Consider the following 224,759-nt stretch of genomic DNA (forward strand, 5'->3'; position numbering starts at 1 on the left):
CGGCCAGCGCGAGATCGCCCTTCTCGGCGGCGGCGGCCAGCAGCCAGTCGACGGCCGACGAGACGGCGGTGTCGGCGATCTCGGTCATCGCCGCGATGACCCGGTCGACCGACCAGACGCCGCCGAGATCGGCCAGCGCCACCAGCGCGGCCGCCTCGTTCTTGTAGCGCCGCAGGGCGACCATCGCCGCGGCGCGGTCCTCGGCGGCACGAATGTCGGCCCGGGCAGTCGCGCTCAGAACCGCGAGATAGCTGTCGGTGTCGGCGAACAGCACCCGCTCGGCCATCGCCGGATCGGCCTCCAGGAGGCCGCGCAGCCAGGGCGAACCTTCAAGCACGCCTTTCAGGAAATCGGCCGGCGCGCCCTTCCTGTCGATCTTGGCGAGCTTTCGGCATTTCTCCTCTTTGGCAGCCGCCAGCAGGTCGTCGAGAAACGCCCCGGCATCCGTCTTGTCGACGACGTTCGGCGACTCGCTCAGGCGCGACAGGAGGGTTTTCTCGGCTTTTCTGGTCTTTTCTGCGGTCTTCGCCATGCGTTCCGGCCCGACATTTGCGATCGCAGGCACGATGCGGGGCAACGGCGCGGGATGCAAGCGCTCCGCGCCTCCGTGCTCATCCCCCTGCGCTCAGGCCCCCTGGCCTCCAGCCCCAGCGCTCAGGCGCCGGTCATCTTGCCGCTGCCGGCGGGCAGATCGAGAATGGCGCGCAGGCCCGGCTCGTTGTCCTCGAACCGCAGCTCGCCGCCATGCAGGCTGGCGACGGCGGCGACCAGCGCCAGGCCGAGACCCGCCCCGGGGGCCGAACGACTTTCCTCCAGCCGGGCAAAGCGCTCGACGACCTTGTCGCGCAGTTCGGCGGGGATACCGGGGCCGGAATCGGCGACGGCGATCTGGGCGCGGTCGCCCTGGCAGCGCACGGACACGGATATGTCGCGCCCGCCCGCCTCCGCCGGAGCGTATTTCAGGGCATTGTCGACCAGATTGGCGATGGCCTGGCCGATCAGCTCGCGGTTGCCGTGGATCTCGGCCTTGCGCGATGCCTCGACGGTGAGCGACTGCCCCTCTTCCTCAGCGACCGGCTCGTAGAGCTCCACCACGTCGCGGGCGACGTCGGAGAGATCGACGGTGGCGAAGCTGGCCCCGGCCGCCCCGGCCTCGGCGCGGGCGATCATCAACAGGGCGTTGAACACGGCGATCAGCCGGTCGGATTCCTCGATGGTCGTTTCCAGCGCCTCGCGGTAGCTCGCCTCCGTCGGCTCGGCGCGCAGCGCCGCCTCGACGCGGCTGCGCAGGCGCGTCAGCGGGGTCTTCAGGTCGTGCGCGATATTGTCGGAGACTTCCTTCAGGCCGTGCATCAGCCGCTCGATGCGGGCGAGCATGGCGTTGAGGCTTTCGGCCAGGCGGTCGAACTCGTCACCGGAGCCCGACAGCGCCATGCGCTGCGACAGGTCGCCGGCCATGATGGTGCGGCTGGTCTCGGAGACGGCGTCGATGCGCGCCAGGATGCGGCGGGAGACGTAGTAGCCGCCGCCGACGCCGAGCACGACCATCAGCACCACGCCGAGCAGCGTCGAGCGCCAGATGATGTCCTGCAGGCGGCGGCGCTCCTCGATGTCGCGGCCGACCAGCAGCCGGAAGCCGCCGGGCAGAAGGAACACGCGGACGATCGCCTCGTGGTTGGACCCGACCCCTTCGTTGAAGCGCTCGTACCGGATCCGCACCGCGTCGTCCTCTTTCCAGACCTGGAGGGGAACGCGGGCGACGTTGCCGGTGAGCCGGTTGCCGTCGGGATCCTCGAGCAGGTAGAGCGAACTGGACGGGTTGCCGGTGCGCTGGTCGATGACCTGGATGAGGCGCAGGACGCCGCCGATGCGGTACTGCTCTGCCAGCCCCTGAACCTCGGCGTCGATGGTATCGATCAGCTGGCGGGAGAAGATGACCCAGGTGTTCCAGGACAAATAGGCGATCAGAAGCCCGGCGAAGACGGCAAACACCGCCAGGTAGACCAGCGACAGCCGGAAGGCGGTCGATCTGAGGAGCTTCAGGGCTTCGAACATGGCAGGCCCTTGAAGCACCCGGACGCGGCCCCGCGCAAGAGCACGGTCCTCAAATCTCGCCTTCGCGGATCATGTAGCCGGCGCCGCGCACGGTGTGCAGCAGCGGGGCGGCGAAGCCCTTGTCGATCTTGGAGCGCAGCCGCGACATGTGCACGTCGATGACATTGGTCTGCGGATCGAAGTGATAGTCCCAGACGTTCTCCAGCAGCATGGTGCGCGTCACCACCTGGCCGGCATGGCGCATCAGGTATTCGAGCAGGCGGAATTCGCGCGGCTGGACCGGAATGGTGGTGCCGCCGCGCTGGACGCGGTGGGCGAGCCGGTCGAGCTCGAGGTCGCCGACCTTCAGCACCGTCTCCACCTCGGCGGCGCCGCGGCGGCGGCCGAGCGCCTCGACGCGGGCGACCAGTTCGGAGAAGGCGTAGGGCTTGGCGAGATAGTCGTCGCCGCCGGCGCGGAGGCCCTTGACCCGGTCGTCCACCTCGCCGAGGGCGGAGAGGATCAGCACCGGTGTGGAGTTCTGCGTCTCGCGCAACTCCATCACGACGGACAGGCCGTCGCGCTTGGGCAGCATGCGGTCCACCACAAGCACGTCGTAGCTGCCGTCGCGGGCGAGTTCGAAGCCTTCCTCGCCGTCGCCGGCGAGGTCGACCGTGTGACCGGATTCGCTGAGGCCCTTGGCCAGATACTGGGCGGCCTCGCGGTCGTCTTCGATAACGAGAATCTTCATCGGGGCCAGTTGTAGCGCATGGGCGGGGAAAACGGCAGGCCGGTCAGACCGGCCTGCCGTCCGGGACGGCATTGCGGCGGGGGCGAGAGGAGACCGCACCGTCCCGTTCCTTCGACCCGACCTAGGCCTTGCGCAGCGACAGCGCTACGAAACGCTCGCTGTCGCCGGACTTGACCCTGAGCAGAACCGCCTTGCGGCCCTTCTCCTCGGCCTTCTCGACCGCTTTGGTTAGGTCGGCAGGATCCTTGATGTCGGCGCCGCCGGCCTCGACGATCACGTCGCCGGCCTGCAGGCCCTTGCGGGCGGCCTCGCCGTCCGGATCGACCTCGGTGACGCGCACGCCACCCTCGTCGGCGGGAGCGAACACCAGCCCGAGCTTGTCGTTCTCGACCTCACCCGAGGAAGACTGTTCGGGCGCGAGCGAGGCGACGCGCTGCTTCTCGACCGGCTGGGCGCCGAGCTTGACCGACAGGTCGACGGTGTCGCCGTCGCGCCAGATCACCAGCTCCGCCTCGTCGTCGGGATCGAGGTCGCCGATCTTGCGGGCGAGATCGCGGGCATCCTCGACCGGCTTGCCGTTCACCGACAGGATGACGTCGCCGGAGCGGATGTCGGAGTCGCCGGCCGGACCGGTGTCGAGGATCGAGGCGATGATCGCGCCTTCCGGCTTGTCGAGGCCGAGGCTGTCAGCGATGTCCTGGCTGACCGGCTGAATCTGGACGCCGAGCCAGCCGCGGCTGACGGCACCGGTCGCCTTCAGCTCCTCGATCACCGGGACGGCGATCTCGGCGGGGATCGCGAAGGCGATGCCGACATTGCCGCCGGAGGGCGAGAAGATGGCGGTGTTGACGCCGATCACCTTGCCGTCGACGGAGAAGGTCGGACCGCCTGAATTGCCGCGGTTCACCGGCGCATCGATCTGGATGTAGTCGTCATAGGGACCGGAGCCGATGTCGCGGCCGTTGGCCGAGACGATGCCGGCAGTCACCGTGCCGCCGAGGCCGAACGGATTGCCGACGGCGACGACCCACTGGCCGACGCGGGCTTCGGCGTCGGCGAACTCGACATAGGGCAGATCCGTGTCGGCCTCGATCTTGAGCAGCGCCAGATCGGTCTTCGGATCGGTGCCGATCAGCTTGGCCTCATACTCGGTGCCGTCCTTGGTCGTGACCGTGATCTTCTCGGCCTCGCCGGCGACATGGTTGTTGGTCACCACGTAGCCGTCATCGGAGATGATGAAGCCGGAGCCCTGCCCCATCCGCTTCGGACCCTTGGGCTGGCCCTTCCTGGCGTCGGGACCGCTCCCCGGACCGCCGCGGCCGAACTGATCCTCGAAGTCCTTGAAGAACCGGCGGAAGGGATGGTCTTCGGGCAGGTCCTTGAAGTCGGGCATGCCGGGCGCGTCGGTCATCGCCATCTTGGCGTCGCGGCCTTCAACCTCGACGCTGACGACGGCCGGGCTGACGGCCTCGACCAGGTCGGCGAAATCGTAGGTCTGGATCGGCTGCACCTTGGCGCTGACGTTTTCGGCAGCGGCGTGCTCCGGGTTCAGGAGCCCGGTGCCGGCCGCGGTGCCGACGATCGCCAGAGCCGCCGTTCCGGCCATCAGGGCCGACCGGATCCGCCGGGGCGCCCTATCGGAATTGAACTGGGGCATAGTGTCTCTCCTCGTGACAAACTTTGCGCGGGTCTTTCGATCCCCCCGCCTTCACGAGGAATATGGGCTGCGTCGCCTTACAGCCGCCTGTCGGGCGGATTAAATATCGGTAAGGTTGGGGACCGATGCCGAATAGTAAGTTCCCCTTGATAAACTACGGAATTTCCGTAGTATTCACTGCGTGCATACAGTCGTCGGAACCGCCCCCTATCTCGGAGCCGCCAAAGACGCCGGTATGAGTGATGAGGAGCGACGGGCTGTTATCGACACCCTGGCTTCGGAGCCGCAAGCGGGCGATCTGATGCAAGGCACTGGCGGATGCCGAAAGGTAAGGGTCGCCGGCCGTGGAAAGGGCAAAAGTGGCGGATATCGTGTGATCAGCGTCTACGGCGGGCCGGATATTCCGGTCTTCCTGCTCACGGTGTTCGGCAAAGGCGAGAAATCGAACCTGACAAAGGCCGAACGAAACGCATTGGCTAAACTCACGGAGACCCTGTTCCGCACCTATCGGGAACGGACCGGGAAAGGCAGATAGGACTATGTCCAAGCGCGCATTCGATAAAATCAAGGCGGGACTGGAGAACGCGATCGCCATCTCCGAGGGAAAGGTGGATCCGGAGTGCTATCGCGTTCACGTGCCCGAGGAAATCGACGTCAAGGCGATCCGCAAGCAGCTACGGCTGACGCAACAGGCGTTTTCCGACCGGTACGGCTTCAGCTTGGCGCGTTTGAGAGACTGGGAACAGGGCCGTTCACGCCCGGACAGTGCGGCACGGGCCTACCTGAAAGTCATCTCTCAGGAGCATGAGGCGGTGGAGCGGGCCCTCCGAGCAGCCTGATAGATCGGGCTTTCAGCCTCCTCACTCGTCGAATTTGGTCACGATTGCGCTGCGGCCGTCCAGCGTGCGGTGAACCGGGCACTTGTCGGCGATCTCGAGAATCTTGGCGCGGTCTTCCGCGCTGTAGTCGCCCTCCACCGTGATGTGGCGCTCGAACCGGTCGATCTTGCCGACGAAGCCCTCCGCGCAATCCTGGCAGTCGTCGGCGTGCACCTTGCCGTGGGTGACGCTGACCGTGACCCGGCCGAGCGGCATCTTCTTGCGGTCGGCATACATGCGCAGCGTCATCGAGGTGCAGGCCGCCAGCCCGATAGACACGAAATCATACGGCGAGGGGCCGGTGTCGGTGCCGCCGACGATCACCGGCTCGTCGGCGAGCATGCGGTGCGGGCCGGCGTGGACGAATTGCTGGAACCGGCCTTCGCCGGATTCCATGACGGTCACGCCGCTTTCGTGCGAGACGACCTCGGCGGCCGGTCCGATATCGAGATAGCGGGCGACCCAGGCGGCGATGATCTCTGCGGCGAACACGGCGTCGCCGCGCCGGGTGAGCAGATGGTCGGCGCCGTCGAGCGCGACGAAGCCCTTGGGGTGCTTCGCCGCGTCGTAGATCTGGCGGGCGTTGTCGATGCCGACCACCTCGTCGGTCGGCGAATGCAGGACCAGCAGCGCCCGACGCAGGGCGCCGGCCCTGTCGAGCAGGTTCTGGCCGCGCACGTCGTCGAGGAACTGCTTGCGGATCGTGAACGGGCGCCCGCCGAGCGTGACGCACGCCTCCCCGTCCTCCTCGATGCGGTCGATATCGGCGGCGAAGTTCTTGACGACATGCTCGGTGGAGGCCGGGGCGCCGACGGTGACCACCGCCTTGACCTCGGGGATCTCGCCGGCGGCCATCAGCACCGCGGCCCCGCCGAGACTGTGGCCGATCAGGATCTTGGGCGCCTCGTAGGTCCGGCGCAGCCAGTCCGCCGCCTTCACCAGGTCCTGGACGTTGGAGGAGAAGTCCGTGTTGGCGAATTCGCCCTGCGAGGAGCCGAGGCCGGTGAAATCGAACCGCAGCACGGCGATGCCGCGCTTGGCGAGCTCGGTCGAGATGCGCGCCGTCGCCGGCTGCTCCTTGGAGCAGGAGAAGCAGTGGGCGACGATGGCGAAGGCATGGATCTCGCCGGCTGGCAGATCGAGCCGGGCCGCGAGCGCGTCGCCAAGGCTTCCGGTGAAGGTAACGGGCTCTGCGAGGGGCATGGCGGCTCTTTCCTTTTGCATTCGTACCAGTCGATACTGGCAGGTAACCACCTGACCGGCCGATGACAAGGGCGTCCGTGACCAGCCCATGCCGGAAGCCAGACGCCTGGCCGGTCCGAAGGAATTCCGCCCCTGTTCGCGCCCCGGCACGATCGTTGCCGCCATCCGGGAGGTCCTATGCCCACCGACAAACCCGACCTCTGGGGAGCCACCGACACCTATGAGAACTACATGGGCCGGTGGAGCAGGAAGATCGCACCGATCTATCTCGACTGGCTTGGTATCGACGGCGGGAAAAGCTGGCTCGATGTCGGTTGCGGGACCGGAGAACTGTCCGCGGTGATCGCAGGCGCGTGCGATCCGGAAGAACTGCACGGCATCGACCCGGCGCAGCCGTATGTCGATTTTGCGAGAACACGGGTGCCCGCGGCGGCGTTTTCGGTCGGCAGCGCGATGCGGATCGAGGAACCGGACGACCGTTTCGACGTGGCCGTCAGCGGCCTGGTGCTCAACTTCGTTCCCGACAACGCCCGCGTCATTTGCGAAAAGGCCCGGGTCGTCCGGCCCGGCGGCACCGTCTCGGCCTATGTATGGGACTACGCCGGCCACATGCAGATCATGCGGTACTTCTTCGATACGGCCATCGACTTCGATCCGGCCTCCGCCGACTACGACGATGGCATCCGCGCCCCGATATGCAGGCCCGCCCCCCTCGCCGGGGCGTTCCGGACCGCCGGCCTGCAAGAGGTCGCCGTCGAAGCCATCGACATCGCGACGCCCTTCGAAACGTTCGACGACTACTGGGCGCCGTTCCTCGGCGGAACGGGGTCGGCCCCGAAATACTGCATGTCCCTGAACGAGGATACGCGCAACGCGATCCGGGACGCCGTCCGGGCAAAGCTGCCGACCGGGCCGGACGGCGAAATCCTCCTGGCGGCGCGGGCCTGGGCGGTGAAGGGGATCGTGCCGGACTGATCGGGGGCTTGCGGCGGGACGGGAGGTGGCGGAACGGGAGGCGCCAGAATGGGAGGTATCGGGCCGCCGGCGCTTTAGTCCTGCGCCTCGAGCAGCGCCTCGATGCGCCGTTTCTCGTCGTCGGTGAGACTGGCCGGATCGGCGCGGCGGCGGCGGGCGGCGACGAACACGCCGATCGCGCCGAAGACGAGCAGCACCACCGGCGCCGCCCACAGGATCAGCGTATGGGCGGAAAGGCGCGGATTGAGCAACACGAACTCGCCGTAGCGGTCGACGATGTAGTCGACGACCTGGCGATCGCTGTCGCCGGTCTGCAGCCGCTCGCGCACCAGGATACGAAGGTCGCGGGCGAGCGGGGCATCGGAATCGTCGATCGACTGGTTCTGGCAGACGAGGCAGCGCAGCCCCGCCGAGATGTCGCGCGCGCGCGCCTCCAGCTTCGGATCGTCGAGGATCTCGTCGGGCTGGACAGCCGCGGCGGGACCGGCAAGCGCGGCGAAGACGGCAAGGGCGAGAACAAGGCGGCGCATGGGACCTACTCCGCCGGGACCGGAGCCCGCGCGCGGGCCCGACGCGGCGCGCCGACCCGCAGGCGCCGGTCGGACAGCGACACCACGCCGCCGACGGTCATGAAGATGGTGCCGAGCCAGATCAGCGTCACCAGCGGCTTGTAATAGGCGCGCACGGCGACCGAGCCGTCGCCGCTGCCCTCGCCCAGCGAAACGTAGAGCTGGCTGAAGCCCATGGTGCGGATGCCGGTTTCCGTCGTCGGCTGGCCGCTGGCCAGGTAGACGCGGCGGGTGGGATTGAGCACGCCGATCTCGGCGCCGCCCCTGCGCACCGTGATATGGCCGACCTGGTCGCGGTAGTTCGGTCCCTGGAACGGCGAGAAGCCGTCCAGGGTGAGCTCGTATCCGGCGACGTCGATCGTGTCGCCAGGCTTCATCGCGACGATCGTCTCGGTCTCGTAGGCCGTCACCGCGACGATGCCGATGACGGTGACGCCGACCCCCATATGGGCGAGCGCCGTTCCCCAGGCCGAGCGCGGCAGGCCGGCGGCGCGGCGCAGGCCGGTGGCGAGCGGACTGGAAAACAGCTTCGAGCGAAAGGTGATCTCCGAGATCGCGCCGAGGATCAGCCAGGCGCCGATGCCGATGCCGACCGGGGCCAGCACGGGGCCGCCATAGGCGTAGGCGTAGGCGCCGATCATGACGGCGAGCGCGATGCCGGCGGCGACCATCAGGCGCTGCGTGGCGGCATAGAGATCGCCGCGCTTCCAGGCCAGCATCGGCCCGAACGGCACCGCGATCAGCAGCGGCACCATGATCGGGGCGAAGGTCGCGTCGAAGAACGGCGGGCCGACCGAGATCTTGTCGCCGGTCACGGCCTCGAGCGCCAGCGGATAGAGGGTGCCGACCAGGACCACGCCGCAGGCAGCCGTCAGCAGCAGGTTGTTGAGCACCAGCGCGCCCTCACGGCTGATCGGGGCGAAGACGCCGCCGGTCTGCAACGATCCCGCGCGCCAGGCGAACAGCGTCAGCGCCCCGCCGACGGCGAGGACCAGGATGGCGAGGATGAACACGCCGCGGGTCGGGTCGGAGGCGAAGGTGTGGACGGAAGTCAGCACGCCGGAGCGCACCAGGAAGGTGCCCAGCAGGCTCAGCGAGAAGGTCAGGATGGCGAGCAGGATCGTCCAGATCTTCAGCGCGTTGCGCTTTTCCATGACGATCGCCGAGTGCAGCAGCGCCGTGCCGGCGAGCCAGGGCATGAACGAGGCGTTCTCGACCGGGTCCCAGAACCACCAGCCGCCCCAGCCGAGCTCGTAGTAGGCCCAGTAGGAGCCCACCGAGATGCCCAGCGTCAGGAAGCACCAGGCGGCCAGCGTCCACGGCCGCACCCAGCGCGCCCAGGCGGCATCGACGCGCCCCTCGATCAGCGCGGCGACGGCGAAGGAGAAGGCGATCGAGAAGCCGACATAGCCGCCGTAGAGTAGCGGCGGATGGATCGCCAGTCCGACGTCCTGCAGGATCGGATTGAGGTCGCTGCCCTCCGCCGGCGGATTGAGAATGCGCAGGAACGGGTTGGAGGTGCCCAGGATGAACAGCAGGAAGACCGCCGCGATCCAGGCCTGCACCGACAGGACGGTCGCGCGCAGGGTATCGGGCAGGTTGACGCCGAAGAGCGCGACCAAGGCGCCGAAGAAGGCGAGGATCAGCACCCACAGGACCATAGAGCCCTCGTGGTTGCCCCACACGCCGGAAATCTTGAACAAGAGCGGCTTGGCCGAATGGGAGTTCTCCCAGACGTTGACCACCGAGAAGTCGGACTGGAGATAGGCGACCATCAGCATCAGGAAGGCCACCAGCACGAGGAGGAACTGGCCGACGGCCGCCGGCGGCGCCACCGACATCAGCGCCTGATCGCCGCGCCGCGCGCCCCACAGGGGCAGCACCGATTGCACCAGCGCCAGCGCGAACGCCAGAACGAGAGCGTAATGGCCGATCTCCGGAACCACGGCTATTTCCCTTCCAGGTTGGCGGCAATCCTCGCAGCGCCACCTGGAGCCTGTCCAGGGCGCATCCCAGGGCGCATCTTCGACTTCGTCGTCCGTTCGCGCGCGACTGTGCCGTCGCTTGTCCCCGTCGCCACCAAAGCCCCTATCGCGGCTCGGATGGCGGCCCTGGGGCGGCGGGCGCGGACGGTCCCGTTCACTGGGCCTGCTCCTCGCCCATCCAGTGGCCGTCCTGCTTGAGCGCGTCGGCGACCTCGCGCGGCATGTAGTTCTCGTCGTGCTTGGCAAGCACGGTGTCGGCGACGAAGACCCCGTCCGCGCCGATCGCGCCTTCGGTGACCACGCCCTGCCCTTCACGGAACAGGTCCGGCAGCAGGCCGGTATAGACCACCGGCATCACGTTGGCGGTGTCGGTGACGGTGAAGCGCACCGTGGTGCCGTCCATGCGCTGGACGCTGCCGTCCTCGACGAGGCCGCCGAGCCGGATGCGCTTGCCCGGCGCCGTCTTGTTGGCGATGACGTCGCTGGGACTGTTGAAGAAGACGATATTGTCCTGGAACGCCGCCAGCATCAGCCCGACGGCGGAAAACAGGACGACGCCGGCCACGCCGATCAGAACCAGGCGACGCTGCTTGCGGGTCATTCGCGTTTCAACCTCTCTATCCGCCTCACGACCAATATTGCGACGTCATGGCGGCGCTCACGTGCTTCCGAGCCCGAGCGACCTGACCGCGTCGTCGATCCGGCCGGCCGCCGCCGCGTCGTCCGGGAAATTTTCCCGCGCCGAAGCCAGGGCCTCGCGGGCCTTGTCGGGGTCGCCCAGCACAACATAGGCGCGCGCCAGCCTCAACCAACCCTCGAGATCCTTGCCGTCCTCGGCCAGGCGGCCGGCCAGACGCTCGACCATGCCGGCGACCATCTGGCCGCGATCTTCGGCCGACATATCCTGGGCGGCGGCAATGTCCTCGGCACTGGGACCTAGGGCGCTGGGATCTGGGGCATTCGGGCCGTCCAGCGCCGCCAGCCGCTGTTCCACCGTCGCGCGCCACGGCGCACCGGCCGGGGAATCCAGCAGAAGCGCACGCCAGAGCCGTTTCGCCGTGTCCGTATCGCCGTCCTGTTCGGCCGCGATCGCGACGAAGTACCGCGCCCTCGGCATCCTCGGATCGAGCTTCAGCGCGCGGGCGAAGGCGGCACGCGCCTCTTCGCTGACGACGCCGTCGCGGGCGGTCACGAGCGCCTCGCCGTAGTCGGCCTCGCGCTCCGCGGTCGAGCCGAGCAGCCGCAGGGCATTGGCGTAGGCGTTGACGGACTCGTCGAAGCGGCCGAGCCGCATGTAGACCGGTGCCAGCACCTCCCAGCCGCGCCCGTCCTCAGGTTCGTTCGCAAGGTGGTCCTCCACGCGGGCGATCAGGATCTCGACGTCCTGCTCCTGCGGCGGGCGCTCCATGCGCGCCGACAGCGGCTGGCCGGGGAGATTGGGGGAGCCGAGCACGAGATAGGTACCGAGGCTGATGGCCGGCACCAGCACGATGACGGCCGTGACCGCCGCCCGCGATACCGGAGCGGCGCTGACCCGCGCGTCCCGGGCGGCCCGGTCGGCGGCCAGAAGCCGGCGGCCGACCTCGGCGCGTGCTGCCTCGGCCTCGGAGGCATCGATCACGCCGCGCGCAAGATCGGCGTCGATTTCGCGCAACTGGTCCTTGTAGACGGCCAGATCGGACTCCTGCCCGCTCCGCGCGGGCGAGCGGCCTCGCGTCAACGGCGCCAGCACCGCCAATATGGCGACGCCGGTCATAACCGCGAAAACCACCCAAAGGACCATAGGTGCGCTCCGTCCGGGGGCGGAAGGGGTCCGCCCGACGATGCCTAGATAGCGCGTCGTCACCGTTTTGCGAAACCGCAAAACCGTCGCACCGGCGTAACAATCGCGTGGGTCAGCTATCGCGGGGGAATGCGGAGACGGGATGGAGCGGGTCGCGAGCCCGGCCCCGCCGGGCCCTGGGGCGGTGGATCAGTGTGCGGCGGATCAGGCGTGGGGGATCAGGGCGTAGGAGATCGCGGCGTGGGCGATCGGGCCGTGGGAATCGAGCGTGGGCGGGTCAGGCCGCGGCGGAGGCGTCGCCGGCCTCGCCGTCCGCGTCGTCTTCTTCGTACAGATCGAAACGGCTGGGCACGGGGCCGGCGGCATCGCCGGAGCGCTTGAGCAGGGAGGCGTAGGTTTCGCCGAAGACCACGGTGTTGATGCGCACGGCGACGTCGAGATCGCGGCGCGCGGCGGCCAGCGCGCTACCGCTCGACTTGCGGATGTCGTGGAGGATCGCGGCATTCGCCGCCTCGACAAATGTCTCGACCTGGCCGACCACGGAGCCGAGCAACGCGTTGACGGCGAGCTCGCCGCGATAGGGCTTGAGCGCGACCATGAGCCGCACCGCGTGTTCGGCGTCCTGGATGTCGTCCTGGGAGGCGGCGGCGGGCTCGCCGTCGCGGCGGCGCGGCCGCATCGCGCGGCGCACCGCGCCGGGAATGGTCTGGACCTCGGCCGACAAGATCTCGGAGGCGCGCTTGCGCTGGTCGGTAAGGCGCCGCAGCCAGCCGGTCGCGTCGTCCAGCTCGATCGCGACGCCGAGGCCGTTGGCGAGGGTGTAGAATCGCTTGATCGCCACCAGGAGCCGGTCGAACTCGCTCGGGCGGCCCATATGGGCGGCGATCCGGTCGGCGGCGAGCTCCACGTCGGTCAGCACGATCTCGGCGCAGGGCGCGAAGCGGCTCTCGACAAGCCGGCGGCCCTGGTCGGTGTCCTCGTACTCGGTGAGGATGCGGATGATCTGGGCGGGATGGGCAAGACGGCGATAGACCGGCAGGAGCAGATAGAGCAGATCGCCGTCCGCATCCCGGGTCCGATGCACGATCTTCGCGATCAGATCGTCGTCGACATCGTCGATCGTCGCCGGCAGCCTGGCGACGACCTTGTTGATGCGCGCCTCGAGGCGCATCACCGTCACGATGTCCCGCAGGTCGTCGAAGCCGCGCTGGCCATCAAGCTGCATGGCGAACTTCATCTGCCCGCGCGGATCGTCGGCCACCTCCGCCAGGGCTGCCTCGATGACGGGCACGATGTCGGCGCGCAGGCCCGCCATGATGCCCGCGGCGCGTTCGTCGTCGCCCGCAAGCAGGGCCGCGTTGGCGTCCGCGGTCGCCCGGTGCAGGGCCGCGCCGATCGCGTCCTGGCGCTGCAGCCAGCGCCACAGCGCATCGAGCGACTGGCGGGCGATGATGCCCTCAAGCTTCCGCGAACCGACTTCGTCCACCAGGAACGGCTCCAGCGGCTCGCTGAACACCCGTTCCGGCGTACCCGATCGCCTGGCTTGCGCCGTTTCGGCCCGCATGACGCCGCGCAGCAGGTCGAGGACGACCTCCTGGGCCGCGTCGGCGCCGCCGTTCAGGCGCTGTGCCTCGATCTCGCTGACGAGCTTCGCGCGCAACCGCGGCGACAACGTCGCGAGATAGGATTTCACCTGCTCCAGGGCCTGAGGGTCGGCGGTCATGCTTGACGTCCGTTCGCGCTTCCACGCGCCGGTTGGGGTAACACTTCGGCGGCGAATGGTGGGCGGAGCGGCTTAAGAAAGGCTGAAACACCCTTCGCTGAGGGCAAAAAAGGGGAGGCCAGGCCTCCCCTTTTTCCGATTCCGGCCGGCGGATGCCGTCAGGCGACAGCCTGTCAGGAAACGGTCTGCCAGGTGCCGTCGGGCATACGGCAGGCGGTGCCGCGGCCGACTTCCGGCTGTCCGTTGATGTAGATGGTGTGGGTGTAGTCCCGGCAATCCTGGCCACCGCGCTGGAAGGGCGCGCCGGGGACGACCTCGCCATAGACGTCCTGGTCGGGCTCGCGCCAGACCACCGGCGTGTTCGGCGGGCCGTACTGCAGCGCCTGGTATTCGGCCTCCATGGCGCGGCGGCGCGCGTCCTCGTCGACGGAGGCGCCGATACGGTTGCCGATCAGGCCGCCGACGGCGACGCCCGCCACCGTGGCCAGCGCCCGGCCGCCGCCGGAGCCGAACTGATTGCCGATGATGCCGCCGGCGGTCGCGCCGACCACGGTGCCGAGCGTCTCGCCGCCGCGATCGCCATTGCAGGCGGCGACGGACAGGCCGAGCGCCGCTACGGCGACGAACTTCGCTAGATGCATTTCTGTTTCTTCCTCATCATGTGCCAGCGGTGCAGCCCTGCGCGCCGGTCGTTTGGGCAATAGGCGACGCCCCGCGAACGTCGGATGCCGGACCTTGCGGCGAAATGGGGCGGAACGATGGCTTTCGGGGCGATCATGGTCGCGAATGGTCGCGGGGGGGATCGCAGGGGGGCGAACGGGGCCATCAAAACGGGGTCAGGCCGCCGGCAGCCGCAGCGCGGCGCGCAACCCGCCGAGCGGCGAGCGCGACAGCGCGAAGCTGCCATTGTAGAGCTCGGCGAGGTCGCGGACGATCGACAGGCCGAGGCCGGAGCCCGGCTGGGTCTCGTCGAGCCGCCGCCCGCGCCGCATCGCGTCCCGGCATTCCGCCTCGCTCAAGCCCGGACCGTCGTCCTCGACGACGATCTCGAGCATCTTTCGGTCGCCGTCCGGGGCCTGCCGGCAGCTCAGCCGCACCTGCGACGTCGCCCACTTGAAGGCGTTGTCGACGAGGTTGCCGAACAGCTCCTCCAGGTCCTGGCGCTCGCCCTGGAAGCGCGATCCGGCCTCGATATCGACGGTCAGGTCGATGGCGCGGTCGGCGTAGATGCGGCCCATGGCGCGGGCGAAGGTCGCGGCCACCGGCTCCACCTCCGTCACCGCGCTGACGACGCCGGCGGACGCGGCGACGCGGGCGCGGTCGAGATAGTAGTCGATCTGGTGGCGCATCAGCCCGGCCTGCTCGACCACCTTGTCGCCGAGCGGCCCCTTCTCGGTGCGCGCCTCGTTGGTGATCACAGAAAGCGGCGTCTTCAGCGCATGGGCGAGATTGCCGACCTGGGTGCGGGCGCGCTCGATGATCTTGGCGTTCGACTCGATCAGCGCGTTGATCTCGGCGGTCAGCGGCGCGATCTCGCGCGGATAGGCGCCGGTCAGGCGCTCCGCCCTGCCCTCGCGGATGCCGGACAGCGCCGCACCGACCCTCCGCAGCGGCCTGAGGCCGAGACGCACCTGCGCGACGGTGATGACGACGATGCCGACGCCGAGCACGGTGAACACCGCTACCAGCAGGTTCCGGTAGGCGGCGATGTCGGCGTCGAGCTCGCCGAGATCGGCGGCCGTGGCGAAGGCGATCCGATCGCCCGTGCGGTCGAAGAGGACGAGCTGCTCGACGGCGCGCAGGGTCTCGCCGTTCGGCCCCTCGATGTCCATCACCCGGCGAAACGCGTCGTCGAAGGGCGCTTCCTCGGTGTTCTTCAGCGCCAGCCGTCCGCCGGCGAGCGAGGGCGAGGCAATCGCCTGATCGCTGCCGCCCAGGCGGATCGCCTGCCAGTACCAGCCGGAATGGAAGCTCTCGAAGCGGGGATCGCCGAGCTGCGGCTCGCCGTAGATCCGCCCGCTTTCGTCCTGCTGGATGGCGGCGACGACGTTGAACAGATGCAGGTCGAGCAGGGTCTCGAAATTGCGCTCCAGTCCGGCGCGGTAATAGGAGACCAGCACGAAATAGGCGGCGGCGAGCGCCAGCAGGCTCCACACCGCGGCCAGAACGAACAGCCGCAGCGCGAGCGATACCGGCTGGCGGGACGACGCGCTCATCCCGACATCCCGACTGTTCGCCGGGCCTCGACGTCGTTCGCTGCGTATGCGGGGGAGAGCACCTTGGCCGGAACCGCGGTGTTTGGCGCGCTCAATCGGCGGCAGCCGGGGCGTTGATGGAATAGCCCAGGCCCCGCACGGTCTCGATGATGTCGGTGTCGAGCTTCTTGCGCAGGCGGCCGACGAAGACCTCGATCGTGTTGGAGTCGCGGTCGAAATCCTGGTCATAAAGATGCTCGACCAGCTCGGTGCGCGACACCACCCTGCCCTGATGGTGCATCAGGTAGGACAGCAGCCGGAACTCGTGCGAGGTCAGCTTGACCGCGTTGCCGTCGACGGTGACGCGCGAGGAGCGGGTGTCGAGGCGCACCGGGCCGCACTCGATCTCGCTGGAGGCGTGGCCGGCGGCGCGGCGCAGAAGCGCGCGGATGCGCGCCAGCACCTCCTCCATGTGGAAGGGCTTGGCGACATAGTCGTCGGCGCCGGCGTCGATGCCGGCGACCTTGTCGGACCAGCGGTCGCGCGCGGTGAGGATCAGCACCGGCATCTTGCGGCCGTCGGCGCGCCACTGCTCGAGCACGCGGATGCCGTCCATCTGCGGCAGGCCGATGTCGAGCACGACGGCGTCGTAGGGCTCGGTATCGCCGAGGAAATGGCCTTCCTCGCCGTCGAACGCGGTGTCGACGGCATAGCCGGCGTCGGTCAGCGCGGCGACGAGCTGGCGGTTCAGATCCGTGTCGTCCTCGACGACCAGAATACGCATCGTGGTGTTTCCCTTAAGGTCCGGCTTCGAAACTGTCCGGCCCGGTCAGTTGGCCGGAACCGTGATCTGCTTGCGCGTCGGCGGCTTGCGCCCGCTCGGGTCCTTGATCAGCACGGTCACCACGCACAGAGTCCGGTTGCCGCGCTGGACCACCCGCGGCGCACCGATGACCTGGCCGCCCTGCGCGGCCGCCGCCTGCGCCGCCGCGGCGCCGCAGCCGCCGCCGGCAAGCCGCATCGGCCCAGGCGTCGGCACAACAGGAACGGCAAGCCCCGGCCCCCCGGCGACAGGAACCCCGGCCACACCGGCCGGACCGTTGGCCCCGGTCCCGAACTCGGCATCGATCTCCGCGCAATTGTCTCCGAGCCCGCCGGAGCACGCAAGCGCGTTGCCCGGCGTCGCCGCGGCGACGCCGGCGAGCGCGACGAAGAGAGCGGCGGCAAGGCCTATGAGCGCGTTCCTGTTCATGGGCCGGAACCGTAGTGTCGCCTGGCTGAACGTCGGATGAATGGGTCGTTCAGGTGTGTCGGGCGCTCAGAATCCCCGGAAAACGGCGAAGTCGTCAACCTCCGCGCGCTCGGTGCGCCAGTTGTTGACCGGATGGTCCATGTCGGCGTGGCCGAGCGCGATGCCGCAGAACAGCATCATGTTCTCGGGCAGTTCGAGGAAATCGGTCATCGTCTTGTGCCAGAAGGTCCAGGCTTCCTGGGCGCAGGTATGCAGGCCGTGCTCGCGGGCGAGCAGCATGACAGTCTGGCAGAACATGCCGACATCGGCCCATTGCGGCGGGCCCATCTGGCGGTCGATCGAGACGAAGATGCCGACGGGCGCGCCGAACAGCACGAAGTTGCGGGCATACTGGCGATAGCGCGCCGGCCGGTCCTCGCGCGGAATATCGAGCGAGGCGTAGAGATCGGCGCCGCACTTGAAGCGCCGGCCGGTATAGGGCGGGCTCAGGGGCACCGGGTAGACCTGGTATTCGGCGCCTTCGGCCAGCGGCAGGGTATCGAATCGCGGGGTGATGCGGCCGTGCAGATCCTCCAGCGCGTCGCCGGTGACGACGTGCACGTGCCAGGGCTGCAGGTTGCCGCCCGACGGCGCCCACCGCGCCGCGTCGAGGATGGCGCGGACGGTGTCTTCGGGCACCGGCGTATCGAGGAAGGCACGGCAGGACATGCGCGAACGGGCCGCGTCGGTGATCGTCAGGGTGTTGGACAAGGCGGGAAAGCTCCGGCTGGGATCATCTTTGGCGGGGAACCTAGCGGCAAAGCGGCAGAAGCGCCAACCGCCCTCACCTGTCCCTGCCCGTGAACACCTTCTCCAGCGACCGCCCGCCGATATAGCCGCCCATGCCGACGACGAGCAGGGTCCACAGGCCGTCGGGCACGGCCTTGAGGCCGACGACCTCGTCGAGCGGCACATGCAGGATCGCGGCGAGGATCGGCACGGCGACGGCGTGCCAGACGAGCAGGCCCATGCAGACGATCATGAAGAGCGGCCGCCAGTTGCGCTGCAGCGGGCCGCCCCGGGCTTCCGTCGTGATGATCGCGGCCTGCGCCTCGGCCAGGCGCGCCTCGGCGTCGGAGGCCGCCTGCGTGAGCTCGGCCTCGATGCGGGCGCGCTCGGCGGGATCGGGGATCACGCGCCTGACGATCTCCAGGACGGGGCCGAGGAAGGGGGTAAGGGCGCCGATCATCGTTTGCCTCCCGTGAGGATCGCCCGCAGCAGCGCTGCGAGCATGGACCAGAAGCCGCCGGCCGGCGGCGCGCTGTCGCGGCCGTCGCCGCGAGGATCCGGTGGCGTGGTCGTCGCCGCCCCGCCGCGCGCCATCGCCCGGGCCGCGCGGCGCACCTCGCCGACGCGGCACTCCCAGCCGCGGCCGAACACCGCGAAGGTGCTCAGCGACCGCAGGAAGGCGAGGCGCACGTCGCAGATGTCGTCGATCAGCCGGGCGGGATCGGTGGCCGCCGCCGCGGCAAGCGTCACCGGGCCGACGATGCCGTCCTGGGGCACGCGCAGCGCGGCCTGGAGCCATCGCGCCGCCCGCCCCGGCCCGGAATTCACCGCCGCGTCGAACACGCAGTAGTCGACGCCGGCCGGCAGGTCGTCGGCCAGGATCGCGTCCCAGTAGCGCGCCCGGTAGATCGCGCCGGCCTCCGCCCGGGTCAGGCGGCGCACATCGGTCGCGGTGACGCGCGCGCCGCGCCAGGCCGACAGGGTGGCGCTGGTGATGCCGTATTTGGTGGCGCCGCCGGGATCGCGCGGATGGTCGGCATAGCCGCCCTCGTGGCGGAACACGTGCGGCAGCGCCGCCTCGAAGCCGTGCCGGGCCATCGCGGTCTCCCTGCAAAAGCAAAAAGGCCGCCCCGGAGGACGGCCTTTTCTGATTGGGTCGAGTGGGTGGGGCGATCAGGGCCGCCGGTATCCCAGCACGCGCGACTTCGGATAGGTGCCGATGCCAACCTTGCGGCCGTGATTTCCGGAAATCAGCTCGATCTTGCCATCCTTCCAGCCCATGAAGTAGCCGACATGGCCGCCACCCCGCCGGGCCAGGACGACGATGTCGCCCGGCTGCGGGTTGGAGACCGGCTTGCCGTAGGCCAGATAGGACTTGGAGGAGCGGGAGCCCGTGCCTTCGCGGCCGATCTTCTTCTCCACCAGGTTCATGAAATCCGCGCACCACTGCGAGCGCTGCCCGGTCGGGTTGCCGCCGAGATAGCGGCGTGCCACCGAGATGGCTTGCGTGCGGCCGACCCCGGTGGTGAAACCGGCGGTCTTCGTATCCTTGGGCGAGAAGGTCAGCGTGACCGCGGACGGATCGCCGTCGAGGATACGCGCGGATGCCGGCGCCACGGCGAACGAGGCGACGACGGAGGCCGTCGCCAGCGCGGTTGCATGAAGGCCCAAACGCCCCAGCGAAATTCCAGTCATACTCAGTTCCGTCGCTGGTTACACAAAGCGCCCCGGCTTCAAGGGCCGTGACACTGCGCATTTGCTAACGAAATATGACCAGATTTTGAAATATTTTTAGAAATTTTTCGATAGTCTAAATCTTAAGGTTACCACGCAATCCCAACCAAGACTCCGCACGACTCGCGCACTAGTTTTGATTTTTATGTATTTTTTCGAAGAATACAGTGATTACTATACTTAATAGTTCATGTTGCGGCGCAGCACATCCTAGATATTGATCCAACGAAATACTTTTGATCAAACGATCAAGAAACCCCGGAAATCTTTGAGTTCAAAGCATAAAGCCGCGGTGCGGAGACCGCATTTCGGCCGCCGGCCGGCCACTCCTCCGCGGTCCCGCGTCCTTCGCGACGGCCATCGCGCCGGTTTTTCCTGCCACTTCCCTGCCGTTCCCGGAGCCGTTTCCCGGCCCGTTTCCGTCGTCACGCGCCGTCTTTTCCCTCCAGGCTCAGCCCTGCCGCGGCGAGGATGTCGGCGACGGTCATCGTCTTTCCGTCGGCCGCGATGGGGACCGCGCGGCTAAGAAAGGCATCCATCGTCGCGCCGGAACCGGGGCGGTCCGGCTCGACCTGAACCGTGCCGCGATGCGGCAGGGCCTTGCCGCCCAGGCCCTGACCGACGGCAACGGGATCGCACCGGAAGGAAATCGTGCGCGGCAGCGAGACGGGCGCGCCGTCGTCGTCGTAAACCGTGCGGGCCGGCGTGATGCGGACTTCCGTGATGGTGTGTTCGGTCGGCATGATGATCCCCGCTTCGTCTCTTGCCATCAGGCGCCATAGACCGGTTCGCCGCGAAACAAGTATTTCGTGCCGCTGACGATCTGCACCGTGCTGAACACACCCAGATTGCCGCTGCCGATCCCGACCAGCGCGATCTTCTGGGCGATCGCCGTCATGATCGTGACGACATAGCTCGTGCTGGCCGGAAAAGACGGGATCGCGCTTCCGCCGGAAGAGCCGGGCTGGAAGGTGCCGAGGCCGTCGGCAACGACGGTGAACGGCAGGCCGTCGATCCGGAAGCTTCCGGAGGCCGTCGTGTAGGTCGGCGTGAATTGCAGCGTGTAGGTCAGAAACACCGTGTCGCCGGCGCGCACATAGGTGCCCGACCGCTCGTGGTAGGTCACGGACAGATCGCCTGGCGTGTCGAAGGTGACGACCGGGGTCCAGGTGCCGGACTCGATCGCGCCGGAACCGGCGGCGAGTCCGTCCCAGCCGGTCGCCGTCAGCACGTAGAACGCCTCCTCGTCGCGCACCCAGGCGAGCCAGCCGACGCCGTCGCCCGCGCCAGGCAGGAAGGAGCGCCAGGCGCCATCCTCGTAGCGGGCGATGCGATCCTCCCAGCCGGTCCAGGCGCCGGTCGCGCCGGCGGCGACGATGTAGCAGTCGCCCTCGGCGGGACTGCCGGGCGGGGCGGAAAGGTCCTTGTCGAGGACGCTTAGCTGCACCAGCGTGTCGAGGGCGACCAGCGCCTCGTTGTGGGTGACGTGCTTCTGCGCCTGCGCGGCGGCGATCTCGGGGAGACGCAGTCTCGCGGTTTCTGCCATCGTCCAGCCTTTCCAGTTGTCCCGGTATAGTGGTCCCAGGTCTAGTGATCCCAGGTCAGGGCCTCGGCGGCGACGCCGGCGCCGAAACTCGCCGACATCTGGCGGACGCGGATCGGGACGGTCCATTGCGGCGCCCCGAAATCCGCCGTCTGGGCCGCGGCGGTGTAGAGGTATCGCGGCTCGGTCAGCGCCACGGTGCGCAGGACGGCGCCGCCGGGCGCGTCGAGGATTTCCAGTTCATAGGCCTCGTCCTCCTCCGCCAGCGGCACCTCGGTCTGGTTCCAGGAATCCCCGCCGACGCGGGTGCGGCGGACCCAGGCGAGCGTCCAGTCGCCGGTCGCGTGGTCGCGCCGGCCCGCCAGGTGCACCGGCGCCAGCGGCCGGCGGCCCTTGCCGGCCATGGTGATGGTGTGCACGCCGAAGGACGCGTCGGAGACGTCGCGGCTCGCCGGGCCGACGCGCCAGGTATAGGGCAGGCCCATGTCGGCATCGGACAGGTCGGGCTGCCGCAGCGCTGCGTCGAGGATCAGGACGCGGGCGCCGGCGGCGACGGGATCGCGCATGGCGTGCTCGGAGCCGCGCTGGCCGCGCAGCAGCAGCGACAGCTTGTAGCGGTTCACGTCGATCAGCTCGGCGGTCTGGAACTGCACGATCTCCCATTCGCCGTCGGCGGTCTCGACCGCCAGCGCGTTGACGCCGGCCAGCACGTTGATGGCCTCGGCCGATGCCAGCGTGCCGGCCTCGAGATCGACATAGAGATCGTTGACCCGGTCCCAGCGCCACAGGGGGCCTGAGTAGAAGTCGAAGGCCGTCGTGCCGACGGTCGCCGGGGTGGGGAGCATCGTATCGAGCACGAAGCCGGTCTCGGCCGGGCTCTTGTAGACCGCGACGCTGCCCGGCCACGGCGCGACGAAGGCGGCGACATAGCCGGCATGGGGGTCGTCGGCGTCCTGCAGAAGCGCGCCGTCGAGGAACACGGCCAGGGGCGCGCCGAGCGCCGGCACGCTCACCACCGGCCGCGCGCGGCGCGGCATCGCGGCGGCGTCGAACAGGTTCGCCTCGACGCGGATGGCGCGCAGGCGGCGATAGGCGCCGTCGTCGATCTCGGCGAGGCGCCAAGTCTCCTGACCGTTGGCGTCGCCGCCGGGTTCGAAGCGGATCACGTCGCCCGGATCCAGATCCAGATGCGCGGGCGGTAGCGCGAACTCCAGCCGCTCGCGGCCGACCCAGGCGTCGAACAGCAGCGTCTCGGCGAGGGCGCGGGCGCGCGCCTCGCCCATCACCACCGGCAGCGAGACCTGCTCCACCCGCATCGACCCGCCGTCGGAGCGGCGCGCCTCGACACCGGCTGCCAGGTCGTCGTTGACCGGATCGCCATAGGCGATCTTCACGGCGTCGGGCAGCTCGGTCTCCTGGCCGCGCGTGCGGGCGTAGCGGTCCGTTCCGACCTCGCCGGCGCCGCCGTCGGGCGCGCCGATGTCGACCAGGTCGTCGAGGCCGACGTCGCGGATCACCGGCGCGCCGAGGCGGGAGGCGAAGCGCAGCTGGCCCTGGCTCTCGAAGGCCTGGAACAGGTAGGCGGGCTGGATCGCGTCGAGCACGGCGCGGATCGACATCAGCCGGTCGACCACCACCGCGTCGACGACGCCGGCCATGTCGCGGACGTCACGCAGCGACAGCGGAATGTCGTACCGGGCGAGCAGGTGGGTGACGGCCTCGCGCGCCGGCGCGGCGCCGAGGCGGCCGGAGATCCAGTGGCCGTATTCCCAGTTCGGCGCGTCCGCCCAGGTGGCCTCGTCCTGCGGGAACGACGGTCCCATGCGCGCGTCCCACGCCCACACCGCCATGCGCTCGCGGTTGACCATGCGGCCGGAATAGACGCCCGACGACGGATTGTTGGCGGGGTCGGTCCAGTAGTCGAGCATCGCCTGCAGGTAGGCGCGCTGGGCGGCATCGTCGCGGGCGCCGGAGGAATAGTGCGGGAGGACGCTTTCCGACGATTTCGGGTCGTAGAACACGTTGGGCTGGTTCGGCCCCTTGTCGACCGCCGGGCAGCCGAATTCGGTGAACCAGATCGGCTTGCCCTCGGGGGTCCAGCCGGTCGGGGCGCCGCTCTCGCTGCCGCCGGGGCGGTCGTGGTGCGCGTTCTCCCACCAGCCGCGGATGTCCTTGTTGCGGAACACCCAGGGCTTGCCGTAGGCGCCGTCGGCGATGGGGGTGCGGATCTGCGCGTCGCGGTCGGCCTGGCTGGCGTAGTACCAGTCGTAATACTCGCCGCCGGCGATATTGGCCGTCAGGTAGGCACGGTCGTGGATCGCCGTCGGACCGGTATTGGCATAGTCCAGGTGATCGGTGCCGTCGCGCCAGTCCGACAGCGGCATGTAGTTGTCGATGCCGACGAAATCGAGCGCGGCGTCGGACCACAGCGGATCGAGGTGGAAACGGACGTCGCCCGAGCCGTCGTCGGGCCGGTGCGAGTGATATTCCGACCAGTCCGCCGCATAGCCGAGCTTCGTGCCGCCGCCGAGGATCGCGCGCGCCTCGCCCAGCAGGTCGACCAGCGCGTCGACGAAGGGATAGGCCGACGCCGAGGATCGCACCGTCGTCAGGCCGACCATCTCCGAGCCGATGGTGAAGGCATCGACGGGCGCCCCGGCCCGGGCGGCGAGATCGGCCAGCGTCGCCATGTGCAGGACGAAGCGGCGATAGGACCATTCGGCCGGGCCGGTATAGTCGACCACGGTGCCGGCCGAGGCGGCGAAATCCGAGGCCTGCGCCGTGCCCACGAAGGCCGCGACCTGGGCCGCCGCCGCGGCTGTCCTGTCGGGCGATCCGGCATGGCCCGGCGCCGGCGAGCAGGTGACGCGGCCGCGCCAGGGATAGGCCGGCTGGCCGGTCGTGCCGGCGTTGTCGGAATAAGGATCGGGCAGCGCGTTGCCGGCCTCGATGTCCATCATCACGAAGGGATAGAGGGTGACGTGATAGCCGCGCGCCTTCAGCTCCTTGATGCAGGCGATCACGGAGGCGTCGTTCGGCGCGCCGCCGAAGGCGGGAATGGCGCCGGGCAGCTGGCTCACCAGGTCGGCGGTGGCGCGGTCCTCGCCGGCCACCCGCCAGGCATAGGGCATGCCGTCCTTCATCGTCGTTTTGGCGCGGCTCTCGACCTTCGGCCGGATCTCGCAGTGGCCGCAGCGCAGGTCGGTGCCGAACCAGGCGACCACCAGCACGATCGAGCCGCAGTTTTCCGCGACGCTGCCGAGCAGGTCGAGCGAGGCGACGAGATCGGATGGCGCTTCCAGCGTGTGCCGGTTGTCCGCCGTGTAGCTGGCCTGCCCGCTCAGCCGGTTGACGGTGCCGGGATCGTAGCCGAACTCGGTGGTGCCGGGGATCAGCGCCACGGCGGGGACGAGCGGCTCGAGGTCGCCGACGCAGCGGTAGACCTCGGCGGTGATCACCGGCATCCGGTTGCCGTAGGTCTCCAGCGCCATGTTCTCGAACACCACATAGGCGACGCCCCGGTAGCCGGGCGTCGCGTCGGTCCCCTCCTTGGCCTCGATCAGGCTGTCGCGGCCCTGGTTCGACCGGCCCCGGTGCTTGCGGATGACGACGTCGTCGGAATCCTGGTCGAGCTCGCGCCCGTCCGCCCAGATGCGACCGATGCGGTCGACCGGCCCCTCGCACAGGGCGACGGCGAAATTGGCGTAATAGGTGTAGGTCGTCGTGCTGCCGCCGCCACCGCCCAGGCCCTTGCCGCCGCCGCTGTCGTCGGTGACGGCGTCCTCGCGGAACCGGGTCGCCCAGATCATCTGGCCCGACAGCCGGGTGCGGCCGACGAGCCGCGTCATCGCCGCGCCTTCCGTGGAGCCGGTGATATCGACGGCGGTCAGGCGCGGGCCGACCCGGCCGGGCCGGGCTGCCGTCGACGCCAGCAGCGTCTGATCGACGGCGGCGCCGGCGAGCCCGCCGAGCGCGCGGCCGATCACGGCGCCGGCCGGGCCGCCGATGGCGCCGCCGATCACCGAGCCGGCGACGGAAAGCAGAAGCGTTGCCATGGTCTAGTGCTCGAGTCCGGGAAAGGAAAAGGCGCCGACGATGCGCCGGCGCCACCAGGGCGACAGGGTGACTTCGCAGACCGGCGCGCCCTCCTGGGCGTGGACGAAGCGGTCTCCCGCCGCATCAGCGCCGCCGGCCGCCCCGGCCACCCCACCGGCCACCGCCGAAACGATGCCGGCATGCTTGGCGACCCTGCCGCCGCGGATGCGGAAGACGACCACGTCGCCGGGGGCGATGGCCCGCGGCGCGATCTCGACCAGGTGCCGCCGCGCCGTGGCGATCAGCGCCTCCTTGCCGGTGACGCTGCCCCAGTCGCGGCTGTAGGCGGGCACGGCTTCGGGCTCCGGCCCGTACAGGGCGCGCCAGACGCCGCGCACGAGGCCGAAGCAGTCGCAGCCCGCGCCCCGGCGGCTCGCCTGGTGATGATAGGGCGTGCCGATCCAGGCCCGCACCTCGGCGACGATCGCCGCCCGGCTGACCGTCTGGTCGACCGATCCTGCGATCCGCCGGCCACGCCGGGCCTCACCTGAAGAAGCTGCCGCCATCGTTCTCTCCGGTCTGGCCGACGACATAGGAAAAGGCTCGGTCGTTGCCGGGCATGTGCGGAAACCCGCGGAAGTTCAGCACGTTGTCGAACTTCGCCTTGCAGGTCCGGATCGTCTTGTCGCAGCCGGCGGTGACGGTGAAGGCGTCGCCGGCCGCAATCGGCAGCGGCGCGCGCTGCCACAGCGTCAGCGCCGCCCCGTCCGCCGTCCTGCGATGGGCGCGGATTTCGGCCGCGGCGCCGGCGTTGGCGCCCGACGTCCAGGTCAGGCGGCCGTATCGGAACCAGCCGTCGTCGTAGGCGTCCAGGCCGCCCGTCGAGACGACCCGGTTGTCGCGCACCGCCGTCACCGCCGCGCTGCCCCTGTAGGCGGCGGAGTCGAGATCGACGCTGCAGCGATGGTCACCGACCACCGCGTCGCAGGTGCGCTGATAGGTGCGCCCGACGGTCTGGTCGAGCGCATGGGCAAGGCCGCGCAGCTCGGCGGTGAAGGCGAGTTCGCCGCGCGTCACCTCGCCGATGGCGCCGGAGCGCATCAGCAGCCGCTGGCCGGGTTTGGCCCAGTTCACCCGCCAGACCGCGATCGCCGCCCCGTCGTAGCGGCCGGCGCGGATATCGGCCTCGGTGATCGCCGCCGACGACAGCGCGCCCTCGACGTCCAGATTGTCGACGGACAGGCCGAGGCTGGAGGAGATCTCGCTCGCCGCGACCCCGCTCGCCGCCTCGTAGGTCGTGCCGCCGAAGGAAATCGGCCGGTCGTGATCGGTGAAGCCGAGGACGACGCCATCGGTGCGGCTGACCTTCCAGCACCAGCAAAGCGTCGTCACCGGCCCGGCGAGATGGGCGGCCAGCGCGGAGGAAACGGTTTTCATCGCAGTACCCTTCGCTGTGCGCCGGGGCCTGGCGGCTGACGCCGCATGGGCCCCGGATCACGTCCGGGACACGCTGCTGCGGCATTCGGCACGGTGGCGGACACACAAGAGACCTCGTGCCCCGGACCTGATCCAGGGCCCAGAACAGCGGTCGCCGTCGCCTAGATCTAGATGCGGATCTCCACCACCGGGATCTGCGGGATGGCGCCGTGACGGACGCTTGCGAGGTCGACGCCGATGACATCGGTGTCGAAGCGGACGGGCACGTCGAACTCGAACCCGGCGGTGACCGCGGCGTCCACCTCCGGCGGACTGACGAAGGCGACGCGGCCGGTGGTGACGTCGACGGCGAAATCCGTCACCGGAGCCAGCTCGATGCCGGCGACGGCGACGCGGACCGTGCCGGCGACCGGCTTGGCGATCGTGCGCGTCCAGGGCAGGTGCGCGGCGCCGTAGACCTTGACGAGCTGGAACACCGTCTCGACGCCGTCGCCGGTGCCGATGGGCTGGTCGGCGGGCGCGGGCACGGCCAGCGGCGCGCAGGACTTGTAGTCGGCCCAGTCCTTCCAGCGGAACCCGTGGGCGCGGCCGCGGCGCTCCTCGAAGAAGGTGATGACGGCGTGCAGCGCGTCGGCGTCCTTGATGCCGGTGCCGGCGTCGTAGCGCCGGCGCGACTCGGCCCATTGCTGGTTGCGCGCCTCGTGGCCGGAGGCGAGCGCGACGACCTGCGTACGCCGCTCCGGGCCGCCGGTCGAGCCGCGCGAGACATCGGCGGGAAATCGGATCTCGTGAAAGCTCATGGGCACATCCTGCGCGGACCGGACGGGCTTCGGCCCGTTAAAAAGGGGACCATCACACGGGGGCCATCCCACGGGACCCCACCGTTTGGCGGCCCGCTAACGGGAGACAGAAAAAAGCCGGCCTCCGAAAGGAAGGAGGCCGGCTTCGGAAGTTGCGGGCGGCGACACCGGAACGGGGTTCCGGGCGCCGCCCGGCACACGGCGTGGCGCGATCGGGGGGCATGAACGGAGTCGACCCGAATTGGGCCGGGGATCGCACCGCGCCGCAGGCGGGGACCAGGGACTATTCGGCGGCGGACGGCTTGTCGACCGGGGTGCCGGGCTCGGCGTTCAGCCGGTCGGTCCGGGTCTCAGAGTCGCCGTTGCCGATCGCGCGCAGCCGCGCCTGCAGGTCGCCCCTGTCGCGGAAGGCCGGCGCGTTCTCGAGCTGTTCGCGGCTCAGCATCACCACGGCGACCTCCTGCTCGGGCTGGAAGTCGAACTCGCGCCAGTTCACGGCGACGTCCTTGGCGCCGATCCCCAGGAAGCCACCCACCGAGACGATGCCGGCGACGACGCGGTTGCGCCTGTCGATGACGAGCGCGTCGAGCGTGCCGATCGACTCGTCCTCGGGGTTGCGGACGTCCATGCCGATGAACGTGTCGGAGGCGACCTGCCCGGTCTTCTGGGCGGTCAGGATCGGCCCGGCCGGCAATCCGTCGGCGCCGACGGGGGCGCCTGCGGGAGCCCGCGCGGCGGCGGTCGGATCATCCTGACCCGGCGGCGCCGTCATCTCGTCGGTCAGCGTGTTCTTCAGCGTCGGCGCGTCGCTGTCCATCGACATGCCGCCCTCGGCGCCGCTCTCGATGCCGCCGTTTCCGGGGGCCTGCATCGTATCGCCGTTCTGTTCGACGGCGGCGGGCGGTTCGGTGGTCTGGCTCGTATCGGACTGCGTGCCCGACTGGGCGAAAGCAGGCGCGGCGAGCGCGAGGGCGAGTGCCGAGCCGGCGAGGAAACGGATGGGTCGTGCGGTCATGGTCATCTCCTGTGTTCGTGCCGGCGGCGCGAGGCCGCCGGACATGAATCGGATCGCGTTCTGTCTCGAACGTGGCCCATCAACGCGGCACCGGATGCGATGTTCCGAAATTTCAATCACAGAATGTTACGACATTGAAAACAATAGCCTTTTTGCCATTCGAGCGCCCCATACCCGCCGCATTGGCGCCGCATTGAGGCCTCTCAGCGGTTGCGGACGCCGCGCTGGACGGTGCGCGACAGATCGGCGGCGATCTGGCCGCGGGCGCGTCGGAAGCCCTCCACGTCCGGCGTCTGGATATTGAAGGTGACGTGGACCGCCCCGCCGCCCTGCGCCGCCACGCCAAGGCGGCCGTCGGGGCCGCGCCGCAGGGGCAGGATCGCCTCCGGCCCGGCCTCGCCGACGAGGCCCAGGCCACCGCGTCCAGATCCGCCGCCGAGGGCGAACAGGCTCGGCTGCGAGACGACGCCGCCGGCGGCGAACGGCGTGAGCACGCCGCCGTTGGCGAACCCCAGCGCGCCCTGCACCGCCGCGCCGAGGGCGGCCGCAAGGCCCTGCTCCAGCGGCCGCAGCGCCGCGCTCAACACCAGCCGCGACAGCCGCAGGGCGAGATCGCGCAGCACGTCGCCGAGCGACCGGCCCTTCAGCGCCGCGCTTTCGAACGCGCCCGTCAGCGCCGCGCCGAAGCCGCGGGCAAGGCGCGTCGCCTCCTCCATGTCGGCGCGAAAGGCCGAGATATCGGCATCCACATGGACGGTCAGTGTGTCGTCGGTCTCGGGCATGGCGTGTTCCGTTCGTTGTCCGTTGGCGTGGCTGTTGCGCGGCGCGGCGCTGCGACCCGTGGCACGGTGTCGATCCCCTGACGGGCCTCGTGCCCTGGACCTGATCCAGGGCCCAGGGCCATACGACGGACCCTGGCGGTCAGTCCGGGAACCGCGCCATCAGCGCGGCGAGATCGTCGCGGGTCGGCGCGGGCGCCAGACCGTGGGCCAGAGCATGCGACGACGCCAGCCAGCCGGCGGCGAGCGCCAGTTCGCGCGGCGTCGCCGCCCAGGCCTGGCGCGGGCTCAAGCCCAGTACGGCGACCGCGAAGCCCAGCAGCGCTCCCCAGGGGAACCGCCGCTCGGGCGGCACGGCAGTCTCGGGTGAACCCATGTCGTGTGAACCGGCGGGCCGGTCGGCGGACGGATCGGGGTCGCCGGTCAGCCCGCCGCCGTAGGGTTTGGCGCGCCGCCGTCCGGATCGGCCGTCGATGCCGCGCCGAAGGTCGCTTCCAGCAGGTCGGCGACGAGGCCGACATAGGCGGCCGCGCCGCCGTCGATCGGCAGCCGCGCCACCTCGGCGTCGGTGATCTCGTGCCCCGCCCCGCGCAGGCCGGCGCCGATGATCGCGATCGCCTCGCGCGCCGACAGCCGGCCGGCCTCGAAACGCGCGGCCAGTGCCATCAGGTCGCCGGCGCCCAGCGCCGCCTCCAGTTCGGCGAGCGCGCCGAGGGTGAGGCACAATGTGCGGTCGCGCCCGCCGAGACGGGCGGAAATCTCGCCGCGAAGGGGATTGGCCATGGCCCTACACCGCCGCGAAGGTCAGTTCGCCGGCGGATTCCAGCGCCATGTCGAAGGTCAGCTCGCCGTCGTGGCGGCCGGAGAACTCCAGCGCGGTGATCTGGAACGGGCCGGCGATGACGCCGAAGTCGGGGATCGTCACCTGGAAGGCGCGGATCGCCCCGTCGAAGAAGAGCTGGCGCATCAGCGCGTCCGACTGGGCGTCGCGGAACAGGCCGGCGCCGGTGATCGACGCCCGCTTGATGCCGCCGCCCGCCAGCAGCTCGCGCCACTCGCCGGCCGACTCCATGTCGGTCACGTCGACGCTCTGGGCGTTCAGGCCGAGCGTGCGGGTTCTCAGGCCCGCGACGGTGACGAAGGTGCCGACCCCGTCGGAGTCGATCTTCAAGAGCAGGTCCCTGCCTTTCTGGGCGGCCATCGGCGTCTCCGTGGTGTGATGGGTCGGTTCTGGTTCCGCGCGGCGTCCCACACGCCCGCATTCCCTATCGGCGGCGCCGGCGCGTCGCGCCTAGTCCGCTTCCGTCACCGCGCGCAGGCGCATCAGGCCGCGCCAGGTGGCGCCGTCGGCCTGGCGGCGGGCCTCGGTGCGCTCGACGGCGAGATTGACCAGGCGGTGGCTGGCCAGCGCCAGCGGCGCGCCGTCGAGCACGGCGGTGGCGGCGCCGAGGATCTCCAGCGCCTGGCGCCGGCCGCCCTGGCGCGACCAGACCAGCAGCGTCGCGTAGTGCTCCTGCCGCTCGCCGGAGACGTCGCCGTAGTCGAGCGAGGTCAGGTCGGCGAGGCTCACATGCGGAAAGCCCGCGCCCTGCGGCGCGCCGTCATGGATCGCCTGGCCGCCGAGCAGCGCGGTCAGCGGCGCGTCGGCGCGCAGCGCGGCGACCAGCGCCGATTGCAGCGCCAGCGCCGCGCTCATCGGGTGCCACCCCTGTAGGTTCCACCCCTGCGGGTGCCGCCCAGAGGGGCGCGCGGCTCGGGCCGCGGCGTCACCCGCAGGTCGCCGGCCTCGCCGCGCGGCGCGGCGATGTCGCGATGGTCCTTGAACCGGCCTTCGAGGCGCGGCGGGCGGGCAATCTCGGGCCCAGCCTCCAGCGCTTTCTCGAGTCCCGCCTCGAGGCGGCGGGCGAGCCTACCGGGCGCATCGGCGCCGGTCAGGCGGATCCTGAGCTTCATGCGGGGGTCTCCTCACACAGGCAGTCGAGGTAGCGGTGGCGCTCCTCGCGGTCGATCAGGCCGCGGATCTCGAAGACCCGCGTGCCGAAGGAAAGGCGCATGGCGGAACTGACGTCCGGTCGCCAGCGGATGGTGACGCGAATATCGACGGCCGCCTCGATGCGCTCCGCTTCGACGCGCTCGGACGCGCGCAGGGGCTCGACGCGCGCCCACAGGGTGGCCACGTCCTGCCAGCTTCGCGTCGTGCCGCCTGCGCCGTCGTCGGCATCGACCGGCGCCTGCAGCGTGACGCGGCTGCGCAGCCTGCCGAGCGGCATCACAGGCTCACCGCCCGGTAGGGGGCGATCAGCGCGGCGACCGTGCCTGGCACCTGCGCCACCGGCCCGCCGAAGGCGACGGGCTCGCGGGTCTCGTACCAGTGGGCGACGAGCTGCCGGATCGCCTGGACCAGCGGCGCCGGGACGTCGGCGGGGTCGCCATAGCCGGCGGTGAAGTCGATCTCGACGCCGTTGAAGGCGGCGCCCGGCGCCACCGTGTCGCGCACCATCAGGCGGGCGAGAAACGACGAGACGTCGGCGACATAGGCGGACGGATCGAGGACGGCGGGCGCGCCGTCGCGGTCATAGACCGTGACCGCGGTAATGGCGGCGACCGGCGACAGCGGGATCTCGACCGTGCGCCCGGGCGGCCAGCCGTCAAGCACGAGCCGCCAGGCCTGCGTCACCAGCACGCGGCGGATGGCCGCCTCCACGTGCAGCCGGGCCGCCGCGATCAGCGTGCCGATCAGTGCGTCCTCGTCGTCGTGCTCGACCTTGAGGAAGGCTTTGGCGTCGGCGAGCGACAGCGGCTCGGCCGCCGGCGGCGTGACGAGGATCAGGGTCATGAGGGTCTCCTGAAAGGCCCGGTGACGGGCGATCGCGCGGGGGGCGGCCCTGTGATTTGCGGGTCTGAGTTTTGCGGCTCCGGGTTCCCTATCGGCGGGGATGCCGTGCCGAGGGGCCGATTGGGTCCCGGATCAGGTCCGGGACACGCGGCTGGTCGCGTGGCACGGCCGTGGCCAAAACCAGGGCCTTGGGCCCCAGGACCTTGGGCCCCGGAGCTTCGTGCAGGCGGTCGATAGATCGCCCTCTCCCCCCTTGCGGGGGAGAGATGGAGAGGGGGGTCGGCGCGGCGCCCCGGGTGCCTTGCCCTATCAGCGCCTTGCCCCGAAAGCGCCGCGCCTAGCAGGAAGACACCGGCCGGCAGACGCGCCGGGCGACCGCTCCCGTCTCAGCTCACGCCGAACTTCATCAGCTTGATGGCGTCGAAGTCCTGGACGCCGCCGCCGACGCGCTTGGTGGTGTAGAACAGCACGTAGGGCTTGGCGGAATAGGGATCGCGCAGGATGCGCACGCCGAGCCGGTCGACCACCAGGTAGCCGCGGCGGAAGTCGCCGAAGGCGATGGCCCGCGTGTCGGAGCCGATGTCCGGCATGTCCTCGGCTTCGGCTACGGGGAAGTTGAGCAGCGAGGCGGTGCCTCCGGCCTGGGCGGCGGGTTGCCAGATGTAGTTGCCGTCGGCGTCCTTGATCTTGCGGATCTCGCCCTGGGCGCGCCGGTTCATCACCCAGGTGGCGTTCTGCCGGTAGCCGGCCTTCAGCGCGTAGACCAGGTCGATCAGCACGTCGGAGGGATCGGAGGCGGGGAAAGCGCCGTCGACGCCGGTGGCGACATAGCCGAGATTGCCCCAGCTCCAGGACGCCTCGGCCACGGCGGTATAATCGAGGAAACCCCTCGGCTTGTTGCTGCCGTCGCCGGAGACGAAGGCCGCGCCCTCCTGCTCGGCGAAGGCGACCTGCACCTCGCCGGCGATCCACTCGTCGATGTTGACGGCGGAGTCGTCCAACAGGGTCTGGGTCGCCGCCGGCATGGCGTAGAGCTCCATCGCCGGGAACGTGAGCTCGGCCAGCGTGGCGCTGTTGGTCTCGGGCCGCGCCGCGGTCTCGCCGACCCAGCCGGTGGCCGGCCCGGTGATGGCGAAGGGCTTCTTGTAGACCGAGGCCGAGATCTCGCGCACCCCGGCGATGGCGCGGATCGGCGAGGCCTGCGACAGCATCCGGCCGATCTCGCGCTCGGTCTCGTCGGGCACGAGATAGCCGCCGTCGGGATCGGACGACACCGACATGGCCTTGGCCTCGAGCGCGCGGAGTTGGCCCTCGGCGCCGTGGCGCACGTAGCCCTCGAAGGCCGCCGTGTGCTGCAGCGCCGACAGCGAGGTCTCCGGCCGCTCGCCCGACAGCGGCGGGCGGCGCGACTTCAGCACCAGCCCGTCGACCAGCCGCTTGTGCTCGTCGAGCGCGCGGTTGATGCGCTCCATCTTCTCCGTCGTCACCACGTCGGCGGAGACGCGGCTTTCGATCTGCGCCAGGCGCTCGTCGTTGGCCTCCTTGAAGGCCTCGAAGGCGGCCATGAATTCGTCGAAGGCCTCCACCACCTCCAGGCTGGTCGGCCCGGCGGCGATCTCTTCGCCTTCCTTGCGGGAGCGGGGACGCGCGAAATGTCGTGTCATGTGTCGGGGTTCCTGGTTCGAGGTTTGAGAACTACGGGACGGCCGCCGCCAGTGGCGCGGCCATTTGGGCCCTGGATCAAGTCCAGGGCACGAGGCTTCGGTTTGCCGAGCGCGTGGGGCCAGACAACCGGCCCGGCAGAGAAGACGTCCTTGGCGGCTAGGCGTCCGCACCACGAAGAAACGCGTGCCCTGGACTAGATCCAGGGCCCATGCCGCCTTTGCTTCACCGGTGGACGGCTATTGGGTGTACATCCTGGCGAGCCGGCGACGCGGCACGCTCTATATCGGCGTCACCGCCAACATCGCGCGGCGGATCTTCGAACACCGGAACGGCCTCGCCGACGGGTTCACCCGCACGTACGACGTAAAGCGTCTCGTCCATGCCGAGGCCTTCGCCGATCTCGACGACGCCCGCCGCCGCGAGCACCAGCTGAAAGGCTGGCGCCGGCACTGGAAGATCTCGCTGATCGAGATGGCCAATCCCGACTGGGACGACCTGTTCGATCGCTTCAACCACTGAGCCTCCCGCCACCGCCTCATGGGCCCTGGATCAAGTCCAGGGCACGCTGCTTTGGTTTGCCGAGCGCGTGGGGCCAGACAACCGACCCGGCAACGCAGTCGTCCTTGGTGGCGAGGCGTCTGCACCAAGAAAAACCGCGTGCCCTGGACTTGATCCAGGGCCCAGCCGGCCTTTGCGTCACGGAGGGACGGCTATTGGGTGGACAGCCCCAAGCCGGACGGGCGGCGCGTCAGCGGCGGGCCATCCGCGCGGCGGCGCGGCGGATGGCGGCGGCGATGGCGCCTCCGTCATACGGTCCCGACGGCCCGGACGCCCACGGCGATCGCTTGACCGCCTCGATGCGCGCCTCGGGCAGCATCGGGAAGGTGACGACGGAGACCTCCCACAGATCGATCTCGGACAGGCGGCGGATGCCGGTCTTCGGATCGGTGCGGCCCTTCACCGTGCGAAAGCCGATGGACAGGCCGTCGAGCGCGCCGGCGCGCATCAGCGACAAGACCTCGCGGGCGCGCGCCACCTCGGGCATCAGCCGCCCGCGGGCATACAGCCCGACGCCGTCCTCGGCCAGCTCCTGCCAGACGCCGATCGGCTCGGCGGGATCGTGCTGGAACAGCATCTTGACCCCGGCGACGCCGCGCGCGGCGAGGCTGCGCGAAAACGCGCCGGGCTCCACCAGGTCGCCGCCGAGATCGGCCTTGCCGAAGATCGAGGCGTAGCCGGAGAAGGTGCCGTCCGCCGCCACCGATTTCAGGTCGACCGGGGCGAACTTGCGCTCGCGTCCGATCGGGTCGTCGCCGTCGCGGCGGCTGTACCGGTCGCAAGAGACCTTCCGGGCGGACGGGCCCCGGCGACGCGGTGCCCCGCTCCTGCTCCTTGTCATGCGGATCTCCGTTTGTGCTTTCGGGTCGCGGCGACGAGACCGGCCAGGGTCTCGGCGAAATCGGCGAAGACGCGGGCGTGGTCGTCCCGGGTATGGCCCTGGCGCGGGTGATTGGCGGCGCGGCCGTCAACGGCGGCACGGCCGTCGGCAGCGCGCCGGTCGGTTGTCTGAGGCATTGGCGGGTCCTGTCGGTAACGGGCGACGGGCGCGGACTGGCGCCGGCCCACTCCGGCGCCTGCCTGTTCCGGTTGTCTGCCGGCTTCCTCCGGGAAAGGGGCAGGCATCCCGCCGGCATCGCATCCGGCGATTATTTGCGCCATCAAGAATCGAAAAGCGGATGCTTTTTATTACCCTACGTAAAGAATAAGAAATAAACCGGCTATTAATAATAGAACAAAAAGCGATCAATCCACGCAGAATAGGAGAACGTGACCAGTCTTTAATCAGTCTTTGCCCAATCATGCGGCGGCTTCGCCGGGCAGGACGGGCATCGCCAGACCGGCCATTCCGGCGGTGGGACGGGCCGTCAACGAGCCGCTGCATACCCTGTGACGCCCCGGATCGACGCGCGAAAATGGGCCGGACGCCGATCCGCGACCGGGTGGGCCGGGCCTGCCCACTGCTCAGTCGCGGCCGCGGATCAGCCGGTCGACGTGGGCAAGCGCGGTCACGAATTCCTCGAAGCGGCGGTTGGACCGCGCCAGCTCCCTGAGCGCGTGCCAGGACAGGGCGCTCGCCGTCCCCGCCCAGAGGAACAGCGCCAGGTGGGCGAGGTCCCCGCGAGCGAGGACGGCGTCGAGCACCCGGTCCAGCACCTCGGTCATTCGCGCACCCCGTAGCCTACCGCCAGCCGCTTCTCGTCGTCGGTGAGGAAATCGGCGGCGGTGAGCCGCGACCACAGCGCCGCGCGGTCGGCCGACAGGGCGTCGATCGCGTCGACGTCGCCGGACAGCCGGAGCCCGTCGCCGAAGACGGGGGCGAGCCAGTGGGCCAGCGCCTGGGCGGTGCGGCCGACCAGCGGCAGCACGGTCTGGCGCCACAGCGCGCGGTTGGCCTCGGCGTAGTTCGCATAGGTGTTGTCGCCGGGAATGCCGAGCAGCATCGGCGGCACGCCGAAGGCCAGCGCGATGTCGCGGGCGGCCTCGCGGCGCGCCTCGATGAAGTCCATGTCGCGCGGCGAAATGCCCATCGCCTGCCAGGCGAGCCCGCCTTCCAGCAGGAGCGGCCGGCCGGCATTGGCGGCGCCCTGGTAGTGGTCCTCCAGCTCCGTCTTCAGCCGCTCGAACTGGTCGAGGCTGAGGCTGCCCTCGCCTTCGAAGACCAGCGCGCCGGAGGGCCGGGCGGCGTTGTCGAGCAGCGCCTTGTTCCAGGCGCCGTAGGCGTTGTGCAGGTCGAGCGCGGTGCCGGCGGCCTCCAGCGGGCCGAGGCCGTAATGGTCGTCGGCGGGATGGAACAGCGACAGGTGCAGGACCGGTGTCTGGTGCTGGGTCTGGTCGAAACGCACCGAGCGGCCGTTGACGGTGTACTCGTAGGCGTCCGGCCAGCCGTCCGGGCCGGGCACCACCTTCATCCGGTCGGGCCGCAGCGCGTGCAGCTCGCGGATCTCGCCGTCGACGCCGGCCGCCTCGACATAGGCGTTGCCGGCGACCAGCAGGTAGCCGTAGACGGCCTCCATCAGCGCCTGGCCGGACTGGCGGGCGTTGGGGCGGGCGAGCAGATCGAGCAGCGGATGGCGGTCGCGTTCGCCGTCGCCCTCGTGCAGGAGCCAGGCCACCGAGGCGGCGGACTCGGAGATCAGCCGCACGCAGCGATGGACCACCGGGTTCTTCTGGACGCCCTCGCGGGCGAGCGCGGCATAGTCGCGCGGCGTCCACACCGGCTGGCCCTGGGCGTGGAAGGCGATCAGCCGGCCGGTCGCCGAGGCCTTGGCCTCCATCGGCGTGGGCGGCGGTATGGCGGGCGACCGGGACCGGCCGCCGAACAGGCGGGCGAGAAAAGTGTCGAACGATAGCACGGGGAGCCTCGCGGATAGCGCGCCGGGCGCGGCGGAACCGCCGCGCGGGCAAAAAAAACGGGCCGGCGCGATGGCCGGCCCTCGGAGAAGGCTGTTGCCCAGATCTGTACAGGCCGGCGGAGGCTTGGCCCCGCGGCGGCCCCGCCGCCGGCGCTTCAGTAGGAGCTGAAGCGGTAGTTGACGCCGACGCGGACGATGCTGCCGGTGGTGTCGAAGCTCTGCGTCACCGCGAAGGGCGGATTGGGCGCCCGCGGCGGCGCGACGTAGTCGAGGTCGCCGAGATCGAAGTACAGGTATTCCGCCTTGACCGACCAGTTCGGGGCGAAGGCCCATTCGGCGCCGGCGCCCACGGTCCAGCCCGTCGCCGTCTCCGACGCCGAGGCGCCATACTGGAACGGCGGTGCGGGGGTGAACGAGGTGAACGTCCTGTAGCTTACGTCGGCGACGGCGAGGCCGCCGGTCGCGTAAAGCAGCATTTCCGGGGTCGCCAGGAAGCCGGCGCGGACGCGCACGGTGCCGAACCAGTCGATGTCACCGGACTGGTTCTGGAACCAGCCGGGCACGGCCGGCCCGCCGAACAGCGACAGCGGCGCGACGCGCTCGCTGCCGTCCATGCCGGACCAGGAAATGTCGGCCTCGACGCCGCCGACGAAGCCCCCGCTCTGCCAGTTGAAGCCCCCCTGCACGCCGCCCAGGAACCCGTCCAGGTCGGTCGACGCGGAGAACGGATTGGCCCCGAACGCCGCAGGATTGGGCCGATAGGAGGTGGTGCCGTCGCCGCTGGCCCAGCCATAGCCGGCGTGGGCGCCGATATAGAAACCGGTCCAGTCGATGGTCGGCACCACGGGAATCACTTCCGGCGGCGGCGTGTAGATGTCGGCCGCCTGGGCCATGCCCGCCGTCACGACGAGACCGGCCGCGACAGCGGTAGTGCGGATCAACGCGTGCATGGACGCCCCCTTCTCGCTTGTCCTTTGTCGCCTGTCGGGCAAGTCAGCACCCGTTGGCCGGGCACCGCAAGGGGGAATACAACGCCGCCTCATCAATTTTTCGACCTGTTGTCGCACGGCAACAACGCCGTACCCCGCCCTGCCCCGGCCGTTCCGCTACGTCACAGCGCCCGGATGCGCGGCTCGGCGCCGGGCGCCAGCGCAAGCTCGCTCAGCGCCCACACCAGCGCGTCGAGCCGGTCCGGGCTGCGGCCGTCCGACAGGCCGTCGAGGCCGAAATCGCACATCTCGTCCTCCAGCGCCGGCAGCGCGCCGACATGGGCGACGCGGCCCTGCTCGTAGAGCGCGGCGACCGGCTCGGCCCGCAGCCACTTGCCGCGGCGCGCATGCACCAGCCGCACCGGCACGGCGGCATCGACCTCGCGGATCACCGCGGCCACCATGTCGCCGCCCTGGTTCGCCTCGGCGACCAGGCGGTCGGCGGACAGCCGGTGATAGAGCCCCACGGCGCGCCGCGCCCAGGCCGTCGGCCGGGCACGCTCGAGCGTGGCGTCGGCGAGCACGAACAGCCCGCCGCCATCGGCCAGCCCGGCGGCGACGATGCCGCAGGCCGCCCCCCGGCGCGCCGAGCGCGAACCGGCCGGCGGATCGACGGCGACGACGACGCGGATCAGGTCGGGCGCGGCAACCACGCGGCCCGCCTCGATCGCGGTGCGCTTGAACAGGGCGTCGGGCCGCTCGGTGATCAGCTCGGCGTCCAGCTCCTGGCGGCCGAGCCGGGTGCCGCCATAGCGCCCGGTCATGGTGTTCAGGAAGGCCGGGGCCAGGTTGCCGGCGTTTTCGCGCGTGCGCATCCGCGCCAGCACCGTTCCCGTGCCTGGCCCGGTATCCGCACTATCGACGCCCGCGTCCGCGATCAGGCGCTTCAGCAGCGGGATCGGCCGCGGCGTCGTGGTGACGAGCTGGCGCGGGTCGGCACCGAGGCGCAGGCCGAACTGCAGCATGTCCCAGGTCGCCTGGGCAAAGCGCCACTTGGCCAGCTCGTCCGACCAGGCGGCGGCGAATTGCGGCCCGCGCAGGGAATCCGGGTCTTCGGCCGAGAACACCTGCGCCACCGCGCCGTTGGCCCATTCCAGGCGTCGGCGCGACGGGCTCCAGGCCGGCCGCTCGTGCGGGCGATGCACCGTCAGGAGGCCGGAGACGCCCTCGACCATCACCTCGCGGCCGTCCTGCAAAGTCTCGGCCACCAGCGCAATCGGGCTCACCGGCGCGGATGCGACCGGCGCCACGCCCAGCGCCAGCGCGCGCACCCATTCGGCCCCGGCCCGCGTCTTGCCCGCGCCGCGGCCGCCGAGCAGAAGCCAGGTCGACCATGCCGCCTGCCCCGCCAGCAGGCCGGGCGGCAGCTGCGCGTCGCGCGCCCAGACCGGCCAGTCGGCGTTCAGCCGGGACAGCCAGGGCTCGGGCAGCGCCGACGTAAACTCAGTCGTCGTCCCCCCTGACAATGTTTTCAATGCGGCGCGCAATCTCGTTACGGAAGTCATCGATATCCACCGGGCCCTCGTCGGCGGGCGCCGCCGTTGCGGCGGCTGCGGCCGCTGCGCCGCGCGCGTCGGCATTGTCCATGTCGATCAGCTTCTCGACCGTGCGCACGGCGGCCATCAGCGCCTGCGCATCGACGGTGGCACCGGGGGTGCCGTGGGCATCAGACGCACCGGACGCACCGGAGCCATTATCGCCGCCCTCCCCGCCCCCGCCTTTAGACGCCGCGCCGCCGGTGGCGGCCAGCGCCAGCACCTGGCGGGTGGCGGCCAGCCACAGCGTGTTGAGGACGGCGCGGCGGTTGCTCGGCTCGATCGCCGGGCCCGCCGCCTTCGGCCCCGGGCCGCGCTTCGCCCGCACCCAGCCGTTCTGGCGGGCATAGTCGAACACGGTCGCCCGGTTGACGCCGATCGTCCGGGCGATCTCGACGACGGTCATCTCGGGCTCGCCCTCGTAGAGCGCCCGCATCAGCGCGCGGTCGTCGCGGGTGACGGTGTGGCCGGTGGGCATGGGCACCTCCGTGTCGGGCCGCCGAAAGATTCGGGGGGCCCCTAGGGGCCCCGGGGGAACCGGGGGATACGCGGCCTCCCGCGACCGGTCGCCGGCCGGCAGTCCCCGGACCCGTTGTCTCCGGGCCTGTCGTGTCTGGGCCTGTCGTGTCTGGGTCAGTCGTGTCGGGATCAGCGATCCAAGACCGTCGATCTTGGATCGTGGGTCTGGGATCGATGCCCGGGGATCGCCGGTCCGGCGCCCCGAAACCCGCGATGCCGCAACCGCCGGCCACCCTGCCGGGCGTCCCACCGGGACTGCCGGTGTCAGGCGCAATTGTCGAGCATGGCGAAACCCTACAGGACCAGCGTCACGCTGTCAAGGAATTTTTTCCTATATATAAACTCTAACACCAATTCAGGCCCAAGCTCAGCACGCGAGCTGTACCCCCCTTGATGACCATACTATACTTTTCCGCCCCCCATATTCGGCCATCTATATTGATTGCATTAGAGTAATATAGGGTTTCTGATGCCTGCGTTTTTCAGCCGCACTCTACAAAGACGCCACAGCTTTCAAATGAATGGAGGGTGTTCTTTGGCCGGAAAGCCCTGAATGCAAGGACTGCTAATTGCGCAACCGCGCCACCAGGATTATGGGCAAGGGGACCCGTATCGTCCTGTAGAAGTATTGCGCTTGCCGTAAGCAATTCCGCGCGACGGCCGGCACGGTTTTCGAGCATCTGCGCTGTCGCTACAAAGGGCGTTTCAGGCACCGTATCTGATGTGCTCGTCAGAGCCAGAGCTCCGGGCATTAACAGATCAATACCAGCAAGGGTAGCAAAGCGGCGGGACTCGTGTTGCGATATAGCGGCTCACCTAGTAGTGGGGTCGCTGGTTGCAAAATTTCGACGACATTCTTTGCGAGTTCCTGGAATTCGAGAAGCATGCGGTGCGACGGTTTCGATGGCGCACACAGAACCATTGTTACTTCGCGGAAGCCTCGGTCCCGGTAGCGGTTGAAGATTCGCGTCGATTGCGCGGTCGTCTCGTTGTTACGGCTCATCGAGTCCGCGATCCCGGCAAGTACTCGTTCTCTTTGATTTTTCGAAGTGAAAGAGTTCTTGCGCTAGATGTGAATCCGTCGCGAATTCACAGAAATCTATTGGATGGATCCACCGTCGGGGCAACCCATTGGCAGCGTTGGCCGATCATGGATGCAGAACCAGATAATAGAGCAATGTCTTTTCACGGTTGGCTTGATGTGTTCTTGGCCCGCGCTAAAGTCACCTGCAAGCACCGCATCGGGTCGCCGCCCAAGGGTGTCCAGTTGGAGATGCGCGTATGATGCCGTTAAACCCAAGTGAGGTGGAGATCGCCATCCGCGCACTGATTGTTGCGGAGAAAACCAATCTTGGCATCGAGGTGAGCGTGCCGGTCGCTTACCCAGACGGCGACATTGTCACGGTTGTCATCGAGCGGAGCGGCTATGCATTTCGGGTACATGATGCTGGGTTCGGTGCCATGCATGCCGCCGCTGCTGGCTTCCCCCTTACGAAGTCGCACACGCAGAAAATCGCCAACCTGATTCAGAGGTATAGATGTAGTTTTGTCGACGGTCGGGTCATGGCGAAATGCTCTTATGATGCGCTTGCGATAACCGCTTGTTTGGTCGCAAACGCCTCACGCACCGCCGCTGACCAGGCAACCGAGATTCGCCGTCTAGTAGAGGTCGACTTCCGCTTATTGGTATCTGACAAGTTGCGAGAGGCTTTTGGCGAAAGGGTCAGGGAAAACGAAAGCATAGTTGGCAGAAGTGGTCGCCAATATCGTGTGCCTGCGATCATTCTCGACCCCACTCAGTCTCGCCCCAGAAATTTTGTTTCACCTTTGGCGCATCGAAATACCGTTCCGCATAGTTTTGCGATGTTTTTTGATCTTCGTGGTGCGTTCCCTGATGTGGAGAACGATACCGTTTTCGATGATGCAGGTGATTTCCGACAAGAGGACAGGGCCCTGTTAGAATCCGTGAGTACCGTTATCGGGGCCATGGAGGTCTCGAACCGTTTCCGAGCGGCTGTGGGTCAAGGCTAAAGGCGACGAAGGTACGGCAAAAGCACAACCCCAGATGCTAATAGACAAGGCCCGTGATTTGCGCCGCGATGAACGCGGGCAAGCCTTCGCCGAGAAGGTTGGGTGGATCGCGATCGATCCGGTCAGTAGTTTAAAAAAAACCCCAAAATGAGATCGAGAGCTACGCCGGCCACAAAAGCAATCAGACTGGCTGGAGCTGTGTAGAACGACCAATTGATAACTTTGCCTATGCCGACCCATTCCCATGTTTGCAACGGGTCAATTAGTTCTAGTGGGTTGTATCCAGCCAACGCCATAAGGTCAGCGATTGCCATCCAATACCACTGCCCATCCGCCAAGAAATAAAAGCACTGCAAGCCAATAATTCCGATCGCGGTAAGTGCCCCCAGCAACAAGAACATACCTCAACTCCTGACCGCCTCTCCCGAGAGCATTTGAAAGGACTAAATTTTGCATGTCCAGCTTGTACTGGCGCCGACCTACTGGCTTAACCTCCGTTTCGAAGGCCATGTGACCTTCTTCATGCGAGGCACGATAGATTTCAATAGGTCGAGATAATTCGCCAAGCCTAAATGGCATACTGGTATATCTTCCGGGTCGAAGAATATTACCACGTCGCGCTCTTCGAGCTATCCCGGATGAGCCCTTTCTACGAACGCAGTTTGTGTCACGTTTCTACGCAACAATGAAAGAAAAGGCTACATCTTCCCAGCGACCAAGGTTTCTGCCTTAACGTTGCCGACTAGGTTCGCCCCTACGATCGGCATAGGTTTTTCCATTCACTGTCTGATCGGTAATTTGAAACGTGACGCAGTAGGTCGACAGATCACCCCCGACGCTTCTAAGGATAGACAAGCACGAACCGGCGCGGCGTGGACGGGGGCTTCGAAATCCGCTAGAATTCTATTCGCTGGCTCACTAAAAGCGCCGAGCGTTGGTCGGCGCAGGAGGGGCGCATGGATTGCCCCGTATGCGAGGGGACGGGCGTCGTCGTCCTGGATCAGGAGGACGCCGCTCGCAGCGACTCCGACGGACGCGAGCCGTCCGTCGCCTGCCGCTCCTGCGGCGGCAGCGGCATCCGATCGGCCACCGGCGAAGCGCCGGATGCTGGCCGGAGTGAGGATCCAAGTCCGGGCCGGAATATGGGGCCTGCCACGCCCGAGGACGAGCTCTACACCACCCGCCAGCTTCTCGTGTTCACGCTGCGCTACAGCCGGGTGTTCCCGCCCGAGGCGACCGAAGGCTGGATCGACGGGCTGATCGCCCTCGACGCGATCGCGCCCGAGGCGGGGCGCGCGATCCTGGCGGAGCTGCGCGAGGGCTACGACTGGGCCAAGGCCCGCCACCGGCCCGACGGCGCCGATGCACCGGGCGCCGCGATGGCGGGCGCGGCAGCGGCAGACGGCGTGCCGGCAGGCGCCGGACTGGCCGGCGGGGGCGTGGCGGCGGCCGCGCTGGCCGATGGCGGCGTCGGGCTTGCCTTCCGCCGCGAGACCGGCGAGATCGAGCGCCATCTCGACCGGCTCGACACCCTCCTGATCGAAACCATCGCCCATCTCGACGCCGAGGCGGACTAGCCCGCAGCCCCCGGCCGGCCCCCGGCCGGCCTGCGCCGGCCGCGCGGCCCTGCGGCAAAACGGGCGGCGGATCGTGCGGCGACCCGTTCGCGGGATCGTTCGGCGCCCCGCGCCGTCTTAGGGGCGGAGGCCGGCTCGCTGGCGATCGTGTACCGCCGCGATCTCCTGTCCCCGCCTCCCCGCCTCCACCTCCCTCATCTCGTTTGCCCGGCCATCTCGTTTGCCCGGACGCGCGGACGCGCGGGCCGCGCCACAATCCGGGCGAGGATGCAACCCACTGCTATCCAGGGTTGTTTATCCGGTAAACAAATGGTATTTCTCAGGGAAAACAAGAACAGACAGGGGGGACGATGCCGGGATATCTCAGGCTTTCTGCGATCTTGTCTTTGGCGGGTCTTGGCGCATGCGCGCAGATCGCGTTCCACGAAGACTACCGGCCGGATGCGCTCGCGTTCTACGATCCGGTTCCCTACATGTTCGTCGGCCTGAACGCGGACTGCGTCTGGTCGGCGACGCTCATCACCATGCCGGGAAAGCGGCGATCCCTCAGCCTTCAGCCCGGGATCGGCTCGTCCGAGTTCGGCGTCTCGCTGAACAACGGCATGATATCCTCGGTGAGCCAGAAATCGGACACCAAGCTGCCGGAAACGATTTCGGCCGTGTCGGGACTGGCAACGGCGATCGGCACCTATGGTGCCGCTGGCCCCACCAAGCCGAAATGCCAGCCCAGCGGGCACCTCTATCCGATCGAAGACGGCAGGCCGAACCGCGACAAGGGCATCGTCTTTCCGGGCACGCTGGTGCCGCCGCCGGCGCCGGCGCCGGCGCCGGGGGGCGACAAGCCGAAGAGCTAGCGCAGGGACAGGCGGGCCGGTGCGACCGGGGGGGCGCTAAGACCGGGGGCCAACGCGACCGGCGGTATACCAGGCGACGGCTGGCGGATTGCGGTTGGCGGAGAGGTTTTTGTTGCATTGCACAACGGGCGGTGCGAGGCTTGACGCGTCAGGGAGTCCCGCCGGGGCGCCAAGCCACGGGGGAAACCCGCCACGCGCGGAGAACCGCATGGCCGGTTACGTCTTCACGCTCGCCCAGCAGAAGGGCGGCTCGGGCAAGACCACGCTCGCCGCCCACCTTGCCGTTGCCTACGCGCTGGCCGGCAAGACCGTGGCGCTGCTCGACACCGATCCGCAGGGCAGCCTCGGCGAGTGGTTCGAGGCGCGCGAGGCGCGGCTCGGCGAGGACCAGGCCGGGCTCGCGTTCCGCACTGCGTCCGGATGGGGCGCGCGGCGCGAGGCGCGGGCGCTGCGGCGCGACCATGACGTGGTGGTGATCGACACGCCGCCGAAGTCGGATCTCGAGGCGCGGCCGGCGATCGAGGCGGCCAGCCTCGTCATCGTGCCGATCCAGCCGACCCCGGTCGACCTGTGGGCGACCGATCCGACGCTCGAGCTGACGGCCAAGGAACGGGTGGACGCGCTGCTGATGGTCAACCGGGCGCTGCGGCGCGCGGCCCTGACCGGCGCCATGATCGCGCAGATCCATACGCTCGGCCACCGGGTCGCCGACAGCGCGCTCGGCAGCCGCGTTGCGTTTGCAGCATCGATGGGAGACGGCCGCACCGTGGTCGAGACCCAGCCGTCCGGCATCGCCGCGGGCGAAGTGCAGGCGCTGGCCGACGAAGTGCTGAAAACGGCGGACGAACTGGCCGGATAGCCCGGTTCAGCGCGGGGAAACGTCCTCGGACGGATCGCCGTAGACCGCCAGCATGGCGGCGCCCAGGACAATGGCAAAAACCACAACAGCCGCGGCAACCAACATCAACGCTGCCATCACACCACTCCAACAGCGGCACGGACCGGGAACGGTCCCGCCGCTCGCCTTGCGGTCGCTCCCCTTGCAATGGGGCCGACCAGTCAAAAACGATACCAGAAACCGATTAATCCCGCCTTACCGTGACGCAGCCAAGGTGGTTCGATGGCATAACCGGCCAAATACCATGGCAAAACCGTGGTGATGGCCCGGCCGGTGCGAGACCACAGCAACGCCCAAAAACGCGTTCGGCCCGCACGAGGCGGGCCGATCGGTTACTGCGCACGGGACCGAGGTCGGTCAGGCGGCGCGCGGCAGCTCCACGTCGCTGGTCTCGGGCTTTTCGACCGGACGAAGATCGACGACGCCGGCAGCGGCCACGGGGCGGGCCGGACGGACGAAGGAGCCGTTGGCAACGGCCATGATGTCGCTGCGGCCCAGGCCGATATCGGCGAGGTCGCGATCGGTCATCCGCGACAGTTCGCGAACGATGCGGTCAGCCTCGCGCCGACGCTGCAGGCTCGCCACGCCACGCTTGCCGAGACGCACGAGCGGCGCGAACAGGCGCCCGATTCCGGTTGCGGCGGCGATAATCATATTCGCGATCGCTTCGGCACGCAGACGCTCGGCTTCGATCTGCAGTTCGCTGATGCGGCCGACCGACGCATACTGGCGATTGGTCTTGGTAGTCATCTTACACTCCTGATGCTGCGATGCAGCAGTCTTTGAAAGCCTTGTGTAACGGGAGATGTAAGGCGTTGGGAAAATTAAAAAAGCCGGTTATGTGGCAATGCAGCATTGCAGCCACCGCATACCTGTAAACCGCACTAGGTGCACGTCTATCGCAGTGGCGAGGGGCGTGGCAGCGGCGGGCCGACAGGCTCGGCGACGGGTGGTGGCGGGATGAAGGTCTCGCAGACCGTCGCGGCGACAGCGGCCTCCACGCGCGGGCGCATGCTCGGCGCGGCGACGAGCGCGCGGATCAGCGCGAAGCCGGTTGCCGAGGGGGACTCGATAGTGAGGATCGCCTCGTCGGGTTCCGGGTATTCAAGCCGGAACTGCCGCATTTGGCGGGCGTCGCGGATTTCAATATCGAACCGCTTCGACGTCGCCGCCTCGTCGTTCACGGCATAGAAAATGACGCCGTCGCGGGTATGAAACGACACCGACCAATAGTCGCCGGGCATCGGTGCGGTAATGGCGAACGGGCCCTCGTCGAGGTCGAACATGCAGACCCCGTAGACAACCGCGGGATCCAGTCCCGGCAGTACTTCGTCGCCGGCCCTGGCGCGCGGCAGCAGGGTGATGCCGACAGGCTCGGCGATCGCGACGATGCGCGACCAGGCGTCCCGGGTGGCGAAATGCGGGATCACCAGAATCGTCGAGAGATGGACGATCGCGGCGAGGACCACCGTTATGGCGGCGATCCAGACCATCCGCCCGATATCGAACGAGAACCACCGGTCGCGCTCGCCACGCCAGACCGTCGCCCCGCGGCTCGGCTGGATATGGTCGCTCACCGGCACCCTCCTCGCTCGATTGCCGGCATTTCGATGTCGGCAACGCTGCCGCCGGTCGCGATCGGCGTGTCGTAAAGACGGAAGACGAGGCGCAGCCGGTCAACGCGCTCGTCGCCGGGCAGCCAGTTTCCGGGACGGGCCTTCGCGCTCACGACGACGTCGAACGCGCCGTCCGGCTTGCGCAGGATGTCGGTGGAATTGAAACTGTAGCGGTCGGTCGGGTTCTCGATCAGGGACAGATCGGCGTCGCGGTAGAGCGTCAGGGTCCACCACTGGGCGGCCGGCGTCCGGCCGGTGACGAGATAGTCGCACTTGCCGGTCAGCGGTTCGCCCCCGGAATCCTCGCGGGCCACGAAGGCCGCTCCCTCGGCCGCGGAAATCGGCAATTCGCCGGTGCGGGCAAAACGGGCGCGGATATAGGGGTCGGAGTTCGAAGCGCCGGCCGTCGGCCAGGCGGTCCAGGCGCCGACGCGGATGGATTCGAAGCCGACATCGCCGACGACGGCCAGCCAGGCGGAGCCGATGCCGAGCACGGCGGCGACGATGATGACGGCAACGGTCTGAAACGGCGGCATGGCCTTAGGCGCCAGGAACGGGGGCGAATGCGCTCAAAATGATCACGCTCGCTTATAGCCGGGAAAGTGCATCGCGCCAATTCGCCAACCATACCGTCGGACCGATGCCCGCGCGATTTGCATTTTTCGTGAAATCCTCTAGGTAGAGAGCATTCGCACACTGACTTGCCCTTCCGCGCGCCCCGTTGGCTTGCGCATCCAAGGGCCTGTCGCCGGTCCAACCCGCACTACAAGAGGAGAAGTCCACTGCAAGTTCTCGTCCGTGACAACAATGTCGACCAGGCCCTTCGGGCCCTGAAGAAGAAGCTGCAGCGCGAAGGCCTGTTCCGCGAAATGAAGCGGCGCAAGGCTTACGAAAAGCCGTCCGAGAAGCGCGCCCGCGAAAAGGGCGAAGCGATCCGCCGGGCCCGCAAGGCCGCCCGCAAGATGGCCCAGCGCGAAGGCCTTATTGCCCGCCCGAAGAAACGCGCCGCCGGCGGCCGCCGCTAAAGCAGCGCGCCAGCGTTCCCCGCGACCTGCAGGCCGATCCCGAAAATTCGCTTCTAGCGCTTCCGGGATTGGACCATACTTGGAAAGGTCATCAAAGCCGCAGGAGCGGCTTCGCGCGTGGAACGCAAGCTTGTAGCGATCCTGTCCACCGATGTCGCCGGGTACAGTCGACTGACTGCACTCGACGAAGAGGGGACTCTTCGCACGCTCGCGACCTACCAGCAGATCATAAGCGAGCTCACCGGCGAACATGACGGCCGCGTCTTCGCCAATGCCGGCGACAGCGCGGTCGCGGAATTTCTAAGCCCCGTGCAAGCGTTGCGCTGCGCGGTCGCCATCCAGCGCAGCCTGTCGCGGCACAACAAGGATCTCGATCCCGGCCGCCGCATCGCGTTCCGCATCGGCATCAATCTCGGAGATGTCGTGTCGGAAAACGGCAACCTGCTCGGCGATGGCGTCAACGTCGCCGCGCGGCTGCAGGAAATCGCCACGCCCGGGGGGATCTGCATATCCGGTTCGATCCGCGAGCAGATCTACGGCAAGGCCAACTTCAGACTGACGCATCTCGGCGAACGGACGCTGAAGAACATCCCGCGCCCCGTCTCGGTCTACCGCGTCGACTGGGAAGCGGAGGATCCGAGCGAATCCGGCATCCTCGGCGGCGCGCTGACCTTGCCCGACAAGCCTTCGATCGTGGTGCTCCCCTTCGTCAACATGAGCGGCGATCCCGAGCAGCAATACTTCGCCGACGGAATCACCGAGGACATCATCACCGCCCTCTCTCGGCATCGCTGGTTCTTCGTGATCGCCCGAAACACCAGCTTCACCTACAAGGACCACGCGGTCGACATCAAAAAGATCGCCGCGGATCTGGGCGTACGCTACGTCCTGGAAGGAAGCGTCCGAAAGGTCGGCGACCGTGTCCGGATCACGGGCCAGCTCATCGACGCGGAGACAAACGCCCACCTGTGGGCCGAACGCTACGACCGATCCTACGAGGACGTCTTCGCGATCCAGGACGAGATCACGGAAAACGTCGTCGGCGCCATCGAACCCGAGATCCTGATGGGGGAAGGCCGGCGCGCCATCCAGCAGACGAAAACCGACCCGGACGCCTTCGCGTGCTGCTCGCGCGGCATGTGGCACCACTACCAGTTCACGCGGGACGATTTCGCCGAGGCCGAGAGATGGGTGCGCCAGGCGATCGAGATCGACCCGCGCTACGCCCGCGGGTACATGGCGCTCGCCCGGATCCTGTTCGGCAAGTGCATCTTCAGCTGGACGACCGACGTCGATGCGGAACGGCTGGAGATCCTCCGGCTGGCCGAGCGCGCCGTCGCTCTCGACGCGCGCGATCCCTACTGCCAGTACGCCCTGTTCGCCGGCGCGATTCTCTCGCGCGATCACCAGGCCGCCCTGGCCGCGGCGCAACGGGCCATCGATCTCAATCCGAACTTCGCATTGGGCCACCTGGCGCTCGGCTGGGTGCGCATCTACATGGGCAATTTCGACGCCGCGCTCGATCCTCTCCTGCGGGCCCTACGGCTCAGCCCCCAGGATCCGATCGGCTTCCTGTTCACGAGCCGGATCGCGCTAGCGCACTACCACCTCGGCAACTACGAGGAGGCCCTGCATTTCGCCAACCTGGCTCTGGCTTCGCGCCGGCTTCATTGGGTGCTGATCGTGGCGATCGCGAGCCTCGCCAGGCTCGGACGGCTGGACGAGGCTTCCGCGCTCGCCGGCGAACTGCCTGAGGTCGCGCCCCCGGATCCGGCGGGCTATTGGGAATCGGTGCATCCCTATGCCGACCCGGACGACCGCCAGCACCTCTACGAAGGGCTGCGGAAGGCCGGGCTGGCTCTTTGAACGGGGTTGCCCGGGATGTCCGGGAGGTCCGCGTCGGGTGGTCCTACGGAGCCTTCCGGTCCAGCGTTCCCATACCGAGATCGTCGAGATCCTCGAGCGTGAGCGTCTGTGCCTTGCCGTCCGGTCCGATACGGAAGACCGCGGCTACCGGAAAGTCCGGCATCTCGTCCAGGGGCTTGTACAGGAACAGGTCCCGGTCGAAATGCACGAGCGGGAACTGTTTCGCCCCATCCGGCCCGAGTTTCAGGACGAGGCCCTCGCCCTCCTCCGCGACCACCGCGTCCCCGAGATAGTCGTTCGCGTAGGTGCCGACATAGGCCGCCGCGGCCAGCGCCGGCGACGGGTCGGCGGGCGGCGTTCCGTAGGTTTCCTTCGCCGCCTCGACCTCGGGGCCGAACATGCTCGCGTAGAGCGCGTTCCAGGGCGCCAGCCAATCGCTTTGCGGCGCGCCGTCGAAGACCAGGTCGTAAAAGGTGGCGGCAACCGCTTCGGGCGCGCCGGTCGGGAAGGCATTCGCGAGGACGACGATGCCGAGATCGTATTCGGGCATCAGGCTGGCGACGGAGCGGGCGCCGTTCGAGAAGGCACCGGCGTGTCCCCAGACTATTCCGCGACGCCCGTATTCGACGTTCCAGCCGCGACCGTAGAAGCTCGAGCTACCATTGACCGGATGGGTGCCGCGCGTCATCAGCGGCACGTGCATCGCGTCCATCGCCGCCTCGTCGATCAGCCGGTCGCCGTCGAAGTCGCCGCCCGACAGCACGAGCCGCATCCATTCGGCGAGATCGCCGGCCGTGGAGGAGATGCCGCCGGCGGGGGCCTGCGCGTCCGGTTCGCGGACCGACAGGGCCTGCCACTTGCCATTCTGGCGCACGTGCAGCGTCGCGCGGTTCTCATGGGCCACGAAATCGTCGTGGCGATAGCTCGTCGCCGTCATGCCGAGCGGACCGAACAGCTTTCGCTCTCCGGCGGCCTCCCAGCCCAGGTCGGCGGCCCGGGCGGCCGCGACCGCGCCCTCGGTCAGGCCGAAGTTCGAATAGGAATAGGCGGAGCGGAAGCTCGACGCCGGCGCCACCAGCCGCAGGCGACGCAGGACTTCGTCGCGCGGATAACCGAGGCCTTCGAGCTCGTTGCCGGCGTCCCCGGGCAAGCCGGAGCGATGCGAGAACAGGTCGGTGACCGTCAGCTGGGCGCTCGGATAGGCCTCGCTTAGCTGGAACTCCGGGTCGATGTCTGCGATGCGGCTATCCCAGGAGACCCGCCCCTCGCTCACCAGGGCGGCGACGACGGTCGCGGAGACGGCCTTGGACAGCGAAGCGACCTGGAACACGGTGTCGGGGTCGACCGGGGCGTCCTTGCCCTCCTCGCGGACGCCGAAGCCCCAGAGGTAGACGATCCGGTCCTTGTGGACGACGGCGACCGCCATGCCCGGCACCTCGCCATTCTCGACCAGGCCCTCGGCATAGGCCTCGAGTTTCGGCAAGGCCGCCTCGACGGCGCCGTCTGCCAGATCCTGCGCGGAGGCGGCGGACGGGAAAACAGCAAGGGAAACCAAGCCGGAAAGCAGCAAATCGCGAGCGAACCGCATCAGTCAAACTCCATCGAACGGGCCTGGACCCGCAGGGGTACCATGTTCGGCGGCAAAGCCAAATGACGCGCTCCCGCAGAAGCCCGGAATGATGGACACGGGGTTACCGGCGGGCGGCGGGCGATGGAACCGTCCGGCTTAGTTGCCGCGAATGGTGATTTCCACGACCTTGTCAGGCGGCGTTTCCGTTTCGGCATTCGCCGGCGTCGCCGACGGCGTCTGCGCCGGCTCTGGCGACTGCCACCAGGCCGCCGTGCCGCTTTCCTTCGCCCTCATCTCGGCGGAGGGACCGGGCGGCGCGGTAGGCTTGAGCGGCTTGGCCTCGCGCATCAGCTTCTCGATCTGGAAGAGCAGGATTTCCGACTGTTTGGACAGCACCAGCGGTACCGGCGCGGGAATGGCCTCGCCATCCGGCCCGACCTGGGCGGCGGCGACCTCCGGCTGCGGCACGCCGCCGACACCGGGGATCGGCTTGATCTCGATGCCGTTGTGGGCATAGCTCATCAGCTTGTTCCAGGTCATCGCCGGCAGGCTGCCGCCGGTCATCCGGTTGGTGGAGCGGAAATCGTCGTTGCCCATCCAGATGGTGGCCACGTAGTTGCCGGTGTAGCCGCAGAACCAGCCGTCGCGATAGGCGTTGGTGGTGCCGGTCTTGCCCGAGATCGGCGCGGTCGGGAACAGGGCGCGGCGGCCGGTTCCGAAATTGGCGGCCTGATAGAGCATCGCGTTCAGTTGCGACACCTTGTCGGCGGGCACGACCTGCTGTCGCGGCGGCTCGTCACGACTGCGCCGGTAGATCAGGTTGCCCTCGCCGTCGCGGATATCGACGATGGCATAGGGCGTCATCTTCAGACCGCCGGAGGCCAGCGTGCCATAGCCGGCGAGCTGGTCCATGACCGTCATCTCGGAGGCGCCGAGCGGCAGCGACTTAGAGATCACCAGCGGTGTCTTGACGCCCATGTTGTAGGCATTTTCGACGATCTTGTCGCGGCCGACGGACTGCGCCAGGCGCACCGCCACCGTATTGATCGAATACTGCAGCGCCGTCGTCAGCGGGATGTTGCCGCGATAGCGGCGGCCGTAGTTCTGCGGCGACCATCCGCCGATGGTGATCGGCGCGTCGGGCACGATCGACTCCGGCGTGAAGCCGTTCATCAGCGCCGTCAGGTAGACATAGGGCTTGAACGAGGAGCCGGGCTGGCGCAGGGCGGAGGTGGCGCGGTTGAACTGGCTCACGCCGTAGTCGCGGCCGCCGACCATGGCGCGCACGGCCCCGTCCTGCAGGTCGGCCATCGCCATCGCCGCCTGGCTCGCCCCGTACTGCTTGCCATACTGGCGCAGGCTCGATTCCACCGCGTCCTCGGCGACCTTCTGCAGGTTCATGTCGATGGTCGTCTTGGCGGTCAGCACGACCGCCTTGCCGCCGGTCAGCCGCTTCACCTCGTCGAAGGCCCAGTCGAGGAAATAGTCGGGCGCGGTGACGCCGGAACGGTCGACCGGCGTCGCCGGGTTGCGGCGGGCGGCATAGATCTGCCCCGCGGTCATGAACCCGGCCTGGACCATGTTCTCCAGCACCTCATTTGCGCGGCCGCGGGCCGCCGGCAGGTCGATGTGCGGGGCGTATCGGCCCGGCGCCTTGAACAGGCCGGCGATCATAGCGGCCTCGGCCAGATTGATGTCGCGCACCGACTTGCCGAAATAGAACTCGGCGGCCGCGTCGACACCGAAGGTGCCGCCGCCGAGATAGGCGCGGTCGAGATACAGCTTGAGGATGTCGTTCTTGGTCAGATGGGTCTCCAGCCACATCGCCAGGAACGCTTCCTTGATCTTGCGCTCGATGGTGCGCTCGTTCGTCAGGAACAGGTTCTTGGCGAGCTGCTGGGTGAGGGAGGACCCGCCCTGCACCACGGTCTTGGCGCGCATGTTCTCGATCATGGCGCGCAGGGTGCCGCCGAAATCGATGCCGAAATGCTGGTAGAAACGCCGGTCCTCGGTGGCCAGCGTCGCCTTGATCATGTGGTCGGGGATTTCGTCGAGCGGCACCGAATCGTTGTGCAGGATGCCGCGCTTGCCGATCTCGTTGCCGTAGCGGTCGAGGAAGACGACCGAATAGTCGTTCTGGGACAACCAGTCGTCGGACGTCTCGTCGAAGGCGGGAATGGCGAGCGCCAGCATCAGCACGGCGCCGCCCGCCCCCATGGTCGCGGCGTCGGAGAAGAACTCGACCAGGACCCGGCGCCAGCCCTTGACGTTGAAGCGCTCGAGCCGTGCCGAATAGGCCTCGATCGCCCGCTTCGCGCCTTCGAGGATGGAATAGAAGAACGCGTCTATGAAGGAATCGATTTCCAGCAGGCGCCGGCGGATTCGCGTTCCCAATCCGGATTTCTGACCGCTTTCAAAAGGGTCGCGCACGTCCTAACAACTCCGTCCGCACTCGTTTCCGCTCAAAGTCGCGCTCGCCCACGCGGTCTAGATGCGCAGCATAGCAGGTTTTGGCAAGGGATTCGCGCCGCCTCACGCGAGTGTGAGCCGTGGAATACGGGGATTGGTTAGCGGGGGTCCCGGTGCCCGCTACCGGCCGGACCATGATAAGTTCCCTCGTGTCGACACAACAGCAATCGAATTCACCCAATGTCCGCCCTGCCCTTCTGGAAGACCAAATCCCTCGCCGATATGACCCGCGCGGAATGGGAGTCGCTGTGCGATGGGTGCGCGCGGTGCTGCCTGATGAAGCTCGAGGACGAGGATACGGCTGAGATCTGGTACACAAACGTCGCCTGCCGGCTGCTCGACGCGAAGACGTGCCGCTGCGTCGACTACGCCAACCGCGCGACGCTGATACCGGATTGCGTGTCGCTGACGCCGGATGAGATTCCCCGACTCACCTGGCTACCGCCGACCTGCGCCTATCGGCTGCTCCTGGAGGGCAACGACCTGTATTGGTGGCATCCACTCGTCTCAGGGGACCCGGAAAGCGTGCACATGGCCGGCATTTCCGTGCGCGGGCGCACGGTGCGCGAGCAGGACGTGCCGGAGGCCGACCTGGAAGACCATATCGTCGACTGGCCGCTCGACGGGGAGTAGATCAGCCGCTGCACGGCCCTCGGCTCGAGATTCGGGCGTTCAGCCCTTGCGAAAGCGCTGCTTTCGCTGCCGTTTCGCGGCACCAGGGCTTCACCGCTTCACCACCATCGGCCCGTCGTAGGGCGGCGGCGACTTGCTGACGATCGCGCCACCGCCGCACGTGGGGTCGGAGACCGCGGTTGCGAGCCATTCGACCTCGCTCCTCAGGCGATCCAACACCGCGTTCGCCTCCGCTTCGTAGCGACCGGTCGGGATCTCGATCTCGGTGCGCTGGATCGCATAGGCGTAGGACTCGACGCGCCAGCGCATTCCCGTGACGGCCCAGTCGGCGACCCGGCGGTTCTCCCAGACGCGGGCCCGCGCATCGGCGTCTTCCGTGGGCGTCAGCATCACCGTGCGCGACAGCGCGGCCTGGCGCTGCTGGTCGGCGCGGCAGACCTCCTGCCAGACGACGTAATAGGGCAGCACCAGCGGGATATCGGCGGTGATCTCGTCGATGATCGAATTCCAGCGCCCGTAGTTCGACTGGTAGCCGTCCTTGCGCATCAGCCGATAATAGAGCGTGGGGTCGGGGCGCCAGCGCGAATCCGGCCAGATGCGGGTGCGCACCCACTCGGTCTCGTTGCGCGCCCTGAAGGCGTCGAGATGGATCGGCATGATGAACCGGTAGGAGCGGGCTCTCAACTCCTTCTCGTCGTCGGTGAGCATGAAGTCGGAGACGGGCTCGCCACGGTTGCGCGCCATGCGATCGCCGATGTCTGGCAACAGCACATCGTTGACGTAGCCCTTCACGGGCCGCCCGAAATCGCCGGCCTCGGCGGCGCAGCCCGCCAGCGCTGCCGTGAGCAACACCGCGGAAAGCACAGCGCGGACGTCACGCCCGAAAGTCACCGACGTCACCCCGCAGCTGCTGTCGTCCCGGATCCGTTCAGGGCTTGCGCGAAGGAGATCCCGATACGCCCTCGCCCGGCCCGGAAACCTGAACCAGCCGATGGGACAGATCGATTTCCATACGTTCGATCCGCACACCGGGAAAAATGATGACTTCACCCATCTTCTCCGGCTTGTCCGCCGAACGCGCGCCGGTTTCCGGCTGCCGCCGGCTTCGACGCATGTCGCTGTTGAATTTCAGCACCGCTGCCATCGTTCGTCTCCCTAATCGGAGCGTCGGTCCGGCGCTCGCGGATTACGCGCCGGCTAGCCGAACAACGGCATTAACGATTCATCAGGGTTAACAGTTCGCTAACGGGTAACCACTACCGTGAACGCAAAGGTGGTTGCGGCCGAAGGCGAGACACGGGATGGATCAGGGTTTCGAGGAAAGGTTTCAGGACGCGCTGTCGACCCTGATCGGCAGCCGCATGATCGAAGCCGACGATGTGCGCGCCACCGCGCTGAACACGTTGACCGACCTGATTCTCGAAACGGCCCGCCGCGGCGACCGGCACGTACCGGCCCATTTCGGCGAGTTGATGGGGGCCCTGCTCCCCCGTGTGAGCCCGCAGATCCGCGCCACGATATCCAGGCGACTCGCCCCCTGCGATCTCGTCAGCCCCGAGATTGCCCGTCACATCATCGCCGAATCAGCGGAGATCGCCGCGCCGATGCTGCGCCACAGCCCGGTGCTGACGGCCAGCGACCTCTACGCCGTTGCCGTCGGCGATTGCGAGGAAAAGGCGCGCGCCGTCGCCGCGCGGACCGACCTCACGGCCGACATGGTTTCGGCGCTGATCGACAGGCAGGATCCGGCGATCGCCACATCGCTTGTTCTGGCGGAGACGGCTGTCGTCGACGGGTCAACGGCGGAGCGCATCGCCGCCATCCCGAATCTGCCCCGGGCGGCCGCACGACGATTGATCGAGACCGCCGACCTCTCGGACGATGCGTTGGCACGGCTCTTCTGGTTGGTCGACGAGGATGCGCGGCGGACGATCCTGGAACGGATCGCGGACCGGCGCGGCGGCGATAAAGTGAATGAGCCGGCGCCCCCCCAGAATTCCGGCGTGGAGCTCGGCGATACCCTGTTCGCGCTCGCCGCCGTCGGCGAAAGGGCCGAAATCGCCCATCGGCTCGCAAGCACCCTGTCGCTGCCGCGCGCGCTCAGCGCCCGTATCGTCGGCGACCTGCATGGCGAGCCCCTGGCGGTTGCAACGCGCGCGGCCGGCATCCCCGCCGATCAGGCTACCGGCATTATCCTGCTGACCGTGACCGAAGCCGGCAGCTCCTACGACGTCCTGCGTACGCTTGCCGGCCTGGCCGAGAGGCTGACACCGACCATCGCCCGGCATGTCGTCGGCCTCTGGAATTCCGCACCGGCGAGCCGGTCGGCCGCCCGGCACGAGCCAAGCGTGGCGCGCCCCTCGGCGCGGGCGCCCCGATCGGCCGCAGGCGCCCCACGCCGGCTCGAGGACGTCGTCGCCGATCTCAGCCGTCGCACGGGCTCCTGAGCCCGGTTGCGGCCGCCTGCTCGCTTCACAATCCGTCTACGACCTGCTCCAGGAGATGCCGGCCAGTCCGCTCCTCCACCTCGACCACCCACAGGTCGGGATCGAACCGGCGTTGTCGGGCGAGATATTCTTCCGCCTTGGCATCCTCCACGGGCTCGGCGCCGGTCGCCCGTGACCACAGCCGTTCGACAGGCCGGTCGTCCTCGAAGGCGGTCTGCGGCGCCGGGCCGTAGACGTCGGCGGTGCCGTCGAGACGGTTGATCTTGATGAAGATCGCGCCGGCCTCCTCCGCGCCGCGGCGCATCACCGCGACGGGAATGCCTTCTGCCGACAGCCGCCGCACGTAGGCCGAGACCCAGATCGCCGATTTCAGCCGCAAAACGTGTCCTCCGACGGAAGAGTTGTGTCCCGCCTCATGATAGCCGGTGACGTTATGGGAGCGCACCCTCCCGGTTCATCGTCCGGGACACCGATCGTCCCGGCGCACCGGGGCCGGAAATGCAATCGCGCCCGGACGGATAGACCGCACGGAACCAGGCGCATAGAAGGGCCGCCTGTCTGCCGCGTCAGCCGAGCGGCACGCCGGAGACGGCGGTGAGTTCCTGCAGGAGCTTCGGCGATATCTGGCCGGTCATGGGCATCCCCCGATCGACCTCGAAATCCTCGATAGCCCGCTTCGTCGAGGACGACATGCGCCCGTCGATGGAGCCGGGCGCGTAGCCGAGGTCCGCGAGGATAGCCTGAACCGCCTCGATGCGCCGGTCGGTATCGGACGGGGGAACGGGCACCGGCGCCGACGCCGATTGTTGCGGGGCGACCGACGGGCTTTCGGCGGGCTCATCGGCCTGCTCGAGCAGCGCGGCCACCGGATCGCCGTTTTGGACCGGCGTCGCCGGGGCTATGGCCGTCTCGTTCCCCGGCGCCGGACGCACCGGGCTCGGAACCGGCTGCGGCGGCGCTTGCAGCGTCGACATGCGCACATGGGCAAGCAGTGCCTCGGATGGCTGGCCGGTGTCGGCGAGACTTGCCATGCGCTCGTAATCGCGGATAGCGGCTTCCGTGCGCGGGCCGTACTGGCCGTCGATGCCGCCCGTATAGAAGTTGCGGCGCGCCAGCTCGATCTGGAGATCGCGCGTAAGCTCCATCTGCTTGGCCACGAGGCGGGCCCGGTCGGCGTCCTCCGCGCTGGCGGGATCGATCTTCGCCACCTGACGGTCCGGCCTGGCCGGCGGCAGTTTCGCCGGAACGCCGGCAATCGTGTCGCGGCCGAGGAACGGGGCCGGGTGCGGCCCGGTCTGCAGCCACATGGCGTTCACCGAGATCGCCCCCCACGAGCCGACGACGGCGGCGGCGGCGAGCACGCCGAGAGGATTGCGAATGACCACTCCGATAAGCCTGCCCAACATGGCCTGATTCCCTGTTCGGTCTTAAGCGCTCAGCTTGATCGCGCCGGCAGCGTTCGGCGACGTTTCCGGCTGCGCGTCCGGTCGCCGCGTGCCGTTCGCGGACACCTGCGCCAGGGCGCTGCGCGGCAGACGCACCGTCACCCGCGTGCCGAGACCAAGCTCGCTTTCGATTTCCACCTTGCCACCGTGCAGCACAACCAGTCCCTTGACGACGGACAGCCCCAGACCCGTTCCGGCATGGCGGCGGTCGAAGGCCTCCCTGAGCTGAACGAACGGATCACCGAGGCGGGCGATCTCGTGGCGCGGGATGCCGATCCCCTCGTCGGCGACGTAGATGGCCACGCCCTCGCCGTCGCGATAGGAGCCGACGACGATGCGGCCGCCCGGACGGGAGAACTTCACCGCGTTCGATAGGAGATTGAGCACCACCTGCTTGCAGGCGCGACGATCGGCACACAGCTCCAGCATGGAATACGGCAGGTCGGTCTCGATCCGCAACCGTGCGGCTTCAGCGTCGCCTACCACCATCTTGCGGCAACCGTCGATCAGCTCGGCGACGTCGAACGGCTCGGGATGAATCTCGAAATTGCCGGTCTCGATCTTCGACATGTCGAGGATGTCGTTGACGACCTCGAGAAGGTGGTTGCCGCTCTCGTGGATCAGTCCGGCATATTCACGGTGCTTCTCGTTGTCCATGCGGCCGTAGAGCTCGCTGGTCAAGATCTCCGAGAAGCCGATGATGGCGTTCAGCGGCGTGCGCAGCTCGTGGCTCATGTTGGCGAGGAAGCGGCCCTTGGCGATGTTGGCGCTCTCGGCCTCCTCGCGGGCTTCGCTCAGGGCGAGCTCGGCCCACTTGCGCTCGTTCACTTCGCGCAAGACGCCGACGATATCCGGCGTGGCCCCCGCCTCGCCTGGCATCGGCCGGCAGCGCATCTCGACCCACACATAGTCCTGCGCCCCGTCGGGCCGGCCGCGCTGGACGCGGAACTCAACGTCCGACTGGCGGCCCGCCGCCGCATCGTCGAGCGCGGTCAGGTAGTTGGGCCGGTCGGCGACATGCACTCTGGCGAACAGACCGTCGCCGTCGAGCCCCGCCCCATCGGTGCCCAGCAACGCCAGCGCAGCGTCGCTGGAATAGGTGACATTGCCGTTTCGACGCAATGTAAGCAGCACGTCACCGGCGGCGTCGACAATCGTCCGCAGCTGGTCTCCGCCGGCGCGCTGGTGTTCGGCGAACGCCCGTGCCATCGCGCCGCCGCGGGCCGCCAGCAGTCCGGCATAGAGAAGCGCCGGCAGGGCGCCCAGCAGCGCGAAAGACCAGGCGGGAACCGGAAACGCAAGCGCTGCCGGCAGCAGCGCGGCGGCATCGAGCCCGACAAGCGCGAGCAGCGCCGCCGCAGCGATTGCGGTGGCGGCCACGACGGTCCGCGCCGAGCCGGACAGTACCGCTTCGGCGGGCACCGCGATCAGCCACGGCAGGAAGAGGGACGTCGGACCGCCGGTCCAGGCCGATGCGAAGACAACCAGTCCCGACAGCGTCGAGGCGGACATCAGATGGGCGGTCGCAAGTCGTCCGGTGCGCGACAGGTACAAGGCGACCGCCAGCGGCGCCGTCAGCCATGCAAAGCAGGCGACCGCCACCAGATCGGGGGCACCCCAAAGCGCCAGGTAGACAGGCAGGACCACGGCAGCGGCCATCCCGCCGATCAGCCTGGTGGCAATGAAGCTGGCGTGGATGGCGGCCCGGATCGGATCGTGCCGGGCACTCTCGTGCACCATAGAGGCTACGATGCGGGAAAACGGCGAACTGGACTCGAAAACGCGCACTGAATACTCCAACCACCCGCAACCGTCCGGCGGGGTGGTATTCGGGGCAAATCACGGTATTGACCGCATGAGGGGACTATGCCAGCGCCCCCTTAAGGGAACACTAAATCGAGGCCAGTATCGGCGCCGAATTTATCAGGGTTAACAACCACATAACGGCGGAAAACCCTTTTGATCCGGAGACTTCGGGCATAGGTCAGGGCCGTCTGCGCCGTTGTCGGGCAATTAGTTCAAATTTTCTCTTTTCGGCAAAGTTGATCTCAAGTCGGCCCGCGTAAGGTCTCGGCATGATCGGCGCGAGACGGCGTCGGCAGACAAAGGGCAGACGTCATGTTTCTCATTCGCACCGCATTCTGGCTGTCTTTGGTCATACTGTTCATCCCGACGGGCGAATCCGAAACGCCGGGAAAGGAAGCCATCAACAGCCTAAGCCAGGTTTCCACGTTCGAAGCTCTTTCGGCGGCACAAAGCACGATGTCGGATCTCGCCGGTTTCTGCGAACGCAATCCGGAGACATGCCAGACCGGTTCGGAGGCGCTGAAGGTCTTTGGCCAGAAGGCTCAGTACGGCGCCAAGAAGCTCTACGAATACATCGTCGAGGTGAATTCCGACAACGGCACCGACGAGACGATCTCCGTGTACGGCGGCATCGATACGCTGCTGCAGGAAGACAAGGACATTCCCTGGCAGGGACCGGAAAACCAGGGCTGACCTAAAGGCCGGATCAAAGCCGGCTTCGGGCGCAAGAGTTTCGTCGGGCCTCACGGCGCGACGACCCGGCCGCGGGCGGTGTCCTGCCCTTCATCGCCCGCGGCACGGGACCTGTCCGGCTCAACCGGCGGATCAGAATAGTTCAACCATTGGAATTGGCAGCGCCGGCCAGGGGCCTTATATCCTGGGCATGACCAATGCAGCCGCCTCCGCACCGATCAAGACCATCCTCGACGATTTCGCCTTCCTCGACGACTGGGAGGATCGCTACCGCTATGTGATCGAGCTTGGCCGCACGCTGGAGCCGCTGGGCGACGCCGAGCGCACCGCCGAGACCAAGGTCAACGGCTGCGCCAGCCAGGTCTGGCTGGTGACGGAGGTCGCCGATGGCGACGATCCGGTGCTTGTCTTCCGTGGCGACAGCGATGCCCATATCGTGCGCGGTTTGATCGCGATCCTGCTTGCGCTCTACTCGGGGCGACCGGCGAACGAGATCCTCGCTACCAGTTCCACCGAAATCTTCGACAAGCTGGGACTGCGCGATCATCTGAGCTCGCAGCGTTCCAACGGCCTGAAGGCGATGGTGGCCCGCATCCAGCGCGACGCCGAGGCGGCGACGGCCACCGCCCTCAGCTAGGGGTCTCGGCGGCGGAGCCGATCCTGGGACGATAGTCCTCATCCCCCCAGTGCAGGATTTTCCTGGCGCGGTCGGGCCCGCGAGCCGTTTCCGAAAGGCCGTAATGCGCGGCCAGCCTGTCTAGCGCGATACCCAGGACAACCTTGGCAGAACGACGCGGCCAGCCTCGTTTTCGTTCCGCATCCTCCAGACCCGTCAGAAAGCAGCACACGTCGATCAGCAGGGCGCCGAGATCGGGGCCGAGCGCGCGCAGCACCACCTCGACGCGCTGGCGAGCGTCAAGCGCGGCGTCGGTGACATCGGCGGGGCCGCCGCCGCCACGTCGATGTCGTTTGCCGGCCGACGGTCGCGTCCAGTCGGCGGTGACGCGCGGATTGAGCCGGCCACGCTCGAAATCGGCACGAAGCCGTTCGCCGGCCGCGAACTGGGTTTCGGTGACCAGCGGCCTGCCGTCGGCACCACGGCGGCGGCGCAGCCATGCAAGCGGGCTTTCGTTGACGGCCACGGTCACCGTGGCGCGCTCTCCCCCCGGCATTTCTACGTCCACGGTGTCGGTCGCCAGATGCTGGCCACGCCAGGGCGTGCCGCCAGATTTGTGCCGACGCAGCCAGGCAAGGCCCGCCTCGCTCGCGATCCGTGCGGACCCGGCCGGCTCGAGCCAGTCTCTGGCTAGCATCAGGTCGACAAGCGCACGATCGGCGACGATCCGTGGCGCCGTCTCTTCGGGGGCGCGAAGCTCATAGCGACCGGCGACATCTCCGGCCGGCTCCAGCCGCCGGCCGTTCCGGGCCAGAGCCGACAGGATCCGTGCCGCCGACTCTTCCTGGCGCCAATTCAGCGTACGCCTCATGCCCGCTCCCCTGTCGCAACGGCGATACGGCGCTCGAGCCGGGAAACCCGGGCATCAAACCGGACATCGTCGCGCCGGTCCTCGATCCGGGCGCAGGCGTAGGTGACACAGGTGCGGTGACGGCGAAATGTCCGTCCGATCTCGGCATACGTCCATCCGAACAGGACATGGGCCAGATACATCGCGACATGGCGGGCAAGGGCCTCGCGGGCGGCCGTTCGTCCGGCTGCGTCGATCACCGCTTCGCGAACCCTGAAGTTGCGGGCCACCACCGAGACCAGCACGGATTTCATGTGCTGGCGCGAGACATCCGGATCCGGCGCTTCCTTGCTACACGGCGTCACGACTGGCGACCGGATCTCCATGCCTTGCTCCCTCATACGCAGTCGCCGCGGATGAGCGGCAATAGGAATTATTTCCTCCTTTCTAACGTAACGCAGGGAAGCGTGAATAGATTCAGGCCAATTCTGTCTTTTTCCCGTGCTATCCCCGGTGCTTAGCAGCCATTCTAATAGGATTTTTTTCTCATATCGTGTGTGTCCCCCTACCCTCGTCGAACCGAAACGGATCGACGAGGCGGTAGCGATGACAAACGGGTCTTTGTTGAAAAAAGCGGCCGGGCGGAACCTGGCGCACCGCATCCCGGGCAAAGCTCGAGGTATTCGCCAGGCGGTTCGCGCCGGAGAGGCGCGCTACGAGCGGAAACGGCATCTGCCGTGGCTCGCGCGCGCCACACCTGACGAGATCGCCAGCGACGATCCCGCTGTTACGCGGTCGATCGTCACGCGGCTAGAGCGGGCGCTCAGCGCCGAACGCCGGCGCGGCCGTGCTGGCCACTGGAGCTACGATATCAATCGGCATATCGCGCTGATGCAGGCCCTGGCCGCGGAAAAGCAACGCCTCGGCGAAGTTTCCCTGCCGAGGCGATGAACATGGCCTGCCGTCGCGCCGCGACGGCGGGACGGAAAGCTATATCAGGACGTCAGCGACGCTTGCGACGCTGGCCGAGACCCATCTTCTTGGCGAGGGCCGACCGTGCTGCCGCGTAATTCGGCGCGACCATCGGATAGTCAGGCGCCAGACCCCACTTTTCCCGATACTCCTCGGGCGAAAGATCGTAATGCGTGCGCAGGTGACGCTTCAGCGACTTGAACTTCTTGCCGTCTTCGAGACAGATGATGAAATCCGGGGTCACGGAACGGCGTACCGGCACCGCCGGCTTCAGCTCTTCCTTGACCGGCTCCATCGCCCCCGTCGCGGCCGACACCAGCGCCTGATGGACGTCGCCAATCAGGGCAGCAAGATCGCTGGTCGGCACAGTATTGTTGCTGACGTAGGCAGAGACGATGTCCGCTGCCAGCTCAATCAGTTCGGTTTTCGGGGTGGTCTGTTCCATAAGATTTTGAACTCTTCTCACGGTGTTTTGGGAAACCGGCGGGGATTCGGGATGTCCCAAAAATCGCATTTCGCGATTTCGACCGGCCGGGTGCCGGAACCTGTTCGATTCGCCGTCAGTTTTTCCAAGCGAGGCGAGACATAATATAAGGGATATCCGATATCAACTGGATACCGGCGTTTATTTCCCCCAGACTGAATAAAACTTACCTTATTCTGATTCGATCCCGCTGCATCGCGGTGCAGGGCGGTTGTAGGCTTTCATTCTGCCACCATCACCCTGCGTAAGCTATTGCTCTTCTAGCGTACATAGTACACCAGCAACCATGCGGCGAGTAACAGCGTCGCCCACAACACCATCGACCCAGTCGGCCAGGTCCGGGCCAGAACACCGCGTGGACCGTGATGCTTGTAGACACCGGCCACGAAACGGCGCGCCTGGCTTGCCGTCCGATTGGCAACGGCTTCCCACGCGGCCAGCATCCGCCAGTCGAACTCGCGACCGAGCGCCTTGCCGAGCCCCCGCCAGAACCAGTCGAAATCCAGAGTGATCGTCTCGGTGGTCTTTAACATATTCAGCAGCAGGAAGAAGGCCAGACCGGCAAACAGCAGAATCTGCAGTTGGAAGACCACGTGCGACCAGGTGTAGGGCACGTAGTCGACCGGATAGGGCAGGATCTCGTAGAGCGGTGCGGGGAAGACGCCAATGCCGATGCACAGCGCCGACAGCAGCCACATGGCGACGGTCATGTTGGCGGGCGGGTCCGGCGGGCGCAGGCCGGAATCCTTCTGGAAGAAGACGAACCACGGGAACTTGAGGCCGACATACAGGAATGCGGCTGCCGATGCCGCGGCAATGGCGAACCAGACGATGGCCAGATGCGCGTCGGCGGCGCTCTGGCTGATCATCGACTTGGAAATGAAGCCAGATGTGAGCGGGAAGGCGGAGATCGAAAGCGCGCCGATGATGCCGCAGATGGTCGTCACCGGCATGGTGCGGAACAGGCCGCCGAGATCGGTGCACTTGCTCTTGCCGGTGGCGTAGAGCACGGAGCCGGCCGACATCAGCAGCAGCGCCTTGTAGATGATGTGGGCGAAGGCGTGGGCGGCGGCGCCGTTGAGCGCCATCTCCGAGCCGATGCCGATGCCCGTCACCATGAAACCGACCTGATTGACGATCGAATAGACGAGGATCCGGCGCATGTCGTTCTCGAGGATCGCGTAAACGATCCCGTAGAAGACCATGTAGAGGCCGATCCAGATCAGGATCTCCGTGCCCGGAAAGCCCCGCAGCAGAACGTAGACGGCGGTCTTGGTGGTGAAGGCCGACAGGAACACCGCGCCGCTCCACGAGGCCTGCGGATAGGAGTCGGGCAGCCAGGCGGAGAACGGCGGCGCGCCGACATTGATCAGGAAGCCGGCCAGGATCAGCCAGGTGCCGAGGGAACCGACCTCCATCGCGGTGAACGCGATCGATCCGGTATCGGCCACGTAGGCGACGATGCCCGTCATCAGCAGCACGCCGCCGAGCAGGTGGATGATGGCGTAGCGGATGCTCGCGCCCCAGGCGTTCGGTCCGCCGCACCAGATGACTACGGTGGAGGCGAGCGCCATCAGCTCCCAGAACACGAAGACCGTCAAAAGGTCGCCGGCGAAGACGACGCCGACCGCGGCGCCGCCGTAGGCATAGGCGGCGGGAAGTTCAAACCGGTTCGGCTGGTGGAGCGAGAACAGACCTCCGGCAAACGCCGTCAACGTGAAGACCGTGCCGAAGACACGCGACAGCGCGTCGCCCTGGACGGGGACGAGCTCGTAGCCGAACCAGGACATCGTCAGCGCCGGGCCATCCGGCACCCCCCAGACGAGATACAGCGCCACCAGCGGCAGGACGAGCGCGACGATCGAGCGCACCGAACCTGTCAAGAACGGCAGCAGGAACGCGCCGAGGAACAGGATCAATCCGGGCGGAATGACCGTCTCAATCATAGTAGTCGTCCCGCCGCTTCAGGAGGGCGCCGAGCGCCTTGGAGAACACCACCAGCACGACGCAGGAGACGAAGCCATACCAGGCGCCGAAGCCGAAGGTGCCGTCGACGCCGAAATAGCCGTGATGCTCGACGAAGAAATCGGCCAGCACGGTGATCGCGAGAATGGCGATGAACACGATCCACAACCGGCGGATCGTTTCCGGCCGGACGAGCCAGGGCTGCTTTTCCTTCATTGGCCTATCCCCACCATCGACTCGGCCAGCGCGACAAGCGGCCCGGGAAACAGGAACAGAAGTATCGTGCCTGCCGCGGTCGCGGTCAGAGCGATCACGATCGGCAACGGGGCCTCGCCGTGGTCGCCGTGATGCTTCACGTACCCCTCGTCTTCCTTGCGCGCGAAGGCGGTATAGACGATGGGCAGGAAATAGGCCGCGTTCAGGGCCGTGGAAAGGACGATCACGCCGACGGCGAGCCAGGCTTCGGCGCTATAGGCGCCGGACAGGATGAACCACTTGCTCAGGAAACCGGCCGTGGGCGGCACGCCGATCATCGACAGGGCGCCGATGGCGAAGGCCCCCATCGTCCAGGGCATGCGCCGGCCGATCCCGTTCATCTGGCTGACTTCGGTGACGTGCGCGGCGGTGTAGACGGAGCCAGCGGCGAAGAACAGCGTGATTTTGGAGACGGCATGCGCCGCGATATGCACGGCGGCCCCGACCAGCGACAGCGGCGCCAGGATCGCGGCGGCGAGAACGACGTAGGACAGCTGGCTGACCGTCGAATAGGCGAGCCGCTTCTTCAGATTGTCCTGCCTCAGTGCCACGAGCGACGCGGCGATGACCGTGAAGCCCGCGAGCCACATCATCCAGCCGGCCGTTCCGGCGCTGACGAGATAGTCGACACCGAAGACGTAGACCACGACCTTGGTGACCGTGAACACGCCCGCCTTGACGACGGCCACGGCATGCAGGAGCGCGGACACCGGGGTCGGCGCGACCATTGCCGCGGGCAGCCAGAAATGAATGGGCATCACGGCTGCCTTGCCGATGCCGTAGACGAACAGCAGCAGGAGCACGCCAACCATGGCGACCGGCACCGTTTCCGGCAGGATGCCGCCACGGTTGAAGGTCAGCGTTCCCGCCAGCGCGCCGGTCCAGATGATGGCCGGCAGCAGCAGCAGCATGGAGGTGCCAAGAAGGATCGAAAGGTAGATTCGTCCGCCGATCCGCGCCGCGTCGTCGCCCTTGTGGACGACCAGCGGATAGGTCGAGAGCGTCAGGATCTCGTAGAACAGGAAGATCGTGAACAGGTTGTCCGAAAAGGCGATGCCCATGGTGGAGGAGAGCGCCACGGCGAAACAGACGTAGAACGACGTCTGGCGCGGCTCGTTGTTGCCGCGCATGTAGCCGATCGAATAGATCGAGTTGACGATCCACAGCGTCGAGGCGACGCAGGCGAAGATCATGCCCAGCGGCTCGACCGAAAAGGCGATCACCACCCCTGGCATCACCTCCAGCCCGCCGGTCATCGGCACCTCGCCGGCGAAGACCAGCGGCACGATGGAATAGACCACGACGACAAGCAGGCCGGCGGCGAGCAGCGTGACGGCCTCGCGCACGTTCGGCAGTCGGTGGAACAGCGGGATCAGCAGCGCCGCGGCGGCGGGAATCGCCAGGGCGAGGAGAATCAGGGTCGAACCGCTCATCTCAGCCCCGCGAACAAGACGTCTGCGGCCTGCGCGGCGATGCCGGCCGTCATCTCAGAGTCGATGCCGAATGCGATGCAGGCGCCGGCGAGTATCCAGGTCGGCACCAGCATCGACAGCGGCGGATCGGTCGCATCGGCCGCAGCGCCCGTGGGCTTGCGGAACCACGCCATCTCGATAACGCGCCCGATGTAGATCACGGCCAGGAACGAGCTGCCCATGATCAGAAAGGCCAGCCACCACCAGCCGTTTTCGATGGCGGCCATCGCCAGGTACCATTTCGAGATGAAGCCGACCGTGCCGGGCACGCCGATCAGCGACAGGCCGGCGATGACGAAGGCAGCCATGGTGATCGGCATGCGCCGGCCGATGCCGGCCATGCCGCCGAGCCGGCAATGGCCGATCCGGAAGGCGATGCACCCCATCACCATGAACAGCGCGCCCTTCATCAGCGCGTGGTTGAACAGGTGCACGATGCCGCCGGTCAGGCCGAGTGGCGACGCTTCCGCGATGCCGAGCGTGATGTAGCCGATCTGCGCCACCGACGAGTACGCGAGCATGCGCTTCACGTTGTCCTGGAAGATGGCAACGATCGAGGCGGCGTACATCGCCGCAATCGACATGATCAGCAGGATCGGCGTGACCGGCAGATCCTCGAAGACGAAGGCGACGCCGAAGATCGAGAAGTAATAGCGCAGCAGCAGATAGACGGCGACCTTGGTGGCGGTCGATGCGATGAACACCGTGGCCACAGAGGGGGCGCCGGTATAGGCGTTCGGCAGCCAGACGTGCAGCGGAAACAGCGCCAGCTTCAGGCACATGCCGACCGTGATGAAGGCGAGCGCGGCGAGCACCGGCCGGGTCTGTTCCACCGCGACGATGCGCTCGGCCATATCGACGAAGTTGAGCGTGCCGGTCATGGCGTAGAGCAGGCCGACGCCGATGACGTAGAGAGTGGCGCCGATGGTGCCCAGGATCAGGTACTGGTAGGCCGCGACCAGCGCCCGGCGATCATTGCCGAGCGCGATCAGCACGTACATCGCCAGCGACGAAACCTCCATGAACACGAAGGCGTTGAAGGCATCGGCGGTAATCGCCATGCCGAGAAGACCGGCAAGGCACAGAAGATAGACGCAGTAGAACCACGCCTGCTTGTTCTCGGCGATCTCCGCGGCGACCGACCGTCGCGCATAGGGCATCACCACGGCGCCCATGACCGAGATGAGCACCAGCAGGAAGCCGTTGACGACGTCGACGCGGTACTCGATGCCATAGGGCGGCTCCCAGCCGCCGAACGCGTAGGACACCGGGCCGGTCGTGAGCACCTGCATCAGCAGCATGACCGAGATAACCGGCATGGCAAAGCTGACGAGCGTCGCGATCGCCCAGCCGAAGCCGCGCCGGTCGATCAGCGCGCACAGGGCCGCGCCGGCAAGCGGCAGGACGATCTGCAGAGCCGGAAGCTGCTCCGCCAGTTGAAGCCCCTCACCCGTCATTCGTCATCGCCCTGGTCGAAAATTTCGTCTTCCTCGATGGTCCCGTAGACCTCATTGATGCGGACCACGAGACCGAGTCCGAGGGCGAGCGTGGCGACGCCGACGACAATGGCGGTGAGGATCAGCACGTGCGGCAGCGGGTTCGAATAGACCGTGAACCCGTCGGCCAGGATCGGCGGCGTGCCGCCGAGGATCTTGCCCGGCGAGATGTAGAGCAGATAAACGGAGGTCTGGAAGATCGACAGGCCGACCAGCTTCTTGACCATGTTGCCGCGCGCGACAACCACATAAAGGCCGGCGACCATCAGGAAGATGGTGATCCACTGATTGTAGTGATCGACGATCGCGGAGACGAATTCGTTCATCGGCCCCGCCCCGCGAATGCGTAGAAGATGGCGACCATGGTGCCGGCAACCGTGATCAGAACGCCAAGCTCGATCAGCGTGATGCCGAGATGCTGGCCGGCCACCGGATCATGCTCGAGCACCGAATAGTTCAGGAATTCGCCGCCCATCAGCATGCCGGCGACCCCGGTGCCGAGATAGAGCAGCACACCGAGCGAGATCATCTTCTCGACCGCCTTGACGGAGAGCACGCGCATCGCCCGATCAAGGCCGAACATGATCGCATAGAGAATGATGCAGGCGGCGACGATGACGCCGGCCTGGAAGCCGCCACCGGGGCCGACCTCGCCGTGGAACTGCACGTAGAGGCCGAACACCAGGATGAACGGCAGCAGCAGCTTGGTGACAACACGAAGAACGACGTCGAGGCGCATCGTCTAGTCCTTTGCCTTGGACCGCACATTGCGGCGCAGCAGCAGGAGCACGCCGATGCCCGCCGTGAAAACGACGACCGTTTCGCCGAGGGTGTCGAAACCACGGTAGCTGGCCAAGACCGAAGACACGACGTTGGGAACCCCCGTCTCCGGCAGCGAGCGCTCGAGATAAGCCTGGCCGACATGGGTGTTCGGCGGCGTGTCCGCCGCACCGAAAGGCGGCAAGTCGGCGGCGCCGTATATCAGCGCGGCGCCGATGACGATGGTCACGAACATCGGCAACAGCGGCGTATGCCGGGGGGCGGCTTCCTCGGACTTGGTGAGATAGAGCGCGGCCAGCATCAGGACCGTGGAGACTCCGGCGCCGACGGCGGCCTCGGTCATCGCCACGTCGACGGCGTCGAGCACGATCAGAACGCTTGCCATAAGGAACGAGTAGATGCTCGACAGGATGACGACCGCGAATAGATTGCGCAGGCGCACGACGCCGATCACGACCAGCGCCATCATCGTCAGGAGCACCATGTTGATCAGCGCTTCGATGACGAGCCTCCCTTGCCTTTGCCTGGCGACTTCTTCGCCGATTTCGACTTCGACGGACTCTTCTTTCCGGAGGACGGCTTTTTCGGCGGCTCGGCAGGACCGGCCTGCGGCTCGACGACGCCGAACTCCTTGATCAGCTCAAGCTCCTTGATGCGCCGGCGCCCGGCACGGTCGAACAGCACCGGGCGCAGCCCCACCGCGAGCGCGCCGCGGGCGAGCGCATGCGTGGCCAGCGGGCCGGTGAAGAAGAATATCGCCAGGATGAACAGAAGCTTCACCGTCACCAGCGTGAAGCCGGCCTGAACGATCATACCGAGGATCAGGAAGCCGGCCCCCACCGTGTCGCTGACCGACGTCGCATGCATGCGCGTGAACACATCGGGCATGCGGATCAGCCCCAACGCGCCGACGACGAGGAAGAAACTCCCGATGGCCAGGAACATCCCGCTGACGATGTCGGTGAGGAGCGCGGTCGTCATTGGGTCGGCTCCTCGCCGCCGCGATGGCCGAGATCGCCGAAGCGGAAGTACTTCAGCACCGCGATCGTGCCGATGATGTTGAGGAGCGCGTAGAGAATTCCGATGTCCAGGAATTCCGGTCGGCCGGTGAGGAAGCCGAAAACGGCGAGCAGCAGGATGGCGCCGTTGCCGATCGCGTTGGCGGCGACCAGGCGGTCGAAAACCGTCGGTCCGGCCAGCGCCCGCACAACCGCAAGCGCAAGCGCGACGAGTACCGCAACCGCTGCGACAGCAAACATCATGTGCCAGCCTCGAAGGTTGCGACACGGCGATCCATTTCGCCTTCCTCCAGCGCCTCGCCGCCGTCCTCGGTCAGCGCGTGGACCAGGATCTCATGCTTGCGCTCCGACACCACCGCGGAGATCGTGCCCGGCGTCAGCGTGATGGAGTTCGCATATGTGGTGATCCCGACGGCCCCTTTCTGATGGGCCGTTACCCGCATGAGCGTCGGCGAGATGGGCAGCTTCGGATTCAGGATGATCTTGGTGACGTCGATCGCCGACTTCATGATCTCCAGAATCAACCACGGCCAGTAGAGAACGCCACGCCAGAACAGCCCGTAGGGAAGGCTCTCCTCGTCGAGGATGTCGAGCCGGCGGGCAAAGAGGACGCCCAGCCCGACGGACAGGACCCCATAACCGATGAGCAGCGCCTCGTAATGGCCGGACAACAGCAGCCAAAACGCGAAAAGCACCGCCGCCAAGATCACAAGCCGCATGTTTCGGCCTCTTTCACGCCCCGGCAAACCGGCGGCAGCATCTCGCCACCGTCATCGGATAAAGGCGCGTTTGACTCCTCGAATCGCATGCCGTTGAACATACGAAGGGGCGCACCGGCGTCAATCAAAACCGGTCCAAACCATACGACAACTCAACAAGTCTTGGCATCGGCACACCTCCCGCCCTATGTGATTGGCAATTGACTCTTCGTTGTGGAGGCTGTGCCCGATGTCCGATCAATCCGAACGGCCCAAGGTCGTGAAATCCGACCAGGAGTGGCGCGCGCAGCTCACGCCCGAGCAATACAGGATCACGCGCAAGCACGGCACGGAGCGCGCCTTCACCGGCCCCTACTGGGACGACAAGGACCCGGGCACCTATTCGTGCGTCTGCTGCGGCGCGCCGCTGTTCGACGCCGGCACGAAATACGAGTCCGGCACCGGCTGGCCGAGTTTCTACGAGCCCGTCTCGGCCGAAGCCGTCAGCGAACACGACGACCGCGCGCTGTTCATGCGCCGCACCGAGGTGCGCTGCGCCAGCTGCGACGCCCATCTCGGCCACGTCTTCCCCGACGGCCCGCAGCCGACGGGACTGCGCTACTGCCTGAACGGCAACGCGCTGAAGAAGGAGCCGGAAGGCGGAGCGGAATAGCCTCTTGCCTTGTCGATCCTGCCGCGGGCCGGTAGTAGCCTGCCCGAACCCTTCGTGTTTCCTGCAGGACGAGTAGTTCCCATGCCCGCACCGACCGCCGAACGCCGCCCCGAGAAGACCGTCCATCACGGCCGCGAGCGGATCGACGACTATGCCTGGCTGAAGGACAAGAACTGGCAGCAGGTGATGCACGATCCGTCGGTGCTGGATCCGGCGATCCGCGCCTATCTGGAGGCCGAGAACGCCTGGACGGAAGCGGCGCTGGAGCATACCGAGCCGCTGCAGGAACACCTGTTCACCGAGATGCGCGGGCGCATCAAGGAGGACGATTCCAGCGTGCCCGCGCCGGACGGGCCCTATGCCTACGCCATGCGCTACGAACTCGGCGCCCAGCATCCGCTCATCGTCCGCGAGCCGCGGGATGCCGCCAGGAAAGGGGACCACGGCGCGGAGGAAGTGCTGCTGGACGCCGACTTCATGGCGAGCGGCAAGGCCTATTTCCGCATGGCCAGCGCCGATCACAGCCCGAACCACAAGCTGATCCACTACGCCGTCGACGAAATGGGGTCGGAGTTCTACACGATCCGCATCCGCGATATCGCCTCGGGCGAGGATTTCGCCGACGCGATCCCGCGCACGACCGGATCGGCGGTCTGGTCGGCCGGCAGCGACTATCTGTTCTACACCTGGCTCGACGACAACCATCGCCCCAAGCGGGTGATGCGCCACCGGGTCGGCACTTCGCCGGACGATGACGTGGTGATCTACGAGGAAGACGATCCGGGCTTCTTCGTCGGCGTTTCGGACACCCAGTCGGGCCGGTTCATCGTCATCAGCACCCACGACCACGAGACATCCGAGCTTCGTCTGATCGACGCGTCGCAGCCGGAAAGCGAGCCGGTGATGGTCGCGCCGCGGCGCAAGGGCATCGAATACCGGGTCGACCATCACGCCGGGCGCGGCCGCGACGACGAACTGGTGATCCTGACCAACGCCGACGCGGCGGAGGACTTCAAGATCGCGACATGTCCGCTGGCCTCCCCCGGCCCGGAGAACTGGCGCGATTTCGTGCCGCATCGCGAGGGCCGGCTGATCCTCGACATGGTCAGCTATCGCGACCATCTGGTGCGCCTTGAGCGCGAGGACGGGCTGCCGCGCATCGTCGTCCACCGTTACGCCGACGGCGAGGAGCACGCCATCGCGTTTCAGGAGGAGGCCTATTCGCTCGGCCTGCTGCCCGGCTACGAGTACGACACCGCGACCATCCGCTTCTCCTATTCGTCGATGCGCACGCCCTCGGAAGTGTTCGACTACGACATGGAGAGCCGCCAGCGCACCTTGCGCAAGCGGCAGGAGGTGCCGAGCGGCCACGATCCGGACCGCTACGTAGTGCGCCGCCTGCACGCGACCTCGTGGGACGGCGAGACCGTGCCCGTCACCCTGCTCTACCGGACCGACACGCCCCTCGACGGCAGCGCACCCTGCCTGCTCTACGGCTACGGCTCCTACGGCATCTCCATACCGGCGGCTTTCAATACGAACTGGCTGTCGCTCGCCGACCGTGGCTTCGTCTATGCCATCGCCCATATCCGCGGCGGCAAGGACAAGGGCTATCACTGGTATCGGGACGGGAAAGGCGCGAAAAAGACCAACACGTTCAAGGATTTCGTTGCCGTCGGCGAGTACCTTGCCGATGCCGGGATCACCGCGCGCGGCCGGATCGTCGCCCATGGCGGCTCGGCCGGGGGCATGCTGATGGGCGCTGTCGCCAACATGGCGCCGGACCTGTTCCTCGGAATCGTCGCGGAAGTGCCGTTCGTCGATGTGCTCGCCACCATGCTCGACGACACGCTGCCGCTGACGCCGCCGGAATGGCCGGAATGGGGCAACCCGATCGAAAGCGCCAAGGAATACGACCAGATCGCCGCTTACAGTCCGTACGACAACGTGCGCGAACAGGCCTATCCCAACATCCTCGCCCTCTGCGGGCTGACCGACCCCCGCGTCACCTACTGGGAGCCGGCGAAGTGGATCGCGAAACTGCGCACCCACAACACATCGGATGCGACGATCCTGTTGCGCACCAACATGGAAGCCGGACACGCCGGCGCGGCGGGGCGGTTCGACCGGCTCAAGGAGATCGCGCTGGTCTATGCCTTCGCGCTGAAGATGGCGGGCGCGCTGAAGATCGCAGGCAAGGCTGAATAGGCGGCTCAGGTCTGCCATTTGTGTCTGGACAGAAACAATTTGAAGATTAAAATAATATCTGTATCGGGCGCATAGCGAGGATGCGTCAACGTGTCTCGAAATCGGAGACACGTTGAGTTAGAGGTTGCGCCCACCGTTCACGAGAAGATCGAGGGTTACCCTATGTCCGTCGCCGCCAGCGCGAAGCCGTCTCCGACCAGCTACGCCAAGTTCGTGTGGGAGGATCCGTTCCTCCTTGAGGATCAGCTCACCGAAGACGAGCGGATGATCCGCGATACCGCGCAAGCCTACGCGCAGGACAAGCTGATGCCGCGCGTGCTGGAAGCGTATCGCAACGAAAACACCGACCGGGCGATCTTCAACGAGATGGGCGAGCTCGGCCTGCTCGGCGTTACGATCCCCGAGGAATACGGCGGCGTCGGCGCCGGCTACGTCTCCTATGGCCTAGTCGCGCGCGAAGTGGAGCGCGTCGACTCCGGCTACCGCTCGATGATGAGCGTGCAGGCCTCGCTGGTCATGTATCCGATCTACGCCTATGGCGACGAGAGCCAGCGCAAGAAGTACCTGCCCAAGCTTGCCTCCGGCGAATGGGTCGGCTGCTTCGGCCTGACCGAGCCGGACCACGGGTCCGATCCGGGCGGCATGGTGACGCGCGCCGAGAAGATCGACGGCGGCTATCGCCTCACCGGCGCGAAGATGTGGATCTCGAACTCGCCGATTGCCGACGTGATGGTGGTCTGGGCGAAGTCCGCCGCGCACGACAACCAGATCCGCGGGTTCATCCTCGAAAAGGGCATGAAGGGCCTGTCCTGCCCGAAGATCGAAGGCAAGCTGTCGCTTCGCGCCTCAATCACCGGCGAGATCGTCATGGACAATGTCGAGGTGCCGGAAGAGAACCTGCTGCCGAATGTCTCCGGCCTCAAGGGCCCGTTCGGCTGCCTCAACCGCGCCCGCTACGGCATCTCGTGGGGCGCGCTGGGCGCGGCCGAGTTCTGCTGGCACGCGGCGCGGCAGTACACGCTCGACCGCAAGCAGTTCGGCAAGCCGCTCGCCGGCACCCAGCTCATCCAGAAGAAACTCGCCGACATGCAGACCGAGATCGTGCTCGGCCTGCAGGGCTCGCTTCGCGTCGGTCGCCTGTTCGACGAGGGCAAGGTGGCGCCGGAGATGATCTCGATCGTCAAGCGCAACAACTGCGGTAAGGCGCTCGACATCTCGCGCATGGCCCGCGACATGCACGGCGGCAACGGCATTGCCGACGAGTTCCACGTCATGCGGCACCTGGCGAACCTCGAGACCGTCAACACCTACGAAGGCACGCACGACGTCCACGCGCTGATCCTCGGTCGCGCGCAGACGGGCATCCAGGCGTTCTTCTGACGCAGGCAACCGCGGACCGCAATCCGCGTTTGACCGAAAGCCCGGGGTCTGACCCCGGGCTTTTTTTGTCACTTTGGGGTGACGCCCCTGAGCATGACGCAAAGGCATGGCGTCGAGGGCAAGCGATCTGGACGTCCCGGCCGGACGTCCCTCGACGTTCTTACCCGGCGCGGCCCTGCGATCTCATGCGCACCGCCCGCGCACCGGCCGCGACCACCGTTTCCATAGCCAGCGCCAGCGCCCCCCAGCCGGGACGCCCCGTCGGGGCGTTCGGCGCGCGTTCCTCGGCCGGCCAGGGAACGTGCACGAAGCCGGCGAGGCCACCTGCCCTGCCCTTCTTTCCGCCTGCCGCCATCAGCGACACCCAGGTCGCGTAGTTGCAGAGATAACCGCCGGCATCCGCCGACAGCGTCGCGGGGATGCCGGCGCGCCGGAGCACGACGACGATCTTCTCGGCCGGCAACGTCGTGCGGCGGTATAGCGGGCCGCGGGGCTCGATGACCAGCGTGGCGAGCCGCTTTCCCGCTGCATCGGGACGGACCGGTGTCGCATGGTTCGCCGCCCGCGTCTCGATCCGCACCGTCCGCGCCCGGCCGTGCAGACCGAAGTGGATGGCCGCATCGGGCCGGACGTCCTTCCATAACCAGGGCAGAAGGTCGGATACGGCGGCATATTCGGTCGGCAGGATGGTCGCAGCCAGGTCGATGTCGAAACGCCGGGCCATGCGTTTAACGTCGAGGGCAGTCACCAGCACCTCGGTCGGGTTGCGCCGCGCGCCGGGAAACGACGAGAAACCGGTGACAAGCAGGCGGGGCTTTGCCATCGCCGTCCTCACTCACGCGCCGAGCGCCGGGGCGACCTCCTCGACCGCCGCCGTCGGTGCCAGACGACCTTCGCGAACGTCCCGTTCCAGCGCATCCAGGCGCGCGGAGACGTCGGGATCCGCGCGCAGCCGGGCGAGCAACCGCTCCTCCAGCATCCCCCACATCCATTTGACGCGCTGGACGGCACGGCGCTCGTCGAATTCGCCGGAGGCCTGCATGGTGGCGCGGTGAGCGCCGATCTCGACCCACAGCTTGTCGAGTCCGAGATTGCTCAGCCCGGACACCGCCAGAACGGGCGGGGTCCAGTTCGGGCTTATCGGCGTCAGGATGTGCAGGGCGGCGCGCAGCGACGCGGCGGCCTGCCTGGCGCGATCGGCGTTCTCGCCATCAGCCTTGTTGACGGCAATGATGTCGGCGATCTCCAGGATCCCCTTCTTGATGCCCTGCAGTTCGTCGCCGGCGCCCGGCAGCGCCAGCACGACAAAGACGTCGACCATGTCGGCGACCGCCGTCTCCGACTGTCCCGTCCCGACGGTCTCGACGATCACAACGTCGAAGCCCGCCGCCTCGCAGACCAGCATGGTCTCGCGCGTCCGCGCGGCGACGCCCCCAAGGGTCCCGGCGCTCGGCGAGGGACGGATGAAGGCATTCGGGTCCACCGCCAGTCGGGCCATGCGCGTCTTGTCGCCCAGAATCGAGCCGCCCGTGCGCTGAGAGGACGGATCGACGGCGAGCACCGCGACCTTGTTTCCGGCTTCGGTCAGGTTGATGCCGAGCTGGTCGATGGTGGTCGATTTGCCGACGCCCGGCACACCGCTGATCCCGACGCGCCAGGCTTCCCCGGTGTAGGGCAGGATCGCCTGCAGCAGCGCGGCGGCGGCGCGGCGATGGTCCGGCTTGCGGGACTCGATCAGCGTTATCGCGCGAGCGAGCGTGGCCCGGTCGCCGGCGCGCAGATCGGCGACGGTTTCCTCGATCGAGCGACCGTTGGGCATCGTCGCGGAAGAACAGTCGGCATTGGTCATGCTCGCGGCATAGCGCAGCGCGGCGCCCGCGTCACCCTCAAGCTCACGGTTCTCAACCGCTCCGCTGCGGCACCCAGACGATACGCTGCAGCTTACCGTCGGCAAGGGCCGATGCCGGAGCCAGCTCGTTGGGCGAGCCGTTCCAACCGCCGTTGTCGAAGACGAGATAGATATTCGAAGCGCCGCGCGCCGTGCACACCGCCATGCCCAGCCATGGGCCGGTGCCGACGGTGCAGTCGTTGCGGCTCATGCCGGCCTGGCGGAAGCTCATGCCGAGCCGCTCGCCGTTCGGGCCGGCGACCGCGAGACCGGAGCCATGCACGGCCTTGACCGTCTTTCCGCCCCTGGCGGGGATCACCATCATGACCTGCAGACCGTCGGAGAACACGGTCAGTGCATCGACGACGCCATCCTCGTCGGCGGTCGAGATGACGTCGATCCGCTGTTCGGGGAAAAGCTTGCGCAAGGTCGCTGTCGAATACGGCGTCTCCGGCGTGATCGGCCCGGCAGCCTGTGCCGTGATCGTATAGGATACAGGGATGATCGACGTCGCCGAGGGCTGGTCCTCGCCAACGCAGGCGGCAAGTATGGGGAGCAGGGCGAAAAATGCGAGGTATCGTCGGATCATCACGGGTGAACGGGCCAGGTCGCCATCACAACTGTCACGACGCGTACACAAGTGCATTTGCGTCCGCAAGACCCGCGTCGTCGCGACGGGCGGTGAAGCCGCCAGCGACACTGAGGCGACGGCCGTCTCGCGGCGACCATATGTCCCGGTGAATGTTCGCCGTGCGCCGGAGAATCGGGCATTTCGAGTTCGAATTCACAACTCCTTTGAAAACCAAAAGGGAATAACGACGATGTTTCGCCTATCCGCACGCGTTCTTGGATTGTCCGCAGCACTTTTCGCGTCTGCGGCGCATGCCGAACCACCCTATCCGACGGTCGACTTCCAGGGCGACTGGGTGTTGAGCGATGGCAAGGGCATGAACGTGCGCGCCACCATGCACTACTCGGCCGCGAACCGGAAAATGCGCATCAACATGAACCAGCAGGGCATGGCGATGAGCAGTGTTCGCGACATGGACAGCGGCGACATGATCCTGTGGTCGGACCAGATGCCGGGCATGGCGATGCGGGTGCCGAACGTCGATGTCGACGAATTCGACGGCACGCCGACCGACGAGACGAAGACCGTGAACGGCGAGGATTGCATCGTCTGGCGGATGAAGCAGGCAATCGCCTGCCTGACGGCCGACAACATCCCGATCGAAGTGACCGGAGAAGGCTTCGGCTCGGGCCTGGAGAACCTGCAGCGCACCGAACAGGACCCAGCCGTGTTCGAGGTCCCCAGCGGGCTCAACGTCATGGACATGCCGGCGGGCATTCCGGGCGCGCCCAATCCGGGCCAGGGGCTGCCCTTCTAGCCGGCTCGACCGAGACCCGGCTCGAGCGGTCCGGCCCGCCCTACTCCGCGGCCTGGGCGGGCCCGTGACCGAGGCGGCGATTGAGCTCATCGATCAGCGAGGCCGCCGCCTCGGAGATAACGGTGCCGGGCGGGAAGATCGCCGAGGCGCCGGCTTCCTTCAGCGCGGCGAAGTCCTGCGGCGGGATGACGCCGCCGACGACGATCATGATGTCGCCGCGGCCGGCCTCCTCGAGCGCCGCCTTCAGCTCGGGCACCAGCGTCAGATGGCCGGCGGCGAGCGAGGACACGCCGATGATGTGGACGTCGTTCTCGACCGCCTGACGGGCGGCCTCGGCGGGGGTTGCGAACAGCGGGCCGATGTCGACGTCGAAGCCGAGGTCGGCGAAGGCGGAGGCGATCACCTTCTGGCCGCGGTCGTGGCCGTCCTGCCCCATCTTGGCGACCAGGATACGCGGCCTGCGGCCCTCTTCCTTCTCGAAGGCATCGACCATGCGCTGCACGCGCCTGACGCTATCGTCCATCTGTCCGACCTCCTGCCGGTAGACGCCGGAAATCGCCTGGATCTCCGCCTGGTGGCGGCCCCAGACCTTTTCCAGCGCGCCGGAAATCTCGCCGACGGTGGCCTTGGCGCGCGCGGCGTCGACGGCCAGCGCCAGCAGGTTGCCCTCGCCGGTCTTAGCACAGCGGCCCAGCGCTTCGATGGCCGCGGCGACGGCCGCCGGATCGCGTTCGCCGCGCAGCCGCTCGAGCTTGTCGATCTGCTGCCTGCGCACTGCCGAATTGTCCACCTTGAGGATCTCGATCTCGGCCTCTTCGTCCGCACGCCAGCGATTGACGCCGACCACCGTCTGGCGGCCGGAATCGATACGCGCCTGGGTCCGGGCGGCGGCTTCCTCGATCCTGAGCTTCGGCAGGCCGGCCTCGATGGCCTTGGCCATGCCGCCCATCGCCTCGACCTCCTGGATGTGCGCCCAGGCCTTGGCGGCGAGGTCGTGGGTCAGACGCTCGACATAGTAGGAGCCGCCCCACGGGTCGATGACGCGGCAAGTGCCGGCCTCCTGCTGCAGCAGGATCTGGGTGTTGCGGGCGATGCGGGCGGAGAAGTCCGTCGGCAGCGCCAATGCCTCGTCCAGCGCATTGGTATGCAGCGACTGGGTGTGGCCCTGGGTGGCTGCCATCGCCTCGATGCAGGTGCGCGTCACGTTGTTGAAGACATCCTGCGCGGTCAGGCTCCAGCCCGACGTCTGGCAGTGGGTCCTGAGCGCCAGCGACTTGTCGCTCTTGGGCTCGAACGGCTGCACCAGCTTCGCCCACAGCAGACGGGCGGCGCGCAGCTTCGCGATCTCCATGAAATAGTTCATGCCGATCGCGAAGAAGAACGACAGGCGCGGCGCGAAGGCGTCGACCGACAGGCCGGCGGCAACACCGGCGCGCAGATATTCGACGCCGTCGGCGAGCGTATAGCCCAGCTCCAGGTCCGCCGTCGCCCCGGCTTCCTGCATGTGGTAGCCGGAGATCGAGATGGAGTTGAACTTCGGCATCTTCTCCGCCGTAAAGGCGAAAATGTCCGAGACGATCCGCATCGACGCCTTGGGCGGGTAGATGTAGGTGTTGCGGACCATGAACTCCTTGAGGATGTCGTTCTGGATCGTGCCCGACAGCTTCTCGGTCGGCACGCCCTGCTCCTCGGCGGCGGCTATATAGAGCGCCATGATCGGCAGCACCGCCCCGTTCATCGTCATCGAAACGCTCATCGTGTCGAGCGGAATGTGATCGAACAGGGTGCGCATGTCGTAGATCGAGTCGATCGCGACACCGGCCATGCCGACATCGCCCTTCACGCGCGGATTGTCGGAATCGTAGCCGCGGTGGGTGGCCAGATCGAATGCGATCGACAGGCCCTTCTGGCCGGCGGCGAGATTGCGCCGGTAGAACGCGTTGGAATCCTCGGCGGTCGAGAAACCGGCGTATTGCCGGATCGTCCACGGCCGCGTCGCGTACATGGTCGGATAGGGACCACGCAGATAGGGCGCGATACCCGGCCAGGACTCGAGGAAATCGAGGCCTTCCCGGTCCGCATCTCCATAGGCCGGCCTGACCGGGATGCCTTCAGGCGTCTCCCAGGCAGCGGTTTCGGATGCCGTCACCGGGGTTTCGGAAAGCGCGAAGGGCACCTTGGTGAAGTCGGGGATGCGCGTCATCTCGCCGGGCACTCCATCATTTCCGGGCTTCGCCGGTCAAACCGAGCCGTTCATGGGCTGCGGTCAGTTCCGACAGAATATCACAGCCTGCGTAGATAAAGGCATCGACGCCAGCGGTACGCAGGCCCGCCTCCCTGTCGCCTGGCCGGCCGGCCAGATAGACGCCTTTCGCGGCGGCGGCCTTGAGGACCTCGGCAACCGCCTCGCCTTGCGCGCCATAGGCATCGTCGGTGCCGCAGATGCAGGCAATCTCGGCGCCGCTCTCACGGTAGGCAGCAATCATGTCGTCGAGACCTTCGAAGGCGATACCGCCGACAGCTTCGATGCCGCCGGCCTCGAAGGCGTTGCGCGCAAAGCTCGCACGCGCGGTGAAATCGGCCATGCGGCCGAGCGTGGCGAGAAACACCTGCGGCCGCCGGCCGGTAGCCTCTAGCACCACATCGGAAGCATCGCGCAGACGCTCGAACGGCTCCGCCAAGCGCATCTTCGGCATGGCCTGGGTCCGTATCCAGGGACCACCACCGGTGGCCACCATGTCAGCCAGCGTCGCGCCGTTGCGCGCGGCGGCGACGAGCGCCCGGCAGCGTTCGCCGTGATCCGCCGACGGCGGCTCGAGGGCAATGCCGGAATGTTCGATTTCGCAGGTCTGGGCATCCAGCGTGGCAACGGGAAGCTCTGCCAGGTTGGGGTATTCCGATACGCCGGTCAGCGGCTCCCTGCGCGTGGCGACATCGCGATCGCGGCGATCGCGGACATCCCTCATGCGGGCCTGGAAGGCGCCATCGATGAGCGATTTCACGATGCCGCCCTCGGCTTCGATTTTCTGGAATTCCGTCCAGGCCGCTTCCGCCATCGCCGCGGTCAGCGTCTCGACATAGCCGGAGCCCGCGGCCGGATCGCCGACACGGAACAGGTTGGCCTCCTCCATCAGGACGAGCTGCGTATTGCGCGCGACCCGGCGGGCAAACGCATCCGGCAGTCCCCGCGCAGCGGTATAGGGCATGACGGTGATCGAGTCCGCGCCGCCGATCGCCGCCGCCGTCGTCGCAACGGTGGTGCGCAACAGGTTCACCCACGGATCGCGGCGGGTCATCATGCGCCACGCAGTCTCGGCGTGGACGTGCGCCGGTGCCGGCGCCATGCCGCAGGCCTCCTGCACCCGGTTCCACAACAGCCGCAGGGCCCGGAACTTGGCGATCGTGGCGAACTGGTCGGCGTCGGCAGCAAGCGAGAACGTCACATAGGTCCGCGCGTCTTCGAGCGATATGCCGCCGGCCTCGAACATGCGCAACTGCTCCAGCGCATCGGCAACGCCATAAGCGAGTTCCTGCACCTCGGACCCGCCGCCGGCATGGACGCCGCGACCATCGGCGACATAGGGCGCGATGCGAAGCCCGCTCTCCTTCAGATAGTAGCCGAGATCCACCCCCCAGGCGGAAATCCTGTCGTAGGGGGCCGCCAGCCGGCCGTCGGCGAGCAGGCCGTTGGCGGGATCGGATTGCCCGACGAGGTCGATCACATCGGGCCCGAGACCGAGCTTCTCGACAAGCGCCATGGCCAGGACCAGCGCCGGACGGCTTTCGTAGCCGGCATCGAGCCGCAGCTTCACGCGTGTCAGGTCAATCCCGTCGAGAAGGCGCTCCATGTCGTCCACCGACTGGGGCGCGACGCCAAAGCCGTTGGCACCGGGTGCGCCGGGCAGGACGAGTTCCAGACCGTCGGCGCCACCTTCGATGTCGGCGCGGGCAAGCCGATTGGCCTCGTCGAGATCGGGATGATCAACGCGCTGGAACACGGCCCAGCGGCCGCCGTCGGAGCGCACATGGCGCCCCGGCTCGCGCTGTCCGTACAGCGGCGCGATTTCAAGTCCGTCGCGAGTCGTGGAGACCAGCGCACGCTTGAAATCCCGCCCGGCCAGAACCTTTTCGACCAGGCCCAGCCATTGCGCTTCGTCGGCGGCCGGAAATCCGGCCGCCAGATCGAGTTCACTCATTCGGTCGTCTCGCCTGCTGTATTTCTCGTCGACCGCCAATTGCGACGGTGGTTGTGTGCCACAGCAGGCGGGTAGCCGCTACTGCCTATTTTCTATGGCCGTATGCAGCCTCAGTATTTCATCATCGGCGGCAGGGACTTCGCCTGATCGACCCAGCTCTTGACCTTGTTGGGGCTCGGCAGGGCACGCACCAGCTTCTTCGCCGCGTTCACCTCGACCATCTTGGCGTGCAGATTGTCGGGCTTGCGGTTGCGCAGTTCCTTGACGGTGTCGACGCCGGAGACTTCGAGAAGCTCGGAATACTCCTCGCCGACGCCCTTGATGCGCATCAGGTCGGACATGTTGGCCCATTTGAGAATAAGCGTCTCGTCGATCCCGGAGTCGGAGGCCAGTTGCTTGCGCCCCTTCGGATCCTTGGCCCTTTCGAGCAGCTTCGCGGTCGTCATGACGCCGATCGCGTTCAATTTCTTGGCGTATTTCGGGCCAATTCCCTCGATCTTGAGCACGGGGTAGGACATGCAACGCCTCCTGTCTCTCGCTATCCAAGAATAGAGCCCGACTTCCCCCCTCAGGCGAACTGGCTCAGACCGGGAATCGAGCCGACAACCTCATCCACCAGTTCGTCACCTGCATGTTGTTTCGCAAAGGCAACTAATTGTCGAGTCACACCTTGGATTTCGCCCATGCCGAGGCCGGCGGACTGCAAGGAACTGAACGCGGCCATGGCGCCCATCATGCCGCCCAGACCACCTTCGGGCGTTTCGATCGCCTCCGCGCCAGGCAGCTTCTCCATCAATTCGGAAACCTTGTCGGCGGGGCCGGACTGCTTGAGGAAACCGAGTATGATCTTCAGCGCGCTATCTGCCTGTTCCCTGGTAACCCCAACCTGGTCCACGAGCTGGTCAATGAGCTCATCCATATCGGCCTCCTGTACATGTCCGTTCGCGAGTCGCGGGCATTCTGCCCGCCACCAGAAAACGATACAAGCCGCGCATTGCGCCCCGGTTGGCCGGTTTTTATAACCGGACCGCGACTGCCGCGATCGCCGGCGCGCGACGGTTCGAGGAGGCTACCCGAGATGTCTGATAGCGACGGCAAGATCTACGTCGGCACGAGCGTCAAACCGGAATACGTCCACCTGCGCTATGCCAATCGGCACGGGCTGGTGACGGGCGCGACCGGCACCGGCAAGACGGTGACGCTGCAGATCCTCGCCGAAGGCTTCTCCAACGCGGGCGTTCCGGTGTTCTGCGCCGACGTGAAGGGCGACCTGTCGGGAATCGCGGCCGCCGGGGAGCCGAAGGACTTCCTGCTGAAACGCGCCGAGACCATCGGTCTCACCGACTATCGGTTCCAGGCCACCCCTACCATCTTCTGGGACTTGTTCGGCGACCAGGGCCATCCGGTTCGCACCACGGTCACGGAGATGGGACCGCTGCTGCTTTCGCGTCTCCTGGAACTGTCCGAAGCGCAGGAGGGGGCGCTCAACATCGCCTTCCGCCTCGCCGACGACGAGGGACTGGCGATCCTCGACCTGAAGGACCTGCGCTCCCTGCTCGAGTATCTCGCAAGCGTCGGCAGCGAGATCACCACCTCCTACGGCAACGTCACCAAACAGACGATCGGCGCTATCCAGCGCCGGCTTCTGGTTCTCGAGAACCAGGGCGCCGAGTACTTCTTTGGAGAGCCGGCGCTCGAGATCGCCGACCTGATGCGTACTGACCGGGACGGCCGCGGCATCGTCAACGTGCTGGCCGCCGACAAGCTGATCTCGTCCCCGCGCCTCTACGCCACCTTCCTGCTGTGGCTATTGTCGGAGCTGTTCGAGGAGCTTCCCGAGGTCGGCGATCCCGACAAGCCGAAGCTCGTGTTCTTCTTCGACGAGGCCCATCTCCTGTTCGACGATGCGCCCGACGCGCTGATCGACAAGGTCGAGCAGGTCGTCCGGCTGATCCGCTCCAAGGGCGTGGGGGTCTATTTCGTCACCCAGAATCCGCTGGACGTACCCGACAAGGTGCTTGCCCAGCTCGGCAACCGCGTGCAGCACGCGCTGCGAGCCTATACGCCGCGCGAGCAGAAGGCCGTGAAGACGGCTGCCGATACGTTCCGGCCCAATCCCGATTTCGATACCGCCCGGGTGATCACCGAGCTCGGCGTCGGCGAGGCACTGGTCTCGACACTGGAGGAAAAGGGCGTGCCGTCGGTGGTGCAGCGTACGCTGATCCGCCCGCCGGCCTCCCGCCTCGGCCCCCTCGACGAGCGCGAGCGCGCGGCCGCGATCCTGTCGAGCCCGGTATCCGGCATCTACGACACCGCGCGCGACCGGGAATCGGCCTACGAGATCCTCGCCGAGCGCGCCCGCCGGGCGGCTCAGGCGGAACCCGAACCCGCGCGCGGCAAGGCCCGCAAGAGCGATGAGACGATCTGGGGCGTTCCCAGAAAGGATGTCGAGGACGCCGGCCTGCAGATCGTGAAGTCGTTCGGCCGTTCCCTCGCCTCCGCGCTCGGCCGGGAGCTCGGCACGAGCGGCAACCGGATCCTGCGCGGCATCTTCGGGTCGCGGCGGCGCTAGTCTTCGTCGCCTGATACTTGCCGCACCGCGCGGCTTGCACTAGCGGTTGATGCTACGCTGCACGTCGGCACACGCACCAAAGGAGTTTCCATGACCGCAACCGACAAGGTGCTTTCGGCAATCGATGCGAACCTTTCGGCCAGCCTCGACCGGCTCTTCGCGCTGATCCGTATTCCGTCCGTTTCGACCGATCCGGCCCATAACGAGGACTGCCGCAAGGCGGCCGACTGGGTGGTCGAGCAGCTGCGCGAGATCGGCTTCGAGGCATCGGCGCGGGAGACCGGCGGCCAGCCGATGGTGGTCGGTCATGGCGGCGCCATGCCCGGCAACGGCGTGCCGCACGTCCTGTTCTACGGCCACTACGACGTTCAGCCGGCCGATCCGCTCGAATTGTGGGAGACGTCGCCCTTCGAGCCGCGTCTGGTCGACACGCCGCAGGGCGAGCAGATCGTCGCGCGCGGGGCCTGCGACGACAAGGGCCAGTTCATGACCTTCGTCGAGGCCTGCCGCGGCTGGGTCGACGCGACGGGCAGCCTGCCGATCGCGATCACCGTGCTGATCGAGGGCGAAGAGGAATCCGGCAGCCGCAGCCTCGGCCCGTTCCTGGATTCCCACAAGGACGAGTTGAAGACCGACTTCGCGCTGGTCTGCGATACCGGCATGTGGGACGCCAAGACGCCGGCGATCAACACCATGCTGCGCGGCCTGCTGCTGGAGGAAATCGTCGTCACCGCGGCGAACCGCGACCTGCATTCGGGCATGTATGGCGGGGCGGCGCGCAATCCGATCCGGGTTCTGGCGCGCATCATCGCCGACCTGCACGACGCGGATGGCCAAATCCAGGTGCCCGGCTTCTACGACGGCGTCGAGGAGCTCCCCGCCGACGTGAAGGCGCAGTGGGACGGGCTTGGATTCGACGAGAAGGCGTTCCTGGGCGATGTCGGCCTTTCCGTGCCGGCCGGTGAGACGGGCCGCAGCGTGCTCGAGCAGATCTGGTCGCGCCCGACCTGCGACGTCAACGGCATCATCGGCGGCTATACCGGCGGAGGCACCAAGACGGTGATCGCCTCGAAAGCCTCGGCGAAGGTATCGTTCCGCCTCGTCGGCAACCAGGACCCGTTCAAGATCCGCGACAGTTTCCGCGCCTTCGTCAAGGAACGCCTGCCGGCGGACTGCGAGGTCGAGTTCATTAGCCACGGCGCGAGCCCGGCCCTCCAGGTCGATGTGTCCGGGCCCCAGGTCGCCAGGGCGGCCGCGGCGCTGGAGGCGGAGTTCGACCGGCCGGCGGTGATGATGGGCTGCGGCGGTTCCATCCCGATCGTCGGCGACTTCAAGAACACGCTCGGGGTCGACTCGATCCTGATCGGTTTCGGTCTCGACGACGACAAGGTCCATTCGCCGAACGAGAAGTACAACCTGTCGAGCTTCCATCACGGCACCCGGGCCTGGGCGCGCGTGATCGGGGCGCTGGGCGGGGCGTGATCGAACCGGCCCGGAATCGGGTCGGCGTTCACGCCGACCGCTGATATCCTTCGGGAATGACGGCTATCGGGTTTGCCCTTTTCGAAACCGCAATCGGGCCATGTGCCATCGCATGGTCCGAGAGCGGAATCTCGGGCGTGCAATTGTCCGAGGCCTCCATGGAGGCCACGCGGACGCGGATGCAGCGGCGGTTTCCGGCGGTTGTCGAAACCGCGCCGCCGCCCTCCGTTCAGGACGCGATCGACCGTATCGCGGCACTGATGGCGGGCAAGCCAAGCGACCTGACCACGATCACACTCGATCTCGAGGGCATTCCGGCGTTCAACCGGCGCGTCTACGAAGTGACCCGGGGGATCCCGCCGGGCTCGACGCTGACCTATGGCGAGATCGCTGAGCGGATCGGCGAACCGGGCGCGGCGCAATCGGTCGGCCAGGCCGAAGGCGCCAATCCGTTCCCGATCATCGTGCCCTGCCATCGCGTGCTCGCGGCGGGCGGCAAGGTCGGTGGCTTCTCGGCGCATGGCGGGATCGCCGTGAAGCGCAAGATGCTGGCGATCGAGGCCGACGCCGCCGGCCCTGCCCTGCCCTTGTTCGCCGGGCGACCCGACTAGCGGCAACGCGGAATGAGGCGACGACGCCTACTGTCCCTGCACGCTCTTCAGGTAGGCGGCGATGGCGGCCCGGTCTTCGGGGGTCAACTCCGCCATATTGCGGACGACCGCGGCCATGCTCGAACCCAGCGAGTCGAATTCCGGCGTGAAGCCGGTCTCCAGCGCGTAGGCGATGTCGTTCGCAGACCAGTCCTTGAGCCCGGCTGCCGTGATGTCGGGAACCTTGCCCTTCCCATCCGGCGAGGGCGCGCCGGTCAGCCACTTGTCGCGCTCGAGCCCGCCGAGGGCGTCGCGCGGCGTGTGGCATTCGCCGCAGTGCCCCGGTCCCGTGACCAGGTAGGCGCCGCGGTTGATCTCCTCCGACGCAGCGGGATCCGGCGCGAACGGCTTGCCGTCGAAATTGAGCATCTTCCAGACGCCGAGGGCCCGGCGGATGTTGAAAGGAAACGGCAGCTCATGGCCCGGTGTCGCGGTCGAGACCGGCGCCAGGGTGTCGAGAAAGGCCTTCAGATCGATGACGTCCTCCAGTTTCATGCGCTGGTAGGACGTATAGGGAAACGCCGGATAGTAGTGGCTTCCGTTGGGTGCCACGCCGTTGACCATGGCGTTGGCGAAATCGACCGTAGACCAGCCGCCAATGCCGGCCTGCGCATCCGGTGAGATGTTGGGAACGTGGAAGGTGCCGAAAGGCGACGGTAGTTCCAGGCCGCCGCCCAGAACGAGCGGGTCTTCCTGGCCCGGCGTGGCGTGGCAGGACGCGCAGCCACCGGCAAAGAACATGTAGCGGCCGTGCTCCACGTCCGGCTCGTGGCCGGGCAGATCGCCCGCCGACAGCGTGCTCGGGGTCGTCAGGAGCCAAAAGGCGCCCGCCCCGATGAGGGCGAGCGCCAGAAGTGAAAGGATGATTCGTCTGGTCATGCCGGGAGTATAGCCCGGTTCTCAGCCATCCTTCTTGATCCGATAGGTCTCGTGACAGCCCTGGCAGGTCTTGCCGAGCGCGCCGACGGCCGCCTTGACACCATCGAGGTCGGTGATCGGCGTGGCAATGATGGCCGCGGCAGCTTCCTGCATCGCCGCGTCCTTGGCCTCGAAACCGGCCATGTCTTCCCATATCTTCGGGCTGGCCTCGGTATCGCCGCCGGTTTCCGATCCGGCCGGGAACAGCGTCGTGAAACCCACCGTGCTGTTGAAGATCACGCGGGCGGCCAGATTGGCGCCACTAGCCTCGAACGGCGCTTCGCCCTTGGCCATCTTGACCAGCGTTCCCATCGCCGCGCCGTTGTTTTTCATCACCGCCTGTCGGGTGGCGATCGGGTCCATGGCCGCCCAGGCCACCGCGCCGACGGACAACACGGCGATGGCGGTACCGGCAAATAACACACGTTTCATACATAAGCCTCCAGGGTCTGTTGCGGGCGGTGTGTGGCCCGACCATCGGAAAACCACCGTCAGGACGCAACTCACAGCCGTGTGATCCTCGCCCTCACGCCATCGACAGAAACACGAGGGAGACGGCGGTTATTCCGTAAAGGCAATGCAATCGGAGAACTAATCTTTGCACGACCGCGAACGCCGCCGCGGCCGCGGCCGCCCTCCGGACCAATCCTCGCAAGGGAACTCAAACCACGCACCGACATACGATGCCGCATTGACGGTGGCGCGCGAAGAGCTTTCGATAGGCTGAAAACACGTAGGAGCGTTGCATGGCCAACTGGTCCCAGACTTGGACGTATCTCGACGGCGAATGGGTCGACGGCAACCCGCAGATCGTCGGACCGCGCAGTCACGCCCTTTGGCTCGGATCCTGCGTCTTCGACGGCGCCCGGACCTTCGAAGGCGTATCGCCGGATCTCGAACGCCATTGTACGCGGGTCAACAACTCGGCGGTCGCGCTGGGCCTGGACCCGACCATGGACGTCGGCGAGATCGTAGAGCTGGCGCAGGACGGCATCGCCAAATTCGGAGCGGATGCCGAACTCTACATCCGACCGATGTACTGGGCGGAGGAAGGCGGCTACATGGGCGTGCCCGCGCTGCCAGAGTCGACCCGGTTCTGCCTATCGATCTACGAGGTGCCGATGCCGGAACCGGCGGGCTTCTCTGTCAGCCTTTCGAAGATCCGCCGGCCGACCCTGGAACAGGCTCCGGTCAACGCCAAGGCGGCGTGCCTCTATCCCAATTCCTCACGGGCACTCAACGAGGTGCGCGAAAAGGGCTTCGAAAACGCCGTGGTTCTCGACGCGATGGGCAATGTGGCCGAGCTCGCAACCGCGAACCTGTTCATGGTCAAGGACGGCAGCGTCCACACGCCCTATCCGAACGGGACGTTCCTGAACGGGATCACACGCCAGCGTATCATCGCGCTGCTGCGCTCGGCCGGCTATCACGTGCACGAGCGTATCATCACCTATCCGGAGCTGCTGGACGCGGACGAACTGTTCTCCGCCGGCAACTACGCAAAGGTGTTGCCGGTCAATCGCATCGAGAGCCGCGACCTGCAGCCAGGGCCGGTCTATCAGAAGGCCAGAGACCTCTACTGGGAGTGGGCCCACGGCTGAGAAGCCCACTCATCCGACCCTCAGTCGGGTCCAGGTCAGGCCGACTTCTTCTCCATCGGGCACGTGCGCAGCCCAAGGATGGAATAGGCCGGGCACCACCCCATCACCGCGGTGAGAATCGGCACGACACCGATCCAGCCGACCCATTTCCATGCGATGTCGGCGGGGCCGAACAGCGCGAAAGCGATCAGCGCGACGCCGACGACGATGCGAACGACCTTATCGGCACTCCCAACGTTTTTGTCCATGGTGACCTCCAGTTCCAGCCCGCTTCGGCCGCCCCCGGCATCGGTCGCGCCCGAAATACGTCAAACCCAGAACACGCCAAACTCACCGGGGCCGGCCGCCTTCCGCTAGATCAACACCTCGAACCACGTTTCCATTCCTGCGGCCTGATGTTCGAGCATGTGACAATGTATCATCCATTTGCCGGGATTGTCGGCGATCAGGCCGATCGTCGTCTCGGCGCGCGGGTCGACCGTGACCGTGTCGCGCAGGCCTGGCAACGGCGCTCCCGCATCGTCGTAGATCACGAAGTGGTGACCATGTACGTGCATGGAGTGCGGAAATAGCGTGTCGTTGACCATGCGCACCGCAACGGGTTCGCCGATCCTGGCCGAGAACAGCGGTTTTTCCGGCATTCCGGCGACACCGTTCAGCGCCCAGACGAGGCCATGCTCTGTGGCAAGCGTCCGCCCGTCCAGGACCTCGCCTTCGAAGCGCGCTTCCTGAAGGAAGGCCATGGCGCCACCGCTCATCACCAGGTCGACGGTGCGCTCCGGCTTCGCCGAAGGCACGGAGACGGGATTGGCTGACAGGGCTGGCGGCGGGTCGGCGCGCGGCGCGCTGCCTTCGCCCGCGTCGAGCACGATCGCCGTCGCCTCGAATGGCTCGCCGGAGACTTCGGCGATGGGAAAGCGTCCGCCGGGCTCACCGACAACATCCGCGATCAAATCGACGCGCTGGGCAGGGCCCAGGATCAGCGGACCGGCGCCGAGCCGGTGCGGCGCGACCGGCTGACCGTCGAGCGCCACGATCCAGGGATCGAGATCGCCGAAGCCAAGCTGCAGGATGCGGGCATTGCAGCTCGAAACCACCCTTAGCCGCACGCGGTCGCCGGCCTTCGCCGCGACCGTCTCGAAATCCTTGCCATTCACGGTCAGGACATTTCCGAGCCGCCCGGCATGGGCGGCATCGTGCAGATTGCCGATGCTCGCCGTATCGATCTGCCCGTCCTGACCGATCCGCCAGTCGTCGAACTGCAGCACGACGTCATGATCGACGTCCGGCGGGGTCGCCTCGTCCACGATCAACAGGCCGGACAGACCACGGTCGACCTGCGGGCCGGACCCGTGGACGTGCGGATGGTACCAGAACGTGCCGGCATCGGGGACGGTGAAGCGGTAGTCGAAACGCTCGCCAGGCTGCACCGGCGCCTGGGTCAAATGCGCCACCCCGTCCATCGCGTTTTCGATCCGGATGCCATGCCAGTGAATGGTGGTCGGCACCTCGAGCCGATTGGTCAGCGTCACCGCCACTTCGTCGCCCTGACGCGCACGGATCAACGGCCCGGGAGCGCCGCCCTGGTAGCCCCAGATCGCGGTCGCCGGCTCTTCGGTCGTCAAGAGTTGCGCCGTGCCGGGCCGGGCTTCGAGCACCAACGGGCCGGGCGGCGCGGCTAGAAGGCGACGGGGCAGACCGAGCGTCAGCGCTGCCGCACCCGCCGTTGTCCCGGCCACGAAGCTTCGACGCGACAGGAAATCAATCGACATTCGACTCAATGCTCCCGTGAACGACAATTCAAAGCGGAGGGGCGAGATCCGGATACTAGCGATACATCTAAGGTGGGCCATTCAAAATTTCATGACCCTGGCCGTACCATTTCCGATCGGTGCCGTTGTTTCTCCCGCCCGCGCGCTAAGGAAACGCCGGCGGCGCATCGCCACCGCCGGCGTCCGTTCAGCGTCATCCTAACCGTGACCGTCCCAGTTGTTGCAAGGGACCAGATGGCGCCGGGACTTGCCGATTGGCAGCCACGGCGCCACCTCGCGGAAAGACCATCGTGGCGGATGGCGGGCGTTGCCGTCGCGGACTCCTACTCGTTGACCCTGCCGGGCAGGCTCAGGTCCCCCGACGCGACATCGAAGACATCCGTCACGCACAGGAGCGGCGCGTGGACGTTGGCGTTCACGCGCAGCCCCGAGGTCACACCATCGAATTTCGCGGCATTGACCACGGAGATATCGGAGAACGGCACACGGACCTCGACCGTTTCGGCGTCGAGAACAGGGTCCCAGCCGGGACTGTCGATCAAGATGGGCAGGCCCGGCCACGTCACCGGCAAGCGCGGCTTGGCCCCTTCCGGGATGTCGATCACCTTGAGCGCGCCCGCGCCGCAGGCATCGTCGGGACCGAGGACCACCCAATGGCTGTGCCAGATGTCGCCGTCATTGCCCAGCTTGCCGTCGCCATTCTCGTCAAAGAGCGGCGTATCGTCGAAGTCGGGATGCGCGGTGATCACCATGGAGAGAATGCCCGCCTTCGGCTCGAAACCGACGACCGCGGGGTCCATGCTGGTTGGCCAGACATAGGCGAACACCTGCGAACCGGCGAGCTTACCGGTGGCGGCGGGCCTGGATTGACCGGCCTTGCCGGAGACGGCCATGTGAAACACCGCGACGTTGCCTTCGGTCGTGATCCTGGCGTGAACCAGATCGAAGTCCGGCATCGCCGTATTCGAACCTTCGGCCTTGATGCCGCCGGTTCCGTCATGGGCCTGAACCGCCGTCGCCGCGAAGGCCAACGCCGCGAAAGCGGCAAGCGCGATGGTGCGCGGCGTCATCACGCACCTCCCTTCAGATCGTCGAGCGAGGCGCCGAAGTTGATGTGGTAGGGATGCCCGTCCACGACGAAGGCGGGAACGGACTTCACGCCGGCCGCCTCGGCTTCGGCGATCCGATCGGGTGCTTCGCCCAGATGCACGACTTCGACATCGTACCGGTCGGGGTCCAGCGCATCGGCAAACCGGCGCTCGGCATCGACGCAAACGGCGCAGCCGGCGTGGTAGAATTTCGTTCTTTGTGTCATGGTTTGTCGCTTCCTTTCTTTCCCTAGAGGGGTGGCGATTTCGAGCGTCCCGGTCGTTGCAGCGAACGGGACGCTCATTCCTCAATCCGACGTCGCCTCCAGAAAGCGCGTCCACTGGCGCGCCTTGTCGGCGTCGTCGGCCTCTTCGTGGTCGCCGCAATCGAAGCGCAGCGACGCGTCCCCGAAGGCGGCATCCACGAATGCGCAATGGTGCGGCTTGTCCGAACCAGGGTGCGCATTGGGGCGAAAGAACCGGCACGTCACGCAAAGACGTTGCGGTTCGATCAATCCGGATTCCTGCAATGAACGAATGATTCCGGTCAGGGATCGGCGCAGGCCCGCCTGGTCGTCCGGTCGCAACCTTGCGACGGCGGTCAGCAGCTCCGGCGGATAGGCACCGCTGTCCTGCGCCGCGCGACGACCGCTTTCCGTCAATCCCACCAAGACCGCACGGCCATCCCGCGGATCCGGGCTCTTCTCGACGAGTCCCTTGCCGTGCAGTGCCGCGACCGCATCGCTGGCGGTCGCGTGCGTCACTCCGAGCTGGCCGGCAAGCGCCTGCACGCGGTCCGCCCCCAGCCGATGCAGGGTCGTGAGGATGCCGATCTGCGTGGGGGTAAGACCGCTCTGCTCGCCCGCGCGCCATTGCGCGGTTCTCAGCGCGGCCCCGATTTTCGCCAGCCCGAAGGCGACCTGTTCCGTCAATTCGTTCGCCATGTATTTTTTATAGGACTCCTGTATTTTTTGATCAAGCGTTTTCTGTACCAACGGCAGGTCCACGAACCGCGCCGGGAGCGAGGCTCGGTTCCTTTGCGGTTATCCGAGGCGAAGTATTGGAGTGCGATCGGGCGGGCGAGACCGCGGGGGTCGTCGGCGACCGGACCAAGCCGGCGCCGCCGCCCCGCTACCGCCGAGAGGAACCTGCCGGAGGCGGGTCTACAGCCAGCCCTTGCGCTTGAAATAGAAGTAGGGCGCGAGCGCGGAGGCGATCATCACGACGAGGACCATCGGATAGGCCCACTTCTCATTGAGCTCGGGCATGAACTGAAAGTTCATGCCGTAGATCGAGGCGATCAGCGTCGGCGGCATCATGGCGACGGCGGCAACCGAGAAGATCTTGATGATGTTCGTCTGCTCGATGTTGATGAGCCCCATCGTGGCGTCGAGCAGGAATTCCGTCTTGGTTGCCAGATAGGTGGCGTGATCTGCCAGTTGATTGGCATCGCGCACCGCCGTCTTCAGGTGCAGCTTGACGTCCTTCGACAGCTTCACCGACCCCGGCCCGGCCGACATGAACGTGAGAAGGCGCGAAATCGTCACAAGGCTCTCGCGGGCCTTGGAGGTCAGGTCGCCGGTGCGGGCGATGCGCGCGACCGTCTTCTTGAAATCATCGGTCTTTATGGGCTTCGAGGATTCGCGCAGGAAGACATCGTCGCCGATGCGGTCGGCATCCAGGCCGGCGTGTTCCAGGACGTCGGCGATGCGGTCGATGAAGGCCTCGATCAGCCCAACAAGCACGAAATCGGCGTACTGGCAGGCGGGACCGATCTTCGGGGCGCGCTGCAAGAAAAGCGTGATCGGCCGCGGCTCGGCATACCGCACGGTCACCAGACGGCCACCGACCAGAATGAACGTGACGTCGGTCAGGGTGGGGTTCTCGCCATCGGCGTTCAGAAGCGCGACGACGGTCATGTAAAGCGCGCCGTCTTCCTCGAACAGGCGGCTGGAGATTTCGATCTCGCGCATCTCCTCGCGGCTCGGCACGTCGATCGTCAGCCAGCGCTCGAGCAGCGCCTCCTCTTCCGAGGTCGGATTCAGGAGGTCTATCCAGACCGCGTCGGTCGGCAAATCGGTCAGTGCGCCGGCATCCGGCACGCGCTGCAGGCCCCGATCCGTCGCGACATGGATGCTCAGCATGACGCCATTCCCTTGCTCGTGGTCTCACCCGCGTAGTCCGGCGCAGACCGCATGGCAAGGGCAGCAGCGAACTATGACGCGCATATGAAAAACGGGGCACGAGGCCCCGTTTTCCGTGAAAAGGCGTTCGATATGGCGTCAGGACGCCTTTTCGAACAGCTCCTCTACATATTCCCAATTGATCAGGTGATCGACCCAGGCGGCGAGATAGTCCGGGCGCCGGTTGCGATAGTCGATGTAGTAGGAATGCTCCCACACGTCGCAGCCGAGAATCGGCGTCGCACCGTGCACCAGCGGGCTTTCGCCGTTGGCCGTCTTCATCACTTCGAGCTTGCCGTCCTTCACGGCGAGCCAGCTCCAGCCCGACCCGAACTGGGTCACGCCGGCATTGATGAACGCCTCGCGGAACTTGTCATAGCCGCCGAGATCGGACTCGATGGCGCTGGCGAGCTTCTCGGGAAGCTTGCTGCCGCCGCCGTTCGGCTTCATCCAGTTCCAGAAATGGAGATGGTTGTAGTGCTGGCCAGCGTTGTTGAAGAGCCCCTGGTTCTTGCCGAAGGAGCCCTTTACGACCTCCTCCAGGCTCTTGCCTTCCCACTCGGTGCCCTTGAGCAGGTTGTTACCGTTGTTGACGTAAGCCAGATGATGCTTGTCGTGATGGAATTCCAGCGTCTCGGCCGACATATACGGCGCCAATGCGTCGTAAGCGTAGGGCAGATCGGGAAGTTCGAAAGCCATTTTTGTCCCTCCTCGTGCGGTGAACCGGTTCAGGGGAATGTGAAGCTCAGGAGCCTGTCCACGGCTGCCCCCAACCGCTGCACATAGATAGGCCGTGGGACCGGTGTGGGCAACATGGCAGGTGGCAATGTCCAGGATTCTCGTTGTGCCGGGCCGTTAACCGGGCGGAACGAAGCGCGTGCCATGCTGGCGAAGCCTCGTTTGGCGTCGGGATTCTTGATGGACGGGCCATGAATGCGACAACGCGGATAACCCGGCGCGGGTTCCTTCTTTCCGGCGCGGCCCTCGCCGCGACGGGCGCCGCCGCGCGGCCGGCATGCGCGCAGGCCTATGGCCTCGACGCGGCGCGATTCGGCATCGTCGCCGACAGCAGCGCCGACCAGACGGCCGCATTGCAGCGGGCGATCAACGAGACGCGGATCACCGGCACGCCGCTGTTCCTGCCGCCGGGACGCTATCTGGCGCGCGGTCTGGTGCTGCGCTCCGGCGCGCGCATCACCGGCGTGGCAGGCGCAAGCCGACTAGTGGCGCTCGGCGACAGCGCGCTTGTGTCCGCGCAGGGCGGCGACACCATTGGCCTCGACGGGCTCGTGTTCGACGGCGTGGCGCGTGAACTGGGCGGCGCGCAGGCGCTCGTCGACCTGAGCGGGGTCAAGGCCGTATCCATCACCGATTGCACGATCGAGAACAGCTGGGCCGACGGGCTCTATCTGAACGACTGCGGCGGCCGCGTCGCGAACACGTCCATCAGCGGCGCGCTCGGCGCCGGCCTGTTCTCGCTCGACGGCCACGACCTCGACATCACCGGCAACCATGTCTTCGACTGCGGCGACAACGGCATCATGGTCTGGCAGTCGGCGAAGCAGCCGGACGGGGCGATGATCGCGAACAACCGGGTGGAACGCATCCACAACCGGTCCGGCGGCGACGGACCCTACGGCAACGGTATCGTCGTCTTTCGCGGCGGCGACGTCACCGTGACCGGCAATCATGTGCGCGACTGCACCTTCTCGGCGATCCGCGTCAATTCCGGCTCCAACACAATCGTCGCCCAGAACAATTGCACCCGTCTCGGCGAAGTGGCGATCTTCGTCGAGTTCGCCTACGACGGGGCGGTGGTGGCCAACAATATCGTCGACACGGCGACGCACGGCATTTCCGTCACCAACCTCGACCAGGGCGGCCATCTCGCCGTCGTCTCGGGCAACCTGATCCGCAATATCGAGATCGGCGATTTTCCGGAGCCCCGCGGCAACGGCATCTTCGTCTCCGCCGACACAAGCCTGACCGGCAACGTGGTGGAGAACGCCGCGGCCTCGGGCTTTGCGCTGGGCTTCGGCCCCTATCTGCGCAACGTCACGGCGACCGGTAATGTCGTGCGCAAGGCCGCCGTCGGCTTCGAGATCTCGGTGGTCGAGGGCATCGAGGCCGTTCTCGTCGCCGACAACGTGATCTCGCAGGTCTCGAAGGCAGCGATCCTCGGCATGGAATGGGACACCGTCGTCACCGGCGACCTCGCCGAAGACGGTGCGGAGGCCTATCCCGCGCTGACGATTGCCCGGAACCGGGTGGGGTGAGGCAGGGGCTCGCGAGCCCTCGGATCGCGCCAGGGCATGACGCGACGCCAAAGTCCTTCCATGATCCGCTGGCGGCCTATGCCGGGGCGGACCCGGCATAGGCGGACACCCCCGGGCAGTCCTACTTGATGCGCTCGAGGATCGAGACGTAGTTGGCGACCGCGGCGCCGCCCATGTTGAAGATGCCGCCCAACTCAGCGCCCTCGATCTGCATGCCCTCCGGCGCAACGCCGCAAAGCTGCATCGCGGTCAGCGCGTGCATCGAGACGCCGGTGGCGCCGATCGGGTGGCCCTTTGCCTTCAGGCCGCCCGAGGGGTTGACCGGCAGGCGGCCGCCGATTTCGGTCTGGCCTTCGAGCGCAATCTTCGCGCCCTGCCCTTCCGGCGCCAGCCCCATCGCCTCGTATTCGATCAGTTCCGCGATAGTGAAGCAGTCATGGGTCTCAACGAAGGAGAGATCGTCGATCTTGACGCCGGCCTGCGCCAGCGCCCGCTTCCAGGCCTCGGCTCCGCCTTCGAACTTGAGGATGTCGCGCTTCGACATCGGCAGGAAGTCCTGAACGTGCTGCGCGGCGCGGAAGGCGACCGCACGGTCCATCCGAAGCGCGGTCTCGGTATCGGCCAGCACGATCGCCGCGGCGCCGTCGGAAACCAGCGAGCAGTCGGTGCGCTTCAGCGGGCCGGCGACGAGCGGGTTCTTCTCGCTTTCGACGCGGCAGAACTCGTAGCCGAAGTCCTTGCGCATCTGGGCGTAGGGGTTGTTGACACCGTTCTTGTGGTTCTTCGCGGCGATCCGGGCCAGCGCATCGGACTGGTCGCCCCAGCGCTGGAAGTAGTTGTGGGCGATCTTGCCGAAGACGCCGGCGAACCCGGCCGGCGTATCGCCGTCCTCCGGCAGATACGAGGCCTTCAGCAGGATATTGCCGATTTCCGGCCCAGGGGTCGCCGTCATCTGCTCGACACCGACGACGAGCACGACCTTGGCGGCGCCGGCGCGGATCGTCTTGATGCCTTGGTGAACGGCGGCCGAACCGGTGGCGCAGGCGTTCTCGACGCGCGTCGCCGGCTTGAAGCGCAGGTCGTCGCTCGACTGCAACACCAGCGAAGCGGTGAAGTCCTGCGGAGAAAAGCCCCCGTTGAAATGGCCCAGCACGATCTCGTCGACGTCCTTCGGACCAATACCTGCATGTGCAAGCGCTTGGTTCGCAACTGTGACGATGAGGTTCTCGACGGTCTCGCCCTCGAGCTTTCCGAAGGGCGAATGGGCCCAGCCGACGATGCAGGCGGTCATGGCAGATCTCCCATGTTTTCGTTCACCGACTTATAGGCGAGCGGTGCGGCTGCGCCAACAACGATCAGCGCATCGTAGCCGCGATCCGGTCGCGAATGTCGGCGGCGACACGGAGCTCCCCGACCCGAAGTTCCATCCGGTTCATGACCGGAGGATTGGCCATCGGCACGACCGCCGCCTTCTGACTGTCGTTCAGCCCGGCGCACGCGAGGACGGTGGCGGCCATCAGCGCCTCCGAGGCCCGCGAGGCGCCATCGTCGATCTTCAGGGCGACGCCAAGGCCGGTCTCGGGGAAGGCAGCGCAGAACACGCCTTCGGCACCGGTCTTGACGAAGGCTTGCGGTCCCGCCCGCTCCATCAACTGGGTACAGAACCGCCCCGAGCCGGCGACCATGAAGGGATGCGCCAGACAGGCCTCGCGGATGCGCTTCAGCGCCGCCGCGCGGCCTTTGCCGACGCCCTCGCCCGTGGCGACCCGCGCAAACGCGACGGCCCAGGCGTCGAGCGGCGCGGCCCAGGTCGGGATCGAGCAGCCGTCGATGCCGCAGCGGTCCGCCGACAGCGCGGCGCCGGTCATGTCCTGCATCGCCTGCCGCACGCGGCGCTGAACCGGATGATCCGCGGTCGAATAGCCCTTCGGATCGACGCCCATGTGGACCGCCAGAGCCAGCATGCCGGCGTGCTTGCCGGAGCAATTGTTGTGGATGCGGCCGGGCACCCGACCGGCCTGGCGCAGGGCGCATCGGTCCTCGTCGCGGGCCGGCGGCTGCGGGCCGCATTCGAGGTCGCTTTCGTCGCGCCCGGCCTTGGCGAGCATCGAACGGGCCGCCTCGACGTGGGCCGGCTCGCCGTTGTGGGAGGAGCAGGCGAGCGCGATCTCGGCAGGCGTGAACCCGAAGGCATCGGCGCCGCCGTCCTCGACCAGCGGCAGAGCCTGCAAGGCCTTTACCGCCGAGCGGGGATAGACGGGCGAATTCGTGTCGCCGAGGGCAAATACAATACGGCCCTTCGCATCGGCGATGGCGAGGGCACCCCTATGGCGGCTTTCGACGAGCGGGCCGCGGGTGACTTCGACGACGACGGGACTGGCGGACAATTCGGCGACCCTGTGCGATTGCGGTCAGCCGACCGGCGCCAGCCTCTCCAGGAGATCCGGCGCACCGGGCCGCGCAGGACGCGCGCTGACGAGGTCGAGCAGCGTGTGCTGATCGAGCACCTCGATGAAGGCGCTCAGCGCGTCGTCGAGGATGCGGTTGATCGGCGCGACGGGCCGAATGGCGCAGTCGGCGCCGCCACCGAAGCACTCGGCCTCGATGTGCGTCTCCTCGGTGACACGTACGACGTCGCCGATGCGGATATCCCCGGGCTTGCAGGCGAGCTTGATTCCGCCGCCGCGGCCGCGCGTCGTCTCCAGGAAACCGCCCTCGACCAGCATCGGCACGATCTTGAAGACGTTGTGCTCGGTGATGTGCTGGGTGCGCGCGATCTCGGCAACCGTCACCGACCGCTCCGGCGACAGAGCGCAGTGAAGAAGGATGCGCAGGGCGTATCCGGTCTGCTTGGTCAACCGCATGAGTCAGGCCTTGTAGCTACGGTCCGGGCGGTCCGGAAAATCCCGGACGGCGCATCTGATTTCAATGTCCGGTTCGGGCGCGCAATCCGGCACGCTCCCCGGAATACGACGATGGCCTCTTAATCTAGGCAATTTCGGGACCGGACGCCATAGGCGGCCCGTCAGGCGACACCGTCGCTCAAGTAGGCACGGACCCGCCACAGGGCGACGACAGCAGGCTTTTCCTCGTCCTCGACCTCAAGAACGGCTTCGTAGAGGAGATCGGCGATCGTCGGCTCGGGCGAATCGACGTCCTTGAGCGTCAATGTCGCCCGGACCTTCCGGCCCGAGCGCACCGGGGCGACGAACCGCACCCGGTCGAAGCCGTAATTCACGCCCATGGCCGTCCCGGCGATGGACGGCATGACCTCGCCGGCCAGCCCACCCAGGAGCGACAGGGTCAGGAAACCGTGGGCTACGGTGGTGCCGAACGGCGTCCCGGCGGCCCGCTCCGGATCGACATGGATGAACTGGTGATCGCAGATCAGGTCGGCGAACTGGTCGATCATCGGCTGGTCGACGACGCGCCAGCGGGATTGCCCCACGAGAGTGCCGATCTTCGCCTTGAGCGTGTCGATATCGACCGGTTCCGGTCTCGAAGTCGTGTCCATGCCGGGTCCTTAGCGCGTCGGGACGGATCGGCCAAGGGCCATGGCGCTGTGCACGCCCGCATCCGTAGTTGCCACAGGCTTGAATTCAAACGCGCGTTTGAATTACTGTGCGCTCGGATCACAGCCAAAGCGGAACGCCCCCCCAAAGCCGGACGCCCCAAGGAGGAGCCAATGGATTTCGACTATTCGCCACGCGTGAAGGACCTGCGCGAGAAGCTCATCGCCTTCATGGCCGAGTACGTCTACCCGAACGAACCGGCACTCTACGCCCAGATCGACGAGGGCGGCGACCGCTGGACCACACTGCCGCTGCTGGAGGAACTGAAGCAGGAAGCGCGCAATCAGGGCCTGTGGAACCTGTTCCTGCCGGAATCGGAGGTCGGCGCGGGCCTCACCAATGTCGAGTACGCGCCGCTGTGCGAGATCATGGGGCGCAGCCATTTCGCTCCGGAAATGTTCAACTGCTCGGCGCCGGACACCGGCAATATGGAAGTGTTCGAGCGCTATGGAACGCCCGAACAGAAGGCCCAGTGGCTGACACCGCTGCTCAACGGCGAGATCCGCTCCGGCTTCTCGATGACGGAGCCGGCCGTCGCTTCGTCGGATGCGACCAACATCCAGATGGAAATACGCCGCGAGGGCGACGAATACGTCATCAACGGGCGCAAGTGGTGGAGTTCCGGCGCCGGCGACCCGCGCTGCCGCATCCTGATCGTCATGGGCAAGACCGATCCGGACAATCCGGACCGGCACAAGCAGCAGTCGATGATCCTGGTGCCGCTGCCGCATCCCGGCGTGACGATCGTCCGCCATCTGCCGGTCTTCGGCTTCGACGACGCCCCGCACGGGCACATGGAGATCGCGTTCGACGACGTGCGCGTGCCCGCCTCCAACATTCTGCTCGGCGAGGGACGCGGTTTCGAGATCGCGCAGGGTCGCCTCGGCCCGGGCCGCATCCACCACTGCATGCGGATCATCGGCGTCGCCGAGCGGGCGCTGGAGCGCATGTGCCGGCGGCTGGAATCGCGCGATGCCTTCGGCGGACCGATCGCCAACCAGTCGATCTGGTCCGAGCGCATCGCCGAATCCCGCATCGCCCTCGACCAGGCACGGCTCCTGACCCTGCACGCGGCCTGGAAGATGGATACGGTCGGCAACAAGGAGGCGCGCATAGAAATCGCCGAGATCAAGGTCGCCGCGCCGCATGCGGCGATCAAGGTCATCGACTGGGCGATCCAGGCCTTCGGCGCCGGCGGCGTCGCCGACCACATCATGTCGAACGCCTACGCCTATGCCCGCACCGTGCGCATCGTCGACGGACCGGACGAGGTGCATCGCAACCAGATGGCGCGGCTGGAACTTCGCAAGTACCGCAATACCGATCCCGCCCGCACCGGCGGAGAGGGCAGCGTGTACCTGGCGTGACGCCGAGATGGCCGGAACCTCAAAAGGGGAACAGGCCAGTCCCCGTGGCGAGGAGACGCGCACGCTGATCCTCGACACGGCCGAGGGCATGTTCGCCACGCACGGCTATTCCGGCGTCACCATGCGGGCGCTGACGGCCGAGGCCGGGGTCAACCTGGCCGCGGTGAACTATCACTTCGGCTCGAAGGACGCGCTGCTTCTGGAGGTGTTCCGGCGCGGCGGCCTGGCGATCAACCGCGAGCGGGCGCGTCTGCTGCGCGCGGCGGAGGCGCGGTCGGCACCCGAGCCCGCCCCCGTCCGCGAGATCCTGCGCGCCCTATTCGAGCCGCCCCTGCGGGCCACCCTGACAGAGCAGCGGAAGACCGGCGGCCGGTCGATCTACATGCAGTTCGTCGCCCGCGCCGTCCTGGACGGCCCGCCGGAAATGCGCGCGCTGATCGAGCAGGACGTACGCCACCTGGAGCGCTTCGTCGACGCGCTGTCCCGCGCCCTGCCGCAGCTGGCGCGGGAAGACCTGCTCTGGCGCTTCCACTTCGCCATGGGCGCGCTGCATGCGCTCTATCACGACCTGCGCCGGCTGGAGGCGCTCTCCGGCGGCGCCTGCGACCTCACCGACGTCGAAGCGATCATCGGCCGCGTGGTCGACTTCGCCGCGACGGGGCTGGAGGCCAAATAAGACCCTGCGGATTTAGATCTTGTGCTTCCCGCCGAAGCCGGTGAGAAAACGCGTCAGGTTCCGGCCGAGATCGTCGCAGAGATAGCCGCCCTCCTGGACGATCACCGTCGGCAGGCGCAAGCCGGCGATCTTCTCCCCGATACGACCAAAGCCGTCCGTAGAGACCCGTAATCCGCCGAACGGATCGCCTTCGTAGGCATCCAGGCCGAGCGCGACGACCAGCGCGCCGGGACTGTAGGCACGGATGCGGGCGATGGCGCTGTCGAGCGCTTCCAGAAACGCGGCGTCGGCGGAATGGCGCGCCAGCGGCAGGTTCATGTTGTAGCCGTAGCCGGCCCCCTCCCCGCGCTCGTCCTCGTATCCCCAGAAGAACGGATAGAAGCGCGACGGATCGCAGTGGAGCGAAACCGTGAGCACATCGGCGCGGTCGTAGAACATGCCCTGCGTGCCATTGCCGTGATGCAGGTCGACGTCGAGGATGGCGACGCGGTCGTGGACCGCGCGCAGGCCCTGCGCGGCGACGCCCGAATTGTTCACGTAGCAGAAGCCGCCGGCCATGTCGGCAAAGGCGTGATGACCGGGCGGACGCGACAGCGCGTAGGCCGACGCGGCCCCGTCGAGAACGGCCGTCGTCGCCTGCGCCGCCGTCGACGCCGACAGGCGCACCGCCTCCCAGGTCTCCGCCGAGATCGGACAGGCGGTGTCGGCCATGTGATAGCCGGCCTGGCCGTCGACGGAGCGCGGATAGCCGGACCGGCTGCGAACCGGATGGACGTTCGGGATCACTTCGGCGGACGCGCCCTGGCGGCGCGTCCAGCGCTCGTGGGCGCTCATCAGGAATTCGATGTAGGCGGGCGAATGCACCGCAGAGATCGGAACAAGCCCCTGCTCCACGGTCAGCTCGTGTTCGAGACCGGCCTCGATCGCGCCGGCGAGCAGCCGGTCGGCGCGTTCGGGCATTTCCGGGTTCTGGGTGATGACGCCGCTTGCGACGAAATGCTTCGGATAGTGCCGCTTCTGGGCTTCGTTGTAGACGACCTTCATTTCAGTTCCGATTCCGGTTCCTGCAGCATCGATTCACGCGATATGGATCACAACATACGGGTCGTGAGATATGGGCGAGCGCGTCCGAGCCTATCCGCAATGCCCGACGAGATCGACGCATTCGCCGGACCGCCTCACCCGTTCCCCTTCGGCAGACCGAGCTCGTCGGACAGCGCGTCGAGCGATGCGGTGAGTTTGTCCATGATCTCGTCGACATGATCCTCGGTCGCGATCATCGGCGGGCAGACGAGGAAATGATCGCCCTCGCGCCCGCCGCGGGTGCGGCGGGAATAGATGATCAGGCCACGTTCATAGGCGTGCTCGACCAGCCGGATATAGGCGTTGTCGCCTACCGGAAGCGGCGCCATCGTCTCGCGGTCGGAAACCAGTTCGAACGCCAGCAGCAGGCCCTTGCCGCGCACGTCGCCGATGAAGGGATAGCGCGCCATAAGGCCGGTGAGTTCGGCCTTCAGGTGATCGCCGATGCGCGCGGCGTTGCCCATCAGGTCCCGCTCCAGGATCTCGTCGAGAACGGCGAGACCGGCGGCGCAGGCGAGCGGATTGCCGGCATAGGTATAGCCGTGGATGAAGCCGCCGTGATCGAGCACCGGCTCGACCAGCGCGCGGCCGGCGATCATCGCGCCGAGCGGCGCATAGCCGGCGGCGAAGCCCTTGGAGACGACGACGATGTCGGGCCGGATGCCCCAGTGCTCGGCGGCGAGGAACTTGCCGGTGCGCCCCGCCCCGCTCATCACCTCGTCATAGATCAGGAGAATGCCGAACTCGTCGCAGATCTCGCGGATGCGCGCGTAGTACGAATCGGGCGCGACCAGCGCGCCGGTCGAGGCGCCGCCGACCGGCTCCATGATGAAGCCCAGCACCGTCTCCGGCCCCTGCCGCAGGATCTCCTGCCTGAGCATCTCGGCATAGCGCAGGCCGCGCTCGTCCATCGAGAGCGGGTCGCGGTCGAGATAGCAGGTCGGCGCGGGAATGCGCGGCATCTCGCGCAGCATCGGCGAGAACGGCGCGGTCATCAGCGCCATCCCGGTCACGGCCAGCGCGCCGAGCGTCGAGCCGTGATAGGAGGGATAGCGCGAGATCACCTTCCAGCGGCTCTCCTGGCCGGTCGCCACGGCCCATTGGCGGGCGAATTTCAGACCGCTCTCCACCGCTTCGGAACCACCGGAAACGAAGAACACGCGGTCGAGGCCGTCCGGCATCAACCCGGCAACGCGGCGGGCCAGCGTCTCGGCCGGAGCGTTCTCGAAATGGAGCCGGTAGCCGAAGGTCGCCTTGTCCATCTGATCGCGCATGGCGGCCAGCACACGCGGATTGGAGTGGCCGATATTGGAGACCATCGCGCCGGACGAGCCGTCCAGGTAGCGGTTACCGTCGACGTCCCACAGGTAGACGCCTTCGGCCCGGTCGAGCAGCGGCCGGCGAGCGCGGGACTGGTAGAACAGGTTCGACGGCGGGCGATCGGCTGTCTGGTCCATGACGGCATATTCCGGCGTCGCGGGGATTTCGCAAACAGATAATCGGGAATGGCCGCTTTCGGCCCGCTCGAAGGTCCGAATTCGCGCGCGCCCAGGCGACGACTTCAAAGTCGGCAATACAAATTACTTTCCGTAACGGACGAATCGGAGACACTATTCACCGGCTAATATTCCAGCAGTTCATTGGGAGGCCACGGCATGCCGATGTCCAATCGTCTCGGTGCGGAATTCCTGGGAACGTTCTGGCTGGTCTTCGGAGGCTGCGGCTCGGCCGTTCTGGCCGCCGGGATACCGGATCTGGGCATCGGGTTCGCCGGTGTGGCGCTGGCCTTCGGTCTGACCGTCCTGACAATGGCCTACGCGGTCGGACACATCTCCGGCGGCCATTTCAATCCGGCAGTCACCCTCGGCCTGTGGGCCGGCGGACGCGTTCCGACGTCCGACATCCTGCCCTACTGGATCGCGCAGGTCGTCGGCGCAATCGCGGCGGCCTTCGTCCTCTACGTGATTGCCTCGGGGCACGCCGAGTTCGCCCTGTCGACCGGATTTGCGGCAAACGGCTTCGGCGAACACTCGCCGGCGGGCTATTCGCTCCTGGCCGCGCTCGCCGCCGAGATCGTGCTGACCTTCTTCTTCCTGCTGATCATCATGGGCGTAACCGACAAGCGCGCGCCCGCGGGCTTCGCGCCGCTGGCGATCGGGCTCGCGCTCACGCTGATCCATCTGATCAGCATCCCGGTCACCAACACTTCGGTGAACCCGGCCCGCTCGACCGGACAGGCGCTGTTCGTCGGCGGATGGGCGCTGGCCCAGCTCTGGCTCTTCTGGGTCGCCCCGCTGATCGGCGGCGTTCTCGGCGGTATCGTCTACAAGTGGCTCGGCGACGAAAAGGGCTGACGGTCAGCCGCCAATTCGCTCGTCATCCCGCACGGAAACGGGTCGTGCCGCGCTGATCGGCTATTTCGTCCCGAACATGCGGTCGCCGGCGTCGCCCAGGCCGGGCACGATATAGCCATGGTCGTTCAGGCACTCGTCGATCGCGGCGGTGAAGATCGGCACGTCCGGATGGCGCGCCTGCAGCGCGGCGATGCCCTCAGGTGCCGCCAGCAGGCACAAGAGGCGCAGATTGTTGGCGCCCTTGTCCTTCAGAAGCTGAATGGCGTGAGCGACCGAATTGCCCGTCGCCAGCATCGGATCGACGACGATCACGAGGCGGTCGGAAATGTCCTCCGGCGCCTTGAAATAATACTGGACCGGCTTGAGCGTTTCGGGATCCCGGTAGAGGCCGATATGGGCGATGCGGGCGGACGGCACCAGTTCGATCAGCCCTTCGATCATGCCTTCGCCGGCACGCAGCACCGATGCGAACACCATCTTCTTGCCCTGCAGCGACGGCGCGTCCATTTCGCAGAGCGGCGTCTCGATGCGGATCGTGTTCATCGGCAGATCGCGCGTCACCTCGTAGCCGAGGAACAGCGCCACCTCCTTGATCAGCCGCCGAAAGCCGGCGGTCGAGCGGTTCTTGTCCCGCAGGAGCGTCAGTTTGTGCTGGACGAGCGGATGGTCGACGACGGTGACGTTTGCCATGGGTCCTTCCGGATGCATCTCAAGGGTCGTGTCCCCGTTTCTATGCACCAGATGGCCACGGCGCGCACCCTGCAATTCGCGGTTATGCCCGGTTTCGACAGGTGCAGCGGCGCCGATCGCGCATGTCCGCTGCCGCCCGGCGGATCTGTCTGGCCCATCCGCGCGGCTATTTCCGCCGGCCGATCGTCACCATATAGTCGCGTTTCACGTGCAATCGGCCGGTTTCGGTCAGGAAATGGCGGTGGTAGGCGTCAATTTCGGTGCGAAACGCGTCCAGACGCTCGGCTTCGAGTTCCTGCGCCATCTGGCGAACCGGACCGAAGCCGCGAACGTACCAGTCCCATATGTGCTGCGTGCTTTCGTGATAGGCGTTGTTCACGCCATCCTCGAAGGTCAGATCGAAATCGGCCCCGAGCAGCGCGCTCACGCCCGCCGGCGAGCCCCAGGCGAACGGCGAGGCCGCAGGCGCGGGCGCATCGCCATACTTGCCGGCGATGCCGAAGAACGTCTCGACGGTGCCGCCCGGCGGCCAGGTCGTCAGCACCAGACGGCCGCCGGATTTCAGGACACGGGCAAGCTCAGCGGCGGCGCGCGCCTGCCCCGGCGCGAACATGACGCCGAACGTCGAGACGACGCCGTCGAAGGACGCGTCATCAAACGGCAGGGCTTCGGCATCGGCCCACGCGAACCGGATCGGCGGCCGGACGTTCTCGGACAGGTCGCGCGCCGCCTCGAGAAGCTCTTCGGAGAAATCGACGCCGACGACGCGAGCGCCGTAGCGGGCGCAATTGCGCGCAGTCCAGCCGGTCCCCGTCGCAACGTCCAGGACATCGCTTCCCGGCGTCGGGGCCAGACGCTGGGCGGCGTGCGCCAACGCATCGGAGATGGCGAAAGAGACATCGTCATAGTGCCTGCCGCCGAGGCCCCACATGCGCGCCGCCGGCCCGGCCGAAAAATCTTCGTGCGTTGAAACAGGATTCCTCAGGGTCTGCATGGTCGCTCTCCTCGTGCTCCGGGCCGTCCGGCACGAGAGGGCCGTTCGACCGGCAGACAGGCGACCACACAAGGAGCCGGCAAAATAGTCTATTATCTGTAGTATCGCAGGCATTCGCGCCGTTGTTAGCCTTGCTGCCACGAAACAGGAGGACGGCGATGAAGACCTATGGACAGTTCTGTCCGGTCGCGAAGGCCTCCGAGGTCTTCTGCGAACGCTGGACGGCTCTCATACTGAGGGAATTGGCGACCGGCGCGACCCGGTTCGCGCAAGTGCAGCGCGGCGTGCCGCTTGCCTCGCCGACGATCCTGTCGCGACGCCTGAAGGCGCTGGAGGCCGAGGGCATCGTCGAACGCAGGCGCTCGAAGACGGGGCGAAGCTGGACCTATCACCTGACCCCGGCGGGCCAGGACTTCGCCCCGATCGTCGAAGCGCTCGGCATCTGGGGGCAGAAATGGTCGCGCCGCACTTTGCAGGAACACGAGATCGATCTCGGCCTGCTGCTGTGGGCGCTCGAGAAGGATGTCCGGCCGCAGGCGTTCGGTCGGGGACGCGCGGTCGTCCATTTCGACTTCCACGACCGGCCGCTGCGGCAACGCCACTGGTGGTTCGTCAACGAAAACGGCGCCTGCGAAATGTGCGTGGACGATCCCGGCCACGAGGTCGACCTGCATCTGACCGTCAGCCTGCCGGACATGATCTACATCTGGCGCGGCGACCTCTCGCTGTCCCATGCGCTGGAAAGCGGCCGGCTGGAGGCCGACGGGTCGACGCCGATGCGCCGACACCTGCGCGACTGGCTCGGCATCTGCTCACTGGCGCATGTGAAATCGGAGCGCGACCGGCTTGCGCCGGCCTCATAGCAAACGAGGGGGCCAAAGCCCCCTCGCCTCACGTCGTCGAAGACGCCCGTCCTCACATGGACTTCATCTTGTCGGTGACCGCGTGGGTCCACGCGCCTTCCGGCTTCTTGGTGATGACCGGGTCGGACTTGCCGCCGAGAAGGATCTCGACCGTGCGATCGAAATCGGCCGGATCGAGCGTGCCGTCGGAGCCCTCGGTCAGCTTGTTGATTTCCTTCATCATGCGGACCTGATGCTTTTCGGTCTGTGCACCGGTGGCATCGTTGTCGAGCACGATCATCGCGGCTTCCTCCGGATTCTCGCGCGCCCACTCCCAGCCCTTCATCGAGGCCTTGACGAAACGGGCCATGACATCGACGAAGGCCGGGTCGGAGAGCCGGTCCTCCAGGACATAGAGACCGTCCTCCATGGTGGAGACGCCCTGGTCCTCGTATTTGAAGACCACGAGGTCTTCCGGCTTGATGCCGGCGTCGATGACCTGCCAGTACTCGTTGTAAGTCATGGTCGAGATGCAGTCGGCCTGCTTCTGCAGAAGCGGGTCGACATTGAAGCCCTGCTTCAGGACCGTGACACCATCGGGGCCGCCCTCGGTCGGGATGCCGAGATGCGCCATCCAGGACAGGAACGGATACTCGTTGCCGAAGAACCAGACACCGAGCGTCTTGCCCTTGAAATCCTCCGGGCTGGTGATGCCCGTTTCCTTGCGGCACGTCAGCATCATGCCAGAGCTCTTGAACGGCTGGGCGATGTTGACGAGCGCCACACCCTTCTCGCGCGAGGCGAGAGCGGGCGGCATCCAGTCGATGATCACGTCGGCTCCCCCGCCGGCGATCACCTGCGGCGGCGCGATGTCCGGACCGCCCGGCTTGATCTCGACGTCGAGGCCTTCTTCCTCGTAGAAGCCCTTGTCCTTGGCCACGTAGTAGCCACCGAACTGGGCCTGGGTCACCCACTTGAGCTGCAGGACGACTTTATCGGCGGCATTGGCCGGCAGTGCCGCGAAGGCAAGGCCGGCGGCCATGGACGCTATCAGTAGCTTTTTCATTCCACTCCTCCGGATTGGGCACCGCCCCGTCGTGAGATCACCTCACCGATAGGACGGATGCCAGAACGTGACGGTGCGCTCGACGAGCGCCACCAGCGCGTAGAAGACCGAGCCGGCGAGCGCCGCAACGGCGATTTCCGCCCACACCATGTCGATGTTCATGCGGCCCACCTCGGTCGAGATACGGAAGCCCATCCCCACGATAGGCGTTCCGAAAAACTCCGCGACGATGGCACCGATCAGCGCCAGCGTCGAATTGATCTTGAGCGCGGTGAAGATGAACGGCATCGCCGCCGGCAACCGCAGCTTCAACAGCGACTGCCAGTAGCTCGCCGCGTAGGTGCGCATCAGGTCGCGCTCCATCGCGCCGGCAGCGGCCAGGCCGGCAACTGTATTCACCAGCATCGGGAAGAAGGTCATGACCACGACGACGGCGGCCTTGGAGGGCCAGTCGAAACCGAACCACATGACCATGATTGGGGCGATGCCGATGACCGGCAGCGCGCTGACCAGGTTGCCGATGGGAAGCAGCCCCCGGCGCAGGAACGGCACCCGGTCGACGAGGATCGCAACCACGAAGCCGGAACCGCAGCCGAGCGCGTAGCCGATCAGAACGGCCTTGAGGAAGGTCTGGCGGAAGTCGGCCAGGAGGGTCGGCACGGAACTCGCGAGCCGGGTCCAGATCTGGCTCGGCGCCGGCAGAAGAACCTGAGGGATGGCGAAGCCGCGTACGATCAGCTCCCACAGGATCAGGATCCAGACGCCGAACAGCAACGGCACCAGCACGCCGATCAGGCGGCGCCAGATCACGGCGCGCGGCTCCAGCGCCGACAGCGCATCGGTCAAACGCCAGGCGGTGAGCCAGGCGGCGACGACGAGGCACCAGAAGCCGATCCCGGCGTCGCCCGACAGCGACGCGACCGCTCCGATCAGATACCAGGCGCCGAGATGGGCGGCGATCGCTGTGGCGGGGATCGTCAAGGCCGGAACCGCGTAAGACAGGACGGCTGCGATGACGACGGCAGCGGCGGCACCGGTCAGGGTCGGCAGGGTGATGATGCCGAAACCGCCCTTCGCCGCCGGCAACATCAGCGAGGCGAAGGCCAGGATAGCCGCGATGGTAAGCAAGGGTGACGGCTTTCTCATTGCGCCATCCCCATGCGCCGCAGGACCTGCTTGTTGATCAGGCCGACGATGCCGACGAGAACCGCGGCCATCAGGGCGGCCGCGAGCAGCGCCGACCAGATCTGGACGGTCTGGCCGTAGTAGGAGCCGGCCAGCAGCCGCGCGCCGAGGCCGGCAACAGCACCGGTCGGCAGCTCGCCGACGATGGCGCCGACCAGCGAAATGGCGATGGCGATCTTCATCGAGGCGAACAGGAACGGCACCGAGGACGGCCATCTCAGCTTCCAGAAGACCTGGCTGCCGCTGGCATTGTAGGTGCGCAGCAGGTCGAGATGGATCGGATCGGGCGAGCGCAGCCCCTTCACCACGCCGACGACGACCGGGAAGAAGGACAGGTAGGTGGAGATCAGCGCCTTGGGCAGCAGCCCGGACAGGCCGATGGCATTGAGCACGACGATGATCATCGGCGCGACGGCGAGGATCGGGATCGTCTGCGAGGCGATGATCCACGGCATCAGCGATTTCGACAGGTTGAGGCTGTGAACAATGGCGACCGCCAGCACGATGCCAAGACCCGTGCCGATGACGAAGCCGAGCAGGGTCGAGGAGAGCGTGATCCAGCCGTGATAGATGAGACTGCGCTTCGATGTCGGCTGGATCTGGAAGACGGTCTTGTACATTTCCTGCCCGACCTGATGGGGGGCGGGCAGCACCGGACGCTCCTGGTTGAGCGTTGCGGCGACGAGCTCGGCCGTGGTGTAGCTCTGTTCGGCGCGCTCGTAGGTATCGCGCTGGAACGGCGCGTTCAGAAAGACGGCGGCGACATACCAGATGGCGACGATGGCGACGACGACGACGGATACCGGAAACACCCGGTCCATGAAGAAGCCGCGATCGTCGGCGCCTCGGCTCATACGCGACCTCGCATTCGCCGAAGACCCCGATGCCCATCCGTCGTCGTCCCGGACGGCCGCAGGCCGAGCCGGGACCGGAGAGGCTCGTTGCAGAACGCCTCAGTCGTCATAGCTGTGCCCCGCGCGCAGCCCCTCGCGGACGCGGTGGGCGATCTTCAAGAATTCCGGGGTCTCGCGGATATCCAGCGTGCGATCGCGCGGCAGGTTGGACTCGATGACTTCGTGGACGCGGCCGGGCCGCGGCGACATCACCACGATGCGCGACGACAGGAACACCGCCTCGGGGATCGAGTGGGTGACGAAGATCACCGTCTTGCCGGTCTTGTCCCAAAGCTGCAGCAGCTGCTCGTTGAGGTGGTCGCGGACGATCTCGTCGAGGGCGCCGAAGGGCTCGTCCATCAGCAGGAGATCCGGCTCGACGGCGAGCGCACGGGCGATCGAGGCGCGCTGCTGCATGCCGCCCGACAGTTGCCAGGGGAACTTGCGCTCGAAGCCGGTGAGGTTCACCAGCGCCAGGTTCTTGTCGATGCGTGCCTGCTGCTCGGCCTTCGACAGGCCCATGATCTCCAGCGGCAGGGCGACGTTGCGGGCGATGGTGCGCCAGGGATAGAGGGCGGCGGCCTGGAACACGTAGCCGTAGGCGCGACTGCGGCGGGCTTCGTCCGGCGATACACCGTTGACGGTGATCGCGCCCGACGTCGGCTGTTCCAGATCGGCGATGACGCGCAGCAGCGTGGTCTTGCCGCAACCGGACGGGCCGATGAAGGAGACGAACTCACCGCGCTCGACGGTGAGGTCGATCTCCGACAGGGCGTGAACCGGACCGTCGTTTGTCTGGAACGTCAGACTGAGGTTTTTCGCTGCTACGACCGACATAGGGTTCTCTAGGCTCTCACTCCGGAGCGATTAGCGCACGGCGGTTTCATCAGGTTCGCACCGCCTTGTGCGGCTGCCAGATCCAGACGCTCACGAGCACGGTCGTGACGAAACACAGGGCGTAGTGCCATCGCTCCATCTGCATATCGCCGCCGAGCGACCTCAGGGAGTTGTCGAGGCTGCTGACGGCAAACCAGAGGCCGAAGGCGAGCGCGACAGGCGTTGCGATCACGGCGACGACCTCCGGTCTGTAGCCGAAAGCACGGAAAAGCAGGATAGCGAGACCAGCGAACGGGAACGCTATCAGGAATGATGGCAGTCCCAGGAAGATGGCCGCAAGGACGGTGAACATCCCCATCGCGATGATGAATCCGATGATCTTCGTCCCCTCCGGCCGCTCGCCGAAAGCAAACCCCACAACGATCAGTTCGATGAACAGAAACGCGAGGCTCAACAGCAGGATCTGAAGGCTGTTGAGCCAGATGCGCGGCCGCTTTCGAGGTTCACCGGTCGCCTGCACCGATCACACCCCGCTCGCCGGGATGCCGGAGCGCTCGACCTTGCGCGGCGACGTGATCTCCTTCCAGGTCGACAGCGCCTTGTTGACCGCCTGGAACGGCTCGCGGGCGACAAACTCGCCGTGGCCCTCCCGCGTCTTCACCTCGCCGTCGACGATGGAGACGAGGCCGCGGCTCAGGACATAGCGCGGCAGTCCCTTCACGTGCTTGCCTTCGAAGACATTGTAGTCGATCGCCGACTGCTGCGTCTTGGACGAAATCGTCTTCTCCTTCGACGGATCCCAGACGACGATGTCGGCGTCGGAGCCGACCAGGATCGCGCCCTTCCTCGGGTAGGTGTTGAGGATCTTGGCGATATTAGTCGAGGTGACGGCGACGAACTCGTTCATGGTGAGCCGACCGGTATTGACGCCGTGCGTCCACAGCATCGGCATGCGGTCCTCGAGGCCGCCGGTGCCGTTCGGGATCCTGGTGAAGTCGCCGACGCCGTAGCGCTTCTGCTCGGTGGTGAAGGCGCAATGGTCGGTCGCCACGCAGGACAGCGACCCGGCCTGCAGGCCGGCCCACAGCGAGTCCTGGTGCTTCTTGTTGCGGAACGGCGGCGACATCACCCGGCGGGCGGCGTGATCCCAGTCGGGATTGGCGTATTCGCTCTCATCCAGGGTGAGGTGCTGGATCAGCGGCTCGCCGTAGGCGCGGATGCCGTTCTGGCGGGCGCGCCGGATCGCCTCGTGCGCCTGCTCGCAGCTCGTATGGACGATGTAGACCGGCACGCCGGCCATGTCGGCGATCATGATGGCGCGGTTGGTCGCCTCGCCCTCCACTTCTGCCGGCCGCGAATAGGCGTGCGCCTCGGGGCCGTTGTTGCCCTCGGCCAGCAGCTTGGCCTGGAGCTGGGCGACGACGTCGCCGTTCTCGGCGTGGACGAGCGGCAGCGCGCCCAGTTCGGCGCAGCGCTGGAAGGAGGCGAACATCTCGTCGTCGTCCACCATCAGCGCGCCCTTGTACGCCATGAAATGCTTGAAGGTGTTGATGCCCTTCTCGCGGACGACCGTCTCCATCTCGTTGAAGACCTGCTCACCCCACCACGTGATGGCCATGTGGTAGGAGTAGTCGCAATTGGCGCGGCCCGACTTGTTGTGCCACATCGACAGGGCGTCGAGCAGCGACTGGTCGGGCGACGGCAGCGCGAAGTCGACCACCATCGTCGTGCCGCCGGCGAGCGCGGCGCGCGTGCCGCTCTCGAAGTCGTCGGAGGAATAGGTGCCCATGAAGGGCATCTCGAGATGGGTGTGCGGATCGATGCCGCCCGGCATCACGTAGCAGCCGGTCGCATCGAGCGTCTCGTCACCGGAAAGGCCCTTGCCGATCGCGGCGACCCTGCCGTTCTCGATCGCGACATCGGCCTCGTAGGTCAAATCGGCCGTGACGACCGTTCCGCCCTTGATCACTGTCGACATAGCCTGCTCCCGTCGTTCTTGACTTCCGTTCGCTTTCGCGTCCCCGCCCCCGGCTTCGTGCCTCGGGCGTCCGTTAATTGAAATACCCTGCTCTCCGTGCGGCGCACGGACGGTCCTTCACTCCACGATCTCCGCCGTCTCCACCACCGCGTGGAACAGGACGTCGGCGCCGGCGGTGGCCCATTCCAGCGAAATATCCTCGTCCTCGTTGTGGCTGATGCCGTCGACGCAGGGCGTGAACACCATCGAGGTCGGCGCCACGCGGGCGATGTAGCAGGCGTCGTGGCCGGCGCCCGAGACGATGTCGCGGTGCTTGTAGCCAAGCCGCTCGGCGGCGTTGCGCACCGCGGCGACGCACGTGTCGTCGAAGGCGACGGGCGCGTAGTAGAAGACCTCCTGGGTCTTCTCGGTCAGCTTGTGCTCGGCGCAGACCTCGGCGATCTTCGCCTTCAGGGCGTCGGCCATGCCGAGCAGCACCGTGTCGTCGGGGTGGCGGAAATCGACGGTCATCGACACCGCGCCGGGAATGACGTTGCGCGAGCCGGGATAGGGCTCCAGCACGCCGACCGTTCCGACCGCGTGCGGGGCATTGGCAAGGGCGATCTCGTTGACCGCCTGCACGAGCTTCGCCGCGCCGACGAGGGCATCCTTGCGGCGGGGCATCGGCGTGGTGCCGGCATGGCTTTCGAAACCGGTCAGCTTGACGTCGAACCAGCGCTGGCCCTGGCCGTGGGTGACGACGCCGACATCGTACTCCTCGGCCTCGAGGATCGGACCCTGCTCGATGTGCAGCTCGAAGAAGGCCTTGAGCGGCCGCGTGCCGACTGTCTCGTCGCCGACGAAACCGATGCGCTTCAGTTCGTCGCCGAGCGCCTTGCCGTCGCGATCGGTGAGCGCATAGGCCTCTTCCTGGCTGTAGACGCCGGCGAAGACGCCGGACGAGATCATCGCCGGTGCGAAGCGCGAGCCTTCCTCGTTGGTCCAGTCGACGACCTCGATGGGATGCTTCGTCCTGATCCCCATGTCGTTGAGCGAACGCAGGATCTCCAGGCCGGCCAGAACGCCCAGGACGCCGTCGAACTTGCCGCCGGTCGGCTGGGTGTCGAGATGGCTGCCGACCATTACCGGCGGCAGCGAGGGATCGGTTCCTTCGCGGCGGGCGAAGATGTTGCCCATCGAGTCGACGGCGGTCGTGCAGCCGGCGCCCTCGCACCAGGAGATGAACAGCTCGCGCGCCTTCTTGTCGTCGTCGGTAAGCGTCAGGCGGTTGTTGCCGCCGCGCGCACCGGGGCCGATCTTGGCCATCTCCATGAGCGAGTCCCAGAGGCGCTCGCCGTTGATCCTGAGATTGTCCGCCGGACTTGTCATTGTCCCTGTCGCTCCCTTTTCAGATCCGTTGGCGCCCGGTGCCTCGCTGACGTTCCAGATCAGTTCATCGTCGGGAACGTGTAGACCGCACCGTCCTTGATGCCACCCGGCCAACGCGTGGTGACGGTCTTGAGCCGCGTGTAGAACCTTACGCCCTCCGGGCCGTAGATCGAATGGTCGCCGAACAGCGAGCGCTTCCAGCCGCCGAAGGAATGATAGGCGACCGGCACCGGGATCGGCACGTTGACGCCGACCATGCCGACCTCGATCCGGTCGGCGAAGGCGCGCGCGGCGTCGCCGTCGCGGGTGAAGATGGCGGTACCGTTGCCGTATTCGTGGGCGTTGATCAGGTCGACCGCCTCGTTGAAGGAGCGGGCGCGCAGCACCGAAAGCACCGGCCCGAAGATCTCCTCCTTGTAGATGGTCATGTCGGGGGTGACCTTGTCGAACAGCGAGCCGCCGACGAAGTAGCCGTTCTCGTAGCCCTGCAGCGTGAACCCGCGCCCGTCGACGGCAAGCTCCGCGCCTTCGGCGACACCCGCTTCGATATAGCCGAGCACCTTGTTGAGATGCGTCTGCGTCACCAGCGGCCCCATTTCGGCATCGGGATCGGTGGAGGGACCGATCTTCAGGCCGCGCACCTTCGGGATCAGCGTCTCGACCAGCTTGTTGGCGGTCTCCTCGCCGATCGGCACCGCGACCGAAACGGCCATGCAACGCTCGCCGGCCGACCCGTAGCCCGCGCCCATCAGCGCATCGGCGGCCTTGTCGATGTCGGCGTCGGGCATGACGATCATGTGGTTCTTGGCACCGCCGAGCGCCTGCACACGCTTGCCCGCCGCCGTGCCACGCGCATAGACGTACTCGGCGATCGGCGTGGACCCGACGAAGCTCACGGCCTTGATGTCGGGATGGTCGAGGATCGCGTCGACGGCCTCCTTGTCGCCGTGGACGATGTTGAGGACACCCTCGGGAAATCCCGCTTCCCGGAAAAGCTCGAACGCAAGCATCGGCGCGGAGGGGTCGCGCTCGGACGGCTTCAGCACGAACGTGTTGCCGCAGGCGATGGCGACCGGATACATCCACATCGGCACCATGGCCGGGAAATTGAACGGGGTGATGCCGGCGACGACGCCGAGCGGCTGGCGGTCAGAAAAGGTGTCGATCTCGGGACCGACGTTGCGGCTGTACTCGCCCTTCAGCAGGTGCGGGATACCGCAGGCGAACTCGACCACCTCGATGCCGCGGGCGACCTCGCCGAGGGCATCATCATGGGTCTTGCCGTGCTCGCGCGAGATGGCGCGGGCCAGATCGGCCGCATGCCTGTCGAGCAGTTCCTTGAACCGGAACATCATCCGCGCGCGCTTCAGCGGCGGGGTCGCGCCCCACGCCGGGGCCGCGGCTTTGGCGGCGGCCACCGCCTGACCAACGTCCGCAACGGTGGACAGCGGCAGTTCGGCGACCTGTTCGCCTGTCGCCGGGTTGAAGACCGGTGACACGCGCGCGCTCGACGACGGCGCCACCGTGTCGCCGATGGCATTGGCAATCCGGTCCATGGACTCCTCCCTCACCTGTCCGGCCTGACCTAATCCGGCGGGAGAATTCCGGTATTCGCCTTATTTTGCCGGCGTGGGCGGGCCGCGATCGGCCCGGGCACCGCTGAACCGGCCTTTCCGGTCATGCGCCCCTCAAGCGCGGCGCCGGAACAAGCGATTTACCAGAGATTTCCCCCTTCTTCTTGACCGTCTTCTTGGCGATCCGAACGGTTTTATTGCCATTCCGCTTTAAATCTGCCAAAGTTGACTAAATGGTCAGGTTCAAACGCTAGGATGACTTGACCATTTGGTCAAGGCAAAAAATCAGGCTTGGGGACGGTGCGGATGCCCAGCGAAGCGGCACGCGGAGCGACCGGGGCTCGGCAGGATGGCCGGACCGGAATCCGGCAGGAAAACGAGGCCGCGATCCTGAAGGCCGCCGAGGAAGTCTTCGCCGAATACGGCTTCAAGGGCGCCACCACCGCGATGATCGCCGAGCGCGCCGGTCTCCCCAAGGCGAACCTGCACTATTACTTCCCCACCAAGCTCGCGCTCTACCGCCGCGTGGTCGACGACATTTTCAACATCTGGCTCAAGTCGGCCAACTCATTCGACGAAAGCGACGATCCGGTGGAGGCGCTGACCCGCTACATCAACGAGAAGATGGACATCTCGCGTGCCCATCCGATGGGCTCGAAGGTCTGGGCCAACGAGATCATCCACAAGGCGCCGGTCATCCAGGACTATCTGGAGACGACGCTGCGCGACTGGACCGACTCCCGCGCCGCCGTGATCCGGCGCTGGATCGCCGAGGGAAAGATCGCGCCGATCAACCCGGAATACCTGCTCTACATGATCTGGGCGACGACCCAGCACTATGCCGACTTCGGCCATCAGATCGCCACGCTGAACGACGGCGAACCGCTATCGGACGACCAGTTCGAAGAGGCCAAGCGCAACGTCGTCGAGATCATCCTGCGCGGTATCGGGGCATCCTCCCAGGCAACGAAGCAGCCGGCAATCCGCTCGCTGGCGTAGGCCTCTGGCCGGCCGCAGTACCGACATCGCCGGCCAGGCCCGCGCAAGACGCGAGAGACTCGGATATGCTTGACCGCCAGAGTGTCGTTGCCCGGTGCGCGCCCGGTAAATCGGCGTCCCGCGTCCGCGGATCATCGGCTAGGATCGACGCGCGCGACATCGTGAGCGGAGCAGGAATTCGCGGCGCCAGTACGTGCCGGGCAACCGACCAGAGGCCAGGAGGAACGTGATGCAGGCGCGGGCGGAGACGGGCGAATGAACGCCCCGGTCCCCAATCAGCGCAAGAAGCCGCGGACGCGGATTCAGGCGATCAACCGCAATATCATCCTGGACGCGGCGCTGGATGCCTTCTCGTCCTACGGCTATCGCGGCGCGACAATCGACCAGATCGCCGAGAAGGCCGGCATGTCGAAGCCGAACCTGCTCTACTATTTCCGGCGCAAGGAAGACATCTATCGCGCGGTTCTCGAGGCAACGCTGGCGACCTGGCTCGAACCGCTGGAGCATCTCGACGCGGGCGGTGATCCCATCGAGGAAATCGCGAAGTACATCCGACTCAAGCTGCGGATGGCACGCGACATGCCGCGGGAGTCGCGGTTGTTCAGCAACGAGATCCTGCACGGCGCACCGGCGATCGGCGAGTTCCTGCGCGGCCCGCTGAAGGATCTGGTCGACGCCAAGGCAAAGGTGATCCGTCGCTGGGTTGACGAAGGGCGGATTACGCCGGTCGATCCGGTCCATCTGATTTTCATGATCTGGGCAACGACCCAGCATTACGCCGATTTCGACGTGCAGGTGCGCGCCGTGCTTGGCGAGGCCGCCGACGACAAAGCGGGCGACGGCGACCCGACCCTGGCGGCCGAGAAGACCCTCCTGACCATCTTCTGCGATGGCTTGAGGCCGCGCTAGCGCGGCCAGCGTCACCTCACGTGGGGAGCGGCACGTGGGGTGGCCGTGCTCTGCGCCTTCGGCAACTGCCCGCCAGACCTGGCAGGCCTATACGCGGCCCCCGTTAGCCGTCAATTGGGCGGACCTCAACGCCCTTACGTCCAATCTTCCGCAAGCTCCTGCGCCCTGACGAAAGCGGAGCGTGCCATGCAACGGTCGATATACGCGTCGAAGGCCGGCCGCGGTGCGATCAGGTCGAACAGACGTACCCCGAAGTAAAGACCGGAACCGATCACGACATCAGCCGCCGTGAAGCGGTCGCCGAGCAACCACGGACCGTCGCCAACCCCTTCCTCCAGCACGTCGAGAACCTTCGCGTAATTGCCCCAGCCGGCTTGTGAGGGATTCACGTCGATTCCGAGAACCTTCTCCATAAAGGAGGGCTCGACACAACTTCCGGAAAAGAACAGCCACTGCAGATATCGGCCACGCTCGGGATCGTGGATCCTCGGAGCGAGTTCGGCCTCGGGAAACCGGTCGGCAAGATAAGCGCAGATCGCCCCGGTTTCGGCAATGCGTGCTTCGCCGTCGACAAGTGCCGGCACCTTCTCCATCGGATTGATCGCATGATATTCGGGCGTGTGCTGTGCTCCGCCCCGGATATCGACCAGCACCCGCTCGTAGCGCGCTCCGCATTCCTCCAACATCCAAACGGCCTGGACCGACCGCGTTTGTGGCGCGCCATACAGCTTCATCGGGATACGCTCCTGCGAGAGGGAAGCGCACCCTACTGCCACGACATGAACATTTCAAGAACATCTGACTGCCGTCAAAGCAGGACCGACAGGGCAAATGAGGCAATCAACAATCCGGCGAAGACGATATTGAGCACACGGCCGGCTTTCGGGCGCCGCAGTAGTCCCGCAAGCCCGGCACCGAACAACAGCCAGACCGAATTGGCGGCGACGATGACGAATGAGAGCACGGCGACCTTGATGACCGCATCCTCAAGCGGTCTGCCGTCCACGAGCACGCTGCTCGAATAGACAGCGCCGATGGCGGCGTAGGCTTTCGGATTCGCGATCGCCAGCAGAAGGCCACCGAAGATGGACGGCGCCTCGTCATCGTGTGCGGCCTGCGTCGGCGGCGGGGCGGTTGCGATCTTCCAGGCGAGATAGAGGATATAGGCGCCCGCCACCGCGACGATCATCGGCGTGACGCCCGGCACCGAAAGGACGAGCCCGGTGACTCCGGTCGAGACGATCAGGAGCACGCCGGCGGTGCCGATACAGATCCCGCACAGGTAGGGCACGACCGGGCGAATGCCGAACGCGGCCCCCGAGGCGGCGAGGCTCATGGTGGCCGGACCGGGACTGCCCATTAGCAGAACGGCGGCGACCAGCATCGCGATGACGGCGGAAATCGGCGGCACAGGGTCCCCGAACGAAAGGCGGCGCCACGGAACCGATCCGCGACGGCACGAGGCGACGTGCCGTCAAGGAAAACACGGGACTGGCCCCGTGTCTTCGATATTCGTCTTGAACAATAATGCCCGGGACCAGCCCGGGCATAACGTGCTGGTTCGCTACTCCGCGGCTTCCTGCACCCGCATCGGGTTGTTGGGATGTTCGGTCCAGTTGCCGTATTCGTCGGGGATCGGTTTGCCGGTGCGCGGGTCGACCCCGTGGACCTGCTCCATGGTGATGCAGTTCTCGACGGGGCAGACGTTGACGCAGAGATTGCAGCCGACGCATTCCTCGTCGATCACCTCGAACCGGCGCACGCCGTTGACCGTGTGCGTGATCGCCTGGTGCGAGGTGTCCTCGCATGCGATGTGGCAGCGGCCGCACTTGATGCAGAGATCCTGGTCGATCCTGGCCTTGGTCACATAGTTCAGGTTCAGGTACTGCCAGGCCTCGATATTGGGGACCGAACGGCCGACGATCTCGTCGATCGCGGTGAAGCCCTTCTCGTCCATCCAGTCGCTCAAGCCCGAGATCATCTCCTTGACGACCTTGAAGCCGTAGGTCATCGCCGCCGTGCAGACCTGCAGGTTGGAGGCGCCGAGTGCCAGGAACTCGGCGCAATCGCGCCACGTGGTGATGCCGCCGATGGCGGAAATCGGCATGCCCGACGTCTCGGAATCGCGGGCGATCTCGGCGACCATGTTGAGCGCGATCGGCTTGACGGCGGGGCCGCAATACCCGCCGTGGCTGCCCTTGCCGTCGATCTCGGGGATCGGCGCGAAGTTGTCGAGATTGACGCCGATGATCGAGTTGATGGTGTTGATCAGCGAAACCGCGTCCGCCCCGCCGGCCCTGGCGGCGCGGGCGGGATAGCGGATGTCGGTGATGTTCGGCGTCAGCTTGACGATGACGGGCATGCGCGTGTGCGCCTTACACCAGCGCGCCACCATCTCGATGTATTCGGGCACCTGGCCCACCGCCGAGCCCATGCCGCGCTCGGACATGCCGTGCGGGCAGCCGAAATTGAGCTCGACGCCGTCGGCCCCGGTCTCCTCGACGCGCTTGAGGATATCGGCCCAGTTCTTCTCCTCGCAGGGCACCATCAGCGAGACGACGAGGGCGCGGTCCGGCCAATCGCGCTTCACCGTCTTGATCTCGCGAAGGTTCACCTCCAGCGGGCGGTCGGTGATCAGCTCGATATTGTTGAGGCCGAGCAGCCGGCGGTCCGGTCCGTGGACGGCGCCGTAGCGCGGCCCGTTGACGTTGACGACCGGCGGGTCCTCGCCGAGCGTTTTCCAGACGACGCCGCCCCAGCCCTCCTTGAAGGCGCGGACGACGTTGTATTCCTTGTCGGTCGGCGGCGCGGAGGCCAGCCAGAACGGATTGGGGGACTTGATTCCCAGGAAGTCAGAACGAAGGTCGGCCATTGTCTCCTCCTCCAGCCTTCAACAGGCCATGGCCCGTCAGGCGCCGAGCGCCCGGTGAATGCTCGCGGCCGCGTCCCGGCCATGCGCGACGGCCTGGACGGTGAGGTCCTCGCCGCCGGCAACGCAGTCGCCGCCGGCCCACACGCCGTCGAGCGACGTGCGGCCCTCGTCGTCGACGACGATCTTGCCGCCGTCGATCTTCAGCTCTCCGGCCAGCGGATCCTCGACCAGGGTCTGGCCGATCGCCTTGAACACCATATCGGCCGGCAGGTGGATCGTCTCGCCGGTACCGACGACCCTTGATCCGTCGAGGCGCGTGCGCTCCAGCTCGATTCCGGTCGCGTGGCCGTTGTCGCCGGTCACCGCGTTCGGCTTCACCCAGTGCAGGATGCGCACGCCGTTGACCTGGGCCAGTTCCTGCTCGAAGCCGCTGGCGCCCATCTGCTCGGCGCCGCGGCGATAGGCGATGGTCACATCCTCGGCGCCGAGATGGCGGGCCTGGACCGCCATGTCGATGGCCGTCATGCCGCCGCCGATGACGACGACCCGGCGGCCGATCGGCAGCGCGGAGAGATCATCGGCCTGGCGCAGCTCGGCGATATAGTCGACCGCGTCGTGCACCCCGTCGAGATCCTCGCCTTCGGCCCTGAGCGCGTTGACGCCGTTAAGGCCGATGCCGAGAAAAACGGCGTCGTATTTCGACCGCAGGTCGGCAAGCGCGATATCGCGGCCGAGCGCCTTGCCGGTCTCGACCGTGATGCCGCCGATCGAGAGCACGAAGTCGACCTCCTTGCCGGCGAAGTCGTCGACGGTCTTGTAGGCGGCGATGCCGTATTCATCGAGGCCACCGAGCTTCTCCCGCGCCTCGAAGATCGTCACCGAATGGCCGTTGCGGGCGAGTGCATGGGCGCAGGCGAGCCCGGCCGGACCACCGCCGACGACGGCAACGGTCTTGCCGGTCTCTTCGGCGCGCTCGTAAAGCGTTTCGCCCGCCTCCATGAAATGGTCGGTGGCGTAGCGCTGCAGGATGCCGATCTTGACCGGCTTTCCCTCGCCTTCCATGCGAACGCAGGCCTCCTCGCATAGCGTCTCTGTCGGGCAGACGCGGGCACACATGCCACCGAGGATGTTCTGGGCGAAGATGGTCTTGGCCGCGCCGTCCGGATTGCCGGTCGATATCTCGCGGATGAACAGCGGGATGTCGATCGACGTCGGACAGGCGATCGTGCACGGCGCGTCGTAGCAGAAGAAGCAACGATCGGCCTCGACCGTCGCTTCGTGCCGGGTCAGCGGCGGGTGCAGATCAGAGAAATTGCGCTGGTAGTCCTCGGCCGTGAGTCGGCCGGCGGCGATATCGGGTCCCCCGGACATCGGCTTGGGTGCCATACCCGTCTCTCCTCCTTCAGGTGAGTGGTCGACGCCTTCGCCCCCAGCGCGGCAGCGGTTGGACACCACCGCACACACGAAACTCGCCGGCCACTCGACACGTAGCCTGACAGAATTATTCACCCGATCAAAATTTTTATCAATCGGTCAAATTTACTGAATTGCGTCCGGCGACTTCAGCCGGCGTCTTCGGACGCGTCTTTCGGAGCATAGGACGCCGGATCGACGGTCGCCGGTCGGCCCGGCAGGGCGAGGCTCGCGACGCGCGCCGGCGTCTCGGCGATCACCCTGCCGCGGCGGATGACGGCGAGCCGGGTCGCCTTCAGGCGGATCGCCTCGATGGGATCGGCGGCCTGGAGCAGCACCATGTCGGCGTTGCAGCCGACATCGAGGCCGTAGCCATCGAGGTGCATCACCGCGGCGCCGCCCTTGGTCACCCGGTCGAAACACCAGCGCATGTCGTCGCGGCTCGTCATCTGCGCCACGTGCAGACCCATGGCGGCGACCTCGAGCATGTCGGCGTTGCCGAGCGAGTACCAGGGGTCCATCACGCAATCATGGCCGAAGGCGACCTCGATGCCGTGCGCGCGCAGTTCCGGCACGCGGGTCATGCCGCGGCGCTTCGGGTAGGTATCGTGGCGCCCCTGGATGACGATGTTGATGAGCGGATTGGGGATTGCCGAGACGCGGGCTTCGGCCATCAGAGCCAGGAGCTTGGAGACGTAGTAGTTGTCCATCGAATGCATGGAGGTCAGGTGCGAACCATTGACCCTGCCGTGCAGGCCGAGCCGTTGCGTCTCGTAGGCAAGCGTCTCGATGTGCCGCGACATCGGGTCGTCGGTCTCGTCGCAATGCAGGTCGACCAGCAGGCCGCGTTTCTCGGCGATCTCGCAGAGCGCGGTGACGGAGCGGGCGCCGTCGGCCATGGTGCGTTCGAAATGCGGAATGCCGCCGACCACGTCTACCCCTAAGTCCAGCGCCCGTTCCAGGTTCTCCGCCGCCGTCGGCGACCGGTAATAGCCGTCCTGCGGAAAGGCACAGAGCTGCAGATCGATATACGGCGCGACCTCCCGCTTGACCTCCAGCAATGCCTCGACGGCGAGCAAGCGGTCGTCGCAGACATCGACGTGGGTGCGGATCGCCAGCAGACCCTGGCTGACCGCGAGATCGCAGTACCTGAGTGCGCGCTCCTTCACCGCCTCGCGGGTCAGCAACGGCTTCAACTCGCCCCACAGCGCGATGCCTTCGAGCAGGGTTCCCGACCGGTTCATCCGCGGGATGCCGAGCGACAGCGTCGCGTCCATGTGGAAGTGCGGATCGACGAAGGGCGGGGAAACAAGATGCCCGTTCGCGTCGATCACCCGGCCGGCGTCGGCGGCGATACTCGGTTCGACGGCGGCGATCCGGCCGCTCTCGCAGGCGATGTCGATGCCGGTCCGCCCGTCGGGCAGCGTCGCGTTTCTGACAATCAGATCGAAGGTCATGGGGCTATCTTCTCAATTCGTCATTGCCGGGCTCGACCCGGCAATCTCTGGATACGGAATACGGCACGAGATCCCCGGATCTTCGCTGTGCTGCGTCCGGGGATGACGTGGGTACACGACTGGCCGTCTCAGCGCTGTCCCTTGAACCACGGCACCAGCAGCGCCCTAGGATAATCCGCCTTCCGCGCCACGACGACCAGCGCGACGATCGACAGGACATATGGCAGCATCAGGAAGACCTGGCTCGGCAGGAATGCCCCGACCTCGGTCTGCAGGCGCACCTGGAAGGCGTCGAAGGCGCCGAACAGCAGCGCGCCCAGAAGCGCCTTTCCGGGCCGCCAGGAGGCGAAGACGGTGAGCGCGATGCAGATCCATCCGCGACCGTTGACCATGCCGAAGAAGAAGGCGTCGAAGGCGGACATGGTGAGGAACGCGCCGCCAATGGCCATCAGCGCGGACCCGGCGACCACCGCGCCGATGCGAAGCCCGTAAACCGACAGGCCCTGCGCGTCGACAGAGGCCGGATTGTCGCCAACCGCCCTGAGCGCCAGTCCCAGCGGCGTGCGATAGAGCACCCAAGCGACGACGCCGACCATGATGAAGGCGAACCAGGTCAGCGCGGTCTGGTTGAACAGCGCCGGCCCGAGGAACGGGATGTCGGAGAGGACCGGGATTTCGAGCGGCTGGAACGGCACGATGCGCGGCGGAGAGGAAACGTCCGGCAGGGCCGTTCGATAGGTGAAATAGGCCAGGCTCGAGGCCAGCAGCGTCACGCCGATGCCGGAGACGTGCTGCGACAGGCCGAGCGGCACCGTGAGGCCGGCATGCAGGAGGCCAAAGACGCCGCCGGTGAGGGCGGCGACGAGGACACCGCCCCACAGCGGCAGGCCGATCCAGACCGCCATCCAGCCGGCCATGGCACCGGCGGTGAAGATGCCTTCGATACCGAGGTTGAGAACGCCGGCGCGCTCGCAGATCAGCGCGCCGAGGACGCCGAAGATCAGCGGCGAGGCGATGCGGACGGCGGCGGCCCAGAAGTTCGCCGTGACGAGGATCTCGAGGATTTCCATCGTCTCAGCCCTCCCCGCCCGACCGCGCATGGGTCTGTGCCGCGTGGTGTCGCCCGACCCAGCGGATGCGGAAGCGCACCAGGAAACCGCCAACCAGCACGCAGAGCAGCGACATGGCGACGACCAGGTCGGCCAGATAGCTGGAGACGCCGATCGCGCGGCTCATCGAGTCGGCGCCGACGAAAACGCTGGCGACGAACAGGGCGGCGGCGACAACGCCGAGCGGCGACAGGCCCGCCAGCATGGCCACGACGATGCCGGCATAGCCGAAACCCGGCGACAGGTCGGCGGTGAGATAGCCCTTCAGACCCGCCACCTCGCCGACACCGGCGAGACCGGCAAGACCGCCGGAGATCAGCGCCACGCGCACGACGGTCGCCGTCACGGGAATGCCGGCATAGCGCGCCGCCGACGCGTTCTCGCCGACGGCGCGGATCTCGTAGCCCCACACCGTGTAGCGCATCATGACGTAGACCAGCACGGCCATCGCCAGACCGATCAGCAGGCCGGAATGGACGCGCATGCGCTCGATCAGGGTCGGCAGCATGGCCTCGTCGACGATCGGCGGAGATTGCGGCCAGCCGAGCCCCATCGGGTCCTTCAGCGCGCCTTCGAGCATCATCTGCACGAACAGGAGCATGATGAAGTTCAGGAGCAGGGTCGTGACCACCTCGTCGGCGCCGAACCGCAGCTTCAACAGCGCAGGGCCGAGCATCAGGAGCGCTCCGGCGACGGCGCCGGCGATCACGACCGCCGGGATCATCACCCAGCTCGGCCCGCCGATCACACCGGTTCCGATCGCCACGGCGGCGAGCGCGCCGGCATAGAGCTGGCCCTCACCGCCGATATTCCAGAGCTTCGCCCGGAAGGCGACCGCGGCGGCGAGGCCGGTCAGGATCAGCGGCGTGGTGCGCGTCAGCGTCTCGGAGAAGGCGAAGAGCGAGCCGTAGGCGCCCTTCACCATCAGGCCGTAGGAGGAGAAGATCGGGGCTCCGGCAAAGGCGAGCGGGATCGCGGCGAAGGCCAGCGAGATCAGCGCGGCCGCGACAGGGACCACGACGGAGAGGACGGGCGAAACGGGGCGCGGCTCGAACCGGATCACGCCGCGGTCTCCTCTTCATGCCCGGCCATCATCAGGCCGAGCGTGCCGCGATCCAGCGTATCCGCCGGCATCGGCTCGGAGAGGTGGCCGTTGTGAATGACGGCGATGCGGTCGGAAACGATCATCAGCTCGTCCAGGTCCTCGGAGATCAGCAGCACGCCGGCCCCGCGCCCGCGCGCCTCGAGCAGGCGACGGTGCACCTCGGTCTGGGCGCCGACGTCGAGGCCGCGCGTCGGCTGGTTGGCGAGGATCACCCTCGGACTGCGGTCCAGGACACGGGCAAGGATCAGCTTCTGGATATTGCCGCCCGACAGCAGCCGCGCGGGAGCATCGGGTCCGGGACAGCGGACGTCGTAATCGCGGATGGCATCCAATGCGCGGGCGCGGATCGGCTGGCGCTTGAGGAAACCCGCCGACTGGTAGCCCGGTTCGCGCACCTCCTCGATCACCACGTTCTCCGCGACCGTCATGGCGCCGACGACGCCGTCGTGGTGGCGATCCTCCGGAATGCGGGCGATGCCGGCGCGGGAAAACCGGCGCGGATCGAAACGCGTGACCCTGTCGCCATAGAGGATCAATTCGCCGGAGGTCGGCGCGGCGAGGCCGGCGACGAGGCCGGCGAGCGCCGCCTGGCCGTTACCGGAAACGCCGGCGATGCCGACGATCTCGCCCTCGCGCACCATCAGCGAGACCGCGTGCAGGGACTTGCGGACATCGGCACCGGCCACGGCGACCTCGCGCAGCTCGAGCAGGGGTTTGCCCGGCTCACGCGGCGTGCGACGGCTTTCCGGCACGTCGCGGCCAACCATCATCTCGGCGATCCTGCGCCGGTCGGCATCGGCGCGGGCCATCTCGCCGACCTTCCTGCCGGCGCGCAGCACGGCGATGCGGTCGGATACCGCCAGGACCTCGGCGAGTTTGTGGGCGATGAAGATCACCGCCAGACCGGTTTCCGCGAGATGCCGGACCGTCTCGAACAGGCCCTCCGCCTCCTGCGGCGTCAGCACCGCGGTCGGTTCGTCCATGACGAGGATGCGGGCGTCGCGATACAGCGCCTTGAGGATCTCGACGCGCTGCTTCTCGCCGACGGTCAGGCGCGAAACCTGGATGTCCAGGTCGACGGTGAGACCCGAGCGCTTCATCAGCGCGGCGACCTTGCGCCGGGCCGGGCCGGTGGACAGCCGCAGGCTCAGTGCCGGACCGGTGCCGAGCACGATGTTTTCGAGGCCCGTCAGGTTTTCGGCCAGCGTGAAATGCTGGTGCACCATGCCGATGCCGGCCTCGAGGGCGGCATGCGGGGAGCCCGGCTCCAGCGGCTCGAGCACGCCGGATGCACCGGCGACCAGCACCTCGCCCTCGTCGGCCACGTAGTGACCGAACAGGATGTTCATCAGCGTCGTCTTGCCGGCGCCGTTTTCGCCGAGCAGCGCCAGGATCTCGCCGCGCCTCAGCTCCAGGTCGATCGCGTCGTTCGCCAGCAGCGGACCGAAGCGCTTGGAGATATCCCGAAGCGCCAGGACGACGGGCGCCCCGGATCGGTCAGTTCCGGATGCAATCATGGGATCGGCTCCCCCTCCTCCCGATCATGCAACGCTCGCGGCCCGCGGTCGCGCGGCGCCCTCGCCCGAACATTCGGCCCGGGGGAGGATCGGCCTAGTCCGTCCCCTCCCCCGCGCCGGGTATGCCTCACATCGTCGACTTGGGTTCGGCGTCGTTGACGTTGACGCGGAACAGGCCGTCCTTGATTTCCTGTTCCGTCTCCCGGGCTGCCTTGACGGCATCGGCCGGGGCAAGGGATTCGTCAACGACGAAGGAGCCGCCGCCATATCCCATGTAGCTGAACTGGCCGTAATCGGCCGGCTCGAAGGTGCCGTTCGCCACCGCGTCGATGGCGCGGTCGACGGTCGGCTCCATGTGCCACAAGGCACTCGCCAGGATGGTGCCGGGATAGTCGCCGGCCGTATCGATGACGTTGCCGATCGCCTTGATGCCGCGTTCCTTGGCGGCGTCGGAGACGCCGAACCGCTCGGCGTAGAGGATGTCGGCGCCCTTGTCGATCATGGCGAAGGCGGCTTCCTTGGCCTTCGGCGGGTCGTACCAGGAGTTGATGAAGGTCACGAGGAACTTCACGTCCGGGTTCACCGCCAGCGCGCCCTCCATGAAGGCGTTCATCAGACGGTTCACCTCGGGAATCGCGTAGCCGCCGACCATGCCGATGATGTTCGACTCCGTCGCCGCGCCGGCGATCATGCCGGTCAGGTAGCTGGGCTCATGGATGAAGTTGTCGAACACCGCGAAATTCGGCTGCGACGGCCCGAAGGACGAGCCGAGCAGGAAGGCGGTTTCGGGATACTCCGCCGCCACCTTGCGCGCGGCCCGCTCCACGGCGAAGGCCTCGCCAAGAACGAGATCCATGCCCTGCTCGGCATATTCGCGCATGACGCGCTCGTAGTCGGTGTTGGCGACGTTCTCGGAGTAGACGTAGGTGATGTCGCCCCGGTCCTTGGCGGTGTTGAGCGCCTTGTGGATGCGGCTCACCCACTGCTGCTCGACAGGCACGGTGTAGATCGCCGCGACCTTGATGGGCTTGGCCTTCTGCGCCGCGGCGGGGCTACCGCCAACGCCGACCGCAAGCGCGAGTGCGGCGGCGCCGAGTACGGCGCGGCGGGTGAAACGAACAGTCCAACCGGATCTCATGTGAACTTCTCCCCTCTCTTCGATTATCGATCGGCGACTCAGTTTTCCCAGTCGGGAATGCACGGAAAACAAGAAACATGCCATATCGGCGCGAACTCGGCGCGTCGAAGCCCGACGCTGCGACGGCCACGGGCGGACGTCGCCGTTGCACACGGTCGGGGCAGGACAGCGGCGCGCAATTGCGCACTCTCATGAAACGAACCATCGCTCACGCCGCCCCCCATCCGAGTCGAAACGCCGCCGCGTCGTGCGAAGTGTGCGACGGGCGTGCCACGGAAGCGGATTTTAAGACAGGTTTCTACCGTCCGGTCAAAAAAACGATCGGTCCGACCGGTGCAAAACCGCGGATCAGTGCCGGTAGCCGAACCGGGGACCGACAAGTTTCCACGCGAACGGCAGGGCGGCCATCGCCACTGTGATCTTGACGGCTTCGGCAAGCAGGAACGGCGTGAGGCCGATCGAAATCGCATCGGCGACACCGAACAGATAGATGAGCCACGCCAGGCCGAAGGCGAACAGCACGGCATCGCCAGCAAGGAAGGCAATCAGAGCGGTATGCCAGCGCCGGTCGAAGCCGTGTTCGGCGAGGTATCCGACGACCGCTACGGCGACGAGGAAGCCGATCAGAAATCCGCCGGTCGGCCCAAGGAAATAGGCGTATCCGCCACCGCCGGCGAAGACCGGCCAACCGACCGCGCCTTCAGCGAGATAGACGGCGACCGTCGCGATGCCAAGGCGAAGCCCGAACACGGCCCCGATCAGAAGCACGACCAGTGTCTGCATGGTGAAAGGCGTCGGCCAGAACGGGATCTGGACCTTGGCGGACAAAGTCAGCGCCGCGGCACCGAGGACGACGAGCAGGCCGTACCACAACACTCTGTCCGCATCGTCCGCCGGCAGGACGGTGCGCGCCAAGTTCGGCCATCTGTCGCGGAATCGCGTCATTGCGAGCCCCTCAAATATCGGGTCGAAAATAACGCGCCATGTGTTTACGAGCTGTTACGCCGAATAATTAACCATGCATGAGACGGACGCGAGACCCCCGCCGGCGCGGCACTCAAACGCCGACGTCCCCTCGCAAAGACCGGGTTCGCCCAGAGCCATTCGCGCGGCAGCCGCATTGTATTGGCGGATCGGAGAAATGCCGCAGCGGCGCGCCCCGATCCGCCTCCTGTCCGTGACGTTTGCGATCAGGACAAGTGCGCCCGCACCTCGTCGAGAGCAGCGTGCCGTTCCTTACGTGCCTTCAACGCCTGGTCCATGTCGACGGCGACGAACCTGGTCTCCGTATGCGGCTGCATCTGGCCTATCAGGTCCATGTCGGCGGAAATCACCGTGCCGAGCATGAAGTAGCCGCCGCCCGACACCGCATCGCGATGCAGGACGATCGGCTCGGTACCGCCGGGCACCTGGATCGAGCCATAGGGATAGCAGGCGTCGACGATGTTCGAGGGGTCGGAGCCAGCGCCGAACGGCTGCTCACGCGGCACGAAGTCCAGCGGACGACCGCCACGGAAGCGGTAGCCCATGCGGTCGCATTCGGGGGCCACCTTCCAGGTGTCCTCGAAGAAGTGCGCTCCGGCCTCCTTGGTGATGCGGTGCCAGTAGAGGCCGGGCAGCATGCGCAGCTCGACCGCGCCACTCGGCATGCGGCGCATGTTCGCGGGAACGCTGCGCCCTTCGGCCGCTCCCGCTCCCGATCCGACGGGAAGCTCGTCGCCGGCCGCGATCGCCCTGCCATCGACACCGCCAAGCGCGCCGATCGCATAGGTCGAACGACTGCCCAGCTGGACCGGCACGTCGATGCCGCCCGATACCGCAATATAGGCGCGCGCCCCCGCCTTCAGAAAATCGAAGGACAGAACCTGCCCCGCCTTCACCTTGAAGGAGGTCCAGGTCGCGCGTGGCTCGCCATCGAGCTTCGGCGGCAGATCGGCGCCGGTGACGGCCACCGTCGCGTCCTCGGTGAACTCGAGTTCCGGGCCCATGAACACGCATTCCAGGCAGGCTGCGCCCTCACCGTTGCCGACGAGCAGATTGGCGCAGTGCAGCGCGAAACGGTCCATGGCGCCGCCGATCGGAATGCCGAGGTGATAGTAGCCGGGCCGGCCGAGGTCCTGAATGGTGGTGGCGAGCCCCGGATTGTTGACCTTAATTGCCATAGAGCCCCTCCATCAGCTTGGCGTTGTAGCCGTCGATATCCTTTTCGAATTCCCCGAGATCGAAGGTCACGTCGTGGGTCCGCGGCGTGAACGTGTTGGCTTCGACCTGGGCAACCGCTTCGTCATACTCCTCGCGGCCGATCGGCTTCCATTTGACGATATCGCCGGGCTTGAAGAAGACCATGAAGTCGCTGAGGTAGTTGATTTCCTGATTGGGATCGAAGATCGGCATCGGGGTGATGCCGAACATCTGGTAGCCACCAGCGCCGCGCACCGAATAGATGCAGCCGAAGCAGCCGCCGATGCCGACGGTGAGCCTCGGCGTGTCGGTACGAGGCCGCAGATACTTCGGCACCTCGATCTGCCGGGCGCGCTCGACCATCTGGTAGAGGAACGGCAGGCCGGAGACGAAGCCGACCATCGACACGAACCACGGCGCCCCGGAATGGGCCTCGATGAACTTGTCGACTGTGTCGTAGCCGTTGATGCGGGCGGCATACTCGATGTCAGTCGCGCTCGGATCCTGATGCCGCTCCCGGAAGCGCATCAGCGTCTCGTGCGTCCACGGGTCCTGGTAGAAGACCGGAACTTCGACGATGCGCGTAGCGATCCGCGACTCCGCCTTTTCGGCTGCCACCTCCAACGACTTCAGCTCCTTGAGCATGTCGTCGGGATGGATCACGTCGGGATCGAACTTGATCTGGAACGACGCATTGGCCGGGCAGATCTCGGTAACGCCCTTGATTTCCGCCTCTTTCACCGCACTGGTGATCGACAGGCTCTTGAAGAAGGCCTCAAGGGACATTTCCTCGTTGACTTCGACGAAGATGTGCTCGTCGCCGCCAAAGGAGTATCTGTTTTCCATCTTTGGCTAACTCCCCCTCACAACTGCTTTGCGTTCGACTCGAGCCAATGCTCGAGCCAGCGGGTATGCACCGCGTTGGCACGGACGTCCGGATCGCCGGCCAGTGCCGCGTACAACGGAATGGTCGTCTTGACGCCGGCGACCTCCAGTTCGCCGAGCGCCCGTTTCATCCGAACGATGGCGCGCTCGCGATCCTCGCCCCAGACGATCAGTTTTCCCAGCAGCGAGTCGTAGAAGGGCGGAATGGCGTAGCCCTGGTAGAGCATGGTGTCGAAGCGCACGCCCGGTCCGCCGGGAATGCGCAGGCCGCCGACGACGCCCGGGAACGGCATGAAGTCGTTGGACGGATCCTCGGCGTTGATACGCACCTCGATGGCGTGGCCGCGCCGGGTGACGTCCTGCTGCCTGAGACGCAGCGGCTCGCCGCCTGCGATCCTCAGCATCTCGCCGACGAGATCGACCCCGGTGATCCACTCGGTCACCGGATGCTCGACCTGGATGCGGGTGTTCATTTCGATGAAATAGAAGTCGCCGCTGGCATCGTCGTAAAGATATTCCAGCGTGCCGGCGCCGCGATAATTGACCGATTGCGCCAATGCGACGGCGGAGTCGCACAGCCGTTGGCGGGCGTCCTCGGACAAGGCGGTCGAAGGCGCCTCCTCCCACACCTTCTGGCGGCGTCGCTGCAACGAGCATTCGCGCTCGAAACAATGGATGACGTTGGTACCGTCGCCGAGCACCTGCACCTCGATATGCCGCGCCTGCCCGACCACCTTTTCCACGTAGAGCCCGCCGTCGCCGAAGGCCGAGCGGGCCTCGGTCTGGGCGAGCTGGAAGAACTGCGCGAACTCCTTCGGGTCGTGGGCAATGCGGATTCCGCGACCGCCGCCGCCGGCGGCGGCCTTGATCATCACCGGATATCCGATCTTCCCGGCGAGCGCTTCGGCTTCGGCGACGTCGTCGATGCGCCCGTCGCTGCCGGGCACCGTCGGCACGCCGGCTTTCGCCGCGGCGGCGCGGGCGGCCACCTTGTCGCCCATCATCCGGATCGTGTCGCCGCGCGGTCCGACGAATGTCAGCCCCGCCGCCTCGACCGCGTCGGCGAAATGCGAGCTTTCGGCCAGAAAGCCATAACCGGGATGCACGGCGTCGGCGCCGCTCGCCTTTGCCGCCTCCACGATCGCCTTGATGTTCAGGTACGATTTCGGCGCCTGGGCGGGCCCGATGTTGACGGCGGAATCGGCGAGTTGCACCGCCAGCGAAGCGGTATCGGCTTCGCTGTGGGCCTGGACCGTGCGAATGCCGAGATCACGCGCCGCACGGATGATCCGCACGGCGATCTCGCCGCGGTTGGCGACCAGCAGTTTGCGAATGGCCATGTGCTGCCCGTCTCAGCCCTTGAGCCTGGCCAGCGGCTGGCCGGCCTGGACGGCGTCCTCGTTCTCGACGAGAAACGACTCGATTTGTCCGTCGGCGTCGGCCTTGACCTCGTAGAAGGTCTTCATGACCTCGACGAGGCCGATGACCTCGCCCTTCGCGACGGCGTCGCCGTCTTCCTTGTAGGGCGCCTGGTCAGGCGCCGGCTTGCGATAGAAGGTTCCCGGCAGCGGGGAGAGGATTTCGATGCTCATGGTATCCCGTCTCTCTTCTTCGTTCGAATTGTCCGTAAGGCTCGCCGTCGCTCAGGCCGCCTCGAGATAGGGCGCGACCGCGTCGCGTACGGCCCTGGCAACCTCGACCGCATTCGGCGTATCGGAGTGGACGCAGATCGCGTCGGCGCGCACCGGAATGTCGTTGCCGTCGACGGACTTCGTCACCCCTTCCCGGACCGCGCGCACCGCGCGCTCGGCCGCATCCTGCGGGTCGACAGGATCGTGTTCGCGCGTAATGAGCAGCTTGCCCTGACCGTTATAGTAGAGGTCGGCATAGTACTCGGCGATGAAGACATGTCCGCGCGCGGTGTAGACCTTCTCGTGGCAGGTCTCGATCATGCCCATGATCGGTAAATCGTAGATGTCCGCGGCATCGCAGACCGCGTGCGCCACGTCCTCCATCCGCGCGGCCATGCCGTAAAGCGCTCCATGCGGCTTGATGTGGTTGAGCGGCATGCCCTCGGCGTCGAGGAAGCCCTTCAACGCGCCGATCTGATAGATTAGGCAGTTGGCCAGCTCGTCGCGCGGCATCGTCATTTCGCGCCGACCGAAACCCTGCAGGTCGGGCAGCGAGGGATGGGCGCCGACCTTGACGCCGTGCTTCTTCGCCAGCCGCACCGTCTTGGGGATGTGGTTGAAGTCGGAAGCGTGAAAACCGCAGGCAACGTTGGCGGCCGAAATCAGCGGCATCAGCGCCTCGTCGTCGCCCATCCGATAGAGCCCGTAGCTCTCGCCCATGTCGCAGTTCAAGAACGTCATCGGTTTATGGCCTCCCTTGGGATCCGCGTGGTCATCCGTCATTCAGTCCTGGGATCCGGCGAGATACCGGAGACGGATCTGGTCGGCGATCACCGCCAGGATCAGCAACGCACCGAGCACGACCATCTGCAGATAGGATTCGATGCGCGCCAGGTTCATGCCGTTCTGCACCAGCACGATGAACAGCGCGCCCAGCACCACGTTCTCGACACGGCCGACGCCGCCGCGCAGCGAGACGCCGGCGATGACGCAGGCGGCGATGGATTCGAGCGGCATCGACGCGCCGATATTGGCTTCGCCGGTATCCAGACGGGCGGTCAGCAGCATGCCGGCGATACCGGCGAGCAGCGCCGTCAGCACGTAGGTGATGAACAGCGTCATGCGCGTGTTGATGCCCGACAGGCGCGCGGCCTTCTCGTTGCCGCCGACGGCATAGAAGTAGCGGCCCTGACGGGTCCAGTTGACGAAAAAGAAGGTAACCAGCGCCAGGAGCGCGGCGATATAGATCGGGACCGGCACGCCGAACAGTTTTCCGAAGCCGAAGAACTCGCCGAACTCGACGGGCATGCCGTAGACCGGAACGCCGCCGGTCAGGAACAGCGCTATGCCGAAGCCGACAGAGGACATGCCGAGCGTCATGATGAACGGCGACACGCCGAACACCGCCACGCCGATCCCGTTGCAGACGCCGACGGCGACACCGGCGGCAATGCCGGCCAGCGCGCCGATCGCGATCGCAAGCACGACCGCATCCGGCATCGTGGCGTATACGGCCGCCATCACCGAAGCGCCGACGACCGATGTGATCGCCAGGATGGTGCCGACCGACAGGTCGAAGCCGCCGGTCAGAAGCGCGAACATCTGGCCCAGCGAGACGATCATCAAATAGACAGACTGGCGCACGACATTGGTGAGATTTCGCGCCGACAGGAAGTTGTCGGACATCATCGTGAAGATGACAATCGCAATGACCAGCAGGAACGGCAGAACGCCGAGGCGGATGAAGAGGAACTTCATCCAGTAGGCGAGATCGCGCTTCGGTGCGGAGATATCGGCCTTGGTTCCGGTCTCGGGGCTGGCCATCACGCCGCCTCCCTTTCGAAGAAATGCTTGAGCAGGTTTTCCTCGGTGATGTCCTCACCGTGGACCTCGGCCATCACCCGGCCGCGGTAGAACACGTAGACGCGGTTCGTAAGGTGCAGGATCTCGGGCAGATCCGAGGAGATAAGCACCACCGCGGCACCGGCCTCGCAGAGGTCGCGGATAAACGCGTAGATCGCCGCGCGCGTACCGACATCGACACCGACGGTCGGCTCATCGAAGACATAGACGTCGACGGGCCGCGTCAGGCATTTGGCAAGCAGCACCTTCTGCTGGTTGCCGCCGGAGAAATGGTCGACGGCGCGCTCGATGCGGCGCGGCTGCAGATTCATGCGGTCGGCGAGTTCGCCCGCCCTGCGCGCCTCGCCAACGCGGTCGAGCAAGCCCCCCTTGGCGAACGGAGCGCGGTCGAGCGAGGGCAGCGACATGTTCTCGCGGCAGGAGCGCATCATTATCAGCCCCTCCTCGCGCCTGTCCGGCGGAATGTAGAACAGGCCGCGGTTCATCCGCTCGCGGGTCGAAAGGCCGCTTATGTCCTCGCCTTTCAGAGTGACCTTACCAGTGGCAACAGGGTCGACGCCGAACGCGGCGCGCATGATCTCGGACTTGCCGGAGCCGACTAGGCCGGCCAGGCCGACGATCTCGCCGCTCCTGACGGTGAGCGAGGCATCCACCACCGTCTTCTTCGGCGTGGTCAAGCGATCGATCCGCAGCCTTTCCTCGCCGGGTTCGAACCTGATGCTCGGGAACAGCTCGGAGATGACCCGTCCGGTCATCAGGCGGACCAGTTCTTCGTCGCCTGCGGTCTTGGCGTCCAGCGTCGCGACATAGCGGCCGTCGCGCAGCACCGTGATGCGGTCGCCGATGCGGCGGATTTCCTGCATACGATGGGTGATGTAGACCACCCCGACACCCTCGGCTTTGATCTGATCGATCAGGGCGAAGAGCTGCTCGGTCTCGCGATCGGTCAGCGAGGCCGTCGGCTCGTCGAGAATGAGAACCGACAGATCCGAACGAAACGCCTTGGCAATTTCGACCATCTGCTGTTCGGCACGGGTCAGATGCTGTACCCGGTCGCCGGGCCGCAACGGGAAGCCGAGCCGGTCGATGATCTCCTGGGCACGGCGATGAAGTGCGACCTTGTCCAAGACGCCGCCGCGCGTGATCTCCGCTCCCAGGAACAGGTTTTCCTCGACGGTCATCTGCGGGACCAGGGAGAATTCCTGGAACACCGCCGAAATGCCGAGTTCCCGTGCCTGATGGACCGACTCGTGCTCGATCTTCTCGCCCCGGAAGCGGACCTCGCCCTGGGTCGGCCGCTGCACGCCGGCGAGAATGGAAATCAACGTGGACTTGCCCGCCCCATTCTCCCCGAACAGGATGTGCACCTCACCCGGCTTCAGATCGAAATCGACCCGGTCGAGCGCCAGCACCCCCGGATACTGCTTGGATATCCCGCGCGTCTCGAGGAGAGGGGCGGCCCCGAAAGCGGGGCCCCTGTCGTTCCCGGGGGAAGAGGCGGCCCCGAAAGCGGGGCCGCCGCGCTGATCTTCCGTGTTCATGGCGAACCGGGTCCTGTGCGCGGCGGCTGTTCGCGGCCTACTCGACCCGGAAGACCGGCTTGAAGCCGTCCGGGGCAAGCGTCGAGGACGGATCGAAGTCCTTGATCGTGTCCTGGCTGACCACATAGAGCGCCGGACCGACGTGCTTCATGTAGTCCTTGCCTTCGAGGATGCGGACCGCCTGATCGACGGCGATACGGCCCTGGATCACGGTGGAGTCGGTCGGGGCGGCGAGGATCTGGCCGCGCCGGATGCCCTGATCGACGCCGGGCGTGAAGTAATAGGACAGCACCTTGACCTGATCGGTCAGGCCGCGGTCGCGCAGGATCGGAACGGCCGCTTCGGCGGTTACGGCCGTGCCGACGATGTAGTCGAGGTCGGGATGGGCCTCGAGGGTATCCTCGACCAGCTTCGACTGGGCTTCCTTGCCGGTGTCGCCGTACTTGGTCTCGACGACCTCGACGGCACTGCCGTCCACGGCACCGATGAAGCCAGTGTTGCCGGCCTCCACCCAGCCGGCGCCCGCCGGGCCCGGGAACCAGCCGACCTTCACCGTCTCGGAACCCGCGGGATGAGCCTCGGCCAGGAACTGACCGGCCTTGGCGCCCATTTCGCCGAAGGAGACGAGCGATTTGGCCGACAGTTCCGGCGAGGACATGCCGTTGATCACGTCGATCACGGGAATGTCTTTCTTGCGGATCTCGGAAACCAGGTTGTTGAGGCCGTCGAAGGAGATTGCGCCGATGATGACGGCGTCCGCCCCCGCGGCCACGCAGTCCTCGATCTGGGAGACCTGCTTCTGTAGCTCGGTGTAGCCGCCCGCTTCGACGAGCTGCATCTTGACCCCGAGGCGCTTGGCTTCTTCGGACACGCCGTAGTCGACGCCGAGCCAGTAGGCATCCTTCATGTGCGGGAACGAGACGCACAGCTCCCAAGGCTTGCTGGCCTTGTCGAGCGGCACGTATTCAACCGAGGTTCGCGGGCTCGCCATGTCGAAGGGCGGATCCCACGATTCAACCGGATAAGGGAACCAGTCGGCCGCCGAAGCCGCACCGGCGGCCCCGACGAGGATGGCCGCAACAGCGGCACCTTGAAGATAGCGGTTCATCAACACCTCCCAAGTGGACCCGGATAGCGCGGCAGGGTGCAGCCGCAAGGTCGGTCCCTATGTTTGCGCAGGTTGATGGTATTGTTAAATCGAAAATGCTGTGCTCCAGTATCACGAATATTGATATCTATTGCACCGTTTCGATGCCGCTTTTTCGGGCATGCCAGAAAAAGTGCAACTTAGGAGATGATCCGGGGGCTACTGGATGACGCTATCCTTGCGCCAATTGCGCTACTTCGTCGGCGCTGCGGAGACCGGCCAGGTTTCACGCGCCGCCGTCGAGCTGAATGTCTCGCAATCCGCGGTAACCGGTGCGATCAAGCAACTCGAGCTGCGCCTCGGCACACGCCTGTTCGACCGCCATCCCAACGGCGTTACGCTGACCTTCGAGGGCAGCCGGTTCCTGCAGCACGCCCGCAACATCATCGCGTCCGTCGACGAGGCGCTGCGCGTCCCCAGCGTTTCGACCACCAAGGCGCAGGGTCCCATCCGCATAGGCGTGACCTATACGGTGGCCGGCTACTTCATGCCGCAGCACCAGGCGCGGTTTTCGCGCAGCTATCCCGCGGCGACCATCGAGCTGCGCGAGGCGCCGCGGGAGGCGATCGAGGAGGAGCTGATGGATGGCCGGCTCGATATCGCGGTCCTCCTTACCTCGAACCTGGAGAACCGGATGGCGCTCGACCACGAGACGTTGATCCGCTCGCGGCGGCGGCTGTGGCTGCCGATCGACCATCCTATGGCGGGCATGCCGGAGATCCGGCTGGAGCACGTGGCCCAGGAGCCCTACGTCATGCTGACCGTCGACGAGGCCCAACAGACCGCCGAACGCTATTGGGAGAAGACGCCATTTCGTCCCAGAACGATTTTCCGCACGTCCTCGGTCGAAGCCGTGCGCTCGATGGTCGCCAACGGCACCGGCATCACAATCCTCTCGGACATGGTCTACCGGCCCTGGTCCCTGGAGGGTCAGCGCATCGAAACGCGCAATGTCTATGACCTCGTCCCCTCCATGGACTTGGGACTTGCGTGGAAACGTGATGCGGAGTTGTCACCGGCGGCCCGCGCGTTCCATGATTTCATGTGCCTGACATTCAATGGTGGCGGACCGGGCCTGACCCACTAGCCCCTGCCCGCAAGCGACGATCGAGGAAGACGACATGATCGAGAGACCCAAGGCGACGCCGACCGTGCGCATCGACGACGGCCGCGTGAAGGCCACCGAATGGGCCTTCGAGCCCGGCGCCGAAACGGGATGGCACCGGCACGAACACGACTATGTGGTGGTGCCGCTGGTGAGCGGGCGCCTGCTGATCGAGATGCCGGACGGGAACGCCGCGACGGCCGAACTGACCGAGGGCATTCCCTATGCGCGCAAGGTCGGTGTCGAGCACAACGTGGTCAATGACGGGCCGGGCGAGATGCGCTTCCTCGAAGTCGAGATCACGGGGTGATCGGGATGGCGCGAGACGACACCACGGGCGACACGGCGCGTCACCGGGAACGGCTCGAGACGCTGGACCGGTTCATCGCGGCCTGGAACGCACACGACGTCGACGGCCTGATGGCCTGCATGGCACAGGACTGCGCGTTTCACGCCTCGGGCGGACCGGACGCGGACGGCGCGGTCTTCGAGGGCCGCGAAGCCGTGCGGAAAGGCTATGCCGCCATCTTCGCGGGCTTTCCCGACGCGCAATGGACCAATGGACGCCATAGCGTCTTCGGCGATCGTGGCCTCTCGCAGTGGCGCTTCATCGGCACGGCGCCGGACGGCAAGCGCGTCGAGGTCGACGGCTGCGACCTGTTCATCTTCGACGGGCCGCTGATCGCGCTGAAGGACTCCTATCGCAAGTCACGGGTCTGACGGTTCGGCGGACGCCGGCCCCACCCTCCACACGAGACCACCATGTCGAAGCCCCGCGCCCGCGACCTCGGCCTGCCCTTTCCGGGCACACCGGGCCCCTTCAATGCCATCACCGACGTGCCCGGCGTCCGCGTCGGGTTCACCACGCTTACCGACCCGGCTAAACGCATGCGCACCGGCGTCACCGCCGTCATTCCGCGCCCGGACAAGGACAGGCCCCGCCCGGTATGGGCGGGGTTCCACGCGTTCAACGGCAACGGCGAGATGACGGGCGTGCATTGGGTGAACGACGCCGGCTATTTCCTCGGCCCCGTCCTGATCACCAACACCCATGGCATCGGCGCCTGCCATCACGGCGCCGTTGAGTGGATGATCCGCACCTACGAAGCGCATTTCCGCGAGGACGACGCCTGGGCGATGCCGATCGTGGCGGAGACCTACGACGGCACCCTGAACGACATAAACGCCCTTCACGTAAAGCCCGAACACGCGATCGCCGCACTAGACGGCGCCACGTCCGGCGTCGTCGCGGAAGGCTCGGTCGGCGGCGGCAACGGCATGATCGCCTACGAATTCAAGGCCGGGACCGGCACGTCGTCGCGTCGTATCGACATTGGCGGGGAGACCTACACGGTCGCCGCGCTCGTTCAGGCCAATTTCGGGATCCGGCCGTGGTTCACGGTGCTGGGCGTGCCCGTCGGCGAGGAAATGCCCGAAAGACGGATGCGCGAGACCGAAACGGGGTCCATTATCGTCATCCTGGCGACGGATGCGCCGCTCTCCGACGCTCTCCTGCGCAATCTCGCCAAGCGCGCCGCGCTCGGCATCGGCCGGTCGGGAACTGCCGGCGGCAACAGTTCCGGCGACATCTTCCTCGCCTTCTCCGTCGCCGACGACATGGTTGATTCCGTATATGCCGGACCGGTGATCACGCGTCGCAGCCTCAACTGGGACGTGCTCGACCCGCTCTACCAGGCCGCCGTCGAGGCCGTGGACGAAAGCGTCATCAACGCCATCGTCCAGGGCGAGGACGTTGGCACCGTGAAGCCGAAGGGCAAGGTCTGCCCCGGCATCGACACCGAGGCACTGAAGGCGGTGATGGCGAAATACGGCCGCCTGAAGCCCCCCACCGCGGGTTAGCGGGTAGCCCGGCCTGGAAGGGTTGGACCCGAGTTTGCCGGCCTGGAAAGACCGACGCCGCGTCCTACCCCCAGACTTCCCTGGAAATCTCGACAATCTCCCGGAGCTTGGCCCACTGCTGGTCTTCGGTGAGAACGTTGCCCTCCTCCGTCGAGGCGAAGCCGCACTGCGGCGACAGGCAGCACTGCTCGAGGTCGACAAACTGGGTCGCCTCCTCGATGCGGCGCTTCACATCCTCCGGTTTCTCCAGCGTGCCGCTCTTCGAGGTGATCAGGCCGAGCACGATCTGCTTGTCGCCCTTCGGCACGAACCGCAGCGGTTCGAAGCCGCCGGCACGGTCGGTATCGTATTCCAGGAAATAGCCGTCGATGGCGACGTCGTTGAACATCACTTCGGCGACCGGCTCGTAGCCGCCCTCGGAGATCCAGCTCGAACGGAAGTTGCCGCGGCAGACATGCATGGTGATCATCATGTCCGAAGGACGTTCCGCGATCGCGTAGTTGATCATCTCGGCGTAGATCTTCGGCAGCGCGTCGGGGTCGTCGCCACGCTGGCGGGCCTGCTCGCGCTGCTCTTCCGAACACAGGTAGGCCCAGACCGTGTCGTCTAGCTGCAGGTAGCGGCAGCCAGCGGCGGCGAAATCCGCGACCGCCTTGCGATATGCGGCCGCCGTATCGGCGAAGAAGGCATCGAGATCCGGGTAGATGTCCTTCGAAATCGCGTTGCGTCCCATGCGGAAATGCAGCACCGACGGCGACGGGATCGTCATCTTCGGCGTGACCCTGGTATTTTCCTTCAGGAACGTGAAGTGCTCGATCATCGGATGGGTCGCGTAGTCGACCTTGCCGGTGATGTTCAGGCTGCGCGCCTTGGTCTGGATGCCGTGGAACTGGATCGACTTCTCGCCGGCCACCAGTTCGACACCGTCCAGCATCGCGAGGAAATCGAAGTGCCACCAGGAACGGCGGAACTCGCCGTCGGTGGCGAGCAGCAGGCCGACCTCTTCCTGCTTGGTGATGATCTTCCGGATTTCCGAGTCCTCTACGGCTTTCAGGTTGGCGTCGGAAATCTCGCCGGCCTCGTGCCTGGCGCGGGCCTCCTTCAACGGCGCGGTGCGCAGGATCGAGCCGACATGATCGGCGCGGAAGGGCGGGATGGTTCTCTGCATGGGGCTTCCTCCTTGGGTGATTTCTTATCTGTTGGCTGGCTTGTCTGTCCGGCTGGATGTCAGGTCCGTCCGCGGCGGCGCAGTAGTGCCGCGCCCGGGATGCGGTCGAAGGCCTCCCGGTTCCGGAGCGCATAGCGCAGGTTGCGGCTGGCCAGGCGGGCGTGCTCGCGCATGATCGCCTCTGCGCGCGCGCCTTCGCGCGCTTCGATCGCGTCGACGACGCAGCGGTGATGGTCCTGGGCGACGGTCAGCACGGTGCGCGCCTCGGGCACGTCTTCCTGGATCAGCACGAAGGCGCTCGGCGAGGCGAACGGCAGGGTCACGACGCGTTCGATCTGGCGCTCGACGACATGACTGCCGGCGAGATCGGTCAGCATCCGGTGGAAGCGGGCATTGAGGGCGATGTAGTCGGCGAAGCGGCCGCCGCCGGCCAGATGGCGCTCGACCACCGCGTCCAGTTCGCCGAGACAATCGCGGACCGAGACGAGATCGCTGGCCGAGGGGCCGCGTTCGGCGGCGAGGCGGGCGGCAAGCCCCTCGAGCGTCCCGCGGATCTCTATGGCCTCGAAAACATCCCGTTCGGTGAAGGACTTAACGGAGAACCCGCCGGACGGGATGGCTTCCAGGAGCCCCTCCTCCTCGAGCCTGACGAGCGCCATGCGGACCGGCGTGCGCGAGACGCCCAGCCGGTCGACCATGGAGAGCTCGGAGATGCGCTCGCCGGGCTCGAGCTCGCCGGACAGGATCAGGTCGCGGAGGGCAAGCTGCGCCTTCACCGTCTGCGACAGCGAGCGGTCGACCTCCTTGTCGGGCATCGCCGTCATCGGCGCGCCCGTGTCAGGCGGATACGCGCAAGCACCGGATTCCTCCCAGAAATCCTCGCCTTTTGTCCTTGTATACAGGATGCATACGCGCCGGACAATGCAGACGAATGACGGACACGGACAGGACCGGCACGACCAGGTCCGGCGCCGAGTTGCGGCTTGCCCTCACGCGGTCATCTTTTTTTAGGATTCTGGTCTAGTTTCATTAACCAATTCGAATCGTTGGCGTATTGGAGGTGTTCGTTGCGACGCGCGCTGTGGGGAATTGCCGCTCTCATCATTATCGGCGTCGTCGCGATCCTGATCGCGCCGCTGTTCATATCGGCCGAGAACGTCCGTAACACCTTGTTCGATCAGGTGGAATCGGCGACGGGATACCGCATCCGCGTGGCCGGCGACCTTGACATCTCGGTGTTCCCCTCGCTCGACCTGGTGGCGGGCGAGGTTTCCGTTTCGCAGCGGATCGGCGAGCAATATCAAGATGTTGCGGTCGCCGACGAGCTGCGCTTCGGGCTCGCCCTGTCGTCGCTGCTGTCCGGCAGGGTGCGGATGACCGAGATCGCGCTGGTTGGTCCGGTGATCACCGTGCCGCAGGCGGAGTCACGGGAAAGCACTGCAGGATCAGACACTTCCGGCGGGTCGGACTCTCCCGCCGAGGCGCTGAAAAGCCTGTCGCTCGACCGGCTGAGCATCGAGGACGGTACGGTGCAGCTGGCCGATGGCAGGCAGGTCTCCGCGCTCGACCTGACGGCCTCGCTGGCCGACTTCGACGCGCCCCTGACCCTTGATCTGAAAGCGGTTTTCGACGGCAACCCGATCTCGCTCGCCGGCGAGATCGGCCGGTTCGGGCCATTCCTGCAGGGTGAGGTCGCCCCGGTCGCCATTTCGGTCGGCTATCCGTCGGCTCTGGCGTCGGATCTGTCGGTTTCGGGTCGGGCCCTCTACACCGGCGACGCCTTCGCGCTGGAACCGTTCGAGGCGCGTGCCGGCGACAGCGCCTTCGGCGGCGAAATTCGGGTCGACATGAGCCAGCCGGTCACGCGCATCCGGGCGTCGCTGAACGGCGAGGTCCTGGACCTGGACTCGCTGCTGGCCACGGGCGGGGCGAGCGAGGGACAGGCGGCGGCCCCCTCCCCCGACACCTCCGACCAGCCGATCGACTTCTCCGCGCTCGAGACCACGGTCGCGGACGTCGACGTGTCCGTCTCCAAGGTGGTGGTGTCGGGCATCGCCATCACGCCGCTGGTCGCCAACCTGCATGTCGGCGAGGGCAAGGCCAACCTGGTCGCCGACCTGATCGGGGTGGGCAGCGCCTCGGGCATGGCCTCGCTGGCGCTCGATGCGACGCGCGAGAGCCCCTATGTCAGCGGCAAGCTGCGCATCACCGGCGTGGATCTGGGCGAAGCGAGCCGGCTCGCCGGCGAGAGCGCGGTGCCGGTCTCGGGCACGGCGGGCGCCGACATCGTCTTCGCCACCGCCGGGCGCACGCCGGCGGAGCTGAAGGCGCGCATCAACGCGTCCGGCTCGCTGTCGCTGCAGAACGGCTCGGCGACCGTCGCCGCCCTGTCCGGCGCGACCGGCAAGCAGGGCACCGAGCGGATCACCGACATCAACGCGACGGCCAAGTTCGAGGACCTGATCAAGCCGGTCAGCGTCGCCGGCTCGGCGGCATGGAACGGCGAGCGCTTCGACCTGTCGGCCACCGCCGACGTGCGCGGCATCCTCGCCGGCCAGTCCTCCGGCGTGCAGGCGCAGGCGCGCTCCCAGCGCGTCTCGGCGGGCTTCAACGGCAAGGTCTCGGCGGCCGGCGCCGCCGACGGCCGGGTGTCGCTGGAAACCGCCTCGCTCACCGGGTTGATGCGCTGGCTCGGCCAGAAGCCGGCCTGGCAATCCGGCTTCGAGGCGTTCTCCGTCGACGGCCGGCTGGCCGTTTCCGAGACCGCCATCGCCTTCGAGGACACGCGGATCCGCCTCGACGACACGGAAGGCACCGGTTCGGGCAAGGTGACGCTCGGGGCGAAGCCGTCGGTGACCGCCAAGCTCGATCTGGAGACGCTGAACGTCAATCCGTATCTGGGCGAGGCCGGTCGCGAGCCGGCGGGGCAACCGGCCGCGGGCGGCCCGGCGGGATGGAGCACCGATCGCATCGACTTCTCGGCGCTGAACGCGCTCGACGCCGACCTCGCGCTTTCGGTGAAGCGGCTGGTCTACAAGCGGATCAGGACCGGTCCGGTGGCGATCTCGGCGAAGATCTCCGGCGGCAAGCTCGACGCGCAGCTCTCCAACCTGAAGCTCTACAAGGGCGCGGGCACCGGCACGCTGCAGGTCGACGCGTCCGGCCAGACGCCGACGCAGGGCTTCAAATTCTCGCTGTCCGGCCTCGATGCCTTCCCCTTCCTGCGTGATGCCGCCGGCTTCTCGCGCATCGAGGGCACCGCGGCGATCGCCGTCGACCTGACCGCGCGCGGCCAGAGCCAACGCGAAATCGTCTCCGCGCTGAACGGCACCGCGAGCTTCGAGTTCAAGAACGGCGCGGTCCGTGGCATCAATGTCGCCAAGATGGCGCGCAACCTCACCTCCGGCGTCCTGTCGGGCTGGGGCTCGGGCGAGGCCGAGAAGACCGACTTCGCCTCGCTGGGCGCGAGCTTCGCGGTCGCCGACGGCAAGGCCAGGACCGACGACCTGCATCTTTACGGCCCGCTGGTGCGCGTGAGCGGCGCCGGCACCGTCGACATGCCGGCCCAGACGCTCGACCTCAAGGTCGATCCGAAGGTGGTGGCCAGCCTCGAGGGCCAGGGCGGCCAGGCCGACCTGGAGGGCCTCGGCGTGCCGGTCGTCGTCGCCGGCCCGTGGGCGAGCCCGAAGATCTATCCCGACATCGCCGGCATCCTGCAGAACCCGCAGGCCGCCTACCAGCAGCTGCAGAAGCTCGGCGGCGGGCTGTTCAACCTGCCCGGCGCGGGGGCGCTGGGCGGCGGGGCATTGGGCGGTAAGGACGACGCCCTCGGCGGCGTCGCCGACAAGATCAAGGAAGAGACCGGCGTCGACATCGGCGACATCCTCAAGGACGGCAAGATCGACGAGGACGCGCTGAAGGGCGGCGCGCTCAAGGGGCTGGAGCAGCTTCTAGGCGGCGGCTCGGGCGGCCAGGCCACCGGCGGACAACCGGCGGCAAAGCCGGCGGCTAAGCCGCAGGCCCAGCCCAAGGGCAAGGCCGAGGGCAAGCAGCAGCAGCCCAAAGCCAAGGACGGCCCCAAGGCCAAGGACGCGCCGAAGGCCGGGCCCGAGCCCGGGCCTAAGGCCCAGGAAAAGAAGGGCGGCAAGAAGGCCAAGACCGACGCGGCCGCGAAAGAGACCGCCGACGAGCCCGCCAAAGAGACCGACGGCGACGCCAAGACGCGGAGAAAGAAGAAGAACGCGGATCAGGCCGACCAGACCGAGGAGATGGACCCGGAAGAGGCGGCCAAGCAGCTGCTGCAGGATTTGTTGAAGAAGGAGTGAGGGGCGCCGGACGGCACTGGATCCCAGGGTCACGCCCGGGCACCAACCCTAATATCCCTACGTCATCGCCGGGCTTGACCCGGCGATCTCAGGCCGCACTATCCGGGCATGGGCGGCTCGGCTCTTCGCATAACAAGCGCTCGGCGAGACCAGTGTGGCGGAAACGAAGCGCCGTTTACGCGGCACCGCCGCGTGGGCCCCGGATCAAGTCCGGGGCACGAGTCCGTGACGGTCGGCAAGACCGTGCGCCCTGCCCGTTCCGCGTCTTTCACGGCCTTAACCCCTGCGTCATCGCCGGCTCGACGCGGCACGCTCCCCCAAGCGCCACCGCCGTGCCGGATCGCACGAGATGCCCGGGTCAGGCCCGGGCATGACGTGAGGTAGGACGGCTCCGCCCCAATCCACGCATTCAACCATCGCCCAGCGCACCCGGCCCCGGCGACGTCAACCGTCTCCGGAACCATCTCCGTCCGTCCCCGTTGACGACGCAACGCGCGGCTCTGCCCGCGCCGCTGAAACGTCAACACGCACCGTCAATACGCGAAGGAGAGCCCCATGGCCGATACCCAGTCGGACGCCGACAAGACCGCCCCTCAGCACACGACCGTCGTGACCGAGGGCTCGAGCGGCGCGGGATGGTTCCTGGTCGGCGCCCTGATCGTGGCCCTGGTCGGCGGCCTTTGGCTCTACACGGAAGGTTACTTCGGCGGCGGGGACGCCGATATCGACGTGAAGATCGAACTGCCGACCGTCAACAAGCCCGCCGAGTGAGGCGGGCCGGCCGGCTTTAGCCTGCGGGCATAGGCGGCACCGCCGTATGGACCCCGGATCAGGTCCGGGGCACCAGTCCGTGACGGGCCGAAAGGCCGTACCCCCTGCCTCCGTCTTTCACGGCCATGCCCACTCCGCGTCATCGCCGGGCTTGACCCGGAAATCTCCCCGCGCGCCACCGCCGTACCGGTCAGCACGAGATGCCCGGGTCACGCCCGGGCATGACGTAGAAAAGAAAATCCAGGGCATGACGTGGCAGAAGCGAAGCCCGGGCATGCGGTAAGTCGGGGGGCACGGCGTGGAAAAAGAGGCGCGCTTTCCCCCTCCACGTCATCGCCGGGCTTGACCCGGCGATCTCGGGCCGCACCATCCGGGCATGGGCGGCTGAGTCTACATCCTCACCAACAAACCGCGCGGCGTGCTCTATGTCGGCGTCACCAACGATATCCTCCCCCGCACCGTCGAGCATCGAAACAGTCTCGTGCCCGGGTTCACCAAACGCTACCAGTTGAAACGTCTCGTCCTGGCCGAACCGCATCCGACCATCGCCCACGCCATTCAACGCGAGAAGAACCTCAAACGCTGGTCGCGGCATTGGAAGGTGGCGTTGATCGAAAGCGTCAATCCGGACTGGCCGGACCTTTGGGAGGAAATCCAGACATAGACCGGGGGGTACGGCACGAGATGCCCGGGTCAAGCCCGGGCATGACGTCAAGAGGAACAACGCCTGCATGGCGGGGGAAGAGACGACGCCGCTCACGTGTCTTTCGCCCCACTCCCGCCTGCCCCGCCCATCCGGCCTCCTGTCACCGCCCTGCCACCCTCCACGTCATCGCCGGGCGTAACCCGGCGATCTCGGGCCGCAGCATCCGGGCATCGGCGGCCGGGCTCTTCGCGTGGCAAGCGCTCGGCGAGACTGGCACGGGAGCGCTGGCATGGCGGGGGAAGCCGGCCTATAATCCGGCTAATTAAACAGAAGGAGGGAGATATGGCGGCCTGGAAAATCGAAGGGGAGTACATGGAAACGTGCAACTGCGCGTTCATCTGCCCCTGCATCGGCACCAACATGGAGGCCGTGCCGAGCGAAGGCGAATGCAAGGCGGCCTTCGCCATGCGAATCGACAAGGGCCACATGGGCGACGTGCCGCTGGACGGCGTCTCGTTCATCGTCCTGCTCCACTCCCCCGGCGCCATGGCCGAGGGCAACATGAAGGTCGGCCTGATCGTCGACGAAAAGGCCACCGACCAGCAGGTGGAGGCGATCGGCCAGATCGCCTCGGGCGCGGCCGGCGGGCCGATGGCCGTGCTGGCGCCGCTGGTCGGCGAGTTCGCCGGCGTGGACCGGCGGCCGATCGTCTTCGAGATGGACGGCATGACGCGCGCGGTGAAAGCCGGCGACCTGATCGACCAGGCGATCGTCGGCATCCCGAGCCTGGCGGAGGACGGTGCGCCGATCTACCTCGACAACACCGCCCATCCGGCCAACTCCAAGCTGGCGCTGGCCAAGGCGACGCGCAGCCATTTCGACGCCTTCGGCATCACGTGGGACGCCAGCGGGGCCACCCCCCGCAACGGCCACTTCGCGCCGTTCGCCTGGGCGGCGTGACGGCCGCCGGTTCGGGGCCTTCGCACTTGAGGGTCCCCAGGCCGCCGGTCCCACGAGAGGGATCCCAACGATCGTGGGGCCCGCAAGCAGCCGGAGCGGCGCGATGACGGCGACGATGGCGCTTGAATCCGTCCTCAAACGCGACCGGCTGGTGGTGATCGCCGGCCTGTCGCTGGTGGTTGCGCTTGCCGCCGCCTACACCGTCGCCGGCATCGGCATGGGCATGTCGGCGCTGACCATGACGAAGATGGCGATCGCGATGCCCGGCATGGCGATGCAGCCAGCGGCGTGGTCGGCCGGCTATGCGGCGCTGGTTTTCCTGATGTGGTGGGTGATGATGGTCGCCATGATGGTGCCGAGCGCGGCGCCGACGGTGCTGCTTTACACCGCGATCGCGCGCAGGCAGGCCACCAGTGGGCAGGCCCCCGGCGGGCAGGCATCGGGCGCCAAGGTTTCAGGCGCCAAGGTTTCAGGCGGGCGGCCGCTTGTCGCTTCCGCCCTGTTCGTCGCCGGCTATCTGGCGATGTGGGCCGGGTTCAGCCTGATCGCGACCGGCCTGCAATGGGCGCTGGAGAGCATCGGCGTCGTCACCGGCATGATGGAGATCGCAAGCCCGCTCATCGCCGGCCTGCTGCTGGTCGCCGCCGGGCTCTACCAGCTCACGCCCCTGAAACAGGCCTGCCTGAGACACTGCCGCAACCCGCTGATGTTCATCGCCGAGCACTGGCGGCCCGGCCCCGGCGGCGCCTTCCGCATGGGGCTGGAGCACGGCGGCTACTGCCTCGGCTGCTGCTGGTTCCTGATGGCGCTGTTGTTCGTCGGCGGCATCATGAACCTGATCTGGATCGCCGGCATCGCCGTTTATGTGGGCGTGGAGAAGTTCGCCGGCGGGCGGCGCTGGCTGACCGCGGGCACCGGCGCGGCGCTGACGCTCGCCGGCCTCGCCGTCATGGTGCGGCCCTTCCTTGTCTCATAGGACCGGTCCTGCAAGTCCAGGGGGCGGTCCTACTTCGACAGCAGCGCCGTGGTGCCGTCCCAGTTGGCGGGCGGCGGATCGGCGAGGAAGCCGCGGCAGCGCGCGATCAGCATCCGCGACGGCGCGTCGCCGCCCGGGCGCAGCCGGTCGGCCTGGCCGAAATGGGTGATGGCGGTGGAGAAATCGCCCCAGGCATAGCTGGCCAGCCCCTCCTCGTAGGGCGCGATCCAGGGCGGCGGCGCCTCCCCGGCAAGGCCGATCAGCTCGTAGATCGCGGTGCCACCGGCGCGGCCGTAGACGGCGACCTTGTCGAGCCTGCGCGCCAGGATCGCATCGCCTGCCAGCTCCCGCGTACGCTCGCCGATGATGATCGACGAGCCATAGGCCTTGTTGGCGCCCTCGAGCCGGCTCGCCACGTTCACCGCGTCGCCGATGACGGTGTAGTTGAGGCGGGTGCGCGAGCCGATGTTGCCGACCAGCACGGGCCCGGAATTGATGCCGACGCGGATGCGGATCGGCGCGCCGCGGTCGTCGGTCAGCCCCGCCTCGTCGATCGCCCGCACGGCCTGCACCGCAGCGCGGCAGGCGGCGGCGGCGTGGCCGGGGATCTCGTGCGGCGCGCCCCAGAAGGCCATCACCGCATCGCCGATGAACTTGTCGACGGTGCCGGATTCCGCCTGCACCGTGTTCGACATCAGGTCGAGATAGCGGCCGAGCAGCGGCACCACGTCCTCGCCCATGCGCTCCGACAGGCCGGTGAAGCCGGCGACGTCGGCGAACAGGACGGTGAGCTCGCGGCGGTCGCCGCCAGGCCGGGCCTCGATGCCCTCGGAGACGAGGATGCGCACCAGGTCGGCGGGCAGATACTTGCGGAAGGCGGCGAGCCCGCCGGCCATGCGCGAGATCGTGCCGCTGAGCTCGTCCAGTTCCGTCAGCCGCGAGGGATGGTAGCGGACGGCCTCCAGGTCGAAGCGCTCGATATGGTCGAGCTCGCCGGCGACGGTGCCGAGCGGCTTGGCCAGCAGGCGCCGGCCGAGCCACGCCGACAGAAGGGCGGCGACGATCACCAGCGCCAGCACGCCGACGGCAAGGCGCTGCGTGGTACGGTCGATCTCGCCGAGGAACTCGGATTCCGGGATCACGGTCGCCAGCGTCCAGCCGGCATAGGCGAGCGGCGTCAGCGTCACCCCGTAGGCCTCGCCGTCGGCGCCGGCGATGCGCATCTCGCGCGCCGCCTTCATGCGGGTGGCGTCGGGCGCCATGGCCTCGTGGATGGCGTGTTCGGCGACGGCGAGCATCCGCGGCCGGATGTCGAACCGCGTCCCCATCAGCTCGTCGGCCTCCGGATCGGGCACGGCGATCGCCCGCCCGTCCGGCGCCAGGATGAAGGCGGCCCCGCTCCTGCCGACCGTGAGGCCCGACAGGAAGCGCGACAGGCGATCATGCTCGATCATGACGGCCAGCACGGCCACGGTCCTGGAATAGACGACGACGGGACCGGCGAAGACGAGCGCGGGGCGCGGACCGGTGGGATGGTCGACGACGTCGACCCAGTGCGGCCCCTCGCGGTCGATCGTGGTGGAAAACCACGGCTGATCGGTCGAGAGGAAGTCGGAGGGCTCGAAGAAGCGCTCGCGGAACTCGATATCGTTGGGAAAAACCTGATAGCGGTCGACGCGGCGGGTGCGCGCGCCGTCGACGATATCGATCTCCATCATCTCCAGCTTCTCGTCGCCAAGCTTGTGGGCGGCGAAGAAATCGCCATCCGGCCAGCCGAGCGCGATCCACGAGACCGACGGCTGCGCCTGCAGTTGCGCCAGGAACACGAACTCGCGCTTGTCGGCCTCGCGCGTCTCCAGCACGTTGTTCTGGAACAGGGTCCGGATCGCCCAGTAGGCGGAGCGGCCCTGGGTGGCGACATCCTGGATCTCGGCCTCGACGGCCTGGACGATCTGGGCGTTGATGGTGGCTGCCAGCTCGCGCGAATTGTCCCGCGCCGTGCGCCACCACAACAGGTGCACGATCGCGGCGGTGACCGCGATCGAGACCAGCACGAAGGCCGTCAGCGCCAGCCGAACCCCGATTCGCATGACACCTCTCCCGACGCGGCACTATCGGGGAAACGGAGCGGGAAGGCGAGTGACGACCGCTCACGTTTGGATCAGTGGCAGACCGGGGGATGGCGGCGCCGGATCGCGGAGAGCGCTCCGGATCGAGATCACGTCCGCGCGCGGCGACGTCAAACAGCATGTTCTTCCGCTAGGGAATGATACACAGTCACGCTAGGGAACGCCCGCCATTAACCTAAGGGCAGTCCCGAAATGATCGTTTCCGAGACGTGACTCCGTATGAAGCCGGCAGCTCTCGATCATGCATCCGGTCCGAAATATCCAATATATTTCAATAATATGCGGGACCCGGACAACACATCCCAAATTAGGACGAAAAATATAGAAAATTTTATTAGTCGACTTCACTCGCTTTTTAGATGTCTCCCCGATCCTTAACGCACACAAAGTTCCCTTGCTGGGGAGAGCAGCGATGAGTCTGGCGTGCAAGAAGTTCCCGGGCGACCAGTCCGGTTCCGTGGCGATCCTGGTGGCCGTGCTGATGCCTGTCGTGATCGGCGGGATTGGATTGGGCGCCGAAGCCGGCTACTGGTACTTCAACCAGCGCAAGATCCAGAACTCCGCCGACGTCGCCGCCTATGCCGGCGCGGTGGAGCTGCGCAACGGTATGACGAAGCCGATCATCGACTCCGCCGCCATGGCAGCCGCCGCGGAGACGGGCTATGACGCGACCATCGGCACGCTCGCGACCAAGAACCCGCCGACCGCGGGCGGCTTTGCCGGCGACGGCAATGCCGTCGAGGTCGTCATCCAGGAAAACGTGCCGCGCCTCCTGTCCTCGCTCTTCCTGAGCGGCGACGTGCCCCTGTCCGGCCGGGCGGTGGCCCGCGTGACGCCGACCGAGCCGACCTGCCTGCTTGCGCTCAGCAAGACGGCGTCCGCCGCGGTCGACTTCAACGGAACCGCGGATGCGGTCCTCAGCGGCTGCAACGTGCACGCCAATTCGCTGGCGAATGATGCCGTGCGAGTCAGCGGCACCGCGAGGGTCGAGACCCCGTGCGTCACCGCAGTCGGGAATGTGGCAGCGTCCTCGGGTCTCAACATGACCGAGTGCACCTCGGCCGTCGAGAACGCCGACACCGTGGAAGATCCCTATAAGGACACCCCCAAGCCGCCGGTCGACAGCAGCTGCGCGCCACAGAACGATTTCGGCGGTTCCCCCGGGACAAACCACACGATCGGGCCAGCGACCTATTGCGGCGGGCTGTACATGCGCCGCAACGTCAAGCTCGATCCGGGCGTCTACGTGGTCAATGGCGGTGAGCTGAAGATCAACTCCACGGCCAATGTCCAGGGATCCGGCGTGATGTTCTACCTGACCGGTGGCGCGACCGTCGGTTTCGCCGGCGGCGCGCATATCGAGCTCACCGCCGCGACGAGCGGCCCCTACGAAGGCATCCTGCTGTTCGTCGATCCCGACGATCCCAATTCGGATCACTTGATCAACGGCGACTCGTCGTCGTTCTTCGATGGCGCCTTCTATGCGCCCAATGCCCACCTTCAATGGGCCGGGAACAGCATGAGCAGCGGTGGCTGCAGCCAGATCGTCGCCTCCACCATCACCGTGATCGGCACGGCTGGACTCGGCACCAACTGTGTCGGCAAGCCGATCCGGCAAATTCAAAAAGAACAGCTCGTCATCCTGGTCGAGTAGCGGCAGCGTTCCGGAGCCAACCCAATGTCCATCTTCCGCAAGCTGGTTTCCTTCCTGAAAGGCGAAAGCGGTGTCGCGGCCGTCGAAATGGGGTTGTTCGCCCCTCCGCTGATCATCGGCGTCGTGCTGATGGCCGATATCGGGCGTGCCGTCGAAGCCCGCATGGAGCTCGACCGCAACGTCCGCGCCGGTGTCCAGGCGGCAATGTCGAACGTCTCCGATCTCAACGCGATCAAGGGCGTCGTGCTGGCGTCGGCCAACGGCTCCCAGGCGATCTCCGTCGACGTCGGCAAGACCTGCACCTGTGGAAGCGCGGCCGCGAGCTGCAACAGCTGGTGCGCGCCGGAGGTGCCCCCCTCCGTGTTCATCAATATCAGCGCGACCGAGGCCTATAGCGGCCTGATGCTACCGGCCCTGAAGCTGGAATCGAAGACCCATGTCCAGCTCCGCTAGCACCAACTCGCGCGCACGCCGCTCCGTGGCGCGCCGTCTCACCTCGCTGTTCCTGCGTGACAGCAGGGGCGTGTCGGCGATCGAATTCGCCTTCGTGTTCCCGCTGCTCATCATAGTCGTCGGCGCCTCCATCGAGTACGGCCGCGCCCTCCAGGCGCGCAACGAAATGAGCCATGCCCTGAGCAAGGTGGTCCGCGTGCTCAATATCGATCCGAAGAAGAGCTCGTCGCAGATCGCGTCGCTGCTCGCCTCGGACCTGAGCACCTACGGGCCGGACGATCTACAGGTCGCCGTCGCCAATGCCGAGATATCCGGCAGCCCGTACATGAAGATCTCGGTCAAGTTTCCGTTCGACCTCCTGGTGCCGTTCGGCGAACTCAGCACCGTCACGCTCGGCGTCGACACGGTCGCCCCCCTTATCGCGGCAACGAAATAGCGGGCATTCACCGGACAGACGCGCCGGTGGCGCGTCGTTCCGGGCCAGGCCGGGCCGGGACGCGCACGCATGGCCCAATTCCGCATGGGGCACGATCAAACTCTCGCCACACTCCGCAAGTCTCAAGAATCTCTGTAAAACGGGTGAGAGACGAGGAGATCACGGCATGCGCAATACGCGAACTTTCTGGACCATGGCCGCCATCATCGTGGCGGGCCTGGGCGTCGCCGGCTGCAACACCAGCTCCGGCGGAAGCCTGAGCGGCGGCGCCATCGACGGCAACTGGACGAGCGCCGACGGCCTGACCGCCACGCGGTTCGGCGGCGGACGGTTCCAGACAATGGTGCTGGCAACCGGCGAAACGGTGTCCGACGGAACCTATCGGATGGTCGACGGGCGGACGGTGCAGATCACCATGCGCTCGGCGCTGCGCGACACCACCACCATCGTCAACTGCAACCTGGTGACGCCGGACAACCTGGCCTGCGCGCGCACCGACGGCGGGCAGTTCTCGCTGACGCGCCGGACCTGAAGCCGCAGCCTACCTGACAGCGCAACGGGGCCGGCCGCCTGACGGCCGGCCGTCAGTCAGGAGATTGCGCATGTGCCCGCGCGCCCGGCGCGATGGTTGGCGGGGCGGCGTTCAGCTTTTCCATGGCAAAGCCGGCGGCGGCCTTGTAGCCGGCGACGAATTCAGCGCGTTCGCGCGGCGGGACGACGTCGTCGATGGACTCGAATTCGCCGCCACAGCGCTCCGCGACGATGTTGAGGAGCCCGAACGGCCCTGCCCCGCGGTTGCGCAGGACCACGTCGGAGATCGGGCCGCACAGCCGGTCGTCATAGGCCTTCAGCGCGTCCGGCGTGACGCCGTGCTCGACCATGCACGCGCCAAGCACGCGCGCATCGACGATCGCCTGGCTCGCCCCATTGGAGCCGGTCGGGTACATGGCGTGGGCGGCATCGCCCATCAGCGCGACGGCGCCATCGCGCCAGGTGGCGACGGGATCGCGGTCGATCATCGGGTTCTCATAAACGATGTCTGCGGCCCGCAGCAGCGCGGGCACGTCGAGCCAGTCGTAGCGCCAGTCCTCGAAGTGGTGGATGAAGGCGTCGATATCGACCTGCTTGAACCAGCCGCTGGACTGCCAGCCCTGCGAATTGTCGACGGTGACCTCGGCGATCCAGTTGATGGTGGCGAGTCCGGTGTCCGGATCGGGGTGCGAGATCGGGTAGATCACCATCCGCTGCCTGTGGGTGCCCAGCCCGACGAAGGACGAGCCGGTGCGGATCGGCTTGGCCCGCGTCGTGCCCCGCCACATGATCGCGCCGCCCCAGTGGATCGGCGGCTGATCGGGGTGCATCTGCGCGCGCACCGCCGAATGGATTCCGTCGGCGCCGATGAGCAGCGTACCGGCGTGGCGGGCGACGGTCCCGTCGGCGCACTCGACGACCGCCGTGACGGTGCCGTCGGCATTGGTCTCGTATCCGGTCACGCGCTCGCCGAGCCGCACGGCATGCGGCCCGATGCGCGCGCGCACCGCCTCGTGCAGCAGCACGTGGAACAGGCCGCGGTGGACGGCGTATTGCGGCCAGTTGTAGCCGGCGAGCAATCCCCTGGGCTCGGCATAGATGTCGTTGCCGTTGAGGCCGACCATCGCCCATTCCTTCGCCGGCAGGCCGACGCGGTCGAGATCGTCGGCGCCGATGCCGAGATCGTAGAGCTCGCGCACGGCGTTGGGCTGCAGGTTGATGCCGACGCCGAGCGGACGCAGCTCCCGCACGCTCTCGAACACGATGCAGGGCACGCCGATCTGATGGAACGTCAGGGCGGCGGCGAGCCCGCCGATACCGCCGCCGGCGATCAGCACGAGAGGTTCGGGCATGGTCCTGTCCTTCCTGTGGGATCACGGTTCTACCGCGCCGGACCGGGTTCGCAATGTCCGCGGACGTCTCCCCGTAGCGAATGGGCCCGGAACGAACGGGTCCGGAGCGAAGGAATTCTAGCACGAAAGAGCCCCGGATCCTGACGATCCGGGGCTCAGGTCGCGTGCCCGCGTGCCAAGGGAGAGGTTACGGGCACGACAGGGACTTCCGGGAGCGGAACCGGCTCGACCGTCAGTCCATTCAGGCGGCCACGTGAACCGGTGCGCCCATCGGAACCCGAAACGGCGACCGCGGCTTGTCGAGCCAGCGCTCGATCAGCTTCAGGCTTTCCGCGCCATGGGTGAGCGGCATCATGTGGCCGGCGCCGGCGACGGTGACGTGGTCGACGACGGGAAGCTGCGCGGCGAGCGTCCACGCGGTTGCCAGCGCGGCACCGGTCGAGTTCGCCCCGGCGACGACGAAGGTCGGGACGTCGAACTGGCGGAGCGCGTTCAGCGGCATGCCGTCGGTGGCGCCGGCGGTGAAATTGCGCGACACGGTCGGGGCTTGCGCGGCGAAGGCGCGCCGGCGCTCCTCCGGCAGGGCCTGCCAGGCGCCCGCGCCGTTCCAGTAGTCGACGAAGCGGTGCATGGCGGCGTCCGGCGTCTTCGCCCTGGCGCCGTCTCCGACCACGCGCGCGATCGCGTCGATCTCGGCCCAGGCCTCGGGCGTGCCGATGTCGGGGTCCTCGAGGATGCGGAACAGCGTCGGCTCGAACAGCATCAGGCTGCGCACGCGCGAGCGATGCTCCCAGGCGAAACGCAGGGCGACCAGGCCGCCATAGGAATGGCCGACGAGATCGAACGGCGCCTCGAGACCGGCCACCGCGCCGGCCAGCACGTCGACGTCGTCGGCGAGGCGGAACGGGCGGTCGCCGGTCCAGGCCGGACGCGCGCCGTAGCCGGTCAGATCCGGCGTCAGGACGGCGAAGCGGTCGGCGAGCGCGCGGCGCACGCCCTTCCACATGCCGCCCGACGACAGCGAGCCATGAACGAGAACGACGGGGCGTCCGCCGGCCCGCGGCCGGACGGACTCGTCAAAAGCCACCATGACCCCGATCCTTGAAACCGTGGACTTCGCGCGCCGCCGCATACAGCGTCGAGCGGCACAGGCCGATATCGGTCAGCATGCGATCATCGAGCTCTCTCAGCTCGACCAGCGCCCGGCGCATGCGCCACCAGCGGCGGACCGTGGCCAGCGCGTTCTGGACGACCTGACCGGCGCTGAAGAGGCTTGGGCTCTGCGGCCGTGCCAGGCCGAAATACTCGGCGGTCGTCATCATAGTCTCCTTTCAAGGTTCAGCGCGGCAGCGGCATCCCAGATTGCATCCAAGGGGATCATCCCCGTGGCTCTGGTTGCGATGCCGTGCATCCCGGCCGCCTTTCTAGGGGCGGCCTTTTTCCGGATGACGTCCGCTGCCGGGAAAATTGTTCCAGTTGTGTGCGGTGTGTTTCAGGCCTGTAGCGGGCCGGCTCAGCGGCCGGCGCCCGCTTTCCCCGCCAGTTCGGCGATTTCGGCGCGCATGGCGCGCAGCTCGGCGATGATCACCTCCTGCTCGTTCTGCAGTTCCGCGCGCGAGGCGACCGCCTCGGCCTCGTGCTCGGCCTGCATGGCCGAGACGATGATGCCGATGAACAGGTTGAGCACGGTGAAGGTGGTACAGATGATGAAGGGCACGAAGAACGCCCAGGCCAGCGGATAGACCTCCATGACCGGGCGGACGATGCCCATCGACCAGCTTTCCAGCGTCATGATCTGGAACAGCGAATAGGCCGACGCCGGGATGGTCCCGAACCAATCGGGGAAGGAGGGGCCGTAGAGCTTGGTGGCGATCACCGAGAAGACGTAGAAGATCAGCGCCAGCAGCACCATGATCGAGCCCATGCCCGGCAGCGCGCCGACGAGGCCGCCGACGACGCGGCGCAGCGACGGCACGACGACGATCAGGCGCAGGACACGCAGGATGCGCAGGGCGCGGAACACCGACAGGCCGGCGGTGGCCGGCACCAGCGACAGCCCCACCACGACGAGATCGAAGATGCGCCAGGGATCGCGGAAGAAGTCGGCCCGATAGACCGCGAAGCGGGCGAGCAGCTCGACCACGAACACGGTCAGGACCGCGCGATCGAGAAACACCAGCAGATCGCCGGCCTGCGCCATGGCGGCGGGCACGGTCTCCAGACCGATCGTGATCGCGTTGACGACAATGAGGACGGTGATCACCGCTTCGAAGCGGCGCGACTCGAGAAGGGACTTCAACGACGGCATGGGGGCTTTCGGGCAGAAAAGACGGGCGGGCAGGAACGACGGTTGGCTATTTGGGCGGCCGCCGCGCCTTCCGCAAGACGGCAACTTGCCGCCGTCTTCGAAATCTTCCGCCGGGCGTCGACCCGGCGCGTTCGCGGTGACGTCCGATTTACCCTTCCCGGCTATCGTCGCCGCCTCGCCTGCCGTAGCGGCACACTCTTTTCCCCCGCGTCCCACGCCAACCACTCAGACGAATCCATCATGAAACACATCCACACGATCAGTCTCGCGCTTGCGCTGTTGTTGCCGTCCGCGACAGCGGCAATGGCGGACTCCAGCGTTCCCGGGAACGTGCTTTTCAACGGCACCACGGCGACGACGGCCGTGCGGTCGGAGACCGGCTGGTGCGCCGTCGCCGCCGGCCCCTCGACGTTCGAGAACGAAGGCAGCAACGCGGTCAATCTGTCGTTGGACGCCGTGAGCTATCTGACCGAAGACGCCTTCTACGAGGTTTCCGGGATGGCGCGGCTCAAGTTCAAGACCGCGACGACCGGCACCGTCCGCTTCGATTTTGCCGGCGACCTCCCGAAAGGCGTACGGCAGCCGACCTTCTCGAACTACAAGGAGCGCTATTCGCGGCGCGCGGGACGGCTCAAGACCTCGTTTCAGCTGAATTTTCCGGACTGCTCGGTGCAGGTCAAAGCCATCTACCGGGACTGACGCTCCCCCGCATCCCAAGCCCCGCATCGAAGGCCCGTATCGGGTGCGCCCTGTCGGACGCCCCCTCCGCGGCCGTGACACAAGGAATGAACCATGAAAATCAAAGCCCTGATCGTCGCGAGCCTCGCCGGCGCGAGCACCCTCGCCGGCGCGACCACCGCACACGCCCAATCCGCCGACCCGATCGTCGGGGAGGTCCGGACCTTCGCCGCGGACTGGTGTCCGAGAGACTTCCTGCCGGCGGACGGACGCCTCCTCCCGGTCGGCGGCGTCTACGTGAAGCTGTTCAGCCTCTTCTCCAACAAATTCGGCGGCGACGGCCGGCGGACCTTCGCGCTGCCGATGCTGAAGCCCGAGGTCGACGTCAACGGGAAGACGCTCATCCGCTGCATCGCCTACGACGGCCAATATCCGGCGCGGCCGTAATGCGGCGCTTCGGGTCGGGCGTGGCGCGGGGCGACCATCGATCGCCCCGCCGGGCCGGTCAGTCGAGCGGAACGATCGCGCCGTAGACGTCGTCTCGCCCCTTGCTGGCGGCCTCGCCCGTCCAGGTGATGGCCAGGTCGCCGGTGGCAAGCGCGGCGGTGGCGGGCTGCCACTGATCGCCCGCGGTCGCGTCGTTGACCCGGTATTCCGCGCCATACGGATCGCCCCCGGCGTCGAAGACCTGCCCGTAGACCCCGTGGCCGGCCCCGTCCTGCCCGGTCGACGTCCAGACGACCGCGAAACCTCCGCCGGCGAGGCCCGCCGCCGAGGGCTCGGACTGGTGGTTCGCCGCCGTGGTGTTGATCTGGACCTCGGCGCCCGCGGGTCTGCCCCGCCCGTCTAACCGCCGCGCGACGATCCCGTAGCCGGACCCGTCCTGCTGCAGCGAGGCCCAGCTTGCCAGGACCCCACCGTCGGCCAGGGCCGCAAGCGACGGCGTGCGCTGATGCTCCGCCGTGGTGGTGTTGAGCGGGATCTCGGCGCCCTTCGGCCGTCCCCGCTTGTCGAGGCGCCGGGCGAAGAGCCCGTAGCCGGACCCGTCCTGTTTCTGGGATTCCCAGGCGACGACGAAGCCCTTGCGGCCGAGCGCGGCCACCGCCGGCGCGGCCTGGCTCCGGGCGGTGGTGCGGTTGATCAGGAGCTCACGGCCCCTCTTGCGCCCCGAGGCGGTGAACGCCTGGGCGTAGATGCCCTTGCCCGACCCGTCCTGCCGCGCCGACTCCCAGACGACGACGAAGCTGCCGTCCGCCAGGCTCGCGACCGCCGGACGGGTCTGGTTGCCGCGGGCATGCGTGTTGACCTGTATCACCCGGCCCGCCGGCTTGCCGTTGCGGCGGAAGACCTGGCCGGCGATGCCGAACCCGCCCCCGTCCACGCCCTTGGCCGCCCATACCGCGACGAAGCCGCCCCGACGCAGCGCCGCCACGGCGGGATCGGTCTCGGCGCGGCCGGTGCCGCGACTGACGGAAAAGTCTTTGCCGGCGGGCTGCCCGGACGCGCGGAACCGCCGGCCCTCGATACCCGACGCCCCGCGAGCCTGCGCCCGCCAGACCACCACATAGCCGGACTTCACCGCGGCCATCGCGGGCTGCTGTTGCGCCTTGCGCCGGTCCGGACTCACCGCGACCGCATCGCCCGGTTCCACCACCGGCGGCACCGATGCTGCCTCGACGGTGACGGTGATCGTGCCGGAGGTGTCGCCCAGCCAGTCGCTTGATCCGGCATAGACGACGTGGATGGCGTGCGTCCCGACGGGCAGCGTCACGTCGAGGCTCACCGCGCCGCCCGACAGGGAAATGTCGCCGGCGAGCGGGGTCGCGCCCTTGCGGAAGCTGACCATGCCGTCCGGGGTGCCGTTTGCCGGCCCGAACGCGGAAACGGTCGCCGTCAAGGTAACGGACTGGCCTTCCGCCACGATCAGGGACGCGGCGCTGATCGCCGCCGTCGCGGCCCCCTTGTTGACCGTGTGCGCGATCCCGACCGAGGCGGAACCGGCGAAATTCGCGTCACCGTCATAGTCCGCGGTGATCGAATGCGCGCCGACGGACAGCGCCGTTACGGAGAGCGTGGCGACGCCGCCACCGTCCAATGCCGCCGTGCCGAGAACCGTCGGACCATTCCGGAAGGTGACGATGCCGCCCGGCGTTCCGGCGGCGGACGCCACGGTGGCGGTGAAGGTCACGGCCTGGCCGGTGACCGTCGTGTTCGTCGACGATGCGATACCCGTTGACGAGACGGCCTGATCGACCTGCTGCGCAAGGCCTTCGGATACGCTGGGATCATGGCTCGCCGCTCCGGGATAGGCTGCCGTGATGGTGCGCGCCCCGCCCGACAGGGCAGTCGTGGAGACCGTCGCGACGGAATAGCCGCGCAGATCGCCCACGGCGTAGCCGCCGGCAGCGAGGGGGACGGCGGCCGCGTTCGTGTTCCCGGTAGCGGCCTGGCCATCGTTGTTGTAGCCCCAGCATCGCGCCGTCCCATCCTGCATAATCACGCAACTATGGAACTCGCCGGTCGCAAGCGCGGCGACGCCACCGGTCAGGCCGCTCGGCGTCACCGGGACCGCGCTGCCGGTTGCCGAGCCGTGGCCGAGCTGGTCCAGGGACCCGTCACCCCAGCAGGAGACGGCGCCCGAGCCGGACAGCGCGCAGGTGTGGCCGTATCCCGCGTCGACCGCGACGATGCCGGTCAAGCCGCCGGAAACGGAAACCGGAGACGGTCTGTATGACGTCGAGCCGTCGCCCAACTGCCCCAGATTATTGAGGCCCCAGCACGCGATACCGCCGGCCACCAGCACCGCGCAGGAATGACCCGGGCCCGCAGCGACATCCCCAGCGGGACCGCCGAGACCGGCGACCGTTATCGCGGACTCGCTGTCGTTGGGCTTGTTGCCGTCGCCGAGCTGGCCATTGGAATTGTCGCCCCAGCATTTCACCGCCCCGCCCTCGATCACGGCGCATGCGTGATCCGCTCCGGCCGCGAGCGCGATGACGCGTTCGGTCAGATTGCCGATGGCGATGGGCGTGGAAACCGCCGCGGGCCCGGGCGTCGGGTCGCCGCTTCCCCAGCACATCACCCCGCCCGCCTGCAACGCCGCGCAGGAGAACTGAGAGCCGGTGGCGACGATCGTCGCCGGGCCGCCCAGTCCGCTCACCGTGACCGGCGTGGCCTGATAGAAGCCGCTGGGCGCTCCGGTCTGGCGGTCGTCGTTGAGCCCCCAGCAGGCCACGCCGCCGTCGTCGAGCAGCGCGCAGGTGTGTTTGGAATGTGAGTCGATACCGCGAACGCCGGAGGCGAGACCGCTGACGTCAACCGGGGTCAGACTGTCGCCGGAAGCCGCGTCACCCAATTGGGTGTCGCTGTCGTCGCCGACGCACTGGACGCCGCCTGCGGCGGTGAGGAAGCACGAATGATAGAGGCCGGGAGCCAGGGGCGCGCCATGCCCGACCCTGTCGAGCGTCCCGGTGCCGAGGGTCGCGGGCCCGTCCTTGAAGGTGACGTCGCCGTCCGGCGCGCCGCCGCCGGAGACCGTGGCGGTGAAGGTCACGTTCTGGCCCACGGTGCTCGGGTTCAGTGTGCTTTCGACCCGGGTGGCCGTCGGGCCGGCCTGGGCGGCATTGACCGCGACCATCACACCGACCAGCGCGACGGCGGCCCGGCGAACAGGATACCGCCCGCCGGCGCCAGAAATGCAAAACCGCATCGACCCCCCTGCCCGCGCGGCCGCCGCAAGCACATCCGCGCGAAGTCTCGATATCAGGCGACAAAACCGGTCGGACGACCGGCGAACGAAATCATACGGTTAATTGTCTGTTAATCCGAAAATACCTGTCAAGTTAAGTAGTCGGGTATGGTGAAAGCGGCAGGCGCCGATGTCGTAGGCTCCATTGCGCAGGCGGCCCTCGGACCGTCGGCCGGCAGGCGGCGTCGCGATGCGCCTTGCCGGGCGGACGGTCCGGGGCCCAGAACGGATCAGGCCGCGCGGGCCTGACCCTTGGTCGCCGCATCCAGGGCCTGATCGAGATCGGCCAGGATGTCGTCAATATGCTCGATGCCCACCGACAGGCGCACGTAGCCCGGCGTGACGCCGGCGGCGTGCTGCTCCTCGGGCGTCAGCTGCTGGTGCGTCGTCGAGGCGGGATGGATCGCCAGCGTCCGCGTGTCGCCGATATTGGCGACGTGGTAGATCATCTCGAGCGCGTCGATGAAGCGCTGGCCGGCCTCCATGCCTCCGGCCAGCTCGAAGCCGACCAGGCCGCCGTAGCCGTCGGTGAACACCGCGTCGGCGCGCCGGCGCGCCTCGCCGGTCATCCGGCCGGGGAAGATCACGGTCGAGACGGCGGGATGGTTGGCGAGATGCTCGGCCACCGCCTCGGCGTTGCGGCAGTGCTCGCGCATCCGCAGCGGCAACGTCTCGAGCCCCTGGATGAACTGGAAGGCGTTGAACGGGCTGACCGAGGCGCCGAGGTCGCGCTGCAGGGTGACGCGGGCCTTGAGGATATAGGCGATCGGCCCCAGCGGCTTGACCGCCTCGGTCCACACCGCGCCGTGATAGCTCGGATCCGGCTGGTTGAGCATCGGGAAGCGATCGGCGTGCTTCTCCCAGTCGAAGCGGCCGGAATCGATGATGATGCCGCCGATCGAGGTGCCGTGGCCGCCGACATACTTGGTGGTGGAGTAGACGACGATGTGGGCGCCGTGGTCGATCGGACGGCACATCACCGGCGCGGCGGTGTTGTCCATGATCAGCGGTACGCCGAGTTCGTCGCCGATGGCGGCCACCTCCTTGATCGGAAAGGCGATCAGCTTCGGATTGGGCAGCGTCTCGGCATAGTAGGCGCGGGTCTGATCGTCGGTCGCCCGGCGGAACGCCTCCGGATCGGCGGGATCGACGAAGCGCACCTCGATGCCCATCGCCTTCAACGTGTTGGCGAACATGTTCCAGGTGCCGCCATAGAGGTCGGTCGAGGAGACGACGTTGTCGCCGGCGCGGGCGATGTTCAGGATCGCCAGGGCGGAGGCCGCCTGGCCGGAACTGACGGCCAGCGCCGCGGCGCCGCCCTCGAGGGCCGCCATGCGCTCCTCGAACACGGCCGTCGTCGGGTTCATGATGCGGGTATAGATGTTGCCCAGCTCCTGGAGCGAGAACAGCCGCTCGGCATGGCCGGTCGAGTCGAACTCGTAGGACGTGGTCTGATAGATCGGCACGGCGACGGCGTTGGTCGCCGGGTCCTTGCGGTAGCCGGCATGAATAGCCAGCGTCTCGGGCTTCATGGTGGTCATCGCGGTTCCCTTCATTATCTTGGGCGGAGACCGGGCGCCCCGAAAACGAAGACGCCCCGGCAGTTACCGGGGCGTTTTTTGGAGGACCGAGGTTTCGGTCGGATGTCCGAAACCCGCGACTTTGTTTCTGCGCGGTAACAGCCGGGCGATTATCCCGGCAGCGCGAACATGTAGCCGGCGCCGCGCACGGTCTTGATGACCTGCGGCTTGGCCGGATCCGGCTCGATCTTGCGGCGCAGCCGGGCGATGCGGATGTCGATCGAGCGATCGAACGGCTCCCAGCCCCGGTTGTGGGCCATGTCGAGCAACTGGTCGCGGCTGAGCACCCGGTTGGGATGCTCGGCGAAGGCCCGGAGCAGGTCGAACTCCATCGCCGTGATCGGGATGTCGGCGCCGTCCGGCCCGATCAGGCGATGCGCGTTGGTATCCAGCGTGCAGTCGCCGAACATCACGCGCTGCGGCGTCTCGACTGCCTCGCTGCCGCCCTTCGCGGCCCGCCGGGCGCCCCGGCGCAGCACCGTCTTGATGCGGGCGAGCAGTTCGCGCAGGTCGACCGGCTTGGCCAGATAGTCGTCGGCGCCGAGCTCCAGCCCGACGATGCGGTCGACCACCTCGCCCGCCGCCGTCACCATGACGAAGGCGACATCGGTGTTGGCGCCGAGGTAGCGGGCGATCGACAGACCGTCCTCTTCCGGCATGGCGACGTCGAGCAGCACCAGATCGACGGTGTCCGCCTCGAGCAGGGCGCGCAGCGTCGCGCCGCCGTCGCAGCGGGACACGCGATAGCCCTTCAGCTCGAGGTATTCGCCGACAGTGTCTCGGATATCGGCCTCGTCGTCGACGACAGCGATATGCTGCATGGCTGCCGGCGCGAGCATGGCCGAGCGCGGCGTCGCCGCGATCTCCAGTCCGGTCATCATGTTGCAGTCTCCTCACGCGTCTGATCGGCTTCGCGCAGCATCTGCTGCACGAGGTCGCGTACGTCCTGGGGGACGATCGGCTTCTCGATGTAGGGCCGCTCCGATTCCTGCAGGAAGCTGCGGATCCGCGCACTCATCGTGTCGCCGGTGATGAAGGCGACGCGCGGCACCATCTCGGAGCGGGCTTCGCGGATGGCGTCGAACATGGCCGGACCGTCGATGTCGGGCATGCGCAGGTCCGACAGAATCAGGTCGAAATCCCGCAGCTCGATCCGGTCGAGCGCCTGGCTGCCGGAATGGGCGATCTCGACCTTGTGGCCGTCCTCCTCGAGGATATCGGCCAGCATCTCGGCGACCGCGACCTCGTCGTCGACGACGAGGATGGCGGCCCGGGCGGTTTGCGCCGCGCGGGCGACCTCGCCTTCGGCCGGGACGGTGCCCATGCGCGTCACCGGCAGCCGGATGACGAAGCTGGCGCCGCCGTCGATCCCCGTTTCCACGGAGATCGTGCCGCCATGGGTGGTGATGATGCGGTGGCAGAAGGCAAGGCCGATGCCGGTGCCCGAGCCGACCTGCCGGGTGGTGAAGAACGGCTCGAAGATGCGCGAGCGGATCGGCTCGGGAATGCCGGGGCCGTTGTCCTTGATCTTGAGGATCAGCTCGCGGGTCTGCTCGCGATAGTTGGTGATGATCTTGACGCGGCGCGGCGCCTTCGACTCCTCGAGCGCCTTCTGGGCGTTGAGGATCAGGTTGGTCAGAACCTGATTGAGCTGGTCGGCGTCGCCCCAGACCGTCGGCAACTCGCGGCTCAGCGACAGGCGCACGTCGATGTCGGCGGCGCGCAGCGAATAGCCGGTCACCTCCATGGCGAGCTCGACGACGCGGTTGAGGTCGACGGGACGGCGCTCCATCGGCTGCTGCCGGGCCATCGCCAGGAAGGTGCGGACGATGCGCGAGCAGCGGTCGGCGGCGCCGCCGATCTTGGCGGCGCGCTCGGCGATGGTCTTGTCGCTGGCGGTTTCCTTGAGCAGGAGCGCCTGGCCGACGACGACGGAGAGCGGATTGTTGAGCTCGTGGGCGACGGAGGCGAGCAGCTCGCCGAGCGCGGCCAGCTTCTCACTCTGGTGCAGCGCCTCGCGCTGGCGGGCCATCTCCTCGCGGACGATGCGCTTCTCCGTCAGGTCGTAGACCGAGGTGACGACGCAATCCTCGCCCTTGTAGTCGATCAGGCTGGCCGAGATCGATCCCCAGAACTCCTCGCCGTCCGCCCGGCGCAGCTCCACCTCGAAGCCGTCGATGCCGCCGTCCTCGCGCAGCGTATCGAGGAAGTGCTGGCGATCCTCGTGGCTGACGAAGATGCCGGCCGTGTAGCTCTCGCTATCGGCGCGCGGCCGCCGGAACAGCTCCTTGGAGGCCGGGCTCTCGTAGATGATCATGCCATCGTTGGCGCGCACCAGGCCGAGCGGCACCGGGCAGGCCTCGACGGCCATGCGGATCACCGACTCGGAGGCGTGCATGGCCTGCTCGGCCTGCTTCAGCGCGGTGATATCGGTGCGGATCGTGACCATGCCGCCGTCGGCGGTCGGGAACGACGACACGAGCCGCCATTCGCCGTTCTTCATCTCGAGCTCGGAGGGCGCCACGTCGGGATTGCCCAGGCGCTCGGCGACCATCTCGGCGTGGCGGTCGCCGCCGTCGACGTTCACGCCGTTGAAGCGGCGCAGCTTGCGGTAGAGCCGCGGGACAAGCTGGTGCCGGTCGAGCCCGATCAGTTCGTCCGGGTCGACGCCGTACGGCTCGGCGAACGCGTCGTTGCACAGCACGATGCGCTCCTCGGCATCCGAGATCGCGAAGCCGGCGGGAAGGCTGTCGACGGCATCGCGCAGCATCTGGGTGAGACGGCGGTGGGTCGCCTCGGCCTCGGCGCGCTCGGACAGGTCGCGGATCTCGGTGACGACGAACATCTCGGCGCCCGCCAGCACGCGGCGCATGCGGACCTCGGCGGGAAAGGTCGAACCGTCACGGCGCAGAACGTCGGTCTCGAAGCAATCGGGCATGGTCGAGCCGGCAGCGCCCCTGCGGTAGGCCGCGAAGCTCTTCTTGCGGCGCTCGCGCACCGGCTCGGGCATGGTCAGATCGCACAGCAGCACGCCCTCGGCCTCGTGGGCGCGGTAGCCCAGCATCTCCTCGGCGGCGGGATTGAAATCGATGATCAGGCCGTCGCGATCGGTGGTGATGACGGCGTCGACGGCGGCATCGACGATGGCGCGATGGATCGCCTCGGCGCGGACCAGATCGGCCTCGGCGGCCTTCTCCGCGGTGATGTCGATGATGCAGCCGACATATTCGCCGCGCGGGTCACCCGGCGTCGTCAAGCGCTGCTGGTCGCGCATCCAGCGATAGTCTCCGTCGGGCGTCCGCAGCCGGTATTCCTGGGTCAGAACGCAGTCCTTCTGGACCCGCTCGACGGCGGCATCGTAGCCGGAAAGATCGTCGGGATGGACGCGATCGCGCCAGATCGAGGCCGGGCCGACCATCTCGGACGGCGTCCAGCCAATCACCGACTGGGCGTTGGAGCTGACGAAGCGAACCGTGTCGGACTTGGTGAAGGCGCCGAGATAGAGGACCGCCGGGGACTGCGACACCGCGAAATCGAGCAGCATGCGATTTTCGTCGCCGCCGACGCAGCCGGTGCCGGCCTTGCCGACGCCGCTATCGCAGGCGCCGCTCATGTCGCGCCCGCCCGCGTCGGGTCTGCCTGCGTCAGGTCTGCCCGCGTCGGATCCGGGCGCACGGGCCCGGGCCTCGGCGCGATCGGACGCGTCCGGTCGAAGTTCTTGCGCTTCCAAAGGTTCGAACTCCTCACACGCAAGCCTCTCGCTCACGCAATTGCCGAGCCTCATGCCCCAGCACCCGCGATACGGTCCGTCCTGTACGACAGTTTTCTTTCAGATCGGCGTCGCGGGGCTTCGGAATTGTTTCAAATGTTTCAGCGCGCGCCATCGGCGGCGCCGAAAAGGCCCGGATTAGGGCGGATTAGGGCGGATCGGCGCGGTTAACCGGGGTCAGTCCGCGTCGATCCTGTAGACGGGAACGGCGCCCTTGCCCTTCAGCGCAATGCCGTCGAGGCGGGTCGCGGCGGCGCGGCCGGCGATCCGATCGAAGGCGTCCTGGCTCAGGTAGACGGCCGAGTCGTTACCCAACCCGGACAGGCGGGCGGCGACGTTCACCGGGTCTCCCCAGGCGTCGAAGCTGAACTTCGAGCGGCCGACCACACCGCCGACGACGGGGCCAAAGCTGATGCCGACGCGCATGCGCCAGCCCGCCGGGTTGTCGGCCGCGGCGGCGACCATCGCCCGCCCCGCCCGCACCGCGGCCATGACCGGGTCGCCATGCGGCACCGCCATGTTGGCGGTCGCCATCACGCCGTCGCCGACCGTCTTGATCTTGTCCAGCCCGTGCTCGGCCAGCCCCCACTCGCAGGCTTCGATCAGCCGGTCGAGATTGGCGACCACCTCCTCGGCGGGATGGGTCTCCGAGTAGCGGGTGAACTGGACGATGTCGGAGAACAGGACGACGACGTTGTCGTAGCGGCGCGGGGCGACCGTGCCGGTGCGCTTCAGCTCGCGCAGGGCGGCCGCCGGCAGCACTACCTCCAGCAGGCTGTCGGCGCGGGCCCGCTCGCTCTCGATCTCGGCAAGCTGCCGCTCCATGCGGGCGAGATAGGTCGCCTCCTGGTCGCGCCAGCGCTTCTTCTGCAACGAGCCGGAGATCCGCGCCTTCAGCAGCACCGGATTGAACGGCTTGGGCAGATAGTCGTCGGCGCCGAGCTCAAGGCAGCGCACCACGTTGGCCATGTCGGACAGCGCCGAGATCATCACCACCGGCAGCATGCGGCGGCGCGGATCGGCGCGCAGCCGGCGCAGCACCTCGAAGCCGTTCATCGACGGCATCTGCACGTCGAGCAGCACGACGTCGATATCCGTGGCATCGAGGACGGACAGCGCCTCCTCGCCGTTCGACGCGGCGATGCCGCGACAGCCGATGAAGTCCAGCTCGTCGAGCAACAGCTCGCGGTTCGCCTCGTCGTCCTCGACGACGAGCACGACCGGTTGGTGCCGCGGCTCCAGCGCGATGGCGTTCATTTCCGATCTCCAAAACCAGGCCGCGCCGGCCCCGGGCGGTGGCGCCCTCAACGGGCGGCGCCTTTTCGGGTGGCCGGGACGACCATCCCGCGCGAGCCCGATCCGCAGACCGGCGGCGGCGTGCGTGCCGGCCTTAATGGGATGGTTCGGTATCAGAAAGATTTTGTGGGTGTTTCAGTCGCGTTACAGCAAAATGGGCGGGAACGCGGGGAAATTCGGGGGGATCGCGCCGGCTGCGCGCCGCGCGACGCCGAACCGCCGCGCGAGAGCCGAAAAAGGCGGGTTGCGGCAGCCAGATCGGGCGGTTATATAGCGGCTCACCAGCGGTACGGAGTGTAGCGCAGCCTGGTAGCGCACCTCGTTCGGGACGAGGGGGTCGCAGGTTCAAATCCTGCCACTCCGACCAATCTTTCCAACACCTTAGTACATTGCGATTTCGGGTCGGCGACAGAAACGGCGACCGTCTGGCGTCGCCGTATGCGATTCCCTCATCGGTCGAATCCGGCAACGGGCGGCAGAAGGTCTATTCCTCCAGAAAGGCCTCGCAACCCGCCTTCTTCACCAATCTGGCAAACCGGTCATAGTTGACCACGATCTCCGAGAGCGGCTCCGGCGTGGTTCTCTTGAAAGTCGTTTCCTGCGGGATCAGGGCATCAACGCCAAGGAAGCCAAAGACCGTCTCGAAGAACGCGGCTTTGTCCTGCACCCAATCCTCGTAGTAGACGACGATCGACGGACGCCCGTACCCAGCAAGAAAAGCGTCGTGCTGCCTTTGCTCGTCTACCGCGTTTTCAAGTCTCGCTATGACCCGCCTCATATTCAGGTCGAACCGCCTGCCGGCCTCCGGGACGTAGCTCTTCGAGTTATGAATCCCGGTCTGTCGCGCAACCTGCCCGCTGACGACCTGCCGCAACAGATTGCGTCGCCGCAAGGCTATCAGGTGAACGTCATTCGCCTCACAGTGCGGCAACAAGACATCGGCTTCCGCATGGCTGACAAGGACCTTCGCCCCGACAGCGCGGGCGTCGCCAGCTTCCACCTCCAGGTATTCCCAGTAGGCCGAAAAGCCTGCCCCTGTAATCGGATCGTCTGCCCCCCCCGGCGTGCAGCTTGTAGGGGAGCACACGATCCCGGACGCGAGACAACTTCGGATAATCCAGACCGAATTCCGCGTGCGCCGCCTTCACGTCGCTATTGGCGAGCGGGTCGGGCCGGAAAATCTCGCTATGGCATTCGATTGCCGGGTGAGCGTCGATTTCCTCGCAGATTGCAGAGGACCCGGTACGCCCCCGCGTATAGATGATGAATCTTTGCATGGCGCGGACTATGCGGGGCGCGGGCGACGCATGCAACCATTAGTGGTTCCAAGCAAACTCAGTGAGGCCGTCCGCGCGGCCGGCCGGTCAAATTACGTACGCACCGTCGCCCCGGACGGTCTGATCGCAAACCACTCGAAGAGACCGGGACGCCAGCTCCGCGCTAGGCACCGGCAATCATGTTGCGGGCGATGACGAGCTGCTGAATCTGGCTCGTCCCCTCGTAGATCCGGAACAACCTGACGTCGCGATAGAACCGTTCAACCGCATAGTCCGCCATGTAGCCGGCGCCGCCGTGTATCTGAACCGCCCGATCCGCGACGCGGCCGACCATCTCGGAGCAGAACAGTTTGCAACAACTGGCTTCCAGCGAGACGCTCTCGCCGCCATCGCGCCGGCGGGCCGCATCGCGGACCATGGATTGGCCGGCATAGAGTTCGGTGCGGCTATCGGCCAGCATTGCCTGGATAAGCTGGAATTCCGCGATCGGCTGGTCGAACTGCTTGCGTTCCAGCGCGAATGCGAGCGCATCGTCGAGGAGCCGCGTGGCGGCGCCCGCACAGATCGCGGAGATGTGCAGCCTTCCGCGGTCCAGTACCTTCATGGCGGTTGCGAAGCCGCGCCCGGGAACGCCACCGATGATCGCGGATGCGGGCACGCGGCAGTCCTCGAAGAAGACGTCGGCGGTCAGCGCCCCGCGCTGCCCCATCTTCCGGTCCGGCTTGCCGACGGTCAGCCCCGGCGTATCCGCTTCCACCAGGAAGGCGGAGATGCCCTTGGCGCCTTTCACATCCGGCTCGGTGCGCGCCATGACGGTGAACAGACCGGCGACCGGCGCGTTGGTGATGAAGCGCTTGGCCCCGTTGAGGACGTAGGCGTCACCGTCGCGCCGGGCGGACAGCGAGATCGACGCCGCGTCCGATCCGGCATCGGGTTCGGTGAGCGCGAACGAGCTGATCATCTCGCCGGAGGCCAGGCGCGGCAGCCAATGCGCCTTCTGCTCCGGCGTTCCGTCGATCACGATGCCCTGCGACCCGATTCCGTTGTTGGTACCGATCAGGGAGCGGAAGGCGGGGGCGGCGCGCCCCAGAACGAAGGCGATCTCCACCTCTTCGGCCATCGTCAGGCCGAGCCCGCCATGCTCCTGCGGGATCGACATGCCGAACAGGCCGAGGTGACGCATCTCCTCGACGATCTCGGGCGGAATCGCATTCTCGGCCTCGACGCGGGGCTCAGCCGGGATCAGCCTCTCCTCCACGAAGCGCTGCATGGTGCCGGTGAGTTGCGCAAGGGTTTCGCTATCGAGTGCCAATCGCCTGTCTTCCTTAGCTGGCGGCCATGCCGGATTCTTCATGAAGTCGGACAAGGACCTGGCCCGCGCGCACCTGATCGCCCGCGGCGCAGCAGATTTCCCCGACGACGCCGTCGCGCGGCGCGACGACGGGATTTTCGAATTTCATGGCTTCGACCACGGCGACGACGTCGCCTCGAGAAACCGCGGCTCCCGCGACGACCGAAAGTGCCACGACAACGCCGGGCATGGGCGATTTCGCCTCGTCGCCGCCATCGCCGGCCATGTCCTGGCCACCGGCAATCCGGTCCACCAGCAGCCGTGTGCCGGCAAGTGTCAGATCGACCGCGCGCGGCGTCACCTGCGCGCACCAGCGCTGCCGGCCCACCGTGCCCGTAACCAGATCGTCCTGCCGGTGCGCCATGACGACGCGACTGACGGGTTCGCCCGTGTCTTCGGGCTGGATCTCGATATTCGCGCAGTCGCCGTGGAGGGCCTTCAAGTGGGCGATCCGGCTCTTGCCCTCGACCGAAAATGCGATGCGCCCCAAAGGCGCCTGTGCATCAAGCGTCACACGGTCGAAAGGTGTGGGGCCGGTCCAGGGCGAAGACGCCGGATGCGGCTCGGCTCGTGCGGCGCAGACGACCGCGGCCGCCGCAGCGGCGATGACGTCGGCCGGATCGACTGTCGGCATGATCCGCGGCAGCCCGGAATCGATGAACCCCGTGGACGCGGTTCCCGCCACCACTTCCGGTGCTTCGAGCAACCGGCGCAGGAAGCCGAGATTGGTGGTGATGCCGGTGATCGCCGTTGCGTCCAGTGCCGTCGTCATCGCCGCGATCGCGGCCGTCCGGTCCGCGGCATGGACAACGAGCTTCGCGATCATCGGGTCGTAGTCGGGCGGCACCGTGGTGTCGTTCTCCACGGCGCTTTCGACGCGAACGTTCGGCGGCCAGCAAAGCCGGGCGACGCGGCCGGGCGACGGACGGAAGCCCGCCGCCGGATCCTCGGCATAGAGGCGACATTCGATTGCATGTCCGCGACTTGCGATCTGCGCTTGAGTGAGCGGCAAGGCTTCCCCCGCCGCGACGCGCAACTGCCATTCGACGAGATCGAGGCCCGTGATTTCCTCGGTCACAGGGTGCTCGACCTGAAGGCGCGTGTTCACCTCGAGGAAATAAAACCCGCCGTCGGCGCCGACGATGAACTCGAAGGTGCCTGCATTGCGATAGGCCAACGCGCGGGCTCCGCGAAGCGCGGCATCGATCATCGCGTCGCGCAGGTCGCCCGGCAGGTTCGCGGCCGGGGCCTCCTCGACGATTTTCTGGTGGCGGCGCTGAAGCGAGCATTCGCGCTCGAACAGGTGGACGACGTTGCCCTGGCCGTCGCCGAATATCTGCACCTCGATATGGCGCGGATCGCGCACGAACCGTTCCACCAGCAGGCGTCCGTCACCGAAGCTGGAGCACGCCGTCCGGATGGCCGATTCGATTTCGTCGCGACCGTCACCGCTTTCGACAACCGCCATTCCCTTGCCGCCGCCACCGGCGACCGGCTTGAGAAGGGCGGGGTATCCCGTCTGCGCCAGAAGCGCGGCGATGGTATCGGCGTCGTCGCTCGCCTCGCTGGAGCCGGGAACGACCGGCACGCCTGCCCCGGCCATGATCGCCTTCGCGGTGGCCTTGTCGCCCATGTCGGCGATCGTCTTCGGAGCCGGACCGACAAAGGCGAGCCCTGCCGACTCCACGGCGTCCGCGAATGCGGCATTCTCCGACAGGAACCCGTAGCCGGGATGCACGGCGTCGCACCCGGTATCGAGCGCTGCCCGGATCAGCTTGTCACCGGCGAGATAAGATTGGGCCGCCGGGGCGGGACCGATCGGCACGCGTCCGGCGGCACCTTGAAGATGCGGCGCGTCGCGATCGGCGTCGGAGTAAACGGCTACATAGTCGATGCCCTTCCGCCGGCAGGTACGGGCGACACGTCGGGCGATTTCGCCGCGGTTGGCGATCAGCACACGCTCGAACATCGGTTACATCCGGAACACGCCGAAGCGCGTCTCCTGCTTCGGCGACGCGGCAGCCATGGCAAGCGCGAGCGTCAGCCATTCGCGCGTGTCTTCAGGGTCGATCACTGCGTCGACCCACAGTCGGGCGGCGGCATAGACAGGATGGCTCGCGCGTTCATAGGCGTCCCGCACCGGGGCCTCGAACGTACGGCGGTCCTCCTCGCTGAAGCTGCGGCCGGCCTTATGCAATTGCGCTTCACGGACGAGGCTGAGCACCGTGGCCGCCTGCTCTCCCCCCATGACCGAGGTGCGGGCATTGGGCCACATTCCCATCAGCCGGGGACCGAAGGCACGACCACACATGGCGAAATTGCCCGCACCGTAGCTGCCACCGATGAGGAGACTGAATTTGGGTACCCGCGCGGTGGAGACCGCATTGACGAGCTTGGCGCCGTGGCGGGCGATCCCGTCGGCCTCGTATTCCTGCCCGACCATGAAGCCGCTGATGTCGTGCAGAAAAAGCAGCGGGACATCGCGCTGGCAGCAGAGCTCTACGAAGTTCGTGGCCTTCTGGGCGCTTTGCGAGAACAGGACGCCGTCATTCATGACGATGCCGACGGGGTAGCCGCCGATCGCGCCGGTACCGCAGATGATGGTCTGGCCGTAGCGTGCGCGATACTCGTCGAGGCATCCGGCATCGAGCAGGCGCTCGAGGATGTCGCGGCCCGGGATGCGCAGACGGCCATCCGACGGGATCAGCGCGGCCATGCCGGAGGCGGGATGGAGCGGTTCGCGGGGCGGCAGCGGCGGTGCCGGCAACGGCTGCGCGGGCTTCCGTGCAACGACCGCACGCACCAGGGCGATCGCATGGTGATCGTCCTGCGCGAGATGATCGGCAACGGCAGAGCTGGCGGTATGGACATCGGCGCCGCCCAGCGTTTCGGCATCGACGACGACGCCGGTCGCCGCCTGAACAAGCTGGGGTCCGCCGAGAAAGATGGTGCCGGTGCCGCGTACGATCACGGTCTCGTCGCACATGGCCGGGATATAGGCACCGCCCGCCGTGCACGAGCCCATGACCGCGGCAATCTGGGGCAGGCCCATCGACGACATCTCGGCGATATTGCGGAAGATACGGCCGAAATGATGCTCGTCGGGGAAGATGTCCTCCTGCATCGGCAGAAAGGCGCCGCCCGAGTCGACGAGGTAGATCGAGGCGAGCCCGTTCTCGCGCGCTATGTTCTGGGCGCGAATCTGCTTCTTCACCGTCAACGGGTAGTAGGTGCCGCCCTTCACCGTCGCGTCGTTCGCCATGACCATGGCGAGACGGCCTTCGACCATGCCGATGCCAGTTATGATGCCCGCCGACGGCACGGCATCGTCATAGACATCATGGGCGGCAAGTTGACCGATCTCCATGAAGGGCGTGCCGGGATCGAGCAGGTGCGAAATGCGCTCGCGCGCCGTCAGCTTGCCACGCGCGCGGTGGCGGGCGACGGCATCCGCCGGCCCGCCGGCGATGGCGGTCCGACGCGCCGTGTCGACCGCTTCGCTATGCCGCTCGTAGCCCCGCCCGATCGCGGCACCCTCGTCCGCCATGGATGCGGCGCCCGTCATCGCTCACTTACGCTTGGTCGACGACAGGCAGGCGGAGCAGGCCGTTGCCCATCGCCTTGCCGGTCTGGTCCAGCCGCAACGTGCGCGTGGCACCGCCGCCCAGTGCGCCGCGCATGATGACGACAACGGCTTCGATGTTGTCCATCGGATAGATTTCGACCTCACCTTTGACCCAGTCGCCAAACAGCGACTTCACGCTCTGCGGCGTGAGGCTGCGCAGGAGCGCGGGATAGTGTTCCGGCGCGCGAGCGATGACGCCGACGGACGCCACGTCCCCCTTGTCGCCGGAACGCACATAAGCGATGTCGCGAAGAAGCTTCATGGTCATGCCTCCAGGATCTCGGCGGTCTGGGTGACGAAGAATCGGGGCACCAAGGTCGGCCAAAGACCGTAGACCGGGCGCGGCTTGATCGGAGTGCCGAATGCCGTCCCGCCGGGACCCATGATCCACAGCTGGGAGCAAGCCCGGCGAACCTTTTCCGCCTCGGCCTTGGTCTCGGTGTGAACCGCGACGCGAAGGCCGATTTCCGCCGGATCGTGATCCGGTGCCGGTGAGGCAGGCCCGTGCAGCATGTCGACGCCGACGAAGTCGAAGTGCACGGCATCGGACTTGAGCCCGAGACGCTCGAAGCGCTCCATGAGGGTCTGTTTCGCCTTTTGCGCGCGCTCCAGCGCGTAAGGCCAGGGAAAGAACAGCATGCCCTCGCCGATCCAGCCGTCTTCATAGCCCACGACGAGCTTGAGCTGATCCGGGCGGGGACGACCGGTCATGTTGGACAGGTGGACCCGGTCGGGGCCCGCCTCCTCGATCCGGACGGTGGTGAAATCCGCGACACCGTCCGGCATGATGTAGCGCGACGGATCGCCGATTTCGTAGACGAGATGTTCCTTGACCGTGAACGCGTCGACGCGACCGCCGGACCCATCGACTTTCGTGATTACCGCGTTGGCGTCCTCTCCGAACTCGATGATCGGGAACCCTGCCCGGCCCATGTTGGGCATCTCGGCAAAGCGCGAGGACATGCCGCCCGTCGCTGCGGCGGCGCACTCCACGATGTGACCGACCGTGATAGCCGCCCCTATGCGATCGGAATGGGCCTCGTCGTAGCTCCAGCCGAACTCATGCATGATCGGGCCGACATACAGGGCGTTGTCGGAAACGCGACCGGCGATAACGACATGGGCGTCCTGCTCGAGCGCCGAAGCGATAGCGGAGCTGTCCGTGTAGACGTTGGCGGCGACGACACGATTCCGGATGCCGACAAAGTTGTTCTCGCCGGTATCCAGATTGGTGAGATCGGTGCCGGAGGCGACCAACTCGTCCAGCCTCGACAGAAGATCGTCGCCTTCGATCACGGCGATGCGTGTACCGCCGAGGCCGAGCTCGCGGGCAACTTCGCGGATACGCTCGGCTGCCGCACGCGGATTCGCGCCGCCGCCATTGCAGACGATCCGCGTGCCCGACTGACGCGCGAGCGGAAGTAGGGCTCGCATGTGTTCCGGCAGATCGGGGATGTAGCCTGCCTTGGGGTTCTTCAGCTTCTGGCGCTGAAGCAGCGCCATGGTCAGCTCGGCCAGGTAGTCCATCGAGAGGTAGTCGAGATCGCCCTTCTCGAGCAGCTCGACCGCCGGATCAAGCGCATCGCCCCAAAAGCCCGAGCCTGCGCCGAGCCTTACGTGTTTCGTCATCCGGTGCTCCCGATTCTTCCGAATTGACCCTGACAGCCCTGTCCGAACAGGCCGGATTGCGAGCCGGCCTGCCCGTTCGGATGGGTCGTAGACAGAGCAGTTTCTTGTCATGCGAAGGATGGAGCGTCAACAGTTTTTCGAAAATACGTTCCGCAAGGTGGAAATTTGATTGACCCTTTCCAACCGCCTCGACTAAGTTGCTGGAAAGGGCTCGGAGGGCCTCGACGGGCCGCCACACGGTGCTGCCCTCGGAGAAGAAACGAAGGCTTGGACGGCATGCAGGACGCGGAGACGAATGCGCCCGTGATATTCGGCGTTGAAGACGGAATCGCGCGCATCACGCTGAACCGGCCGGATCGACGCAACGCCATCGACGTCGAGACCGCCAATCGTCTTACCGCCCTGTGGCGGCAGGTCGACGAGGACGCCTCCATCCTCGCCGTCGTCGTCGATGCCGCCGACTGCGGAACATTCTGTGCCGGCATGGACCTGAAGGACATGGCCGCGATCCGCGCCGCAGGCGACGACCCGCTGAAACGCATGGAGGATCCGTTCCAGGAGCGCATGCGGGAGGTCACCAAGCCGATCGTCTGCGCGCTTGTCGGCCATTTCGCCGGAGCCGGCGTGCTGATTGCGATGGGTGCGGATATCCGGATCGGACTGTCCGGCTCGGTGGCCATGATCTCGGAGGCACGATTCGGGCGGGGCACGTCGTGGGCGGTGCCGCTCCTATGGATGCTGCCGCAGCCCGTGCTTTCGGAAATGATGCTCACCGGCGATCCCGTCGCCGTCGAGGAACTGGCTCAGCACGGCTTCGTCAATCATGTCGAGCAGAGCGTCACCGACGTCCGAGCGCGGGCAATGGCACTGGCACGACGTATCGCGGAGAACGCGCCGCTTTCGGTGCGCGCGGCCAAGGCGAGCCTTGCAGCGGGCATGGACCTTGGCTGCGCCGGGGGCCTTGCCAGGGCTGCCGAACTCCATCGCACGGTCTATGCCAGCGAAGACGCGGGCGAAGGCGCGCGCGCCTTCGCCAAGAAGCGCAAGCCGCGCTGGTTGGGTCGCTGATCCAGCCCCTATCATCAAGGGAGACACTATGATCGATCAGACTTTCGGCGAATTGGCGGTCGGACAGGTTCGCACCTCGCGCGGTCGTACGCTGACGGAGACCGACGTCGTCAATTTCTGCATGCTCACCGGCAACTGGCTGGAAATCCATTCCAATGTCGAGTTCGCCCGCGAAGCGCTCTACGGCCAGCGCCTCGTGCAGGGATCGCTCGTTTTCTCGATCGTCAACGCGCTGATGCCGTTCGACGCGGGCGTGGTCGAGGTCTTCTATGGTGTCGACCGCCTTCGCTTCCTCAAGCCCAGCTTCATCGGCGACACCGTCTGGGCACGTTCCGAGATCATCGACCTGCGCCCCAAGAAGGACGGCGCCGGCGTGGCGACCTGCGAACTGCTGGGCGTCAATCAGCGCCGCGAGACGATCCTGCGCTGCGAGTTCAGCCTACTCATCCGCGGCGAAAGGCTCGAGCCGGCCGCCTGCGATCCCTTTGCCGAAATGGAGTTTGCCAAGTCATGAACTTCCTCAACAGCGAGCAGCGCGCCTGGCACGAGACCGTCGACCGCTTCATGGAAAAGGAGGTGACGCGCGAATACATCCGCGAGCACGACATGGAGCGCGCCTATCCCTACGAGGCCTATGAGAAGATCGCCAACGAGGGCTGGCTGAGGCTGCTGATCCCCGAGGATCACGGCGGCTACGGCGGCGACATTTTCGACTACGCGCTGATGTGCGAGGGGCTCGGCAAGTTCGGCTTCGACTTCGCCACCTCGGTGCTGGTGCCGACGTTCACCGCGATGAACATCGTGAAGTTCGGCTCCGATGCGCAGAAAGAAACCTATCTCGAGCCCTTCATGAGCGGTGCCATCCGCTTCTCGATCTCGATCTCGGAACCGAGCGCCGGCTCGGACGCGGCCTCCACCCGCACCCGCGCGCATCGCGACGGCGACGAATACGTGATCAAGGGCCAGAAACTGTGGTGCAGCGGCGCGGCCGCGCGCGACGTCAAGATCGCGATGCTCGTACGGACCGATCCGGAGGCGGCCAAGCACAAAGGGCTGTCCGTCCTGATCGTCCCCAACGATACGACCGGCCTCGATATCCGGAAGTTGCCGACGCTCGCGCGGCGTTCGACGGGCACGACCGAAATCTTCGTCGACGATGCCCGTGTGCCGGTTGCCAACCGGCTGGGCGACGAGGGACAGGGATGGGAAATCATCACCGACCACCTCGAACTGGAGCGTATCGCGGTCGCGGCCGCGTATGTCGGCAATGCGCAGACCGCGGTGGATGATGCACTCGGCTATGCCCATGAACGCGTTCAGTTCGACCAGCCGATCTTCGACTTCCAGGTGATCCGCCACATGCTGGCCGACATGCAAACGCAGGTGGATGCGGCTCGGTTGCTGGTCTATCGGGCGGCGGAAGTCGCCGCGCGCGGCGAGCCTTGCGGCAAGGAAGTGGCGATGGCCAAGCTGTTCGCCTCGGAAACGCTGCAGACCGTTTCGCGCCAGGGCATGCAGATCCTGGGCGGACATTCCATGCTGCCGGAAGCGGACATGGAGCGCTACTTCCGGGAAGGCATGCAGTGCACGATCGGGGGCGGCACGTCGCAGATACAGCGCGCCATCATCAGCAAGGCCATGCGCGCCAGATGACAGAGGGCCTGTTCCAGCCCTTCGCGCTCCGCGAGCTGCGGCTCGCCAATCGTGTCGTCGTCTCGCCCATGCAGACCTATTCGGCACCGGACGCGGTGCCGACGGCCTGGCATCGCACACATCTGGCCCGTTTCGCCATCGGCGGAGCAGGCCTTGTCATGACGGAGGCCACAGCGGTCAGTCCGGAGGGACGCTCCACCGATGCCGATATCGGCATATGGAGCGATGGACAGGCAGAGGCTCTCTCCGAACTGGCCGAAGCGGTCCATGGCTGCGGCGCGGCCATCGGCATCCAGCTTCAGCATGCTGGGCGCAAGGCGTCGACCGCCGCGCCGTGGCAGGGCTTCGCTCCCGCTCCGATCGCGCCAGGCATGGAGGTGATCGGGCCGAGTGCGACGCCAGCGGCCGAGGGTGGCCACGTTCCGCGCCAGATGACCGAGGCGGATATGGAGAGGCTGGTCGCGGCCTATCGTGATGCCGCCCGACGCGCCAATGATGCCGGCTTCGACCTCGTCGAAATTCATATGGCGCACGGCTACCTGCTGCACAGCTTCCTGTCGCCGCTTTCGAACCTTCGGACGGATTCCTACGGCGGCAGCCTCGAGAACCGGGTGCGCTTTCCGCTTCGCGTGGTGGCGGCGGTTCGGGAGGCCTGGCCGGCGGAGAAGCCCCTCGCCTGCCGGATTTCCTCCGTCGACGGCGTCGATGTGGGTTGGTCGCTTGACGAGTCCCGCTATCTCGCCGGCCGGCTTCGCGAACTGGGAGTCGATCTGGTCGATTGCTCGTCGGGCGGCATGATCCTGCCGCGCAAGGAGATGCTCGTGCCGCGCGGGCCCGGTTTCCAGGTTGGCTTCGCGGCGGACCTACGCGCCAACGCCGACATCGCCACCATCGCGGTCGGCGGCATCACGGAAGCGGCGCACGCCGACGCGATCGTTCGGACCGGCAAGGCCGATCTCGTCGCGATCGGACGACAGATGCTGGTAGAACCCAATTGGGCACTTCACGCGGCGAACGTACTCGACGATCGGCCCTTCGAGCGCTGGCCGGTCCCGTTCGGCTGGTGGCTGGCGCGCCGCCGGCGCGCCTAGCACCACCGCCGGTTCGACGGCGCCGCCAGGCTTCCTTCCTCTACAGTCTCTTGTCCAAAGCCGCCCGGCTCGGCGGGGGCAATGTCCTGCTGGACGTCGTCCGCCAGCGGCTCAGTGCCGCCACCACGACGACGACGGCAATCCCGGCCGCATCGCTCCAGACGGCGGGATAGAACAGCATCGCACCGCCCGCATAGAGGCCGATGCGCAACGGCCAGGCCAACAGCCCGAGCAGGTAGCCCGCCGAGGCGCCCGTGATTGCGATCACCGCGAGCGCCGTCATCGCCGTATTGTGAATGATATCGAAAGCGCTGCCTTCCATCAGCACGCCGGTTCGGAAGATGAAAAGGAACGGAATGAGATAGAGCGCGATGGCCATCACAACGGCATGCCCGGCGACGCGCCAGAAGTTCTCGCCCGCGATGGATGCGGCGGCAAAGACACTGGCGCAAACCGGTGGTGTGATCGCCGACATGATGGCGAAGTAGAAGATGAACATATGCGCATTGAGCGGCTCGATTCCGAGCTTGATCAGAATCGGGCCGGCGACCGCAGATGCGAGAATGTAGGAGGCCGTCGTCGGCACGTCCATGCCCAGAAGAATAGCCAGTACCGCCGTGAATATCAGCACGAGCACGAGGCTGTCGTCGGAGAAGGACAGGATGAGGCTGGAGATCTTGACGCCGATTCCGGTGGCCGTCAGCACCTTCACCACAATCGCCGCGCAGGCGAGCAGAACGGCGACCATGGCGATGGCCTTGCCGCCATCGTAGAGACCGTTGAGTATCTCGCGCAGGAGTGTGCGATAGGTGGCGCCGAGCTTTTGCGGCTCCCCATCGATCAGGCACTTCAGCGTGCGCAGCACGAACAGGGTCCCGATCAGCACCACGACGGCTACGGAGCCGGCCAGCGTCGGCGTGAAATCGCGCGCCAGCATGACGATGAGGCTCACGACCGGCAGGTACATCGGAAGCGCGGTGAAGGGGTCAGCGAGTTCCCGCCATTGCGGCATCTCACTGCGATCCAACGGGCGGATGTCGAGGCGCCGCGCGCGCATTCCGATGCTGAACCACAGCACCAGGAAGTACAGCAGCGCCGGGATCAGCGCGGCCGTCATGACCTGCGAGTACGGAATGTTGAGGATCTCGGCCATGATGAAGGCACCGGCGCCCATCACCGGTGGCATGATCTGGCCTCCGGCCGACGACACGGCCTCGACGGCGGCGGCGTAGCTCCCGCTGTAGCCGGAACGTCGCATGGTCGGAATCGTGACTGGTCCCATGGCCATGACATTGGCGACGGCCGATCCGGTGACCGTGCCGAACAGGGCGGACGAAACCGTGCAGACCTTCGCCTGGCCGCCATAGCTGCGGCCGGCGATCATGGTCGCGAGCTTGATGAAGATCTCCGTTGCGCCGGTGCTGAGCAGGAGCGCCCCGAGGATGATGAAGATCGCGATTACCCGCGTCCCCATATCGACCATATAGCCGAAGATGGCTTCGGTGGAGGCGTAGTAGGTCTCCACGAACGTCAGGGTGGAGACGCGCGGCGGCTGCCATGTGCCGGAAATGACGCCATGTCCGAAGTAGTAGTAGGCGAGACCGATAACGGCCAGCACCGGCAGGAACCACCCGATCGTGCGGCGCGCCGCTTCGAGTACGAGGGCGATCGTCGCGATGCCGAGCACGATGTCCCAGGTGGTCAGTTCCACCATGAAGTCGGACAGGCGATTCGAACTGAAGACGATATGGAAGCAGACGTAGTAGCCGGCTGCAGCCAGGAGGACGTTGACGATGACTGCGACGGTCGGCCTGCCCTGCCCGAGCCGGTTTGCCGCCGTCAGCAGAAAGACCGATCCAAGCCCGAGGCCGAGAAAGATGCCACGCTGGACCAGCGGCTCCATCATTCCGAAGAATGACGTGTAAATCTGGAACAGGGCATACGTTACGAGGACGACCCGCAGGAGCGCGTTGATCGCCTCGTGGAACCTGCGATCAGACCAAGCGTCGACCATGGTGGTTTTCCGGCGTGGAGCTGTCGGTGGATGGCGGCGACCGCTCGGGGCGCCTGGCCCCGGAGCGGTCGCTTATGGTCGGAATCCGGGGCGGACTACTCGGCCGATTCCCAGTACGACATGGCACCCGGATGCACATCGATGCCGATGTCGACCGTCGACAGGATCGAGCCCTTGAAGTCGTAGTCGGCAAGCTGCGGCCAGACATCGATCAGGATCTGCTTGTTCTCACCGATTGCCTGCGCCACCTTGCGCGCGGTCTCATCGTCCATGAGCGAGAGGCGGGTCGCATAGACGATCGGGACGGACGGCGTGGCGACCGCCGGGTTGTCCTTGATAAACCCTGCCGGCAGGGTGGTGAAACCGACACCGGGAATTTTCTCGGTGACGAGTTTCTGCTGCTCGGGCGTGAAGCCCAAGATGCGCATATCCACCGACGTCATCAGCTCCTGCAAGGTGGAGTCGACGCGATTGGCGGCGGCATACTTGCTGTAGCCGACCAACTGATCGTTGCGCACGCCTTCGATCGCGTCGGTGACGGTGCCGTACACGTAGTCAGGACTTATGCCGAACAGATCGAAGCTCTGCGTAATGAGAAGCTCGCCGCCGCTCCCGCGGATGCCCGGGGTGAACTTCTTGCCTTCGAGCTCTTCCAGTTTGGTGATGCCCGAATCCGCACGCACGGCGATGTTGATGACGGAGTCGTTGTAGGGGTAGAGCGCGACGAGATCGTCGACCGCATGACCTTCAAACTGGCCGATGCCCTGCTTCGCCTGGACGAACACGTCTCCGGCGACGAGGCCGAGATCGATCTCTCCGCGCACCAGGCGGCGCACGTTATCTACGCTGGCCCCCGTCTCCACGACAGTGGCCGTCGAGTCGGGGATGCCGGCCTCGATCGCCTGAGCCATCGCAACGGCGATCTGGTAGTGGCTCGACGTCGCGTTCGTAGAGCCCAAGCTGAACGTCTGTGCCGCTGCCGGGCTCATTGCGCCCGCAACAAGACACATCGCGGCACCCAAAAGCGTTCTGCGTAGCTTCGTCTGCATTCAATCCTCCCAGTCGTAGGTGGCCGCCTGCCTGCGGCCTATCGAAAAGCGCATTACGACGCCCGAAGCCGAGCTCGCGAACCTTCCTTACGGTTTGGCCGCATACGGCATGTCAGAGCATGTGTGGCCCGGCGAAGCCTGCATTCCACGCCGCCGAAAATGGCACAGGGGACAACTACACACAAGCATATTTTGAAATATTGTTCCGCACTATGAGTTTCTGCTAGTATTGCCTCGATGGCGCCGGACCGGCGCAAGGCGATAGAGGAATGCACTCGTATGCTGGCAGCGGAAACCGTGCTCTTCGAAGACTCGGAGGGCATCGCAACGATCACGCTCAACCGTCCCGAACGGCGCAACGCGCTGTCCGTGGCCGCCGCGAACCGGCTCTACGACCTGTGGGAAGAGGTGGATCGCCGGGACGACATCCGGGTGGTGATCCTGACGGCCGCGCCTTGCGGTACCTTCTGCGCCGGCATGGATCTGAAGGAAGCGAGTGAGCTGCGTGCAGCACGCGGTGTCGACGTTCTGACGCTGATCCGCGATCCGTTCCATGAGCGGATGCGCCGGGTGCGCAAGCCGATCATTGCGGCGATGACCGGCCATTTCGCAGCCGGGGGCTTCATGATCTCGCTCAACGCCGATTTGCGCGTCGGGCTGGCCGGAACGAGCGGAGGCATCACCGAGGCGAAGCGCGGCCGCGGGTCTCCCTGGGCGATGCCGCTGCTCTGGCAGATGCCCCAGCCGATTCTGATGGAAATGGTCCTCACCGGCGAATTGCAGACGATCGAAAGGCTGCACGCGCTGGGCTTCGTCAACCATATCGAGCCGACAGTGGAGGCCGTACTGGCGCGTGCCCGGTCTCTGGCCGCGACGATCCGGGACAATGCGCCGTTGTCGGTGGCGGCCGGGAAAGAATCAATCTTGCGAACCATGGACTTGGGTTGCGCCGAAGGCCTTGAGAGCGCAAAACGAATATACGAGCATGTCTATGCGAGCGAAGACGCGCAGGAGGGGCCACGTGCCTTCGCCGAGAAGCGCCCGCCCGTATGGAGCGGCAGATAAACGCGTGGGGAGTGGTGCGAAAATGGCTGCGGTGAAGGCGAAGGACACGACCATGGTCGTTTCTCTCGCGCGTGGCCTGAACATCCTGCGGGCCTTCCGCGCGATCGATGCGCCACTCGGCAACAAGGAAATCGCCGAGCGGACGGCGTTGCCGAAGGCGACCGTGGCGCGGCTGTCCTACACGCTGTCGCAGATGGGCTATCTGCGGCAGGTCGAGCCACACGGACAGTACCATCTCGGCGACAAGGTAACCGCGCTGGGGCATGCGCTACTGCGTTCCCTGCCGGTGCGCCGGGTCGCCGAACCGCTGATGCAGGCGCTTGCCGACAAGTACGAGATGTCGGTCGCGCTTGGTATCGGCGACGGTCCCGACATGGTCTATCTGCACTACTGCTCCGGGCCGGAGACAGTGACCATGCGTCTTCGTATCGGCTCCCTGGTGCCGATCGCGCAGTCGGCGATGGGCCGTGCCTATATGTGGGCGCTGCCGGAGGCGGAGCGTGAGCATCACATGCAGGCCATTCGCGCTGCCGCGGGCGACAAGGCCGACACGGTTGAGGCGGAGCTGCGCGCCGAGATCGCCGAGGTCGACCGGCGTGGCTTCTCGGTGTCGTTCGGTGCCTGGCGGCGCGAGATTTTTGCCGTCGGGGCGCCGGTCTGGCTGGATCGCGGCGAGACGGTGCTGGCACTCAATTGCGGAACGCGGCGGCGTGGCCTGAACGAGGCGCATTTCCAGGAGACGCTCGGTCCCGAACTGATGGCACTCTCGAGCGAGCTCGGCCATCGCATGGATCAGCTCGGCGCAAGCTTCTGGGACGAGTGAACATGACGACAAGCCGCGACGATTCCGCTGATTCAGGGCAGGAAGCCGATTCGAGTGAATCGGAGCCGTCTCCCCGTGAACGGGTCCGGCGGAGGCGCACCAGTGGCGTCGTCGCCAAAGATCGTGATTTCGTCAATGCACTGGCGCGAGGGCTGGCCGTGCTCGAGGCCTTCAGCACCACCGAGCAGGTGTGGTTGAACGGCATGGAAGTCGCTCAGCGCGTCGACCTGCCGAAGCCGACGACCTCGCGCCTGCTGCAGGCCCTGACCGGGCTCGGTTATCTCCATTATTCTCCGCGGCGACGCCAGTACAGACTGGGTACGTCCGTACTCAGCCTCGGCTTTGCCGCGCGTGAGCCCTTCAGCCTCGGCGACCTGGTCCGTCCCTATCTCAAGGAACTCGCCGACACGTACAATGTCCACGCCTCGCTGGCCGGGCGGGACCGGCTCGACGTGATCGAGCTGGAAGTCTGCCACAGCCTCAACACGCTGATGACGCTGCGGCTCGAGGTCGGCTCGCGTATCCCGCTCGCCGGCACCGCGACCGGCCATGCGCTGATCGCGCCGCTGCCGCAGGTCGAGCTCGATTATCTTTTCACGCATCTCAAGGTCCGTCACGAGAAGCACTGGGACGAATTGAAGGCCAGCATCGAGAAGGGCCGAAGCGAGGTCGCCGACCACGGCTACACAACGGCGTCTGCTAGCTGGAATACGGATATCAACGGTGTGGCGGCGCCTCTGATCTTTCCGGGCGGCTCGCCGGTCTATGCCTTGGCCTGCGGGGCCCCGGCGCGGCACCTGTCCGCCGTCAAGCAGCGCGCCATAGGACAGCGCCTCGTCGCAGTGGCGCGCGCCATCGAAAAGCAGCTCCGCGACGGCGGTGCAGTCATCGAACCCATCGTTGCGGAGAAGCAGTCGTGAGTGAACCACGTGTATTGATCGACAGACGTTCAGACGGTGTCGTGGTGCTCACGCTCAATGACCCTGAGCGTCGCAATCCGATGTCGGACGCAGAGATGATCGAGGCTCTCATTGCCGCACTGCAGGGCGTGGAAAGCGATCGTGATGCCCGCGTGCTGGTGATCACCGGTGCGGGGCCGGTCTTCTCCGCTGGCGGCAACGTCAAGGAGATGCACCAGAAGACAGGCATCTTCGGCGGGTCGCCTTCCGATATCGCCGAGGCCTATCGCGCCGCCGTGCAGCAATTGCCGATGATCCTGTCGCGAATCGACATTCCCACCATTGCCGCCGTGAACGGGCCGGCGATGGGCGCGGGATGCGACCTGACGCTGATGTGCGACCTCCGGCTCGCCTCTACCAAGGCCGTCTTCGGCGAGGTGTTCGTCGATCTCGGTCTCGTGTCCGGTGACGGCGGCGGCTGGTTCCTCGTGCGCCATCTGGGCTATCAGCGCGCGGCCGAAATCAGTTTTCGTGCCCGCCCCGTCGAAGCGGCCGAGGCGCTGACCTTGGGCCTGGTACTGGACGTTCACGAGCCGGAAGACCTGATGGACCGCACGCTTGAGCTCGCCGCCGAGATTGCAGCCAAACCGGTGCCGGCAATTCGCATGACGAAGCGCTTGCTGCGCATGGCGGAGCGCGCGCATCTCCAGGACTATCTCGCCGCGGTCGGCGCCATGCAGGCGGCTGCCCACGGCACGGACGAGCACGCGGCCGCCGTCGCGGCTTTCGTCGAAAGGCGCAGCCGGCCACGCTGACGGGCCGGCTTCACTATTCGCGCAGCAGGCCCTTCGGGTCCACGGTTTCACGCAGCAGGGAGAGTTCGCGATCGCTCGGCAGGGCAGTCGTGACCACTTCGTCTTCCGTGAGAAGGTCGAAACCGGTATTGGCGGCAACCTCTTCCGGCGAGCTCCACGGATGAACCGACTTCAGGCGCATGCGCAACGTGTCGGGATGGAAGTCCATCACCGCAAGTGGCGTGACGCAAAGGCGCGGACCGCCGGTAAGCCCGGCCGCCCGAAAGCTGTCCGGTCCGTCGAGATAGCCCGGCGAGGTAATGAAATCGACGCGCGGCACAAATGTGCGAGACGAGTGGTTCCCGGTGCAGATGTAGAAGCGACGTGACGTCGCCGCGTAGGAAATATTGGCCGCACCGGGGCCCCGCATCTTCGGTTTGTCGATGGTGCCGCCAATATGATGCAGGTTGATATTGCCGTAGGCATCCACCTGCATGCCGTTGTGGAAGAAGAAGTCGAGGCCCCGGTGCGAATGGCCAAAAAGCTCCAGAAAGGTCTCAGCGGCTTCGCAGGCGCCGAGCGCGCGGTCGTCCAGCATCGAGTTCCAAAGCTGCTTCGGCCTCGGATTGACGAACATCTCACCGGCGATCTGCAGATCGGGTGCATGTATCAGCCGCGCCAGCATCATGGCGGCCATGGGGATCGCGGCCGACGCCCCGGCGGCGCCCAGTTCGCCATCCTGCAATTCGCGCGACAGGACAACCGCCTGCAACTCGGCAGGGGTGCAGGGACGTTCGGTCATAGTTCGGCCGCCTCGTTTTCCAGTTCCTTCATGCGCGCGGCCCCGCCGACGCTATCGACATAGGCCTGCGGATCCCGCGTGCCACGCACGTGGCGGTCGAGATAGGCCTGGAGCTGGGGGCGCGCTGCATCACCGCCCCGGCGCACGGCTTCGGCCACCGTCGCATAGTGTTCGATGTGGGCCTCGTCGATGCTGTAGAGCGGAAAACTGCCCGTCGGATGGGCGCCATAGGGCAGCTCCACGATCGCATCGACATAGATGCACGGGATCGTCGTCTCTCGCGATCGCTCAACGATATTCTCGGTCGAGACGATGCGATCCACGCTGACGATCACCCTTTCCGCCGCCCGCGCGATCATCTGGTCGGCATAGGTCATCGTCGAGAGATGCCGCACATTGCCATAGACATCGCCTTCCTGCGCATGAAGCAGCGCCAGCTTCGGCCGGATCGCCTTTGTGGCAAACAGCTTCTCGCCGGAGAAGGGACACTCGATCGGAGCGATCAGCGGGTTGTTGGCTGGTACGTCGGAGCCTTTCCAGGCCGCGACCGGCTGAAACGGAACACCGTTTGCCGCCGCCAGGAATCCGCCCACGACCGACAATGCGTCGACGCAGTGCGCCGTGATGGTGCCGGCTTCCGCTGCCGCGCGGAACGACGGGCACATGCGGTCCTCCAGCGTGACCGCCGGCAGGAACGTCTCCGCCACGCAGCCCGCGGCGATCATAAGATCGGCATCGAAACCGGAGCCCGGCGAGGAGATGAGTTTCAGCTCCTTGCGGCCCGATCGGATCACTTCGCGGACCAGCGCCATCGGCCGGCCCTGTTTGAAGAGGCCGCCAAGCGCGAGCAGATCCCCGTCGCCGAGCCATTCGCCGATGAGCGCTGCGGCCGCGTCGGTTTCGACGAGTTTGCGTCGCCGTTGCATCGTCTCGTTCATGCGCTGCACCGTGCCTTGAACACGCTCGCATCGAGCGGCCACGCGCCTTCGCCGGCCAGCCCGACGCCCACGGGATTCAACTCCAGGCCGGCGAAATCGGGCCCGAGCCTAGGGGCCAGCGCGGCGACGCCGGATACCATCGCCACGAGCGCGTCGACATCGAGTAGAGGACGGCCGCGCGCGCCCTGAAGAATGCGCGAGATGCGGCAGCTTTCGATCATGCCGCGGACCTCGTCCTCATCGAGCGGCAACACGCGTGTCGCCACATCCTGCATGATCTCGGTGTAGATGCCGCCGGCACCGAAAGTCAGGGTTGGGCCGAACTCCGGATCGAGACCGAGACCGACGATCACTTCCGCCTGCGGACGGACCGTCTCGGCCACCAGGAAGCCTTCGAACTCGAGGTTGTTCCGGTCGGCGCTTTCGAGCATGGCAGCCGCACGTGTCTCAAGCGCTTCCGTGTCCGGCAGCGCGACGGCCACCAGGCCGAACTCGGACTTGTGGACGACGCCACGCGCGATCCCCTTCAGGGTTACCGGATAGCCGATCGTTTCTGCGGCCTCCCGCACCTTTGCCATATCCATCCCGGACACGAAGGTCTCGGCCGGAAAAGGAAGGCCTGCAAGCTTCAGGAAGGACTTGCTTGCGGCTTCGTCGAGCGTTTCCAGATCGACATCAAGGCTCGGCGTGCTGTTGCTGCGCCCTTCGCGGAGAAGCCGCGACGGCTTGTCCCGCGCCGTCGCCAGCGCGGCGGCCCCCGCGACGGCAGCGGTGAAGGTATCGACACGGGTGAACGTGGGCGTCCCGGCCGCGCGAAGGTCGCGCAAGGCCTCGCCATTGAAGATCTCGGACGGCCAGATCACCGAGACGGGCTTTCCGGTGCGCGCGTGCGTCGCCTTCACCGCCTCGGCCACGTCGGCGCCCCAAGGCGGCACGATCGGCGTGTTGGCTACCGCAATGGCGTTGAGAGCGGGATCGTCGGCGAAGGCGTCCAGACATTCCGCGAAGCCACCGGGCCTGCGGAATGGCGTACCGCCGATGTCGACGGGGTTGTTGGCAGACAGAAAGGCGGGCACGTCGTTTCGCATGCGTTCGACGGTGGCAGGGCCAGGCGTCGGCAGGCTGACCGCGCCGGTCTCTTCCAGAGCATCGGCGACGCAGCCGCCAAAGCCACCGGAGACGGTGATGATGCCCATCGTACGCGCCGCCGCGCCGGGCTGCGCCACGTAGTGGGCGACGGGCAGCAGATCCTCAATCGAGCGCACATCAATCCAGCCGAGCTGGCGGACGGCGGCTTCATAGCTGCCGCGTGCTCCGACCAACGCGCCCGTATGACCGGCGGCGGCTCTGCGCCCCGCATCGGAGCGGCCCGTCTTGTACACGACAATCGGCTTGCCCGCGGCATGGGCCCGCCGCGCCGCTTCCAGCATCCGGTCGGGCTGGCGAAACCCCTCGACATACAGGGCGATCACGCGCGTCGCGGGATCGTCCACCAGATAGTCGACGCAATCGGCCAGGGTGGTCACCGCTTCGTTCCCGGTCGAGATGAGATGGCTGAGGCCGATGCCGCCGCGTGCCGCTTCCTCCAGAAGCGCGCTGCCAAGCGCGCCGCTCTGAACGACGATGCCGATCTCGCCTATCGGCGCCAGCGCGGCACTGATGCGGCTCGTCGAGCTCATCGCCACGCGCTCTGCAAAGTTCACAAAACCCGTGGTGTTGGGGCCCAGCATCGCCCCGCGATGCGCGGCAACCAATTCCGCCAGTTTGGCCTGACGCGCCGCACCATCGGATCCTGATTCCGAAAAACCGCCGGTGATGACCACGAAGGAACGGCAGCCGAGCCCCAGTGCCTTCTCCACAACCGGAAAGACGTCGTCGGCGGGCACCGATACCAGAACGCAATCAGGCGTGTGCTCAAGCATGGCCAGATCGGTAACGCTCTCCACGCCGTCTATCACCGCCGGTTCACGGGTAACGAGGTCTATCCGACCCGGATACTCGTGCAGGCGCAAATGATCGAAGACGGCGCGTCCCCCGACCTGAAAAATGGCCTTCTTGGTGGAGACACCGACGATGGCGATGGACCGGGGGTTGAACAGCTTATCTAGAGACACGGTTCTGACTTCGTTTGATGATGCGGACACGACGAATTGATAGCGGCCACATCCGGAAAATCAAGAAAAATAAAAATGCATTCCGCATAGTGATTTGATATCGATGACAAGCGATCCTCTCTTCACAGAGATTTTGTCCCGTCACCGCTCGCAGATTGTACGACATGCGCTGGCAAACGTGGCGCCCCGGGACAACACCGTGGCCGGATCAAGCGCCTCGCTCGCGACCGCAGGCGCATTTCGTGGCTTCGCCATGCAGCCAGACGTGCTGTCGCCACGCCCCTCGATGGGCGACCGCCCTCTTCCGCATGTCGTCAGCGCAGACCGCGCCACCCCACGCATCCGGCTTCGCAAGCGACATGGGGCCGCGATCGGATAAAGCGGCTCATCTTGGGAGACGGGGCAGCGTGCGAGATCGCATGCCTTCGGAGTGCCGAAGGGTGCGGAAAAGCACGTGGCATTGCGTGCCAGCTTCCACGGTCGCGCCTTCGAGGCGTCGAGCCCGAACCGAAAGGGAATTGCAGCCTATTGCTAAAGCTGTGTCGTTTTGGATTGACGCGTCCGCGCGATCCGAATGCCGAGGACGTTGATGTTCCCCAGAGCCGGTCAGCCAGTCAGTCCGATAGCCGCGTCCATACGGAGCGGCTGCGTTGCGCCGGGATGGCCCGTTTCGCCTGCGATGGCGGTCGCCATCGTGCGGGGGGCATGCGGGCGTCGATGATGACCCGCGCTATTCAGGCAGTCGGCGGATCGCGTCCGACTGCCTGAATAGCGCGGGGGCTCCGAGCGTGTGAGCGCCGGAGCCCCCGGGCAAGTCCGGGACGGTCAGTCCATGTACAGGCCGCCGTTCACGTCGAGGATGCTGCCACACATATAGTTGGATGCCTCGCCGAGCAGGAACACGATCGGCCAGGCGATTTCCTCGGCCGTGGCCATCCGCCCCAGCGGCACCTTGTCGGAGGCGAAGGGCTGGCCGTCGAGAAGCCCGGTGTCGGCGCTGCCCGGCGCGATCGCGTTGACGCGCACGCCGTGGCGCGCGCCCTTGAGCGCCAGCCACTTGGTCACGGCGTGGATGCCGCCCTTGGAGCCGACGTAGTGCGGCCCGGCCTGCAGCCCGCCCATCTTGCCGGACGCCGAGCCAACGAACACGATACGCCCCTGCCCCGCCTCGCACATCCGGCCGAACCAGGCCCGCGCCGTGTTGATGGCGCCGCGCAGGTTGACGTCGATCACGCGGTCGAAGGCGCTGTCCCAGTCGGGCGCTTCCCAATCGTCGAAGGGCAGCACGCCGGCATTGACGACGAGCCCGTCGACGGGGCCGATCTCGGCGGCCAGGCGCTCGACGCCCTGGCGGTCGCAGACGTCGCAGGCATGGAAGCTGACCTGATCGCCATAGGCCTCGAGCCGCGCCATCGCCTCCGGCCGCTCCTCACGGTCGAGCAGGAAGACCCGCGCGCCCATGCCGAGGGCGGCCTGCGCGGTGGCGAAGCCGAAGCCGCCCAGTCCGCCGGTCACGACGATACGCTGCCCCTGCAGCGAGAAGGGGTTGTCTTTCATTGTCTCGACCTTTCGTCAGAGCATGCTGAAACCGCCATTGACGTGGATCGTTTCGCCGGTGACGAAACTCGCCCAGTCGCTGGCCAGGAATGCAATCGCGCGGGCGATGTCCTCGGGCTCGCCGCGGCGCTTCATCGGGGTGGCGTCTTCCATCGCCGTGCCGATCTTCTCCAGAAGCGAGGCGACGAAGCCGGTGTCGACGAGGCCCGGCGAGACGCAGTTCACGCGCACGCGCGGCGCGAGTTCCGCGGCAAGGCTGCGCGAGAAGCTCAGCACGGCGCCCTTGGCGGCGGCGTAGTGGGCATGCTCGCGCGATCCCTTGTGGCCGGCCAGCGAGGCGATGTTGACGATCGCTCCGCCCTCGCCCATGGCATCGCCGAAAGCGCGGCAGGCGCGGAACACGCCGTCGACGTTGACGGCCATCATCGTCGCCCATTCCGCGTCGGTCATCTCGGCCACCATCCGGTCGCGATAGAGCCCGGCGGCCGTCACCAGCACGTCGCAGCGGCCATATCGCTCCATGACCGCGGCCTTGAAGCTGTCGAACGACGTCGTGCTGGTGACGTCGAGCGCGTGGCACAGCACCCGGTCGCCATCCATGGCGGCGGTTGCGCCGGTGATCTTGTCGACGTCCAGGTCGCCGAGCGCCAGGCTGGCACCGAGATCATAAAAGAGCTTCGCCGTCGCGGTCGGAATGCCGCCGGCGGCCCCGGTGATGACGACGATCTTGTTTTCAAAGCTGAACATTCAGCGCCTCGTTGTCTGCTTTTCGAATAGGCGGTTCGGGGGGCCGTCCCGGAAGACGGCCCGTCCCGTCACAACCCCAGGAGCGTTCTGGCCTGCGTGGCCGATGCCGGGCTCGCGCCAAGGCTGGCCAGGATATCGACGGCACGCCTGACCAGCTGCGCATTGCTGTCGGCCAGTTCGCCGCGGGCGATATAGAGATTGTCCTCCAGCCCCACGCGCACATGCCCACCCGCGAGCCAGCTCTGCGCCACCATGGGGAACTGCATGGCACCAATTCCGAAGGCGGACCACTCGACGTCCTGCGGCAAGCGGTCGCGCATCTGCAGGAGCGTCGCCGGGTCGGCCTCCGCACCCCACGGCACGCCCAGGCAGAGCTGGAAAATCGGCCTGGTGTGGAACACGCCCTCGTCCAACAGGCGCCGTGCCAGCCGAATGTGGCCGAGATCGAACACCTCGGCCTCGATGGTGACGCCGGCCTTGGTGATCTCGCTGGCCATCGTCCGCAGGTGGCCGGGCGTGTTGACGAAGACATGCTCGCCGAAGTTCATGCTGCCGACATCCAGGGTGCAGATGTCGGGGCGGATCTTCAGCACATGCTCCATGCGCTTGGCCGTGCCCTCGAGCGTCGTTCCCGGCGCGCCGACCTGCGGACGGGCCTCGTCGGGAACGAAGCGCGCGCCGGCGCCGGTCGTCAGGTTGACGATGACCTCCTGATTGCGCTCACGGATCAGCGCAACCGTCTCCTCGTAGAGATCGAGCCGCATCGAAGGCTGCCCGGTCTCGGGCTCGCGCACATGCAGGTGCACGATCGCCGCGCCGGCCTCGGCCGCCGCGAGCGCCGAGTCCGCGATCTGCGCCGGCGAAACCGGCACGGCCGGGCTCTTGTCGACGGTATCGGCCGAACCGGTGATGGCGCAGGTAATGATCGGGTTCTGTCTCATGACGCCGCTTCTCAGACCGCCGGGCCTTCGGACACGTATTTCGTGACCAGGAACTCTTCCAGGCCTTCGGCCCCGCCCTCGCGGCCGTCGCCGCTCTGCTTGACGCCGCCGAACGGCGTCTCGGCCATCGATGCGATGACGTGGTTGATGGTGACGACGCCGGCCTCGATCTCCTCGGCTGCCTGGCGCGCGGTGTCCATCGCATTGGTGAAGACGTAGGAGGCGAGCCCGACGGGCAGCCGGTTGGCCTCGGCGAGGGCGGCATCCAGGCTGTCGACGGGCATGATCGGCGCCAGCGGTCCGAACGGCTCGTCGTTCATGATCTGGCATTCGGTCGTGACGTCGGCGATCACGGTCGGGGCCCAGAAATTGCCCTGGTTGCCGACCCGGTTGCCACCGGCCGTGATCTTGGCGCCGCGCGCGCGGGCGTCGGCGACCAGTTCCTCCATAACGTCGAGGCGGCGCGGATTGGCGAGCGGCCCCATCTCGGTGCCCTCGACGGCGCCGTCGCCGACCTTCACGCTGTTGGCGATCGTCGTCATCTCCTCGACGAAGGCGTCGTAGACTGGCGCCTCGACCAGGAACCGGGTCGGCGACACGCAGACCTGGCCGGCATTGCGATAGAACTTGCCGGTCGCCGCGACACGGGCCGCCTTGCGCACGTCGGCATCCTTCAACACGATGACGGGGGCGTGACCGCCCAGCTCCAGCGTGCAGCGGATCAGGTTGTCGCTGGCCAGCCGGGCCAGATGTTTGCCGACGGGGATCGAGCCGGTGAAGGAGACCTGCCGGATGACGTCGGACGCGATCAGGTAGGACGAGATCTCGGCGGGAACGCCGAACACCATGTTGACCACACCGGCAGGGATGCCCGCGTCATGGCAGGCGCGCACGATCTCGACGCAGGTGCCCGGCGTTTCCTCGGCGGCCTTGATGATCGACACGCAGCCGGCGGCCAGCGCCGCACCGATCTTGCGGGCGGGCACGATGCCCGGGAAGTTCCAGGGCGACAGGCCGAGCGCGGGGCCGATCGGCTCCTTCAGCACCATCTGGCGATGGGTGGTGTTGCGCGCGGGGATGATGTGACCGTAGGTGCGGCGCGCTTCCTCGGCGTACCATTCGAACACGTCTGCCGTGTAGACCATCTCGACGCGGGCTTCCGGCAGCGGCTTGCCCTGCTCCAGCGTCAGCACCTGCGAGATCTGTTCGCTGCGCTCGCGCAGCAGCGCGGCCACTTTCTTCAGGTAGGTCGAGCGCTCGTGGGCCGAAACCTTCTTCCACTTGGCGAAGGCCGCGCGCGACGATGCCAGGGCGTCATCGAGGTCGGCCCGGCTGGCATGCGGCAGCGTGGCGATCACTTCGCCCGTCGCCGGATTGTAGACCGGCTCGGACGCGCCCTCGGAGCCGTCGCGCCAGACACCATCGATGTACAGTTTCAACGTCGGATACATAGAGTTCATCCCTCTAGTCGCAGGTCACAGGTCGTTGTTAGGGGAAACCGCCCGGGCGCCGGCTACATCAGGCTCGGCAGCCACAGGATGATCCCGGGGAACAGGATCGTCGCCGTCAGGGCGATCAGCTGGATGAGCACGAAGGGGATCGCGCCCTTATAGATGTTCTTGACGCTGATCGTCTGCTTGGCGATGCCCTTCAGGTAGAACAGGGCAAAGCCGAAGGGCGGCGTCAGGAACGAGGTCTGCAGGCAGACAGCCAGCAGCACGCCGAACCACAGCGCGATGTCCTGCGGCTCCACGCTTGCACCGAAATCCAGACCGACGATCACCGGCAGGAAGATCGGCACGACGATGTAGGTGATCTCGATCCACTCCAGGAAGAAGCCGAGGACGAACACGAGCGCCAGCACGGCGATCATCGTGCCGTAGGGCCCAAGTCCCATCGCGTCGGTGGCCGAGGCCACCAGGTCGTTGCCGCCAAGGCGGGTGAAGACAAGAGAGAAGCACGTCGCTCCGACCATCAGCCAAAGCACCATCGCCGTGGTGGTCACGGTCGAGCGGGTCGCCTCGCCGAGGATACGCCGGTTGAGCCCGCCATGCATCGCCGCCAGGACCATCGCGCCAGCCGCACCTATCGCGGCGGCTTCCGTCGGCGTAGCGATGCCGGCCAGGATCGATCCGAGTACGATGGTGATCAGCACCAGCGGCTCGACGAAGCCGCGCAGCTGCGTCAGGAAGCTGAGCTCCTCCCAGTCCTTGTCGACATAGGCGGGCGCGGCCTGGGGCCTGAGAAAGCAATAGGACAGGATCGTCACGAACATCAGGCCGGCGATGACCAGGCCCGGCATGATGGCGCCGGCGAACAGCTTGCCGACCGACACCTGCATCTGGTCGCCGATCAGCACGAGCATGATGCTCGGCGGAATGAGGATGCCCAGCGTGCTCGATGCCATGACGACGCCGGCGGCAAGCTCCTGGCGGTAGCCGGCCGCGTGCATGGCCGGCAGCGCGATGATGCCCAGCAGCACGACGGAGGCCCCGATGACGCCGGTCGCGGCGGCGAAGATCACGCCGATGATCACCACCGAAAGCGCGATGTTGCCGGGAAAGCGTCCCATCATGCGCGCCGACGACAGCAACAGCGTGCGCACGATGCCGGAGCGTTCCAGCACCAGCCCCATGAAGATGAACAGCGGGATGGCCAGAAGCAGCCAGTTCATCATGACGTTCACGTAGATGCGCGACACCACGATGTTGAAGAAGCCCAGCGGCAGGCCGGCCAGCAGGCCGACGCCAATACCGACGCCGCCGAGCACAAAGGCGACCGGAAAGCCGAGGAAGATGAAGACGATCAGAAGCCCGATCATCACCAGGGGCAGCAATTCAGTCATGGCGGACAGGCTCCCCCTTGATCAGGAAGACGATGTTGCCGCACAGCCGCGACAGGCTTTCCAGAGCGAGCAGGAAAAGCCCGACCGGAATGGCCGCCTTGAACAGGAAGATGTGCGTCAGGCTGCCCGAATGCGACGTCTCGGCGGCGAACCACGAGCGCTCGACGAAGCCGATCGACGCCCAGCCGGCAACCGCCAGGAAGGGCAGCATCAGGAACAGGATGGCGAGGCTGTCGATCACGGCGCGCGTTCTGTCCGAGAACGTCCCGCTCAGCATGTCGACCATCACATGCTCGCCGCGGCGCAAGGCACTCGCCCCGGCGAACAGGAACATGATGCCGAACAAGAAGGACTGCAGCTCGATCAGTGTGTTGGCGGTGACGCCGCTGCCTATGACGGGCAGCGACACTGGCCACGACACGACCTCGTTGAACCCGAGCAGGCGGGCGCCGATGCCGATCAGAACCAGAGCGATCAGCGGCAGGAGGAGGGCGGCGCTCAGCCGCCCTGCCCCGTTTACGAGATATCCAATCACCACAAGTCCTCCTTGCAGCGTCCGCCTGGGGCGGGCAACCGTCGCCTTACTTGCGCGGCAGAACCTTCGCGTTCCACACGTCGACACTCGCCACGTAGGCGTTGATGGAGTCGAGCGCGCGCTTGAAGAGCTCGTCCTGCTCGGCCTGCTCGGCAAGCGTCTCGTCGGTCGCCGTCTTGAGCGCGGCCATCACGGTCTCGGGGAACTCCCGGACCTCGACGCCCTCTTTCTCCAGCTCGACCAGAATGTCGCCCTGGAGGGCGTTGATGGCGTAGAGCGACCACAGCACGTTCGCCTGGCAGGTGGTCTCGATCGCCGCGCGCTGCGCGTCGGTCAGGCCCTCCCACGTGGTCTTGTTGACCAGCAGCGAGTTCCAGCTGCCCGGCTGATGCCAGCCCGGGAAGTAATAGTACTTGCCGACTTCCGGCAAGCCGAGCTGACGGTCGAGCGAGGGGTGGGAGAACTCGGCCGCGTCGATGCGACCGCGCTCCAGCGCCAGGTACACCTCGCCACCGGGGATGAGCAGCGGCGTGACACCGAGCTTCTCCACCACCTTGGCGCCCAGGCCGCCGATACGCATCGACAGGCCCTTCAGGTCGCCCGGCTCGTTGATCTCGACATTGAACCAGCCACCCGGCTCCGGCGCGGTCAGGTGGCAGGGCACCGGAACGACGTCGTAGGGAGCATACGCCTCGCGCAGCAGCTCCAGGCCGCCGCCCTGGTACATCCAGCCGACGAACACCTCGCCCTGCGGGCCGAAGGGCATCGCGCCGATGAGATTGGCAACCGGAATCTTCGAACCCCAGTAGGAGGTCCAGTCCCAGCCGGCCTCGATGGCGCCGGAGCTGACGGCGTCGAACACCTCGAAGGACGGGACCAGCTCGTTGGCCGAGAACACCTTGACCTTGAGGTCGCCACCGGTGACGGCTTCGAGCTGCTCGGCGAAGCGCAGCGAGGATTCGCCCTGATACAGCATGTTGTTCGGATAGACGCTCTGAACCTCAAGCGTCTTGGCATAGGCCGGCGTCAACGCGGTCGCACCGCAGATCGCCATCGTGATTGCGAGCGCCTTCGTGCTCTTGGACATCGGTATTTCCTCCATTTTACAGCTAGGTGACTATTTGGAACTGGTGTCTTCGGCGCGCCGGTCTTCCGCGTTCCGGGCGGCGGCGGGATGGTCCTGCGGGACCTCGACCGTCATCGCCAGCAACGTGCCGCTCTTGGCCTTGCCGTGGGTGTCGAGCGTCAGCGCCTTGCTGACGCCGCCCGCCAGGGCCTGTTCGAGTACGAAATTGTAGGCACCGAGGCGCGGCAGGTCGTAGCGCCGCACGGCCCCTTTGACGTCGTCGCCGAAATGCGCGGCCACCCGTTCCGGCGTGGCCTGCTCGCCGATCAGCGCGTAGTCGGCCCGGTCGTAGGCGATCACGCAGATGCTCAGCGTGTCGCCCTTGTCGCCGGCGCGCGCATGGGCCAGGTCGTAGAGCGGCAGTGCAACCTTGGACTCTGTCTCAGGCATCGATCATCTCCACGGAGACGGACACGGTGTCGCGGGGGATAAGGGTGCTGACGATCTCGAGGGACCGGCGGACCACGGCGCGGGCACCGCCGCCACCGGCCGGGCCGTTGGTGTAGAGCGCCTCGACCTCGGCGGCGAGAATGTCGGCCTGCTGGGTATCGCGCACCCGCGCGCACATGTGCAGCCGCACGTCGTCGGTTCCGTATCGCGTGAACCAGATATCCCGCGCCTTGCCGCGAAGGATCAGCTTGAAGCGCTTGCGCAGGATGTCTTCGGCCAGCGCGGCGCGCTCGAGCGCGCCGGGACCGTGATAGGAAATGCCGCCTTCGACGAGATAGCCGTTCTCCAGCGCCACCAGAACCTTCAGCGTCTCCGGCGCGGGCCGGCCGGCGATACCGGTGACGTGGACGCCGTCCTGCGCCTCGTCGACTTCCGCCTGGCTCAGGTCGATGACGGCGTCGGGCGTCAGGTACTGCGAGGGGTCGTGCACCTCGTAGAGGAGCTGCTCGGTCACCGTGCGGCGATCGACGATGCCACCGGTCTCCGACGGCTTGGAAATGACGATGCGGCCGTCGCGATGGACTTCGGCGATCGGGTAGCCGACGGTCTCGAGATCCGGCACGGTCTTGTTGACGGCATCGGCGAAATAGCCGCCGGTCGCCTGGGCGCCGCATTCGACGAGATGGCCGGCGACGAGGCCGCGCGCGGCCAGATCGAAGTCCGTGGGCGACCAGCCGAGCGCGTGGCGCACCGGGCCGAGCACCAGCGCCGGATCGGCGACGCGGCCGGTAATCACGACATGCGCCCCGTCGGCGAGGCAGCGCTCGATGCCCTCGGAGCCGAGATAGGCATGCGCGGAAATGCAGCCGCGGCCGATCTCGCTGAGCCGCACGCCATACTCCGGGATCATGACGTCGTCGCGCAGGATCGCCGCGCGCACGTCGTCACCGGTCACCACGCCGATACGGCACGGAATGTCGCGGCGCGCCCGGGTCTCGGCGACGCGCTTCGCCGCCCCGAGCGGGTCCACACCGCCGCCATTGGTGATGATGCCGATGCCCTTTTCGAGGCATTCGGGAAGATAGCGGTCCAGGCGGTGCAGCAGGCTGGGAAAAAAGCCGTCGCGGCCGATTTCCTGGGCGCCCTGCAGGATGGCGAGCGTCCGCTCGGCCAGCATTTCCAGAATGATGTAATCGACGGAGCCATTCCTGATCAGGGGCCCCAACGCGTCGATCCGGTCGGACGCAAACCCCGCGCCGCCACCGATACGTACCGAATTGCGCACTCTCAAGCCATCCGCTTCGGGTTTCAGGTGGCGGGAAATTGACATAGCCGCCTTTACAAGTTAACGCCATGAATATCGATATATTGATAGGTAAAGCCTATGAGCCTGAGCGTTCAGCACATGCGATGGGTGGTCGCAGCCGCGGACTTCGGCGGATTCAGCCGGGCGGCCCGGCATCTGGGCATCAGCCAGCCGTCGCTGAGCGCCGTCATACAGGCCACCGAGGAGAAGTTCGGGGCACGGCTATTCGACAGAACCACGCGCTACATCGGCCCCACTGCCTTCGGCGACCTGATCGTGTCGCGCATGCGGGCTGTAATCGCGGAATATGACGCGATGTTGAAGGACATCGAAGCGTTCCGCGACAGCCGGCTCGGCAATCTCGAAATCGCGTGCCTGTCGTCGCTGGCCATCTCGGTGGTGCCGCACGCCGTCCGGCGGCTGAAGGAGCGCTATCCGTCGATCCGGCTCGTGATCAACGAGGCCAATTCCGGCGGCGTCGCCCAGCAGGTCCGTGAGGGGACCGTGGACATGGGCATCTGCGCCGACACGCTGGCCTACGACGACCTGCTGTTCACGCCGCTCGCGGTCGAACGACTGGGCGTCTTCTATTCGCGGATCCACTTTCCGGAAATCCGCAGGCTGACCTGGCGAAAGGCGCTGACGCTGCCGCGCATCGCGATGACCGAGCGCACCGGCATCCCATCCCTGCTCGACAAGCATCTGCCAAAGTATCCCGACACCATTCCACCGGTCGTCGAGGTGACCAATCTCGCGACGATGCACACCATGGTGCGCGACGGCATCGGCATCGGCATCCTGCCGTCCTTCGCGCTGCGCGTGGATGACGGCGACGGCCTCGCCGTCCAGTACCTGGAGGATCCGGTCATCGACCGCAGGATCGGCGCGGTGAGCCGCCGCGGGCGAACCCGTTCGCCGAGCGCGCAGGTCTTCGCCGACATCCTGCATGGCCTGCTGAAGGAAACGCAGCCGGCCTTCGACCCGCCCGGGCCGGGTCAGCGCGTCGCCATGCTGAGGGCCGGCGATTAGGGCCGGCGGACCTAACGCCGCGGCCCCGCTTCGGCCGTGACAGCGGCCGCGTTTCGCGCATCGCCCGGATGCGCTCTCGACGGCGCCTCGACGAACGCCCCGATCCCCCGGATCTCACCGGCGTCCTTCCCCGTCCATTTGCGACAGACCTCCCGCACGATATGGCTGGTTCCAGTGGCCTTCGGCGCAAGCCGGGAGGACACGACGCGCCGGACACGCCACTGTTGATTTGGACCCCGTAAGATGATATATGAAATTTAATTCATATATGAACGCCCATGAACGGGCGCAGCTGCTGGACAGCAAGTGGGAGGAAGCCATGAAGTCACGTCGGAGTGCAGCGTGCGGAGCGCTGTTTGCATTGGCCTGGAGCGCCGCGACAGTCCTGTCCGCACCCGCGGCACAAGCCGAAACACTGCGATTGGCCCATATCTACCAGCCGGATTCACCCAGCGGCGTCGGCTTCGCGAAATTTGCCGAACTGGCCAAAACCTACACCGACGGAAACATCGAAATTAAGCTGTTCCCGGCAGGTCAGATGGGGGGCATGCGGGATATCTTCACCAGCCTCAAATCGGGCGCCCTGGACCTTTCCGTGGTGGCGTTCCCCATCCTGGCCGACGCGGTTCCCGAATACGCGGTCATCACATCGGGCTATACCTTCCGCGACAAGGATCACCTGAACGCGGTTCTGAACAATGCCGATCTCGGCGGTGCGTGGAAGGCCAAGCTGGAGGAGAAAACGGGCGTAAAGCTCCTCGGCTCCTACTACTACGGGACGCGCGTCGTCAGCGTCGCCGACAAGCCGTTCAGCACCCCCGCCGAGGCGGCCGGTCTGAAGATCAGGGCCGTGCCCAATCCGATGTCTCTGGCGGTCATTCGCGGCCTGGGTGCGAACCCCACTCCGATGCCGTTCTCGGAAGTCTTCATCGCATTGAACCAAGGCGTGATCGACGGGCAGGAAAATCCCTATCCGACGATCTGGGCGCAGAAATTCTACGAAGTGCAGAACTACATCGTCGAAACCAATCACCAGATCAATTTCGCTGGATTCGGAGTCACGGCCCGCAAATGGAATGCGCTGTCTGCCGAAGATCAACAGGCGCTACAGCGCGCGGCAGACGAAGCACTGGTCCTGGCGAGCGAGACCGCGGAAGAGTACGAAACCCAGCTCCGTGAGCAACTGACCGAGAAGGGCGTGACAATCATCCCGGCCAGCGACCTGGACCTCGACACGTTCCGGGATTCGGTTCTGATCGAAGTCGCGAAAGAGTTCGAAGGCAAGGTGTGGCCCGAAGGACTTCTCGAGCAGATTTCCGCTGTACAGTAGTCCGATCCACGCCGCGGCAGCCCTGCATGCAGGACGTCAGGAACGGGCTGCCGCCCTCCAGATCCGGACCTTCCCCCAGCGATGCAGAGATCAAGTATGATTGCAGCGGCAAAGGATTTTGCCGGCAAATGCGACAGGGCGTTCCTGCGTCTGTCGGTGGCGGCGTTTGTTCTTCTGGCCTTCCTTCAGATTACGACACGCTACTTCTTCAACGCCCCCCTGCAATGGACCGAGGAAGTCGCGGTCATCGTGCTCACATGGATGACCTATGTCGGCGCCTGGGTGTTGCTGCGGACGGACAGCCACGTCCGGCTCGAGATCGTCGACAGCGTCCTGCCGGCGCGCGCGGTGCGGGTCGTCCACCTGGTGTGTGACGTCGTGGTCCTCGCGACACTGCTTGTGGTCATTTATGCCGGCTTTCAACTCCTTCCGAATCTTGTCTACGACAAGACGCCCGCCCTTCAGCTCTCCTATGCCGTCGTCTTCTCGATAATCCCGATCTCGTGCGTCGTCATGGCGGTGCAGACGACCGCCAAGATCGTCTCGACCCTCAGCGGGCGTCGCTAGAATGGTGCTCGACTATCAACTTGTCCTCCTTGTCGGCGCCAGCCTCGTCGTCATCCTGTTGGGCCTGCCCGTCGCGTTTTCGATGCTGGCATGCTCTATCGTCTATCTCTGGATGAACGACTTCCCGCTCAGCGTCACTGTGCAGCAGCTGGGCTACTCCCTGGACAAGTTCACCTTCCTCGCCGTGCCCCTGTTCATGCTGGCCGGCCTTTTGATGAACGCCGGAAAGGTCACCGACCGGATCTTCGATTTCGCCAATGCCCTGGTCGGGCGCGTGCCCGGCGGTCTGGGTCACGTCAATGTCGTGGCCAGCCTGATCTTCTCCGGCATGTCCGGGTCGGTTCTCGCCGATGTCGCGGGACTGGGCGCGATGGAAGTCAAAGCCATGCGCGACAAGGGCTATGACACGAACTACTCCGTGGGGATCACGCTGGCGTCCTCGGCAATCGGGCCAATGTTTCCGCCCAGCGTGTCGATGGTCCTGTTCGGCGTTGTCGCCAACGTCTCGATCACCGGCATGTTCCTGGGCGGCGTGCTGCCGGGCATCCTGATCGCCCTCTGCCTCATGGTGTACATCTTCGCCGTCGCTATCCGTCGCAACTACTACACCAGCCGATGGGCCGGCTGGCCGGTGCTTACCCTCACCTTTCTGGGTGCCGTGCCGGCCCTGCTGACGCCGGTGATCGTCGTCGGCGGCATGATCCTGGGTATCTTCAGCCCGACCGAGGCCGCGACGGTCGCCGCGCTCTATGCCCTGTTTCTCAGCGGGCTGTTCTACCGCGAGCTCAGCTTCGCCGCGCTCTCCACGGTGCTGCTGGAAACAGCCCTGTCCACGGCCAAGCTGATGTTCATCATCGCATCCGCCCTCCTGTTTGGTTGGGTGCTGACGATCGGCGAACTGCCGCAGTTCCTGGCCAACACGCTTCAGCACCTGTTTCCCCAGCAGTGGGCATTCGTCCTCGCCATCATCGTCGTGTTTCTGGTGCTCGGCGCCGTGATGGAAAACGCGATCCTGCTGCTTGTCCTCGCGCCGATGCTGTTGCCGATCGCCCGCGACGGCTACGGAATGGATCCGATCCATATCGGCGTGGTGATGGTTTTCGCCAATATGATTGGCCAGTACACGCCGCCGCTCGGCCTGTCCCTGTTCGTCATGCGCGACGTAACGGGACTGAGCCTGGCGCAGATCTCGCGGGCGGTCGCGCCATTCCTCGTTCCGCTCGTCGCGGCGCTTGTCCTGATGGCCTACATCCCGCAGATCGTGGTCTGGCTTCCCCATCGGCTGGGATACTGACCGCGCGATGACGGAGAGCTTCGACTACATCGTTATCGGCGGCGGGACCGCGGGCTGTGTTCTCGCCAACCGGCTGAGCGCCGACCCAGGGACGACGGTTCTCCTGCTGGAAGCGGGGAAACGATCCCGCAGCATCTGGACCAGAATACCGGCGGGATATTTCAAGACGGTCTTCAACCGCTCGCTCGGCTGGGGTTATCGGACGCAGCCGGAAGGCGCGCTCAACGACCGGGAACTGTCGTGGCCGCGCGGCAAGCTGCTGGGCGGCACGGGCGCGATCAACGGCATGGTCTATATCCGCGGCCAGGCCGAAGACTTCGACGGCTGGGCACGCGCGGGAAACACGGGATGGGCCTACGAAGACCTGTTGCCCTATTTCCGCCGGAGCGAACGGCAGGCTAGCCGAAACCGGCCCCTGGCGGACTGCTGGCATGGACGGGGCGGCGAGATGACGGTGTCCGACTATCCCGACCGCCACCCGCTATGCGCCGCGTTCATCGCGGCAGCCGGAGACTGCGGCATTCAGGAAACCACCGATTTCAACGGCGCCGACCAGCTCGGCGCGGGATACTATCAGATCACCACACGGCATGGCCTGCGCGCCGACACGGCCGCGGCGTTCCTGCGGCCGGTCGAGGCCCGCAAGAACCTGACGGTGCGATGCAACAGGACCGTCACGCGCATCGTGACGGAAGACGGCACGGCCAGAACGGTGATCTACCGCCAGGCTGGCGGCGCGGTACGCGTCAACGCCAGGAAGGAAATCATTCTGGCCGCGGGGGCGATCAATTCACCGCAGATCCTTCAGCTATCCGGGATCGGCGAGCCGGCGCATCTGAAGTCCGCCGGCGTCGGCGTCGTCAAGGCGCTGCCCGGCGTCGGGCGCAACCTTCAGGATCACCTGCAGGCGCAGCTGGTGTATCGCTGCCTGCGCCCCGTCAGCCTGAATGACGAGATAAACAGGTTCTGGGGCAAGGCCCGCCTCGCCGCACGCTACCTGCGAACGCGCAGCGGCCCCATGGCGGGCGGCCCGGCGCCGGCGGGCGCCTTCGCCTGCTCGGAAACAGGACGCGACCGGCCGGACGTGCAGTTCCATTTCCTGCCCGTCAGCATGGCCCGGCCCGGGATCATAGACCGGTTCTCCGGGTTCTCCTTCAATGTCTGCCAATTGCGCCCGCAAAGCCGCGGCAGCGTCCGGATCGGCTCGGCGAACCCGCTCGAACCACCGCTGATCCAGGCGAACTATCTGACGGAGGAGATAGATCGGGTCACGCTGATCGCGGGCCTTCGCCTGGGCCGGCGCATCGCATCGGCACCAGCCCTCTCAGACTTTTGCGGCGAAGAAGTCAGGCCCAGTCGGGACGCCGACACGGATCAACGACTGCTCGATTACATCAGATCGACGGCCAGCAGCCTCTATCATCCCGCCGGGACCTGCCAGATGGGCAACGGGCCCGATGCTGTCGTCGACGGCGAACTCAGGGTGCATGGTGTCGGGGGATTGCGGGTCGCGGACGCATCGATCATGCCGACGCTGACATCCGGCAACACCAATGCGCCCACCGTGATGATCGCCGAAAAGGCCGCGGACCTGATCCTGGCGACCCATTGAAAGCGAGCAGGCATAGAGTTCGGCAGCGCCAATGACACAAGATAGATCCGACGCATGGCCGGTGCTTCGCACACAGGCCCAGCTGGGCGAGGGACCGGTCTGGTGCGGGCGGCGAAACCGGCTGTTCTGGACGGATATCCTGGGTCAGAGCTTCAGCCAGTTTGACCCGACAACCGGACAGAACACCACAATCACACTGGACGATCCGCTGTGCGCTTTCGCGCTGATGGCCGATGGCCGGTTTCTTTGCGCCTTTGCACACTGCATCGCGATCATGGACGCCACCGGGGGCCGCGAGCCGGCCTTGTACAGATTGACCGGCGAAGATCCCGCCAACCGTTTCAACGACGGGAAATGCGATGCGCGCGGACGGTTCTGGATCGGAACGATGAATACGCAGGGCAAGCGAGGCCTGGGCGCCCTCTATCGTTTCGATCCGGATGGAACGCTGCATCGCATGTGGGACGGCCTGAGCACATCGAACGGGCTGGGATGGAGCCCCGATGGGCACGTCTTCTATCTGACCGACAGTCCGACCGGACAGATTCACGCCTTCGATTTCGATCCCGACCAGGGGCGGATCTCGCGCCAGCGCTGCTTCGCCAGGATACCGGCCGATATCGGCCGCCCCGACGGGCTGTGCGTGGATACGCGGGGCTACGTCTGGAGCGCGATTTGGGACGGCGCCCGCGTTCTGCGTTTCGCACCTGACGGCACCATCGACCGGGAAATCCATCTCCCTGTCCCCCGCCCTACCAGCGTGGCGTTCGGTGGCCCCGGGCTGACGCGGCTCTACGTGACGTCGTGCCGTGGCGGACTGGACGCCGCGACGTTGGAACGCCATCCGCTGTCGGGGTCCCTCTTCGCCCTCGATCCCGGCGTGCAAGGCAGGCCGGAGCCGCTGGCCGCGTTCTGATCCGGCGGCCACATGTCCATCCATCGACCGGAAACCGGCACCGGCTCTTCGCCGCGCCTGGAAATCCTATCTGCGGGCGAGCGAATAGACCTGGCTGTTGGGGCCTTTGCCGGGATAGGCGGCCAGAAAGACGAGCATCTCCGTCACATCCTCCGGGTCCTTGACCCACTCGGCCGGGTTGTTGAACGGCGAGTTCGGGTCGGCGGGATCGTAATTGGCCTGTGTCTGCCTGGTTCTGACCGGTCCGGGAATGAACTCATTCACGGTGATGTTGTCGTCGACAAGTTCCAAAGCCGCGGTCTTCGCGACAATGCGTGCCGCCGCCTTTCCCGCACAGTACGAGGCGTTGTTTCTGGACGGATAGTGCGCCATCGCCGATCCGGTATAGATGATCCGCCCGCCGCCCCGTTTGCGCATCAACGGCACAACGGTCTGAATGCCCAGAAAGACCGGTAGCACGTTCAGATCCAGCGCCGCACGCCAGTCGCCGACGTCGCTGTCCACAAGGCTTGCCTGCTGCACGTTCCCGCCGGCGTTCAGAAAGGCGAGATCGAGCCCGCCGAACTCACGGTCGACCACCCGACCAAGCGCGGCCATCTGGTCGGCATCGGTGCCATCCGCGGGCACGGACAGAGCCGACCCACCGGCCCCGGTAATTCGCTCAACAACGGCGTCCAGATCGTGCCGGCCGCGTGCCGAGCAGATGACCCTGCACCCCAGTTGGCCAAGCCGCAGCGCCAACGCGGCGCCGATACCCGAACTCGCTCCGGTCACGAGGGCGATCTTGCCCCTCAAGGATTCAAACATGGTCTCTGTCATTTTGGGCTTCTGCCGTACTTGGGTGGCGATCCTGGGTGACGAGCGCTGTCGGGCTATCGGGCAGGCAGGGCCTCGAAACTGTGAAGCGGATCGTCGATGGTCCGACGATCGTGCTCGACACTCTCGAACCAGGTTTCCAGTTCACCTAGGAGGCGATGAACGATACCCGGCTGCTCGTCCGCCAGATTGAACTGCTCTGCGGGATCCTGCGAAAGATTGTACAACTCCGGTTTCTCACCGGCGGGATGCCTCAGGTTCGGCACCGGCAGGATGTCCCGAACGGATCCCGGCGCCTCGCGCTCGGCGATGTCTGCCTCGATGAAGGCCCGCGTACGCCGCTCGTCTTCGTCCGACACATAGAGGTCGGGGTTCTGGTAGTACCGGGTCCCGGAGATCATCGGCCGGACGAGCTTCCAGTCGCCGTCGCGGACGGCCGCGTTGGTCTCGATGTTCGGGTAATAGAAATTCCACTGCCAGAACCGGCGCGGCGGCGTTTGCAGGCTTTGCCCGCTCAACTGATCCGTCAGGTCATGCCCGTCCAGCGGACATCGTCCGACGTTGTCGATGCCGCACATGCGCAGCAGAGTCGGATACCAGTCGGTGAAATGCGCGAGTTCGTGGTTCATCCGATCGGCCGGCAGCTTCGCTGGATGCCGGATCACCATCGGCACGCGTATTCCGCCCTCGTATACCCAGCCCTTGGACCCTCTCAATCCGGCATTGAACCTCTCGTTGAACGTCGGCTCACCAGGTTTCATCATGAACGGCGGATTGAAGAAGGCCGGGCCGTTGTCGCTTGTGAACAGGACGATCGTATTCTCCGCGAGCCCCGTGGCATCCAGCTTGTCCAGGACGCGGCCGATCCCCCGGTCCATGACCTCGATCATCGCGTAGGTGGTCGCCGTGATCCGGCCGAAGCCACGCTCGAGATAGCGATCGATGATGTCCTGCGGCGCCTGAAACGGCGAATGCGGCGCGGTATAGGCCAGCATCAGGAAGAACGGGTCCGCCTGATGCCGGTCGACGAAATCGCAGGCCTCCCTCGTCAGAACGTCGGTCAGGTACTCTCCGGTACCCTTGAGGGTCCCGTCGTTCTGGCGCAGGTGCCAGTCATAGTAGTCCGACCAGCCGCCGCAGAAGCCGGTGAATTCCTGGAACCCGCGTGCGGTGGGTTCGAACCGGCGATCGAGCGATCCGTTATGCCATTTGCCGACCAGACCGGTGCGATAGCCCGCGGCCGTGAAGCAATCGGCGATGGTGGTTTCGCGCAGGGCGATCCGGTCGAGCCCGAACAGGTCATGCTGGGTGATGGCTCCTGACCGGTGCGGGTACCGCCCGGTCAGGAGCGCAGCACGAGACGGCGAGCAGATGGGCGAACCCGAGTAGTGCTGCTGCATGCAGACGCCGTCCTCAACCAGTCGGTCCAGATTCGGCGTCGACACACGACCCTCACTAAAGAGCCCGAAATCCCCGTACCCCATGTCATCCGCAACGATGAGGAGCACGTTAGGCTTCTGGGGTGCATTCATCTGCCCAAGCTCCTCAGTCTCTCGACAGCAGGCGGTCGATAGACTTGTCGGCGGCCGCCAGCGCCTCGGACACGTCGCCGCCGTCGACGACATTCTGCAGCTGTGGCGCGATCTGGCTCATGACCGCGTTGAACTTGGCGTTCTTCCACGGATTGTCGTGGGTGTAGCTCAGCGCATTCACGAAAAGCTGCGAATACGGATCGGCACCCACGGCCCCCTGCTTCAGCAAGGGCACGCTGCCCGTGGGCAGCTGGCCATTGATGTCGTAGTACATGGTGGTGATCTCATCGTTGAAGATCAGGAGCTGCAGCAGCTTGGCCGTGAGTTCCTTGTCCTTGGCCTGCGACGACATCGCAATTTCGTGAGGGTTGCCGATGGTCTTGCGGGTGCCGTCCGGCGCCTTGGGCATTTCCATCACCCAGACGTCGCCATCCGGTGCGACCTCGAGCGCGCCGCCCGAGATGTTCTTGATCAGTCCGCGACCCCACGGGCCCTCGAGGATGAAGCCCGCGTGGCCGGTGCCGAACGTGTTGCGCGACTCGCTGTAGCCGTGCCCCTTGGGGCTGCATCCGGCCTCGGTTATGTCCTGGATCCACTCGAAAGCGGCCTTCGCCTCGGGCGTATTGATGTCGATCTCGCCGTCTTTATGGATGTCGCCACCAAATCCGTAGATGACCGGAATGGCCCATTGCGCCGAGTTCGGGCTCTGGTTGGTCCGCAGGGCAATGCCATAGATCTTGGCGCCGTTCTTGTCCGGCAACGCGCAGATCTTCATGATCGCGTCCTTGAACTCGGGCCAGGTCTGCGGCGGATTCTCCGGGTCGAGCCCGGCCTCGATCATCAGGTTGCGATTGAAGTGCGGCTGGATCGGTCCCGGCACCCAAGGCAGGGCGTATAGCTTGCCGTCGACCGAAACGGCATCGCGCAGAGCCTCGGGGATGGTGGCGAGCTGCTCTTCGGTGAAGTAGTCGTTCAGCGGCTCGAGCCCGCCGATCTCCTGCATTGCGGGCACCCAACCGGCAACGAGATGCAGCGCGTCGGCGGGGTTGCCGGCCAGCGTCGTCACGGTCGCCTGGTTCAGCGCCTCGCTGTACTGCGTATCCACGACCTTGAGTTCGGCGCCGGTGCGGGCCTTGAATTCGTCCTGCAACCGCTGGACCAGGTCCGCGTTCTTGTCGTACGTGCCCAGCCAGCCCGAATAGGTGACGGAGTCTTCGGCAGACGCCGGGGCCGCCAGCCCTGCCGCCACGACGGCAGCCATCATCATCGTCCTATGCATCGTCATAGTTCCCCTCCTTCGAAGCTGAAGATCCTCACTTAAGGGCTCCGGTGGTCATGCCCTTCAGAACCGCTTTCTGCGTCACGGCAAACAGCAGGAACACAGGCAGCGTCACCAGCACGGCGAGCGCCATCATCTCCGACCAATCCCCTTCGAATTCGCCGAGGAAGGTAAGCGTGATGCCGGCCGGCAAGGTTCGCAGTTCGGGGGAAGACACGAAGGTCATCCCCATGATGAGCTCGTTCCAGGATGTGACGAAGACAAAGATGCCGGAGGCCGCCAGTCCAGGCCGGATGATCGGCAGGACCACGTGCATCAACACCTTGAACGGGCTCGCGCCATCCAACAGCGCGGCCTCTTCCATGTCCTCCGGGATCTGGTTGATGAAGTTGGTCAGCAACCACACCGAGATCGGCAAACCGGTGGCCGCGGTGCCCAGGATCAACGCCCAATAGGTGTCCAGCAGCCCGAGTTTGAGGAACGTGCCGTACATGGTGATCATGAGCAGGGGCACGGGGAACGCCATGGCCGCCAGAAAGAACAGCAGCAGGAGGTTCTTGTTTCGGAACGCGAACCGTGAGATCGCGTAGGCGCACAAGGCCCCGGCAAACGTCGACAGAACCGCCGAGCCCGCGCTGACGATGATGCTGTTGAGGAAGAACCGGAACAGCCTCGGGTCGGACTGGCTGTAATAGTTTTCCAGCGTGAAGCGCTCGGGCCAGAATTGCGGCGGGACGACGAAGATATCCTCGAGCGGCTTGAACGAGGTCACGACCAGCCAGTAGATCGGCAGCAGGAGAAGACCGAAGGCGGCGACGGCCAGCGTGTAGGTTGCCAGCGTGCTTATGACCTTGCCGCCGTCGAACCGCGCGGATATCGCAGGCGCGCTCATTTCCCGTACTCTTTCTTGATTCCGAATTTCAGGAACGCCCACGCGATCAGCATCAGGAACGCGAGCCAAAGCGTCCCGGCCGCAGAGGCGAGCGCGAAATCCCAGTTCTCGAAGGCCAGCTTGTAGGTGAAAAGGCTCAGCACCATCGTGGCGTTGGACGGCCCGCCCTGCGTCAGCACGAGGGGCATCGTCATCTCCTGGAAAAAGCGGACCGCATCCAGAAGCAGCGCCACCATCAGGACATTGCGCACCATCGGCACGACGACATGGCGCAGCCGGCTGAAGAACCCGGCGCCGTCCAGTTCGGCCGCATCAAGAACTTCCTTCGAGATCGACTGCAGCGCGGCAAGCGCGATGACCATGAGGAAGGGAATGGACCGCCACGTGAACCCGGCGATGATCACCCATTTCGCGCCGGTCGCATCGAACAGCAGGTCCGCGTTGCGCTCGGTCAGGCCCGACGCCGTGATCAGCGAATTGACCAGCCCGTAATCCTTGTTGAACATCCACCCCCACAGCAGGGTGATGCAGATCCACGGGACGACCCAAATCTGGAAGACCAGAGAGCGCAGGACCGTTGCGCCGCGCCTGATGCCGAAGTGCAGCAGCAGCGCCATCATGAATCCGAGCATTACCGCGAGCACGGATGAGACGAAGACGATATAGCTGGTGCTGAAGGCCGAGGCGAAAAACACATCGTCTTCAAGAAGATAGGTATAGTTCTCGAAGCCCACGAACTGCGGCACCGAGCGACGCAGGGGACTGGCATCGGTGAAGCTGAGATAAACGCCGTTGATCACAGGGTAGATGATCAGCAGGCCGACGATCGTCACGGCTGGAAGGACCAGTGCCAGGAAGAAGCCGAAATCGCGCTTGATCTGGTACATGCCTACTCGTCCCAGAGAGCCGTCATGGCCAATCGGCAGGACATCCCGCCGTCGACCAGGATCTCGGTACCCGTGATGAAACCGGCCTCGTCGCCGACCAGAAACATCACGGCACTGGCGACATCCTCGGGCGTGCCGATGCGGCCGCAGGGATGCAGGGCGCCTGCCTTTGCTTTCAGCGTCTCGGGATCGGCGTCGGGGGCTTTGACAGCCCATCCGCGCAACAGCATCGGCGTTTCGATTGCGCCTGGCGACACCAGGTTGATGCGAATCCGATCGGGAGCCAGATCGAGGGCGAGCGCCCGCGTCGCCCCGACCAGCGCCGACTTCGACGCGACATAGTCCGACCGTCCCGCCGTGGTGATGTGTCCATGGATGGACCCGATGGTGACGATCGAAGCGGACCGGGCCGCCCGCAGCAGCGGCAACACTTGCGAGATCACGAGGAAGACGGATGTCACGTTGACATCCATCACCTTTCCGAAGCGCTCGGGCGAGAACGCGTCGAGCCGCTGGAAGCTGTCGATGCCGGCATTGTTGACGAGGATATCGAGATGGCCGAACCGCTCCTGCAGGATTTCACCGGCCCGCGCGATATCCGTCTGCGAGGAGACATCCGCCTCCAGCGCCAACATGCCCGCAAGGCCGTTGTCGGATATACGTGCCCGCGCGCGCTCCAGCCCGTCGCCCGCCCGACCGCATATCGCGACCCGAGCGCCGGCATCGTGCAGGGCCAGGGCGGTCGACCAGCCGATGCCGCCGGTGCCGCCGGTCACAAACGCGGTCTTGCCCGCAAAACCCGATGACATCCGACGCGCCATCACAGTCGCTCACCGGTGGCTTCGTCGAACAAGAGGATGTCTTCGGGATCGGCCGATAGCCGGATGGTCTCATCAAGCGCGGGACGGATCGTTCGCGGCAACTGGCAGACCAGATCCTGCCCCCCGAAACTGGTGAACAGAATGGTTTCGACACCGGTCGGCTCGACCACTTTGACCGTCGCCGACACTGCACCTTCGGGATCGATGCGCAGATGATGCGGGCGGATGCCGAGTACGACGCCCCGACCATCCAGGTCATCGGACAGCGCCGGCAGTTCCAGCATGGCCCCGTCAGGCAACCGCACACACATGCCCTGTGCCTGACGCGTGGCCTGCCCCTCGATCAGATTGATGGCGGGCGAGCCGAGGAACCCCGCCACGAAGGCGTTTCTGGGGTTGTCGAATAGTTCAAGCGGCGGCCCGGCCTGTTCGATCTTGCCGCCGTTCAAGACGATGATCCGGTCCGCCATCGTCATCGCTTCGATCTGGTCATGCGTCACATAGACCGTCGTTGCCCCGATGCGCTGATGCAGATCACGGATTTCGGCGCGCATCTGCACGCGCAGCTTCGCGTCCAGGTTCGACAGGGGTTCGTCGAACAGGAACACGCTTGGGTCGCGGACCATCGCCCGCCCCATCGCAACCCGTTGGCGCTGGCCGCCGGATAGTTGGGCCGGATACCGGTTCAGCAGCTCCTGCAGCCCCAGGGTCCTGGCCACCTGTTCGATCAGGCTGACAGCATCGGCCTTCCTGACCCCGTGCATCTTCAGGCTGAAGCCCAGATTGTCGCGAACGGTCTTGTGCGGATAAAGCGCGTAGCTTTGGAAAACCATCGCCAGATCACGCTCGCCGGGACGCTTGTGCGTCACATCGTTGCCGCCGATGTGTATTGAGCCGCGATTGACGGTTTCCAGGCCCGCGAGCATGCGCAGCAAGGTTGACTTGCCGCAGCCGGACGGCCCGACGAGCACACAGAACTCGCCATTCTCGATCGTGAGATCGATGGAAGAAATGACCTCCAGGTTTCCAAAGCTCTTGGAAACCCCCCGTATTTCAATGCCCGCCAAACGTAGCCCCCCGGATACTCTTGAGTTCGTATACGAACTTTTGTTAATATATGAAGCAAGGCGTCAGGCGGGTCAATAGTCTTGGGAACCGAAAACTAGATGCAGGGGTGGATGGACGTTCGTCCCGCATCCCCGGCCCCGCATAACCACGGCGATGGCGGGCCAGACGCGGCTGGACAGAACCAAGGATCGCGGGCAGAAAGAGGAACGTTTCCGAGAGGCTTTTGCGACCAGACCGGCGTGGCAATCGACGCGCTCTTCGGAATGCTGCCCTGGGAAGAAGCGGATTACGGCATGACAGCAAAAAGCAGTTCGACCGCTCCGAAGTACACCGCACCGGCCCTTGAGAAGGGGCTTGATATCATCGAGTTCCTGGCCGGCTATTCGGAACCCAGGAACACAAAGGAAATCGCGCAGGGGCTGAACCGCTCGCGCAGCGAGATCTTCAGGATGATCTGTGTGCTGGAGCGGCGCGGGTATCTCGAGAAGGCACCGAACGGCGATACCTACGAGATCACCGATAAGCTTTTCTCACTCCGGCGCAAACGCTCGTTTGCCGAGCAGATCGCGGAGATCGCGTTGGCGAAAATGGAAAGTTTCTGCCAAGCGACCGGCCTTTCCTGTCACCTGTCCCTGCGAACCGGAAACGAGATCATCGTAATCCTCAGGGTCGAACATCCCGAAAACCTGAACGTATCCGTTCCGATCGGGCATCGTCGGCGGCTGATCGATTCACCATCGGGCTGCTGCATTCTCGCCTACTCGGACCCGTCCGTTCTGGAGGCGGCGATCGAAGGAAACCGCTCCAGCCTGGCCAAGAAGGATATCGCTGCGCTGGAGCAGAGATTGGCCCAGATCCGGAAGGTTGGATATGCGGTGGTCGAGGACAGCTTTGCTGTCGGTGTAAGCGGCATATCCGCGCCGATCGTCAACCAGGTGACGGGCCGATGCGACCTGGCTTTGACCACGACCATTCTGCAAAAAGTGTCGGACCCTTCCACCGACCTGAAGCATGTCGCGGGCGAGCTGGCGCGCACGGCCAGAGAAGTCTCACAAGAGCACTACGTCTGATCGGGGCATTCGAAGGACGGCCGGCGCGGGCTGCGGCCTGGCGGCAATTTCAGGCGGGCCAGACCAGACGGAACCCCTGGTGTGGCGTCGCCGTGTCCGGCGAGGTGCCCGAACGGGCCGCGATCCTGTACCGATAGCAGTAACTGCGGTGGCACAGAAAGGAGCCGCCTTTCAGGAGCTTGTATCCCTGCATCTCCGCCAGCCGCTTTTTCACGGAAGACTTGAGCGACCTGATCTGGAACGTGTCCTGCGTCCACTCCCAGACATTGCCGACCACGTTGTACAGCCCGTATCCGTTGGCTTCGAACGACCGCGCGGGCGCTGTGGCAAGATAGCCATCCGCCGCGGTGTTGGAATGCGGAAACGGCCCCTGCCAGATGTTGCAGGGAAAGTATCCCGTATCATCCGGCTGCCGCGTCCCCCAGGGAAAGGGAACATCGCCCTGCCCTCCGCGCGCCGCATGTTCCCATTCGGCTTCCGTCGGCAGCCGGCCTCCGGCCCAGGCCGCAAACGCCTGCGCGTCGTTCCAGGACACCTGAACAACCGGATGATCGGGGTGCCAGCATGACGTCCGGGACCCCGGCCCATTGATATCGCGCCAGTTCGCTCCCGCGACGATGCGCCACCACCCGAGACCGGGCACGGGTTCCGACTGCTCCTTCGGCGCGAGGGTGTGAAACACGAACGACCATCCAATCCGTTCGGCTTCCGTCCGGAAACCGGTCGCGGCCACAAAGGCCTCGAACTCGGCGTTGGTCACCGTCGTGGCACCAATCAGGTACGGCGCGACCGTCCGCCGGCGAACCGGCCCTTCGCCATCATTCGGGATCCCTTCGGAGGCGGTCCCGACGAGCGCGCGTCCACCCGGGATCGCAACGCGCTCCATCCGGTCCGGCGGGCCGACCTGACCGGACCGCTCTCCCGCCGGTTCCATTCGGGCCGCACCCGCCCGCGACGGGCTGCAACAGGGCCTGACGTCTTTCGGAGCATTTCTGATCATGCGTGAATCCGATCTCCGTTCCGCATCGCGGTGACGTTCATCAGACGCCGAGCCTGCGGAGCCAGCCGCTCCAGCCCCCTACCCGGGTCCCGCGTATGCGCCGCAACGGTTTGCGGCAGACTTGCCCGGGAACGTCAGCCCCCCATCCCTGCCGTCGAAAAGACAAGCGCCGGTTTCGTCGCCGCCAAGGCCGGCGGGGAGCCTGGTCCGGGGAGACCTCCTCTCGTCCTTGCCTACTCCGCACCGACGCGACGGGACGCGCCGCACTCTGTGACCACGGTCGGCTGGAACCGGAAATCACGCATCGTTTCGGGCTTCATCTCGATCGAGAAGCCGGGCGCGTCGGGCGCCCGGTATGCCCCGTTCGTCACCACGCAGGGCGTTACGAAGTGCTCGTGGAGGTGGTCGACATATTCGATGCGCCTGTCGTCCTTCTCGCCGGTGATCGCCACATAGTCGATCATCGATAAGTGCTGCACGTATTCGCACAGCCCCACCCCGCCGGCGTGCGGCCAGACCGGCAGGCCGAACTTGGCCGCCATCAGCTGCACCGCCAGGACCTCGTTCAGGCCGCCAAGCCGGCAACTGTCGATCTGAACGAAGTCGATCGCCTGGTTGGCGATGAATTGCTTGAACAGGATGCGATTCTGGCACATCTCGCCGGTGGCCACCTTGATCGGCGCGACCGACCGCCGGATCTTGGCATGGCCGATCACATCGTCGGGGCTGGTCGGCTCCTCGATGAACAGGGGCCGCGCGAAGGCGAGTGCCCTCACCCAGTCGATGGCCTGATCCACCTCCCAGACCTGGTTGGCGTCGATCATGATGTTCATGTCGTCGCCCAGTTCTTCGCGCGCGATGGTCAGGCGGCGTATGTCGTCCTGCAGATCGCGCCCCACCTTGAACTTGGTATGGGTGAAGCCAGCCGCCTTCGCCTCGCGGCATAGCCGGCGCAGCTTGTCGTCCGAGTAGCCCAGCCAGCCGGCCGACGTCGTGTAGCAGGGATAGCCTTCGGCCTCGAGCCGGGCGATACGCTCCGCCTTGCCGGGTTCCGCCGCGCGCAGGATCTCCAGCGCTTCTTCCGGGGGCAGTACGTCGGTCATGTAGCGGAAGTCGACCAGTTTCACGATCTCGCTCGGCGACATCTCCCCGACGAACCGCCAGACCGGTTTGCCGGCCTCTTTGGCCAGCAGATCCCACATCGCATTGACCACGGCGCCGGTGGCGAGGTGCATCGCGCCCTTGTCCGGTCCGATCCAGCGCAGTTGGCTATCGCCCGTGACATGGCGCCAGAAACGGCCCATGTCCTCCATTACCCAATCCAGATCCAGCCCGACCAGCAGGGGACGCAGTGCCTCGATAGCGGCAACGCAGACCTCGTTGCCGCGCCCGATGGTGAAGGTCAGGCCGTGCCCCTGATGCGCGCCGTCCGTTTCCAGCACGACATATGCGGCGGAGTAATCCGGATCGGGGTTCATCGCATCCGATCCGTCCAGCACATCCGAGGTCGGGAACCGCAGGTCGTGGGTCTTCAGTCCTGTAACGCTCACCATCGGCCCGCCCCCTCGTTCCGCTGCTGCACGCCAAGGCCCGCAACACCCGGTTCCAATGCATCACCGGTGTCGAAACGGGTCCCGGGGTCCCGCTCGACGCCCACGCACGGTCGCGCCCCGATCCTTCCGCACCCGAACGGCCGCATCACTGTCGTCTCATCCTTCGGATCTTCCGTGGCTCAAACCGTCCAGCCGCCATCGATTGCATAGGCTTGACCCGTGGAGTAGGCGCTGTCGTCGCTGGCCAGATACAGCGCCAGCGCCGCGATCTCCGCGGGTGTGCCAATGCGCCCCATGGGCTGACGGCCAATGAAATCCCCGAGCGCCTGTTCGTAGTCGCCGGTGGCGCGCAGGCGTTCGTGCAGCGAGGGGCTGTCGACCGTGCCGGGGCAGATCGCATTGCAGCGGATGCCCTGGGTCACGAAGTCGGCGGCCACCGACTTGGTTAGCCCGATCACCGCGGCCTTAGAGGCGCAATAGGCAAATCGGTTGGACACGCCCTTCAGCGAAGAGGCGACCGAGGACATGTTGATGATCGACCCGCCGCCCCGTTCGATCATCGCAGGCAGGGTCAGCCGGATCAGCCGAAACATCGATTTGGCGTTCAGTTCGAAACTGAAGTCCCAGTCGCCTTCGTCGCAATCCAGGATACTGCCATTGGCGACGTAGCCGGCGCAGTTGAACAGCACATCCAGCGGCGGAAAATCCGCCGCGGCCGCGTCCACCGCTTCGGCATCGGTCACGTCGAGTTTCAGCACGGTGATACCCGGAACGGCTCGCAGCTCCTTCAGAGCGGCATCGTTGATGTCGCTCGCGATCACATGCGCCCCTTCCTGGGCGAACAGCTCTGCCGTGCTCCGTCCTATCCCCTGCCCGGCGGCGGTTATCAGCACCTGCTTTCCGGCCAGACGGCCCGTTCGTTCAGTCATTGTCCACGTCCGTACGAATTTCCTGTTCCATCATCGAGCCACCTTGGTCGCTTGCGCGATACCAGCGGCTGTTCGATCGTGCGAATAGGGAGGCCCGAGCCGATCCACCGGGCGCCCGCGCGGGCATTCACCCGTTCCCCGGTGTTCCAGCCTCCACCATGTTGCTTCGCAACTCCGATCGCGATCAAGTTTATATATAAATTTATTTTTGCATATGATTCAATACCCCTTCCTCGGACTGATCGTGAGGCCGTCCCACGTGGCCGCCGAAGGTAGATACGGGATATGAAGCGGCGCGGAATGATGGCCCTGAAGCGGGTCGTCAAGAGCCGTCTTCAGGACTGACAAACCCGGCTCTCGTCGGCTTGGCGGAGGACAGGAGCCGAGCGTGTCGCCGGCTTTCGGCCCATTGCGGCGCCAGCGCGGCCATTGAGTGGACATGTCGCGAATGACGGCTTCGAGCGCAACGCCGGTGTCATCGCAAATCACCGGCCGCGGTTCGAAGGCCATCCATATAGCGGAACAGATCGTTCGGGTCAGCGTATGGAATGCGGGCCTGCTCCTGCAACAGGGTGAAGTCAGGTTTGCGCGCCAGCACCTCCTGGTATTCCCAGCCCGCATCGTCCAGGCGGCCGAGATGGGCGTAGGTCGAGGCCAGCAGCAGTCGAGCGGGAAGGAAGTCGGGATTCTTCTGGAGTGCCAGCAGCAGCGGCGCGACAGCCTCCTCGAACCGGTCGAGATGAAAGAGCGCCATCGCCTTGTCGTAGAGATAGTAGAAAGGATGGTTCGGATCGCGAACCATCGCGTTCTCGATCGCGGACAGGCCCTCCTCGGGATGCCCGGCGAAGACGTAGGTGATGCTGATCATCGCGTAGGCGTCGGCGTGGTTCGGCGCGATCTCCAACGCCTTTTTGAGAGCCGCGATAGCCTCTTCGTAGTGCCGCTGCGAGCGCAATGAGACGCCGCGCGCCAGATAAGCCTGATGGACGTCGGGATCGAGTTTGAGCGCACGGTCGATAAGCTGGTCGACCTCTACTAGGTCCTGTTCGGGTGTCGCCGACCAGCCGAACTGAACCGACAACGCCGTGGCGAACGCGAGGTTCGCGGGCGGCTTCGCATAGTCGGGATCGATCTGTGCCGCGTCCCGATAGTATTGCTTGGCTTCCTCGATGGCCGGAGGCGAAAACCGCGCAAAGCTCAGATTGCCTTTCAAATACAGGTCGTAGGCCAACGGCTTTGGAAAATGCGTATTGTCGGTAGCGGCCCTATGCTGATCCGTTTGCTTGACCGGCAGGCGCGGCACGATACCGTCCAGGATGTCGCCGGCAAGCGAGGCGAGCGCATCACGGCTGCGATTGTAGGTCTGCAGCCAAAGCGTTTCGCCGGTCGCCGTATCCACCAGCTCGACACTGATCCGCAGCATGTCGTCAATGCGGGCAAGCGTCCCTCCCACGACGAAGCGGGCGCCGCCGTTACCGCGGGCGAGCACGGCCGACGGGGAGTTCCCCTCGCCCCCGACGTCGCGGCTTGGGGCTATGACCATCAGATCGGACAGATGCGTCAGTGCCGCGGTTATGTCCTGACTGATCCCAGTCGCAAAATACTGATCTCGGGAGTCGTCGCCAATTATACTCAGTGGCAGGACGGTTACCGTCGGACGGCCCTCTGACTTGGCGAGCGCATCCTGCCGGACAGGGTCGCGGTTGGATGGAGCCAGATAGAGGTAGGCAACGAAGGCCCCACCAACGATTATCGCGGCACTTGCAGCCCTGATTGCAATTCGGCGCCTGTACCCCGGCACGGAAATTCCCGCTGCGGTCTTCCTTTGGGCGCCTCCCTCCCGCAGTCGATACACGCGGATCGGCTCACGGATGTTCTTAACTGCCTTTTTGCCGAGCGCGTCGAAAACGACCGGCAGTTTCGCGTGAAGTTGATCATAAACGGCGCCCGAGACGAAGATCGTGTTCGGTTCGGCAAGCGTCTCAAGCCGTGCGGCGACGTTCACGCCGTCGCCGTGGATGTCGTCACCATCGACAATAATATCGCCGAGATTGATGCCCATGCGCAGCAGGATCTTCTCGGCGTCGGGCACTTCCGCCTGGTCGGCGATAAGCCCGGCTCGGACGGCGAGCGCGCATTTGGCGGCACCGACCACACTTGAGAATTCCGCCAGCACGCCGTCGCCCATCAGCTTGACGATCCGCCCGCCATTGGCGTCGATCTCGGGCCGAACGATGCGATCCAGTACCGCCTTGAGGCGTTCGAGGGTTCTCGCCTCGTCCTGCCCCATCAGGCGCGAATAGCCGATGACATCGGCGGCTAGTATCGCGGCGAGCCGACGCTCCACCCGGTATTCTCCCCACTTCTGACCACTAGGGTCACCGCCGGACAATCTTAACCGACTGAGGAAATCGGCAGGAGTCCGAAATACACCGGTTGCGAGATTACGGCGGGTTGGCTTTGCATCGAGAGGCTCATGCGGACACATGGGCTGCGAGCGCGGACGCGCCGCCGTGGGCTGCCGAAGAACTGGAAGCCCTGGTCGGTGAGCTGCGCCACCGCGTCCGGTTTGAAATCGTCGCCGAGCCGGCTGTGCCCGTCATAGCCCCCTTGCCTCAATATCCGGGAAGAAGGCGGCTACCAATTCTT

Annotated in this window: 218 protein-coding genes and 1 tRNA gene (1 of these 219 running past the window's edge); 62 read left to right on the forward strand and 157 right to left on the reverse strand. The window is 66.5% G+C overall.

Annotation, left to right across the window (positions count from 1 at the left end; all coding sequences use genetic code 11):
- From MUB46_RS04865 to MUB46_RS04880, 4 genes are all read right to left on the reverse strand, one after another.
- Positions 1–532, reverse strand: the 5' end (the start) of a protein-coding gene (locus tag MUB46_RS04865) for a bifunctional [glutamine synthetase] adenylyltransferase/[glutamine synthetase]-adenylyl-L-tyrosine phosphorylase (protein ID WP_261614753.1). The gene continues 2,429 nt to the left of window position 1, outside the view; only the first 532 of its 2,961 coding nucleotides appear in the window; the start codon lies at positions 530–532; its stop codon lies beyond the left edge, outside the window.
- A gap of 122 nt (positions 533–654) precedes the next feature.
- On the reverse strand, positions 655–2,055 hold the full coding sequence (locus MUB46_RS04870; RefSeq protein ID WP_261614754.1) for a sensor histidine kinase: 1,401 nt from the start codon (positions 2,053–2,055) through the stop codon (positions 655–657).
- 49 nt (positions 2,056–2,104) lie between these two features.
- A complete protein-coding gene (locus MUB46_RS04875; protein WP_261614755.1) occupies positions 2,105–2,785 on the reverse strand; it encodes a response regulator transcription factor in 681 nt (226 codons plus the stop codon).
- Positions 2,786–2,906: 121 nt separating this feature from the next.
- Positions 2,907–4,442: a Do family serine endopeptidase gene (locus MUB46_RS04880; RefSeq protein ID WP_261614756.1), complete on the reverse strand. Its 1,536-nt coding sequence runs from the start codon at positions 4,440–4,442 to the stop codon at positions 2,907–2,909.
- 181 nt (positions 4,443–4,623) lie between these two features.
- Between MUB46_RS04880 and MUB46_RS04885 the strand changes: the two genes are divergently transcribed.
- Both MUB46_RS04885 and MUB46_RS04890 read left to right on the forward strand, forming a co-directional pair.
- Positions 4,624–4,977 carry a type II toxin-antitoxin system RelE/ParE family toxin gene (locus MUB46_RS04885; RefSeq protein ID WP_261614757.1) on the forward strand — a complete coding sequence of 118 codons (354 nt, stop codon included), beginning with the start codon at positions 4,624–4,626 and terminating at the stop codon, positions 4,975–4,977.
- A gap of 4 nt (positions 4,978–4,981) precedes the next feature.
- Entirely contained in the window at positions 4,982–5,281 is a 300-nt protein-coding gene (locus MUB46_RS04890) for a helix-turn-helix domain-containing protein (RefSeq protein WP_261614758.1), read from the forward strand.
- Between the two features lie 21 nt (positions 5,282–5,302).
- Here MUB46_RS04890 and MUB46_RS04895 read toward each other — a convergent pair whose 3' ends face one another.
- A complete protein-coding gene (locus MUB46_RS04895) occupies positions 5,303–6,523 on the reverse strand; it encodes a bifunctional alpha/beta hydrolase/OsmC family protein (RefSeq protein ID WP_261614759.1) in 1,221 nt (406 codons plus the stop codon).
- 177 nt (positions 6,524–6,700) lie between these two features.
- Between MUB46_RS04895 and MUB46_RS04900 the strand changes: the two genes are divergently transcribed.
- Positions 6,701–7,498: a methyltransferase domain-containing protein gene (locus MUB46_RS04900; protein ID WP_261614760.1), complete on the forward strand. Its 798-nt coding sequence runs from the start codon at positions 6,701–6,703 to the stop codon at positions 7,496–7,498.
- Positions 7,499–7,572: 74 nt separating this feature from the next.
- Here the strand turns inward: MUB46_RS04900 and MUB46_RS04905 are convergent, their stop codons facing one another.
- The 29 genes from MUB46_RS04905 to MUB46_RS05045 all read right to left on the reverse strand — a co-directional run bounded on the left by MUB46_RS04905 (position 7,573) and on the right by MUB46_RS05045 (position 33,616).
- The gene (locus MUB46_RS04905; protein ID WP_261614761.1) at positions 7,573–8,028 is read right to left on the reverse strand and encodes a cytochrome c-type biogenesis protein; all 456 of its coding nucleotides are present in this window, start codon (positions 8,026–8,028) and stop codon (positions 7,573–7,575) included.
- Between the two features lie 5 nt (positions 8,029–8,033).
- A complete protein-coding gene (locus MUB46_RS04910) occupies positions 8,034–10,013 on the reverse strand; it encodes a heme lyase CcmF/NrfE family subunit (RefSeq protein WP_261614762.1) in 1,980 nt (659 codons plus the stop codon).
- Positions 10,014–10,206: 193 nt separating this feature from the next.
- A complete protein-coding gene (gene ccmE, locus MUB46_RS04915; protein WP_261614763.1) occupies positions 10,207–10,653 on the reverse strand; it encodes a cytochrome c maturation protein CcmE in 447 nt (148 codons plus the stop codon).
- 57 nt (positions 10,654–10,710) lie between these two features.
- Complete coding sequence (ccmI, locus tag MUB46_RS04920; protein WP_261614764.1) at positions 10,711–11,835, reverse strand: c-type cytochrome biogenesis protein CcmI; 1,125 nt, start codon at positions 11,833–11,835, stop codon at positions 10,711–10,713.
- 277 nt (positions 11,836–12,112) lie between these two features.
- A complete protein-coding gene (locus tag MUB46_RS04925) occupies positions 12,113–13,558 on the reverse strand; it encodes a hypothetical protein (protein WP_261614765.1) in 1,446 nt (481 codons plus the stop codon).
- Between the two features lie 173 nt (positions 13,559–13,731).
- Positions 13,732–14,199, reverse strand: a complete 468-nt coding sequence (locus MUB46_RS04930) for a glycine zipper 2TM domain-containing protein (RefSeq protein ID WP_261614766.1) — start codon at positions 14,197–14,199, stop codon at positions 13,732–13,734.
- A gap of 195 nt (positions 14,200–14,394) precedes the next feature.
- Positions 14,395–15,774: an ATP-binding protein gene (locus tag MUB46_RS04935; RefSeq protein WP_261614767.1), complete on the reverse strand. Its 1,380-nt coding sequence runs from the start codon at positions 15,772–15,774 to the stop codon at positions 14,395–14,397.
- A 91-nt stretch (positions 15,775–15,865) separates the two neighbouring features.
- Positions 15,866–16,537, reverse strand: coding sequence for a response regulator transcription factor (locus MUB46_RS04940; RefSeq protein WP_261614768.1), 672 nt, complete (start codon positions 16,535–16,537; stop codon positions 15,866–15,868).
- Positions 16,538–16,582: 45 nt separating this feature from the next.
- Entirely contained in the window at positions 16,583–17,005 is a 423-nt protein-coding gene (locus MUB46_RS04945) for a hypothetical protein (RefSeq protein ID WP_261614769.1), read from the reverse strand.
- Between the two features lie 66 nt (positions 17,006–17,071).
- Positions 17,072–17,755 carry a nitroreductase gene (locus MUB46_RS04950; protein WP_315902703.1) on the reverse strand — a complete coding sequence of 228 codons (684 nt, stop codon included), beginning with the start codon at positions 17,753–17,755 and terminating at the stop codon, positions 17,072–17,074.
- Between the two features lie 73 nt (positions 17,756–17,828).
- Positions 17,829–18,233, reverse strand: coding sequence for a holin family protein (locus MUB46_RS04955; protein ID WP_261614770.1), 405 nt, complete (start codon positions 18,231–18,233; stop codon positions 17,829–17,831).
- Positions 18,230–18,871, reverse strand: coding sequence for a glycoside hydrolase family 108 protein (locus MUB46_RS04960; RefSeq protein ID WP_261614771.1), 642 nt, complete (start codon positions 18,869–18,871; stop codon positions 18,230–18,232). Before MUB46_RS04960 ends, MUB46_RS04955 begins: the two co-directional genes overlap by 4 nt.
- 75 nt (positions 18,872–18,946) lie before the next feature.
- Positions 18,947–19,468 (reverse strand): TIGR02594 family protein, encoded by a 522-nt coding sequence (locus tag MUB46_RS04965; protein WP_261614772.1) that lies wholly within the window; start codon positions 19,466–19,468, stop codon positions 18,947–18,949.
- A gap of 464 nt (positions 19,469–19,932) precedes the next feature.
- A complete protein-coding gene (locus MUB46_RS04970; RefSeq protein ID WP_261614773.1) occupies positions 19,933–20,277 on the reverse strand; it encodes a hypothetical protein in 345 nt (114 codons plus the stop codon).
- Positions 20,277–21,053: a DUF2793 domain-containing protein gene (locus tag MUB46_RS04975; RefSeq protein ID WP_261614774.1), complete on the reverse strand. Its 777-nt coding sequence runs from the start codon at positions 21,051–21,053 to the stop codon at positions 20,277–20,279. The genes MUB46_RS04970 and MUB46_RS04975 overlap by 1 nt, the downstream gene beginning before the upstream one ends.
- Before the next feature lie 41 nt (positions 21,054–21,094).
- A complete protein-coding gene (locus tag MUB46_RS04980; protein ID WP_261614775.1) occupies positions 21,095–25,105 on the reverse strand; it encodes a baseplate multidomain protein megatron in 4,011 nt (1,336 codons plus the stop codon).
- 3 nt (positions 25,106–25,108) lie between these two features.
- Positions 25,109–25,651, reverse strand: a complete 543-nt coding sequence (locus tag MUB46_RS04985; protein WP_261614776.1) for an NlpC/P60 family protein — start codon at positions 25,649–25,651, stop codon at positions 25,109–25,111.
- A complete protein-coding gene (locus tag MUB46_RS04990; protein ID WP_261614777.1) occupies positions 25,629–26,522 on the reverse strand; it encodes a DUF2163 domain-containing protein in 894 nt (297 codons plus the stop codon). Before MUB46_RS04990 ends, MUB46_RS04985 begins: the two co-directional genes overlap by 23 nt.
- Positions 26,523–26,689: 167 nt before the next feature.
- Positions 26,690–27,322 (reverse strand): DUF2460 domain-containing protein, encoded by a 633-nt coding sequence (locus tag MUB46_RS04995; protein WP_261614778.1) that lies wholly within the window; start codon positions 27,320–27,322, stop codon positions 26,690–26,692.
- Positions 27,323–27,605: 283 nt separating this feature from the next.
- Complete coding sequence (locus MUB46_RS05000; RefSeq protein ID WP_261614779.1) at positions 27,606–28,337, reverse strand: PRC-barrel domain-containing protein; 732 nt, start codon at positions 28,335–28,337, stop codon at positions 27,606–27,608.
- A gap of 203 nt (positions 28,338–28,540) precedes the next feature.
- The gene (locus MUB46_RS05005; protein WP_261614780.1) at positions 28,541–29,119 is read right to left on the reverse strand and encodes a phage tail tape measure protein; all 579 of its coding nucleotides are present in this window, start codon (positions 29,117–29,119) and stop codon (positions 28,541–28,543) included.
- Between the two features lie 139 nt (positions 29,120–29,258).
- The gene (locus tag MUB46_RS05010) at positions 29,259–29,492 is read right to left on the reverse strand and encodes a phage tail assembly chaperone (RefSeq protein WP_261614781.1); all 234 of its coding nucleotides are present in this window, start codon (positions 29,490–29,492) and stop codon (positions 29,259–29,261) included.
- 47 nt (positions 29,493–29,539) lie between these two features.
- Positions 29,540–29,899 (reverse strand): gene transfer agent family protein, encoded by a 360-nt coding sequence (locus tag MUB46_RS05015; protein WP_261614782.1) that lies wholly within the window; start codon positions 29,897–29,899, stop codon positions 29,540–29,542.
- Between the two features lie 4 nt (positions 29,900–29,903).
- A complete protein-coding gene (locus tag MUB46_RS05020; RefSeq protein WP_261614783.1) occupies positions 29,904–30,317 on the reverse strand; it encodes a phage major tail protein, TP901-1 family in 414 nt (137 codons plus the stop codon).
- A 90-nt stretch (positions 30,318–30,407) separates the two neighbouring features.
- Positions 30,408–30,812 (reverse strand): DUF3168 domain-containing protein, encoded by a 405-nt coding sequence (locus MUB46_RS05025; RefSeq protein WP_261614784.1) that lies wholly within the window; start codon positions 30,810–30,812, stop codon positions 30,408–30,410.
- On the reverse strand, positions 30,809–31,069 hold the full coding sequence (locus MUB46_RS05030) for a hypothetical protein (RefSeq protein WP_261614785.1): 261 nt from the start codon (positions 31,067–31,069) through the stop codon (positions 30,809–30,811). The genes MUB46_RS05025 and MUB46_RS05030 overlap by 4 nt, the downstream gene beginning before the upstream one ends.
- Positions 31,066–31,386: a phage head closure protein gene (locus MUB46_RS05035; protein WP_261614786.1), complete on the reverse strand. Its 321-nt coding sequence runs from the start codon at positions 31,384–31,386 to the stop codon at positions 31,066–31,068. Before MUB46_RS05035 ends, MUB46_RS05030 begins: the two co-directional genes overlap by 4 nt.
- A complete protein-coding gene (locus MUB46_RS05040) occupies positions 31,386–31,952 on the reverse strand; it encodes a head-tail connector protein (protein ID WP_261614787.1) in 567 nt (188 codons plus the stop codon). The genes MUB46_RS05035 and MUB46_RS05040 overlap by 1 nt, the downstream gene beginning before the upstream one ends.
- Before the next feature lie 386 nt (positions 31,953–32,338).
- Positions 32,339–33,616 (reverse strand): phage major capsid protein, encoded by a 1,278-nt coding sequence (locus MUB46_RS05045; protein ID WP_261614788.1) that lies wholly within the window; start codon positions 33,614–33,616, stop codon positions 32,339–32,341.
- 184 nt (positions 33,617–33,800) lie between these two features.
- Between MUB46_RS05045 and MUB46_RS05050 the strand changes: the two genes are divergently transcribed.
- Entirely contained in the window at positions 33,801–34,136 is a 336-nt protein-coding gene (locus MUB46_RS05050) for a GIY-YIG nuclease family protein (protein ID WP_261614789.1), read from the forward strand.
- Positions 34,137–34,365: 229 nt separating this feature from the next.
- Here MUB46_RS05050 and MUB46_RS05055 read toward each other — a convergent pair whose 3' ends face one another.
- Positions 34,366–35,016: an HK97 family phage prohead protease gene (locus MUB46_RS05055; protein ID WP_261614790.1), complete on the reverse strand. Its 651-nt coding sequence runs from the start codon at positions 35,014–35,016 to the stop codon at positions 34,366–34,368.
- A 14-nt stretch (positions 35,017–35,030) separates the two neighbouring features.
- Between MUB46_RS05055 and MUB46_RS05060 the strand changes: the two genes are divergently transcribed.
- Complete coding sequence (locus tag MUB46_RS05060; protein WP_261614791.1) at positions 35,031–35,390, forward strand: hypothetical protein; 360 nt, start codon at positions 35,031–35,033, stop codon at positions 35,388–35,390.
- A gap of 249 nt (positions 35,391–35,639) precedes the next feature.
- Here MUB46_RS05060 and MUB46_RS05065 read toward each other — a convergent pair whose 3' ends face one another.
- The 5 genes from MUB46_RS05065 to MUB46_RS05085 all read right to left on the reverse strand — a co-directional run bounded on the left by MUB46_RS05065 (position 35,640) and on the right by MUB46_RS05085 (position 40,032).
- Complete coding sequence (locus MUB46_RS05065; RefSeq protein WP_261614792.1) at positions 35,640–35,840, reverse strand: hypothetical protein; 201 nt, start codon at positions 35,838–35,840, stop codon at positions 35,640–35,642.
- A complete protein-coding gene (locus MUB46_RS05070; RefSeq protein WP_261615003.1) occupies positions 35,837–36,952 on the reverse strand; it encodes a phage portal protein in 1,116 nt (371 codons plus the stop codon). Before MUB46_RS05070 ends, MUB46_RS05065 begins: the two co-directional genes overlap by 4 nt.
- Positions 36,953–37,185: 233 nt before the next feature.
- On the reverse strand, positions 37,186–37,980 hold the full coding sequence (locus MUB46_RS05075; RefSeq protein WP_261614793.1) for an outer membrane protein: 795 nt from the start codon (positions 37,978–37,980) through the stop codon (positions 37,186–37,188).
- Positions 37,981–38,141: 161 nt separating this feature from the next.
- On the reverse strand, positions 38,142–39,449 hold the full coding sequence (locus MUB46_RS05080; protein WP_425256219.1) for a DNA-packaging protein: 1,308 nt from the start codon (positions 39,447–39,449) through the stop codon (positions 38,142–38,144).
- A 13-nt stretch (positions 39,450–39,462) separates the two neighbouring features.
- A complete protein-coding gene (locus MUB46_RS05085; RefSeq protein ID WP_261614794.1) occupies positions 39,463–40,032 on the reverse strand; it encodes a helix-turn-helix domain-containing protein in 570 nt (189 codons plus the stop codon).
- A 1,322-nt stretch (positions 40,033–41,354) separates the two neighbouring features.
- Between MUB46_RS05085 and MUB46_RS05090 the strand changes: the two genes are divergently transcribed.
- Positions 41,355–42,104, forward strand: a complete 750-nt coding sequence (locus MUB46_RS05090) for a hypothetical protein (protein ID WP_261614795.1) — start codon at positions 41,355–41,357, stop codon at positions 42,102–42,104.
- Positions 42,105–42,226: 122 nt separating this feature from the next.
- Here the strand turns inward: MUB46_RS05090 and MUB46_RS05095 are convergent, their stop codons facing one another.
- Positions 42,227–42,505 (reverse strand): hypothetical protein, encoded by a 279-nt coding sequence (locus tag MUB46_RS05095; RefSeq protein ID WP_261614796.1) that lies wholly within the window; start codon positions 42,503–42,505, stop codon positions 42,227–42,229.
- 555 nt (positions 42,506–43,060) lie between these two features.
- Between MUB46_RS05095 and MUB46_RS05100 the strand changes: the two genes are divergently transcribed.
- From MUB46_RS05100 to parA, 3 genes are all read left to right on the forward strand, one after another.
- Positions 43,061–43,681: a hypothetical protein gene (locus MUB46_RS05100; RefSeq protein ID WP_261614797.1), complete on the forward strand. Its 621-nt coding sequence runs from the start codon at positions 43,061–43,063 to the stop codon at positions 43,679–43,681.
- 386 nt (positions 43,682–44,067) lie between these two features.
- Positions 44,068–44,535, forward strand: coding sequence for a hypothetical protein (locus MUB46_RS05105; protein ID WP_261614798.1), 468 nt, complete (start codon positions 44,068–44,070; stop codon positions 44,533–44,535).
- A 208-nt stretch (positions 44,536–44,743) separates the two neighbouring features.
- On the forward strand, positions 44,744–45,394 hold the full coding sequence (gene parA, locus MUB46_RS05110; RefSeq protein ID WP_261614799.1) for a ParA family partition ATPase: 651 nt from the start codon (positions 44,744–44,746) through the stop codon (positions 45,392–45,394).
- Positions 45,395–45,790: 396 nt separating this feature from the next.
- Here parA and MUB46_RS24255 read toward each other — a convergent pair whose 3' ends face one another.
- The 3 genes from MUB46_RS24255 to MUB46_RS05125 all read right to left on the reverse strand — a co-directional run bounded on the left by MUB46_RS24255 (position 45,791) and on the right by MUB46_RS05125 (position 47,585).
- On the reverse strand, positions 45,791–46,183 hold the full coding sequence (locus tag MUB46_RS24255) for a DUF1127 domain-containing protein (protein WP_315902704.1): 393 nt from the start codon (positions 46,181–46,183) through the stop codon (positions 45,791–45,793).
- A gap of 146 nt (positions 46,184–46,329) precedes the next feature.
- The gene (locus MUB46_RS05120) at positions 46,330–47,010 is read right to left on the reverse strand and encodes a DUF1254 domain-containing protein (protein ID WP_261614800.1); all 681 of its coding nucleotides are present in this window, start codon (positions 47,008–47,010) and stop codon (positions 46,330–46,332) included.
- Positions 47,007–47,585 carry a DUF1214 domain-containing protein gene (locus MUB46_RS05125; RefSeq protein ID WP_261614801.1) on the reverse strand — a complete coding sequence of 193 codons (579 nt, stop codon included), beginning with the start codon at positions 47,583–47,585 and terminating at the stop codon, positions 47,007–47,009. Before MUB46_RS05125 ends, MUB46_RS05120 begins: the two co-directional genes overlap by 4 nt.
- Positions 47,586–47,831: 246 nt before the next feature.
- Between MUB46_RS05125 and rpsU the strand changes: the two genes are divergently transcribed.
- Positions 47,832–48,074: a 30S ribosomal protein S21 gene (gene rpsU, locus MUB46_RS05130; protein WP_261615005.1), complete on the forward strand. Its 243-nt coding sequence runs from the start codon at positions 47,832–47,834 to the stop codon at positions 48,072–48,074.
- Between the two features lie 117 nt (positions 48,075–48,191).
- Positions 48,192–49,940 carry an adenylate/guanylate cyclase domain-containing protein gene (locus MUB46_RS05135; protein ID WP_261614802.1) on the forward strand — a complete coding sequence of 583 codons (1,749 nt, stop codon included), beginning with the start codon at positions 48,192–48,194 and terminating at the stop codon, positions 49,938–49,940.
- A 43-nt stretch (positions 49,941–49,983) separates the two neighbouring features.
- Here MUB46_RS05135 and MUB46_RS05140 read toward each other — a convergent pair whose 3' ends face one another.
- Together MUB46_RS05140 and MUB46_RS05145 are read right to left on the reverse strand one after the other, a co-directional pair.
- Positions 49,984–51,528 (reverse strand): serine hydrolase, encoded by a 1,545-nt coding sequence (locus MUB46_RS05140; protein ID WP_261614803.1) that lies wholly within the window; start codon positions 51,526–51,528, stop codon positions 49,984–49,986.
- Positions 51,529–51,666: 138 nt separating this feature from the next.
- Positions 51,667–53,904, reverse strand: a complete 2,238-nt coding sequence (locus MUB46_RS05145) for a transglycosylase domain-containing protein (protein ID WP_261614804.1) — start codon at positions 53,902–53,904, stop codon at positions 51,667–51,669.
- A 255-nt stretch (positions 53,905–54,159) separates the two neighbouring features.
- Here MUB46_RS05145 and MUB46_RS05150 point away from each other — a divergent pair, with 255 nt between their 5' ends.
- On the forward strand, positions 54,160–54,612 hold the full coding sequence (locus MUB46_RS05150) for a YcgN family cysteine cluster protein (RefSeq protein WP_261614805.1): 453 nt from the start codon (positions 54,160–54,162) through the stop codon (positions 54,610–54,612).
- Positions 54,613–54,702: 90 nt separating this feature from the next.
- Here the strand turns inward: MUB46_RS05150 and MUB46_RS05155 are convergent, their stop codons facing one another.
- Together MUB46_RS05155 and MUB46_RS05160 are read right to left on the reverse strand one after the other, a co-directional pair.
- Positions 54,703–55,503, reverse strand: a complete 801-nt coding sequence (locus MUB46_RS05155) for a hypothetical protein (RefSeq protein WP_261614806.1) — start codon at positions 55,501–55,503, stop codon at positions 54,703–54,705.
- Positions 55,504–55,540: 37 nt separating this feature from the next.
- On the reverse strand, positions 55,541–55,756 hold the full coding sequence (locus MUB46_RS05160; RefSeq protein WP_261614807.1) for a hypothetical protein: 216 nt from the start codon (positions 55,754–55,756) through the stop codon (positions 55,541–55,543).
- A 157-nt stretch (positions 55,757–55,913) separates the two neighbouring features.
- Here MUB46_RS05160 and MUB46_RS05165 point away from each other — a divergent pair, with 157 nt between their 5' ends.
- Entirely contained in the window at positions 55,914–57,059 is a 1,146-nt protein-coding gene (locus MUB46_RS05165; RefSeq protein WP_261614808.1) for a DUF2336 domain-containing protein, read from the forward strand.
- A gap of 25 nt (positions 57,060–57,084) precedes the next feature.
- On the opposite strand, the gene MUB46_RS05170 is transcribed toward MUB46_RS05165, so the two are convergent.
- The 3 genes from MUB46_RS05170 to MUB46_RS05180 all read right to left on the reverse strand — a co-directional run bounded on the left by MUB46_RS05170 (position 57,085) and on the right by MUB46_RS05180 (position 60,292).
- Entirely contained in the window at positions 57,085–57,438 is a 354-nt protein-coding gene (locus tag MUB46_RS05170) for a DUF1491 family protein (protein ID WP_261614809.1), read from the reverse strand.
- A gap of 187 nt (positions 57,439–57,625) precedes the next feature.
- A complete protein-coding gene (locus tag MUB46_RS05175; RefSeq protein ID WP_261614810.1) occupies positions 57,626–58,465 on the reverse strand; it encodes a peptidoglycan-binding domain-containing protein in 840 nt (279 codons plus the stop codon).
- Between the two features lie 21 nt (positions 58,466–58,486).
- The gene (locus MUB46_RS05180; protein WP_261614811.1) at positions 58,487–60,292 is read right to left on the reverse strand and encodes a sensor histidine kinase; all 1,806 of its coding nucleotides are present in this window, start codon (positions 60,290–60,292) and stop codon (positions 58,487–58,489) included.
- 330 nt (positions 60,293–60,622) lie between these two features.
- On the opposite strand from MUB46_RS05180, the gene MUB46_RS05185 reads away from it, so the two are divergent.
- Positions 60,623–61,003 carry a DUF5330 domain-containing protein gene (locus tag MUB46_RS05185; RefSeq protein WP_261614812.1) on the forward strand — a complete coding sequence of 127 codons (381 nt, stop codon included), beginning with the start codon at positions 60,623–60,625 and terminating at the stop codon, positions 61,001–61,003.
- A gap of 190 nt (positions 61,004–61,193) precedes the next feature.
- Positions 61,194–61,640 carry a SufE family protein gene (locus MUB46_RS05190; RefSeq protein ID WP_261614813.1) on the forward strand — a complete coding sequence of 149 codons (447 nt, stop codon included), beginning with the start codon at positions 61,194–61,196 and terminating at the stop codon, positions 61,638–61,640.
- On the opposite strand, the gene MUB46_RS05195 is transcribed toward MUB46_RS05190, so the two are convergent.
- On the reverse strand, positions 61,633–62,490 hold the full coding sequence (locus tag MUB46_RS05195; protein WP_261614814.1) for a DUF6456 domain-containing protein: 858 nt from the start codon (positions 62,488–62,490) through the stop codon (positions 61,633–61,635). The genes MUB46_RS05190 and MUB46_RS05195 overlap by 8 nt on opposite strands.
- Positions 62,487–62,855 carry a helix-turn-helix domain-containing protein gene (locus MUB46_RS05200; RefSeq protein WP_261614815.1) on the reverse strand — a complete coding sequence of 123 codons (369 nt, stop codon included), beginning with the start codon at positions 62,853–62,855 and terminating at the stop codon, positions 62,487–62,489. Before MUB46_RS05200 ends, MUB46_RS05195 begins: the two co-directional genes overlap by 4 nt.
- 220 nt (positions 62,856–63,075) lie before the next feature.
- Here MUB46_RS05200 and MUB46_RS05205 point away from each other — a divergent pair, with 220 nt between their 5' ends.
- Complete coding sequence (locus MUB46_RS05205) at positions 63,076–63,420, forward strand: DUF6477 family protein (protein WP_261614816.1); 345 nt, start codon at positions 63,076–63,078, stop codon at positions 63,418–63,420.
- Between the two features lie 52 nt (positions 63,421–63,472).
- Here the strand turns inward: MUB46_RS05205 and MUB46_RS05210 are convergent, their stop codons facing one another.
- From MUB46_RS05210 to MUB46_RS05260, 11 genes are all read right to left on the reverse strand, one after another.
- Positions 63,473–63,886 (reverse strand): Ros/MucR family transcriptional regulator, encoded by a 414-nt coding sequence (locus MUB46_RS05210; protein WP_261614817.1) that lies wholly within the window; start codon positions 63,884–63,886, stop codon positions 63,473–63,475.
- A gap of 299 nt (positions 63,887–64,185) precedes the next feature.
- The gene (locus MUB46_RS05215) at positions 64,186–65,871 is read right to left on the reverse strand and encodes a Na(+)/H(+) antiporter subunit D (protein WP_261614818.1); all 1,686 of its coding nucleotides are present in this window, start codon (positions 65,869–65,871) and stop codon (positions 64,186–64,188) included.
- The gene (locus tag MUB46_RS05220) at positions 65,864–66,106 is read right to left on the reverse strand and encodes a hypothetical protein (RefSeq protein WP_261614819.1); all 243 of its coding nucleotides are present in this window, start codon (positions 66,104–66,106) and stop codon (positions 65,864–65,866) included. Before MUB46_RS05220 ends, MUB46_RS05215 begins: the two co-directional genes overlap by 8 nt.
- Positions 66,103–67,578: a proton-conducting transporter transmembrane domain-containing protein gene (locus tag MUB46_RS05225; protein WP_261614820.1), complete on the reverse strand. Its 1,476-nt coding sequence runs from the start codon at positions 67,576–67,578 to the stop codon at positions 66,103–66,105. The genes MUB46_RS05220 and MUB46_RS05225 overlap by 4 nt, the downstream gene beginning before the upstream one ends.
- The gene (locus tag MUB46_RS05230) at positions 67,575–69,074 is read right to left on the reverse strand and encodes a monovalent cation/H+ antiporter subunit D family protein (protein WP_261614821.1); all 1,500 of its coding nucleotides are present in this window, start codon (positions 69,072–69,074) and stop codon (positions 67,575–67,577) included. The genes MUB46_RS05225 and MUB46_RS05230 overlap by 4 nt, the downstream gene beginning before the upstream one ends.
- Complete coding sequence (locus MUB46_RS05235) at positions 69,071–69,439, reverse strand: cation:proton antiporter subunit C (RefSeq protein WP_261614822.1); 369 nt, start codon at positions 69,437–69,439, stop codon at positions 69,071–69,073. The genes MUB46_RS05230 and MUB46_RS05235 overlap by 4 nt, the downstream gene beginning before the upstream one ends.
- Positions 69,436–69,852 carry a Na(+)/H(+) antiporter subunit B gene (locus MUB46_RS05240; RefSeq protein ID WP_261614823.1) on the reverse strand — a complete coding sequence of 139 codons (417 nt, stop codon included), beginning with the start codon at positions 69,850–69,852 and terminating at the stop codon, positions 69,436–69,438. Before MUB46_RS05240 ends, MUB46_RS05235 begins: the two co-directional genes overlap by 4 nt.
- Before the next feature lie 3 nt (positions 69,853–69,855).
- Positions 69,856–70,377, reverse strand: a complete 522-nt coding sequence (locus MUB46_RS05245; RefSeq protein WP_261614824.1) for a DUF4040 domain-containing protein — start codon at positions 70,375–70,377, stop codon at positions 69,856–69,858.
- Positions 70,378–70,382: 5 nt separating this feature from the next.
- Positions 70,383–70,874 (reverse strand): monovalent cation/H(+) antiporter subunit G, encoded by a 492-nt coding sequence (mnhG, locus tag MUB46_RS05250; RefSeq protein ID WP_261614825.1) that lies wholly within the window; start codon positions 70,872–70,874, stop codon positions 70,383–70,385.
- Positions 70,871–71,155, reverse strand: coding sequence for an MrpF/PhaF family protein (locus MUB46_RS05255; protein WP_261614826.1), 285 nt, complete (start codon positions 71,153–71,155; stop codon positions 70,871–70,873). The genes mnhG and MUB46_RS05255 overlap by 4 nt, the downstream gene beginning before the upstream one ends.
- Positions 71,152–71,631, reverse strand: a complete 480-nt coding sequence (locus MUB46_RS05260; protein WP_261614827.1) for a Na+/H+ antiporter subunit E — start codon at positions 71,629–71,631, stop codon at positions 71,152–71,154. The genes MUB46_RS05255 and MUB46_RS05260 overlap by 4 nt, the downstream gene beginning before the upstream one ends.
- Before the next feature lie 229 nt (positions 71,632–71,860).
- Here MUB46_RS05260 and msrB point away from each other — a divergent pair, with 229 nt between their 5' ends.
- The 3 genes from msrB (at position 71,861) to MUB46_RS05275 (ending at position 75,871) form a co-directional block, all read left to right on the forward strand.
- On the forward strand, positions 71,861–72,283 hold the full coding sequence (gene msrB / locus MUB46_RS05265) for a peptide-methionine (R)-S-oxide reductase MsrB (protein WP_261614828.1): 423 nt from the start codon (positions 71,861–71,863) through the stop codon (positions 72,281–72,283).
- 81 nt (positions 72,284–72,364) lie between these two features.
- Positions 72,365–74,491, forward strand: coding sequence for a S9 family peptidase (locus MUB46_RS05270; protein ID WP_261614829.1), 2,127 nt, complete (start codon positions 72,365–72,367; stop codon positions 74,489–74,491).
- A gap of 162 nt (positions 74,492–74,653) precedes the next feature.
- On the forward strand, positions 74,654–75,871 hold the full coding sequence (locus MUB46_RS05275) for an acyl-CoA dehydrogenase (RefSeq protein ID WP_261614830.1): 1,218 nt from the start codon (positions 74,654–74,656) through the stop codon (positions 75,869–75,871).
- Positions 75,872–76,031: 160 nt separating this feature from the next.
- Here the strand turns inward: MUB46_RS05275 and MUB46_RS05280 are convergent, their stop codons facing one another.
- The 3 genes from MUB46_RS05280 to MUB46_RS05290 are packed head-to-tail and all read right to left on the reverse strand — an operon-like array spanning position 76,032 to position 78,348.
- Positions 76,032–76,694: a pyroglutamyl-peptidase I gene (locus MUB46_RS05280; protein WP_261614831.1), complete on the reverse strand. Its 663-nt coding sequence runs from the start codon at positions 76,692–76,694 to the stop codon at positions 76,032–76,034.
- Between the two features lie 12 nt (positions 76,695–76,706).
- A complete protein-coding gene (gene meaB, locus MUB46_RS05285; protein WP_425256215.1) occupies positions 76,707–77,720 on the reverse strand; it encodes a methylmalonyl Co-A mutase-associated GTPase MeaB in 1,014 nt (337 codons plus the stop codon).
- 52 nt (positions 77,721–77,772) lie between these two features.
- Positions 77,773–78,348, reverse strand: coding sequence for a DUF1131 family protein (locus MUB46_RS05290; protein WP_261614832.1), 576 nt, complete (start codon positions 78,346–78,348; stop codon positions 77,773–77,775).
- A 262-nt stretch (positions 78,349–78,610) separates the two neighbouring features.
- Here MUB46_RS05290 and MUB46_RS05295 point away from each other — a divergent pair, with 262 nt between their 5' ends.
- A complete protein-coding gene (locus tag MUB46_RS05295; protein ID WP_261614833.1) occupies positions 78,611–79,147 on the forward strand; it encodes a hypothetical protein in 537 nt (178 codons plus the stop codon).
- A gap of 40 nt (positions 79,148–79,187) precedes the next feature.
- On the opposite strand, the gene scpA is transcribed toward MUB46_RS05295, so the two are convergent.
- From scpA to MUB46_RS05315, 4 genes are all read right to left on the reverse strand, one after another.
- On the reverse strand, positions 79,188–81,350 hold the full coding sequence (scpA, locus tag MUB46_RS05300; protein WP_261614834.1) for a methylmalonyl-CoA mutase: 2,163 nt from the start codon (positions 81,348–81,350) through the stop codon (positions 79,188–79,190).
- Between the two features lie 16 nt (positions 81,351–81,366).
- On the reverse strand, positions 81,367–83,343 hold the full coding sequence (locus MUB46_RS05305) for a methylmalonyl-CoA mutase family protein (RefSeq protein WP_261614835.1): 1,977 nt from the start codon (positions 83,341–83,343) through the stop codon (positions 81,367–81,369).
- A 110-nt stretch (positions 83,344–83,453) separates the two neighbouring features.
- On the reverse strand, positions 83,454–83,861 hold the full coding sequence (locus MUB46_RS05310) for a DUF4332 domain-containing protein (RefSeq protein ID WP_261614836.1): 408 nt from the start codon (positions 83,859–83,861) through the stop codon (positions 83,454–83,456).
- A gap of 50 nt (positions 83,862–83,911) precedes the next feature.
- Positions 83,912–84,262 carry a DUF2780 domain-containing protein gene (locus tag MUB46_RS05315; protein WP_261614837.1) on the reverse strand — a complete coding sequence of 117 codons (351 nt, stop codon included), beginning with the start codon at positions 84,260–84,262 and terminating at the stop codon, positions 83,912–83,914.
- A 159-nt stretch (positions 84,263–84,421) separates the two neighbouring features.
- On the opposite strand from MUB46_RS05315, the gene MUB46_RS05320 reads away from it, so the two are divergent.
- The 3 genes from MUB46_RS05320 to MUB46_RS05330 all read left to right on the forward strand — a co-directional run bounded on the left by MUB46_RS05320 (position 84,422) and on the right by MUB46_RS05330 (position 88,008).
- Positions 84,422–85,915 carry a DUF853 domain-containing protein gene (locus MUB46_RS05320; protein WP_261614838.1) on the forward strand — a complete coding sequence of 498 codons (1,494 nt, stop codon included), beginning with the start codon at positions 84,422–84,424 and terminating at the stop codon, positions 85,913–85,915.
- A gap of 90 nt (positions 85,916–86,005) precedes the next feature.
- Positions 86,006–87,397: a M20/M25/M40 family metallo-hydrolase gene (locus tag MUB46_RS05325; RefSeq protein WP_261614839.1), complete on the forward strand. Its 1,392-nt coding sequence runs from the start codon at positions 86,006–86,008 to the stop codon at positions 87,395–87,397.
- Positions 87,398–87,555: 158 nt separating this feature from the next.
- Positions 87,556–88,008: a methylated-DNA--[protein]-cysteine S-methyltransferase gene (locus MUB46_RS05330; protein WP_315902705.1), complete on the forward strand. Its 453-nt coding sequence runs from the start codon at positions 87,556–87,558 to the stop codon at positions 88,006–88,008.
- 27 nt (positions 88,009–88,035) lie between these two features.
- Here the strand turns inward: MUB46_RS05330 and MUB46_RS05335 are convergent, their stop codons facing one another.
- The gene (locus MUB46_RS05335; protein ID WP_261614841.1) at positions 88,036–88,926 is read right to left on the reverse strand and encodes a c-type cytochrome; all 891 of its coding nucleotides are present in this window, start codon (positions 88,924–88,926) and stop codon (positions 88,036–88,038) included.
- A gap of 21 nt (positions 88,927–88,947) precedes the next feature.
- On the reverse strand, positions 88,948–89,397 hold the full coding sequence (locus MUB46_RS05340; protein ID WP_261614842.1) for a c-type cytochrome: 450 nt from the start codon (positions 89,395–89,397) through the stop codon (positions 88,948–88,950).
- A 314-nt stretch (positions 89,398–89,711) separates the two neighbouring features.
- Between MUB46_RS05340 and MUB46_RS05345 the strand changes: the two genes are divergently transcribed.
- The gene (locus tag MUB46_RS05345) at positions 89,712–90,566 is read left to right on the forward strand and encodes a branched-chain amino acid aminotransferase (protein ID WP_261614843.1); all 855 of its coding nucleotides are present in this window, start codon (positions 89,712–89,714) and stop codon (positions 90,564–90,566) included.
- 35 nt (positions 90,567–90,601) lie between these two features.
- On the opposite strand, the gene MUB46_RS05350 is transcribed toward MUB46_RS05345, so the two are convergent.
- The 7 genes from MUB46_RS05350 to MUB46_RS05380 all read right to left on the reverse strand — a co-directional run bounded on the left by MUB46_RS05350 (position 90,602) and on the right by MUB46_RS05380 (position 96,308).
- On the reverse strand, positions 90,602–90,814 hold the full coding sequence (locus MUB46_RS05350) for a YgaP family membrane protein (protein ID WP_261614844.1): 213 nt from the start codon (positions 90,812–90,814) through the stop codon (positions 90,602–90,604).
- 105 nt (positions 90,815–90,919) lie between these two features.
- Complete coding sequence (locus tag MUB46_RS05355) at positions 90,920–92,338, reverse strand: multicopper oxidase family protein (protein ID WP_261614845.1); 1,419 nt, start codon at positions 92,336–92,338, stop codon at positions 90,920–90,922.
- 323 nt (positions 92,339–92,661) lie between these two features.
- Positions 92,662–93,408 carry a hypothetical protein gene (locus tag MUB46_RS05360; protein ID WP_261614846.1) on the reverse strand — a complete coding sequence of 249 codons (747 nt, stop codon included), beginning with the start codon at positions 93,406–93,408 and terminating at the stop codon, positions 92,662–92,664.
- Entirely contained in the window at positions 93,408–93,653 is a 246-nt protein-coding gene (locus tag MUB46_RS05365; protein ID WP_261614847.1) for a thioredoxin family protein, read from the reverse strand. Before MUB46_RS05365 ends, MUB46_RS05360 begins: the two co-directional genes overlap by 1 nt.
- A gap of 81 nt (positions 93,654–93,734) precedes the next feature.
- On the reverse strand, positions 93,735–94,433 hold the full coding sequence (locus tag MUB46_RS05370) for a MarR family winged helix-turn-helix transcriptional regulator (RefSeq protein ID WP_261614848.1): 699 nt from the start codon (positions 94,431–94,433) through the stop codon (positions 93,735–93,737).
- 156 nt (positions 94,434–94,589) lie between these two features.
- Positions 94,590–95,570 carry a magnesium transporter CorA family protein gene (locus MUB46_RS05375; RefSeq protein WP_261614849.1) on the reverse strand — a complete coding sequence of 327 codons (981 nt, stop codon included), beginning with the start codon at positions 95,568–95,570 and terminating at the stop codon, positions 94,590–94,592.
- A 138-nt stretch (positions 95,571–95,708) separates the two neighbouring features.
- Positions 95,709–96,308, reverse strand: a complete 600-nt coding sequence (locus tag MUB46_RS05380) for a superoxide dismutase (protein ID WP_261614850.1) — start codon at positions 96,306–96,308, stop codon at positions 95,709–95,711.
- A gap of 230 nt (positions 96,309–96,538) precedes the next feature.
- On the opposite strand from MUB46_RS05380, the gene MUB46_RS05385 reads away from it, so the two are divergent.
- Complete coding sequence (locus MUB46_RS05385; RefSeq protein WP_261614851.1) at positions 96,539–97,885, forward strand: TIGR03808 family TAT-translocated repetitive protein; 1,347 nt, start codon at positions 96,539–96,541, stop codon at positions 97,883–97,885.
- Positions 97,886–98,006: 121 nt separating this feature from the next.
- Here the strand turns inward: MUB46_RS05385 and MUB46_RS05390 are convergent, their stop codons facing one another.
- The 4 genes from MUB46_RS05390 to MUB46_RS05405 form a co-directional block, all read right to left on the reverse strand.
- A complete protein-coding gene (locus tag MUB46_RS05390) occupies positions 98,007–99,176 on the reverse strand; it encodes an acetyl-CoA acetyltransferase (RefSeq protein WP_261614852.1) in 1,170 nt (389 codons plus the stop codon).
- A gap of 64 nt (positions 99,177–99,240) precedes the next feature.
- Complete coding sequence (locus MUB46_RS05395; RefSeq protein WP_261614853.1) at positions 99,241–100,272, reverse strand: asparaginase; 1,032 nt, start codon at positions 100,270–100,272, stop codon at positions 99,241–99,243.
- A 24-nt stretch (positions 100,273–100,296) separates the two neighbouring features.
- Positions 100,297–100,749 carry an RrF2 family transcriptional regulator gene (locus tag MUB46_RS05400; protein ID WP_261614854.1) on the reverse strand — a complete coding sequence of 151 codons (453 nt, stop codon included), beginning with the start codon at positions 100,747–100,749 and terminating at the stop codon, positions 100,297–100,299.
- Between the two features lie 161 nt (positions 100,750–100,910).
- Positions 100,911–101,399 (reverse strand): MaoC family dehydratase, encoded by a 489-nt coding sequence (locus MUB46_RS05405; RefSeq protein ID WP_261614855.1) that lies wholly within the window; start codon positions 101,397–101,399, stop codon positions 100,911–100,913.
- Positions 101,400–101,570: 171 nt separating this feature from the next.
- Between MUB46_RS05405 and MUB46_RS05410 the strand changes: the two genes are divergently transcribed.
- On the forward strand, positions 101,571–102,824 hold the full coding sequence (locus tag MUB46_RS05410; protein ID WP_261614856.1) for an acyl-CoA dehydrogenase family protein: 1,254 nt from the start codon (positions 101,571–101,573) through the stop codon (positions 102,822–102,824).
- Between the two features lie 7 nt (positions 102,825–102,831).
- Positions 102,832–103,500: a TetR/AcrR family transcriptional regulator gene (locus MUB46_RS05415; RefSeq protein WP_261614857.1), complete on the forward strand. Its 669-nt coding sequence runs from the start codon at positions 102,832–102,834 to the stop codon at positions 103,498–103,500.
- 12 nt (positions 103,501–103,512) lie between these two features.
- Here the strand turns inward: MUB46_RS05415 and MUB46_RS05420 are convergent, their stop codons facing one another.
- Both MUB46_RS05420 and MUB46_RS05425 read right to left on the reverse strand, forming a co-directional pair.
- Entirely contained in the window at positions 103,513–104,544 is a 1,032-nt protein-coding gene (locus tag MUB46_RS05420) for a histone deacetylase family protein (RefSeq protein WP_261614858.1), read from the reverse strand.
- Positions 104,545–104,678: 134 nt separating this feature from the next.
- Positions 104,679–106,040 (reverse strand): aminotransferase family protein, encoded by a 1,362-nt coding sequence (locus MUB46_RS05425; protein ID WP_261614859.1) that lies wholly within the window; start codon positions 106,038–106,040, stop codon positions 104,679–104,681.
- Between the two features lie 204 nt (positions 106,041–106,244).
- Here MUB46_RS05425 and aqpZ point away from each other — a divergent pair, with 204 nt between their 5' ends.
- Positions 106,245–106,937, forward strand: coding sequence for an aquaporin Z (gene aqpZ, locus MUB46_RS05430; protein ID WP_261615007.1), 693 nt, complete (start codon positions 106,245–106,247; stop codon positions 106,935–106,937).
- 60 nt (positions 106,938–106,997) lie between these two features.
- Here the strand turns inward: aqpZ and upp are convergent, their stop codons facing one another.
- Together upp and MUB46_RS05440 are read right to left on the reverse strand one after the other, a co-directional pair.
- Positions 106,998–107,627 (reverse strand): uracil phosphoribosyltransferase, encoded by a 630-nt coding sequence (gene upp / locus MUB46_RS05435; protein ID WP_261614860.1) that lies wholly within the window; start codon positions 107,625–107,627, stop codon positions 106,998–107,000.
- Between the two features lie 166 nt (positions 107,628–107,793).
- Positions 107,794–108,621, reverse strand: coding sequence for a class I SAM-dependent methyltransferase (locus MUB46_RS05440; RefSeq protein ID WP_261614861.1), 828 nt, complete (start codon positions 108,619–108,621; stop codon positions 107,794–107,796).
- A gap of 158 nt (positions 108,622–108,779) precedes the next feature.
- On the opposite strand from MUB46_RS05440, the gene MUB46_RS05445 reads away from it, so the two are divergent.
- Positions 108,780–109,484: a winged helix-turn-helix transcriptional regulator gene (locus MUB46_RS05445; protein WP_261614862.1), complete on the forward strand. Its 705-nt coding sequence runs from the start codon at positions 108,780–108,782 to the stop codon at positions 109,482–109,484.
- Positions 109,485–109,536: 52 nt separating this feature from the next.
- On the opposite strand, the gene MUB46_RS05450 is transcribed toward MUB46_RS05445, so the two are convergent.
- The 8 genes from MUB46_RS05450 to MUB46_RS05485 all read right to left on the reverse strand — a co-directional run bounded on the left by MUB46_RS05450 (position 109,537) and on the right by MUB46_RS05485 (position 118,346).
- On the reverse strand, positions 109,537–110,529 hold the full coding sequence (locus MUB46_RS05450; RefSeq protein WP_261614863.1) for an ABC transporter substrate-binding protein: 993 nt from the start codon (positions 110,527–110,529) through the stop codon (positions 109,537–109,539).
- Positions 110,530–110,571: 42 nt separating this feature from the next.
- Positions 110,572–111,675, reverse strand: a complete 1,104-nt coding sequence (locus MUB46_RS05455; protein ID WP_261614864.1) for an ABC transporter permease — start codon at positions 111,673–111,675, stop codon at positions 110,572–110,574.
- Positions 111,672–112,568, reverse strand: a complete 897-nt coding sequence (locus tag MUB46_RS05460; RefSeq protein ID WP_261614865.1) for an ABC transporter permease — start codon at positions 112,566–112,568, stop codon at positions 111,672–111,674. The genes MUB46_RS05455 and MUB46_RS05460 overlap by 4 nt, the downstream gene beginning before the upstream one ends.
- A gap of 99 nt (positions 112,569–112,667) precedes the next feature.
- A complete protein-coding gene (locus tag MUB46_RS05465) occupies positions 112,668–113,444 on the reverse strand; it encodes an ABC transporter ATP-binding protein (protein ID WP_261614866.1) in 777 nt (258 codons plus the stop codon).
- Positions 113,445–113,493: 49 nt separating this feature from the next.
- Entirely contained in the window at positions 113,494–113,964 is a 471-nt protein-coding gene (locus MUB46_RS05470; RefSeq protein WP_261614867.1) for a hypothetical protein, read from the reverse strand.
- A gap of 3 nt (positions 113,965–113,967) precedes the next feature.
- Positions 113,968–115,422 (reverse strand): dihydropyrimidinase, encoded by a 1,455-nt coding sequence (gene hydA, locus MUB46_RS05475; protein ID WP_261614868.1) that lies wholly within the window; start codon positions 115,420–115,422, stop codon positions 113,968–113,970.
- A 117-nt stretch (positions 115,423–115,539) separates the two neighbouring features.
- On the reverse strand, positions 115,540–116,790 hold the full coding sequence (locus MUB46_RS05480) for a Zn-dependent hydrolase (protein ID WP_261614869.1): 1,251 nt from the start codon (positions 116,788–116,790) through the stop codon (positions 115,540–115,542).
- 59 nt (positions 116,791–116,849) lie between these two features.
- Positions 116,850–118,346, reverse strand: a complete 1,497-nt coding sequence (locus MUB46_RS05485; protein ID WP_261614870.1) for a CoA-acylating methylmalonate-semialdehyde dehydrogenase — start codon at positions 118,344–118,346, stop codon at positions 116,850–116,852.
- Between the two features lie 324 nt (positions 118,347–118,670).
- On the opposite strand from MUB46_RS05485, the gene MUB46_RS05490 reads away from it, so the two are divergent.
- Together MUB46_RS05490 and MUB46_RS05495 are read left to right on the forward strand one after the other, a co-directional pair.
- A complete protein-coding gene (locus tag MUB46_RS05490) occupies positions 118,671–119,363 on the forward strand; it encodes a TetR/AcrR family transcriptional regulator (RefSeq protein WP_261614871.1) in 693 nt (230 codons plus the stop codon).
- 255 nt (positions 119,364–119,618) lie between these two features.
- Positions 119,619–120,272 (forward strand): TetR family transcriptional regulator C-terminal domain-containing protein, encoded by a 654-nt coding sequence (locus MUB46_RS05495; protein WP_261614872.1) that lies wholly within the window; start codon positions 119,619–119,621, stop codon positions 120,270–120,272.
- Between the two features lie 134 nt (positions 120,273–120,406).
- Here the strand turns inward: MUB46_RS05495 and MUB46_RS05500 are convergent, their stop codons facing one another.
- The 18 genes from MUB46_RS05500 to torT all read right to left on the reverse strand — a co-directional run bounded on the left by MUB46_RS05500 (position 120,407) and on the right by torT (position 140,092).
- A complete protein-coding gene (locus MUB46_RS05500; protein WP_261614873.1) occupies positions 120,407–121,006 on the reverse strand; it encodes a glutathione S-transferase family protein in 600 nt (199 codons plus the stop codon).
- A 74-nt stretch (positions 121,007–121,080) separates the two neighbouring features.
- The gene (locus tag MUB46_RS05505; protein WP_261614874.1) at positions 121,081–121,683 is read right to left on the reverse strand and encodes a LysE family translocator; all 603 of its coding nucleotides are present in this window, start codon (positions 121,681–121,683) and stop codon (positions 121,081–121,083) included.
- Positions 121,684–121,836: 153 nt separating this feature from the next.
- Positions 121,837–123,144 (reverse strand): NAD-dependent dihydropyrimidine dehydrogenase subunit PreA, encoded by a 1,308-nt coding sequence (preA, locus tag MUB46_RS05510; RefSeq protein ID WP_261614875.1) that lies wholly within the window; start codon positions 123,142–123,144, stop codon positions 121,837–121,839.
- Between the two features lie 36 nt (positions 123,145–123,180).
- On the reverse strand, positions 123,181–124,530 hold the full coding sequence (locus MUB46_RS05515) for an NAD(P)-dependent oxidoreductase (RefSeq protein WP_261614876.1): 1,350 nt from the start codon (positions 124,528–124,530) through the stop codon (positions 123,181–123,183).
- 176 nt (positions 124,531–124,706) lie between these two features.
- The gene (locus tag MUB46_RS05520) at positions 124,707–126,014 is read right to left on the reverse strand and encodes an amidohydrolase family protein (RefSeq protein ID WP_261614877.1); all 1,308 of its coding nucleotides are present in this window, start codon (positions 126,012–126,014) and stop codon (positions 124,707–124,709) included.
- Positions 126,015–126,142: 128 nt separating this feature from the next.
- Entirely contained in the window at positions 126,143–127,084 is a 942-nt protein-coding gene (locus MUB46_RS05525; RefSeq protein WP_261614878.1) for an ABC transporter permease, read from the reverse strand.
- Positions 127,085–127,088: 4 nt separating this feature from the next.
- The gene (locus tag MUB46_RS05530; protein WP_261614879.1) at positions 127,089–128,186 is read right to left on the reverse strand and encodes an ABC transporter permease; all 1,098 of its coding nucleotides are present in this window, start codon (positions 128,184–128,186) and stop codon (positions 127,089–127,091) included.
- Positions 128,183–129,745 (reverse strand): ABC transporter ATP-binding protein, encoded by a 1,563-nt coding sequence (locus tag MUB46_RS05535; protein ID WP_261614880.1) that lies wholly within the window; start codon positions 129,743–129,745, stop codon positions 128,183–128,185. Before MUB46_RS05535 ends, MUB46_RS05530 begins: the two co-directional genes overlap by 4 nt.
- A 127-nt stretch (positions 129,746–129,872) precedes the next feature.
- Entirely contained in the window at positions 129,873–130,883 is a 1,011-nt protein-coding gene (locus tag MUB46_RS05540; RefSeq protein ID WP_261614881.1) for a BMP family protein, read from the reverse strand.
- 348 nt (positions 130,884–131,231) lie between these two features.
- Entirely contained in the window at positions 131,232–131,828 is a 597-nt protein-coding gene (locus MUB46_RS05545) for a biotin transporter BioY (RefSeq protein WP_261614882.1), read from the reverse strand.
- Positions 131,829–132,073: 245 nt separating this feature from the next.
- Positions 132,074–133,045: a 5-oxoprolinase subunit C family protein gene (locus MUB46_RS05550; RefSeq protein WP_261614883.1), complete on the reverse strand. Its 972-nt coding sequence runs from the start codon at positions 133,043–133,045 to the stop codon at positions 132,074–132,076.
- Positions 133,035–133,910 carry a 5-oxoprolinase subunit B family protein gene (locus tag MUB46_RS05555; protein ID WP_261614884.1) on the reverse strand — a complete coding sequence of 292 codons (876 nt, stop codon included), beginning with the start codon at positions 133,908–133,910 and terminating at the stop codon, positions 133,035–133,037. The genes MUB46_RS05550 and MUB46_RS05555 overlap by 11 nt, the downstream gene beginning before the upstream one ends.
- Positions 133,911–133,927: 17 nt before the next feature.
- Entirely contained in the window at positions 133,928–135,289 is a 1,362-nt protein-coding gene (locus MUB46_RS05560; protein ID WP_261614885.1) for an acetyl-CoA carboxylase biotin carboxylase subunit, read from the reverse strand.
- 12 nt (positions 135,290–135,301) lie between these two features.
- Entirely contained in the window at positions 135,302–135,541 is a 240-nt protein-coding gene (locus MUB46_RS05565; protein ID WP_261614886.1) for an acetyl-CoA carboxylase, read from the reverse strand.
- Between the two features lie 51 nt (positions 135,542–135,592).
- A complete protein-coding gene (locus MUB46_RS05570; protein WP_261614887.1) occupies positions 135,593–136,321 on the reverse strand; it encodes a LamB/YcsF family protein in 729 nt (242 codons plus the stop codon).
- A gap of 42 nt (positions 136,322–136,363) precedes the next feature.
- Positions 136,364–137,404 carry an ABC transporter permease gene (locus tag MUB46_RS05575; RefSeq protein WP_261614888.1) on the reverse strand — a complete coding sequence of 347 codons (1,041 nt, stop codon included), beginning with the start codon at positions 137,402–137,404 and terminating at the stop codon, positions 136,364–136,366.
- Positions 137,404–138,984, reverse strand: a complete 1,581-nt coding sequence (locus MUB46_RS05580; protein ID WP_261614889.1) for a sugar ABC transporter ATP-binding protein — start codon at positions 138,982–138,984, stop codon at positions 137,404–137,406. The genes MUB46_RS05575 and MUB46_RS05580 overlap by 1 nt, the downstream gene beginning before the upstream one ends.
- A gap of 37 nt (positions 138,985–139,021) precedes the next feature.
- The gene (torT, locus tag MUB46_RS05585; protein ID WP_261614890.1) at positions 139,022–140,092 is read right to left on the reverse strand and encodes a TMAO reductase system periplasmic protein TorT; all 1,071 of its coding nucleotides are present in this window, start codon (positions 140,090–140,092) and stop codon (positions 139,022–139,024) included.
- A gap of 205 nt (positions 140,093–140,297) precedes the next feature.
- Here torT and MUB46_RS05590 point away from each other — a divergent pair, with 205 nt between their 5' ends.
- Genes MUB46_RS05590 through MUB46_RS05605 form a run of 4 tightly spaced genes read left to right on the forward strand, consistent with a single transcriptional unit; the run spans position 140,298 to position 143,096 of the window.
- Complete coding sequence (locus MUB46_RS05590; protein ID WP_261614891.1) at positions 140,298–141,218, forward strand: LysR family transcriptional regulator; 921 nt, start codon at positions 140,298–140,300, stop codon at positions 141,216–141,218.
- 34 nt (positions 141,219–141,252) lie between these two features.
- Positions 141,253–141,546, forward strand: a complete 294-nt coding sequence (locus tag MUB46_RS05595; protein ID WP_261614892.1) for a cupin domain-containing protein — start codon at positions 141,253–141,255, stop codon at positions 141,544–141,546.
- 5 nt (positions 141,547–141,551) lie between these two features.
- Positions 141,552–141,956, forward strand: coding sequence for a nuclear transport factor 2 family protein (locus MUB46_RS05600; RefSeq protein WP_261614893.1), 405 nt, complete (start codon positions 141,552–141,554; stop codon positions 141,954–141,956).
- A gap of 42 nt (positions 141,957–141,998) precedes the next feature.
- Positions 141,999–143,096, forward strand: a complete 1,098-nt coding sequence (locus MUB46_RS05605) for a DmpA family aminopeptidase (protein ID WP_261614894.1) — start codon at positions 141,999–142,001, stop codon at positions 143,094–143,096.
- A gap of 64 nt (positions 143,097–143,160) precedes the next feature.
- Here the strand turns inward: MUB46_RS05605 and MUB46_RS05610 are convergent, their stop codons facing one another.
- Together MUB46_RS05610 and MUB46_RS05615 are read right to left on the reverse strand one after the other, a co-directional pair.
- Positions 143,161–144,264 (reverse strand): 5-methyltetrahydropteroyltriglutamate--homocysteine S-methyltransferase, encoded by a 1,104-nt coding sequence (locus MUB46_RS05610; protein ID WP_261614895.1) that lies wholly within the window; start codon positions 144,262–144,264, stop codon positions 143,161–143,163.
- Between the two features lie 59 nt (positions 144,265–144,323).
- Positions 144,324–145,079, reverse strand: coding sequence for a GntR family transcriptional regulator (locus MUB46_RS05615; protein WP_261615008.1), 756 nt, complete (start codon positions 145,077–145,079; stop codon positions 144,324–144,326).
- 252 nt (positions 145,080–145,331) lie between these two features.
- On the opposite strand from MUB46_RS05615, the gene MUB46_RS05620 reads away from it, so the two are divergent.
- The 5 genes from MUB46_RS05620 to MUB46_RS05640 all read left to right on the forward strand — a co-directional run bounded on the left by MUB46_RS05620 (position 145,332) and on the right by MUB46_RS05640 (position 151,942).
- Positions 145,332–148,589, forward strand: coding sequence for an AsmA family protein (locus MUB46_RS05620; protein WP_261614896.1), 3,258 nt, complete (start codon positions 145,332–145,334; stop codon positions 148,587–148,589).
- Positions 148,590–149,144: 555 nt separating this feature from the next.
- Positions 149,145–149,360, forward strand: coding sequence for a hypothetical protein (locus tag MUB46_RS05625; RefSeq protein ID WP_261614897.1), 216 nt, complete (start codon positions 149,145–149,147; stop codon positions 149,358–149,360).
- A 394-nt stretch (positions 149,361–149,754) separates the two neighbouring features.
- Entirely contained in the window at positions 149,755–150,024 is a 270-nt protein-coding gene (locus tag MUB46_RS05630) for a GIY-YIG nuclease family protein (RefSeq protein ID WP_261615009.1), read from the forward strand.
- Between the two features lie 324 nt (positions 150,025–150,348).
- Positions 150,349–150,966 carry a DUF1326 domain-containing protein gene (locus MUB46_RS05635; protein ID WP_261614898.1) on the forward strand — a complete coding sequence of 206 codons (618 nt, stop codon included), beginning with the start codon at positions 150,349–150,351 and terminating at the stop codon, positions 150,964–150,966.
- A gap of 103 nt (positions 150,967–151,069) precedes the next feature.
- Entirely contained in the window at positions 151,070–151,942 is an 873-nt protein-coding gene (locus MUB46_RS05640; protein ID WP_261614899.1) for a DUF2182 domain-containing protein, read from the forward strand.
- Positions 151,943–151,971: 29 nt separating this feature from the next.
- Here MUB46_RS05640 and MUB46_RS05645 read toward each other — a convergent pair whose 3' ends face one another.
- A complete protein-coding gene (locus MUB46_RS05645; RefSeq protein WP_261614900.1) occupies positions 151,972–154,032 on the reverse strand; it encodes an adenylate/guanylate cyclase domain-containing protein in 2,061 nt (686 codons plus the stop codon).
- Positions 154,033–154,483: 451 nt separating this feature from the next.
- Between MUB46_RS05645 and MUB46_RS05650 the strand changes: the two genes are divergently transcribed.
- The 4 genes from MUB46_RS05650 to MUB46_RS05665 all read left to right on the forward strand — a co-directional run bounded on the left by MUB46_RS05650 (position 154,484) and on the right by MUB46_RS05665 (position 157,146).
- Positions 154,484–155,725, forward strand: a complete 1,242-nt coding sequence (locus MUB46_RS05650; protein WP_261614901.1) for a pilus assembly protein TadG-related protein — start codon at positions 154,484–154,486, stop codon at positions 155,723–155,725.
- Positions 155,726–155,749: 24 nt separating this feature from the next.
- Positions 155,750–156,178, forward strand: coding sequence for a TadE/TadG family type IV pilus assembly protein (locus tag MUB46_RS05655; protein WP_261614902.1), 429 nt, complete (start codon positions 155,750–155,752; stop codon positions 156,176–156,178).
- A complete protein-coding gene (locus MUB46_RS05660) occupies positions 156,162–156,614 on the forward strand; it encodes a TadE/TadG family type IV pilus assembly protein (protein WP_261614903.1) in 453 nt (150 codons plus the stop codon). The genes MUB46_RS05655 and MUB46_RS05660 overlap by 17 nt, the downstream gene beginning before the upstream one ends.
- A 166-nt stretch (positions 156,615–156,780) precedes the next feature.
- Positions 156,781–157,146, forward strand: coding sequence for an Omp10 family outer membrane lipoprotein (locus MUB46_RS05665; protein ID WP_261614904.1), 366 nt, complete (start codon positions 156,781–156,783; stop codon positions 157,144–157,146).
- 52 nt (positions 157,147–157,198) lie between these two features.
- Here MUB46_RS05665 and MUB46_RS05670 read toward each other — a convergent pair whose 3' ends face one another.
- The 4 genes from MUB46_RS05670 to MUB46_RS05685 all read right to left on the reverse strand — a co-directional run bounded on the left by MUB46_RS05670 (position 157,199) and on the right by MUB46_RS05685 (position 160,805).
- Positions 157,199–158,497: a flavin-dependent oxidoreductase gene (locus MUB46_RS05670; protein ID WP_261614905.1), complete on the reverse strand. Its 1,299-nt coding sequence runs from the start codon at positions 158,495–158,497 to the stop codon at positions 157,199–157,201.
- A gap of 241 nt (positions 158,498–158,738) precedes the next feature.
- Positions 158,739–159,587 carry an alpha/beta fold hydrolase gene (locus tag MUB46_RS05675; RefSeq protein WP_261614906.1) on the reverse strand — a complete coding sequence of 283 codons (849 nt, stop codon included), beginning with the start codon at positions 159,585–159,587 and terminating at the stop codon, positions 158,739–158,741.
- Positions 159,574–159,816: a DUF1127 domain-containing protein gene (locus MUB46_RS05680; protein WP_261614907.1), complete on the reverse strand. Its 243-nt coding sequence runs from the start codon at positions 159,814–159,816 to the stop codon at positions 159,574–159,576. Before MUB46_RS05680 ends, MUB46_RS05675 begins: the two co-directional genes overlap by 14 nt.
- Positions 159,817–160,010: 194 nt before the next feature.
- Complete coding sequence (locus MUB46_RS05685; RefSeq protein ID WP_261614908.1) at positions 160,011–160,805, reverse strand: ion transporter; 795 nt, start codon at positions 160,803–160,805, stop codon at positions 160,011–160,013.
- Positions 160,806–161,045: 240 nt separating this feature from the next.
- Between MUB46_RS05685 and MUB46_RS05690 the strand changes: the two genes are divergently transcribed.
- Both MUB46_RS05690 and MUB46_RS05695 read left to right on the forward strand, forming a co-directional pair.
- The gene (locus MUB46_RS05690) at positions 161,046–161,504 is read left to right on the forward strand and encodes a hypothetical protein (protein WP_261614909.1); all 459 of its coding nucleotides are present in this window, start codon (positions 161,046–161,048) and stop codon (positions 161,502–161,504) included.
- 93 nt (positions 161,505–161,597) lie between these two features.
- A complete protein-coding gene (locus MUB46_RS05695) occupies positions 161,598–161,930 on the forward strand; it encodes a phage tail protein (protein WP_261614910.1) in 333 nt (110 codons plus the stop codon).
- A gap of 58 nt (positions 161,931–161,988) precedes the next feature.
- Here the strand turns inward: MUB46_RS05695 and MUB46_RS05700 are convergent, their stop codons facing one another.
- From MUB46_RS05700 to MUB46_RS05720, 5 genes are all read right to left on the reverse strand, one after another.
- Positions 161,989–165,192 carry an Ig-like domain repeat protein gene (locus tag MUB46_RS05700; protein ID WP_261614911.1) on the reverse strand — a complete coding sequence of 1,068 codons (3,204 nt, stop codon included), beginning with the start codon at positions 165,190–165,192 and terminating at the stop codon, positions 161,989–161,991.
- 269 nt (positions 165,193–165,461) lie between these two features.
- Entirely contained in the window at positions 165,462–166,772 is a 1,311-nt protein-coding gene (locus MUB46_RS05705; RefSeq protein WP_261614912.1) for an O-acetylhomoserine aminocarboxypropyltransferase/cysteine synthase family protein, read from the reverse strand.
- 149 nt (positions 166,773–166,921) lie between these two features.
- Positions 166,922–167,692: a response regulator gene (locus tag MUB46_RS05710; protein ID WP_315902706.1), complete on the reverse strand. Its 771-nt coding sequence runs from the start codon at positions 167,690–167,692 to the stop codon at positions 166,922–166,924.
- Complete coding sequence (locus MUB46_RS05715) at positions 167,689–170,424, reverse strand: PAS domain S-box protein (RefSeq protein ID WP_261614913.1); 2,736 nt, start codon at positions 170,422–170,424, stop codon at positions 167,689–167,691. The genes MUB46_RS05710 and MUB46_RS05715 overlap by 4 nt, the downstream gene beginning before the upstream one ends.
- A 333-nt stretch (positions 170,425–170,757) precedes the next feature.
- Positions 170,758–171,837, reverse strand: a complete 1,080-nt coding sequence (locus MUB46_RS05720) for an adenylate/guanylate cyclase domain-containing protein (protein ID WP_261614914.1) — start codon at positions 171,835–171,837, stop codon at positions 170,758–170,760.
- A gap of 329 nt (positions 171,838–172,166) precedes the next feature.
- Here MUB46_RS05720 and MUB46_RS05725 point away from each other — a divergent pair.
- Positions 172,167–172,243, forward strand: a tRNA-Pro gene (locus MUB46_RS05725).
- A 117-nt stretch (positions 172,244–172,360) separates the two neighbouring features.
- Here MUB46_RS05725 and MUB46_RS05730 read toward each other — a convergent pair.
- The 6 genes from MUB46_RS05730 to MUB46_RS05755 form a co-directional block, all read right to left on the reverse strand.
- On the reverse strand, positions 172,361–172,876 hold the full coding sequence (locus tag MUB46_RS05730; protein WP_261614915.1) for a hypothetical protein: 516 nt from the start codon (positions 172,874–172,876) through the stop codon (positions 172,361–172,363).
- Positions 172,877–173,316: 440 nt separating this feature from the next.
- A complete protein-coding gene (locus MUB46_RS05735) occupies positions 173,317–174,465 on the reverse strand; it encodes an acyl-CoA dehydrogenase family protein (RefSeq protein WP_261614916.1) in 1,149 nt (382 codons plus the stop codon).
- A gap of 13 nt (positions 174,466–174,478) precedes the next feature.
- A complete protein-coding gene (locus MUB46_RS05740; RefSeq protein ID WP_261614917.1) occupies positions 174,479–176,473 on the reverse strand; it encodes an acetyl/propionyl/methylcrotonyl-CoA carboxylase subunit alpha in 1,995 nt (664 codons plus the stop codon).
- A gap of 3 nt (positions 176,474–176,476) precedes the next feature.
- On the reverse strand, positions 176,477–178,051 hold the full coding sequence (locus MUB46_RS05745) for a carboxyl transferase domain-containing protein (RefSeq protein ID WP_261614918.1): 1,575 nt from the start codon (positions 178,049–178,051) through the stop codon (positions 176,477–176,479).
- Positions 178,052–178,076: 25 nt separating this feature from the next.
- On the reverse strand, positions 178,077–178,391 hold the full coding sequence (locus MUB46_RS05750) for an AtuA-related protein (protein WP_261614919.1): 315 nt from the start codon (positions 178,389–178,391) through the stop codon (positions 178,077–178,079).
- Positions 178,392–178,393: 2 nt separating this feature from the next.
- A complete protein-coding gene (locus MUB46_RS05755; RefSeq protein ID WP_261614920.1) occupies positions 178,394–179,758 on the reverse strand; it encodes an acyclic terpene utilization AtuA family protein in 1,365 nt (454 codons plus the stop codon).
- 276 nt (positions 179,759–180,034) lie between these two features.
- Here MUB46_RS05755 and MUB46_RS05760 point away from each other — a divergent pair, with 276 nt between their 5' ends.
- Genes MUB46_RS05760 through MUB46_RS05775 form a run of 4 tightly spaced genes read left to right on the forward strand, consistent with a single transcriptional unit; the run spans position 180,035 to position 183,570 of the window.
- Positions 180,035–180,826 carry an enoyl-CoA hydratase/isomerase family protein gene (locus tag MUB46_RS05760; RefSeq protein ID WP_261615011.1) on the forward strand — a complete coding sequence of 264 codons (792 nt, stop codon included), beginning with the start codon at positions 180,035–180,037 and terminating at the stop codon, positions 180,824–180,826.
- A gap of 28 nt (positions 180,827–180,854) precedes the next feature.
- Positions 180,855–181,340, forward strand: a complete 486-nt coding sequence (locus tag MUB46_RS05765; RefSeq protein ID WP_261614921.1) for a MaoC/PaaZ C-terminal domain-containing protein — start codon at positions 180,855–180,857, stop codon at positions 181,338–181,340.
- Complete coding sequence (locus MUB46_RS05770) at positions 181,337–182,479, forward strand: acyl-CoA dehydrogenase family protein (protein WP_261614922.1); 1,143 nt, start codon at positions 181,337–181,339, stop codon at positions 182,477–182,479. Before MUB46_RS05765 ends, MUB46_RS05770 begins: the two co-directional genes overlap by 4 nt.
- Positions 182,476–183,570, forward strand: a complete 1,095-nt coding sequence (locus MUB46_RS05775; protein ID WP_261614923.1) for an NADH:flavin oxidoreductase/NADH oxidase — start codon at positions 182,476–182,478, stop codon at positions 183,568–183,570. The genes MUB46_RS05770 and MUB46_RS05775 overlap by 4 nt, the downstream gene beginning before the upstream one ends.
- A gap of 40 nt (positions 183,571–183,610) precedes the next feature.
- Here the strand turns inward: MUB46_RS05775 and MUB46_RS05780 are convergent, their stop codons facing one another.
- Both MUB46_RS05780 and MUB46_RS05785 read right to left on the reverse strand, forming a co-directional pair.
- A complete protein-coding gene (locus tag MUB46_RS05780; protein ID WP_261614924.1) occupies positions 183,611–185,584 on the reverse strand; it encodes a TRAP transporter permease in 1,974 nt (657 codons plus the stop codon).
- Positions 185,585–185,679: 95 nt separating this feature from the next.
- Complete coding sequence (locus MUB46_RS05785) at positions 185,680–186,633, reverse strand: TAXI family TRAP transporter solute-binding subunit (protein WP_261614925.1); 954 nt, start codon at positions 186,631–186,633, stop codon at positions 185,680–185,682.
- 279 nt (positions 186,634–186,912) lie between these two features.
- Here MUB46_RS05785 and MUB46_RS05790 point away from each other — a divergent pair, with 279 nt between their 5' ends.
- Genes MUB46_RS05790 through MUB46_RS05805 form a run of 4 tightly spaced genes read left to right on the forward strand, consistent with a single transcriptional unit; the run spans position 186,913 to position 190,235 of the window.
- Entirely contained in the window at positions 186,913–187,698 is a 786-nt protein-coding gene (locus MUB46_RS05790) for an enoyl-CoA hydratase-related protein (protein WP_261614926.1), read from the forward strand.
- 22 nt (positions 187,699–187,720) lie between these two features.
- Positions 187,721–188,521, forward strand: coding sequence for an IclR family transcriptional regulator (locus MUB46_RS05795; RefSeq protein WP_261614927.1), 801 nt, complete (start codon positions 187,721–187,723; stop codon positions 188,519–188,521).
- Positions 188,522–188,523: 2 nt separating this feature from the next.
- Positions 188,524–189,441 carry an IclR family transcriptional regulator gene (locus MUB46_RS05800; RefSeq protein WP_261614928.1) on the forward strand — a complete coding sequence of 306 codons (918 nt, stop codon included), beginning with the start codon at positions 188,524–188,526 and terminating at the stop codon, positions 189,439–189,441.
- Complete coding sequence (locus MUB46_RS05805; protein WP_261614929.1) at positions 189,438–190,235, forward strand: enoyl-CoA hydratase-related protein; 798 nt, start codon at positions 189,438–189,440, stop codon at positions 190,233–190,235. The genes MUB46_RS05800 and MUB46_RS05805 overlap by 4 nt, the downstream gene beginning before the upstream one ends.
- Before the next feature lie 13 nt (positions 190,236–190,248).
- Here the strand turns inward: MUB46_RS05805 and MUB46_RS05810 are convergent, their stop codons facing one another.
- The 12 genes from MUB46_RS05810 to MUB46_RS05865 form a co-directional block, all read right to left on the reverse strand.
- Complete coding sequence (locus MUB46_RS05810; RefSeq protein WP_261614930.1) at positions 190,249–191,016, reverse strand: CoA-transferase subunit beta; 768 nt, start codon at positions 191,014–191,016, stop codon at positions 190,249–190,251.
- Positions 191,013–191,954, reverse strand: coding sequence for a CoA transferase subunit A (locus tag MUB46_RS05815; RefSeq protein ID WP_261614931.1), 942 nt, complete (start codon positions 191,952–191,954; stop codon positions 191,013–191,015). Before MUB46_RS05815 ends, MUB46_RS05810 begins: the two co-directional genes overlap by 4 nt.
- The gene (locus MUB46_RS05820; protein ID WP_261614932.1) at positions 191,951–194,098 is read right to left on the reverse strand and encodes an acetate--CoA ligase family protein; all 2,148 of its coding nucleotides are present in this window, start codon (positions 194,096–194,098) and stop codon (positions 191,951–191,953) included. Before MUB46_RS05820 ends, MUB46_RS05815 begins: the two co-directional genes overlap by 4 nt.
- A 795-nt stretch (positions 194,099–194,893) precedes the next feature.
- Positions 194,894–195,625: an SDR family NAD(P)-dependent oxidoreductase gene (locus tag MUB46_RS05825; RefSeq protein WP_261614933.1), complete on the reverse strand. Its 732-nt coding sequence runs from the start codon at positions 195,623–195,625 to the stop codon at positions 194,894–194,896.
- Between the two features lie 15 nt (positions 195,626–195,640).
- Entirely contained in the window at positions 195,641–196,372 is a 732-nt protein-coding gene (locus MUB46_RS05830; RefSeq protein ID WP_261614934.1) for an SDR family NAD(P)-dependent oxidoreductase, read from the reverse strand.
- A gap of 68 nt (positions 196,373–196,440) precedes the next feature.
- A complete protein-coding gene (locus MUB46_RS05835; RefSeq protein WP_261614935.1) occupies positions 196,441–197,313 on the reverse strand; it encodes a beta-keto acid cleavage family enzyme in 873 nt (290 codons plus the stop codon).
- A gap of 11 nt (positions 197,314–197,324) precedes the next feature.
- Entirely contained in the window at positions 197,325–198,764 is a 1,440-nt protein-coding gene (locus tag MUB46_RS05840) for an NAD-dependent succinate-semialdehyde dehydrogenase (RefSeq protein WP_315902708.1), read from the reverse strand.
- Between the two features lie 62 nt (positions 198,765–198,826).
- Positions 198,827–200,158: a TRAP transporter large permease gene (locus MUB46_RS05845; RefSeq protein WP_261614937.1), complete on the reverse strand. Its 1,332-nt coding sequence runs from the start codon at positions 200,156–200,158 to the stop codon at positions 198,827–198,829.
- Complete coding sequence (locus tag MUB46_RS05850; RefSeq protein ID WP_261614938.1) at positions 200,151–200,693, reverse strand: TRAP transporter small permease subunit; 543 nt, start codon at positions 200,691–200,693, stop codon at positions 200,151–200,153. The genes MUB46_RS05845 and MUB46_RS05850 overlap by 8 nt, the downstream gene beginning before the upstream one ends.
- Positions 200,694–200,739: 46 nt before the next feature.
- Positions 200,740–201,780 (reverse strand): TRAP transporter substrate-binding protein, encoded by a 1,041-nt coding sequence (locus MUB46_RS05855; protein ID WP_261614939.1) that lies wholly within the window; start codon positions 201,778–201,780, stop codon positions 200,740–200,742.
- 30 nt (positions 201,781–201,810) lie between these two features.
- Positions 201,811–202,209: an AtuA-related protein gene (locus MUB46_RS05860; RefSeq protein WP_315902709.1), complete on the reverse strand. Its 399-nt coding sequence runs from the start codon at positions 202,207–202,209 to the stop codon at positions 201,811–201,813.
- A complete protein-coding gene (locus MUB46_RS05865; RefSeq protein WP_261614940.1) occupies positions 202,202–203,494 on the reverse strand; it encodes an acyclic terpene utilization AtuA family protein in 1,293 nt (430 codons plus the stop codon). Before MUB46_RS05865 ends, MUB46_RS05860 begins: the two co-directional genes overlap by 8 nt.
- Positions 203,495–203,593: 99 nt before the next feature.
- Here MUB46_RS05865 and MUB46_RS05870 point away from each other — a divergent pair, with 99 nt between their 5' ends.
- The 6 genes from MUB46_RS05870 to MUB46_RS05895 all read left to right on the forward strand — a co-directional run bounded on the left by MUB46_RS05870 (position 203,594) and on the right by MUB46_RS05895 (position 210,263).
- The gene (locus MUB46_RS05870; protein WP_261614941.1) at positions 203,594–204,544 is read left to right on the forward strand and encodes a LysR family transcriptional regulator; all 951 of its coding nucleotides are present in this window, start codon (positions 203,594–203,596) and stop codon (positions 204,542–204,544) included.
- 268 nt (positions 204,545–204,812) lie between these two features.
- Complete coding sequence (locus MUB46_RS05875) at positions 204,813–205,874, forward strand: TRAP transporter substrate-binding protein (RefSeq protein WP_261614942.1); 1,062 nt, start codon at positions 204,813–204,815, stop codon at positions 205,872–205,874.
- Positions 205,875–205,970: 96 nt separating this feature from the next.
- Entirely contained in the window at positions 205,971–206,441 is a 471-nt protein-coding gene (locus MUB46_RS05880; RefSeq protein ID WP_261614943.1) for a TRAP transporter small permease, read from the forward strand.
- Between the two features lies 1 nt (position 206,442).
- The gene (locus MUB46_RS05885; protein ID WP_261614944.1) at positions 206,443–207,735 is read left to right on the forward strand and encodes a TRAP transporter large permease; all 1,293 of its coding nucleotides are present in this window, start codon (positions 206,443–206,445) and stop codon (positions 207,733–207,735) included.
- A 7-nt stretch (positions 207,736–207,742) separates the two neighbouring features.
- A complete protein-coding gene (locus MUB46_RS05890; RefSeq protein WP_261614945.1) occupies positions 207,743–209,347 on the forward strand; it encodes a GMC family oxidoreductase in 1,605 nt (534 codons plus the stop codon).
- Positions 209,348–209,378: 31 nt separating this feature from the next.
- Positions 209,379–210,263: an SMP-30/gluconolactonase/LRE family protein gene (locus tag MUB46_RS05895; protein ID WP_261614946.1), complete on the forward strand. Its 885-nt coding sequence runs from the start codon at positions 209,379–209,381 to the stop codon at positions 210,261–210,263.
- A gap of 66 nt (positions 210,264–210,329) precedes the next feature.
- Here MUB46_RS05895 and MUB46_RS05900 read toward each other — a convergent pair whose 3' ends face one another.
- From MUB46_RS05900 to MUB46_RS05930, 7 genes are read right to left on the reverse strand one after another with little or no spacing between them, the layout of a single operon-like run.
- Positions 210,330–211,082 (reverse strand): SDR family NAD(P)-dependent oxidoreductase, encoded by a 753-nt coding sequence (locus tag MUB46_RS05900; RefSeq protein ID WP_261614947.1) that lies wholly within the window; start codon positions 211,080–211,082, stop codon positions 210,330–210,332.
- Positions 211,083–211,135: 53 nt separating this feature from the next.
- Complete coding sequence (locus MUB46_RS05905) at positions 211,136–212,704, reverse strand: sulfatase-like hydrolase/transferase (protein WP_261614948.1); 1,569 nt, start codon at positions 212,702–212,704, stop codon at positions 211,136–211,138.
- On the reverse strand, positions 212,625–213,896 hold the full coding sequence (locus MUB46_RS05910) for an ABC transporter substrate-binding protein (RefSeq protein WP_261614949.1): 1,272 nt from the start codon (positions 213,894–213,896) through the stop codon (positions 212,625–212,627). The genes MUB46_RS05905 and MUB46_RS05910 overlap by 80 nt, the downstream gene beginning before the upstream one ends.
- A gap of 28 nt (positions 213,897–213,924) precedes the next feature.
- Positions 213,925–214,782 carry a carbohydrate ABC transporter permease gene (locus tag MUB46_RS05915; protein WP_261614950.1) on the reverse strand — a complete coding sequence of 286 codons (858 nt, stop codon included), beginning with the start codon at positions 214,780–214,782 and terminating at the stop codon, positions 213,925–213,927.
- Complete coding sequence (locus MUB46_RS05920; RefSeq protein WP_261614951.1) at positions 214,779–215,669, reverse strand: carbohydrate ABC transporter permease; 891 nt, start codon at positions 215,667–215,669, stop codon at positions 214,779–214,781. Before MUB46_RS05920 ends, MUB46_RS05915 begins: the two co-directional genes overlap by 4 nt.
- Before the next feature lie 2 nt (positions 215,670–215,671).
- Positions 215,672–216,478, reverse strand: a complete 807-nt coding sequence (locus MUB46_RS05925) for an SDR family NAD(P)-dependent oxidoreductase (RefSeq protein ID WP_261614952.1) — start codon at positions 216,476–216,478, stop codon at positions 215,672–215,674.
- Between the two features lie 11 nt (positions 216,479–216,489).
- Complete coding sequence (locus MUB46_RS05930) at positions 216,490–217,557, reverse strand: ABC transporter ATP-binding protein (RefSeq protein WP_315902710.1); 1,068 nt, start codon at positions 217,555–217,557, stop codon at positions 216,490–216,492.
- Positions 217,558–217,797: 240 nt separating this feature from the next.
- On the opposite strand from MUB46_RS05930, the gene MUB46_RS05935 reads away from it, so the two are divergent.
- Positions 217,798–218,628, forward strand: a complete 831-nt coding sequence (locus tag MUB46_RS05935; protein WP_261614953.1) for an IclR family transcriptional regulator — start codon at positions 217,798–217,800, stop codon at positions 218,626–218,628.
- A gap of 49 nt (positions 218,629–218,677) precedes the next feature.
- Here the strand turns inward: MUB46_RS05935 and MUB46_RS05940 are convergent, their stop codons facing one another.
- From MUB46_RS05940 to MUB46_RS05955, 4 genes are all read right to left on the reverse strand, one after another.
- On the reverse strand, positions 218,678–219,562 hold the full coding sequence (locus MUB46_RS05940) for a formylglycine-generating enzyme family protein (protein WP_261614954.1): 885 nt from the start codon (positions 219,560–219,562) through the stop codon (positions 218,678–218,680).
- Between the two features lie 299 nt (positions 219,563–219,861).
- Entirely contained in the window at positions 219,862–221,181 is a 1,320-nt protein-coding gene (locus MUB46_RS05945; RefSeq protein WP_261614955.1) for an L-fuconate dehydratase, read from the reverse strand.
- 179 nt (positions 221,182–221,360) lie between these two features.
- Entirely contained in the window at positions 221,361–222,110 is a 750-nt protein-coding gene (locus MUB46_RS05950; protein ID WP_261614956.1) for an SDR family oxidoreductase, read from the reverse strand.
- A 475-nt stretch (positions 222,111–222,585) separates the two neighbouring features.
- On the reverse strand, positions 222,586–224,457 hold the full coding sequence (locus tag MUB46_RS05955; protein ID WP_261614957.1) for an adenylate/guanylate cyclase domain-containing protein: 1,872 nt from the start codon (positions 224,455–224,457) through the stop codon (positions 222,586–222,588).
- Between the last annotated feature and the right edge of the window lie 302 nt (positions 224,458–224,759).

Origin of the sequence: Microbaculum marinisediminis, from assembly GCF_025397915.1 — a bacterium.
Classification (GTDB): Bacteria; Pseudomonadota; Alphaproteobacteria; order Rhizobiales; family Tepidamorphaceae; genus Microbaculum; species Microbaculum marinisediminis.

Excerpts from the sequence above, each read along its gene's own strand:
- MUB46_RS05800 (WP_261614928.1), top strand. The coding sequence starts at position 188,524 with ATGACGACAAGCCGCGACGATTCCGCTGATTCAGGGCAGGAAGCCGAT.
- MUB46_RS05345 (WP_261614843.1), top strand. The coding sequence starts at position 89,712 with ATGGCCAACTGGTCCCAGACTTGGACGTATCTCGACGGCGAATGGGTC.
- MUB46_RS05540 (WP_261614881.1), bottom strand. The coding sequence starts at position 130,883 with ATGAGATCCGGTTGGACTGTTCGTTTCACCCGCCGCGCCGTACTCGGC.
- MUB46_RS05215 (WP_261614818.1), bottom strand. The coding sequence starts at position 65,871 with ATGATTGAGACGGTCATTCCGCCCGGATTGATCCTGTTCCTCGGCGCG.
- MUB46_RS05710 (WP_315902706.1), bottom strand. The coding sequence starts at position 167,692 with ATGATGACCGGACTGGAGATCGCGGCGACGCCGCGCTCGGCCATGCTC.
- MUB46_RS04945 (WP_261614769.1), bottom strand. The coding sequence starts at position 17,005 with ATGAACAGGAACGCGCTCATAGGCCTTGCCGCCGCTCTCTTCGTCGCG.
- MUB46_RS05495 (WP_261614872.1), top strand. The coding sequence starts at position 119,619 with ATGAACGCCCCGGTCCCCAATCAGCGCAAGAAGCCGCGGACGCGGATT.
- MUB46_RS05795 (WP_261614927.1), top strand. The coding sequence starts at position 187,721 with ATGGCTGCGGTGAAGGCGAAGGACACGACCATGGTCGTTTCTCTCGCG.
- MUB46_RS05460 (WP_261614865.1), bottom strand. The coding sequence starts at position 112,568 with ATGAGCCGAGGCGCCGACGATCGCGGCTTCTTCATGGACCGGGTGTTT.
- MUB46_RS05845 (WP_261614937.1), bottom strand. The coding sequence starts at position 200,158 with ATGACTGAATTGCTGCCCCTGGTGATGATCGGGCTTCTGATCGTCTTC.
- MUB46_RS05575 (WP_261614888.1), bottom strand. The coding sequence starts at position 137,404 with ATGGCCAGCCCCGAGACCGGAACCAAGGCCGATATCTCCGCACCGAAG.
- MUB46_RS05610 (WP_261614895.1), bottom strand. The coding sequence starts at position 144,264 with ATGCAGAGAACCATCCCGCCCTTCCGCGCCGATCATGTCGGCTCGATC.
- MUB46_RS05305 (WP_261614835.1), bottom strand. The coding sequence starts at position 83,343 with ATGAGTGAACTCGATCTGGCGGCCGGATTTCCGGCCGCCGACGAAGCG.
- MUB46_RS04985 (WP_261614776.1), bottom strand. The coding sequence starts at position 25,651 with ATGGCGGCAGCTTCTTCAGGTGAGGCCCGGCGTGGCCGGCGGATCGCA.
- hydA (WP_261614868.1), bottom strand. The coding sequence starts at position 115,422 with ATGTCGACAGTGATCAAGGGCGGAACGGTCGTCACGGCCGATTTGACC.
- MUB46_RS05045 (WP_261614788.1), bottom strand. The coding sequence starts at position 33,616 with ATGACACGACATTTCGCGCGTCCCCGCTCCCGCAAGGAAGGCGAAGAG.
- MUB46_RS04970 (WP_261614773.1), bottom strand. The coding sequence starts at position 20,277 with ATGGCAAGAGACGAAGCGGGGATCATCATGCCGACCGAACACACCATC.
- MUB46_RS05760 (WP_261615011.1), top strand. The coding sequence starts at position 180,035 with ATGCAGGACGCGGAGACGAATGCGCCCGTGATATTCGGCGTTGAAGAC.
- MUB46_RS05025 (WP_261614784.1), bottom strand. The coding sequence starts at position 30,812 with ATGAGCGCGGCGCTGGCGCTGCAATCGGCGCTGGTCGCCGCGCTGCGC.
- MUB46_RS05015 (WP_261614782.1), bottom strand. The coding sequence starts at position 29,899 with ATGGCCAATCCCCTTCGCGGCGAGATTTCCGCCCGTCTCGGCGGGCGC.
- MUB46_RS04880 (WP_261614756.1), bottom strand. The coding sequence starts at position 4,442 with ATGCCCCAGTTCAATTCCGATAGGGCGCCCCGGCGGATCCGGTCGGCC.
- MUB46_RS05030 (WP_261614785.1), bottom strand. The coding sequence starts at position 31,069 with ATGAAGCTCAGGATCCGCCTGACCGGCGCCGATGCGCCCGGTAGGCTC.
- MUB46_RS05645 (WP_261614900.1), bottom strand. The coding sequence starts at position 154,032 with ATGCGAATCGGGGTTCGGCTGGCGCTGACGGCCTTCGTGCTGGTCTCG.
- MUB46_RS05535 (WP_261614880.1), bottom strand. The coding sequence starts at position 129,745 with ATGATTGCATCCGGAACTGACCGATCCGGGGCGCCCGTCGTCCTGGCG.
- MUB46_RS05270 (WP_261614829.1), top strand. The coding sequence starts at position 72,365 with ATGCCCGCACCGACCGCCGAACGCCGCCCCGAGAAGACCGTCCATCAC.
- MUB46_RS05695 (WP_261614910.1), top strand. The coding sequence starts at position 161,598 with ATGAAAATCAAAGCCCTGATCGTCGCGAGCCTCGCCGGCGCGAGCACC.
- MUB46_RS05890 (WP_261614945.1), top strand. The coding sequence starts at position 207,743 with ATGACGGAGAGCTTCGACTACATCGTTATCGGCGGCGGGACCGCGGGC.
- MUB46_RS05465 (WP_261614866.1), bottom strand. The coding sequence starts at position 113,444 with ATGTCGGTCGTAGCAGCGAAAAACCTCAGTCTGACGTTCCAGACAAAC.
- MUB46_RS05450 (WP_261614863.1), bottom strand. The coding sequence starts at position 110,529 with ATGAAAAAGCTACTGATAGCGTCCATGGCCGCCGGCCTTGCCTTCGCG.
- torT (WP_261614890.1), bottom strand. The coding sequence starts at position 140,092 with ATGAACCGCTATCTTCAAGGTGCCGCTGTTGCGGCCATCCTCGTCGGG.
- MUB46_RS04990 (WP_261614777.1), bottom strand. The coding sequence starts at position 26,522 with ATGAAAACCGTTTCCTCCGCGCTGGCCGCCCATCTCGCCGGGCCGGTG.
- MUB46_RS05445 (WP_261614862.1), top strand. The coding sequence starts at position 108,780 with ATGAAGACCTATGGACAGTTCTGTCCGGTCGCGAAGGCCTCCGAGGTC.
- MUB46_RS05835 (WP_261614935.1), bottom strand. The coding sequence starts at position 197,313 with ATGAGACAGAACCCGATCATTACCTGCGCCATCACCGGTTCGGCCGAT.
- MUB46_RS05325 (WP_261614839.1), top strand. The coding sequence starts at position 86,006 with ATGACCGCAACCGACAAGGTGCTTTCGGCAATCGATGCGAACCTTTCG.
- MUB46_RS05745 (WP_261614918.1), bottom strand. The coding sequence starts at position 178,051 with ATGGCGGACGAGGGTGCCGCGATCGGGCGGGGCTACGAGCGGCATAGC.
- meaB (WP_425256215.1), bottom strand. The coding sequence starts at position 77,720 with ATGACCAATGCCGACTGTTCTTCCGCGACGATGCCCAACGGTCGCTCG.
- MUB46_RS05775 (WP_261614923.1), top strand. The coding sequence starts at position 182,476 with ATGACAGAGGGCCTGTTCCAGCCCTTCGCGCTCCGCGAGCTGCGGCTC.
- MUB46_RS05905 (WP_261614948.1), bottom strand. The coding sequence starts at position 212,704 with ATGTCGTCGACGGCGGCGACGTGTCCGAGGCGCTGGCGGCCGCCGACA.
- MUB46_RS05690 (WP_261614909.1), top strand. The coding sequence starts at position 161,046 with ATGAAACACATCCACACGATCAGTCTCGCGCTTGCGCTGTTGTTGCCG.
- MUB46_RS05880 (WP_261614943.1), top strand. The coding sequence starts at position 205,971 with ATGATTGCAGCGGCAAAGGATTTTGCCGGCAAATGCGACAGGGCGTTC.
- MUB46_RS05770 (WP_261614922.1), top strand. The coding sequence starts at position 181,337 with ATGAACTTCCTCAACAGCGAGCAGCGCGCCTGGCACGAGACCGTCGAC.
- MUB46_RS05660 (WP_261614903.1), top strand. The coding sequence starts at position 156,162 with ATGTCCAGCTCCGCTAGCACCAACTCGCGCGCACGCCGCTCCGTGGCG.
- MUB46_RS05615 (WP_261615008.1), bottom strand. The coding sequence starts at position 145,079 with ATGCCCGACAAGGAGGTCGACCGCTCGCTGTCGCAGACGGTGAAGGCG.
- MUB46_RS05525 (WP_261614878.1), bottom strand. The coding sequence starts at position 127,084 with ATGGAAATCCTCGAGATCCTCGTCACGGCGAACTTCTGGGCCGCCGCC.
- MUB46_RS05405 (WP_261614855.1), bottom strand. The coding sequence starts at position 101,399 with ATGGACACGACTTCGAGACCGGAACCGGTCGATATCGACACGCTCAAG.
- MUB46_RS05420 (WP_261614858.1), bottom strand. The coding sequence starts at position 104,544 with ATGAAGGTCGTCTACAACGAAGCCCAGAAGCGGCACTATCCGAAGCAT.
- MUB46_RS05550 (WP_261614883.1), bottom strand. The coding sequence starts at position 133,045 with ATGGCAATTAAGGTCAACAATCCGGGGCTCGCCACCACCATTCAGGAC.
- MUB46_RS05625 (WP_261614897.1), top strand. The coding sequence starts at position 149,145 with ATGGCCGATACCCAGTCGGACGCCGACAAGACCGCCCCTCAGCACACG.
- MUB46_RS05780 (WP_261614924.1), bottom strand. The coding sequence starts at position 185,584 with ATGGTCGACGCTTGGTCTGATCGCAGGTTCCACGAGGCGATCAACGCG.
- MUB46_RS05355 (WP_261614845.1), bottom strand. The coding sequence starts at position 92,338 with ATGTCGATTGATTTCCTGTCGCGTCGAAGCTTCGTGGCCGGGACAACG.
- MUB46_RS05600 (WP_261614893.1), top strand. The coding sequence starts at position 141,552 with ATGGCGCGAGACGACACCACGGGCGACACGGCGCGTCACCGGGAACGG.
- MUB46_RS05000 (WP_261614779.1), bottom strand. The coding sequence starts at position 28,337 with ATGACCGCACGACCCATCCGTTTCCTCGCCGGCTCGGCACTCGCCCTC.
- MUB46_RS05940 (WP_261614954.1), bottom strand. The coding sequence starts at position 219,562 with ATGGAACCGGCGGGAGAGCGGTCCGGTCAGGTCGGCCCGCCGGACCGG.
- MUB46_RS05100 (WP_261614797.1), top strand. The coding sequence starts at position 43,061 with ATGGATTGCCCCGTATGCGAGGGGACGGGCGTCGTCGTCCTGGATCAG.
- MUB46_RS05895 (WP_261614946.1), top strand. The coding sequence starts at position 209,379 with ATGACACAAGATAGATCCGACGCATGGCCGGTGCTTCGCACACAGGCC.
- MUB46_RS04870 (WP_261614754.1), bottom strand. The coding sequence starts at position 2,055 with ATGTTCGAAGCCCTGAAGCTCCTCAGATCGACCGCCTTCCGGCTGTCG.
- MUB46_RS05235 (WP_261614822.1), bottom strand. The coding sequence starts at position 69,439 with ATGAACGAATTCGTCTCCGCGATCGTCGATCACTACAATCAGTGGATC.
- MUB46_RS05490 (WP_261614871.1), top strand. The coding sequence starts at position 118,671 with ATGCCCAGCGAAGCGGCACGCGGAGCGACCGGGGCTCGGCAGGATGGC.
- MUB46_RS05075 (WP_261614793.1), bottom strand. The coding sequence starts at position 37,980 with ATGCACGCGTTGATCCGCACTACCGCTGTCGCGGCCGGTCTCGTCGTG.
- MUB46_RS05065 (WP_261614792.1), bottom strand. The coding sequence starts at position 35,840 with ATGACCGAGGTGCTGGACCGGGTGCTCGACGCCGTCCTCGCTCGCGGG.
- MUB46_RS05320 (WP_261614838.1), top strand. The coding sequence starts at position 84,422 with ATGTCTGATAGCGACGGCAAGATCTACGTCGGCACGAGCGTCAAACCG.
- MUB46_RS05160 (WP_261614807.1), bottom strand. The coding sequence starts at position 55,756 with ATGGCAGCGGTGCTGAAATTCAACAGCGACATGCGTCGAAGCCGGCGG.
- MUB46_RS04955 (WP_261614770.1), bottom strand. The coding sequence starts at position 18,233 with ATGATCGGCGCCCTTACCCCCTTCCTCGGCCCCGTCCTGGAGATCGTC.
- MUB46_RS05920 (WP_261614951.1), bottom strand. The coding sequence starts at position 215,669 with ATGTACCAGATCAAGCGCGATTTCGGCTTCTTCCTGGCACTGGTCCTT.
- MUB46_RS04930 (WP_261614766.1), bottom strand. The coding sequence starts at position 14,199 with ATGCATCTAGCGAAGTTCGTCGCCGTAGCGGCGCTCGGCCTGTCCGTC.
- MUB46_RS05950 (WP_261614956.1), bottom strand. The coding sequence starts at position 222,110 with ATGACTGAACGAACGGGCCGTCTGGCCGGAAAGCAGGTGCTGATAACC.
- MUB46_RS05840 (WP_315902708.1), bottom strand. The coding sequence starts at position 198,764 with ATGTATCCGACGTTGAAACTGTACATCGATGGTGTCTGGCGCGACGGC.
- MUB46_RS05685 (WP_261614908.1), bottom strand. The coding sequence starts at position 160,805 with ATGCCGTCGTTGAAGTCCCTTCTCGAGTCGCGCCGCTTCGAAGCGGTG.
- MUB46_RS05520 (WP_261614877.1), bottom strand. The coding sequence starts at position 126,014 with ATGACCTTCGATCTGATTGTCAGAAACGCGACGCTGCCCGACGGGCGG.
- MUB46_RS05365 (WP_261614847.1), bottom strand. The coding sequence starts at position 93,653 with ATGACACAAAGAACGAAATTCTACCACGCCGGCTGCGCCGTTTGCGTC.
- MUB46_RS05925 (WP_261614952.1), bottom strand. The coding sequence starts at position 216,478 with ATGTCATCGGGTTTTGCGGGCAAGACCGCGTTTGTGACCGGCGGCACC.
- MUB46_RS04925 (WP_261614765.1), bottom strand. The coding sequence starts at position 13,558 with ATGACCGCCGACCCTCAGGCCCTGGAGCAGGTGAAATCCTATCTCGCG.
- mnhG (WP_261614825.1), bottom strand. The coding sequence starts at position 70,874 with ATGACGACCGCGCTCCTCACCGACATCGTCAGCGGGATGTTCCTGGCC.
- MUB46_RS05830 (WP_261614934.1), bottom strand. The coding sequence starts at position 196,372 with ATGTTCAGCTTTGAAAACAAGATCGTCGTCATCACCGGGGCCGCCGGC.
- MUB46_RS05750 (WP_261614919.1), bottom strand. The coding sequence starts at position 178,391 with ATGAAGCTTCTTCGCGACATCGCTTATGTGCGTTCCGGCGACAAGGGG.
- MUB46_RS05825 (WP_261614933.1), bottom strand. The coding sequence starts at position 195,625 with ATGAAAGACAACCCCTTCTCGCTGCAGGGGCAGCGTATCGTCGTGACC.
- MUB46_RS05485 (WP_261614870.1), bottom strand. The coding sequence starts at position 118,346 with ATGGACCGGATTGCCAATGCCATCGGCGACACGGTGGCGCCGTCGTCG.
- MUB46_RS05595 (WP_261614892.1), top strand. The coding sequence starts at position 141,253 with ATGATCGAGAGACCCAAGGCGACGCCGACCGTGCGCATCGACGACGGC.
- MUB46_RS05165 (WP_261614808.1), top strand. The coding sequence starts at position 55,914 with ATGGATCAGGGTTTCGAGGAAAGGTTTCAGGACGCGCTGTCGACCCTG.
- MUB46_RS05350 (WP_261614844.1), bottom strand. The coding sequence starts at position 90,814 with ATGGACAAAAACGTTGGGAGTGCCGATAAGGTCGTTCGCATCGTCGTC.
- MUB46_RS05195 (WP_261614814.1), bottom strand. The coding sequence starts at position 62,490 with ATGAGGCGTACGCTGAATTGGCGCCAGGAAGAGTCGGCGGCACGGATC.
- MUB46_RS05580 (WP_261614889.1), bottom strand. The coding sequence starts at position 138,984 with ATGAACACGGAAGATCAGCGCGGCGGCCCCGCTTTCGGGGCCGCCTCT.
- MUB46_RS05810 (WP_261614930.1), bottom strand. The coding sequence starts at position 191,016 with ATGACCGAACGTCCCTGCACCCCTGCCGAGTTGCAGGCGGTTGTCCTG.
- MUB46_RS05700 (WP_261614911.1), bottom strand. The coding sequence starts at position 165,192 with ATGCGGTTTTGCATTTCTGGCGCCGGCGGGCGGTATCCTGTTCGCCGG.
- MUB46_RS05635 (WP_261614898.1), top strand. The coding sequence starts at position 150,349 with ATGGCGGCCTGGAAAATCGAAGGGGAGTACATGGAAACGTGCAACTGC.
- MUB46_RS05655 (WP_261614902.1), top strand. The coding sequence starts at position 155,750 with ATGTCCATCTTCCGCAAGCTGGTTTCCTTCCTGAAAGGCGAAAGCGGT.
- MUB46_RS05910 (WP_261614949.1), bottom strand. The coding sequence starts at position 213,896 with ATGACGATGCATAGGACGATGATGATGGCTGCCGTCGTGGCGGCAGGG.
- MUB46_RS05390 (WP_261614852.1), bottom strand. The coding sequence starts at position 99,176 with ATGACCGCCTGCATCGTCGGCTGGGCCCATTCGCCCTTCGGAAAGCTC.
- MUB46_RS05560 (WP_261614885.1), bottom strand. The coding sequence starts at position 135,289 with ATGGCCATTCGCAAACTGCTGGTCGCCAACCGCGGCGAGATCGCCGTG.
- MUB46_RS05335 (WP_261614841.1), bottom strand. The coding sequence starts at position 88,926 with ATGACCAGACGAATCATCCTTTCACTTCTGGCGCTCGCCCTCATCGGG.
- MUB46_RS05225 (WP_261614820.1), bottom strand. The coding sequence starts at position 67,578 with ATGAGCGGTTCGACCCTGATTCTCCTCGCCCTGGCGATTCCCGCCGCC.
- MUB46_RS05275 (WP_261614830.1), top strand. The coding sequence starts at position 74,654 with ATGTCCGTCGCCGCCAGCGCGAAGCCGTCTCCGACCAGCTACGCCAAG.
- MUB46_RS05875 (WP_261614942.1), top strand. The coding sequence starts at position 204,813 with ATGAACGCCCATGAACGGGCGCAGCTGCTGGACAGCAAGTGGGAGGAA.
- MUB46_RS05230 (WP_261614821.1), bottom strand. The coding sequence starts at position 69,074 with ATGACGGGTGAGGGGCTTCAACTGGCGGAGCAGCTTCCGGCTCTGCAG.
- MUB46_RS05515 (WP_261614876.1), bottom strand. The coding sequence starts at position 124,530 with ATGGCACCCAAGCCGATGTCCGGGGGACCCGATATCGCCGCCGGCCGA.
- MUB46_RS05255 (WP_261614826.1), bottom strand. The coding sequence starts at position 71,155 with ATGATGTTTGCTGTCGCAGCGGTTGCGGTACTCGTCGCGCTTGCGCTT.
- MUB46_RS05150 (WP_261614805.1), top strand. The coding sequence starts at position 54,160 with ATGTCCGCCCTGCCCTTCTGGAAGACCAAATCCCTCGCCGATATGACC.
- ccmE (WP_261614763.1), bottom strand. The coding sequence starts at position 10,653 with ATGACCCGCAAGCAGCGTCGCCTGGTTCTGATCGGCGTGGCCGGCGTC.
- MUB46_RS04935 (WP_261614767.1), bottom strand. The coding sequence starts at position 15,774 with ATGAGCGCGTCGTCCCGCCAGCCGGTATCGCTCGCGCTGCGGCTGTTC.
- MUB46_RS05085 (WP_261614794.1), bottom strand. The coding sequence starts at position 40,032 with ATGCCCACCGGCCACACCGTCACCCGCGACGACCGCGCGCTGATGCGG.
- MUB46_RS05210 (WP_261614817.1), bottom strand. The coding sequence starts at position 63,886 with ATGGAACAGACCACCCCGAAAACCGAACTGATTGAGCTGGCAGCGGAC.
- MUB46_RS04965 (WP_261614772.1), bottom strand. The coding sequence starts at position 19,468 with ATGACTGGAATTTCGCTGGGGCGTTTGGGCCTTCATGCAACCGCGCTG.
- MUB46_RS05500 (WP_261614873.1), bottom strand. The coding sequence starts at position 121,006 with ATGAAGCTGTATGGCGCGCCACAAACGCGGTCGGTCCAGGCCGTTTGG.
- MUB46_RS05885 (WP_261614944.1), top strand. The coding sequence starts at position 206,443 with ATGGTGCTCGACTATCAACTTGTCCTCCTTGTCGGCGCCAGCCTCGTC.
- MUB46_RS05665 (WP_261614904.1), top strand. The coding sequence starts at position 156,781 with ATGCGCAATACGCGAACTTTCTGGACCATGGCCGCCATCATCGTGGCG.
- MUB46_RS05310 (WP_261614836.1), bottom strand. The coding sequence starts at position 83,861 with ATGTCCTACCCCGTGCTCAAGATCGAGGGAATTGGCCCGAAATACGCC.
- MUB46_RS05650 (WP_261614901.1), top strand. The coding sequence starts at position 154,484 with ATGAGTCTGGCGTGCAAGAAGTTCCCGGGCGACCAGTCCGGTTCCGTG.
- MUB46_RS04905 (WP_261614761.1), bottom strand. The coding sequence starts at position 8,028 with ATGCGCCGCCTTGTTCTCGCCCTTGCCGTCTTCGCCGCGCTTGCCGGT.
- MUB46_RS05070 (WP_261615003.1), bottom strand. The coding sequence starts at position 36,952 with ATGGAGGCCAAGGCCTCGGCGACCGGCCGGCTGATCGCCTTCCACGCC.
- MUB46_RS05260 (WP_261614827.1), bottom strand. The coding sequence starts at position 71,631 with ATGCGGCTTGTGATCTTGGCGGCGGTGCTTTTCGCGTTTTGGCTGCTG.
- MUB46_RS05240 (WP_261614823.1), bottom strand. The coding sequence starts at position 69,852 with ATGCGCCTCGACGTCGTTCTTCGTGTTGTCACCAAGCTGCTGCTGCCG.
- MUB46_RS05740 (WP_261614917.1), bottom strand. The coding sequence starts at position 176,473 with ATGTTCGAGCGTGTGCTGATCGCCAACCGCGGCGAAATCGCCCGACGT.
- MUB46_RS05205 (WP_261614816.1), top strand. The coding sequence starts at position 63,076 with ATGACAAACGGGTCTTTGTTGAAAAAAGCGGCCGGGCGGAACCTGGCG.
- MUB46_RS04995 (WP_261614778.1), bottom strand. The coding sequence starts at position 27,322 with ATGAGCTTTCACGAGATCCGATTTCCCGCCGATGTCTCGCGCGGCTCG.
- MUB46_RS05870 (WP_261614941.1), top strand. The coding sequence starts at position 203,594 with ATGAGCCTGAGCGTTCAGCACATGCGATGGGTGGTCGCAGCCGCGGAC.
- MUB46_RS05425 (WP_261614859.1), bottom strand. The coding sequence starts at position 106,040 with ATGGACCAGACAGCCGATCGCCCGCCGTCGAACCTGTTCTACCAGTCC.
- MUB46_RS05570 (WP_261614887.1), bottom strand. The coding sequence starts at position 136,321 with ATGACGTTCTTGAACTGCGACATGGGCGAGAGCTACGGGCTCTATCGG.
- MUB46_RS05200 (WP_261614815.1), bottom strand. The coding sequence starts at position 62,855 with ATGGAGATCCGGTCGCCAGTCGTGACGCCGTGTAGCAAGGAAGCGCCG.
- aqpZ (WP_261615007.1), top strand. The coding sequence starts at position 106,245 with ATGTCCAATCGTCTCGGTGCGGAATTCCTGGGAACGTTCTGGCTGGTC.
- MUB46_RS05555 (WP_261614884.1), bottom strand. The coding sequence starts at position 133,910 with ATGGAAAACAGATACTCCTTTGGCGGCGACGAGCACATCTTCGTCGAA.
- MUB46_RS05375 (WP_261614849.1), bottom strand. The coding sequence starts at position 95,570 with ATGCTGAGCATCCATGTCGCGACGGATCGGGGCCTGCAGCGCGTGCCG.
- MUB46_RS05125 (WP_261614801.1), bottom strand. The coding sequence starts at position 47,585 with ATGCCGCCGTTTCAGACCGTTGCCGTCATCATCGTCGCCGCCGTGCTC.
- MUB46_RS05190 (WP_261614813.1), top strand. The coding sequence starts at position 61,194 with ATGACCAATGCAGCCGCCTCCGCACCGATCAAGACCATCCTCGACGAT.
- MUB46_RS05755 (WP_261614920.1), bottom strand. The coding sequence starts at position 179,758 with ATGACGAAACACGTAAGGCTCGGCGCAGGCTCGGGCTTTTGGGGCGAT.
- MUB46_RS04940 (WP_261614768.1), bottom strand. The coding sequence starts at position 16,537 with ATGCGTATTCTGGTCGTCGAGGACGACACGGATCTGAACCGCCAGCTC.
- MUB46_RS04890 (WP_261614758.1), top strand. The coding sequence starts at position 4,982 with ATGTCCAAGCGCGCATTCGATAAAATCAAGGCGGGACTGGAGAACGCG.
- MUB46_RS05640 (WP_261614899.1), top strand. The coding sequence starts at position 151,070 with ATGACGGCGACGATGGCGCTTGAATCCGTCCTCAAACGCGACCGGCTG.
- MUB46_RS05095 (WP_261614796.1), bottom strand. The coding sequence starts at position 42,505 with ATGTTCTTGTTGCTGGGGGCACTTACCGCGATCGGAATTATTGGCTTG.
- MUB46_RS24255 (WP_315902704.1), bottom strand. The coding sequence starts at position 46,183 with ATGACTACCAAGACCAATCGCCAGTATGCGTCGGTCGGCCGCATCAGC.
- MUB46_RS05010 (WP_261614781.1), bottom strand. The coding sequence starts at position 29,492 with ATGGGTTCACCCGAGACTGCCGTGCCGCCCGAGCGGCGGTTCCCCTGG.
- MUB46_RS05915 (WP_261614950.1), bottom strand. The coding sequence starts at position 214,782 with ATGAGCGCGCCTGCGATATCCGCGCGGTTCGACGGCGGCAAGGTCATA.
- MUB46_RS04980 (WP_261614775.1), bottom strand. The coding sequence starts at position 25,105 with ATGGCAACGCTTCTGCTTTCCGTCGCCGGCTCGGTGATCGGCGGCGCC.
- MUB46_RS05245 (WP_261614824.1), bottom strand. The coding sequence starts at position 70,377 with ATGGTGCTCCTGACGATGATGGCGCTGGTCGTGATCGGCGTCGTGCGC.
- scpA (WP_261614834.1), bottom strand. The coding sequence starts at position 81,350 with ATGACGCGCATCCCCGACTTCACCAAGGTGCCCTTCGCGCTTTCCGAA.
- MUB46_RS05720 (WP_261614914.1), bottom strand. The coding sequence starts at position 171,837 with ATGAACGCCATCGCGCTGGAGCCGCGGCACCAACCGGTCGTGCTCGTC.
- MUB46_RS05855 (WP_261614939.1), bottom strand. The coding sequence starts at position 201,780 with ATGTCCAAGAGCACGAAGGCGCTCGCAATCACGATGGCGATCTGCGGT.
- MUB46_RS05900 (WP_261614947.1), bottom strand. The coding sequence starts at position 211,082 with ATGACAGAGACCATGTTTGAATCCTTGAGGGGCAAGATCGCCCTCGTG.
- ccmI (WP_261614764.1), bottom strand. The coding sequence starts at position 11,835 with ATGGTCCTTTGGGTGGTTTTCGCGGTTATGACCGGCGTCGCCATATTG.
- MUB46_RS05385 (WP_261614851.1), top strand. The coding sequence starts at position 96,539 with ATGAATGCGACAACGCGGATAACCCGGCGCGGGTTCCTTCTTTCCGGC.
- parA (WP_261614799.1), top strand. The coding sequence starts at position 44,744 with ATGGCCGGTTACGTCTTCACGCTCGCCCAGCAGAAGGGCGGCTCGGGC.
- MUB46_RS05315 (WP_261614837.1), bottom strand. The coding sequence starts at position 84,262 with ATGGATGAGCTCATTGACCAGCTCGTGGACCAGGTTGGGGTTACCAGG.
- msrB (WP_261614828.1), top strand. The coding sequence starts at position 71,861 with ATGTCCGATCAATCCGAACGGCCCAAGGTCGTGAAATCCGACCAGGAG.
- MUB46_RS05480 (WP_261614869.1), bottom strand. The coding sequence starts at position 116,790 with ATGACAAGTCCGGCGGACAATCTCAGGATCAACGGCGAGCGCCTCTGG.
- MUB46_RS05785 (WP_261614925.1), bottom strand. The coding sequence starts at position 186,633 with ATGCAGACGAAGCTACGCAGAACGCTTTTGGGTGCCGCGATGTGTCTT.
- MUB46_RS05790 (WP_261614926.1), top strand. The coding sequence starts at position 186,913 with ATGCTGGCAGCGGAAACCGTGCTCTTCGAAGACTCGGAGGGCATCGCA.
- MUB46_RS05440 (WP_261614861.1), bottom strand. The coding sequence starts at position 108,621 with ATGCAGACCCTGAGGAATCCTGTTTCAACGCACGAAGATTTTTCGGCC.
- MUB46_RS05330 (WP_315902705.1), top strand. The coding sequence starts at position 87,556 with ATGGAGGCCACGCGGACGCGGATGCAGCGGCGGTTTCCGGCGGTTGTC.
- MUB46_RS04960 (WP_261614771.1), bottom strand. The coding sequence starts at position 18,871 with ATGGCCCGGCACGGCTTCGAGGCGGCGCTGCCGCACGTGTTCCGCCAC.
- MUB46_RS05765 (WP_261614921.1), top strand. The coding sequence starts at position 180,855 with ATGATCGATCAGACTTTCGGCGAATTGGCGGTCGGACAGGTTCGCACC.
- MUB46_RS05565 (WP_261614886.1), bottom strand. The coding sequence starts at position 135,541 with ATGAGCATCGAAATCCTCTCCCCGCTGCCGGGAACCTTCTATCGCAAG.
- MUB46_RS05140 (WP_261614803.1), bottom strand. The coding sequence starts at position 51,528 with ATGCGGTTCGCTCGCGATTTGCTGCTTTCCGGCTTGGTTTCCCTTGCT.
- MUB46_RS05360 (WP_261614846.1), bottom strand. The coding sequence starts at position 93,408 with ATGACGCCGCGCACCATCGCGCTTGCCGCTTTCGCGGCGTTGGCCTTC.
- MUB46_RS05055 (WP_261614790.1), bottom strand. The coding sequence starts at position 35,016 with ATGACAAGGAGCAGGAGCGGGGCACCGCGTCGCCGGGGCCCGTCCGCC.
- MUB46_RS05040 (WP_261614787.1), bottom strand. The coding sequence starts at position 31,952 with ATGACCCTGATCCTCGTCACGCCGCCGGCGGCCGAGCCGCTGTCGCTC.
- MUB46_RS05175 (WP_261614810.1), bottom strand. The coding sequence starts at position 58,465 with ATGTTGGGCAGGCTTATCGGAGTGGTCATTCGCAATCCTCTCGGCGTG.
- upp (WP_261614860.1), bottom strand. The coding sequence starts at position 107,627 with ATGGCAAACGTCACCGTCGTCGACCATCCGCTCGTCCAGCACAAACTG.
- MUB46_RS05090 (WP_261614795.1), top strand. The coding sequence starts at position 41,355 with ATGATGCCGTTAAACCCAAGTGAGGTGGAGATCGCCATCCGCGCACTG.
- MUB46_RS05380 (WP_261614850.1), bottom strand. The coding sequence starts at position 96,308 with ATGGCTTTCGAACTTCCCGATCTGCCCTACGCTTACGACGCATTGGCG.
- MUB46_RS05545 (WP_261614882.1), bottom strand. The coding sequence starts at position 131,828 with ATGACGCGATTCCGCGACAGATGGCCGAACTTGGCGCGCACCGTCCTG.
- MUB46_RS05680 (WP_261614907.1), bottom strand. The coding sequence starts at position 159,816 with ATGACGACCGCCGAGTATTTCGGCCTGGCACGGCCGCAGAGCCCAAGC.
- MUB46_RS05415 (WP_261614857.1), top strand. The coding sequence starts at position 102,832 with ATGGCCGGAACCTCAAAAGGGGAACAGGCCAGTCCCCGTGGCGAGGAG.
- MUB46_RS05455 (WP_261614864.1), bottom strand. The coding sequence starts at position 111,675 with ATGAGAAAGCCGTCACCCTTGCTTACCATCGCGGCTATCCTGGCCTTC.
- MUB46_RS04900 (WP_261614760.1), top strand. The coding sequence starts at position 6,701 with ATGCCCACCGACAAACCCGACCTCTGGGGAGCCACCGACACCTATGAG.
- MUB46_RS05410 (WP_261614856.1), top strand. The coding sequence starts at position 101,571 with ATGGATTTCGACTATTCGCCACGCGTGAAGGACCTGCGCGAGAAGCTC.
- MUB46_RS05400 (WP_261614854.1), bottom strand. The coding sequence starts at position 100,749 with ATGCGGTTGACCAAGCAGACCGGATACGCCCTGCGCATCCTTCTTCAC.
- MUB46_RS05715 (WP_261614913.1), bottom strand. The coding sequence starts at position 170,424 with ATGAGCGGCGCCTGCGATAGCGGCGTCGGCAAGGCCGGCACCGGCTGC.
- MUB46_RS05035 (WP_261614786.1), bottom strand. The coding sequence starts at position 31,386 with ATGCCGCTCGGCAGGCTGCGCAGCCGCGTCACGCTGCAGGCGCCGGTC.
- MUB46_RS05590 (WP_261614891.1), top strand. The coding sequence starts at position 140,298 with ATGACGCTATCCTTGCGCCAATTGCGCTACTTCGTCGGCGCTGCGGAG.
- MUB46_RS05290 (WP_261614832.1), bottom strand. The coding sequence starts at position 78,348 with ATGATCCGACGATACCTCGCATTTTTCGCCCTGCTCCCCATACTTGCC.
- MUB46_RS05020 (WP_261614783.1), bottom strand. The coding sequence starts at position 30,317 with ATGGCCGCCCAGAAAGGCAGGGACCTGCTCTTGAAGATCGACTCCGAC.
- MUB46_RS04875 (WP_261614755.1), bottom strand. The coding sequence starts at position 2,785 with ATGAAGATTCTCGTTATCGAAGACGACCGCGAGGCCGCCCAGTATCTG.
- MUB46_RS05670 (WP_261614905.1), bottom strand. The coding sequence starts at position 158,497 with ATGCCCGAACCTCTCGTGCTGATCGCCGGCGGCGGTATCGGCGGGCTC.
- MUB46_RS05005 (WP_261614780.1), bottom strand. The coding sequence starts at position 29,119 with ATGCCCGAGACCGACGACACACTGACCGTCCATGTGGATGCCGATATC.
- MUB46_RS04975 (WP_261614774.1), bottom strand. The coding sequence starts at position 21,053 with ATGGCAGAAACCGCGAGACTGCGTCTCCCCGAGATCGCCGCCGCGCAG.
- MUB46_RS05340 (WP_261614842.1), bottom strand. The coding sequence starts at position 89,397 with ATGAAACGTGTGTTATTTGCCGGTACCGCCATCGCCGTGTTGTCCGTC.
- MUB46_RS05705 (WP_261614912.1), bottom strand. The coding sequence starts at position 166,772 with ATGACCACCATGAAGCCCGAGACGCTGGCTATTCATGCCGGCTACCGC.
- MUB46_RS05815 (WP_261614931.1), bottom strand. The coding sequence starts at position 191,954 with ATGAACGAGACGATGCAACGGCGACGCAAACTCGTCGAAACCGACGCG.
- MUB46_RS05675 (WP_261614906.1), bottom strand. The coding sequence starts at position 159,587 with ATGGTGGCTTTTGACGAGTCCGTCCGGCCGCGGGCCGGCGGACGCCCC.
- MUB46_RS05945 (WP_261614955.1), bottom strand. The coding sequence starts at position 221,181 with ATGGTGAGCGTTACAGGACTGAAGACCCACGACCTGCGGTTCCCGACC.
- MUB46_RS05605 (WP_261614894.1), top strand. The coding sequence starts at position 141,999 with ATGTCGAAGCCCCGCGCCCGCGACCTCGGCCTGCCCTTTCCGGGCACA.
- MUB46_RS05185 (WP_261614812.1), top strand. The coding sequence starts at position 60,623 with ATGTTTCTCATTCGCACCGCATTCTGGCTGTCTTTGGTCATACTGTTC.
- MUB46_RS05860 (WP_315902709.1), bottom strand. The coding sequence starts at position 202,209 with ATGCCTGAGACAGAGTCCAAGGTTGCACTGCCGCTCTACGACCTGGCC.
- preA (WP_261614875.1), bottom strand. The coding sequence starts at position 123,144 with ATGGCCGACCTTCGTTCTGACTTCCTGGGAATCAAGTCCCCCAATCCG.
- MUB46_RS05220 (WP_261614819.1), bottom strand. The coding sequence starts at position 66,106 with ATGAAGGAAAAGCAGCCCTGGCTCGTCCGGCCGGAAACGATCCGCCGG.
- MUB46_RS05280 (WP_261614831.1), bottom strand. The coding sequence starts at position 76,694 with ATGGCAAAGCCCCGCCTGCTTGTCACCGGTTTCTCGTCGTTTCCCGGC.
- MUB46_RS04895 (WP_261614759.1), bottom strand. The coding sequence starts at position 6,523 with ATGCCCCTCGCAGAGCCCGTTACCTTCACCGGAAGCCTTGGCGACGCG.